This is a genomic window from Acidipila rosea (genome assembly GCF_004339725.1).
GTDB classification, from domain to species: Bacteria; Acidobacteriota; Terriglobia; order Terriglobales; family Acidobacteriaceae; genus Acidipila; species Acidipila rosea.
This window is the reverse complement of sequence record NZ_SMGK01000002.1, coordinates 230,091-460,776: the sequence shown is the minus strand read 5'-3', so window position 1 is coordinate 460,776 and position 230,686 is coordinate 230,091. Positions and strand designations below refer to the sequence as shown.

General features: G+C 59.3%; 195 protein-coding genes and 1 tRNA gene (2 of these 196 only partly in view). 101 read left to right on the top strand and 95 right to left on the bottom strand.

Going from position 1 to position 230,686, the window contains the following annotated elements:
• The 3 genes in view from C7378_RS07025 to C7378_RS07015 are tightly spaced (at most 41 nt apart) and all read left to right on the top strand, a layout consistent with a single transcriptional unit that may run on beyond the window.
• Positions 1-41, top strand: partial view of a lipocalin-like domain-containing protein gene (locus tag C7378_RS07025; protein WP_131993929.1) — the 3' end only. 373 nt of this gene lie to the left of the window's left edge; 41 of the gene's 414 nt are visible here — the last part of the coding sequence; the start codon falls outside the window, past its left edge; the stop codon is at positions 39-41.
• 9 nt (positions 42-50) lie between these two features.
• On the top strand, positions 51-1,697 hold the full coding sequence (locus C7378_RS07020) for an NAD+ synthase (protein WP_131993926.1): 1,647 nt from the start codon (positions 51-53) through the stop codon (positions 1,695-1,697).
• Between the two features lie 41 nt (positions 1,698-1,738).
• A complete protein-coding gene (locus tag C7378_RS07015; RefSeq protein ID WP_131993924.1) occupies positions 1,739-2,725 on the top strand; it encodes a thioredoxin domain-containing protein in 987 nt (328 codons plus the stop codon).
• Between the two features lie 66 nt (positions 2,726-2,791).
• Here C7378_RS07015 and C7378_RS07010 read toward each other — a convergent pair whose 3' ends face one another.
• The 5 genes from C7378_RS07010 to uxaC form a co-directional block, all read right to left on the bottom strand.
• Complete coding sequence (locus tag C7378_RS07010) at positions 2,792-3,565, bottom strand: SDR family NAD(P)-dependent oxidoreductase (RefSeq protein ID WP_131993921.1); 774 nt, start codon at positions 3,563-3,565, stop codon at positions 2,792-2,794.
• Positions 3,566-3,577: 12 nt separating this feature from the next.
• Positions 3,578-4,855 carry a tagaturonate epimerase family protein gene (locus C7378_RS07005; RefSeq protein WP_131993918.1) on the bottom strand — a complete coding sequence of 426 codons (1,278 nt, stop codon included), beginning with the start codon at positions 4,853-4,855 and terminating at the stop codon, positions 3,578-3,580.
• Between the two features lie 24 nt (positions 4,856-4,879).
• Positions 4,880-6,154 carry a nickel-dependent putative hexonate epimerase gene (locus C7378_RS07000; protein WP_131993915.1) on the bottom strand — a complete coding sequence of 425 codons (1,275 nt, stop codon included), beginning with the start codon at positions 6,152-6,154 and terminating at the stop codon, positions 4,880-4,882.
• A gap of 93 nt (positions 6,155-6,247) precedes the next feature.
• The gene (locus tag C7378_RS06995) at positions 6,248-7,549 is read right to left on the bottom strand and encodes an MFS transporter (protein WP_131993912.1); all 1,302 of its coding nucleotides are present in this window, start codon (positions 7,547-7,549) and stop codon (positions 6,248-6,250) included.
• Positions 7,550-7,627: 78 nt separating this feature from the next.
• On the bottom strand, positions 7,628-9,016 hold the full coding sequence (gene uxaC, locus C7378_RS06990; protein ID WP_131995560.1) for a glucuronate isomerase: 1,389 nt from the start codon (positions 9,014-9,016) through the stop codon (positions 7,628-7,630).
• 191 nt (positions 9,017-9,207) lie between these two features.
• Here uxaC and C7378_RS06985 point away from each other — a divergent pair, with 191 nt between their 5' ends.
• Positions 9,208-9,978 carry a FadR/GntR family transcriptional regulator gene (locus tag C7378_RS06985; protein ID WP_131993909.1) on the top strand — a complete coding sequence of 257 codons (771 nt, stop codon included), beginning with the start codon at positions 9,208-9,210 and terminating at the stop codon, positions 9,976-9,978.
• Here the strand turns inward: C7378_RS06985 and C7378_RS17650 are convergent.
• Both C7378_RS17650 and C7378_RS06975 read right to left on the bottom strand, forming a co-directional pair.
• Positions 9,968-12,313 (bottom strand): pectinesterase family protein, encoded by a 2,346-nt coding sequence (locus C7378_RS17650; protein ID WP_165876694.1) that lies wholly within the window; start codon positions 12,311-12,313, stop codon positions 9,968-9,970. The two genes, C7378_RS06985 and C7378_RS17650, sit on opposite strands and share 11 nt — an antisense overlap.
• 133 nt (positions 12,314-12,446) lie before the next feature.
• The gene (locus tag C7378_RS06975; protein WP_131993907.1) at positions 12,447-13,388 is read right to left on the bottom strand and encodes a tetratricopeptide repeat protein; all 942 of its coding nucleotides are present in this window, start codon (positions 13,386-13,388) and stop codon (positions 12,447-12,449) included.
• A 108-nt stretch (positions 13,389-13,496) separates the two neighbouring features.
• Between C7378_RS06975 and C7378_RS06970 the strand changes: the two genes are divergently transcribed.
• From C7378_RS06970 to C7378_RS06915, 12 genes are all read left to right on the top strand, one after another.
• Positions 13,497-14,657, top strand: coding sequence for an MFS transporter (locus tag C7378_RS06970; protein WP_131993904.1), 1,161 nt, complete (start codon positions 13,497-13,499; stop codon positions 14,655-14,657).
• A 10-nt stretch (positions 14,658-14,667) separates the two neighbouring features.
• Positions 14,668-15,747: a M24 family metallopeptidase gene (locus C7378_RS06965; protein WP_341539128.1), complete on the top strand. Its 1,080-nt coding sequence runs from the start codon at positions 14,668-14,670 to the stop codon at positions 15,745-15,747.
• 26 nt (positions 15,748-15,773) lie between these two features.
• Positions 15,774-16,289, top strand: coding sequence for an acetyl-CoA carboxylase biotin carboxyl carrier protein (accB, locus tag C7378_RS06960; RefSeq protein WP_131993901.1), 516 nt, complete (start codon positions 15,774-15,776; stop codon positions 16,287-16,289).
• 2 nt (positions 16,290-16,291) lie between these two features.
• Positions 16,292-17,647, top strand: coding sequence for an acetyl-CoA carboxylase biotin carboxylase subunit (gene accC / locus C7378_RS06955; protein WP_131993898.1), 1,356 nt, complete (start codon positions 16,292-16,294; stop codon positions 17,645-17,647).
• Between the two features lie 379 nt (positions 17,648-18,026).
• Entirely contained in the window at positions 18,027-18,272 is a 246-nt protein-coding gene (locus C7378_RS06950; RefSeq protein ID WP_131993895.1) for a hypothetical protein, read from the top strand.
• Positions 18,273-18,399: 127 nt separating this feature from the next.
• Positions 18,400-19,692 carry an efflux RND transporter periplasmic adaptor subunit gene (locus tag C7378_RS06945; RefSeq protein ID WP_131993892.1) on the top strand — a complete coding sequence of 431 codons (1,293 nt, stop codon included), beginning with the start codon at positions 18,400-18,402 and terminating at the stop codon, positions 19,690-19,692.
• On the top strand, positions 19,693-22,863 hold the full coding sequence (locus tag C7378_RS06940; protein ID WP_131993889.1) for an efflux RND transporter permease subunit: 3,171 nt from the start codon (positions 19,693-19,695) through the stop codon (positions 22,861-22,863).
• 1 nt (position 22,864) lies between these two features.
• Positions 22,865-24,292: a TolC family protein gene (locus C7378_RS06935; protein WP_131993886.1), complete on the top strand. Its 1,428-nt coding sequence runs from the start codon at positions 22,865-22,867 to the stop codon at positions 24,290-24,292.
• A complete protein-coding gene (locus C7378_RS06930; protein WP_131993884.1) occupies positions 24,292-25,257 on the top strand; it encodes a LysR substrate-binding domain-containing protein in 966 nt (321 codons plus the stop codon). Before C7378_RS06935 ends, C7378_RS06930 begins: the two co-directional genes overlap by 1 nt.
• 33 nt (positions 25,258-25,290) lie before the next feature.
• A complete protein-coding gene (locus tag C7378_RS06925; RefSeq protein ID WP_131993881.1) occupies positions 25,291-26,178 on the top strand; it encodes a universal stress protein in 888 nt (295 codons plus the stop codon).
• A 12-nt stretch (positions 26,179-26,190) separates the two neighbouring features.
• On the top strand, positions 26,191-27,072 hold the full coding sequence (locus C7378_RS06920; protein WP_131993878.1) for an ABC transporter ATP-binding protein: 882 nt from the start codon (positions 26,191-26,193) through the stop codon (positions 27,070-27,072).
• Positions 27,069-27,764, top strand: coding sequence for a hypothetical protein (locus C7378_RS06915; protein WP_131993875.1), 696 nt, complete (start codon positions 27,069-27,071; stop codon positions 27,762-27,764). The genes C7378_RS06920 and C7378_RS06915 overlap by 4 nt, the downstream gene beginning before the upstream one ends.
• A gap of 6 nt (positions 27,765-27,770) precedes the next feature.
• On the opposite strand, the gene C7378_RS06910 is transcribed toward C7378_RS06915, so the two are convergent.
• The 17 genes from C7378_RS06910 to C7378_RS06830 all read right to left on the bottom strand — a co-directional run bounded on the left by C7378_RS06910 (position 27,771) and on the right by C7378_RS06830 (position 44,739).
• Entirely contained in the window at positions 27,771-29,261 is a 1,491-nt protein-coding gene (locus C7378_RS06910; RefSeq protein ID WP_131993872.1) for an NADH-quinone oxidoreductase subunit N, read from the bottom strand.
• Positions 29,258-30,757, bottom strand: coding sequence for a complex I subunit 4 family protein (locus tag C7378_RS06905; protein ID WP_131993869.1), 1,500 nt, complete (start codon positions 30,755-30,757; stop codon positions 29,258-29,260). The genes C7378_RS06910 and C7378_RS06905 overlap by 4 nt, the downstream gene beginning before the upstream one ends.
• Positions 30,758-30,769: 12 nt before the next feature.
• Positions 30,770-32,764: an NADH-quinone oxidoreductase subunit L gene (gene nuoL / locus C7378_RS06900; RefSeq protein WP_131993866.1), complete on the bottom strand. Its 1,995-nt coding sequence runs from the start codon at positions 32,762-32,764 to the stop codon at positions 30,770-30,772.
• The gene (gene nuoK, locus C7378_RS06895) at positions 32,761-33,066 is read right to left on the bottom strand and encodes an NADH-quinone oxidoreductase subunit NuoK (RefSeq protein ID WP_131993863.1); all 306 of its coding nucleotides are present in this window, start codon (positions 33,064-33,066) and stop codon (positions 32,761-32,763) included. Before nuoK ends, nuoL begins: the two co-directional genes overlap by 4 nt.
• Before the next feature lie 2 nt (positions 33,067-33,068).
• Positions 33,069-33,563, bottom strand: a complete 495-nt coding sequence (locus C7378_RS06890; protein WP_131993860.1) for an NADH-quinone oxidoreductase subunit J family protein — start codon at positions 33,561-33,563, stop codon at positions 33,069-33,071.
• Between the two features lie 75 nt (positions 33,564-33,638).
• Complete coding sequence (gene nuoH, locus C7378_RS06885) at positions 33,639-34,688, bottom strand: NADH-quinone oxidoreductase subunit NuoH (RefSeq protein ID WP_131993857.1); 1,050 nt, start codon at positions 34,686-34,688, stop codon at positions 33,639-33,641.
• 13 nt (positions 34,689-34,701) lie between these two features.
• Positions 34,702-37,044 carry an NADH-quinone oxidoreductase subunit NuoG gene (gene nuoG / locus C7378_RS06880; RefSeq protein ID WP_131993854.1) on the bottom strand — a complete coding sequence of 781 codons (2,343 nt, stop codon included), beginning with the start codon at positions 37,042-37,044 and terminating at the stop codon, positions 34,702-34,704.
• A gap of 43 nt (positions 37,045-37,087) precedes the next feature.
• A complete protein-coding gene (nuoF, locus tag C7378_RS06875; RefSeq protein WP_131993851.1) occupies positions 37,088-38,395 on the bottom strand; it encodes an NADH-quinone oxidoreductase subunit NuoF in 1,308 nt (435 codons plus the stop codon).
• A 1-nt stretch (position 38,396) separates the two neighbouring features.
• Entirely contained in the window at positions 38,397-38,906 is a 510-nt protein-coding gene (locus tag C7378_RS06870) for an NADH-quinone oxidoreductase subunit NuoE family protein (protein ID WP_131993848.1), read from the bottom strand.
• Entirely contained in the window at positions 38,903-39,256 is a 354-nt protein-coding gene (locus tag C7378_RS06865; RefSeq protein WP_131993845.1) for a hypothetical protein, read from the bottom strand. The genes C7378_RS06870 and C7378_RS06865 overlap by 4 nt, the downstream gene beginning before the upstream one ends.
• Positions 39,253-40,485 carry an NADH dehydrogenase (quinone) subunit D gene (nuoD, locus tag C7378_RS06860; protein ID WP_424221391.1) on the bottom strand — a complete coding sequence of 411 codons (1,233 nt, stop codon included), beginning with the start codon at positions 40,483-40,485 and terminating at the stop codon, positions 39,253-39,255. Before nuoD ends, C7378_RS06865 begins: the two co-directional genes overlap by 4 nt.
• Positions 40,486-40,493: 8 nt before the next feature.
• A complete protein-coding gene (locus C7378_RS06855) occupies positions 40,494-40,991 on the bottom strand; it encodes an NADH-quinone oxidoreductase subunit C (protein WP_131993839.1) in 498 nt (165 codons plus the stop codon).
• Positions 40,988-41,395, bottom strand: a complete 408-nt coding sequence (locus C7378_RS06850; RefSeq protein WP_131993836.1) for an NADH-quinone oxidoreductase subunit A — start codon at positions 41,393-41,395, stop codon at positions 40,988-40,990. The genes C7378_RS06855 and C7378_RS06850 overlap by 4 nt, the downstream gene beginning before the upstream one ends.
• 145 nt (positions 41,396-41,540) lie before the next feature.
• Positions 41,541-42,512: a substrate-binding domain-containing protein gene (locus C7378_RS06845; protein ID WP_243648116.1), complete on the bottom strand. Its 972-nt coding sequence runs from the start codon at positions 42,510-42,512 to the stop codon at positions 41,541-41,543.
• A 149-nt stretch (positions 42,513-42,661) separates the two neighbouring features.
• Positions 42,662-43,072 (bottom strand): large conductance mechanosensitive channel protein MscL, encoded by a 411-nt coding sequence (mscL, locus tag C7378_RS06840; RefSeq protein WP_131993830.1) that lies wholly within the window; start codon positions 43,070-43,072, stop codon positions 42,662-42,664.
• A 157-nt stretch (positions 43,073-43,229) separates the two neighbouring features.
• Complete coding sequence (locus C7378_RS06835) at positions 43,230-43,994, bottom strand: sulfite exporter TauE/SafE family protein (protein ID WP_131993827.1); 765 nt, start codon at positions 43,992-43,994, stop codon at positions 43,230-43,232.
• Between the two features lie 166 nt (positions 43,995-44,160).
• A complete protein-coding gene (locus tag C7378_RS06830) occupies positions 44,161-44,739 on the bottom strand; it encodes a DUF4136 domain-containing protein (protein WP_131993824.1) in 579 nt (192 codons plus the stop codon).
• A 201-nt stretch (positions 44,740-44,940) separates the two neighbouring features.
• Here C7378_RS06830 and C7378_RS06825 point away from each other — a divergent pair, with 201 nt between their 5' ends.
• Positions 44,941-45,636: a CoA transferase subunit A gene (locus C7378_RS06825; RefSeq protein WP_131993821.1), complete on the top strand. Its 696-nt coding sequence runs from the start codon at positions 44,941-44,943 to the stop codon at positions 45,634-45,636.
• Positions 45,637-45,645: 9 nt separating this feature from the next.
• On the opposite strand, the gene C7378_RS06820 is transcribed toward C7378_RS06825, so the two are convergent.
• A complete protein-coding gene (locus tag C7378_RS06820) occupies positions 45,646-47,772 on the bottom strand; it encodes a beta-galactosidase (protein WP_131993818.1) in 2,127 nt (708 codons plus the stop codon).
• 183 nt (positions 47,773-47,955) lie between these two features.
• Between C7378_RS06820 and C7378_RS06815 the strand changes: the two genes are divergently transcribed.
• The 9 genes from C7378_RS06815 to recN all read left to right on the top strand — a co-directional run bounded on the left by C7378_RS06815 (position 47,956) and on the right by recN (position 55,546).
• The gene (locus tag C7378_RS06815) at positions 47,956-48,744 is read left to right on the top strand and encodes a MotA/TolQ/ExbB proton channel family protein (protein WP_131993815.1); all 789 of its coding nucleotides are present in this window, start codon (positions 47,956-47,958) and stop codon (positions 48,742-48,744) included.
• The gene (locus C7378_RS06810; protein ID WP_131993812.1) at positions 48,728-49,168 is read left to right on the top strand and encodes an ExbD/TolR family protein; all 441 of its coding nucleotides are present in this window, start codon (positions 48,728-48,730) and stop codon (positions 49,166-49,168) included. Before C7378_RS06815 ends, C7378_RS06810 begins: the two co-directional genes overlap by 17 nt.
• A 3-nt stretch (positions 49,169-49,171) precedes the next feature.
• A complete protein-coding gene (locus tag C7378_RS06805) occupies positions 49,172-49,993 on the top strand; it encodes an energy transducer TonB (RefSeq protein WP_131993809.1) in 822 nt (273 codons plus the stop codon).
• 38 nt (positions 49,994-50,031) lie between these two features.
• On the top strand, positions 50,032-51,378 hold the full coding sequence (gene tolB, locus C7378_RS06800; RefSeq protein WP_243648115.1) for a Tol-Pal system beta propeller repeat protein TolB: 1,347 nt from the start codon (positions 50,032-50,034) through the stop codon (positions 51,376-51,378).
• Between the two features lie 117 nt (positions 51,379-51,495).
• A complete protein-coding gene (pal, locus tag C7378_RS06795; protein WP_243648114.1) occupies positions 51,496-52,239 on the top strand; it encodes a peptidoglycan-associated lipoprotein Pal in 744 nt (247 codons plus the stop codon).
• A 124-nt stretch (positions 52,240-52,363) separates the two neighbouring features.
• The gene (locus C7378_RS06790; RefSeq protein WP_131993801.1) at positions 52,364-53,287 is read left to right on the top strand and encodes a tetratricopeptide repeat protein; all 924 of its coding nucleotides are present in this window, start codon (positions 52,364-52,366) and stop codon (positions 53,285-53,287) included.
• A 16-nt stretch (positions 53,288-53,303) separates the two neighbouring features.
• On the top strand, positions 53,304-53,507 hold the full coding sequence (locus C7378_RS06785) for a hypothetical protein (protein ID WP_131993798.1): 204 nt from the start codon (positions 53,304-53,306) through the stop codon (positions 53,505-53,507).
• An 8-nt stretch (positions 53,508-53,515) separates the two neighbouring features.
• Positions 53,516-53,800 carry a hypothetical protein gene (locus tag C7378_RS06780; protein ID WP_131993795.1) on the top strand — a complete coding sequence of 95 codons (285 nt, stop codon included), beginning with the start codon at positions 53,516-53,518 and terminating at the stop codon, positions 53,798-53,800.
• Between the two features lie 60 nt (positions 53,801-53,860).
• The gene (gene recN / locus C7378_RS06775) at positions 53,861-55,546 is read left to right on the top strand and encodes a DNA repair protein RecN (RefSeq protein WP_131993792.1); all 1,686 of its coding nucleotides are present in this window, start codon (positions 53,861-53,863) and stop codon (positions 55,544-55,546) included.
• 8 nt (positions 55,547-55,554) lie between these two features.
• Here recN and C7378_RS06770 read toward each other — a convergent pair whose 3' ends face one another.
• Positions 55,555-56,580, bottom strand: coding sequence for a GGDEF domain-containing protein (locus C7378_RS06770; protein WP_131993789.1), 1,026 nt, complete (start codon positions 56,578-56,580; stop codon positions 55,555-55,557).
• A gap of 290 nt (positions 56,581-56,870) precedes the next feature.
• On the opposite strand from C7378_RS06770, the gene C7378_RS06765 reads away from it, so the two are divergent.
• Entirely contained in the window at positions 56,871-57,080 is a 210-nt protein-coding gene (locus C7378_RS06765; protein WP_131993786.1) for a hypothetical protein, read from the top strand.
• A 96-nt stretch (positions 57,081-57,176) separates the two neighbouring features.
• On the opposite strand, the gene C7378_RS06760 is transcribed toward C7378_RS06765, so the two are convergent.
• Positions 57,177-57,554 (bottom strand): hypothetical protein, encoded by a 378-nt coding sequence (locus C7378_RS06760; RefSeq protein ID WP_131993783.1) that lies wholly within the window; start codon positions 57,552-57,554, stop codon positions 57,177-57,179.
• A gap of 106 nt (positions 57,555-57,660) precedes the next feature.
• A complete protein-coding gene (gene uvrC, locus C7378_RS06755) occupies positions 57,661-59,550 on the bottom strand; it encodes an excinuclease ABC subunit UvrC (protein ID WP_131993780.1) in 1,890 nt (629 codons plus the stop codon).
• Positions 59,551-59,860: 310 nt separating this feature from the next.
• Here uvrC and C7378_RS06750 point away from each other — a divergent pair, with 310 nt between their 5' ends.
• A complete protein-coding gene (locus C7378_RS06750) occupies positions 59,861-60,613 on the top strand; it encodes an OmpA family protein (RefSeq protein WP_131993777.1) in 753 nt (250 codons plus the stop codon).
• Between the two features lie 62 nt (positions 60,614-60,675).
• On the opposite strand, the gene pyrE is transcribed toward C7378_RS06750, so the two are convergent.
• The 4 genes from pyrE to C7378_RS06730 all read right to left on the bottom strand — a co-directional run bounded on the left by pyrE (position 60,676) and on the right by C7378_RS06730 (position 66,469).
• Entirely contained in the window at positions 60,676-61,281 is a 606-nt protein-coding gene (gene pyrE / locus C7378_RS06745; protein WP_131993774.1) for an orotate phosphoribosyltransferase, read from the bottom strand.
• 3 nt (positions 61,282-61,284) lie between these two features.
• On the bottom strand, positions 61,285-62,145 hold the full coding sequence (locus C7378_RS06740) for a CPBP family intramembrane glutamic endopeptidase (protein WP_131993771.1): 861 nt from the start codon (positions 62,143-62,145) through the stop codon (positions 61,285-61,287).
• The gene (gene uvrA / locus C7378_RS06735; RefSeq protein ID WP_131993768.1) at positions 62,142-64,982 is read right to left on the bottom strand and encodes an excinuclease ABC subunit UvrA; all 2,841 of its coding nucleotides are present in this window, start codon (positions 64,980-64,982) and stop codon (positions 62,142-62,144) included. The genes C7378_RS06740 and uvrA overlap by 4 nt, the downstream gene beginning before the upstream one ends.
• Before the next feature lie 410 nt (positions 64,983-65,392).
• Entirely contained in the window at positions 65,393-66,469 is a 1,077-nt protein-coding gene (locus C7378_RS06730; protein ID WP_131993765.1) for a glycosyltransferase, read from the bottom strand.
• Positions 66,470-66,684: 215 nt separating this feature from the next.
• Between C7378_RS06730 and C7378_RS06725 the strand changes: the two genes are divergently transcribed.
• Together C7378_RS06725 and lepB are read left to right on the top strand one after the other, a co-directional pair.
• Complete coding sequence (locus C7378_RS06725; RefSeq protein ID WP_131993761.1) at positions 66,685-67,482, top strand: TraB/TrbI/VirB10 family type IV secretion system protein; 798 nt, start codon at positions 66,685-66,687, stop codon at positions 67,480-67,482.
• Positions 67,479-68,042 (top strand): signal peptidase I, encoded by a 564-nt coding sequence (gene lepB, locus C7378_RS06720; RefSeq protein ID WP_131993758.1) that lies wholly within the window; start codon positions 67,479-67,481, stop codon positions 68,040-68,042. The genes C7378_RS06725 and lepB overlap by 4 nt, the downstream gene beginning before the upstream one ends.
• Before the next feature lie 12 nt (positions 68,043-68,054).
• Here lepB and recJ read toward each other — a convergent pair whose 3' ends face one another.
• Positions 68,055-69,818: a single-stranded-DNA-specific exonuclease RecJ gene (recJ, locus tag C7378_RS06715; RefSeq protein WP_131993755.1), complete on the bottom strand. Its 1,764-nt coding sequence runs from the start codon at positions 69,816-69,818 to the stop codon at positions 68,055-68,057.
• Entirely contained in the window at positions 69,815-70,291 is a 477-nt protein-coding gene (locus tag C7378_RS06710) for a hypothetical protein (protein ID WP_131993752.1), read from the bottom strand. Before C7378_RS06710 ends, recJ begins: the two co-directional genes overlap by 4 nt.
• Positions 70,292-70,384: 93 nt before the next feature.
• Between C7378_RS06710 and C7378_RS06705 the strand changes: the two genes are divergently transcribed.
• The 3 genes from C7378_RS06705 to C7378_RS18045 are packed head-to-tail and all read left to right on the top strand — an operon-like array spanning position 70,385 to position 71,350.
• Positions 70,385-70,738: a (2Fe-2S) ferredoxin domain-containing protein gene (locus C7378_RS06705; RefSeq protein WP_131993749.1), complete on the top strand. Its 354-nt coding sequence runs from the start codon at positions 70,385-70,387 to the stop codon at positions 70,736-70,738.
• 58 nt (positions 70,739-70,796) lie between these two features.
• Complete coding sequence (locus C7378_RS18050; RefSeq protein ID WP_131993746.1) at positions 70,797-71,075, top strand: DUF507 family protein; 279 nt, start codon at positions 70,797-70,799, stop codon at positions 71,073-71,075.
• Positions 71,072-71,350, top strand: coding sequence for a DUF507 family protein (locus C7378_RS18045; RefSeq protein ID WP_131993743.1), 279 nt, complete (start codon positions 71,072-71,074; stop codon positions 71,348-71,350). Before C7378_RS18050 ends, C7378_RS18045 begins: the two co-directional genes overlap by 4 nt.
• A gap of 38 nt (positions 71,351-71,388) precedes the next feature.
• Here the strand turns inward: C7378_RS18045 and C7378_RS06690 are convergent, their stop codons facing one another.
• Entirely contained in the window at positions 71,389-71,922 is a 534-nt protein-coding gene (locus tag C7378_RS06690; protein WP_165876692.1) for a hemerythrin domain-containing protein, read from the bottom strand.
• 117 nt (positions 71,923-72,039) lie between these two features.
• Positions 72,040-73,701, bottom strand: coding sequence for a GH35 family beta-galactosidase (locus tag C7378_RS06685; protein ID WP_131993737.1), 1,662 nt, complete (start codon positions 73,699-73,701; stop codon positions 72,040-72,042).
• 164 nt (positions 73,702-73,865) lie between these two features.
• On the opposite strand from C7378_RS06685, the gene C7378_RS06680 reads away from it, so the two are divergent.
• The 3 genes from C7378_RS06680 (at position 73,866) to C7378_RS06670 (ending at position 83,969) form a co-directional block, all read left to right on the top strand.
• Positions 73,866-76,514 carry a glycoside hydrolase family 2 protein gene (locus tag C7378_RS06680; protein ID WP_131993734.1) on the top strand — a complete coding sequence of 883 codons (2,649 nt, stop codon included), beginning with the start codon at positions 73,866-73,868 and terminating at the stop codon, positions 76,512-76,514.
• Positions 76,515-76,863: 349 nt separating this feature from the next.
• On the top strand, positions 76,864-83,415 hold the full coding sequence (locus tag C7378_RS06675) for an Ig-like domain repeat protein (protein WP_165876691.1): 6,552 nt from the start codon (positions 76,864-76,866) through the stop codon (positions 83,413-83,415).
• 11 nt (positions 83,416-83,426) lie between these two features.
• A complete protein-coding gene (locus C7378_RS06670; RefSeq protein WP_131993728.1) occupies positions 83,427-83,969 on the top strand; it encodes a hypothetical protein in 543 nt (180 codons plus the stop codon).
• Between the two features lie 17 nt (positions 83,970-83,986).
• Here the strand turns inward: C7378_RS06670 and C7378_RS06665 are convergent, their stop codons facing one another.
• Positions 83,987-84,799, bottom strand: a complete 813-nt coding sequence (locus C7378_RS06665) for an anti-sigma factor (protein ID WP_131993725.1) — start codon at positions 84,797-84,799, stop codon at positions 83,987-83,989.
• Positions 84,796-85,392 (bottom strand): RNA polymerase sigma factor, encoded by a 597-nt coding sequence (locus C7378_RS06660; RefSeq protein WP_131993722.1) that lies wholly within the window; start codon positions 85,390-85,392, stop codon positions 84,796-84,798. Before C7378_RS06660 ends, C7378_RS06665 begins: the two co-directional genes overlap by 4 nt.
• Positions 85,393-85,499: 107 nt before the next feature.
• Between C7378_RS06660 and C7378_RS06655 the strand changes: the two genes are divergently transcribed.
• Both C7378_RS06655 and C7378_RS06650 read left to right on the top strand, forming a co-directional pair.
• On the top strand, positions 85,500-86,240 hold the full coding sequence (locus C7378_RS06655; RefSeq protein ID WP_131993719.1) for a TlyA family RNA methyltransferase: 741 nt from the start codon (positions 85,500-85,502) through the stop codon (positions 86,238-86,240).
• 41 nt (positions 86,241-86,281) lie between these two features.
• Positions 86,282-87,139, top strand: coding sequence for an NAD(+)/NADH kinase (locus tag C7378_RS06650; RefSeq protein ID WP_131993716.1), 858 nt, complete (start codon positions 86,282-86,284; stop codon positions 87,137-87,139).
• Between the two features lie 58 nt (positions 87,140-87,197).
• Here the strand turns inward: C7378_RS06650 and C7378_RS06645 are convergent, their stop codons facing one another.
• The 3 genes from C7378_RS06645 to C7378_RS06635 are packed head-to-tail and all read right to left on the bottom strand — an operon-like array spanning position 87,198 to position 91,097.
• A complete protein-coding gene (locus C7378_RS06645) occupies positions 87,198-87,773 on the bottom strand; it encodes a hypothetical protein (RefSeq protein ID WP_131993713.1) in 576 nt (191 codons plus the stop codon).
• Positions 87,770-89,668, bottom strand: coding sequence for a two-component system sensor histidine kinase NtrB (locus C7378_RS06640; RefSeq protein ID WP_131993710.1), 1,899 nt, complete (start codon positions 89,666-89,668; stop codon positions 87,770-87,772). The genes C7378_RS06645 and C7378_RS06640 overlap by 4 nt, the downstream gene beginning before the upstream one ends.
• A 31-nt stretch (positions 89,669-89,699) precedes the next feature.
• Complete coding sequence (locus C7378_RS06635) at positions 89,700-91,097, bottom strand: sigma-54-dependent transcriptional regulator (protein WP_131993707.1); 1,398 nt, start codon at positions 91,095-91,097, stop codon at positions 89,700-89,702.
• A gap of 98 nt (positions 91,098-91,195) precedes the next feature.
• Between C7378_RS06635 and C7378_RS06630 the strand changes: the two genes are divergently transcribed.
• Entirely contained in the window at positions 91,196-91,549 is a 354-nt protein-coding gene (locus C7378_RS06630; RefSeq protein ID WP_243648113.1) for a rhodanese-like domain-containing protein, read from the top strand.
• A gap of 32 nt (positions 91,550-91,581) precedes the next feature.
• Here C7378_RS06630 and C7378_RS06625 read toward each other — a convergent pair whose 3' ends face one another.
• The 5 genes from C7378_RS06625 to C7378_RS06605 form a co-directional block, all read right to left on the bottom strand.
• Complete coding sequence (locus C7378_RS06625; protein WP_131993704.1) at positions 91,582-92,496, bottom strand: TerC/Alx family metal homeostasis membrane protein; 915 nt, start codon at positions 92,494-92,496, stop codon at positions 91,582-91,584.
• A complete protein-coding gene (locus C7378_RS06620) occupies positions 92,456-93,340 on the bottom strand; it encodes a M28 family peptidase (protein WP_243648112.1) in 885 nt (294 codons plus the stop codon). The genes C7378_RS06625 and C7378_RS06620 overlap by 41 nt, the downstream gene beginning before the upstream one ends.
• Positions 93,337-94,134: a twin-arginine translocase subunit TatC gene (tatC, locus tag C7378_RS06615; protein ID WP_131993701.1), complete on the bottom strand. Its 798-nt coding sequence runs from the start codon at positions 94,132-94,134 to the stop codon at positions 93,337-93,339. The genes C7378_RS06620 and tatC overlap by 4 nt, the downstream gene beginning before the upstream one ends.
• Positions 94,127-94,555 carry a twin-arginine translocase TatA/TatE family subunit gene (locus tag C7378_RS06610; protein ID WP_131993698.1) on the bottom strand — a complete coding sequence of 143 codons (429 nt, stop codon included), beginning with the start codon at positions 94,553-94,555 and terminating at the stop codon, positions 94,127-94,129. Before C7378_RS06610 ends, tatC begins: the two co-directional genes overlap by 8 nt.
• A gap of 108 nt (positions 94,556-94,663) precedes the next feature.
• Positions 94,664-97,213, bottom strand: coding sequence for a ribonuclease R family protein (locus C7378_RS06605; RefSeq protein ID WP_131993695.1), 2,550 nt, complete (start codon positions 97,211-97,213; stop codon positions 94,664-94,666).
• 199 nt (positions 97,214-97,412) lie between these two features.
• Here C7378_RS06605 and C7378_RS06600 point away from each other — a divergent pair, with 199 nt between their 5' ends.
• Positions 97,413-97,922 (top strand): bactofilin family protein, encoded by a 510-nt coding sequence (locus tag C7378_RS06600; RefSeq protein ID WP_131993692.1) that lies wholly within the window; start codon positions 97,413-97,415, stop codon positions 97,920-97,922.
• Positions 97,923-97,935: 13 nt separating this feature from the next.
• Here C7378_RS06600 and C7378_RS06595 read toward each other — a convergent pair whose 3' ends face one another.
• A complete protein-coding gene (locus C7378_RS06595; protein ID WP_131993690.1) occupies positions 97,936-100,041 on the bottom strand; it encodes a DUF5054 domain-containing protein in 2,106 nt (701 codons plus the stop codon).
• A gap of 194 nt (positions 100,042-100,235) precedes the next feature.
• Here C7378_RS06595 and C7378_RS06590 point away from each other — a divergent pair, with 194 nt between their 5' ends.
• From C7378_RS06590 to C7378_RS06555, 8 genes are all read left to right on the top strand, one after another.
• Positions 100,236-103,832 carry a glycosyl hydrolase 2 galactose-binding domain-containing protein gene (locus tag C7378_RS06590; RefSeq protein ID WP_131993687.1) on the top strand — a complete coding sequence of 1,199 codons (3,597 nt, stop codon included), beginning with the start codon at positions 100,236-100,238 and terminating at the stop codon, positions 103,830-103,832.
• 100 nt (positions 103,833-103,932) lie between these two features.
• Positions 103,933-104,017 (top strand) — tRNA-Leu (locus C7378_RS06585).
• Between the two features lie 34 nt (positions 104,018-104,051).
• Complete coding sequence (locus tag C7378_RS06580; RefSeq protein WP_131993684.1) at positions 104,052-104,372, top strand: DUF3467 domain-containing protein; 321 nt, start codon at positions 104,052-104,054, stop codon at positions 104,370-104,372.
• The gene (locus C7378_RS06575) at positions 104,356-105,957 is read left to right on the top strand and encodes a glycosyltransferase family 39 protein (RefSeq protein ID WP_131993681.1); all 1,602 of its coding nucleotides are present in this window, start codon (positions 104,356-104,358) and stop codon (positions 105,955-105,957) included. The genes C7378_RS06580 and C7378_RS06575 overlap by 17 nt, the downstream gene beginning before the upstream one ends.
• Positions 105,958-105,994: 37 nt before the next feature.
• Complete coding sequence (locus tag C7378_RS06570) at positions 105,995-107,629, top strand: tetratricopeptide repeat protein (protein WP_243648111.1); 1,635 nt, start codon at positions 105,995-105,997, stop codon at positions 107,627-107,629.
• Complete coding sequence (locus tag C7378_RS06565) at positions 107,629-108,930, top strand: NfeD family protein (protein ID WP_131993678.1); 1,302 nt, start codon at positions 107,629-107,631, stop codon at positions 108,928-108,930. Before C7378_RS06570 ends, C7378_RS06565 begins: the two co-directional genes overlap by 1 nt.
• A gap of 74 nt (positions 108,931-109,004) precedes the next feature.
• Entirely contained in the window at positions 109,005-109,802 is a 798-nt protein-coding gene (locus C7378_RS06560; protein WP_131993675.1) for a slipin family protein, read from the top strand.
• Positions 109,799-110,404 carry an SPOR domain-containing protein gene (locus C7378_RS06555; protein WP_131993672.1) on the top strand — a complete coding sequence of 202 codons (606 nt, stop codon included), beginning with the start codon at positions 109,799-109,801 and terminating at the stop codon, positions 110,402-110,404. Before C7378_RS06560 ends, C7378_RS06555 begins: the two co-directional genes overlap by 4 nt.
• Here C7378_RS06555 and mpl read toward each other — a convergent pair.
• The 7 genes from mpl to C7378_RS06520 are packed head-to-tail and all read right to left on the bottom strand — an operon-like array spanning position 110,394 to position 118,567.
• Entirely contained in the window at positions 110,394-111,827 is a 1,434-nt protein-coding gene (gene mpl / locus C7378_RS06550; RefSeq protein WP_131993669.1) for a UDP-N-acetylmuramate:L-alanyl-gamma-D-glutamyl-meso-diaminopimelate ligase, read from the bottom strand. The two genes, C7378_RS06555 and mpl, sit on opposite strands and share 11 nt — an antisense overlap.
• Before the next feature lie 2 nt (positions 111,828-111,829).
• Positions 111,830-112,753 carry a S66 peptidase family protein gene (locus C7378_RS06545; RefSeq protein ID WP_243648110.1) on the bottom strand — a complete coding sequence of 308 codons (924 nt, stop codon included), beginning with the start codon at positions 112,751-112,753 and terminating at the stop codon, positions 111,830-111,832.
• Entirely contained in the window at positions 112,746-113,561 is an 816-nt protein-coding gene (gene dapF / locus C7378_RS06540) for a diaminopimelate epimerase (protein ID WP_131993666.1), read from the bottom strand. Before dapF ends, C7378_RS06545 begins: the two co-directional genes overlap by 8 nt.
• A gap of 2 nt (positions 113,562-113,563) precedes the next feature.
• Positions 113,564-115,243: a hypothetical protein gene (locus tag C7378_RS06535; protein WP_243648109.1), complete on the bottom strand. Its 1,680-nt coding sequence runs from the start codon at positions 115,241-115,243 to the stop codon at positions 113,564-113,566.
• Entirely contained in the window at positions 115,188-116,120 is a 933-nt protein-coding gene (locus C7378_RS06530) for a PfkB family carbohydrate kinase (protein WP_131993663.1), read from the bottom strand. Before C7378_RS06530 ends, C7378_RS06535 begins: the two co-directional genes overlap by 56 nt.
• Before the next feature lie 13 nt (positions 116,121-116,133).
• Entirely contained in the window at positions 116,134-116,997 is an 864-nt protein-coding gene (gene mtnP / locus C7378_RS06525; protein ID WP_131993660.1) for an S-methyl-5'-thioadenosine phosphorylase, read from the bottom strand.
• A gap of 52 nt (positions 116,998-117,049) precedes the next feature.
• Positions 117,050-118,567, bottom strand: a complete 1,518-nt coding sequence (locus C7378_RS06520; protein WP_165876690.1) for a hypothetical protein — start codon at positions 118,565-118,567, stop codon at positions 117,050-117,052.
• A gap of 66 nt (positions 118,568-118,633) precedes the next feature.
• Between C7378_RS06520 and ygfZ the strand changes: the two genes are divergently transcribed.
• Genes ygfZ through ribF form a run of 4 tightly spaced genes read left to right on the top strand, consistent with a single transcriptional unit; the run spans position 118,634 to position 122,130 of the window.
• Positions 118,634-119,698 (top strand): CAF17-like 4Fe-4S cluster assembly/insertion protein YgfZ, encoded by a 1,065-nt coding sequence (gene ygfZ, locus C7378_RS06515; protein WP_165876689.1) that lies wholly within the window; start codon positions 118,634-118,636, stop codon positions 119,696-119,698.
• A gap of 42 nt (positions 119,699-119,740) precedes the next feature.
• Positions 119,741-120,346 carry a DUF1844 domain-containing protein gene (locus C7378_RS17830; protein WP_207901364.1) on the top strand — a complete coding sequence of 202 codons (606 nt, stop codon included), beginning with the start codon at positions 119,741-119,743 and terminating at the stop codon, positions 120,344-120,346.
• Positions 120,347-120,352: 6 nt separating this feature from the next.
• Complete coding sequence (locus C7378_RS06505; protein WP_131993651.1) at positions 120,353-121,129, top strand: MBL fold metallo-hydrolase; 777 nt, start codon at positions 120,353-120,355, stop codon at positions 121,127-121,129.
• 5 nt (positions 121,130-121,134) lie between these two features.
• Positions 121,135-122,130, top strand: coding sequence for a riboflavin biosynthesis protein RibF (gene ribF / locus C7378_RS06500; protein ID WP_131993648.1), 996 nt, complete (start codon positions 121,135-121,137; stop codon positions 122,128-122,130).
• Here ribF and C7378_RS06495 read toward each other — a convergent pair.
• The 5 genes from C7378_RS06495 to C7378_RS06475 all read right to left on the bottom strand — a co-directional run bounded on the left by C7378_RS06495 (position 122,109) and on the right by C7378_RS06475 (position 125,909).
• Positions 122,109-122,573 carry a glucosaminidase domain-containing protein gene (locus C7378_RS06495; RefSeq protein WP_131993645.1) on the bottom strand — a complete coding sequence of 155 codons (465 nt, stop codon included), beginning with the start codon at positions 122,571-122,573 and terminating at the stop codon, positions 122,109-122,111. The two genes, ribF and C7378_RS06495, sit on opposite strands and share 22 nt — an antisense overlap.
• 110 nt (positions 122,574-122,683) lie before the next feature.
• A complete protein-coding gene (locus tag C7378_RS06490; protein WP_131993642.1) occupies positions 122,684-123,145 on the bottom strand; it encodes a hypothetical protein in 462 nt (153 codons plus the stop codon).
• A gap of 127 nt (positions 123,146-123,272) precedes the next feature.
• A complete protein-coding gene (locus tag C7378_RS06485; protein ID WP_131993639.1) occupies positions 123,273-124,208 on the bottom strand; it encodes an MBL fold metallo-hydrolase in 936 nt (311 codons plus the stop codon).
• A gap of 68 nt (positions 124,209-124,276) precedes the next feature.
• Positions 124,277-125,134, bottom strand: a complete 858-nt coding sequence (locus tag C7378_RS06480) for a 3-hydroxybutyryl-CoA dehydrogenase (RefSeq protein WP_131993636.1) — start codon at positions 125,132-125,134, stop codon at positions 124,277-124,279.
• A 37-nt stretch (positions 125,135-125,171) separates the two neighbouring features.
• Positions 125,172-125,909, bottom strand: coding sequence for a Stp1/IreP family PP2C-type Ser/Thr phosphatase (locus tag C7378_RS06475; protein ID WP_131993633.1), 738 nt, complete (start codon positions 125,907-125,909; stop codon positions 125,172-125,174).
• 173 nt (positions 125,910-126,082) lie between these two features.
• On the opposite strand from C7378_RS06475, the gene C7378_RS06470 reads away from it, so the two are divergent.
• The 10 genes from C7378_RS06470 to atpC all read left to right on the top strand — a co-directional run bounded on the left by C7378_RS06470 (position 126,083) and on the right by atpC (position 135,756).
• On the top strand, positions 126,083-127,225 hold the full coding sequence (locus C7378_RS06470; protein WP_131993630.1) for an SH3 domain-containing protein: 1,143 nt from the start codon (positions 126,083-126,085) through the stop codon (positions 127,223-127,225).
• 205 nt (positions 127,226-127,430) lie between these two features.
• The gene (gene hfq / locus C7378_RS06465; RefSeq protein ID WP_131993627.1) at positions 127,431-127,766 is read left to right on the top strand and encodes an RNA chaperone Hfq; all 336 of its coding nucleotides are present in this window, start codon (positions 127,431-127,433) and stop codon (positions 127,764-127,766) included.
• A 17-nt stretch (positions 127,767-127,783) separates the two neighbouring features.
• Complete coding sequence (gene hflX, locus C7378_RS06460) at positions 127,784-129,127, top strand: GTPase HflX (RefSeq protein WP_424221233.1); 1,344 nt, start codon at positions 127,784-127,786, stop codon at positions 129,125-129,127.
• A gap of 278 nt (positions 129,128-129,405) precedes the next feature.
• Positions 129,406-129,873 carry a F0F1 ATP synthase subunit B family protein gene (locus C7378_RS06455; protein WP_131993624.1) on the top strand — a complete coding sequence of 156 codons (468 nt, stop codon included), beginning with the start codon at positions 129,406-129,408 and terminating at the stop codon, positions 129,871-129,873.
• Complete coding sequence (locus tag C7378_RS06450; protein ID WP_131993621.1) at positions 129,870-130,577, top strand: F0F1 ATP synthase subunit B family protein; 708 nt, start codon at positions 129,870-129,872, stop codon at positions 130,575-130,577. Before C7378_RS06455 ends, C7378_RS06450 begins: the two co-directional genes overlap by 4 nt.
• Positions 130,578-131,117, top strand: coding sequence for an ATP synthase F1 subunit delta (gene atpH / locus C7378_RS06445; RefSeq protein ID WP_131993618.1), 540 nt, complete (start codon positions 130,578-130,580; stop codon positions 131,115-131,117). It abuts the gene before it with no gap.
• A gap of 36 nt (positions 131,118-131,153) precedes the next feature.
• Positions 131,154-132,785: a F0F1 ATP synthase subunit alpha gene (atpA, locus tag C7378_RS06440; protein WP_131993615.1), complete on the top strand. Its 1,632-nt coding sequence runs from the start codon at positions 131,154-131,156 to the stop codon at positions 132,783-132,785.
• Positions 132,786-132,797: 12 nt separating this feature from the next.
• Positions 132,798-133,877: a F0F1 ATP synthase subunit gamma gene (locus C7378_RS06435; RefSeq protein WP_131993613.1), complete on the top strand. Its 1,080-nt coding sequence runs from the start codon at positions 132,798-132,800 to the stop codon at positions 133,875-133,877.
• Positions 133,878-133,886: 9 nt separating this feature from the next.
• Entirely contained in the window at positions 133,887-135,329 is a 1,443-nt protein-coding gene (atpD, locus tag C7378_RS06430; protein WP_131993611.1) for a F0F1 ATP synthase subunit beta, read from the top strand.
• Between the two features lie 7 nt (positions 135,330-135,336).
• A complete protein-coding gene (gene atpC / locus C7378_RS06425; RefSeq protein ID WP_131993608.1) occupies positions 135,337-135,756 on the top strand; it encodes an ATP synthase F1 subunit epsilon in 420 nt (139 codons plus the stop codon).
• A gap of 20 nt (positions 135,757-135,776) precedes the next feature.
• On the opposite strand, the gene C7378_RS06420 is transcribed toward atpC, so the two are convergent.
• Positions 135,777-136,142 carry a rhodanese-like domain-containing protein gene (locus C7378_RS06420; protein ID WP_131993605.1) on the bottom strand — a complete coding sequence of 122 codons (366 nt, stop codon included), beginning with the start codon at positions 136,140-136,142 and terminating at the stop codon, positions 135,777-135,779.
• 157 nt (positions 136,143-136,299) lie between these two features.
• On the opposite strand from C7378_RS06420, the gene C7378_RS06415 reads away from it, so the two are divergent.
• Entirely contained in the window at positions 136,300-136,878 is a 579-nt protein-coding gene (locus tag C7378_RS06415; RefSeq protein ID WP_131993602.1) for a hypothetical protein, read from the top strand.
• Between the two features lie 17 nt (positions 136,879-136,895).
• Here C7378_RS06415 and alaC read toward each other — a convergent pair whose 3' ends face one another.
• Genes alaC through C7378_RS06400 form a run of 3 tightly spaced genes read right to left on the bottom strand, consistent with a single transcriptional unit; the run spans position 136,896 to position 140,125 of the window.
• Positions 136,896-138,077 (bottom strand): alanine transaminase, encoded by a 1,182-nt coding sequence (gene alaC, locus C7378_RS06410; RefSeq protein ID WP_131993599.1) that lies wholly within the window; start codon positions 138,075-138,077, stop codon positions 136,896-136,898.
• Between the two features lie 20 nt (positions 138,078-138,097).
• A complete protein-coding gene (locus C7378_RS06405) occupies positions 138,098-139,465 on the bottom strand; it encodes a nucleotide sugar dehydrogenase (protein ID WP_424221228.1) in 1,368 nt (455 codons plus the stop codon).
• Between the two features lie 51 nt (positions 139,466-139,516).
• Positions 139,517-140,125, bottom strand: a complete 609-nt coding sequence (locus tag C7378_RS06400; protein WP_131993596.1) for an HD domain-containing protein — start codon at positions 140,123-140,125, stop codon at positions 139,517-139,519.
• A gap of 621 nt (positions 140,126-140,746) precedes the next feature.
• Between C7378_RS06400 and C7378_RS06395 the strand changes: the two genes are divergently transcribed.
• Together C7378_RS06395 and C7378_RS06390 are read left to right on the top strand one after the other, a co-directional pair.
• On the top strand, positions 140,747-142,258 hold the full coding sequence (locus C7378_RS06395) for a sugar transferase (RefSeq protein WP_131993593.1): 1,512 nt from the start codon (positions 140,747-140,749) through the stop codon (positions 142,256-142,258).
• A gap of 181 nt (positions 142,259-142,439) precedes the next feature.
• Positions 142,440-143,996: a S10 family peptidase gene (locus C7378_RS06390; RefSeq protein WP_131993590.1), complete on the top strand. Its 1,557-nt coding sequence runs from the start codon at positions 142,440-142,442 to the stop codon at positions 143,994-143,996.
• Between the two features lie 100 nt (positions 143,997-144,096).
• On the opposite strand, the gene C7378_RS06385 is transcribed toward C7378_RS06390, so the two are convergent.
• Positions 144,097-144,699, bottom strand: a complete 603-nt coding sequence (locus tag C7378_RS06385; RefSeq protein ID WP_207901363.1) for a hypothetical protein — start codon at positions 144,697-144,699, stop codon at positions 144,097-144,099.
• A 525-nt stretch (positions 144,700-145,224) separates the two neighbouring features.
• On the opposite strand from C7378_RS06385, the gene C7378_RS06380 reads away from it, so the two are divergent.
• The 3 genes from C7378_RS06380 to C7378_RS06370 all read left to right on the top strand — a co-directional run bounded on the left by C7378_RS06380 (position 145,225) and on the right by C7378_RS06370 (position 148,292).
• On the top strand, positions 145,225-145,452 hold the full coding sequence (locus C7378_RS06380) for a hypothetical protein (protein WP_131993584.1): 228 nt from the start codon (positions 145,225-145,227) through the stop codon (positions 145,450-145,452).
• A gap of 134 nt (positions 145,453-145,586) precedes the next feature.
• A complete protein-coding gene (locus C7378_RS06375; protein ID WP_243648108.1) occupies positions 145,587-147,437 on the top strand; it encodes a PAS domain-containing sensor histidine kinase in 1,851 nt (616 codons plus the stop codon).
• A 12-nt stretch (positions 147,438-147,449) separates the two neighbouring features.
• Positions 147,450-148,292, top strand: coding sequence for a class I SAM-dependent methyltransferase (locus C7378_RS06370; protein WP_131993581.1), 843 nt, complete (start codon positions 147,450-147,452; stop codon positions 148,290-148,292).
• A gap of 18 nt (positions 148,293-148,310) precedes the next feature.
• Here the strand turns inward: C7378_RS06370 and C7378_RS06365 are convergent, their stop codons facing one another.
• Entirely contained in the window at positions 148,311-149,111 is an 801-nt protein-coding gene (locus tag C7378_RS06365) for an NIPSNAP family protein (protein ID WP_131993578.1), read from the bottom strand.
• Positions 149,112-149,166: 55 nt separating this feature from the next.
• Here C7378_RS06365 and ribB point away from each other — a divergent pair, with 55 nt between their 5' ends.
• On the top strand, positions 149,167-150,318 hold the full coding sequence (gene ribB, locus C7378_RS06360) for a 3,4-dihydroxy-2-butanone-4-phosphate synthase (protein ID WP_131993575.1): 1,152 nt from the start codon (positions 149,167-149,169) through the stop codon (positions 150,316-150,318).
• A gap of 22 nt (positions 150,319-150,340) precedes the next feature.
• Here ribB and C7378_RS06355 read toward each other — a convergent pair whose 3' ends face one another.
• From C7378_RS06355 to C7378_RS06335, 5 genes are all read right to left on the bottom strand, one after another.
• A complete protein-coding gene (locus tag C7378_RS06355) occupies positions 150,341-151,132 on the bottom strand; it encodes an EAL domain-containing protein (protein ID WP_207901362.1) in 792 nt (263 codons plus the stop codon).
• Positions 151,133-151,393: 261 nt separating this feature from the next.
• Entirely contained in the window at positions 151,394-151,714 is a 321-nt protein-coding gene (locus C7378_RS06350; RefSeq protein WP_131993572.1) for a hypothetical protein, read from the bottom strand.
• Positions 151,715-151,770: 56 nt separating this feature from the next.
• Positions 151,771-152,181, bottom strand: coding sequence for an acyl-CoA thioesterase (locus C7378_RS06345; RefSeq protein WP_131993569.1), 411 nt, complete (start codon positions 152,179-152,181; stop codon positions 151,771-151,773).
• 216 nt (positions 152,182-152,397) lie between these two features.
• Positions 152,398-154,155: a CHASE3 domain-containing protein gene (locus C7378_RS06340; protein ID WP_131993566.1), complete on the bottom strand. Its 1,758-nt coding sequence runs from the start codon at positions 154,153-154,155 to the stop codon at positions 152,398-152,400.
• Between the two features lie 38 nt (positions 154,156-154,193).
• Positions 154,194-154,565: a response regulator gene (locus C7378_RS06335; protein ID WP_131993563.1), complete on the bottom strand. Its 372-nt coding sequence runs from the start codon at positions 154,563-154,565 to the stop codon at positions 154,194-154,196.
• Positions 154,566-154,744: 179 nt separating this feature from the next.
• Here C7378_RS06335 and C7378_RS06330 point away from each other — a divergent pair, with 179 nt between their 5' ends.
• The 6 genes from C7378_RS06330 (at position 154,745) to phoU (ending at position 160,441) form a co-directional block, all read left to right on the top strand.
• Complete coding sequence (locus tag C7378_RS06330) at positions 154,745-155,443, top strand: winged helix-turn-helix domain-containing protein (RefSeq protein ID WP_131993560.1); 699 nt, start codon at positions 154,745-154,747, stop codon at positions 155,441-155,443.
• Positions 155,444-155,505: 62 nt separating this feature from the next.
• Complete coding sequence (locus C7378_RS06325) at positions 155,506-156,960, top strand: sensor histidine kinase (protein WP_131993557.1); 1,455 nt, start codon at positions 155,506-155,508, stop codon at positions 156,958-156,960.
• A gap of 89 nt (positions 156,961-157,049) precedes the next feature.
• Positions 157,050-158,096, top strand: coding sequence for a phosphate ABC transporter permease subunit PstC (gene pstC / locus C7378_RS06320; protein ID WP_243648107.1), 1,047 nt, complete (start codon positions 157,050-157,052; stop codon positions 158,094-158,096).
• A 21-nt stretch (positions 158,097-158,117) separates the two neighbouring features.
• Positions 158,118-158,993 (top strand): phosphate ABC transporter permease PstA, encoded by an 876-nt coding sequence (gene pstA / locus C7378_RS06315; protein WP_131993554.1) that lies wholly within the window; start codon positions 158,118-158,120, stop codon positions 158,991-158,993.
• Entirely contained in the window at positions 158,994-159,752 is a 759-nt protein-coding gene (pstB, locus tag C7378_RS06310; RefSeq protein WP_131993551.1) for a phosphate ABC transporter ATP-binding protein PstB, read from the top strand. It begins immediately after the preceding gene.
• On the top strand, positions 159,749-160,441 hold the full coding sequence (phoU, locus tag C7378_RS06305; RefSeq protein WP_131993548.1) for a phosphate signaling complex protein PhoU: 693 nt from the start codon (positions 159,749-159,751) through the stop codon (positions 160,439-160,441). The genes pstB and phoU overlap by 4 nt, the downstream gene beginning before the upstream one ends.
• On the opposite strand, the gene C7378_RS06300 is transcribed toward phoU, so the two are convergent.
• Both C7378_RS06300 and C7378_RS06295 read right to left on the bottom strand, forming a co-directional pair.
• On the bottom strand, positions 160,426-163,935 hold the full coding sequence (locus C7378_RS06300) for a UvrD-helicase domain-containing protein (protein WP_131993545.1): 3,510 nt from the start codon (positions 163,933-163,935) through the stop codon (positions 160,426-160,428). The genes phoU and C7378_RS06300 overlap by 16 nt on opposite strands.
• Positions 163,925-166,555, bottom strand: coding sequence for a PD-(D/E)XK nuclease family protein (locus C7378_RS06295; RefSeq protein WP_207901361.1), 2,631 nt, complete (start codon positions 166,553-166,555; stop codon positions 163,925-163,927). Before C7378_RS06295 ends, C7378_RS06300 begins: the two co-directional genes overlap by 11 nt.
• 114 nt (positions 166,556-166,669) lie before the next feature.
• Here C7378_RS06295 and C7378_RS06290 point away from each other — a divergent pair, with 114 nt between their 5' ends.
• The 4 genes from C7378_RS06290 to C7378_RS06275 are packed head-to-tail and all read left to right on the top strand — an operon-like array spanning position 166,670 to position 170,374.
• Positions 166,670-167,551, top strand: a complete 882-nt coding sequence (locus C7378_RS06290; protein ID WP_131993539.1) for an SCO family protein — start codon at positions 166,670-166,672, stop codon at positions 167,549-167,551.
• Positions 167,548-168,060 (top strand): gluconokinase, encoded by a 513-nt coding sequence (locus C7378_RS06285; RefSeq protein ID WP_131993536.1) that lies wholly within the window; start codon positions 167,548-167,550, stop codon positions 168,058-168,060. The genes C7378_RS06290 and C7378_RS06285 overlap by 4 nt, the downstream gene beginning before the upstream one ends.
• A 55-nt stretch (positions 168,061-168,115) precedes the next feature.
• Positions 168,116-168,490 carry a hypothetical protein gene (locus tag C7378_RS06280; protein ID WP_131993533.1) on the top strand — a complete coding sequence of 125 codons (375 nt, stop codon included), beginning with the start codon at positions 168,116-168,118 and terminating at the stop codon, positions 168,488-168,490.
• A gap of 18 nt (positions 168,491-168,508) precedes the next feature.
• Positions 168,509-170,374 carry an ABC transporter ATP-binding protein gene (locus tag C7378_RS06275; protein WP_243648106.1) on the top strand — a complete coding sequence of 622 codons (1,866 nt, stop codon included), beginning with the start codon at positions 168,509-168,511 and terminating at the stop codon, positions 170,372-170,374.
• Here the strand turns inward: C7378_RS06275 and C7378_RS06270 are convergent.
• From C7378_RS06270 to murA, 3 genes are read right to left on the bottom strand one after another with little or no spacing between them, the layout of a single operon-like run.
• Positions 170,371-171,222 carry an SCO family protein gene (locus C7378_RS06270; RefSeq protein WP_131993530.1) on the bottom strand — a complete coding sequence of 284 codons (852 nt, stop codon included), beginning with the start codon at positions 171,220-171,222 and terminating at the stop codon, positions 170,371-170,373. The genes C7378_RS06275 and C7378_RS06270 overlap by 4 nt on opposite strands.
• Positions 171,223-171,277: 55 nt before the next feature.
• Complete coding sequence (locus C7378_RS06265; protein WP_131993527.1) at positions 171,278-172,381, bottom strand: Gfo/Idh/MocA family protein; 1,104 nt, start codon at positions 172,379-172,381, stop codon at positions 171,278-171,280.
• 56 nt (positions 172,382-172,437) lie between these two features.
• Complete coding sequence (gene murA / locus C7378_RS06260) at positions 172,438-173,730, bottom strand: UDP-N-acetylglucosamine 1-carboxyvinyltransferase (RefSeq protein WP_131993524.1); 1,293 nt, start codon at positions 173,728-173,730, stop codon at positions 172,438-172,440.
• A 91-nt stretch (positions 173,731-173,821) separates the two neighbouring features.
• On the opposite strand from murA, the gene C7378_RS06255 reads away from it, so the two are divergent.
• On the top strand, positions 173,822-175,840 hold the full coding sequence (locus tag C7378_RS06255; RefSeq protein ID WP_243648105.1) for a S9 family peptidase: 2,019 nt from the start codon (positions 173,822-173,824) through the stop codon (positions 175,838-175,840).
• Here C7378_RS06255 and C7378_RS06250 read toward each other — a convergent pair.
• Both C7378_RS06250 and pnuC read right to left on the bottom strand, forming a co-directional pair.
• Positions 175,803-176,366, bottom strand: coding sequence for an AAA family ATPase (locus C7378_RS06250; protein WP_131993521.1), 564 nt, complete (start codon positions 176,364-176,366; stop codon positions 175,803-175,805). The genes C7378_RS06255 and C7378_RS06250 overlap by 38 nt on opposite strands.
• Entirely contained in the window at positions 176,363-176,998 is a 636-nt protein-coding gene (pnuC, locus tag C7378_RS06245; protein ID WP_207901360.1) for a nicotinamide riboside transporter PnuC, read from the bottom strand. The genes C7378_RS06250 and pnuC overlap by 4 nt, the downstream gene beginning before the upstream one ends.
• An 18-nt stretch (positions 176,999-177,016) precedes the next feature.
• Here pnuC and hemE point away from each other — a divergent pair, with 18 nt between their 5' ends.
• From hemE to C7378_RS06200, 9 genes are all read left to right on the top strand, one after another.
• Positions 177,017-178,141, top strand: coding sequence for a uroporphyrinogen decarboxylase (gene hemE, locus C7378_RS06240; protein ID WP_243648104.1), 1,125 nt, complete (start codon positions 177,017-177,019; stop codon positions 178,139-178,141).
• Positions 178,134-179,057, top strand: coding sequence for a ferrochelatase (gene hemH, locus C7378_RS06235; protein WP_341539127.1), 924 nt, complete (start codon positions 178,134-178,136; stop codon positions 179,055-179,057). Before hemE ends, hemH begins: the two co-directional genes overlap by 8 nt.
• The gene (hemG, locus tag C7378_RS06230; protein WP_131993515.1) at positions 179,054-180,448 is read left to right on the top strand and encodes a protoporphyrinogen oxidase; all 1,395 of its coding nucleotides are present in this window, start codon (positions 179,054-179,056) and stop codon (positions 180,446-180,448) included. Before hemH ends, hemG begins: the two co-directional genes overlap by 4 nt.
• A gap of 150 nt (positions 180,449-180,598) precedes the next feature.
• Positions 180,599-182,149 carry a phytoene desaturase family protein gene (crtI, locus tag C7378_RS06225; protein WP_131993512.1) on the top strand — a complete coding sequence of 517 codons (1,551 nt, stop codon included), beginning with the start codon at positions 180,599-180,601 and terminating at the stop codon, positions 182,147-182,149.
• Entirely contained in the window at positions 182,149-183,603 is a 1,455-nt protein-coding gene (locus C7378_RS06220; protein ID WP_131993509.1) for an aldehyde dehydrogenase family protein, read from the top strand. The genes crtI and C7378_RS06220 overlap by 1 nt, the downstream gene beginning before the upstream one ends.
• 33 nt (positions 183,604-183,636) lie before the next feature.
• Complete coding sequence (locus C7378_RS06215) at positions 183,637-185,187, top strand: phytoene desaturase family protein (RefSeq protein ID WP_131993506.1); 1,551 nt, start codon at positions 183,637-183,639, stop codon at positions 185,185-185,187.
• Between the two features lie 29 nt (positions 185,188-185,216).
• The gene (locus C7378_RS06210) at positions 185,217-185,969 is read left to right on the top strand and encodes a lysophospholipid acyltransferase family protein (protein ID WP_207901359.1); all 753 of its coding nucleotides are present in this window, start codon (positions 185,217-185,219) and stop codon (positions 185,967-185,969) included.
• The gene (locus tag C7378_RS06205; RefSeq protein ID WP_131993500.1) at positions 185,966-187,096 is read left to right on the top strand and encodes a glycosyltransferase family 2 protein; all 1,131 of its coding nucleotides are present in this window, start codon (positions 185,966-185,968) and stop codon (positions 187,094-187,096) included. The genes C7378_RS06210 and C7378_RS06205 overlap by 4 nt, the downstream gene beginning before the upstream one ends.
• 42 nt (positions 187,097-187,138) lie before the next feature.
• The gene (locus C7378_RS06200) at positions 187,139-187,798 is read left to right on the top strand and encodes a hypothetical protein (RefSeq protein ID WP_131993497.1); all 660 of its coding nucleotides are present in this window, start codon (positions 187,139-187,141) and stop codon (positions 187,796-187,798) included.
• Here the strand turns inward: C7378_RS06200 and C7378_RS06195 are convergent, their stop codons facing one another.
• The 3 genes from C7378_RS06195 to C7378_RS06185 form a co-directional block, all read right to left on the bottom strand.
• Positions 187,799-189,991 carry an OPT family oligopeptide transporter gene (locus tag C7378_RS06195; protein WP_131993494.1) on the bottom strand — a complete coding sequence of 731 codons (2,193 nt, stop codon included), beginning with the start codon at positions 189,989-189,991 and terminating at the stop codon, positions 187,799-187,801.
• 46 nt (positions 189,992-190,037) lie between these two features.
• Positions 190,038-193,046, bottom strand: a complete 3,009-nt coding sequence (locus tag C7378_RS06190; RefSeq protein ID WP_131993491.1) for a M14 family zinc carboxypeptidase — start codon at positions 193,044-193,046, stop codon at positions 190,038-190,040.
• A 108-nt stretch (positions 193,047-193,154) separates the two neighbouring features.
• Entirely contained in the window at positions 193,155-195,221 is a 2,067-nt protein-coding gene (locus C7378_RS06185; RefSeq protein ID WP_131993488.1) for an alpha/beta hydrolase family protein, read from the bottom strand.
• A 173-nt stretch (positions 195,222-195,394) separates the two neighbouring features.
• On the opposite strand from C7378_RS06185, the gene C7378_RS06180 reads away from it, so the two are divergent.
• Together C7378_RS06180 and malQ are read left to right on the top strand one after the other, a co-directional pair.
• Positions 195,395-197,365, top strand: coding sequence for a peptidyl-prolyl cis-trans isomerase (locus tag C7378_RS06180; RefSeq protein WP_131993485.1), 1,971 nt, complete (start codon positions 195,395-195,397; stop codon positions 197,363-197,365).
• Positions 197,366-197,464: 99 nt separating this feature from the next.
• Positions 197,465-198,976, top strand: a complete 1,512-nt coding sequence (malQ, locus tag C7378_RS06175) for a 4-alpha-glucanotransferase (RefSeq protein WP_131993482.1) — start codon at positions 197,465-197,467, stop codon at positions 198,974-198,976.
• A gap of 6 nt (positions 198,977-198,982) precedes the next feature.
• On the opposite strand, the gene treY is transcribed toward malQ, so the two are convergent.
• The gene (gene treY / locus C7378_RS06170; RefSeq protein ID WP_165876687.1) at positions 198,983-201,940 is read right to left on the bottom strand and encodes a malto-oligosyltrehalose synthase; all 2,958 of its coding nucleotides are present in this window, start codon (positions 201,938-201,940) and stop codon (positions 198,983-198,985) included.
• Between the two features lie 152 nt (positions 201,941-202,092).
• Between treY and C7378_RS06165 the strand changes: the two genes are divergently transcribed.
• Positions 202,093-202,275: a hypothetical protein gene (locus C7378_RS06165; protein WP_131993476.1), complete on the top strand. Its 183-nt coding sequence runs from the start codon at positions 202,093-202,095 to the stop codon at positions 202,273-202,275.
• 3 nt (positions 202,276-202,278) lie between these two features.
• Positions 202,279-202,827 carry a 3-hydroxyacyl-CoA dehydrogenase NAD-binding domain-containing protein gene (locus C7378_RS06160; RefSeq protein ID WP_131993473.1) on the top strand — a complete coding sequence of 183 codons (549 nt, stop codon included), beginning with the start codon at positions 202,279-202,281 and terminating at the stop codon, positions 202,825-202,827.
• Between the two features lie 3 nt (positions 202,828-202,830).
• Here the strand turns inward: C7378_RS06160 and C7378_RS06155 are convergent, their stop codons facing one another.
• The 3 genes from C7378_RS06155 to C7378_RS06145 are packed head-to-tail and all read right to left on the bottom strand — an operon-like array spanning position 202,831 to position 207,901.
• On the bottom strand, positions 202,831-204,801 hold the full coding sequence (locus C7378_RS06155) for a M1 family aminopeptidase (protein ID WP_131993470.1): 1,971 nt from the start codon (positions 204,799-204,801) through the stop codon (positions 202,831-202,833).
• A complete protein-coding gene (gene lpxB, locus C7378_RS06150; RefSeq protein WP_131993467.1) occupies positions 204,798-205,973 on the bottom strand; it encodes a lipid-A-disaccharide synthase in 1,176 nt (391 codons plus the stop codon). Before lpxB ends, C7378_RS06155 begins: the two co-directional genes overlap by 4 nt.
• 5 nt (positions 205,974-205,978) lie before the next feature.
• The gene (locus C7378_RS06145) at positions 205,979-207,901 is read right to left on the bottom strand and encodes an ABC transporter ATP-binding protein (protein ID WP_131993464.1); all 1,923 of its coding nucleotides are present in this window, start codon (positions 207,899-207,901) and stop codon (positions 205,979-205,981) included.
• Between the two features lie 90 nt (positions 207,902-207,991).
• Between C7378_RS06145 and hemW the strand changes: the two genes are divergently transcribed.
• Together hemW and C7378_RS06135 are read left to right on the top strand one after the other, a co-directional pair.
• Positions 207,992-209,182 carry a radical SAM family heme chaperone HemW gene (gene hemW, locus C7378_RS06140; RefSeq protein ID WP_131993461.1) on the top strand — a complete coding sequence of 397 codons (1,191 nt, stop codon included), beginning with the start codon at positions 207,992-207,994 and terminating at the stop codon, positions 209,180-209,182.
• Between the two features lie 13 nt (positions 209,183-209,195).
• Complete coding sequence (locus C7378_RS06135; RefSeq protein ID WP_131993458.1) at positions 209,196-210,284, top strand: threonine aldolase family protein; 1,089 nt, start codon at positions 209,196-209,198, stop codon at positions 210,282-210,284.
• Positions 210,285-210,374: 90 nt separating this feature from the next.
• Here the strand turns inward: C7378_RS06135 and C7378_RS06130 are convergent, their stop codons facing one another.
• From C7378_RS06130 to C7378_RS06105, 6 genes are all read right to left on the bottom strand, one after another.
• Positions 210,375-211,967 (bottom strand): acido-empty-quinoprotein group A, encoded by a 1,593-nt coding sequence (locus tag C7378_RS06130; RefSeq protein WP_131993455.1) that lies wholly within the window; start codon positions 211,965-211,967, stop codon positions 210,375-210,377.
• A 62-nt stretch (positions 211,968-212,029) separates the two neighbouring features.
• The gene (locus C7378_RS06125; RefSeq protein WP_131993452.1) at positions 212,030-213,118 is read right to left on the bottom strand and encodes a c-type cytochrome; all 1,089 of its coding nucleotides are present in this window, start codon (positions 213,116-213,118) and stop codon (positions 212,030-212,032) included.
• Positions 213,119-213,161: 43 nt separating this feature from the next.
• A complete protein-coding gene (locus tag C7378_RS06120; RefSeq protein WP_131993449.1) occupies positions 213,162-214,550 on the bottom strand; it encodes a multicopper oxidase family protein in 1,389 nt (462 codons plus the stop codon).
• Positions 214,551-214,577: 27 nt separating this feature from the next.
• On the bottom strand, positions 214,578-215,537 hold the full coding sequence (locus tag C7378_RS06115) for a sugar phosphate isomerase/epimerase family protein (protein ID WP_131993446.1): 960 nt from the start codon (positions 215,535-215,537) through the stop codon (positions 214,578-214,580).
• A 34-nt stretch (positions 215,538-215,571) separates the two neighbouring features.
• The gene (locus C7378_RS06110; RefSeq protein ID WP_131993443.1) at positions 215,572-216,741 is read right to left on the bottom strand and encodes a Gfo/Idh/MocA family protein; all 1,170 of its coding nucleotides are present in this window, start codon (positions 216,739-216,741) and stop codon (positions 215,572-215,574) included.
• A gap of 58 nt (positions 216,742-216,799) precedes the next feature.
• The gene (locus C7378_RS06105) at positions 216,800-217,708 is read right to left on the bottom strand and encodes a ThuA domain-containing protein (RefSeq protein WP_131993440.1); all 909 of its coding nucleotides are present in this window, start codon (positions 217,706-217,708) and stop codon (positions 216,800-216,802) included.
• A 267-nt stretch (positions 217,709-217,975) separates the two neighbouring features.
• Between C7378_RS06105 and C7378_RS06100 the strand changes: the two genes are divergently transcribed.
• Entirely contained in the window at positions 217,976-218,779 is an 804-nt protein-coding gene (locus tag C7378_RS06100) for a HugZ family pyridoxamine 5'-phosphate oxidase (protein ID WP_131993437.1), read from the top strand.
• Between the two features lie 19 nt (positions 218,780-218,798).
• On the opposite strand, the gene C7378_RS06095 is transcribed toward C7378_RS06100, so the two are convergent.
• On the bottom strand, positions 218,799-220,277 hold the full coding sequence (locus tag C7378_RS06095) for a hypothetical protein (protein ID WP_131993434.1): 1,479 nt from the start codon (positions 220,275-220,277) through the stop codon (positions 218,799-218,801).
• A 101-nt stretch (positions 220,278-220,378) separates the two neighbouring features.
• Between C7378_RS06095 and C7378_RS06090 the strand changes: the two genes are divergently transcribed.
• The gene (locus C7378_RS06090; RefSeq protein ID WP_131993431.1) at positions 220,379-221,410 is read left to right on the top strand and encodes an LLM class flavin-dependent oxidoreductase; all 1,032 of its coding nucleotides are present in this window, start codon (positions 220,379-220,381) and stop codon (positions 221,408-221,410) included.
• Here the strand turns inward: C7378_RS06090 and C7378_RS06085 are convergent.
• Genes C7378_RS06085 through C7378_RS06070 form a run of 4 tightly spaced genes read right to left on the bottom strand, consistent with a single transcriptional unit; the run spans position 221,381 to position 226,430 of the window.
• Complete coding sequence (locus C7378_RS06085) at positions 221,381-223,516, bottom strand: FUSC family protein (protein WP_131993428.1); 2,136 nt, start codon at positions 223,514-223,516, stop codon at positions 221,381-221,383. The two genes, C7378_RS06090 and C7378_RS06085, sit on opposite strands and share 30 nt — an antisense overlap.
• A gap of 2 nt (positions 223,517-223,518) precedes the next feature.
• Positions 223,519-224,754 (bottom strand): HlyD family efflux transporter periplasmic adaptor subunit, encoded by a 1,236-nt coding sequence (locus C7378_RS06080; protein ID WP_131993425.1) that lies wholly within the window; start codon positions 224,752-224,754, stop codon positions 223,519-223,521.
• A gap of 9 nt (positions 224,755-224,763) precedes the next feature.
• Entirely contained in the window at positions 224,764-225,048 is a 285-nt protein-coding gene (locus C7378_RS06075) for a YtcA family lipoprotein (protein ID WP_131993422.1), read from the bottom strand.
• Positions 225,045-226,430 (bottom strand): TolC family protein, encoded by a 1,386-nt coding sequence (locus C7378_RS06070; protein ID WP_131993419.1) that lies wholly within the window; start codon positions 226,428-226,430, stop codon positions 225,045-225,047. Before C7378_RS06070 ends, C7378_RS06075 begins: the two co-directional genes overlap by 4 nt.
• Before the next feature lie 348 nt (positions 226,431-226,778).
• Here C7378_RS06070 and C7378_RS06065 point away from each other — a divergent pair, with 348 nt between their 5' ends.
• The 4 genes in view from C7378_RS06065 to C7378_RS06050 are tightly spaced (at most 43 nt apart) and all read left to right on the top strand, a layout consistent with a single transcriptional unit that may run on beyond the window.
• Positions 226,779-227,939, top strand: a complete 1,161-nt coding sequence (locus C7378_RS06065) for an alpha/beta hydrolase family protein (RefSeq protein ID WP_243648103.1) — start codon at positions 226,779-226,781, stop codon at positions 227,937-227,939.
• Between the two features lie 19 nt (positions 227,940-227,958).
• Complete coding sequence (locus tag C7378_RS06060; protein WP_131993416.1) at positions 227,959-228,861, top strand: alpha/beta fold hydrolase; 903 nt, start codon at positions 227,959-227,961, stop codon at positions 228,859-228,861.
• A gap of 43 nt (positions 228,862-228,904) precedes the next feature.
• On the top strand, positions 228,905-230,032 hold the full coding sequence (locus C7378_RS06055; protein WP_243648102.1) for an alpha/beta fold hydrolase: 1,128 nt from the start codon (positions 228,905-228,907) through the stop codon (positions 230,030-230,032).
• 31 nt (positions 230,033-230,063) lie between these two features.
• A protein-coding gene (locus C7378_RS06050) for an amidase (RefSeq protein ID WP_243648101.1) crosses the window boundary here: on the top strand, positions 230,064-230,686 show its 5' portion. 943 nt of this gene lie beyond the right edge of the window; 623 of the gene's 1,566 nt are visible here — the first part of the coding sequence; its start codon is at positions 230,064-230,066; its stop codon lies beyond the right edge, outside the window.

The window sequence follows — 230,686 nt, the reverse complement described above, 5'->3', positions numbered from 1 at the left end:
GAATGGTCACGGCGCAGCTGACATGGAAGCGGGTTCGGTAGACTGAAGGAGTGAAGATAGCGCTCGCACAGATCAACCCGACCATCGGCGACTTTGCCGGAAACAAGAAAAAGATCATCGACTATGCGCGGCAGGCCGCTGAGCGTGGAGCGGAGCTGGCGCTGTTCCCGGAACTCGCGGTGTGTGGCTATCCGCCTGCAGACCTGCTGGAGAAGCCCTCCTTTGTGGCTCGTGCTCGTGAGACGGTCGAGGAGATTGCAACGGCTACCGCGTCGCTGGGAATCGCCGTCATCTGCGGCTACGTAACGCCAGCCCACGAGGGAACGGGCAAGCATGTGATGAACTCGGCGGCACTGCTCCGCGACGGCAGGATTGAATTCGTGCAGTCGAAGATGCTGTTGCCTTTCTATGACGTCTTCGACGAGCAGCGTTACTTCGCCGCGGCTGACAGGCAGCAGCTCTTTGACCTGGGTGGCGAGCGGGTCGCTCTGACGATCTGCGAAGATGCATGGAATGACAAGAGCTTCTGGAAGAACCGTCTGTACAGGGTCGACCCTGTTGAGGAACTGATGCACTACGGCGGGACGGTGATCCTGAACATCTCCGCCTCGCCGTATTGGGTGGGCAAGCGCAAGACGCGCCTCAGCATGCTTGCGGCGATTGCGCGGCGGCATCGGCAGCCCGTGCTGATGGTGAACCAGGTAGGAGGCAATGACAGCCTGGTCTTTGACGGATCAAGCCTTGCGGTGGGGCCGAACGGCGAAGTGCTGGCGCAGGCCAGATCGTTTGAAGAAGACCTGGTGATGGTGGACACAAGCGCGCTGACCGGCGACGTGCGCGAGCTGCCCGAAGCGGGCGACGACGCGACCTATCGCGCGCTGGTGCTGGGTACCCGGGATTATGTAAGGAAGTGCGGATTCTCAAAAGCGCTGATCGGGCTGAGTGGCGGGATTGATTCCGCGCTGGTTGCGGCGATTGCTGTGGATGCGCTGGGTGCGGAGAATGTGACCTGCGTGGGGATGCCGAGTCCTTATTCCTCCCAGGGATCGATTGACGACAGCCGGCGCCTGGCGGCTACGCTGGGCGTGCAGTTTGAAGTGCTGCCGATCAGCGAGCTCTTCGAGGATTTCAACCACACGCTTGCGCCGGTGTTTGCGGGGCTCAAGCCGGATATTACGGAAGAGAATATCCAATCGCGCATACGCGGCACACTGCTGATGGCGATGTCCAACAAATTCAACGCACTGGTGCTGACCACGGGCAATAAGAGCGAGATGTCGACGGGCTATTGCACGCTTTACGGCGACATGGTGGGTGCTCTGGCCGTGATCGGGGATGTGGTGAAGACGCGGGTGTACTCAATTTGCCGCTGGCTGAATCGCGACAGGGAACTGATCCCGGTGGCGATCCTCGAGAAGGCTCCCTCGGCCGAGTTGCGGCCGGGACAGAAAGACACCGACTCGCTGCCGCCGTATGAGGTGATGGATCCGATTATCGAGGCTTATGTAGAGCGGTATGAAACTCCTGAGGAGATTGCCGGGAAACAGGGAGTGGACCTGGCGCTGGTGCAGAAGGTCGTCAGGCTGATCGAGCGCAGCGAATATAAGCGGCAACAGGCTGCGCCGGTTTTGAAGGTGACGGCCAAGGCTTTCGGCATGGGCAGGCGTTTTCCCATCGCTGTCAAGGTTGAGGTATAGCATAGAAGGTCAGAAAGACTGCCAAGGCAGGAAGGATATCAATGGATTTTCGCGTAACTCTTCGCAGCACAATTGCGGTGGCGCTCCTCAGCGCTGCTGCTCCCCTCGCATTTGCCCAGGCCACCAGCACCACGGAGAGCGTGCCTGCTGCGCCTGCCCAGGGTACACCCGCACCCGCCGCGCCTGCTGCGCCGAAGTTTCCGACGCCCGACCCCAAGAACTTTACAGCCGCACAGCCAACGAAAGAGGTCGTGGATGCTTTCCTGAAGGCATCCTGGGGATACGATCCTCAGCGGGTATGGCAGGTGGAGGCCATCGAGAAGACGCCGGCTCCGGGAATCAGCAAGGTTGTCGTGTACGTCGCATCGCAGCAGAATGCCCAGCAAGTTGCCACGCTGGTGTTTTTTGTAACGCCGGACGGCCAGCATCTGATCTCAAACGATGTGCTGCCCTTTGGCGCGCATCCCTACCAGGAAGCGCGGCAGATGCTGCAGGCTCAGGCCAATGGCCCATCCAAGGGAGGCGCGAGCAAGGATGTGGAGCTGGTCGAGTTTGCGGATTTCCAGTGCCCGCACTGCAAGGAAGCGCAGCCGACGATTGCTCGGCTGCTGACGGATTTCCCCAACGCTCACTTTGTTTTCCAGAACTATCCCCTGGAAGGCATTCATCCTGAGGCCTTCAAGGCAGCAGCGTTCGGCACTTGCGTAGCGAAGCTGAATGGCAACGACGCATTCTTCAAGTATGCCGATGCTACCTTTGAAAATCAGGCAAACCTGACGCCTACGGGCGCCGAACAGGCGCTCTCAGACGCGGTCACCAAGGCCGGTGCCGATCCCTCGAAGGTGGCGGCCTGTGCGGCGACGCCTGAGACCAAGGCTGCGGTAGAAGGCTCGGTGAAGCTGGCGCAGAGTCTGGATGTGAATCAGACGCCGTGGCTGTTCATCAACGGGCGAGGGTTGCCGGTCAATGCAGTGCCCTACGCTACGCTCAAGCAGATCGTGGCTTACCAGATGCAGCTCGACAAATAACGGAAGGGCAAATAGAAAAAGCGGGATGACGGGGTTTCCCCCTGTCATCCCGCTTTTTCGTTGGGGCTATTGATTCACGCCGCTCGCGAGGAATCCACCGTCAACGGTAAGCACCTGGCCGGTAACAAACGATGCGGCGTCGGAGGCCAGATAGACCGCGGCTCCCACAACTTCTTCGGTCTTGCCAAAGCGTCCCATGGGCGTGCGCATCAGCAGCTCCTTGCCGCGAGGGGTGCTGTCGAGCAGCTCGGCGTTGAGGGCGGTGCGGAAGACACCGGGGGCGATGGCGTTGACGATGACGCCGTGGCGCGACCACTCGACGGCAAGGGAGCGGGTGAGCGCCGCTACACCGGCCTTGCTAGCCGCGTAGGCCGCCACCTCAGACAGCGAGACAAAAGTATTGAGCGAGGCGATGTTGATGATGCGGCCGTAGCCACGGTCAAGCATGTGCTTACCGAAGATCTGGCACGCGCGCAGGGTGCCGGTGAGGTTGGTGTCGAGGATGTCCTGCCAGACATCTTCAGGAAAAGTGAGCGTGGGTGCGCGCTTGATTTTGCCTGCGCAGTTGATGAGGATGTCCACTTTATTAAAGGTTTGCAGCGACTGCGCCAGCAGCGCTTCGAGCGAGGCGCGGTCTGCCACGTCGGAGGTGATGCGTGCGGTGCGACGGCCGATGGATTCAATCGCAGAGGCGGTCTCATCGACCTGCTCTTTGCGACGGGCTGTGGCGATAACGTCAGCGCCTGCCTCGGCGAGGCCTAAGGAGAGTGCGCGGCCGATGCCGGAGGTTCCACCGATGACGACTGCCGTTTTGCCTTCAAGACTCATGAGCGATTGCATGTTTTGCATTCCTTACCTGGTGAAGGCCGGCAGACCGAGAAAGACCGGCGCGATGTGTCGAGTGTAGAGATTGTCGGTTACGTTCTTCGCGATGACCGGCTCATTCTCAGAGAGCAGGTTGAGATAGGCGTTGCCCATTTTCGCTGCGACCTTGAATCCTACATGAAGGAGCTGCCGGAAGCTGCTGTTATAGGCGGCAGAGCGCGGATCGTGACGCAGCGCCGAAGTGTACTGTTCGGAAGACCAGCCGTTGACTTCTTCAGGCGATGGCAGCTGCGCAGGATGAATGTCGATGACAGTGGCGTAAGGTGCGCAGAGCTCTTCACGGTGAGCATAGGCTTCGGCGTAGATCTCTTTAGCCACGACCAGGGCTTCACCCCCTGACTCGGCGAGACCAATCAGCTCTTCCAGCCAGGTAGTGCCTGCGGTCTTCAGGTGAACACCGGCGCCAGTTCTCTTGAGCGTGTCGTGGATCGGCTTGTAGATGGAGAACTTGTCGCTGCCGGAGTGGACGCTCAGCTTGAGATTCTCCGGCAAGCCGTAGTGCTTGACTGCATAGGCAATCACCGCAATGTCGAGGCTGAATTCCCGTTCGAACTGCCCTACATCGCCGACGTAATCGACACCCTTGTTGAAGCGTCCCGTGAACTTCGGTGCAATGGTCTGGATGGGAATCTTTTCGTCGGCGATGGCGGCGAGGATGATGAGCAGCTCCGATGGCGTCTGCGGACTGTCCGTTTCGTCCATGGAGACCTCAGTGATGAAGGCGCCTGCGCCCTTGCTCGCTTCGATCTTGCGGTAAATCTGCCCGGCCTGCTCAACGGCGGCAAGATACTTTGCGGCCGTGCTTCTCAAATAGCCAGCCGAGATGCTGAGCGGCTCGGCAATGCCCTCGACTTTAACCGGCTCGTGCAGTTCGGGATGACCGGCGATGAAGGCATCGATATTCAACGGCTCGGCAGGAGTGCCGATAGCATCCGCTACGTCGATGGTGTAGAAGTCACATGGCGCGAGGAAGCGGTCGACGGTGGTGAGGTTGATATGGTCGGCATCGCAGTGGTAGGGCCTGGTCCAGTGAAGCGCCTTGACGGCGGCATCGGCAGCGGCGCGTGTCGCTGCTGGTTCTGAGCCGATGATATTGTGCTCGCGGTTGGACTTGTTCCAGACGGGAATGACCTCGACGCCGGCCTTGCCCGCCTCGATGCAGGCCTGAAGCTGCGCCTTCGCCTGATGCGCGAATCTGTCGCCAACGCCGATCGAATACTTTGCCAACCGCAGACTGCCGCTCATTGCTTCCTCCGCATTGATTAGTTGTTAAGAATCGAACCTGCCCCGATAGGCCCAGAGGCCAAGGCCGGGATTTGAGATATAGAAGATGTCTTCGCCATCCACCGTGTTGTAGCCGTCGCGCAACTTTGCCGGATCGTAGCGACTGCTCATGGTGCTGAGATCCGCGTAAGCAAAGCCGACGCTCTCGATCTCTTCCCTGGTCAGATGGCCGGGGCAATAGATGATCTTGAAACGACCCTCGGACGAGCCATGGATCAGGTGCGCAGCTGCGCCGAGACCTGCGGCCAGCTCTGGATGCTGCTCAACCGCAGCCAGTGTTGCGGGGGTGCCGTGGTAGCCGTATTGGCGAATGAGACGGTCAATCCCAGGGTCTTCGCCAAACTCCTTGACGCCGGGGGCGAGGATGATGAGCTCGGCGTTGTCGGCCAGTGCCATCCGGGTGCGATAGACGGCCTTGTTGCCCAGCCAGGTGCTCTTGAACTCAAGCGGGTCAAGGTAGACGACTGCCTTGGTGAGCGGCTGGTCGAGCATCTGAAAGTTGACCTTGAGGCTGAGCTCAGAGGCGCGCAGGAAGCACTCTACATCGTCGCCGATGAAGAGACCGCGCACGGCCAGACGGCCATTGGCGGCGCGGCCAACCACAGTGAGTACGTAGACGATCGGCAGATGGTTGAGGAACTTTTCAGCGGCATGGTTGAGCACATGGCGGACAGGATTCTCCGCACGCCCCATGATGCGCTCCATGCCATACACGGCGCCGAGATAATGGCTGCGATCAATGCCATCGCGTCCGCCTGTCCCGATGAGAATGTTCTTGGTGTAATTGGCCATGCCGATGACTTCATGAGGCACGACCTGGCCTATCGAAAGGATCAGATCAAAACCGCCCTCGACGAGGAGCTTGTTGACCTGCGCCGGCCATTCATAATTGAGCTTGCCCTCCGACTGCTGGTGAATGAACTCAGGCGGCAGGGTGCCGAGCGTGGTGATGTCTGTGCGCCAGTTGTGAGCATGAAAGAGCTCGTGCGGTATCGAGCCGTACATGCGGTCAAGCTGCGAAGGCGACATGGCAGTGTGAGTGCCAAGAGCCGGCAGAACAGCTTTGAGCCGATCGCCGAAGTGGTCGTAGGCAATCTGGGTGAGTTCTCCAGCGCGGGAGTGAAGGCGCGTCTGGTCGGGAGGGATGGCGAGCACCCGCTTGCGTTCGCCAATCTTTCCAAAGGCCTCAGTAAGCAAAGCCCTGAGGTCTGCAGAGGAGAGGTCAGTCTCCGGGGTTCCGGTGCTGAGATAGAGGCTCATGAGTTTATCGTACTGCTGTTAGATGCGGCGCAAGTGGTATGACCACCTAAGACCATAGACGCATCCGTGCGAACTCGTCAATGGCCCTGAAAATTAAAGAGGATCTTCGATCTTCCTGAACCCGGGGGCCATGGTGCGCAGCACCAGAAGCGCAACCAGATAGGCGCTGGCAGAAACGGCAAAAAGCGGAGCGTAGGAGTGCATCAGCTGCAGCACCCAACCCGCGCTGAGCGAAAAGAGTACGCCCCCGATAGAGCCGGCCATGCCGCCGATGCCTACAACCGTGCCCACGGCCCGCTGCGGGAACATGTCCGAAGCAGTCGTGAAAAGATTGGCCGACCATCCCTGGTGAGCAGCAGCAGCAAGGCTCAGAAGGCCGATGGCCATCCATTCAGAGTGGGTACGGCTGGCGAAGAAAATAGGCGTGATGATGCAGGCGCAAAAGAGCATCGTCGTGAATCGTGCGCCAGGCATCGTGAGACCGCGGCGGTTGAGCAGCGCCGGAAGCCATCCACCGCCAACGCTGCCTACCGCAGAGATGTTGTAGACGATGATGAGAGGCAGACCCAGATGGCTGAGGCCGAGGTGAAAGCGGCTATCGAAAAATTTGGGCAGCCAGTAGAGATAAAACCACCAGATGGGATCGGTCAGGAACTTGGCAATGGAGAAGGCCCAGGTCTGCCGGTAGGTGATCAGCTTTTTCCAGGGGATTGTAGCTGCGACCGAAATTGGTTCGCTCTGGATGTAATGAAGCTCACTCTGGCTGATCTTGGGGCTGTCCGCAGGCTTGCGATAGTGCGTGACCCACCAGGCTATCCAGGTGAGGCTGAAGATGCCGGTGGTGAGAAAGGCCGCCTGCCAGCCAAACTTGATCGTGATCCACGGGATGATGGCGGGAGCGAGAATAGCTCCGACATTAGCGCCGGAGTTAAAGATGCCCGTGGCCAGAGAGCGCTCACTCTGAGGAAACCACTCGGCGGTTGTTTTGATAGCGGCAGGGAAGTTGCCGGACTCACCGAGCCCGAGAAAGAAGCGTGCGATGCCGAAGCCAAGGGCGGTGCGAGCGAGCGCATGAGCCATGGCCGCGGCGCTCCAGAGGCCCATGATGATGGCGTATCCGATGCGGGAGCCGAGCTTGTCGACCATGCGGCCAGCCAGCACCAGACCGAGCGCATAGGCTACCTGGAAGCCGCTGATGATGTAACCGTACTGGGCCTCTGTCCAGCCGATGCTGTGCTGCAGGGTCGAGGCAAGGATGCCGAGCACCTGGCGATCCATGTAGTTGATGGAGGTCGCGCAGAAGAGCATGGCGCAGACCGTCCAGCGAAGGTGCGTGGTGCGTTCGCTGGTGGCGCCGGAGCCGGTCTGCTGCGAAGAAAGGCCGGTTGGTGTCATTGAGGTTTTCTGCCTTCCTTCGCGCGCGGAAATCGGTGTCGGAATGTTTCTACTTAGGTGGTCAAACCTCTGTCAAGGCTAGAGCCGGTAGGCCCGGCGCACAAGTTCACTGGTGAGTTCGCGTGCCACCTCGAAGGCTTCGTCTTCGTCGAGCCGATGGTCAGCGACCAGTCCCGCGAGATAAGCCGCATCGATGCGGCGTGCGACGTCGTGACGCGCAGGAATCGAGAGGAACGCCCGCGTGTCGTCGTTGAAACCCACCGTGTTGTAGAAGCCGGCGGTCTCAGTGACAAGCTGCCGGAAGCGCATCATGCCCTCCGGACTATCGTGGAACCACCAGGGCGGCCCCAGCTTGAGGCACGGATAGTGGCCCGCCAGCGGGGCGAGTTCTCGGCTGTACGTTGACTCGTCGAGCGTGAAGAGAATGATCGAAAGCCCTGGTTCGTTGCCGAAGCGGTCGAGCATTGGTTTGAGCGCATGGACGTAGTTGGTCGGCGTGGGAATATCTGCGCCCGTGTCGCGACCGAAACGCTCATAAACGAGGCGGTTGTGATTACGCGAGCTGCCCGGGTGAATCTGCATGACCAGACCGTCTTCAACGCTCATGCGCGCCATCTCGGTAAGCATCTGCGCGCGGAAGAGTTCATGCGCGGCATCGTCTGCGTTGCCGGAGAAAACGCGAGCGTACAGAGCGGAGGCTTCAGCAGGAGAGAGGTCGGCCGTTTGTGCTGTGGGGTGGCCGTGATCGGTGGCGGTGCAGCCAAGCTGCTTGAACCGCTGCCGCGACTTGCGAAGGGCGTTGAGATACCCCGTCCAGGAGGAGGTATCTTCGCCAGTTACTTCGCCGAGGGTGACCAGATTCTGATGGAAGTTTGCATACCCGGCGTCCACCACGGAGTCAGGACGGAACGTGGGCAGAATGCGGGCTTTCCAGCCGGAGTCTCGGACGGCTTCGTGCCAGGAGAGCGAGTCCAGCGGGGAATCCGTGGTGGCGAGCACCTCCAGGTTGAAGCGCTCGTAGAGCGCGCGCGGACGGAACTCGGGCGTCGACAGTTTTTCTGAGATGACATCGTAGTAGTGATCCGCGGTCCTGGCGGAGAGCCGGTGGCTTAAACCGAACAGCTCCTGAAAAGCATAGTCGAGCCACATGCGGGTGGGCGTGGCGCGGAAGAGATAGTAGTGCTCGGCAAAGATGCGCCAGACCTTGCGTGAGTCGGGGATCGTCTCCTGACCGACGCCGAGGTCCTCCAGAGAGACACCCTGGCTGTAGAGCATCCGGTAGACGTAATGGTCAGGCTGGATGAAGAGCTTCGCCGGGTCCGGGAAAGGCTCATTCTCAGCGAACCATCGCGCCTGCGTGTGGCCGTGGGGGCTGATGATAGGCAGCCCGGCAATTGAATCGTAAAGACGGCGCGCAATGCTGCGAGTTTCTGCGCTGGCGGGGAAAAGACGGTCTTCATGGAGAATCGTCACGGTTCTAATTTACTCTCCGGAGTGTGTGGCGAACATCGTGAAGTGTGAGGTCAGACCACTGAGCAACAGTCTAGCCTAGAGAAAGGGAGAGGCGTCAAGAGCCTATGCGAATCTTTCGCAGCATACTGCGTCGACGAGTGCTAAGCTCGCAGTGCTGATTCTTTTCCTCTTCCATGAGTAGCGAAATGAGCAAAGATCCTGAGCTTGTAAACGACGAAGTCCACCTGACAACCCAGGTGGTGAACCATATTCGCACCCTGATCGAGAATGGGTCTCTGCGCGCGGGTGACAAGATTCCGCCGGAGAGGGAGTTTGCCAAGGACCTGAAGATCAGTCGGGCCAGCCTGCGGGCGGGAATCGGCTACCTGGCGGCGATGGGAGTGCTGAATGTCCGGCACGGAGTCGGCACCTTTGTCGCCGATGGACCGCCCGTGGTGAGCAAGTCTTCGCTGAGCCTGATGGGTGTCCTTCACGGATTCAAGCCGTGGCAGCTGTTCGAGGCGCGGTTGATTCTCGAAGGGAGCCTAGCAGCGCTGGCTGCAGAGCGCGGCAAGGAAGAACATCACAGCGCGCTGGCCGAGGAGGTCGCGGAGATGTATGCGACGGTCAGCGATCCGCATGAGTACCTGATCCACGATGTTCGTTTCCACCGGACGATCGCAGAGGCGAGCGGCAACCCGATTCTGGCGTCGCTGATGGAGACCATCACCGGGACGCTCTATGACGAACGTCGCAAGACAGTTGAGCGCTCGCGGGATCTGAAGCAGTCGGCGGAGATGCACCGCGAGATTTATCGCGCGATTCGGGCTAAGAAGGCAGTCGAGGCTCGCGACGCGATGGAGCGCCACCTGCGCATGGCGGAGACGGCGCAGGTGAACGAGCGGGCGATGATGAGCAGCAAACGCGCCCAGCAGAAGCCGCGCCGGAGCAAGATGGCGGAGGCGGCTAAGGCTTAGCCGCAGGCTGCCAGCCATCGGCTCCGCGCAGGTAGGTTTGCGGAGAGAACTGCTCCGCCTGCTGGGCCGAGAGCATATGCACGTGGGGGTCTCGCTCGCCTGGATGAGCGCCGGCGCCACTGGAGATGTATTCGGCATAGTAGACAGTCTCAAGCCGATGTGTTTCGCCTGGATGCCACTCGCGCCAGCCTGCGGCGTTGATGTGCACGCCCATCTCCGTATTCAGAAAAATGACAGTCGCATCATCCCGCCAGGGGCGGCCCAGGTAGACGTTTGTTGTGCCCGGATCTGCAGTCAGCGTGCAGTGGTCAAAGACAAAGCCGGAATCTTCGCCGGGGTAATGTTTTGCCTGCGCGGTGATGAAGCCCTCAGAGTGGGGCGTGCTGTGGATTTCACAGTGATCGAAGACGGCCTTGCCGTCCCCAAAGATGAAGTCCACATTTCCTGCGATGTAGCAATGAGAAAAGAACTGTCGCGCCGGAGTGCAGGGGCTGCCGTCGGGCGTGCAGTTGCGGCTGCCTGTGTAGAGGGTGTCCTGATTGCCAAGGAGACGTACGTTCCGAAAGACGGCGCGGTCGCCGCGCACCAGCAGGGCCAGCGCCTGTGAGCCCTGGGGTATCTGTTCATGTGTCTTGTTGAAGTCGTTCTCGAAGGTGATGTTCTCCGCGAGAAAGTTGTCGCCGCTCACATTGACTGTGGCCGAATGCAGCGTGCCGCCTGAAGTCCCGGCGCTGCGATCGTTCACAATGACTGTCCTGCTCGCATCGGGATTGGCGCTCCTGAGGGTGATGTGGGGTTTGTTGACGTTAAGCACCTCCCGATAGGTTCCCGGCGCGACGAGAACTAATGCTCCGCCTGTTTCCGGTGCGGCTTCGATGGCTTTCTCGACGGAGTAGAAGTCGCCCGTACCGTCGGCGGCAACGTAGAGCGTTTTGTCCTCAGGCTGCACGGTTTGCGCCGCCTCTGGTGCCGTGGAGAGATCAGGAAACGGAACAAACTGACAGGCTGGTGCGCTGCCGGGGGAGGCCGTTCCTGTGACCGTTACATTCTTGCCTGCGGGTCTCAGATTTCCGGATCCAGAGATCGTGATGTCGGCATCGGCGGCAGTAAATTTCGATTGATCCTGCGCATCGGCAAATACATCGTGGAGCGTGATGCCGAGTTTGTGGGTAGCATCGAGGCCTAGGAATGTGTAAGCGCCGGGGCTGAGAATGTTGACGTCGTTGAGAGTGATATCCCGGTAGACAGGCAGACGATCACCGGAAAAAGTAGTGTAGAGCGGCGTAAACACCAGCGGATTTTTCGTGTTGCGGATGCAGACATGCTGGTAGGTGACATCGCTGACGAGGCCGCCGCGGCTGCGGTCTGACTTGATGCGGATTCCATTATCCGCACCGTCGATGGTGAGATTGCGCACCAGGATATGGCTGACGCCGCCGTCCGTTCCACTGCCGATGGACATGCCGTGACCGGTGTAGAAGTGGTTGTCGAGGATGGACATGTTCGTTGCCGGGCCTGCTTTGCCTGACTTGATGGCGACGTTGTCGTCACCGGTGTGGATATATGTATGGGTGATGGTCACATTCGTTGATGAGCCCGGATCGATTCCATCCGTATTGCGCGCAGTCTTAGGCGTCATGATCCTGACACCCCAGGCAGTAAAGCCGTTGGTCCGATTGACGGCCACATGGAAGTTGGGGGAATTGCGCAGGGTGATGCGATAGAGCGTGAAGTTGTCGGAGTGTTCTACAACGATAAGCCGCATGCAGCTCTGCTGTTTGTCCGTAATCTTGGCAGTGTGCGCGAGATCCCACCATGTCACACTCTGGCCGAGGAGCGTGGCGCCGCCTCTGCCGTCGATTGAGCCATCGCCCATGATGCCACTGCCCGGGGCATTGTTGACGGTGATGAGCGGCTTACAGCCGTGGCCGCGCTCGTTGACCACGCCGCAGCTGCCGGGCGTGAGATCGTAGTCGCGCGGGTTGCGTGAGGCGAAGATGGCGGCCTTCGCCTCTACGTCGAGGGTGACGCCAGCTTTGAGCGTGAGCGGACCGCTGAGGAAGACGAAACGAGCGCCATCCGCGCGAAGCTTGACGGCCTTGCCGGGGGCGCAATGGTCAATTGCCAGTTGGATTCTGGCAGTATCTTCGCGTTGTTCATCGGCTGGGCTCAACTGGCCGGCTGGAGCGGCGAGCTTCGCTCTTAAGACCGTGCAGGCGGGTGGAATATGCGGTTCAGTGACATGACGGGTGTCTTGCGCGCAGGCGGATAGCGCAAAGGAAAAGGCGAGGGCGAGGAGAGTGGTTTTGAGCATGGTCATGTAGGCGAGTGGCATGACCACTCGGGAGACTACTCTAACTCATTGCATGCGTCGGCGGTCAAGAGTAAAGGGAAATATGGATAAAGTAAGGGAAAAGTCGGGGATATACGATTGGCGGACTCGCCTGCCGTCCCATCGTGGTCTTACCTCATTGCGTCTGCGGGGAGGAGTGGGTGCCATTGAGAGAGGCGGCGGTGGCGAACTCGGCCTTGGCCTTCTCTGTCTCGCCTTCATGCCGGTAAACCTGGCCGAGCTGGAAATGAGTAGCAGCGACCCCGGGTGAAAGCTGGATGGCTGTTTCGAGTTCAGCCTGTGCCTTGCGGTACTGAGCCTGGGCGAGATAGAGGCGGCCCAGTTGCGTATGAATCTGGGGGTCGTGCGGCGAAATGGTGTTGGCCTGCGTAAGTAAGGGGAGCGCTTCGTCATACTTCTCGCGCTCGATGAGAATGATTGAGAGGTTCAGCAAAGGCTGTTCGCTGGGATGGGCGGAGTTCTGCTGCCAGGCAATGGCTGTGCGGTAGGCGGCGACCGCCTTATCCTCTTCGTTGAGTCCCTCGTAGGTCAGGCCGAGGTTATTTTCCGCGCGCACATCGCGGGGAGCAAGCTCCAGCGCCTTTTCAAAACAGCTTTGAGCGTCGTGAAATTTGTTGTCCGTATATTTGATGCGGCCAAGACTGTACCAGGCATTTTCGTCAAGGGGATTGCCTTTGACCGATTGTGTGATCCACTTGTCAGCGTCCGGATAGTCGTTGAGAAGCACATAATCGAGCCCAACGTTGAGGAGGTCAGACGGGCTGGGGGTGCGGAGCTTCGCCGCTTCGGTGTAGGCCGTCAGCGATTCCTTCGGCTTGTCTTCTCTGAAGAGCGTGTCGGCGAGCAGGTATTTGGCTTCGGCTGAAAGCGGGTGGGTCGCCACGTAAGTACGGAGTGCGGGTTCGGCCTGCGCAAACCTGGCCTCGTCGAGTAACTGATGGATGGCCGCGAGGTCGGAGTCCTGGGGAGACGGGGACGAGGGGAGTTGCGCAGAGAGCGTCTGCGCCGCTGCGAAGACTAGAATCGTAGACACCGTGCGATGGAAGCGGGTAAACATCTTCGAGTATTGTAGAGTCCACGGTGCCCGGAAAGCAGCTGGGCGGCAGCTCGCCGATCCTATGGCGCTGCCGGGAAGGCCGCGGAACACCAGATTCAGACCCTGCCGATGCAGATAACCCAGGAACCTATCTCAGAGAGAGTAGAGCGTGGCCGGCAGGCGATTCTGCTGCTGCACTTCGGCTTCTTTCTATCGGGACTGGCGACGGCGCTCCCCGGAGCTCTCATTCCAATTTTCACCCGGCAGTGGCTCCTGTCGGACGCCTATGCTGGCACGCTTGTGGCTATGCAGTTCCTGACTTCGGCGATGGGTGCGGTCCTCGTAGCCCATCGTCGGGTGAAGACGGTCAGACTTGGCTACCTGCTTGCCGGTGCAGGCTTCATGCTGCTGAGCCTGGACAGCAGGGCGATGGCGTCAGCAGCTTTTGCCGCGATCGGCGGCGGCATCGGACTGGCGATGACCTCAACCAGCCTGCTTATTTCCGAGGTCTACCCCACCCGACGCGGCGGCGCGCTTTCACTGCTCAACTTCAGCTGGGGGGTGGGCGCTATGCTTGCGCCGGCTCTGGTGAGGGTGCTGTCAGTGCATGGAGCGATCAGGTCAATGTTTCTCACGTTGGCCGTGCTCTTCGCGCTTTCGCTGGTGTTGTCCATGCGCCTGCTGCACGGAATGCAGGGAAATGCGTCGCGAAGGGTACAGTCCGCGAGCGACACTTCGCTGCGCGCCTATTTCGCGATGATGCTGTTTCTCTATGTTGGAATTGAAAGCAGCATCGGGAACTGGGTTACGGAGTTTGCGGAACGCTCGTCCGTTGGCCATCACGCTTGGATCGCGCCTTATGTTGCCTCTCTGTTCTGGGGAGCGCTGCTGATGGGCCGTGCCCTGGCGCCGGTGGTGCTGCGGGCTACGAGCGAGTTTGTCCTGCATGTCTCGGCCAGCGCAGCAGCGGTCGTCGCGGTCGTGTCGCTGCGGCTGGCGGGAAGTTACAGTGGGATCGCCGCAGCGGCGATCGTTGCCGGCTTTGCGCTTGCGCCCGTTTTCCCATTGGGAGTCTCGGCGGTGGTCAGCCGCAGCAACGGGCGAAGCCGGCTCGGATGGGTATTTGCCTTCGCCGGCTTTGGGGGCGCGGTCTTCACGTGGCTCGAAGGGCAGCTCTCTACCAGCCTTCATTCGCTGCGCTCATCCTTTACGCTTTCGGCGATTGGCGCTATGGCGATGCTGCTCATGACGGCGGTGTATCCGTGGGTGTGGAGAAGGCCGCGAAAATGATACAACTGCAATGATGGATCACGTTGCAAGGCTACGCGCACTGCGCAGAAAAATGAGCGAGCAGAAGGTGGAAGCGATGCTGATTACAGCGCTCCCCGATGTTCGATACCTATGCGGGTTTACCGGCTCGAACGCCGCGCTGGTGGTGACCGGCAGGCGCGCGACCCTTTATACAGACGGCCGCTACACGACGCAGGCGAAGGAAGAGACCAGTGGCGCACGAGTGGTGATCGCCGCTAAATCTGCATTGAAGGAAGCCTGCACGGCGCTGGGAAAGCTCGGCGTGAGCCACGCGTTTTTTGACCCGTCCAGCACGACCGTCGCACAGCTTGCTGTGATGAAGAAGGAGGTGCGAGGAGGCTTTTTCGTCCCTGCGAAGCGCGCCTTGGTCGGGGAGCTGCGGGAGCGGAAGGATACCGCTGAAATCGCACTGATGGAGAGGGCGGCGCAGCTTGGCTGTGATGTTTTCGACAAGCTGCTGCCGAAGATCGAGAGCGGCGTCTCAGAGATGGAGATAGCGGCAGAGTTGGAATACCTGGCACGGAAAATGGGTGCAGAGGCGATGTCCTTTGAGACGATCGTCGCATCGGGCAGCCGCTCGGCACTCCCACATGGACGTGCGACAGAGCAGAAGCTTCCGGCGAACGGCTTCATTACGTTAGACTTCGGTGTTATCCTCAATGGTTACTGCTCGGATATGACGCGCACAGTTCATCTGGGTGAGGTCAGCCGGGCTGAGCGTGAAGCTTACGACGCTGTCCTCGAGGCGCAGCAGGCTGGAGTCAGTGCCGTGAAGCCGGGCGCCACGTGCGACGAGGTGGATGAGGCGGCTCGCAGCGTGCTGAAGGCCGCAGGGCTGGCAAAGTTCTTTACCCACTCCACGGGGCACGGCGTGGGGCTGGAGATACACGAAACACCCCGGCTGGCGCAGGGGCAGCGGCAGGTTCTTGAGCCAGGCATGGTCGTTACCATCGAGCCCGGAATTTATATTGCGGGCAGGTACGGCATCCGCATCGAAGATATGGTGCTGGTTACAGAAGACGGCGGCAGGATTCTGACGCCAGCTTCAAAAGCGCTGATTGAGTTGTAGAGCAGTCGGGCACGAGTGAGAAGAGAATGAATCCGGAAGAGATCAAAGAGTTAAAAGAACTCATCGAGTTCCTCAAAGACAACAACATAGGCGAATTCGACCTGGAGCGGGGCGATTTGAAGGTGCGCCTGAAGTTCGCGCAGCAGCAGGGCGCGGTCGACATGCCCGCGTTGAGTGCCAATCTCAGCCATCTGCTGGCTGCCTCGCAGGCACACCAGATGACTGCTGCTCCTGCGCATTCCCACGTTGCGCCTGCGGCGACCCCTTCACCAGCAGAGACTGCGGCCAGCGAAGACGCCGGACTCCATATCGTCAAGTCGCCCATTGTCGGCACGTTCTACGAGTCGCCTTCTCCCGGCACGGCCGCCTTCGTGAAGGCCGGTGACCAGATTGAAAATGGCCAGGTGCTGTGCATTGTCGAAGCGATGAAGCTCATGAATGAGATAGAGGCCGACGTCGCGGGTGAAGTGGTCAGGCGTCTGGTGCAGAATGGCCAGCCAGTCGAGTACGGTCAGCCTCTCTTCGCGGTGCGGCCAAGGTAATTATGCTTCGTAAAGTCCTCATCGCCAACCGTGGCGAAATCGCCCTGCGCGTCATTTGCGCCTGCAAGGAACTCGGCATCCGCACCGTCGCTGTCTACAGCGAAGCGGATCGCAACTCACTGCATGTTCGCTTCGCCGATGAAGCGATCTGCATTGGACCGCCGCGTTCGGCAGAGAGCTACCTGAACGTTCCGGCCGTCATCAGCGCTGCGGAGATTGCAGACGTGGATGCGATCCATCCCGGCTATGGGCTGCTGAGCGAGAATGCAAATTTCGCAGAAGTGTGCCGCGCGTCGAACATCAAGTTTATTGGACCGCCGCCTGAAGTGACGCGACTGATGGGCGAAAAAGAAAAAGCGCGCATGGCTATGAAGAAGGCCAAGGTGCCGATTCTGCCTGGCTCAGAAGGAGTCATCCAGAGCGAGGGTGAGGCGATCGAGTGGGCTCGCACAGTGGGCTTTCCGGTGATCCTCAAGGCTTCAGCTGGCGGGGGTGGGCGCGGCATGCGCGTTATCCGTTCCGAAGCGGAGCTGCCTGGACTGTTTCAGGCTGCGCACACGGAGGCTGCCAATGCCTTCGGCAACGGCGATCTCTACATGGAGAAATTTATCGAGCGGCCCCGGCACATTGAGTTCCAGGTGCTGGCGGATGAGCACGGCAACGTGCTTTCGCTCGGCGAGCGCGAGTGCTCGATTCAGCGGCGCCACCAGAAGCTGATCGAGGAGTCGCCCTCCTTGCAGGTGACGCCCAAGATGCGCGAGGAGATAGGCAAGACGCTGAAGCGCTCTCTTGAGCATGTGGGTTATCAGAATGCGGGAACCGTCGAGTTCCTGATGGATGAAGATGGCAAGCTCTACTTCATCGAGATGAATACGCGCATCCAGGTGGAGCACCCTGTCACGGAGATGGTGACGGGCATTGACCTGGTAAAGGCGCAGCTTCGAATTGCATCCGGCGAAAAGCTATCCAGCATCCTGACCGAGCCTCTTACTGTGCGTGGCCATGCTATCGAGTGCCGAATCAATGCAGAGCATCCCGAGAAGTTTACCCCCTCTGCCGGTAAGATTACGGCGTTCAATATTCCGGGGGGAAATGGAGTTCGCGTGGATACGGCGCAGTATGCCGAGGGAGTGGTGCCGCCCTACTACGACTCCTTGATTGCGAAGCTTATCGTCCACGGAAAGAACCGGGAAGAGGCGATGAACCGGATGCAGCGGGCGTTGGATATGTTCGTCGTAGAGGGGATTCATACTACGATTCCTTTGCACAGACGCATCTTTGCCGATGCAGAATTTCGTTCCGGGGACTTCGATACGAAATTCATGGAGCGGTTTTTTGAACGCTCGCAACCGGGCTAGAAGACAAACGGGCTTTTCTGATGTAACCTGAAATCACGAAACCTATTCGCGAGATCGCGGCTAACTCACTTGTTTCCAATGGCTTTGTTCGTCTAACGGGGAGATGAACGGCTTGTTATAAAAAAAAATATTTCACTGATAAGATATTTTTTGCTAACCTTTGAGTGCTTTCTGCTATCAATGAACAGAGAACTTTTTCCCGTGGGTTGCTAACCCGCTCTACCGGATAGAAAAATCGTAGATGAATCGCTTCCTTCCAAGTCGACATGGTATACGAATGCTCTCAGCGGCATTCATCCTGTTGGGAGTGACGGTTTTCTTCTGGGGCCTGCGGTATAAGCTTTCCTTGTACGATCCCCCGCAAGCCTCTTCACATCACATGACAGCTGCCAAGCTGTTGACAGATCGTGAACGAGATAAAGCTCCCAGCGTGCAACGCCCGGAGAGTCATCCTCCCGTACCCGAGATTCCGGCACAGTCCTTTGTTGCGCTGTTGAGTCTGATTGCGACGATTGCAATGATGGTGCGGTTCCGGAACTGGCAGGCTTCGGAGTCCCTCGTCCCTCAGAAGTCCTATCTCCGCGTTACGCCCCTGTTTCACCGTCCTCCGCCTACCCGTCTCTAAAAATCTCTTCAGATATCTGGCGCAGGGAGTGGTGTATCCATGCGCCGCCCCATGAATACATGCTTTGGCGGGATCAGTGTATCTGCGCCTTGGCCCCAATAGAAATTTCGAAGAAGGTGTTCTGACTATGCGGAAGCGATCTTCCTTGATCTGGATCGGCATCGTTGTCGTCGTCCTTGCTGTAGTGCTGGTGCTCTATAAAGGCCATCAAAAAGACGAATCGAAGGCCAGTGCGGCTGAAAGGCCATCGAGTACACCTGCAGCCAGGGTGGTAGCGGTTAAGCGCGGCGCCATTGAACATGTGCTGACCCTGGCGGGTCAGTTCCAGCCCTATCAGGTGGTGGATGTCCACGCCAAGGTAGCTGGCTACATCAAAAACATCTATGTCGATATCGGCGATAAGGTCCATGCGGGCGAGACGCTGGCCATCCTAGAGGTGCCGGAACTCAATGCCCAACTGCAGGAGACGGTTGCCGAAGCACAGCGGGCACGCGAAGAGATTACCCGCGAAACTCACGAAGTGCAGCGCACGGAATCAGTCCACGCAGCCCTTCACGCCGATTACACGCGCCTGATCGCGGCATCCAAGGCGCAGCCAGGATTGATCGCGCAACAGGAGCTGGACAATGCCCAGGCGAAGGATCTTTCGTCCGAGGCGCAGATTGACGCTGCGAAGTCGGCCTTGGCTGCCGCGAAGCAGCAGGCTGCAATGGCGAGCGCCAACCGCGAGAGGGTCAACGACCTCAATGACTATACCCATGTTGTCTCTCCGCTGAACGGCGTTGTGATCTGGCGCTATGCCGATACAGGCGCGTTGATCCAGGCCGGGACATCTTCTGAAGTACAGAGCCTGCCGGTGGTCAAGGTTTCTCAGAGCGACCTGCTTCGTCTGCGGGTGCCGGTGCCGGAGAGCGCCGTGGCTTACGTGCATGTCGGGCAGCCGATGCAGGTGAGGGTGGATGCGGTCAACCGCTCCTTTACCGGCATGGTTGTGCGGTTTACCCGCAATGTCAGCCTCGACACGCGCACGATGGAAACGGAAATCGATGTTCCGAATAAAGACCTCTCCCTTACTCCGGGAATGTATGCAAACACCATGCTGGAGCTGGCGCACCATTCCAACATTCTCACGGTGCCTGTTGAGGCCGTGATGAAGGAGGGTGACGATCAGGTAGTGCTGGTGGTCAACCAGCAGAACAAGGTTGAGAAGCGCGTGGTGCAGGTCGGCATCGCAGGCTCTCACCTGGTTGAGATCAAGAGCGGCGTGCAGGAAGGCGATCGCGTGATTGATGGCGGCCAAGGCAAATACGAACACGGCGAGACGGTCGATCCGCAGCTTGCGCCCTCACCGAACAACGACATTATGCACGAAGCCGGCAGCATGATCGACTTGAATACGGAGTCGGGAGGCGCGGAGTAGATGCCTAAGTTTGCCCTTAAATACCCGTACTTCATCATCATGCTCTGCCTGGTTGTTGCCCTCATTGGAGTGGTCAACATCCTGAGCATGCCGGTCGATCTGTTTCCTGAGATCAAGATGCCAGTCGTGGTGGTGGCGACGTTCTATAACGGTATGCCACCAGAACAGATCGAAGCCGATATTACCGACACCTTTGAACGATTCTTTACCCTCGGCGCAAATATCGATCATAGTGAATCCCGTTCTCTGACAGGCGTTAGTCTCATCAAGATTTACTTCAAGCCGGGCACCGATCCGAACTCGGCTCTAAGTAATATCGCAAACCTCGCAATGGCCGATCTTCGGCGATTGCCTCCCGGTACTTTGCCGCCTGTGGTGCTTGGCATGGACGCATCGAGTATGCCGGTGTGCCTGGTGACCCTGAAAGGTAAGGGGCTGAACGAAACGGAACTCAAGGATCTGGCGCAGTTCCAAGTAAGAAACCAGATCTCGAATGTGCAGGGCGCATCGGTGCCGCAGCCGTTTGGCGGTACGTACAGGCAGATTCAGGTTTATGTCGATCCACAGAAGCTGGAAGCTCATAACCTGAGCCTGATGGATGTTGTAAAAGCGGTGAACAGCTCCAACCTGATCTTGCCGGCAGGTGACGTTCGTATCGGGAGCAAAGACTACAACATCTACGCGAACAGTCAATTTGGCAGCGCTAAAGGCATGAACGCTATGCCATTGAAGACGGTCGGCAACTCTTCAGTGCTGGTAGCGGATGTAGGAAAAGCGGAAGACTCCGGCGCGCTGCAGTACAACATTGTGCGCATCGATGGACAGCGCTCGGTCTATGTGCCCGTGCTGAAGCAGGGCGGCAATAGTAATACCATCACCATCGTCAACGGTATGAAGGAAGCGATCAAGAACCTGGTCGACATTCCTACATCGCTCAAGACTGCGGTGGTGTTCGACCAATCCATCTTCGTAAAACTTGCAATCAAGAACCTCATCAAGGAAGCATCAATCGGCCTTGGACTTACCGGTCTGATGATTCTGATTTTCCTGGGGAGCCCGCGCGCAACGTTTGCGGTGCTGCTGTCCATTCCGCTGTCGGCGCTGGTCTGTCTGCTCATCACAAACGCGATGGGCGGCTCGATCAACACGATGTTGCTGGGAGGACTGGCGCTGGCGTTTTCTCGATTGATCGATGACTCGGTCGTGGTGCTTGAAAATATCTTCCGATTTATGGAAATGGGAAAGCCGCCACACGAAGCAGCCGAAGAGGGCGGCATGGAAGTTTCGCTTGCCGTGCTGGCCGCAACTTCCACGACCTCGATCGTATTTTTCCCGGTTACATTTCTGACCGGCGTCAGTAAATACATCTTCACTCCGCTGGCGCTCGGTGTTGTGCTCTCGATCTTTGCCTCCTACATTTTCGCAATGACGGTGGTGCCGCTCTACTGCGCCAACTTCATCAACCTGCACCATGGAGAGGGTGAGGAACACAAGAAGCGCTCGTGGTTCGATCGCTTCGTTGCCAGATTCAATGAATACTTCCAGCACTTTCTGGATAGCTATGAATCGCTGGCGAAGCGGGTGCTGGTGCGGCCGGGCTTCACTGCGGCGGTCATTCTGGGCAGCATCGTTCTGGTTCTGGCTCTGCTCTTCCCGTTTCTCGGAAGAGCTTATTTCCCGCGCACTGATCCAGGGCAGTTTGTGATCAACCTGAGAATGCCAAGCGGCACGCGGCTTGAAGTGAGCAACGACTATGTCGCGAAGGTGGAGAAGATCATTCGCGACACTGTCCGTCCCAAAGACATGGACATGATCGTCTCGAACATCGGCGTCTATCCTGATCTTTCCTCGATCTACACCAGCAATGCTTCGATGGACACGGCATTTGTGCAGACAAGCCTGCAGGAAGATCACTCCATCGGCAGTTACAAATACATGGACATGGTGCGTCGTAAGCTCTCTCAACAGATGCCGGAGCTCACCACGTACTTTCAAGGCGGTGGTCTGGTTGACTCCGTCATCAATCAGGGCTTGCCTGCGCCGATCGATATCCAGATCAGCTCGATGAATATGGACGGAGCATACGCGCTTGCCGAGAAACTCTCCGACAAGATCAAGCGGATGCCAAACGTGAATGACGTTTTCATTCCCCAGGATGTGCACTATCCAGGTCTTGCGCTGAATATCGATCGTGAACGCGCAAGCCAAGTTGGGCTTTCGGCGGAAGATGTGGTCGATAACGTTATTACAGCAATGACTTCCAGCGGCATGATCGCGCCAAGCTACTGGATCGATCCCAAGACCGGCAACAACTACATGGTCACGGTGCAGTACTTCAACCGCAATATTCAACACATGAGCATGGAGGACTTCAAGAATATTCCTCTGCGTGGAGCAAACATCACCGGATATACGCCGCTGCAATCGGTGGCGCAGATCAAGGAGATCAATACTCCAACCGAAGTGGATCACTACCAGATCCGACGAGTGATCGATATCTATGTATCGACCAAATCGGAGGCGCTGCAAGGGATTGACAAGGATATTCAGAAGCTGATCGCGCAGCAGAAACTGGATCGCAACACTCGCATCACGGTGCGCGGCGCGGTCGTCAGCATGAAGGACGCTTTCGAGAAATTCGGCTTGGGACTTGTCGTGTCGGTGCTGCTGGTCTATCTGATCCTGATGGCCCAGTTCACCTCGTTCATCGATCCATTCATTATTCTGATGGCGATTCCTCCGGGGTTGGCTGGGGTGTTGATAACCCTGCTGATTACGGGCAGCACGCTCAACATCATGTCTCTGATGGGCGTGATCATGATGACCGGTATCGTTGTGTCGAACAGCATTCTCATCGTCGAGTTCGCAGGCATTCTGCATGGTCAGGGATTGCCTCTGCTCGAAGCGACCGTGCAGGCGTGTAAGGTGCGTCTGCGACCCATCATGATGACTTCGCTGGCAACCCTGCTGGGCATGATCCCCATGGCGCTCGGTTTTGAAGCAGGCAGCGAGCAGTATGCTCCGCTGGCTCGCGCGATCATCGGCGGTCTTGCTGTTTCAGTGGCTGTGACGGTCTTCCTGGTACCTGCTGTTTACCTGGTCGTACACGGTCGCCGGGAGAAGAATGGCCTCGATGTTCGTCATAACGATCCGCTAGAGGAGGCGCACTGAGATGCGAAGGACCTGCAGTAATCTACTCTCATTCGCCGTGGCGGTTTCGATTGGCGCCACCGCGACCTTAGCTCATGCACAATCCAACCCGGCAGGAAGACTGCCGGATGCACCAGTAGCGGCGTTTCTCCAGACTGGTGGCGCGGCCACGGGGCCTACCGGTATGCAGCAACCGGGCACGGCGCCATCTGCACCCGGAGAGAATGGAAAACTAACCCGCCGCGAGGCCGAGCAGATGGCGCTCGAGCACAACCCGCGTGTTTCAGTGAGCAAGCTCCTTGCCATGGCGCAGCACCAGGTCTATCGCGAAACCAGGTCGGCTGAGTTGCCTCAGCTGAATGGGAGTGCGACTGCTCTGGATGCGCAGGAAGCAAGCCGTATCTCCTCCGGCGCGCTGACGTCATCCCGACTGCTCGTGCATGCGGGCGCAGGCGTGGAGTTCAGCCAGTTGCTCTTCGACTTTGGCCGGACACGCAATCTTGTCGGATCCTCTAAGCTGCAGGAGCGCGCGCAGAATGCGAATGCCCTTGCCACTCAGGAAGACATCGTGCTGGCCGCGGACCAGGCATTCTACAACGCACTGCAGGCGCAGGCCCTGCTGGAAGTAGCGAACCAGACGGTGAACCAGCGAACCGCTACCGACACTCAGGTAGGAGAGATGACGAAGAATAACCTCAAGTCAACTCTCGACCAGAGCTTCGCCGATGTTGACCTATCGCAGGCCAAACTGTTGCAACTCGATGCTCAGAACAATGTAGCGGCCACCATGGCCGCACTGGACGATGTTCTGGGTCTTGACCATGAGGTGCAGTATCAGCTGGTCGACGATGCCGGCGACCTGCCTTCGTTACCCCCCGATCCTAAGGCTCTTGTGCAGTTGGCCATTCAGCAGCGCCCTGACCTGCAATCACTCAACTACAATCAGCAGTCTGCTATGAAGTTCAGCCGCGCGCAGCATGACCAGATGTTGCCGACGATCAGCGCGCTGGGCACGGTAGGCATCACTCCAGTTCGCCCTGACAACTACTACAACGACAACTGGTGGGGTGGTATCGGGGTCAATCTGAACGTGCCGATCTTCGATGGCTTTCTCTATGTTTCGCAGGCGAAGGAAGCTGCGCTTCGCGCGCAGTCTGCGTCGGAACAGACCCGCAATCTGCGTAACATGATTGTGCGCGACGTCAATACTTCCTGGATTGCTGCGAAGAATGCCTACCAGAAAGTATCGGTGACGGCGCAGTTGCTCAAGGAGGCCAATATGGCCTTTGGACTGGCGAAAACTCGGTACCAGTTGGGACTGAGCAACATCGTAGAGCTTACCCAGGCCCAGCTGCAGCAGACCAGCGCACAGATCAGCAACACCAACGCACAGTATCAATACCGCTTATCGCTTGCGACATTGAACTATGAGATCGGAGCGACTCCATAATGGAAAATTTTCGTTTAAGGGTCTTTCGCCTGGTGGCGGAGACCCTCAACTTTCGTCGTGCTGCAGAAGAGCTTCATCTAACGCAGCCAGCCGTTACCGCGCAGATCAAGGCGCTTGAAGACAGTTTGGGGATTGCGCTCTTCGATAGGATCGGGCGCAGCATCAGTCTGACACCGGCAGGCTCAACCCTGCTGCAGTATGTCCGTCGGATTGAGAGCATCACCAATGAAGCGGTTGCAGCGCTGGCACCTTTTGGGGGCCAGGAAGGCGTCGATATCTCCATCGGCGCCTCGCACACGGTCGCGGTCTATCTGCTGCCGCAGATACTGCCGGAACTTCTGCGGGAGTGGCCGACGCTACATGTGCATGTCGTCGGGGGCAGCACGAATGAGGTGCTCGCGGCGCTGACGAATCATCAGGTGAGTATCGGCCTGATCGAGGCGCCAGCGTTTCGTCCCGATCTCAAAATTGAGCCGTTCATGGAAGATGAACTTGCGCTCATCGTAAGACCTGACCATAAGTGGGCTAAGAAGACACTGCTTCGTGCAGCTGAGCTTGTGCAGGAACCGATTCTGCTGCGCGAACCTGGCTCCGGCATGCGTCGATTTGTAGAAGAGTATCTGGAACGAAATGGCGTATTGCGGAAGCAGCTTCGCACGACCGTTGACGTGAACTCGACAGAGGCGATTATTTGCGCTGTGGAGGCGGGACTTGGTGTAGGCTTTGTTCCGTGGCTTGCGCTGGATAAGGCGCTGAAGCTTGGCACGATCAACACGGTTGCGCTTGAAAACGGACCGATCAAGCGCCAGATGAGCACGGCGCTCTTGACGGGTCCTGAGCCGAAGGGGCCAGTTGCACTGCTGATCCAGCAGTTGCGCTCTGCTGCTGCGCAACTGAAGCTGAAGACGCCAAGATTTCCGCGCGAAACTGCTGCGACGGCGCGCGTGGAAGTGGCGGCGAACTAAGACGCAACTAAGAGGAAGAAGGAGATTGCCCGAGTGGAAGTAATTGGAGACCGTCCTGAGATCAGTTTCGACCCGATTTTATTTGCGACTGATCTGCTGCCGGATTCATACAATGCAGGCGAGTATGCATTGCTGCTGGCGAAGCATTTCTCAGCGACAGTCCACATCGTGCACGCCTTCACCATATCCCAGCCTGCGATGGAAGTTGAAGCAGCCCGAAAGGTCTTAAGCAGGCAGCGCGCAGATCTCCAGCATCAACTCGACCATATTGCGAGCAACTTTGCTGCGCAGGGCATCAAGGTTGTGACGGAACTCGTCGATGGTGATCCAGAGACAGTGATTCCCAAGGTAGCTGTGGACATGGATGCATCGTTGATTGTGCTTGGCACGCATGGCGGGAATCGTTTTGATCGCCATACCATCGGATCAGTGTCAGAAGCCGTGCTGCTGCATGCGCGGCTGCCGACGCTTACTGTGGGGCCGCTTGCTGTGCATGGAAGCTCAGTAAAGCTGCCGCTGCGCCGCATCCTCTACGCAACGGATCTTTCTGCTTTCGCCAGTAAAGCTGCACCTTATGCCGTGGCGCTTGCAGAGTACTTCGGGGCAGAGCTGGATGTGTTGAATGTTGTCCCGGAGTCTTCGGTCGAGCATCCGGAGCGCTGGAGCGAGTTGAGCGAAAAGTTCTATCGGAGACTGGAGACAGTGGTTCCGGATCACGCGCGAGAGTTTTGCGATCCTCATACGTTCGTCGAAGTGGGCCGCGCGCGCGAACAGATCGTCAAGCATATCGTCGAGCGTGAGATCAACCTGCTGGTTCTCGGGATTCAGCGGGTTGACGCTAACGCGTTCCAGCTCCGTACATCGAGCGCCTTTCATATGATTCTTGAGGCGAAATGCCCGGTGTTGACCATCGCCGGATGAGACAATGCCGATGTGGCTGCGCGGCTGGAGTTCGACAGGATAAGTAAACGCTTCGGGTCGAAGCTGGCGCTCGACAGCTTATGCCTGCGTGTCGAGCCTGGCGAGATCCTCGGGTTTCTAGGCCCAAATGGAGCGGGCAAGACGACTGCTATCCATCTGGCTCTCGGCTTTCTCAAAGCAAGTGCGGGTTCAGGGACGCTGCTCGGCTCTCCACTCGGCACAGCCTCGGCACGCGCGCGACTGGGCTACCTGCCGGATGCGCCCGCATTCTTCGCCAGCAGTACAGCCTTCCAGGTAGAACTGGCGGCGCGGCTCAATGGTATGCGCAGCAGCGAGATCAAGGGGCGGGTGCGTCAGCTGCTCTCAAGACTCGGTGTCGAGTCAGTGAAGGATGCGCGCAAACTCTCCCGTGGAATGCAGCAACGCCTGGGACTGGCACGCGCGCTGGTGAATGAACCGGAACTGCTCATCCTCGATGAACCAACCTCGGCGCTAGACCCCTCAGCGGTGAGTCAGGTGAGGGAATTGCTGCTTGCCGCACGAAACGCAGGCCACAGCATTTTCTTTAGCTCCCATCAGCTTTCAGAGGTGGAGCAGGTCTGCGACCGTATAGCATTCCTCAACCATGGTCGACTGGTTAAGCTGGGCAGTCTCTCGGAGCTGCTGCACGATCAAGCCCTTGCGGAGGTAGTTGTGCGCGGGGTCACTGCGGGGCAGCTGGATGGACTTTTCGCAGAAGTGCTCCCAGGCGGCCAGCTTCGCATTCTAATACCCCAGGCGCGGCAGCGCGAGGTCATAGAGCGGATCTGGATGGCTGGCGGCGAACTGATTTCCACCGCACCGCGGCGCAGAACGCTGGAGCAGCTCTTTGCCGAGTGGAGCCGCGAACTATGAAGAAGTCAATGCTGATTGCGCGACAACTCTTATGGCAGAATCGCTGGTTGTTTGCGCTTCTGATGTTGTGGCCCTACCTGATGGGAGTTCTCCTGGTGGCGAGCGGCAGCCAGCTCGATCCTGAAGATTTGTTGGCGATCCTCCATCAGGAGTGTATCTATGCTCTGGCGCTGGTAGCCGTTACTGCGAGCACTCAGCTTGGCAACGAGCAGCGTTCACGGCGGATCGCTACAGTGCTGGCTGAGGCGGTCAGCCGAGGAGAGTATCTCGCCGCTCTCTGGTTGACGGCAGTGGTGCCCTTGCTTCTGTTTCTCGCTGGATTTGCGATCACCGGATCTGCGCTGGCCGTCTATGCGGGAAGCTCGGCGGGAGGGGTTCTCTTCATGGCGTTGCTGGTGACCGTAGTCGGCCTGTGGGCTGCTGCAGCGAGTTTGCTGTGGTCGATTTTCCTGCCTGCGGTCTTTGCATCGATCGCAGCGATCACGAGTGTAGGACTGGTGATTCTGGCGGGTGATTACGGAGTGCCGGGGCCGGGAAGACTGATGATGGAAACGCTCAGGACGGGGTTTGTCGTTCCAAGGAGACTGACGGTGGGAGGCGATGTAATTCTCAGCATCGCTTCAGCGGCCGTGATCTTCGCGGCGGCCTGGTGGCTCTTTGACCGCCGCGATCTCAATCTCACTGCTGAGTAGATACTCCTACTGGTGAGTAGCCGATGGGGCCGGGTTGGCGATGCCGCTGGTCAGCGAGACTGCGGCGTTGTGTGACATAGCCAGGATTTGTCCCGGCACGATTCCAAGGATAAGGGTGCCGGAGATGGTGATGACGAGCGCCAGCAGGAGTGCGAAAGAGGCGCGCGGCATCGGATCGAGAAGTGCATTGTTGGTCGGCTTGGAATAAGCAGATGCAAGCAAACGCAGATAGTAGAAGGCTGCGATGCCACTGTTCACCAGGCCGATGATCGTGAGCCATACCATGCCCGAATGAAGCGCAGAGGCAAAGACGTAAAACTTGCCGAAGAAGCCACCGGTGAAGGGGATGCCGATCAGCGAGATAAGGAAGAAGCCGAGCGCTCCGCCCAACAGGGGCGAGCGGTAAGCCAATCCTCGATAGTCGCTGATGAGGCTGAGTCGTTCGTCATAGCCGCTCGCGTGGCTCACTACCGCGAAGATCCCGACATTCATCGCCGCATAGCTCATTGCGTAAAAGCTTGCTGCGGCGATGCCATCCGTCGAAAGCGCGGTGAAGGCGACCAGCAGATAGCCGGCGTGCGCGATGGACGAATAGGCGAGCATGCGCTTGACGTTCTGCTGGCGAAGCGCGCCGAGGTTGCCGATCGTCATTGAGAATGCCGCCATCAGCCAGAGCAAGGGCTGCCAGTGCGCATGGAGGGCAGGGAAGGCAACATAGACGATTCGCAGTAGCACTGCAAAGGCAGCAGCCTTGGGAGCGGTGGACATGAGTCCAACCACGGGCGAAGGTGCCCCTTCGTAGGCATCGGGAGTCCAGACATGGAATGGCGCAGCGGAGACCTTGAAGCCAAGGCCGATAAGGATCATGCCGAGGCCGATGGTAGCGAACATGGGAACCGCGCTCGTGCCCAGTTGGGAAGCAATCGCGTTGATGTCGGTCGTACCGGTCGCCCCAAAGATCAGAGCGATGCCATAAAGGAAGAAGGCCGTGGCAAAGGACCCAAGAAGGAAATACTTGAGGGATGACTCAGTGCTCTTGACGTTCTTCCGGCGGAATCCCGCCATGATGTAGGTGGAGATTGAAGAGATTTCGAGGCCGATGAAGACCAGCAGCAGCTCAGTGGCGCTGGTCATCAGCATCATGCCGACAGCACCGAAGACCATCAGCGCGAACAGCTCGCCCAGGCTCTCTGTGTTGGCGTTTGCAGTGTCGATCGTGACCAGCAGAGAGACGAGCACGATGAGGGCGATCAGGACATGGAAGAAGACGCTGAAGGCGTCCGTCTGGATCACGCCGTAGTATGCCGTGCCTGCCGCCATGCCGAGCTGAGCGAAGCTTGCAGCCAGGGAGGCAAATACGCTGAGGACAGCGAACCATCCGAGCGGTTTGCGGCTGGTGCTGTGGCCGAGCAACGGCTCAATCAGCATGATGAGTACGCCGGCAATGGTCAGGATTACTTCAGGCAGAATGCGAAGCAGTTGGAAGTTGGCTGTCATCGTCTCTCCGCCAGGGACATCGTGTAGTGGACGCCGTTGGCCAGCTCATGGGTGGCGCCGTCGATTGCGCGAATCCAGTAGGGCGAAGCCACGCCCATGATGAGCATCAGCAGGGCCATGGGCCAGAGTGCAAGCTGCTCCCGCGCAACTACATCGTAGGCGGGACGGTTGGCTACAAGCGCGGATTGCGGGCCGTAGAAGATGCGCTGGATCATCGAGAGCATGTAGGCAGCGCTCAGGATGACACCGATCGTTGCAGCTGCTCCCCAGGCCATGTGTGTGCGGAAGCTGGAGCTGAGGATCAGGAATTCACCGACAAATCCGTTGAGGATGGGCAGGCCAATGAGCGAGAGACCGGTAATCACGGTCAGCGTCGCCATGTTAGGCAGTTTCGTCGCAAGCCCCCCGTAGGCGGCCAGTTCGTACGTTCCGTAGCGCTCGTATAGGGCGCCGGCGAGGATGAGCAGGGCGCCGTCCGAGATGCCGATATTCAGTATCTGGTAGACGGAGCCGTCAAGCCCCATGACGGCGAAGCAGAAGATGCCCAGGATGCAGAAGCTGAAATGACCCAGCGTGGAATAGGCAATCAGCCGCTTCATATCGCGCTGTACCAGCGCGAGCAGTGCTCCGTAGAGGATGCCGATGACGCCGATGGCGATCATCCACGGCGCGACTTCGCGAGCCTGTACAGGGAAGAGTCCGAGGTTGAAACGGATGATGGAGTAGAGGCCAAGCTTGCCGGCGACTACCATCGCCATCGCGGTGGGTGCTTCGCTGATGGTATCGCTCAGCCAGCCGTGCAGCGGAAAGACTGGAACCTTGACCGCGAAGGCTACCAGGAATGCGAGGGAGACCCACATCAGCGCCTTGGGGGCGAACAGCATGCTGTCCTGCGCGAGGATGTGCTGCATCTGAACGAAGTCGAAGGTGCCTGTCTTTGCGTAGAGCCAGAGGATCGCTACCAGGAAAAGCGCCGAGGGGAGGAACGTATAGACAAAGAACTTGAGGGCCGTCTGGGGTCCGCGCTCGCGGCCGAACATGGCGATCAGGATGGACATCGGCACCAGAGACAGTTCCCAGAAGCCGTAGTAGAGAAACATGTCGAGCGAAACGAAGACGCCGATCATGGCCGTCTGCTGCAGCAGGAAGAGGAAATAGAACTCCTTGGTGCGTGTTTCAACAGCCTTCCACGAGGCCAGCACTCCGAGAGGTGCAAGAAAAGCAGTAAGTACGATGAGCCACATGGAGATGCCGTCGATGCCCATGTGGTAGCGGATGTTCGGGCTCGTGATCCAGGAGTGGTTCTCTTCAAACTGGAAGCCGCTCTGGCCATAGACGTAATGCCACGGCAGATGCAGCGCAAGCGCGAAAGTGAGCAGCGAAACCAGCAGAGTAAACCACTGGATCACCCTGCCGCGCCGTGGCAGCAGCGCAACGACCAGCGCACCTGCGGCAGGTACGAAGGTCGTCAGCGAAAGAATGTGGTCGTTCAGCACAGATCAGGTCCTTTACCGTAGCGAGAGGTGCGCGCCGAAGCCGAAATAAGTAAGCAGCAGCAGGCCTGCGGCGCCCAGCGCCAGCCAGCCTGCATAGGAACGGATGTTGCCGGACTGCAACCGCTGTACGATTGCGCCCATGCCTTGCGTTGTGTAGGCAGCCGCGTAGCTGCCGCCGTTGATGACGCCTGTATCGATAAGCCCCTTGAGCACAAAGCGGGAGAGGAACAACACAGGTGCAATGACAACTGCTCCGTAGAGTTCATCAATCCAGTATTTGTTGAGCAGAAGGTTGTAGAAAGCCCGCAGACTGACAGAAAGCTTCTCCGGCAGTTCCGGCTTGGCGAAATAGAACAGATGCGCCAGGAACCATCCTGCGAGCGCGACCAGCGTCGAGATAAGGGCAAGCGTCACTTCAAGAGAGTTGCTGCCTGCCTCGGCGACGTGTTGGCTCGCCAGTGCAGGGGCCAGAAAGTGTCCGAACCAGTTGCCACCGCCGAGACCTTCCGGCCATCCCATCCATCCGCCGATGACTGAGAGGACTGCGAGGATAGCAAGCGGTCCAAGCATGATCCAGGGGCTCTCGTGGATGGCGTGATGATGCTCATCAACCTCGGCATGGTGGGAGGACGCGGGTGTGTGAGCGTGTGCTGCGGCCTTCTCTGCGCGGTTCTCACCGAAAAAGGTCAGATACCAGAGGCGGAACATGTAGAACGAAGTCAGGAACGCAGTGAAGAGACCGACGAACCAGAGAAGCTTGCCAGGACCGGGTGCTGTGAAGGCGTGATAGAGAATCTCATCCTTGCTGACGAAGCCCGCAAGCGGGGGCAGGCCGGAGATCGCGAAGACGGCCATGGTCATCGTCCAGAAAGTGACGGGAATCTTCTTGCGCAGACCACCCATGACTCGCATGTCCTGCTCACCGCTGAGGGCGTGAATGACCGAGCCTGCGGCGAGGAAGAGCAATGCCTTGAAGAACGCGTGGGTGACCAGATGGAAGACGCCGGAGGAGTAAGCTGCGACTCCGCAGGCTAGGAACATGTAGCCGAGTTGCGAGATGGTGGAGTAGGCGAGTACGCGTTTGATGTCGGTCTGAACGAGTGCTACCGTTGCGGCGAAGAAAGCCGTCGCTGTTCCGATGATGGCGACAGTGCTGAGCGCCAGCGGGGAACGGTCAAACAACACATGGGTCCGTGCCACCATGTAAACGCCGGCTGTGACCATCGTGGCCGCGTGGATGAGTGCGGAGACTGGTGTGGGGCCTTCCATCGCATCCGGCAACCAGGTGTAGAGCGGAATCTGGGCCGACTTGCCGGTTGCGCCGAGCACGAGGCAAAGGGCGATCGCGGTGAGGAATCCGCCGTGCAGTTCCGGGTGCGCCGTTATCTGCGAAAAGATGCTGCTGAAGCTGAGCGTTCCGAAATGCGCGATGAAGAGGAACATCGCCAGCAGGAAGCCGAAGTCGCCGACCCGGTTGACGACAAATGCCTTTTTCCCGGCATTCGCAGCGGAGTCGCGCGTGTAGTAGAAGCCGATCAGCAGGTAGGAAGCAAGACCCACACCTTCCCAGCCCACGAACATCAGCAGGTAGTTCTCGGCGAGCACCAGCGTGAGCATGAAGAACATGAAGAGATTGAGGTAGGCGAAGAAACGCCAGTAGCCATCTTCATGCGCCATGTAGCCGGCGGAGTAGAGGTGAATCAGGAACCCGACGCCAGTGACTACCAGCAACATGACCAGCGTCAACTGATCGAGCGCGAAGGTAAAGTCGGCATGGAAGCTGCCTGCAGCTATCCAGGTGCCGAACTGCTCGAGGTGAGGCAGCGAGAGCGAGGAAAACTGCGATGCTATGCCAAGCACCTGGAGAAAGGGAATCAGGGTAGCAATGAGCGCAACAGCCGTGACAAGCGCACGGGGAAATCTGCGCCCAAGCAGGGCGTTGACTAGGAAGCCGGCAAAGGGAACCAGCGGAAGCAGCCAGAGATGAAGTGAGTGCGTGCTGGTCATAGTTTCATCAGGTCCACTTGGTCTACGTTCAGGGTGTTGCGGGCGCGGAAGATGGCAATGATGATCGCAAGTCCAACGGCAGCCTCAGCTGCCGCGACCACCATGACGAAGAAGACGAAGATCTGCCCGCTTACGCGGTGCCACTCATGCGCAAAAGCTACAAAGGTCAGGTTGACCGCATTCAACATCAATTCAATCGACATGAAGACGGTGATGATGTTGCGCTTGATCAGAAAAGCTGCGACACCGATGGAGAAGAGAATCGCGCTGAGGACGAGGTAGTACGCAATGGGAACGTCCACGATCAGTGCTCCTTTCGCGCCAGCGCGACTGCGCCGAGGATAGCAATGAGGATGAGCACGGAGGTCACTTCAAAGGGAAGCAGAAGGTCGCGGAAAAGTACGCGGCTGAGATCCCCGGTGGTGACAAGATAGCTCCCCAGCCGCGCATTGCCGAGATGGCCGCGATTCGACAGGAAGATATAGCTTAGGAGTCCTAGCAGTACTGCCGCGCCGGGAAAGCCGGCGATATAGGCCATCCTGCTGCCGTGAGTACGTTCTTCACGACCCGCATTGAGCAGCATGATGACGAAGGTGAACAGCACCATGATCGCGCCTGAGTAGACGATGACCTGTGCCGCAGCCAGAAACTCCGCACCGAGCAGCAGATAAAGCACGGCAAGCGAAGACATGACCACGATAAGCGATAGCGCGCTGTTAATAGGGTGGCTCTGGAGCAGAAGGTTCAATGCTCCCACTACGCAAAGCCCGCCAAAGATGAAGAACAGAACTAGATGCATGCTCTCAAGCCGCTCAATGAACTACAGGGAAGAAGGAAGAAACGGTTACGCGCCGAAAGTAGATTGTAAATCACTTCAGCCCGCGCGGAACGCCAGCCAAAGGCTGGTGAAGATGATATTTGCGATTGCTACTGGGAGCAGAAACTTCCAGCCGAAACCCATGAGCTGGTCATAGCGGAAGCGTGGCAACGTGCCGCGCACCCAGATGTAAAGAAAGAGAAAAAAGAAGACTTTGAGCACAAACCAGAACACCGGCAACAGCGCCTGGACGACCGGACCGCCTACGGCTGGCAACAGGTTGCCGAAGGGGCTTGTCCACCCGCCAAAGAAGAGCAGCGTGGCAACGCAGCTCACGGTAATCATGTTGGCGTACTCGGCCATGAAGAACATGGCGAACTTCATCGAACTGTACTCAGTATGGTAACCGGCGGTAAGCTCGCTTTCAGCCTCCGGCAGGTCGAAGGGGGCGCGATTCGTCTCGGCATAAGCGGCCATCAGGTAGATGAAGAAAGCCACAAATTGCAGTCCGCCGAAGACGTTCCAGGAAAGCATTCCGTGAGGCGCCTGGATGTTGACGATGTCGCGCAGTCGAAGGGAGCCAGCGCGCATTACAACGCCAACAAGGGAGAGCCCAAGCGCCAGTTCATAGCTGATGAGCTGGGCGCTCGCGCGCAGGGAGCCGAGCAGGGAGTACTTGTTGTTCGAGGACCAGCCGGAGAGCGCGATGCCGTAGACGCCGATGGAGGTAACTCCGAGGATCACGAGCAGTCCGATATTCAGGTCCGCAATCTGGAAGAGATCGACACCTTTGTAGCGGATGTCGGCCCCAAAGGGGACGACCGAGATTGACAGCAGGGAGCACGCGAGGGCGATAATCGGCGCCGCGATATAGAGCGGCCGATAGACCGCGGTAGGCAGCAGATCTTCCTTCAGGAAGAGCTTGATGCCGTCGGCCAGAGGCTGCAGCAGCCCGAAGGGGCCTACGCGCGAGGGTCCCCAGCGGTTCTGGATGCGTCCGACAACCTTGCGCTCCAGCAGCACAGTATAAGCAACTGCCGTCAGGAAGATCACCAGCACTACGGCGATCTTGACGATGCTCAGCAGAAAAAATACCAGTAGGCTCACGCTTTATCTTTCCTTAGTCTGCCGCTGTTTCCGCGGGTTTGGTGGTGCGCGACTCCATCACAGAGTGGAGCATCCTGCTGTAGCGTCCGAGTGTGCCGGAGGTAAAGAGCGTGTCGTTGGCGGGAAGCACCAGGTCTCGACGCGCGGGATCGAGTTCGATCTGAACCAGATCGCTCCTCGTCTGCTTGTCCTGCCCGCCGAGCAGCTCGAATCGGGAGACATTGTAAGACGGCACGAGGCGCTGAATTTCGTCGAACACTGCGAAGGGATCGAACGGGCTGAGCTTCGGCTCGAGGTTGTTGGCCGCTAGCCAGACTGCGTGACGATCGGCCTCGCCGGACTGTGCACCGCGCGTCTGGCCCATGTCGGCACGTACACCACGACCGAAGGGGACCAGCTTCTTCGGGTCGGCGCCCATCTTGTCCGCGAGACGAACAATCAACTCAAAGTCAGTGCGAACGCCTGCTTTGTCGGCAGCCTTCTTGGCTAACTGAAGGTCGCCATAGGTGTTGGTGACGGTACCGCTCTTCTCGTAGAGATTGGCGGCGGGAAAGATGACGTCTGCGACTGCGGCCGTCTCCGTCATGAACATGTCCTGCACGATGAGGAAGGTATTCTTCAGCGCCGTAGGATCGATGCCGTAGCGCTCGACTGGATTTGAGCCGACGACATAGAGCGCGCCAAGATTGCCTGCTTCCGCCGCGTCGAACATCTGCAGCATGTCGAGTCCGGGAGCAGACGGAAGCGATGGATACTCCTCACCGAAGTGTTTTGCGGCTGCAAGTGGTACGTAGCCGGGTAGCAGATCCGGCATCAGGCCCATGTCTGCTGCGCCGCGGGAGTTGGCATAATCGCCGAGCGCCGCGAACTTCACATTGGGAAGTCCCAGGCCAAAGTCGACCAGTGATTGGATATCGCGACCGCGGAACTCCGAACCGAAGGCGATGACCAGAGACTCTTCCTTGCGGAGCGCTTCCCGGAAGGCAGCAGAAATCTCGGTACCATCAAACCCTGCTTCGTTTCCTGCCAGGTACTGAACCAGAGCTGCATAGCCATCCTGCGGTATCTGGAGGAAGGATTTCGCCTGGCGGTGCAGCTTGATGTCTGCATGGTTGGCGACATAGAGCCGCGCGCGATTCTGGCGGACATTGCTGCGGATATTCCACGCCAGTGCGGGATGTTGTTCGGTTGCATCGTTGCCGAGCAGCAGGATTGCCGGTGCGGTCAGAAAGTCGCGCAGGGAAGCGGTGCGGCCTGCTTTACCCTGCAGGGCAGCCGCAAAGCTGGCGTAGTCTGCCGTGCGATGGTGGTCGATGTTGTTGGTGTTGAGAACCGTGCGCGCGAATTTCTGCAGCAGGTAAGCTTCTTCATTGGTTGTGCGCGTGGAGCCGATGACGCCGATCGCGCTGCCGCCGCGGGTATCGCGAATCTCACGCAGCTTCATTCCCGCGTGCTCGAGCGCCTGCTCCCAGCTGACCTCGGCCAGCTGGCCGTTGGGTTGCCGCACGAGGGGCTTGGTGATGCGGTCCTCGCGGGTGGTGAAGTCGAAGGCGTAGCGGCCCTTGATGCAGAGGAAGTCGCCGTTCATGCCGCTCTTGTCACGGTTGTCGCCGCGAATGATCTCAGAGCCGTCATCCACACTGCGAACGCCAAGGGTGGTCTTGCAGCCATCGCCGCAGTGGGTGCAGACGGTGGCGACGTGGTTCATCTCCCATGGCCGCGTCTTGTAGCGGTAGGTGCCGGAGGTGAGCGCGCCAACCGGGCAGATGTCGATGCACATGCCGCATTCTTCGCAGTCGAGATGGTCTTCGCCGTTGGGCGAGATCACGCTCGAAACGCCGCGATTCTGTACGCCAAGCGCCCAGACATCCATGCCTTCGCCGCAGACACGAACGCAGCGGTAGCAGAGGATGCAGCGAGGACGATCAAAGAAAACGACCGGCGACCACTGCTGCTCCTCACGGTGCTGCTTGATCTCGACGTACTTCGACTCCGCTGCTCCGTACTTGAACGTCATGTCCTGCAGTTCGCACTCGCCGCCCGCATCGCAGACCGGGCAGTCGAGAGGATGATTGCCGAGCAGCAGTTCGAGGATCGCCTTCCGCGACTGCTTGATCTCGTCGCTCTCAGTGGTCACAACCATGCCTTCAGCGACAGGCGTGGTGCAGGCGGTTTGCAGCTTGGGAACCTTCTCGAGGCGCACGACGCACATGCGGCAGGCGGCCTGGAGCGAGAGTCCGGGATAGTAGCAGAAGGCAGGAATCTCAATGCCCGCCTTGCGGCAGGCGTCAATGAGCAGCGTGCCTGCAGGTGCAGTGAGCTTCTTGCCGTCGACGGTAAATGTTACGTCAGCCATATTTTCCTTGCGCTCTCAGCCGGAGAGACTCGGTTGATTCCGCTTAAACCAGCACAGCCTCGCGCTGATGCTCGTAGGGGCAGCCTTTGCCGTTCAAATGCTCTTCAAACTCGTGGCGGAACTTCTTGACGAAACCAATCGTCGGCATCGCCGCTGCGTCTCCGAGCGGACAGAAGGTTCTGCCCATCATGTTCTCGGCCAGGTAGCGGATGTTGTCGATGTCCTTATCGACCGCGCCGCCTGCGTGGAGCCGGGTGATGGACTTCTTCAGCCAGTCTGTACCCTCACGGCACGGGATGCACCAGCCGCAGCTCTCGTGCTGGTAGAACTTGATCGTTCTCAGCGCGAACTCGACCATGCAGACACTCTCGTCGATGACGACTACGCCGCCTGATCCGAGCATGGTGCCGGCCTTTGCCATCTGGTCGAAGTCCAGGCCTACGTCAATTTCTTCTGGGAGCAGCACCGGTGTAGACGAGCCTCCGGGAACGACAGCCTTCAGCTTCTTGCCGCCGGGAATGCCACCTGCAACCTCGTAGATGGCACGCTTGAGGTTGAAGCCCATCGGCAGCTCGTAGACGCCGGGACGCTCAACGTGTCCGCTGATACCGAAGAGTCGCGTTCCACCATTGCGCTCGGTGCCGACCTTTGCGTAGGCCTCGCCGCCCATCAGGAGAATGTGGGGTGCGGTGGCGATGGTCTCAGCGTTGTTGATGACCGTGGGGCCGCCGTAGAGTCCGACCACGGCAGGGAAGGGCGGCTTGATGCGCGGCACTCCGCGCTTGCCTTCGAGCGATTCCATGAGAGCGGACTCTTCGCCCACTTCATAGGCCCCTGCACCGGTTTGCGTGACGACTTCGAAGTCAATGCCGCTGCCGAATATGTTCTTGCCGAGAAAGCCCTTGGCGTAAGCATCGGCGACTGCCTTCTCCATGATCTTGAGCAGGTAGCGATACTCGCCGCGGAGATAGATGAAGCCCATCTTCGCCCCGATGGCGAGACCGGCGATCAGCGTGCCCTCGATAACGGCATGCGGATCGTGGAGGAAGATCAGGTGATCCTTGCAGGTGCCCGGCTCGCTTTCGTCGCCGTTGACCAGGACGTACTTCGGCTTCTCGGACTGCTTGGGCACAAAGGACCACTTCATGCCGGTGGGGAAGCCTGCGCCGCCGCGCCCGCGAAGGCCGGAGGCCTTCATCTCGGCGATGATCCATTCAGGACCCTTCTCGATGGCAGCCTGAGCAGCCTTGTAGCCGTCCAGCTCAATGTATCTGTCAATCTCTGCTGCGCCTTGTCCGAAGCGGCGGGAGATGATCTTCACTTCATCCGGGTGAGAAACAAGCCTTGGCATACTAAAGGGTTTCCTTCCCGCGCCCAGCGCGATAGTCTTCGAGAACTTTATCCATCTTTTCCGGTGTCAGGTCGTCGTAGAAGTCGTAGTTGATCTGTACGGCCGGTGCCCAGCAGCAGGCCCCGATGCACTCCACCTCTTCGAGAGAAAAGAGTCCATCCGGGGTGACCTCTTTGTGTCCGATGCCCAGCCGCTGCTTGCAGTGATCGAGGATGCCGTAGCCATCCTTCAACATGCAGGAGATATTCGTGCAGACCTGCACGTTGTACTTGCCGACTGGCTTGGTCCGCAGCATGGAGTAGTAGCTGAGGACGTTCCGCACATCCAGCGGGGTGATGCCGATCCTTACTGCAATCTCTTCGACGACTGCATCCGAGATGTAGCCCACTTCATCCTGCGAATAGAGCAGCATGGGGACGAGCGCTGACCGGCGTACAGGGTAGAGGGTCACCAGCTTGTCGAATCGCGCCGCCAGGGCAGGCGAGAAAATTGTGGTTGCGGGTGTACTCATGCTGCGCGATCCTCGTCCAGAATTTTGGCTGTGAATGCTTCTGCTGCTATTTCGAGATCAATTCGACCCATGCGATCGCTGAATTCGACCGTACTGTCTTCATGAATGCGGAAAGTACCGCTCTGCTGGCCTGTCGCAAGCGTCCAACGCCCGTGCCCGGTCTTTTCATCGAAGACGATCGTCAGCAGGGAGTCCGGCGTTGTCACCGTTAACTGGCTGCTGCTGGCCTCGATGACGGCATGGCCGCTCTTGCGGCCCAGTTCATGAGCCGCCGCATACGAGCGTATCAGGGATACGAAGGACGTCCACAACTCGGAGTAGACCCGTGTGCCATCGACAAGGGAGCTCACCGGTCGATCTCCCCTAGGACGATGTCGATCGAGCCGATTACGGCGACAACGTCGGCAATCAGGCGGCCTGCGCACATTGTCTGCAGCGCCTGCAGGGTTGCAAACGAAGGATTACGCATGTGCACCCGGTAGGGCTTGGCCGTACCGTCGCTGACAACGTAATAACCCATCTCCCCGCGCGGCGATTCGACGGCCTGATAGACCTCGCCTGCTGGAACCTGGAAGCCTTCTGTCACAATCTTGAAGTGATAGATGAGGGATTCCATCTGGGTCTTCATCTTTTCGCGGTCAGGCAGGACGATCTTAGGAGCGTCAGCCTTGATGGGGCCGCCTGGCATACCATCGAGTGCCTGCTGGGCGATCTTGACCGATTCGCGCATCTCCTCCAGGCGCACCACGTAGCGCGCCCAGACGTCGCCATCGTTGGAGATCGGCACGCGGAACTGGAACTTTTCGTAGCCGGAGTAGGGCATATCGCGGCGCAGATCCCAGTCAACACCGGAGGCGCGTAGCGGCGGACCTGTGACACCAAGCGCGATAGCATCCGCTGCGCTCAGGTGGCCGACACCCTTCAGACGTCCGACCCAGATGGGATTGCCGGTCAGCAGATTCTGGTATTCATCGATCTTCTCGGGAAGAATCTTCAGAAGATTGCGAACCCGATCAAAGAAGTCCAGCGGCGGCTCGAGCGCAATGCCTCCAACGCGGAAGTAGGAGGTCATCATGCGCTGCCCTGAAACCATCTCAAAGATGCGCAGAATCTCTTCGCGCTCGCGGAAGGTGTAGAGGAAGACAGTGAGCGCGCCAATGTCCATGGCATGCGTGCCCAGCCAGACCAGATGCGAGTTCAGCCGCGTCAACTCATTGAGCAGCACGCGAAGATAGATCGCACGCTCCGGAATCTCTATCCCGATCAATTTCTCCACCGCGAGGCAATAGCAGAGATTATTCGTCATCGGTGAGAGGTAATCGATGCGGTCAGTCATCGGCACAACCTGCTGATAGAACTTAGCCTCGCAGGTCTTCTCAATGCCCGTGTGCAAATAGCCGATGTCTGGCACCACCCGGGTGACCGTTTCACCGTCGATTTCAATCACCAGACGCAGTACGCCGTGGGTAGATGGGTGTTGCGGGCCCATGTTCAGGACCATTGTGCGGTCGCCTGAACCCTCTTCCGGACGGGCCTGGAGCAGGGTGGAGGTCGCTACAAAATCAGAGATCTCTGGCATGTCTGGCATTAGCGGTAGCCCTCCACGGGGTAGTCCTTGCGTAACGGGTGACCTTCCCACTCCTCCGGCATCATGATGCGCCGAAGATCAGGGTGGCCATGGAAGCGGACTCCGAAGAGATCCCAGACCTCGCGTTCGTAGAAATTCGCCGAAGGCCAGACGGAGGTGATGCTCTCGATGCTGAGGTCAAGGCTCTCAACCATCGCCACCAGCCTCACGCGCTGTTTCTGCTGCATGGAGAGGATGTGATAGGTAACCTGGAAGCGCGGCTCCGCCGGATACCAGTCGACACATGTCACATCTTCAAGAAACTCGTAGCCCCCGGCCTTCACTGCGCGGGCTGCTGCACGGATGTCGTCTTTCGCAATGGTGAGGGTCAACTCGCCACGGTCGTACTTGGCGTCAACCAGCGCATCCTCTTTCCAGCCAAGCACTGCGGCCAGAGCGCGGTTGTCAGGCAGTGCTTCACGCACTGCATCCTTGCCGAAAACAGACGCCTCACTCATAGGTCGCCCTTGTCCTGAGCCCAATCGAGAATGCCCTTCTTCCAGATGTAAAAGAATCCAACCAGAACAAATCCGAGATAAACCAGCATCTCCCAGAAACCGAACATGCGGGAACCGGTGATGGCAGGCAGCCTGCGGTAGATGACGGCCCAGGGAAGCATGAAGACAGCTTCCACATCAAAAAGGATAAACAACATGGCGACCATATAGAAGCGGACGGAGAAACGTCCGCGCGCGTCGCCTTCGGCGGGAACGCCGCACTCATAAGCGGCCAGCTTTACACTGCTCTTGCGGTGCCGACCAATGAGCCAGGACATGGTAACCATGGAACATCCAAGCCCAACAGCCACAATTATTTGCATCATCAGCGGCAGATAGTTCCAGAAATAATTCTGCGAATGCATTCACTTAGCCTTAGAGGATAGAGAGCTTGCACGCCCCTGCTCTGACGATAGATTTTCAGCGGTGCAGAGTCAAGAGAAGCACACGACGAGGCGCACGCTTTGGGCATGTATTTTTCGATAGAACATCATTAAAACGCGCTTAAACTCATCGTCTGGCCTGATTGCTGCCCGATTGGAGAAACTGGTCTACGTTGCTCTTGTCCACCAGGGAGACTCCGGTATCCACGAAAGCGGGGATCGGAGATTGGGCATCGAGTTCATAGTCGCGGTTGAGTGTTTTTAGCGGATAGTGATGAAGATCGTCAAGACCCTTTAGCCCTAGCAGCGCCATTGTGTAGGGTTTTTGTGAGATGGTTGCATCGATCGTCCCATCCTTGACCAGTTGCAGCGTGGCTCTATCGACATCCATCGCGATCAGCACTCGGCCGGTAGCATGCTGCCGCTTGAAGGCCTCTGCGACGTCCTTGCCTGCGGATGCCTCAAGGCAAACGTAGCCGTTGACCTGATCGGCACCCTTGCGGGCAAGGTATTCTTCAGTCTTGTCCATGGCCGTACCGGAATCGCCCTTCATGTCAAAGACCTCGGTTATCTTGATGCCGGGGTAGGTCGAGAGAACATCCTTGTAGCCTTTGAGCCGCTCTACGAGGTTCGGCTGGGACGGCATGGTGAAGAAGACGACATTGCCTTTGCCGTTCAGCTGTGCGGCCAGGCGCTGGCCTCCAAGCCGTCCGGCTTCGAGGTTATTGGTCCCGATGAAGTAGAGACGATTGCTGTCTGGCGCATCCGAGTCGATGGTGATGACGGGAATGCCTGCAGAGATGGCCTTGTTGATCTCCGGCCCCAGGGTGGTGGGGTCTGCCACCGACACGAGAATGCCCATGGGCTTTTTCGCGATGATGGCGCGCATTTCATCGACCTCTCCTGCTGGATCAAAAACAGAAGGGCCGCTCATTTCCGCGGTCACGCCATATTGCGCCGCCGCCTGCTGCAGGCCGGCTTTGGCAGTCTGCCAGTAGGGCAGATCGATGTTGGTGGCTACGAGATAGTAGCGTTCAGACTTGCTGTGACGTTCGCAGCCGGCCAGGAGAGCGAAGGCTACGGCCAGTGGTGCGAACAACAACTGCTTCGAACGAGAAACGCCCATATTTCACCCCCAGAGTTGCCTTCCGCCGGAGATACAGAGCGCAACAGAGGATGTATCCCCTTGCGGCGCAGAATACTACTCTCACGGCGGATGCTCTGGGAAGGGGGTCTCGCAAGTTCCCCTCAGGCAACGGCAGGTACGGGCTGCCCACAGTGCGAGCAACGCTTGGCAGCGAGGGGAATATCGCTGAGGCACTCCGGGCAGGGACGATTGGCCGGCGGCGCCGCTTTGACGGGACGAAATTTCTTCAACAGGGAATTAATGGGCAGGACGACGAAGAAGTAGACCGAGGATGCAATCAGCAGAAACGCAATCACGGCGTTGAGGAAGTCGCCGTATTTGATGACACCGCCGTGCAGGTGAAACACAAGGTAGGAGAAGTCCGGCTTGTGGACGATAGCTGCGATCAACGGGTTAATCAGGTCGGCGACCAGCGCATTGACGATGCCAGTGAATGCAGTGCCGATAACGACCGCGACTGCCAGGTCAACAACGTTGCCGCGCAGAATGAAATCGCGAAATCCTTTCAACATGCAGATGCTCCTTCAGGGGCGAATTATGGTTCAAGCAGCTATACAAGCTGCCATCCTACTGCAACCGGGGGCTTGGATATATAAAAAGTTCCGAGCCGCATGACGGGATCAAGACGAACCAGAGGCAGAGTCTTTCAGGGCTTGGATGCAGCAGACCTCATCCTCGGAGTGTCTGGATAAATAAGCTTACGGCGATCCCCGCCAGCCCGAGATAGACGTACTTCATGAAAGCGTCCCCATGCAGACGGTGATTGATGGCTCTTCCGGCGAAGATCGCCGGCAATGCCACGGGGATCGAAAGCAGATAATAGTGGGTAACAGCCGGTACCCAGAGCCCTGAAACCCAGAAGCCGCATAAGCCCAGGATGCTTGCAGGCAGGAAGTAACCCTGCAATGTGGCGCGAAACTGTTGAGCAGACCAGCGGCGCATGGTGCCATAGATGACCAGCGGCGGTCCGTTCATGCCATAGGCTCCTCCCAGGACGCCGGCGAGGAATCCGCAGCCGAAGAGCCATCCTCGGCTGTCGTGGGTGAGGGTGAAGGGCGCGCGTCCGATGAGAGAGTAAGCCGCGAAGGAAAAGAGCAGCACTGCCAGGCAGATCTTGACCGCTTTCTGGTGGCCGCCCGTGAGCAGCAGCAGGCCAAGCGGGAGCCCAAGCAGGGTGGAAGAGACCAGCCATCCTGCACTCCGCAGGTGAATCTTGCGCCAGTCCTGAGCGACGACTACGCCCGCAACCGTGATCGAGAGCAGCACGGCCAGAGGCGCCGCTACCCTTAGCGGAATAAAAAAAGCCAGCAGCGGCACGGCGATGAGTGCCTCTCCAAACCCAAAAGCCGAACGGATCATCGTAGCCAGAAACACAACCAGCAGCACGTGCAGGGTGGTTGAATCGAGCAGGTTTAGGAGGGGCGTGACTGACATGAATGAATGCTGGGTTTCCTAGGTTATCCTTTCATTCTAAGTCACAATGGTTTGCCCGAGGGACTGTCCCTTCGATATATGGCAAACGGCACTCTCAAGAAAAATCCCTCTTTAACTCGACCATGGGATCAAGTTAAAGAGGGATTTTCGAACCACTATCTCGAGCCTATGACTTCTGGGGTTTTACGGGGAATTTATCAAACATCTTGTGAATGTCTCCGTAAAGGCTCTTTTTATTCTTCTTGGAGTTATTGGAGATGTCACCAGTAGCTACACCGCGCCAGAGCAGCTTCTTTGAACTGCTGTCAAACATATCAACCATCAGGTGATCGACTCTCTGATTGACGGTTGAGGTCGTCGCCTCACCCATGCCGCCGCCCGGTCCCATGCCCCAGCCGCCCCAGCCCCAGCCCATGCCCCAGCCGCCGCCCATGCCGTCATACATGGTCTCGGCTTCTTTTTCGTTGTGGACATTTTGCGTCGCGAAGACCGTTGCCTGTCCACCCGTTGGCACTTCGCGCCAGCCGCGCTGCTGGAGCAGAGTGGTCACGGCGCGCTTAATGCGACCCGCATCGAAGGGGCTTTTGGCGTCGATCTTGCCGAAGGAGAATGTGTTGTAACTCTGAAAGTTGGCGTGGTGGTCGTAGTCGGTTTTGATGTCATCGGCATGGGCCTTAGCAAGAGGAAGAACCATGAGAAGAAACGCCGCTACTGTTACAGCGGCCACTTTGAAGGATCGTTTCATTTGAGCAGTGCTCCTTATTTTTCCTACCAATAATGAGACGTATTTCCATCTGCTAGGTTGTTCTCTGGCGCAGGAGATTTACGGCCGCCGTATTTCTCATAGCCTTGGGCGCGAAGGCATGCATATCGTCGAAGTGGACTGGCGCATGAACAGACGGGCGGGTAAAGTGAGTAGCGACATTTATGCAAGACGAGGGACAGCTTGAACAAAGTAGTGAAAAACGCCGATGACGCGGTCGCTGATATACAAGACGGCGCTACGATCATGCTCGGAGGCTTTGGCCTCTGCGGGATTCCTGAAAATCTGATTCACGCACTTGTGCGTCGCCGCGTGACTGGCCTGCATACCATCAGCAACAACATGGGCATCGATGGCGCAGGGATGGGACTGATGCTGGAGGCGGGAATGATCGCGTCGCACATCGGCAGCTATGTGGGCGAAAATAAGCTGCTCGAAGAAAAGGTCATCCGCGGAGAACTGAATCTGACGCTTGTGCCGCAAGGCACGCTTGCGGAAAGGATCCGCGCCGGGGGAGCGGGCATACCCGCGTTTTATACGCCGGCCGGCGTCGGCACGCTCGTCGCAGAGGGCAAAGAAACGCGCGAATTTGACGGCAAGCCTTACCTAATGGAGCGCTGGCTCCGGGCGGATTTCGCTTTGATCAAGGCGTGGAAGGGTGATACTGCCGGCAACCTTGTCTACCGCAAGACTGCGCGCAACTTCAATCCAATGATGGCAACCGCAGCGCGCATCACCATTGCGGAGGTTGAAGAACTGGTCGATCCGGGCCAGCTTGACCCGGATCAGATTGTTACGCCGGGGATCTACGTCAAGCGCATCTTTCAGGGCGCAAGCTATGAGAAGCGCATCGAGCGGCGAACGGTACGCAAGAGCTGAGGCGCCTGGCTACTCCTCCTCCACGATAGCGAGTCCCCACGGCTCCAGCTTCAATGTGGCAGCAGAGGAAACCTGCTGCGAAGTCAGCAGGTCATGTCCGGCTGCGAAATGATAGACAACCTGCTGCGGTGCGCTTGAGTAGTTCAGGTAGTAGTGGAGAAGCTTGCCGGAGCGGTTCGTGCCGCTCTTGATCCTCACGGGAGAAGTCGCCGCGTCCTGATCGACAGCGATGCCTGCGTCGTGGAGCGAATCCGTGACTACCTGCTGCTGGAGCTCATCTGAGAGCATCGTGCCCTCATAAGTCAGGCTGCCGCCTCCAAACTGGTTGCGAGTGATGGCAGGCCATTGTCCGAAGAAGGGATGGTCATAGTAGGCGAGCGCCTTCGCGTGTTCGAGCTGCAGAAACTCTGCCCATACCTTTACTTGGTTTTCACTGCCTGCATGGAAGGGATCACCCTTCAACGCCAGTGGCTTTTCGAGGTTCGAGAACTCCTGATAGTTGAACCCTGCAGCCTCGCGCAAGGGGCCGGGCGCACGCTCCCAGCGTACGGCTGAATTCATGTTTGCGAATCCGCTCTTGAAGGTCATCAGCACATGGCCGCCATTTTTTACATAATCTGAAATGCGCTGCAGCAGCGCATCGTCCGAGATGTAAAGTGCCGGCACGATCAACAGCTTGTACTGAGAGAAGTCTTTTGTGTCAGGAAAGACAAAGTCTGACCCGATGTTGTCCATGTAGAGTGCGCGGTGCAGTTGCGTGACGAGCGTGTTATAGGTGCCTGCCGCCTTCCCTGGTGTCCAACCATTGGAGGGCGTGCGAACGATGGGCATGAAGTTGAGCGCGTTCGACGAGTCCACACTATAGAGGATGGCCACCTGGTTTTTGATCTTAAGGTCAACCAGTTGAGGCCCTATCTTCTGCAGTTCGTGCGCGGTCTTCGATACTTCGGCATAGGCGCGATTCGGTTCGAGGTCGTGGCTGAGAACCCCTTTCCAATATGTCTCCTGACCGGCGTGGATTGAATGCCAGTGCCAATACTCAACCATGTTCGCGCCGCTCGACAGTTCGGTATAAACATCCAGGCGCATCTGTCCGTCATAGGGCGGGAATTGACCTGCCGAGTCCCAGCCGAGAGTCTGCGCGTTCGTCTCCGTGATGAGGAAGTTTGCGTGCTTCAGTGATCGAGAGAAGTCGCCCTCCACGGCCTGCCACGCGCCATCCATGTGGTCCTGCGTGCCGTGATAGACATTGTTCGCCACGATGTCGAGAGACTTGGCTACCTCTTCCTCATTCACGCTTGTCTTCATGACACTGCCGAAGTCCTGAGTGACGAATTGGTTGGGACCGCGATTCTTTCTTACCAGGGCAGCCTGCCAGGCGAGGTAGTCGGTCGTCTCCATCTGCTGCCAACGTGACCATTCCAACTTGTAGCTGGTGCTGGTGGCGCTGTCAGGCGACGGCATATTCTGCCAGCCATTCACGTCCTCGCCCCAGTAGTTGAGAAACCAGGCCTTGTTCAGCGCATCGGTCGTGCCGAATTTCTGCTTGAGATGATTGACGAAGCCCGCAAAAACATCGGGATTAGAAGCGCCGTTGGCGGTTGTCTCGTTATCGATCTGCCAGCCAATCACCGTTGGATTATTGCGGTAATGCGAGACCATGTTTGTGATGACCCGCTGCGCATAAAAGCGGAAGGTGGGACTCGAGGTGTCCATGTTCTGCCGCATGCCGTAGAAGACCGGCGCACCGCCCAGAGGACGGGCCAGCACCTCAGGATGCTCCCGGTAGAGCCATGTAGGAATGGAGTACGTGGGCGTTCCCATAATGACTTTGATACCGGCCTTACCCATGGCGTCGACCACTCGATCCATCCAGGCGTATTCGAAGTGGCCGTCCTCCGGCTCCCAGAGACTCCACGTCGATTCGCCCATGCGCACAACGGTGATGCCCGCCGCCTTCATCAGCGCGACATCCTTATCGAGTCGTTCATAGGGCATGTATTCGTTGTAATAAGCCGTGCCGTAGAGGACGGTCGGCATATTCGGCGCTTGCGTTGCCTGTCCATTGGCTGACGAACCAAGGAGCGTAAGAATGATTGCAGAAAAGGTTATCCCGAACTTTTGCGTACGATTCATGCCCACGACCTTTTTTGAGACATACGAATAGTACACGCGTTGTTCCTTCCATGGAACCAGCCGAAACCGGCCCGATACGAAGCCCGCTCGCGGCGATTCTTGCAGACGTAAGATTTGTGGTTCTGACCTCCTCAAGCAACCTCGCGGCAGGGCCCGACGTCTGGTAACGTTGATACTGACGCGATGACACACATTTTTTGCGCACTCTCATTCCTTCTGCTCCAGGCCGATGTTGACCCCGGTGCAGCAGCCGCTTCCGGCCCCACAGGGGGAAGCGCCATAGTGGAAATGCTGCACAACAGCGGCCCCGTGGCGATGGCTGTGCTCGGGCTGTTGCTGATTGCCAGCCTTTACTCCTGGTCGATCATTCTCGGCAAGTGGTCCAGCTTCCGCAGGGCTGCGGCGCAGAGCAAGCGGTTCCTGCGTGCCTTCCGCAAGGCAGGCCGCCTGCAGGAGATTGCTGCAGTCAGCGAACAGTTCAAGCCAAGCCCCCTGGTTAACGTCTTCGATGAAGTCTATGAGACGTATCGGCGACAGACCGGAGGCTATGGTCCACCGAAGAACGTGATCGCCATTGAGCGCGCCGCGCAGACCGCGTCGAGCGAGTCGCTGACGGTGATGGAAGAGAAGCTGACCTGGCTGGCAACCATCGGCGCTATCTCGCCCTTCATCGGTCTTTTTGGCACGATCATGGGCATCGTCGATGCCTTCCATGGGCTCGGTACGGCTGGCGCGGCTACGCTCCGCGCAGTGGCTCCGGGCGTCTCTGAGGCGCTCATCACTACAGCTGCCGGCCTGATCGTGGCAGTGCCCGCGGTCGTCGCCTATAACCAGTTCACGGCGCGTTGCCGGGAGTTTGGATCGCGCATGGACGATTTTTCACGCGAGCTGCTGAACAGCATGGAAGAGTTGTCGCTCAAGCCTAACCAGGACCCGATGGAGCGGGAGGCAGCGCGTGGCCTTCACCAGTAGGGCAGGGCACACGCAGACATCGCTGGCGGAGATCAATATCACCCCGCTGGTTGACGTCGTGCTGGTGCTGCTGGTCATCTTCATGCTCACCGCCCCGGTGCTGCAGTCCGGTATAGATGTGGCTGTGCCCAAGACGCGGACGGTAAAGGAGATCACGGAGCAGAGGCTGGTGGTCACCATAGCGCGTGACCAGACGGTCTACCTCGGCGATAAACCTATCAACCTCGCCGACCTGCCCGCCAGCCTGCATCAGCAGCAGGGCCCGGATGCGAAAGACCCCGCGCATCAGGTCATCTATCTGCGGGCGGATGAGCGCGTTCCTTTTGGCGCTTTCGCCTCGGTCATGGATGCGGTCAAGCAGGCAGGCATCACCAATATCAGCATCGTGACCCAGCCGATTCAGAACGGCCCGGCGGCAAAGTAGAGCATGGCAGGCAGGGAAGCAGCAGCACTGGAACTCGAACGGCGCTCCTTCGGGGCATCGCCTGTGGGCTCATTCCTGCTGCACGCAGGGCTGATAGGGTCACTCGTGTTTTATACGTGGTGGATGCAACGTATGCATGGCACGGAGTGGGGCAATAATCAGACTATCCCGGGCGCCATCTCCGCAACACTGGTAAGCTCGGCGCCGACTCTGCCTCTTCCGCAGGAGCAGACTCCGACGCAGAACGTGCTGGCGACCGAGACGCCAAGCCCGGCTCCGGCTGATACCGAGCCGAAGGTGCCGCCGTTGCCGGAACCGAAGGCGATTCCTATTCCGGTCAAGCAGCCGCCCAAGCCAAAGCAGAAAGAGCAGAAGAAGGTCGCACAGACCCCGCCCAAGCATCCGCAGGTGCAGCCTCAGCAGCACCATGCCAACTATGGCGAGGCTCCTGCGACGCAGATTCCACATTCGATGTCCGGCAATCCCAGCCCAAGCAATCCCGTCAACGTGACGGGAGGCGATTTCGGGTCGAGGTTTCCCTGGTATGTCTCCCAGATCACGCGTACTGTCAACGACCGCTGGTACCGTTACGAGATCAGCCCGAGCACTCCTTTCGGGCGCATTGCGAAGGTGATCTTCACCATCGGGCGGGATGGCAGGCCAACCAATGTTCGTATCTCTCAGTCAAGCGGTTCGCCTACGCTTGACACCTCCGCCGTACGCGCGGTGCAGCGCGTTGACACCTTTGGTCCCCTGCCGCCGCAGTATAACGGCAGTAACCTGAGTGTGGAGTACACTTTTAGCTACGATCAGCCGAATCGATAACAGGGCCCATGAGCAAAGTATTGAGGACCTCCAGGCAAGTGAAATCCAAGCTATTTTCAATCAGATTCTTCATCGCGCTTCTGCTCTTCAGTCTCGCCGGATCGGGCATCTCCCATGCCCAGGACTGGGTGAAAACGGGCACCAATCTAGGGGTTCAACGCATCCGATTGGCGGCGGCAAGTTTTAAACCGACGACAACTGATCCGCAGACCGATCCCCTTAAGACCGTTTTCGACAATACCTTTTACAACGACCTGTCGAATGCCGGTATCTTCGACATGGTTTCCAAGAGCATGGCACCTCCGCTGATGCCCGGCTCTCCGCAGGAGATCAATCTCTCTCAGTGGTCGGCTGCGCCCTCCAATGCCGAGATGGTCGCCTTCGGCGCTCTCGGCGTGAGTAGCGGACGGATCACCGTTTTCGGCTGGCTGTTCGACGCGAAGAATGCTCAGTCCCCGCAGATCCTCGGCAAGCAATACACGGATAATGCGACGGCTGACAGTGCCCGGATGATTGCCCATCGTTTTGCAGATGAGATTATCTCGCGCCTTGGCGGCGGGATAAACGGCATCGCAGAGACGAAGATCTACTACGTTTCCGGCCGTGTCGGGAACAAGGAAATCTCCGTCATGGACTATGACGGGCAGGGCGCGCGCGAGATCACTCATCTCGGAACCATCTCTCTCTCCCCACGTATTTCACCGGACAATTCGCGACTTGCCTTCGCTTCACTCGGCAGGCGCGGATGGTCGATCCGCATGTATTCGATGGATCTCGGCCGCATGGTGGCCTTTAATTCTCCTGGCGGAACGACGCTTTCCCCCGCGTGGTCGAGCGACGGTGCAAAGCTAGCCTTCTCCTCGGACAAGAGCGGCGATCCTGAGATCTACACCAGCGATGCAAGCGGCGGGAACATGCGTCGCATTACTGCCTTCCGCGGTCCCGACGTGTCCCCGGTATGGAATCCGAAGACGAATTCCCAGATTGCATGGGTAAGCGGGCGTACGGGTCTGCCGCAGATTTACATAATGGACTCCGACGGCGCCAATGTGCAGCGTCTGACGGATGGCGGCTATGCCACATCGCCTTCGTGGTCGCCGAACGGCCAGTTCCTCGCCTTTGCCTGGGATCGCAAATATGGCCCCGGCGCCCCCGGCGGGCAAGATATTTATGTGATGGACATCGCCAGCCACCGCTGGGTTCAATTGACGCATGATGCGGGACGCAACGACTTCCCATCGTGGTCGCCGGATGGCCGTCACATTGTCTTCCAGCGCGAGAGCAACGGACATTCAGATCTATGGACGATGCTTGCCGATGGGACGCAGCAGCAGGCTCTGACTCACAACGGCTCCAGTTCGATGCCGAACTGGAGTTGGAAGTGACAAAGGGAAGTAGGTAACTGTTCGTTTTTCTGCCTTAGAATGGATGCGCAGTCAGCCCCTCGCTGCCCACGCATTCTTGACATCGATTTTTTCAACATTCTCCCTAGGAGGAGACCTGTGCAACGCCTTAACCGCAAGATATTTGTTTCCACCCTTAGCGTCGTCGCACTATTAACTGTCGCCGGCTGCCACAAGAAGCAAGCCGCGCCACCGCCGCCACCGCCACCCACTGTCACCGCTCCCACCCCGACTGCTGAGATTACCGTTACGCCGAACACAATCAACGCTGGCGACAGCGCTGTGCTGACATGGAAGACCACCGGCGCCAACGACGTTTCGATTGAAGGCATGGGACAGGTTGCTACCTCTGGGACGCAGAATGTGAAGCCGACGGAGTCGACCAGCTATCACCTGGTTGCGCGGGGCGATGGCGGTTCGACGGATGCGACGGCGCGGATTACGGTTAATGCCGCTCCTCCAGCCACCAACAATCTCAACGAGAACAATGTTGATGATGCAACCTTCCATCAGAACGTCAAGGATGTTTTCTACGACTACGACAGCTATGACATCACCGGCGACGGTCAGTCGACCATTCAGCAGGACGCAGCCTTCCTGAAGGCCCATCCGCAGCTGAAGGTTGTTATTGGCGGCTACTGCGATGAGCGCGGCTCAACGGAGTACAACCTGGCACTGGGTGAGAACCGCGCCAACGCCGCCAAGCAGGCGCTGGTCAATGCCGGAGTCGATGCGAGCCAGCTTCGCACGGTCAGCTACGGCAAGGAAAAGCAGTTCTGCACGGAGCATAACGAGAGCTGCTGGCAGCAGAATCGCCGGGCTCAGTTCTCGGTCGATCGCTAAGAAGTCCTCGATTGCCCACGCTTCCGAGGGGGGCGTGGGCATCGGACGATATTCTTTCTTCTTCTCTTCGGACTAAACTCGAAGATACATCCCGGGCGCAAGCGCCTGACATATGAGAGTTCCTATGCGAAAGTCTCTGCTTCCCTTATCAGCTGTAGTCGCATTCGCGTTGCTGGCGCCTTCGCCGCGAGCCCACGCCGTTTCAAAGGAAATCATCCAGCTGCAGACGCAGGTTCAGCAGTTGCAGGACATGCTGCAGAATATGCAGACCTCCAACGATTCTCGCCTGGGCGTACTGCAGCATCTGGTCGAGCAGACTGCGGACAGTGTCAATCGCATGTCTCAGACGGTGACCGCGCTGCAGCAGTCGGTGCAGACGCAGAACGAATCGGGGGGCACCAAGATCGACCAGCTCTCGGGCCAGATGCAGGGCATCAACGACTCCATCGACGAGCTGAAGACGCGCATCGCGAAAGTCGACAAGGAAATCGGCGACATGCAGTCGCAGATGCAGAACGTAGGCAGCCAGGTTCCGGGTGGGGCAACAGGCCAGCCGCCGGCGTCAGGTGCTGCTGGAGCAGCGCCAGGCGGTATGCCGATGCAGGGAGCGCAGCAGATGCCTGCGCAGCCCCAGGCTCCCCCTATCAATGACCTCTACCAGGGTGCGCTCCGGGACTACAACAGTGCCCGCTATGACGTCGCCACATCCGAGTTTGAGGATGTCGTCAAGAATTATCCGGACCAGCCGCTGGCGGGGAATGCGACGTTTTACATAGGCGAGATCGCATACCGTCAGGGTAAATATCCTGATGCAATCAAGAGCTACGATGCAGTGCTGGAGCAGTACGCCGGTAACCCCAAGGCGCCTGCAGCGCAGCTGCGAAAGGCTGAGGCGGAGCTTGCCAGCGGCCAGCATGACGCCGGAATTCGCGATATGCGGAGCCTGATCCAGCGCTACCCTCAAACACCGGAAGCATCCCAGGCGCGCAGCCGTCTGAATGGCATGGGTGTCCGGATCACCGCGCCGAAGCCATCGGCCTATCACTGAGTTTCAGAGGAGCTTCATGACATCTATTCATCACGACAGCGATGAGCATAAAGGTGCGGTTGAAAGCGAGTCGCCGAATGACACGCCCAAACGCACCGACCTGCACAGCAATCTTGCGGATCAACTCGGACATCGCAATTCCGATCCGATGATCAAGGATAACGACTCGGACTTCCCGGAGCCCGGATCGAATGCAGAGCACAGCGGCCAGCACGAATAATGGGCGGTGTGGCAGCACTGGTCCTCTCGCTTCTGGTCGCGGTGGCGTCGGCTGCGCTTACCATGCGCAGTGACGGCCTCTACTGCGACCGGCTGGCGTCGGTGACGGTGTTGGCCATGCTTGCCGCGTTTCTTATGGCGCTGTCTTTTCGCCTGCTGGCGAAGCAGCGCCATTTCACTATCCTCGTGGCGCTCGCCATAGCCGCGCTCTGCCTCTTTGCGGATGCGCGATTTGTCATCCACTACCGCGGCATCTGCCATGATCTGCAGCGTCAGTTTGGACATCCTGGCTAGATTTCACGATCGGGGCATCCATTCCAGCTCTTAGGCTGATATGCTGCGCACAGGACACCCATGCTGCTCGAACTGCGCGCTGAAAACTATGCGGTCATCGACCATGCAATCGCTGTGTTTGGCCCGGGGCTGAATCTGCTTACGGGTGAGACAGGCGCAGGGAAGTCGATCCTGGTCGACGCGCTTGCCCTGCTGATGGGAGGCAAGTCATCCTCCAACATGGTTCGCCACGGGGCAGATCGCGCCGTGGTTGCGTGCGTTTTTGAGAGCACGCCTGGAGCTGAGGCCACGCTTGAAGCCAACGGCATAGACCCGGAAGGCGGCGAGATTATCCTCCGTCGCGAGATTCTGCAGAACGGCAAGGGGCGCGTCTACGTCAACAACCAGCCCGCTACGGTCGGAGTCCTGCGCCAGCTGGCGCCGGAGTTGGCCCTCGTGCACGCCCAGAGCGAAACCCTGGGAGCCTTTGACGCGGCGCAGCAGCGCGGGCTGCTTGATCGCTACGCGGACATTTCGACCGATAGCGTCAGCGAGGCCTTTCATCGGTGGAGCGCCATCCAGCGAAAGATCGACGAGCTGGAGCAGGACGAACAGGATCGTCTGCGCATGGTCGACCTGTGGAGCTTTCAGCAGCGCGAAATCAGCGGAGTCAATCCTGCAGAAGGCGAAGATGCGGCGCTGGAGGTCGAACGCCGGGTTCTTTCCAATGCCGAGAAGCTTTACGCGGCTGCAATGAGCGCACATGAGCTGCTCTACGAGAGCGGCACCTCTGCCGAAACCACCCTCCGCGCGGCCCTCAAGCAGCTGGAAGAGCTGGCTCGCTTTGACCCACAGTTCACAGAACAGGCACAGCAGCTGACCTCCGCACGCGCGGCCGTGCAGGACGTGAGCGCGACCGTGCGCGACTATGCCGAGGGCATACAGGCTTCGCCGGAGAGACTCGCTGAGATTGAAGACAGGCTGGCCGCGCTTGACCGGCTCAAGCGAAAATACGGGCCGCAGCTGGCAGATGTCATTGCCTACGAAGCAGACGTTGCGCTGAAGCTATCCGAACTGGAAAATCGCGACGAGACGTTGAAGACATTGAAGGGCGATCTTGCAGCAGCCGCAAGCGCTTATGAGTCGGCGGCAGGGGGCCTCTCCGCGCTGCGCACTGCTGCGGCCAAAGAGCTTGAGAAGCAGGCCGAAGCGCAGATCAACGATCTGGCGATGAAGGTGAGATTTGCCGTCAGGATTACTCCGCGGCAGCAGACTCAGGCGTGGACGGACCAGGGCTGGGATACGGTGGAATGCCTGATCGCGACCAATTCTGGAGAACCGCTCAAGCCGCTCGACGAGATTGCCTCGGGTGGTGAAATGTCGCGGGTCCTGCTGGCGCTCAAGGTCAGCGTCGAGGATGGCGCAAGCCATTCCAAGAGCCGCAAGACGCAGATGCCCAGAACCCTGGTCTTCGATGAAATTGATATCGGAATAGGGGGGCGCGCAGCCGAGGCAGTGGGCCGGAAGCTGAAGGCGCTTTCTGAAAGCCAGCAGGTGCTCTGTGTCACTCATCTGCCACAGATCGCAGCCTTTGCGGACCAGCACTTTCTCATCGAGAAGCGGGAGTCGCAAGGGCGCACGAAAACTGGCGTCCGGCTGCTCGAGTTACCGCAGCGCACGGAGGAGCTTGCCCGGATGCTGAGCGGAGCGAAGCTCACCGAGGGCTCACTCAAGAATGCAGAACAGATGCTGCAGTCCAGTCGCTGAACGGAATTCTAATCTCCTGAGATTGATCGGAGCGCCTGCGCCGGGTCTGCCGCCACCTGGCTGGAACCGACGAGTAGCGGCGTTCGGAGAGCGGATACCGGGTTGACCGGCATACCGAAGGCCCGTATGCAGTTTCTCCCGCTGAGTTTGGCCTCTGCCAGCGCCCGCTCCGCCTCACGAAGCACCACCAGGGGCGAACGCCCTTTGCTCTGAGCCAGGCCGATGCTGGCAGAGATGGTGACTGCGTCGTGCTCCAGCCCAAAGGGGCGGTGCAGAACTGTCTCCTGCAGGCGCTCCGCCATGCTGACAGCGTCTTCCATGGAGCATCCCGGCAGCCCCATCAGGAACTCATCCTCGCCGCATCGTCCTACCATGTCGTAGCTGCGCAGATAGCGCCGAAAGCGCTGCGCCAGATCCTGCAGAATGCGGTCACCGGCGGCATACCCGTATTCGAGATTTACCTGCGAGAAGCCGTCAAGATCCAGCAGGAGGAGGGTTAGAGGCGTCCGCATCCGCTGCACTCTGTCTGTCTCCTGAAACAGCGCACTCAGCAGCGCCTCCCGGTTCAGCAGTCCCGTCAACCGGTCATGCGAGGAATGGAAACGGACTGCTTCCATCTGCAGGTGCAGTTCGGAATAGATCGACTGCACCCGTTCTGCTGTCCGCAGTCGCACCCGCAGGTCAAGTTCGTCCACGGGCTTCAGCAGGAAATCATCCACGCCCGCGTCGCTGGCAGAGCTGATCTCGTCCGGGCCCGCATTCTTGCCCGTCAACATGATCCAGACAGCATTCTTGTGATTGCGCCGGCGAAACTCCGCCACAATATCGGTCGCCGACAGCGACGGAAGGTTCATATCGAGGATCGCGACAGCCGGTGGCCGGGGATCGAGCAGGCGGTGAAGCACGGCGTGACCGTCGTCCAGCGTCTCTACGGGATAGTGCCAGCTTTCGAGGAGATCTCGAAGATGCTCTGTGGCCTCGGGGTCATCGTCTCCGAGGAGGATGACCGGGATGGTGGGTGCAGGGTGGTTCATAATGATTCTCCCACCCTGCTTATCGGCCAAATTGAGTAAAATTTGAACGCTAGCCTCGAAGAATTAGCGAAGATTCCGTCCGGCGCTATGCCGTGCGAGTCCGCTTTCAGGGAAAAAGTTGCTCCCGAGGCAAACTTTTTCTTCCAGCCTGCCATCTAGGTTATTAACGCGACGTAATCTGGCGTGTCGTCCCCTTGGGCCCAAAAGGGCGTGACCATTACGGTCTAGCCTGAGTTCCTTCCGGGATGGTGCTCCGGTGTCTCGATCCTTCTACTACCCAGGAGTGAGCGATGATCCCGACCATTACCACCACACATGCAATCCCGCAAAGTCTGCCGCCGGCTGGCCTTAAAGCCAAGCCCATCAAGAGCTGCAGCTATTGCTTCGAACCACTGGGACTGGCCAGCAGCCTCAGGGAACGGGCGAGCCTTGAACTTAAGCATATTTGCAAGGAGAAGCTGCAGGCGCATCAACCTGCAGTAGGCGTGCCGTTTAATTAGTCCGCCGGCTCCTTTGTTTACGTAGGGGGCGCTTAGCAACATGGGATGAGGCTCAACAGCCTCGTCCCATTTATTTTTGCGCGTCTGGATTCGCTTCTAACTGAAAATCGCCGTCCGGAGACAGTCCGGGACTGCTGTTTCTGATTCCGCTTCACAGTCAAAAAGACCCGGCTCCGGCGTAAAGCTGTCTTGCGAGGTACACCGCACCAGCTTCATCCACGGCCAGCGCACCCGCATGATTCGTGCGAGCGAGATCTGCTCTTCCGCGCTGAGGGAGTCCGAATAAACGGCGGCGTCGAAATATTGCTGCTCGGAAAAAAGCTCGGCGTAGCAGATATTGTCGGCGCGGGTTATGGCAGCTCCTGTTCCCGCCAGTAGCGCCTCCATCCGGTCGAGTGCCGCGGAGGGTTCACCGACGAGGAGCACAGGAGGGTGGAAGGTATCCTTCTGTCCTGAACTTTTCTTCCATTTCATTGGCGGCTCTCAGTTGCTATCGTCCCAATTTACAGGCCGGGTTACAACAGCAGCCGCCACGTGCTTTGGGCCGGGTGAAAGTTAGAGGCCGCATCTCGCGATGTCACTACACCGGATTGTTGATAATGGGAAACACCTCCGGCGGAGTGGCCTCCGAAGGGTGAAAGTGCGCGTAGATTTGTTCTGCAGTCTTACGTGGAACTACCGCCGTTAAAGCTTCCAGCCCTGCGTTCTGCACACTGCGCAGACTGCCGAAGTGCTCCATCAACCGGGTGCGGGTTCGCGCCCCCACACCGGGCACAGCCAGCAGCTCCGAGTCGCGGTCCCGCATCTCCCGCCGCTTGCGGTGATAGGTAATGGCGAAGCGGTGCGACTCATCGCGGATGCGCTGGACGAGGTGCAGGACAGGCGAGCGGCGTTCGAGCACGACCGGCTCGTCCTCCTGCCCGTAGAGGTAGATGAGCTCTTCGCGCTTGGCGATCGACGCAATGGGCTGGGTAGTGATGCCTATCTCTTCAAGCGCCTGGGCCGCGGCATGCAGCTGGCCGAGACCGCCATCGATCAGAATGAGGCTCGGCATCGGCTGCTGCTCTTCGACGATCCGCCTGTAGCGCCGCGTGACAACCTCCCGCATGGAAGCGAAATCGTCTACGCCAGCCACCGTCTTAATCTGAAACTTCCGATAGTCGGACTTCTTCATGGCGCCGTCTTCCCACACGACCATCGACGCGACTGTCTCTGCACCCTGGATGTGGGAGATGTCAAAGCACTCAATCCTGCGCGGCAGCTCCGGCAAGGTGAGCGCCTCCTGCAGGGCGCTTTGAATGGCCCGCTCGCTGGGCTGGAGGACACGGAAGCGCTGATCGTAACTCTGCTTCGCATTCGTTCCAGCCAGGTCGACAAGAGAGCGTTTCTCCCCCCGCTGCGGTACGGCCAGCTCGACGCGTCTCCCGCTGCGCTCTGTCAGCAGGGCAGCGAGCGCTTCCCGGTCGTCAAAGTCGACGGGCACATAGATGCAGCGCGGGACGTATTGCTGGTCAATGTAGAGCTGCTTGAGCAAGGCGGAAAAGAAAGCGCCCGCGTGAAAAGGCTGTGGGCCGGCGGGCGTAGCCTCCGGGTCTGTGGAGAGAATCTCAGGCAGCTCCTCCCAGAAGAATTCGCGCCGGTCCACGATCTTACCGCCTCGCATATGAAAGAGGTTGATGGCCAGCATGCCATTCTCAAAGTGGTAGCCGAAGACATCCGCATCGTCATCGTCGGCGGAGGCGATACGCTGCTTCTCCTGCAGCTGCGCGACGGTATGCAACAGGTCGCGGTACTTGGCGGCCAGTTCATACTGCTCGCTCAGGGCTGCTTCCTGCATCCGGGTTTCAATCGATCTGGCCAGATCGAGCCCGCGTCCTTCGAGGAACATTTGTGCATCGCGAACCGCCTCCCGATAGGCTTCCGGAGTGGTCAGCCCTTCGACGCACGGTCCCTGGCATCGCTTGATGTAGTACTGCAGGCAGGCTCGCGAGTGATAGCGAGAGAGGTCAACCTTGCAGCTCGGAATCAGAAAGCTGCGATGGATCAGCTCGACGATGCGGTGAGCCAGATTGCCGGGAAAGTAGGGGCCGTAGTAGGCGCCGCCGTCTTTGCGAAGTCGCCGCGTCACGAAGACCTTGGGATAGCGGTCGCCCAGGGTCAGTTTGACGTAGGGGTAGGTCTTGTCATCGCGCAGCAGAATGTTGAAGCGAGGCTTGCGCTGCTTGATCAGGTTGTTTTCGAGCGCCAGAGCCTCTTGCTCGTTGTCGACGAGGATGTAATCCACATCGACCGCCTCCCGCATCAGCGATCCCGTCTTGGCATTGGCCTGGGAGGCTTCCAGCAGGTACGAGCGCACCCGGGAGCGCAGGTTCTTCGCCTTACCGACGTAGATGATCTCCTCGTCGGCATTCTTGTAAAGATAGACGCCAGGCCCAGTGGGAAGCGTACGGATTTTTTCCTGAAGATCCATGCGGAGGTGCTACCTGATTAGATTACGGTGTCGCCGAAAGGAATGAAAATCGCCTCGTTTCATGAAAGGGAAACCCGGCCCGAATTGCATGAAACAGGTAAAAGATACTCTGTCGGCCACCTCGCAGCCAGGATTCTGCCTGTGGTTTATGATGCAAGTCTCACATATGATTACGCTTAATTCCTGGTAACCCTTTGGCAGTGGTGTTGCATCCATACCAGTGGGCTAGCGTGTCTGCAGCTTAGGCGGCTGACCAAATTATCCCGCACGGCAATTGACCGTCGGGAACTGAACGGAGTTCTTTAGGACAATGACGAATCGACTTCAAATGGTTTCAGCATTTGGTGCGCTCTCCCTGCTTCTCGCAAGTGGTTGCTCAACGAAAAACTACGTCCGCAGCCAGACAGCTCCGGTGGTCGAGAAGACAAATGAACTCGACGACGCAACGGCGAAAAATACTCGTGATTTGCAGAATGTTGACCAGCGCGCGCAGCAGGGAATCGGCAAGGCACAAAACAGCGCGAATCAGGCGCAGCAGTCCGCCCAGTCTGCCAGCCAATCCGCTTCGCAGGCGCAGCAGTCAGCACAGGAGGCGGTCAATCGCGCGGATGCGCTTTCCAGCCTGGTCGCCAATCTCGACAACTATAAGCAGGTCGCCGATGCTTCTGTGAACTTCGGCTTCGACAAGGCCAACCTGACCAAGGCAGATAAGGCTCAACTGGATCAGTTTGCCAGCCAGTTGAATGGGCAGAAGGGCTACATCCTTGAGGTAACCGGCGGAACAGACTCCACCGGCTCGGCCAGCTACAACTATGACCTCAGCCAGCGCCGCGCTCAATCGGTCGTTCAGTATCTGGCGTCGAAGTACAACGTCCCGGCACACAGGTTCTATCTGATCGGAATTGGAAAAGATCAGGAAGTGGCTTCAAACAAGACTGCTGCCGGCCGCGCAAAGAACCGTCGCGTTGAGATCCAGCTGCTCTCCAACAGCACAGGAGCCGAGCCCACTGCGCCGCAATCGGGTAACGCAACGATGCCGAAGGATGGGCAGGTCACGCAGTAGCCTCCGGGTAGCTTCCAGAGGAGACGAAGCCGGGCTCTTGAGCTCGGCTTCGTCGCGTTGGTTTACATTGCGAGATGCTTCACATGCTCTTCGCGAACATCTTCCGCCGTAAAGAGTGCGAGGAATGGCGCTCCTTCGAGTGCTGCTTCGACCGCCGGACGGCCTCCAGCCTCTTTGCGCTCGACCAGACAAACAGCGCCGATCACCTTCATGCCTGACTGTTTCGCGGCCTCAATGGCGTTGATGGTAGAAGCGCCCGTGGTGCATACGTCATCGACGATGACTACTTCTGCTCCTTCTTCGAAGAAACCCTCGATGCGGCGTCCTGTCCCATGCGCCTTCTCGGCTTTGCGCACGAGGAAGCCGTGAATCAGCGGAGATCCGTGATGCTCCTGCGCATACCAGGCGCTGGCGGTAGCAACGTTGGAGACAACCGGGTCGGCGCCCATGGTCAACCCGCCTACCGCTGCCGGTTTGAGCTTGTGCTGGTGCAGCAGGTCAAGAACCGCCATACCCGTCAACCGGCCGCCTTCTGCATGCAGCGTGGTGGTGCGGCAGTCGATGTAGTAGTCGCTGGTCCCGCCGGAAGAAAGCTTGAAGCTTCCCAGCTTGAAGGAAATTCGAGAAAGCAACTGCAGCAGAGAAGTGCGATAGTCGGCTTTTGTCATAAATTAGCCTTTCAGTTTTCCAAGGTGTCTGAATCCGTCCGTCTGGATGAGAATGCCGGCGAACAAAGTGAAGTTATAGGCGGCGTGAACGACCGCGCTGGCAGCCAGAGAGTCCGTCAGCAGCCGCACCACGCAGAGAACTACGCTGACCCCGCCTATCAGCAGCAGCGGGCCCCATGCGCCTGAAACCTGGCCCGCATGGAGCATCGCGAAGGGGAGACTGGTAAGCAGGATCGACACCGGAATTCCCACCCAGTTGAGGGTGGAGCGAGAGATGTCGTCTTTATGCATCAGCCAGCGGAAGGTATTCACAAAGCCCGGCAGCAGGAAGCCACGGAAGGCCAGCTCCTCAAGCAGCGGCGCGGCTGTGATACCGAAGACGAGCATGAGCCACGCGCCTCCGGGCGACTTCATCATGTCCATCAGGATAGGAGGATCTTTCGGCATTGGCAGGTAATTGCCGATAATCGTGTTGCCGAATCCCACGAGCAGGCCAATCACAACAAGGCTTAGAAATCTTCGCTGCGCCTGCTGGCCATTCCAGTGGATGCCGATGGAGAACGGCTCGCGCCACAGAAGGCGAAAGAGCAGGACCGTCACCAGGCCCACCAGCAGGTAGGCGAGGGCCTGCGCCGGAATGCCGAGGCGCGCATCGCTCGCCATGACGTGCACAAGATGGCTGTAGCTCTTGTGTCTGTAGACAGGAAGCGCATGCGCTATGACAAGGCTGAGATATTGTCCTGCGGCGAGCAGCGGCAGGGCTACCAGAAAAAAGAGAGCTGCATGCCCGAAGTGAGGCTTCTCCTGCAGCGCAGGGGCAGGTGGTCCTGGTTCTGCCCAGTCGTACATGGGACCGTCGCTCATTGCACCGTTACTTTCTTTGACGTTCTTCTCGCCCGGGGAGCAGCGCTCTCTGCGGTCACCGTTGCAGCGGCATAATAGCGGCGCAGAAACTCGCCCGTATAAGAGCCAGCCACGCCTGCTACCTGCTCCGGCGTGCCCTCGGCGATGATGCGGCCGCCATCTTCTCCGCCTTCCGGACCAAGGTCGATAACCCAGTCGGCGTTGCGGATCACGTCCAGGTTGTGCTCGATGATAAGCACGGTGTTGCCAAGATCAGTCAGCCGGTGCAGTACCTCAAGCAGCTTCCGCACGTCGTCGAAATGCAGGCCGGTGGTCGGCTCGTCCAGCAGATAGAGCGTGCGTCCCGTCTGCCGCTTGGACAACTCGCGAGCAAGCTTCATACGCTGGGCCTCACCGCCTGAAAGAGTGGTGGCGGCCTGCCCCAGGTGAATGTATCCCAGACCTACATCGACAAGGGTCTGCAGCTTCTGCCGAACCGAAGGAATATCGGCGAGCACCGGCAGGGCATCTTCGATTGACAGTTCGAGCACATCGGAGATGGAGTAGCCGTTGAACTTGACCGACAGCGTTTCCTGGTTGTAGCGGCGTCCGTTGCAAATCTCGCAGAGCACATAGACGTCAGGCAGGAAGTTCATCTCAATGCGTCGCTGACCTTCGCCCTGGCAGGCTTCGCATCGCCCACCGGAAACATTGAAGGAGAAGCGGCCGGGCTTGTAGCCGCGTTCACGCGCCTCCGGCAGCATCGCGAAGAGGTCGCGGATAGCAGTGAAAACGCCGGTATAGGTCGCCGGATTCGAGCGCGGCGTACGGCCGATGGGCGACTGGTCTATGCGGATCGCTTTATCGATCTGGTCGAAGCCCGTGATGCGGGTATGTTCGCCAGGCTCTTCGCGCGAGCCATAGAGCTCCTTTGCCAGCGCCCGGTAAAGGATGTCGTTGACCAGCGTGCTCTTGCCGGAGCCAGAGACACCGGTCACTACCGTCATCACGCCGATTGGAAACTGGGCGCTGACATTCTGCAGGTTGTGGCTGCGCGCGCTTTCCACTGTGATCCACTTGCCGGTGAGCGTGCGCGGGGCGATCCTGTGCAGAATGGTCGCTTCGCCGGAGAGATAGCGGCCGGTCAGCGATCCACTAACGCGCATGATCTCTTCGGGTGTACCCTCAGCGACGACATGGCCGCCCAGCTTGCCTGCGCCCGGGCCCAGATCAAGGACATAGTCGGCGCGGCGAATCGTATCTTCGTCGTGTTCGACTACCAGGACCGTGTTGCCAAGGTCGCGCAGCGCTTCCAATGCTTCGATCAGGCGAAGATTGTCGCGCTGGTGCAGACCGATCGAGGGCTCATCGAGCACATAGAGGACGCCGCGCAGCCGCGAGCCGATCTGCGTCGCGAGACGGATGCGCTGGCCCTCGCCGCCCGAGAGCGTCGCTGCATTGCGTTCGAGGGCAAGATAGCCGAGGCCGACAGCGACCAGAAATTCGAGTCGCTCGGCAATCTCCTTCCGCAGCCGCTCCGCGATACGCGACTCGCGCTCGGTGAAGTGCAAATCCCGGGCAGCGGTCAGTGCGCGCCGCAAGGGCAGAGCCGTAAAATCCGCAATCGACAGGCCATTGATCTTGACGGCGAGCGACTCCGGCCTTAGTCGTCTGCCCTTGCACGCCGTGCAGGTCGAGGCCGACATGTAGTTCATCATCCACTCGCGATAGGCATCGGAGCTGGATTCCTCAAGAGCATCGCGCAGATAGGCGAGGATACCGTGAAAGCCTGTGCGCGGAGCCTCGCCCTTGGGAGGGCCCTGCAGCAGGAGATCCTGGTGCTTTTGCGGCAGCTGTTCGAAGGGCTTCTTGAGGTCAATCTTGTATTTCTGCGCCGCCAGATGGATGAGCTTGAGCAGATATTGCGACGCTGATCCGGGTCCGAGCGCGCCGTCGAGCAGCGGCTTGGACCAGTCGGTGATCACTTTGGCAGGGTCAAAGTCATAGATGCTTCCCAGGCCGTGGCACTCCGGGCAGGCGCCGTAGTTTGAATTGAAGGAGAAGCTGCGCGGCTCCAGCTTGGGAATGTCCAGCCCGCAGTCCGGGCATGCCATTGAGGAGGAGTAAAGCTGATCGTCCTTGCCCGCGACGCCAATCACCACCAGGCCATTCGCCATCTGGAGCGAGCGTGTGACGGCCTCCTGCAGACGCTTTTCCACGCCCGGCTTCAATACGACGCGGTCGACCACTGCTTCAATGGTGTGATTCTTACGCTTTTCGAGCACCGGAGGATCAGCCAGGTCGCGCAGTTCGCCATCGACCCGGGCGCGGAAGCCCTGCTGGTCGAGCTCGTCGAGCAGATCCTTGAATTCGCCTTTGCGGCCTCGAACAACCGGCGCAAAGATGGTCACGCGTTCCCCTGGCGCCAGCATGAGGATGCGCTCGACAATCTGCTCCGCCGACTGGCGGGAGATCGGCAATCCGCATTTAGGGCAGTGCGGTACGCCAACGGAGGCATAGAGAAGACGCAGGTAATCGTAGATTTCGGTAATGGTGCCAACCGTGGAACGCGGGCTGCGGCTGGTGGTCTTCTGTTCGATGGAGATGGCCGGGCTGAGGCCTTCGATCGAATCTACGTCCGGACGTTCGATTTGATCTAAGAATTGGCGTGCATATGCCGATAAGGTCTCCACGTAGCGGCGCTGGCCCTCGGCGTAGATGGTGTCGAAGGCGAGCGAAGACTTGCCCGAGCCGGAGAGTCCGGTGACAACGGTGAGGGTGTTGCGCGGAATCTGCACGTTGATGTCGCGCAGATTATGCTGACGGGCGCCGCGGACGGTGATGTGAGTGATCGGCATTTAGGGCGTGACAGTCTGCGGGCGCGCTCGGCGCGAACAAAAGTGGTCTTGGTATCGCAAATTCGGGAAACTAGCTTATAGGTATCTTATTTGGCAATAGAAACAAGGGTCAATGGACGACATAGTCTGCGAGAATTACATCGTATTGACAAGTGCAACAAAGCGCTTGCAGTGACGGCAGATAAAAGAAGGGTTCATGCAGGATTTCATTAGTTTGTTGATGTTGATATGCGCGTCGCTGGCAGCGCTTGCCTTCGGAGTGCTATCTGCCTACGCTGTCTGTCGCGCCGCCTTTGCCGGACTGCGAGTGCATGCACGGTCAGTTGCGCAACCGGCGCCGAAACCTCAGGCTGCAGGTCTTTCCTAGCAGGCGACTCATGCCTGGCAGGCTGCATCCACTTCATTTGATGTCACGCCTCGCGCAACGTTAGTTCCAGCGCCTGGCGTGCGCGCAGCGCTACAGCTTCCGGTGAGAACCGTGCGACGCTGGCTTGCACCTCATCCGCGGGCGGCAGGCAGGATGGTTCATCGATCGTCCGCTGCATAAGCGCTGTCAACGTCTCAATATCCCCAACTGGATAAAGCCAGCCATTCCTCCCGGGTTGGATGATCTCCGCCGGTCCCGATTCGCAGTCGCTGCTGATGCACGGCAGTCCTCGCGCCATGGCCTCGACCAGCACCATGCCGAAGCCCTCATAGGAGGACGTCATCACCAGCACTGTGCCCGCGCCGGCAGCCTTCCAGGGCTCGGCCTGCCATCCAAGCCACTCAACCCGGCTGTCGAGATTCAGTTCCCGGGCCAGTTTGCGCAGACGCAGTCCATCCTCGCGATGCGAATCCGGCGCACTCCCGATAATTTTTGCCGTGAACGCTCCTCGCAGACCTGCCAGCGCATGCAGCAGATCGTTGACCCGCTTCTGATCATCCCAGGTGAGCCGCCCAACGTAGAGAAATTGCGGAACCAGCGGCCGCGGTATCGCCGCGCGGCTTTCCATATGGATTGCGTTGTAGATGGTAAAGACCCTGGCGCTGCTTGCCGGCAGCATCGCTTTGATGTCAGTAGCGATGCCATTGCTGATGGCTAGGTGGCAGTCCGCCAGCCCGAGCCGTTCTTTCATGCGGAGTTTCGCTACAGGAAAGTGAATCCACGAAGCAATTACCATCTTTCGATTGCCCGTCAGCCGGCGTGCCAGCCGCGCCATCTGCAGGGTCGTCACATCTGCGGCAATCACCGCATCCGGCCGCCATCTGCTGAGCTCCATCGCCGGACGCAGGGCGTATTTAGCCAGGCGCAGCACCTTCGGATCTTTGGGGCTACCGATGGCGGTGTGCGGAAGCTGGCGCAGCCACTCCTCATTTACGGATCCCCCCAGCAGGAAGAGGCGGCACTCATCACCGGTGGCATCGAAACCGTGGATCAGATTCGTGATGGCAGCTTCCATGCCGCCAAAACCCGAAACCGTCGGACAAAATACGGCAATTCTCATCCTTTTCCTGTCTTTCAATTCTGTGCTCGCCGGAGCTGTCTTCCGCTACGAGATGCTGAGAAGGTTTCCAGCAGAGCCCGCCGCAGCTTCTACTCTTTCATAACTTGAGCCTTGCAGCCGCCTTCGCGCGGGCTGGCCATGCTCAAGTAGATATCTTTTTGATCTACCCATCGCTGGCCGTAAACGTCTATCCTGATAGCGGACAAAGCGCTCTTATGGCAAGAAAAGCAACGCTAGCCGCGATTCTCTGTCTTGCGGCCTCTACCCAGCTGCTGCAATCTCAGTCGGCAGCGGTGCAGGCGACGCCTACAACGCCAGGGCATACGGATGTTGTTGTCCCGGCGGGAACTAAAGTACTGCTTGCGCTCAAGAGCGGCGTAAACACAAAGACGGCGCAGGCCGGAGACGGTGTCTATCTGGCTTCCACTTTCCCGGTTGTGGTGAACGGCAGGGTGGCGATTCCGGCTGGAATCTATGTGCAGGGCGTTATCGACAGGGTGGTGCGCCCCGGGCACATCAAGGGACGCGCCCAGGTGGGAATGCACTTCACGACAATGATTTTTCCCAATGGCTCAGTTGTAACGATTCCGGCGATCGTCAACACACTGCCGGGATCGGATGGACCGAAGGTCAAGGACGGAGAGGGCACGATCGAGCAGGCTGGCAATAAAGGACGTGACGCTGCGGCGATTGCCCAAAGCGCGGAAACGGGCGCCGGGGTAGGCGCCATCGGCGGAGCTGTCGCAGGCCGTCCGCTTCAGGGACTGGCCTATGGCGCGCTTGCAGGCGGAGCCGCAGGCTTGATCTATACACTCTTTACCCGGGGCAACGATCTGAATCTAGAGGCCGGGCAGACGATCGAGATGGTGCTGCAGAGGCCGCTGACGCTGGAGGAGTCCAACCTTACCGGTCCTGACCGGGCCGGCGCCAATGTGATCCCTACTGCGCAGCAGCCGATGCCCAAGCCAAAGCAGCATATTTTGTGTCCGATGGGAGGACTTGGCTGCTCATGATCAGCAGTGAAGACGAAATTCAACCGGCGACAGAACCAGCTCCGCAGCAGGACGGAGCCACTCGCTTATGGGTTCGCGACCTCCTGCTTTCTATCATTGCTTCCTTCTTTATCATCACCTTTCTCTACCAGCCGGTGAAGGTGGAAGGCACCAGCATGCAGCCTGAACTTCGCGATCAGGACCGGCTGTTTATCAACAAATTCGCCTATCACTTTGAAAAAATCTCGCGAGGCGACGTGGTGGTGTTCTTTTATCCGCGCGATCCGCGCAAGAGCTATATCAAGCGCGTGGTCGGCCTGCCGGGAGACGATCTGCGGATCGACAACGGGCATGTCTACGTGAATGGAGCGCGCATCCCGGAGCCGTATGTTCCGGAGCGCTATCAGGACACGCGTTCGATGGCGGAGACCGTGATCCCGCCTCATGAGTATTTCGTCATGGGCGATCACCGCTCCATATCGAGCGACAGCCGCGACTTTGGCCCGGTCGAGCGATCCCTGATCTATGGCCGCGCAGCGCTTGTCTACTGGCCGGAGAACAGCATCGAAGTCGTCCGCTGAGGCTGACGGTTGCTAGGCGGCGGGATCGATATCGGCAATTTCCAGCTCGAGACCGCCAAACTCTGGATGCTCATTTTCGCGCAGCCGGTAAGCGACATGGATGATCTGGCCCTCTGCCAGACCCATCTTTTGCGCTCGTTCCGCCCATCTCCAGCCTAGCGCGGGAAAAGAAGCCCCGCGCGTCCCCTGGGCCAGCCGCAGGCGCAGATGCTGCTCCTTCATGTAGCGAGGGGCTGATGCGATGCGCACATTCCGGGCGACAAAGACTGGATCTTCGTTGCCCATGCCGAGTGGTTCAAGGCGGCGGATCCAGGAAAAGAGCGCCGGGGTGATGCGTTCAAGCTCGAGCATGGCATGACAAAGCAGCGGCGCGCCGAGCATATTCTCTGAGATGTGCTCGGCCGCATAGGCTGTCAGCCTCTCCCGCAGCTCGGGCACGCGCTCACTGGGCAGTGAAAAGCCCACCGCGTGGGCGTGGCCGCCGAAGCGGGTAAAGAGTGTGCGGCAGCTCTCAATCGCCTCCAGCAGATGAAACCCGGCAATCGAGCGCCCCGAGCCATAGGCTTCGCCATCTTCGTTGGTGAGCACCAGCGCGGGCTTGCCAACTCGATCGACAATGCGTGAGGCCAGAATGCCGATAACACCCCGATGCCATCCATCGCCATCGATCACGATGCAGCGCGCATCGCGGAAGCCATCCTCTTCGATGCGTTGCAGTATCTCGTCCAGCGCCTGCGCCTCGGTCTGGCGGCGGTCGATGTTCAGCTGCTCCAACTTGGCAGCGAGCTCCTGCGCCCGCTGTGGATTGCGGGTGGTGAAGAGTTCAACCACATCGCTTGCTATGTCCATCCTGCCGGCGGCATTGATGCGCGGTCCCAGGCGGAAACCGATGTCCATCGCAGTGAGCTTGCGCGCGGGGTCGATCTGCGCAACCTGCATCAGGGCGCGCAGGCCGGGATTGACGGGGCGCCGCAGCTCTTCAAGCCCGAGAGCTGCGATGACACGGTTCTCGCCCACCAGCGGCACGGCATCCGCTACCGTGGCGATGGCCAGCATCTTGAGGAAGGAGGGCAGCAGCTTGCTGCGCACCCGCTGCTTGTCCAGCCCGGATTGCGGGCTTTCAAGCAGAGCCTGGGCCAGTTTGAAGGCGACTCCAGCGCCGCAAAGATGCTTACACTCGTAGCCGCAGCTGGGCTGGTTGGGATTGAGTACTGCGAGCGCCGGAGGCAGACCCAGCGCAGGATCGGGCAGGTGGTGGTCCGTAACGATGAGGTCGATGCCAAGAGTGGCTGCCGCCTCGGCAGCAGCAAAGGCGCGGATGCCGGTGTCGACGCTGATGACCAGCTGTACGCCCTCGCTGGCAGCCAGTTCCAGCACCTCGCGCTGCATGCCGTAGCCTTCGCGCAGCCGGTGGGGTACATGGAACCGCACCACGCCGCCGAGCATCTCGATCGCGGTCTTCAACAATACGACAGCGGTGGTGCCATCCACATCGTAATCGCCATAGATCAGGACAGTTTCACGCCTGAGGATGGCCTGCTCGACACGCTTGACCGCTGCTGTCATGCCCAGCATGGAGCCAGGGTCCAGCAGGTGGTCGATCGAAGGAGCAAGGAAGCGCTCGACCTCAACGAGGGTACGAACGCCACGCGCCGTCAGCAGTTCAGCGACGACCAGCGGAAGCTCCGCTGATCGGGACAGCTCGGCGGCTTCGCCCGGCAGATTATCGGAGAAGATCCATCGCTGGGACAGGGCAGAGGTCGAGGCGGTGCTCACTGCTCTTCGTCGTCGCCGTCCTGTTGCTCGAGTACGATGTCACTGAAGTCTTCGATCGATTCGAGCATCTGCTGGTAGTGCTCATACCATTCGGTCGAAGTCTCATGCAGGTACATGACACCCTGATGGGCAAAGCCAAGCTGCAGGAAGCCTACCTTGCCTACATGCTGCACGAGTGATTGAGCCTGTTCGATCTCATCAGGATCGTCTTCGCCAAAACTCATGTCGGAGAGTTCTTCGATCAGCAGTTCAAGATCTTCCTTTTCAAGAACGATCTCGCTCATGGTTACAAACGGAGCACCGGCAGCTTTTGCCATTTCGACAAAGTCTTTCCAACTGTCCGGGTTGTTGTCGTCATCCCACAGTACGCTTGGCACTTCTTCGCCGACGAAGCCGGGCAGACGCTTGAGTCCGTGGCCTTCTGTAAAGGCCACCATGTCATCTTTGATTGAATGGAGATTGTCTTGGCGCATGATTGTCTCGACCATTGTCGCAGAAAGAGACAACGTCCGCTGCCGGCCGGAGTGGAAAAGTCTTCCCGGCTAGAATGGAGAAGAGGTTAGATTTTGGCTAAGTTTGAACACCACGTTTTCGTCTGCACGAACGTTCGAGAACCCGGCAGCGCGCGGCCTTCCTGCACCAGCGACGGCAAGGGCCCGCTGCATACACTCTTCAAAGATGAAATCAGGGATGCAGGAATCAAGGCTACCGTCCGCGCCAACAAGGCCGGCTGTCTCGATCAGTGTGAGCACGGCCCGACCGTTGTCGTTTATCCCGAGGCTGTCTGGTATGGTTTTGTGCAGCCGGGAGATGTAGTGGAGATTGTCAGGGAACATCTGGTCAATGGCCGTCCGGTGGAACGGCTGATGCTGCCTGACGGATGCATCAATACCGCCAGGTGCATGCACCGACAGGTTTAACAGCGACGTTGTGCGGGTTTTCCGCACCTTAAATTGTGCTATATTCCGAGCGAGACCAATGATTTTATCCCGAGAGTATGTTGGCTACCTGGCACGCCAGACAGTGAAGCACCTGATCGACGCCAAGATGATCGAAACCAGCAAGCCGCAGGTGCTCAATGAGCGCGTGGGGGCCGCGATGGTCGAGGAAATGGCGCTCGAAGACCGCATCAACGAAGAGGTACGCGTCATCCTTGAGGCCTATCAGGACGAGATGCATCGCACCGGCGCTGCCTATGCGGAGATGTTCAAAAAGGTGAAGACCGAGCTGGCGCGCAAATACAAGGCGGTACTATGAGAATTTCCCGCGACAAGCTGAACAAGCTGGCGCATGTGGTCGCTGATACTCTCGCTGAAATTCCGGAGTGCGACTTCCTGGAAGACCGCAATACGATCCGCCAGGAGGCACGGAAGTGCCTGGAAAAGCTCCTGACCGATGAAATGCGTATCGACGCCGCGGCTCGCGCCAAGATCGCGTCCCAGCGCAAGATTATCGTCGAGGGAAGCCAGGAGTGGGCGATTCTTTACCGCAAATATTACGAAGACGAAGTGAAAAAGCTCGGCATCAGCTAAGCGGCTGGCGTCCGAGTCTTCCTCTCCTTAGTCCGTAACTATTTCCTTCTCGCGCTGAACTCAGCGCCGATCGCCGCCAGTGTATGGCTGTTCAGCACCTGCGCGGCATGCGGGAACACAATCCTCTCTTCCACCTGGATGTGTTCTGCATAGAGCCTTTCCATCTCCCGGGTTGCAGCCAGGAGCCGCGCTTGATCCTCTGAGCTCAATCTGTCTGCCGTGATCCACGCTGAGTAGAGACGATCCACAGTCTCATGCAGCTCTGAGGCGCGGTGATGGTCGCTCTCAAGCCTGTCCAGTTCGTCCATCTGTCCTGCTGTATTTTCGGCGCGTAGTCGCGGGAAGAGAGACTCTTCCTCGTCCTGGTTGTGGCGTTGGCCGCCTGTGCGGAAGTAGCGCAGCGAAGCCTCGACAGCGTTCTTCTCCTCGCCGGACAATTCCCCCTCGCCTGCCCGCGCAGCCACGGTCGCAAGAATATGAAGAAATTGTTCGATCCTGCGATGGCAGTCCTTCAACATGCCGAGCGGGTCATCAAATCCGCTATCGGGCTTCGCGCCAATCTGTATCGCCATCCCCCGCCTCCTCTGCTTCATTCAGTATCGGCCACTCTGTGGCGTGAGTCACTGATTCTCAGCGCGCTTTCCCCGATCTCTGAGGGCGATACTGAAATGAAGCGTCCGGGCGTGGGTTCAGTGGTAGCGATAGATGGTTGCCCGCTCGATTTTGGCCTGCAGGGGATCGAATCGCCAGTTGTTGCCCTGGTCATTCTCATCGCCATTGAGGCGGCGCCCCGGAATCCATTGTCCGTTCCGGTAGTGCCCCTCTTCGATCGACGCCAGCCCAACCCATGCCGCTGAGGGATCGCGAGGGGTAAAGGAGACTCTGAAGCCCTTACCCGCGCCGATGAAGGTATCCGCGCCCTCTTGAAGGATCAGCCCATAGCCGCTCTCCGCGTGATAGCCGAAGACCTGGTCCAGGCTGACGTGGACCGTTATGCCATGCATGACGAAGTCAACCTCAGGATGGCTCTTGTCCAGCAGGAAGCCGTGAACGTCTCCTGAGCTTTGCGCCGCCAGCAGCTGCGGCGCCAGCTCCGCCAACACCTGATAGCTGTTCGTCAGCGCAGCCACACCCTTTGTCACGCTTTCCATATCCGGCCATGCATCCGAGTGCAGGCCAGCATCGATGCCGAAGGGAGAAAAGCCCATGGCAGCATGCTCTCCGACTGCATAGAAGACATTCGCCGCGCCAGCGACGCCTCCGACTGTTTCCGGGATGAAGAGCGGATTGTCAGGGCGGTGATAGCGGCTGCACCAATCGGCAAAGTCCGACGCATAGAGGTCAGGAGAGTAGATGTCGATGGCGCTGCCTGCGGCCTTCCACACGTCGATGACCCGGGGCTGCGGCCCGCCACTTGGATAATTGCCCGGCGGCGTGTCTCTGCCGCCCAGCCAGGCATTGACATACATAGGCAGCGAATACGCGGCCTTTCCCCTTGCTGCCACGGATTGCACATAGCGCGCATAATTCCATGCCATGAAGATTTCGTCGGTGCGGGCGCTGTCGCCGAAGATCTCAGTCCAGGTGCCGCTGGTCTTCGCCCCGTGCTGTTCCCATAGCGTGCGCAGCTCCGGGTTGAGCATTTCATGATGCGCGGCCAGGTATCGTGTCAGCTCAGCAGGCACAGGCCCGGCGAAGGCACGCTCCGCTGCTGCGGAGTGATCGCGCGAAGCTCCGAGGATGCCGACTTCGTTCTCGACCTGCACCATGAGGACGGTATGGTCTTGCGCATCGACCTCGCGGAGATGCGCCATCAGCGCTGCGAAGGCATGGCCATCGGCTTCTGCTGTGGCGGGTGCGAGTGTGCTCAAAATCGTGACCGGGTTGCCGTTTTCAAAGACGCGTGGAAAGCGCTGCGTATCCTGCTTGACCCACACAGGAGGATAGCTGGACATGCCGTTCTTCCAGGCTGCCAGCCACAGAAAGACGATGTGGAGATGCTGTTCACGGGCCTGCGCCAGCAGTCCATCAACAAGCGTGAAGTCGTAGTGGCCCTCCGTCGGCTCTACCAGTTCCCAGGAGACGGGGGTAAGAACAGTATTGAGCCCCATCGCTGCAAGCTTCTGCCACTCCGGCTTCATGTAGTCGAGACTGGAGGAGCTGGAGTTATGCAGTTCGCCCGCCAGCATGAGATAGGGCTTGCCATCCACCATGAGCTGGGTCGTCTGGCCTCGTTGCTCAAGTCGCGGCGTGCCAGCGGCAGACGGCGCAGGAGACTGAGCGTAAGCAATACCAGTTGCGGAGCAGGACAGCAGCAATGCGACAGAGAGAGAGAAGCGCTGGTAGTTCATATCGCCAGAAACTCTACCACCTCCGTTGCAGGTTGGGATAGCGTGAGATATCCCGCGCAATGTTCGGTTAGCATTGAGCTTCAAACTTTCAGGCGAAGGTGTCCAACGTTACCGCAAGCCCGTTCAACGCTTGCGGGGCATTGGCTCCAAAGGAAATCTTCAGCATGCTGAACAGAGCCCTCCAATTTGTTGCCTGCTGTATAGTGTCTGCAGTTTCCTTCACCGCCTTCGCATCGTCCACGCCGCTCAAGGAGGGCTGGCGTTTGCAGTCGGCCTGCAAGCTGCAGGCGGATGGTGTTGCTATCTCCAGCGCTGCTTTTCGCCCCGAGGGGTGGTACTCCGCCTCGGTTCCCGGGACAGTTCTGGCAACGCAGACCGCTGACGCAGCTGTTCCTCCGCCCTACTTCGGAACAAATCTTCGCACGCTCCCCGGCACAAGCTATCCGGTCGGAGTGAACTTCTCGAATCTACCTATGCCGCAGGACAGCCCCTATAAATGCGGCTGGTGGTATCGCAGGGAAGTCACCATCCCTGCGCAAACACGTGGACAGTCGCTCTGGCTGCACTTCGGGGGCATCAACTATCGCGCAGATATCTGGCTGAACGGGAAAAGGATCGCCAACCGTTCTCAGGTAGCGGGAGCCTATCGCACGTACGACTTCGACATTACCGCGGATGTCGTTCCCGGCCGGCCGAATGTGCTCGCAGTGGAGACCTTTGCTCCCGAGGAGACCGACCTCGGCATCAACTGGGTTGATTGGAATCCGTGCCCGCCCGACAAGGATATGGGCCTGTGGGGAGCGGTCAACCTGGTCACCAGCGGCGAAGTCACGCTCCGCTCTCCGTTGGCCGTGACGCATTTCTCTGACGCGTCACTGCAGCGGGCGGATTTGACAGTCTACGGCGAGCTGCACAACGCCACCTCGCACCCGGTGCATGGCACTGTGGCTGGCACGGTCGCAGGGGTACGTGTCGAGCAGGCGGTCGACCTCGCGCCCGGTGAAGACAAGACAGTCGTCTTCACTCCGGAGCAGTATAAGCAGCTGCAAATCCATCATCCGCAGGTATGGTGGCCTTATCAGATGGGAAGTCCCCATCTGGAGACGCTGGCATTGCGGTTTGTCGAGAGCGGCCACGTGTCAGATGAAAAGACGGTGCAGTTTGGGATTCGCGAAATTACCTCCGAGCTTACGGCGCAGGGTTATCGCCTCTTCCGCGTCAATGGCAAGCCGCTGCTGATCCGCGGCGCAGGATGGTCGCAGGATATGCTCCTTCGCGAAGATCAGGTGAAGCTTCAGGATCAGCTGGCGCTGGTGCGCGATATGCATCTGAACACCATTCGGCTGGAAGGGAAGATGGAGACCGATGACTTCTTCCACCTTGCGGACCAGCAGGGCATTCTCGTCATGCTTGGCTGGTGCTGCTGTGACCAATGGGAGCACTGGAACAAGTGGACGCCTGAGAACTACAAAGTTGCCGCCGAGTCTCTTCGCTCGCAGATGCTCCGCATCAGAAGCCACGCCAGCCTGCTCGTCTGGTTGAACGGCAGTGATAACCCGCCGCCGGCCTTCGTCGAGCAGGCTTATCTAAAGATTGAGCAGGAGACCCATTGGCCAAATCCCATTCTCTCCTCCGCCTCCGGGAGGCCAACCTCGGTCAGTGGCAAGAGTGGCGTCAAGATGAGCGGACCCTACGACTATGTGGCGCCATCCTACTGGCTCGTGGATAAGAGCAAATACGGCGGAGCGTTTGGGTTCAATACAGAGACGAGCCCAGGCCCGGCAATTCCCAATGAGAGCAGCCTCAGGAAGTTTCTTCCTGCCAATCAGCTGTGGCCTCCTGATGCCGCCTGGAGCTTCCATAGCGGTGGTGGCAAATTCAAAGACCTCAATGTTTTCAATGACGCGATGACAGCAACCTATGGCCCATCGAGCAGCCTCGATGAATACGAACGTCTGGCCCAGGCCATGGCCTACGACGGTGAGCGTGCCATGTTCGAGGCTTACAGCCGCAATAAATATACGTCCACGGGCGTCATTCAGTGGATGCTCAACAACGCATGGCCATCGATGATCTGGCATCTGTACGACTACTATCTCAATGCCGGTGGCGGCTACTTTGGCACGAAGAAGGCATGTGAGCCTCTGCACGTGCAGTACTCCTACGATGACCACAGCATCTATGTCGTGAACAGCACCTATCATTCGGCCTCGCCCCTCAGCGTGTCCGCGGCGGTCTACGATATCCGTCTCAAGAAGCTCTTTTCCAAACAGGCAGAGATGAACGCCTCTGCGGATAGTTCAACTCGTGTCCTGAACATCCCTGCGGAGATTTTCAGCGACGCGTCGCAGATATACTTTGTCGAATTGACGCTGAAGGCGAGCAACGGGGATCTTGTCAGCAGGAACTTCTACTGGGTTCCGGCCAGGCTTACAACTTTTAACTGGGCTAAGACCGACTACACTCATACTCCCGCACTTGTGCCCGAGAACATGACGGCGCTCCGCAGCCTGCCGCAGGCAAGCATCGAGGCCAGGTCGATGCTGCAGCGCAGTGGTCCAGGGCAGCAGCTCAGAGTTGAGCTGCACAACCCATCCCAGGCGCTGGCTTTTCAGGTGGTTGTTGCACTCAAGCAGCGCGACGGCAGTGCTGTGCTGCCTGTGCTGTGGTCTGACAATTACATCGAACTCCTGCCGGGAGAATCGCGTGTGCTCTCTGCCGTTCTGCCGCACGCAGCCGCATCAACCGGTGATTCACTCACCATCTCCGGCTGGAACGTGCCTGTGCAGCAGGTGGGCGTGCATGCGCGCTGATAAATCTCGCAGAGGCTCGACGCCTGTCGTTTCCCAGACATGACTTCTTCTGCCATCCCACAAAAGATGCAGAGGAAGAGCGCTTATTGGTAACTGTCTATTCAAAAGTAATGTGTTACTTTTGCGCAAGTACCTCATTATTTAAAACTAACTAGCTGGGGATCGCTGCCGCAGCGGCCACCAGTATGCCTGTTTCGCCTTTTACTTTGCCTTGGTTCTCCCCGAACTCTGCGTCGATGCGACTCTGAGCGCACGCTTATGAATCGTGCTCACTAAATCGATCGAGATGATGAAAAGAGACTCTGTTTCTGCTCCTGCTTCCTGGCTGCTGCGCCAAAAAATAGTTTCCTTGCTCGCGCTGGGTCTCTGGCTTGTGATTGGATTAGGTGGCAGCGCGCGCCTCAATGCGCAGGGTGTTACAAGCTTCAGTGGAATGACGCCGGTGGGGACATCTGCCGCCGCCCAGATGGTGCCGGTCACCATCGCCACTGCTGGATCGGTGGCCTCTGTTGAGGTGCTGACTCTCGGCGCCCCTGGTCTTGATTATTCCGATGCAGGCGGTGGCACTTGTTCGATCGGCAACTCGTACACAGTGGGGCAGAGTTGCACCGTTGTAGTCGGCTTTACGCCAAGGTATCCCGGCCAGCGCGCCGGTGCAGTGGTCTTGCTCGATGCCAGCAACCAGGTGTTAGGCACGCAGTTTCTCAATGGAATCGGGCAGGGTGCAGTCGCGGTCATGGTTCCGGGCACGATCAGCACCATTGCCGGAGACGGCCAGTTTGTCTCAGTCTATGACGGCAAGGTGGCCACCCAGGCCGATCTTGAACTCCCCTCCAGCGTAGCCGCCGATGGTCTCGGCAACCTCTACATCGCGGACTCCAAGCATAATCGGATCCGCAAAGTGGATGCGAAAACACAGATCATCAGCACATTCGCCGGAGACGGTTCGGCCGGATACAGCGGAGACGGGGGCAGCGCGGCCAGTGCGGCGCTGAATCTGCCGAGCAGTATCTTTATCGATGGAGCAGGCAATCTCTACATCGCTGACTCGGGCAACAACGTCATCAGGAAGGTGACACCATCCACCGGCATCATCACTACCATTGCCGGAAACAATACCCCGGGCTTCACCGGAGATGCAGGTCTTGCAACCGCTGCTGAGCTGAATACGCCGATGGGTATCACGGCAGACAGCGCCGGCAATCTGTATATTGCCGATACCCTCAATCAGCGCATCCGCAAGGTCGATGCCATGACCGGCATCATCAAGACGATTGCGGGCAATGGCTACAACGATGGCAATGGGCACGGCGGATATTCCGGCGATGGAGGCGCGGCTACTTCCGCGAAACTGAATCTGCCCTATGCCGTCACCTTTGACCTCATCGGGAACCTGTATATTCCTGACTCGGGCAACAACCGCATCCGCAAGGTAAATTCATCAGGCATCATCACCACCGTTGCCGGGAATGGAACGCAGGGCTACTCCGGTGATGGCGGTACCGCAGTCGCCGCCGAGTTGTATTCACCTTCGAGCGTGGCTTTCGACGTCGCGGGCGATATGTACATCGCGGATACGCAGAACTATCGCGTCCGCAAGGTCAGTGCAGCAACCGGCAGCATAGAGACCATCGCAGGCAATGGAAGTGGAGGCGGTGGCAATGGATATGTCGGCGATGGCGCGAGCGCCACGGCTGCCGTCGTCTACGGCCCCTACGGCGTCTTTCTGGATCAGGCCGGCAATCTGGATATCGCGGACTATTTCAATCAGCGAATCCGCCAGGTCAGCAGTAGCATAGCAGTGCTCAAGTTCACGCCTGCGCTCCGCCAGGGGCAGACCTCCTCGACTATTTCGCAGGCCATTGAAAACGATGGAAACGCGCCTCTGACCTTTTCCTCCATCGTGCCCGATTCGAATGCGGCCGTCGATGGAACCACCACCACCTGCTCACTCTCGACCACTCTTTCCATCGATGGGGGCTGCCAGATCGGAGCCAGGTTTGCACCGTCGCAGGCCGGCAATCCCGTCATTGGCAACATCAACATAGCCGGCGACCCGGCGAATGCTCCCCTTGACATCATGGTTGAGGGGCAGGCGCTGACCCTTAACACTGCGACCGTCTCGCTAGTCTCGACGCCGAACCCATCCACCTTCGGCCAGGCGGTCAGCTTCAGCGTCAGCGTAACCAGCGGCGCAGGAATTCCAACCGGTACTGTGACCTTCAAAGAAGGCACGACAACGCTTGCGACGCAGACCCTTAACTCCGGCTCGGCCAGCTTTACTACGTCCACTCTTTCCGTTGGCGTTCACTCCATCATCGCCAACTACGGCGGCGACACTGACCACGGCCCGAGCCAATCCGTCGCGGTTAACCAGACCGTCCAGGGATCGACGACCGTGAAGCTGGCCTCCAGCGGCAATCCCTCTACAGTGAATACCGCCGTTACCTTTACGGCGACGGTGCTCTCAAGCAATGGAGGAACGACTCCTACCGGCACCGTTATCTTCTATGACGGCGGCGCGGTGATCGGCAACGGCACGCTGAGTCCTGGTGGAATAGCAACCTACACCACCACCAGTCTCGTGCCGGGTCCGCATGCCATCACGGCCAGCTATGGTGGAGACGCCACCGACTTGTCGGCAACATCTCCCGTATTAAGTGAAACCGTGCAGCAGCAGACCACAAGCACTGTGGTGACCTCAAGCCTTCATCCTTCTTCCTTCGACTCTGCAGTGACCTTCACTGCGACCGTTACCGTCACCGGCACAGGGCCAGCCACCGGCACTGTCACCTTCAAAGACGGCAGCACGGTTCTGGGAACTGGAGCGTTGAACGGCAGCGGCCAGGCTACCTTCACCTCATCGGCGCTGGGTGTAGGCGTGCACTCCGTCATCGCTGTATACGGCGGCGATAAGAACGACTCCACAAGCACCTCGGCGGCGCTTACCCAAACGGTGCAGCAGGTAACAACCTCCACTACACTGTCGTCGAGCGCGAATCCGGGCAATGCCGGCGCAGCCATCACTTTCGCCGCGCATGTCACCGGGGTTGTCGGCGTACCTCTCACCGGAACTGTGACCTTCAAGGATGGCGCAACCACGCTCGGGGTGCAGCCGCTCAGCAATACAGGTGCGGCCAGCTTCTCAACCTCCGCCCTGAGCGTCAGCACGCATAATGTGACGGCTGTTTACAGCGGCGATGCTGATAACAGCGGCAGCACATCGACTGCAGTGCCTGAGAAGATCCAACAGGCCACCACGAACACCGTCGTCGCTTCGAACGCCAATCCGGGCATCTTCGGCACGACCGTCGCTTTCACTGCGACTGTGACCGGCAACGGCGGCACACCTACCGGTTCAGTCACCTTCAAAGATGGTGCAGCAACGCTGGGCACTGCGCAGTTGACGAATGGCAGCACCAGCTTATCCGCGAAGACCCTTGCCGTTGGTCCGCACTCCATCACTGCCGTCTATTCCGGTGATACGAATGATGTCGCCAGCACATCGCCTGTGGTTAGCGAAGTTATCAAGCAGGCCACGACAACAGTCGCACTGAACGTATCTCCGAATCCCTCGACCGCCGGCAATGCCGTGGTTCTCAGCGCGAGCGTCAGCGGCAACGGCGGCGTTCCCACCGGCACCGTTACGTTCAAAGACGGCTCAACGATTCTCGGCACCCAGACGTTGAATGGAAGCGGCAGCGCCGCCTTGACTGCCTCCGGCCTTGGTGTTGGTCCACACGTGCTGATCGCTGTCTACAGTGGTGATACGGGCGACCTTGGCAGTACCTCGACCACAGTCTCTGACTCGGTACAGCAGGTTACGAGCAAGACGGTGCTCTCTGCTTCTCCCAAGCCTTCTCCAGCGGGCGGCACGGTTTATCTCACAGCGGTCGTCACCGGAGATGCGCCAACCGGCACCGTCACCTTCAAAGACGGCGCCAACGCCATCGGTACGGGGGCAGTCGGCACGGGCGGGATCGCAAGCTTGTCTCTCTCAACTCTATCGGTCGGGCAGCATACACTCACCGCGACCTACGCTGGCGACGGTAATAACAGCGCCAGCACGTCGGCCTCGATTGGTGAAGACGTACAGCAGAATACGCAGGTTGCTGTTGTACCGAGTGCGAATCCTGCCTACGCAGGCGCGAGCGTGACCTTCACCACCTCGCTCACCGGCACCACGCCGAACCCCACCGGCAACATGACGCTCAAGGATGGAGCGAGTGTGCTTGCGACGGCGGCGCTCAATGGCTCCAGGACGGTCAACTTCCTGGTTAGGACGCTCTCTCCTGCGACCCACTCCATCACTGCAACCTACTCCGGCGACAGCAATAATGCAGGTGGCACGTCACCCATCCTCACCGAAAATGTGCTGCAGGCCATTACTACGACGGGACTCGCCGTCAGCTCCAACTCGCCGATCGCAGGAACCCAGCTCACACTTACGGCGACGGTGAGTGGCAACGGCGGCTCAGCCGGAGGAACTGTGACGTTCAAGGATGGCAGTGTCATCCTGGGAACGCGCTCCCTCGTCAACGGTTCGGCAAGTCTTCCCGTGTCCGCTATCGCGGCCGGTCAACACAACTTCATCGCTACCTACAGCGGCGATACAAATGATCAGGGCAGCACGTCGCCCGCGATGTCGATCAGCGCCCTGAAGGCGAGCACTACAACAGTGGTGACCTCGAGCGCTTCCACCAGCAATGCCGGCGCGCAGGTCATCTTCACCGCAACCGTGACAGGAAGTGGTGGAGCGCCAGGCGGGACCGTCAGCTTTAAGGATGGCTCGGCGGTGCTCGGCAGCAGCACGCTTCGCAATGGGTCTGCACAGATCGCCATCTCAAGTCTGGCCATCGGCTCGCATGCGATTACCGCTATCTATGCCGGTGATGCCAATGACGGTGGCAGCTCATCCTCGCCTATCACCCAGATGGTGCAGCAGGCCGCCAGCAAGCTCACGCTTCAGTCCAGTCTTAATCCCAGCGGAGTTGGCGCGCGGGTGACGTTTACTGCAACCCTTGCCAGCAATGGATCGATCCCCACCGGCACGGTTGTCTTTGAAGACGGAGCAACGGTTCTCGGTGCAGGTTCCGTCAATGGCAGCGGCCTGGCCTCCTACTCGACCACGGCACTGGCTACGGGTCAGCACTCCGTCACGGCTAACTATTCTGGCGATGCGAACAATGGCGCCAGCGTGTCGGCGCCGATCAACCAGATTGTGCAGCAGAACACCACGACCTCGCTGACGGCTAACAAAACTGTGACCCTTGGAGGCACGCCGCTTTCTCTCACCGCAAGCGTGGTTGGAGCGAACGGCTCTCATCAGCTCTCAGGCTCGGTGACCTTCAAGAACGGCGCCGCTACCTTGGGCTCCCCTACTCTCAACGCAAGCGGGGTCGCCGTGCTCAATACGAGCACACTCCCCGTTGGTCAGGAGAGCATCACCGCAACCTACAGCGGCGATACGACAGACCTCGGTAGTCTCTCCGCACCCCTCATTGAGACAGTGCAGCAGGCAGCTACCAAAGCTGTCGTCTCCTCAAGTGGCAATCCCTCTCTGCTCGGCTCCAGCGTCACCTTCACCGTCAGTGTCGCCGGCTCAGGAGTGACGCCTACTGGCACAGTTACATTGAGGGACGGCGCGGCGGCGCTTGGCACGGCTTCGCTCAACGGCAACGGCTTGGCGCTCTTCTCAACCTCGTCATTGACGGTCGGCTCGCACGATATTACGGCAATCTACAGCGGCGATACGGATAACACCGCCGCCACTTCGGCTGTCTTCACGCAGACCATTCAGCAGCAGACAGCGATCACTGTCACTGCCAGCGCCAATCCCGCGCTTGCAACATCCGGCATCACCTTCACAGCTAATGTCAGGAATACTGCAGGCACGCCGCTGACCGGAACAGTGATCTTTAGAGATGGCGCGACCGTACTGAGCACCCAGAATCTCAGCAACGGAGCCGCGACTTACGCTACTACCGCGCTCACCGTCGGTTCGCACGACATCACCGCGGTCTACAGTGGAGATACGTTTGATGCTGGCAGCACCTCCAGCGCCCTGAGCGAAGCCGTGCAGTCCATCCCGACGACCATCAGTCTGGGCGCTTCGTCGAGTACGATTACAACTGACCAGCAGTTGACTCTTATTGCCAAGGTCGCCTCAAGCCTGGGCAACGTGCCGAGCGGTATCGTCACTTACAGATCAGGAACGTCAGTCATCGGTACGGCAGCGATCAATAATGCCGGCGTAGCTACGCTCTCTCCATCGCTTAGCCCCGGCACCTACACTATAACCGCGAGTTACAGCGGCGACTCAATCGATGCCGTTTCAGTTTCAGGCACTGTCACAGTGACGGTGACAGAGGCGACCGATTTCAGCGTGGTTATCAATCCCACGGCGATCTCCGTCCAGGCAAACCAGAACGCAACGGTAGCAATCAATCTGCAGTCGACGGCCGGCTTTGCAGGCCAGATCGGTCTGGGCTGCGCATCGCTGCCGCAGGCAGCCACCTGCACCTTTTCCAAAGACACCGTAAAGCTCGCTGCGAATGGCACACAAACTGTCCAGCTCACCGTTGATACCGGATCCCCTCTCACCAGCGGTGGAGTGGCCAGGAACAGTATGCCTGGCAGCACGGCACCTCTTTCGCTGGCATGGATCTTCCCCGGAGGAGTTCTGCTCGGCTGGATTACGCTGCGCGCCCGTAAGAAGGGAAGCAACCTGCAGTCCTGGCTCCTGATGCTGGTCATCGCCGCCGCTGCATCCGCTCTTCCTGGATGCGCCAGCCTTCACATGACCGGTACTCCCCCTGGCTCTTATACCTTCCAGGTAATTACGACAGCGGTGAATACTGGCATCAACCACACGACTAACGTGACGCTGACGGTGAAGTGATGAGAAAAGCAATGCGTGTATTTCGAGCGGCATTATGCGTGGCGGCTGTGGTTGCGGGAACCTGCGGCTCTGTCTATGGCCAGGTCAAGCCAGCAGGTGTAGGCGGCGATGAATCCATTGCTGTGGGTGGAACGACCACCGTCGCGCATCTCGACTACGGAAAGCGCTGGCTGGGAGGAGCCAGCGTCTTTGCCGACATCAACTGGAACCCGCGCTATGGGGTGGAAGGCGAGGCGAGCTGGCTATGGATTCACCAGCAGGCACAGACGCACTATTCCACCTATCTCGTGGGTCCGCGCATTTCGTTGGGAGCCTTCGGAAGGTTTCGCCCCTATGTCAAAGGCCTCGCCGGCGATGGACACTTCAACTTCCCATACAACTACGGAGTAGGGAATTACCTGGTGATTGCCGGAGGGGGAGGCACCGACTACCGGCTGAACAGCAAGTTTCGCATCAGGGTGGCTGATTTCGAATACCAGTACTGGCCCAGATTTACCTTCGGCGCCATCACTCCATACAGCTTCAGCACGGGCCTGCGCTACACCATTTATTGATCTTGTTGATCGCTGCTTTAGCTTCCGGAGAGGATGATGGGAAGGGTTGGGGTAGTCGAGCCCACTGCATTCTCAATCGTGATGCCAAAGGCCTTCGCTGGAACACCCTGGGGCAGAGCGGGAAGAACCACGCTCGCTGATCCCGTCGCATCCGGGCGAAACAGCCCCGCAGGCACAGGGCCCGTGCCGTTAGCCGGGATCAGCCACAGCTCATATGTCTTGTTGCTGGGCAACGGACGCATGTTGGTGGCCGTAAAAATCAGCGCGCCGCGGCTCGGGAGGTAAGTAGCATGGCCAGCCGGTTTCGCCGTCTGCTTGCCTTCCGTGAGCGTCACTCTTTGTGCGCTGCGAGAGGTCAGAGCATCCATCAGGTCCTGCGCGCGATCTGCCTTGGCTGCCAGTTGGGTCACCTGCCAGCGTTGCGCATTGAGCTGCTGCCGTAGGTTGTGGTCTTGATTTGCGAGCCATGCTGCAAAGAAGAGTGCTGCAGCCGCAGCAAGCCATCCTATGGTTCCAAAGAGGCTGCGCCTGGGCATCGCAGTAACGGTTGCTTCGCTGTGAGCTGGTCGAGTCGAGCGATCGGAAGAGGTGGCGAGGTTAGAATCGGCGCCAATCCGCTGCATGAAGCGTTCGCGTGCACCCTGTGGCAACGGCTGCAGCTCAACGCTTGCTCCCACCAGCGCCAGATCGCCCAGCGCTTCAGAGACTGCCTGCCTGCATGCGGGGCACACGTCCAGATGCGCCTGCACCGCGCGAGTCTCCTCTGGGCTGAGCGCCTGCATCGCATAGAGCGCCAGGTCTTCTTCCGGAATGTGCTGCGCGCCGTTCAAGACTGCATTGCCTTTCTTAGGGAAGTCAGGGCCATTCTGATCCGTGTCTTCACCGTGCCGAGTGGATCGCCGGTTTTTGCCGCGATCTCTGTATGAGTCAGTCCTTCAAAAAATGCTAATTCTAATGACTTCTGCTGCTCTGTTGGCAATCCAACCAGCACTTGTCGTACCTTTTCCAGCATAATCGACCGCTCGGCTTCATTCGCCAGATTTGTCGTTGCTGGTAGTACGACTTCGTCTACTGATTCAGATGGCTTTCTGCGGCGTAGCCTGTCGATTGACCTGTTTCGAGCCACCACCACCAGCCATGCGCCGAAAGAACCCCGCTCCGATACGAACGAAGCTGGATTTTGCCAAACCTGGACCAGAATCTCCTGAACGATGTCCTCAGCCTCACCCGGGTCCTTAAGCACCCGAAGCGCCACTGAGTAGATCATGGGAGCATAGCGGTCGTAAATCGCGACCATTGCATCCTGATCGCCCTTGATCACACGGGCCAGCAGCGCCGCCTCTTCAGGCTTTCCTGTTGCTGATCGACCGGCGTCTCTCGCGCGATCGTAGGGGTTTATCGGATTGACTTGATTCTCAGGCATTATTCAGAAACGCTAACGATCCTCTTGTAGTGCTCGGTTGGACTACAGGCGTTTGGATGCGAATAATCGATCCTGGGCAACAGTAACATTCGGGGAGAGTTCTTGTCATGAAAGAGAGGCTGGATAAATTGATGGTATCGAGAGGGTACGCTCCGAGCCGCGAACGTGCCCAGGCCTTGATTCTGGCGGGGCGAGTACTGGTCAACGAACAGAAAATCGAGAAGCCCGGCTCTCCGGTTGCAGCCGATGCAGTCTTCCGCCTGCTGGGGGACGATCTTCGCTATGTCGGGAGAGGCGGCCTCAAGCTTGAAGCGGCACTGGCGGAGTGGAAGATCGACCTGAGCGGCCTGTTTTGTGCCGATATCGGCGCCTCCACGGGCGGTTTTACCGACTGCATGCTGCAGCATGGCGCTGCCCGCGTCCTGGCCATCGACACCGGCTATGGGCAGATAGCTCAGAAGCTGCGCGATGATCCGCGCGTCCAGCTGATGGAGCGCACGAACGCGCGCCATCTGGCGCCGGACAGCCTGCCCCCGGGGATCACCTTTGCCGCCATGGATGTGTCCTTCATCTCCGCTACCCTCGTTCTGCCTGCGGTAGTAGCAGCGGCACGCCCGGAGCGGATGGTGGTGCTCGCCAAGCCTCAGTTCGAAGCCGGTCGCCAACACATCGGCAAAGGCGGCATCGTGCGCAGTCCTGAAGCTCAGCGAGCCGCCGTCGAACGAGTTCGAAGCTGCCTGATGGAGCTTGGCGCTGGTAGCATTCAGGAGAGAGAATCACCTATTCTCGGGGCAGAAGGAAACCGGGAATTCCTGCTTTACGCCATCTGGAAAGCGACTGGAGCATGAGGTTTTTTTGATGCGCTCATAGTCCGATAGACTGGAAACGCATGCCCACGATTGGAATCATTTCGAAGCCTCAGAAGGATGAGTTGGCCACATTGGTGCCCGAGCTTGTGCTATGGCTGAAAGCGCATGGTTTCGAGCCCTTGCTGGATCCCGTCAGCGGCGGTTACGCCGGCGTAGTCCGGGTGGTGCCCCGTCAGGAGATGCCGCTTGCCCGGCCTGACCTTGTCATCGTCCTCGGGGGCGATGGCACGCTTCTGGCCGCCGCGCGCGCCTTTGCCAAAACCGGTATCCCTCTGCTCAGCGTCAACCTCGGTTCGCTGGGGTTTCTCACCGAGGTTCGGCTGAGCGAACTCTACTCAACCCTTGAGGGATGGTGCGACAACTGCTGCACCATTGACTCCCGGGCCATGCTCCACAGCGAGCTGTGGCGCGAGGGTAAAGTGTTTTGCGAGCATGAGGCGCTGAATGATGTGGTCGTGGCCAAGGGCGCCATTGCCCGCATGGGCGGTTTCACGGTCCGGCTCGACGGCCAGATTGCAGCCTCTTTCCGGGCAGATGGCGTGATCGTTTCCACGCCCACCGGTTCCACTGCCTACTCCCTCGCCGCCAATGGGCCAATCCTGATGCCGACGGTCGATGCCATGATCGTGACCCCGGTATGTCCGCATCTGCTTACCATTCGCCCGATGGTGGTTCGCGGCGACGCGAATATTGTCCTCAGCGTGGAGGGCATTCCGGACCAGACCTTCCTGACCGTCGATGGCCAGGAGGCCGTTGCGCTCAAGGTAGGCGATGAGCTGCACTGTCGCCGCTCGCAGTACAGCGTTCCCTTGCTGCGATTGGGCAACACCGGCTTTTTTGAGGTGCTTCGCTCCAAGCTGAAGTGGGGCGAACGATAGAGTCTGCGCGCTCCGGCGCCTCTGGGCCGGAAGAGATCTAGACAGGGAACTCCGCCCGCTACTCTTTAGTTAGCTCATCGAGCAGCACTCTGGCCTTTGTGGCCAGGGTATGCGCTCCGTCGAGATCGTTGGCTGTGAGCGCTCCGCGCGCCTTCACCAGAAAAGCCCTGATCTGTGTCACCGTTTCCTGCTCCTCCGTGCTCAGCGGACGCGTAAGACCGTCGAGACCCTTCTCCGTTGAATTGATCAGTTCGACGGTTTCCGCGCGGCTTTCGGCTCCCGCCTGGTCGCTCCCGGTTGAGAGCTGGCCAATCGGCGAGTTCGACGGTGGAACCGCGGGCGCCTGCGCTGGAATAGTCTCTGTATGCGTCTCCGCGGGGCTTTCGGTTTTAGTCGGCGTCGTCTTGCGACGCTTGTGTTTTGGCTTCGGATGGGGCGCTTCCGGCTTTGCTTCTGACACGTTGGGCGCTTCCGGCGCGGGAACCGTGGGAAGCTCCGGACTGCTCGACGGGGGCGCGGCAGTGACTACGGGAGCTTGCGTCTGCCGGGGCAGGATAGGTTGTTTCTTGTGTCGGCATCCTGCTACGAAAGCCAGCAGCACACCTAGGGCCGCAACCTTGATGGCGGAACTCATCCCTGCTGCTCCTCTAAGAGCGTGGTTGCTGTCTCCAGTTGGCCGCGCTGTCGTGTATCAGAATTTATAGGAATCCGAAGGGTGAACTTCGTACCTCTACCCACGTGAGATTCTACGTCAATTTTTCCGTTATGCAGTTGTACAATCCGGTACGTCATTGCCAGCCCAATGCCGCTCCCGGTTTTCTTGGTCGTGAAGTAGAGGTCGAAAATCTTTGGCAGCACATCCGTAGCGATTCCTTCACCCTGGTCGCTGATGCTGAGCACGGCCCACCGCGCGTCCTCGGCCAGCAGCACTTCCAGCCTGCCGCCGTTCTGCATTGCCTGCGCACCGTTCAGCACTATATTGAGCAGCGCCTGCCTGAGCAGGTCTCCATCCACCTTGACCAGCACCATCCGTTCCGGCAGCGTGCTCGCGACTTCTATCCCCATGGTCTCGAGTTCAGCTGATGCCAGCGTCAGAACGCTGGACAGCACCGCGCGCAGATCGTGATCCTGCAGGCGCAGCTCCACCGGGCGGGAAAAGTCCACCAGCGTCTGAACGACGCGGTCAAGTCTTTCGATTTCGCTCTGGATAATCTCAAGGTGCCGCAGGGAAGCACTGTCTTCGGCGCTCATCTTGTTTCGCAGCAACTCAAGGTGCACCACAATGGCGTTAATCGGGTTTTTTACTTCGTGTCCCACACCTGACGTCAACCTCCCAATGGCCGCCATGCGCCGCGAGAGTTCCAGTTCGTTTTCAATCTCTCTCAGGGACTCCAGATCGTGCAGCGTTAGCAGCGCGCCCAGGCCGCCCGCTGAATTCTCGTCATAGATAAAATCGAGAGATACCTCAACCCGACGTCCGGTTTCGGTTGTCACCTCTTCCTGCACAAGCGAAATGCCGGCGTCGAAAGCCTGCCGGATGGTGCGTCCCAGGATCGTGCCACGATTGAAGATTTCGTGGATGGTTGCGCCGAACATCTGGTCGCGATCTCTTCCCAGAAAGCGCTCCACCGAACTTGAAATCAGCACAGCCCGCGCATCGCGCGTGAACAGCATCATGCCGTCCTGCAGGTTGGACAGGATCTGATCGAGGTTTTCCTTGAGCGCGGAAAATACCTCTTCGACATTCCGCATCCGCCGACCGATCCGCTCGATCTTGTGCGAAACCTGGGCGACCGTATCGACAGATTCGTCGGGTTCGGCCTCGCTCTGCATCTTGCCTTCGGACTGCAGCAGATCGAGTCTTCGACTGATGTCTTCCAGCGGTTTCAGCGCCAGGTTTGCGAGAAAGGCTGACACCGCGAGCGAGCTAAGGATCACCAGACTCGTCACCCACATCGCTTCCACCAGCCATGGCTCGAATGCATTCCTCAGCAACGTGGTGCGGATGCCGATATGCACCGTCAGGAAGCGCTGCCGGTTGAGGTCGAGGCCGAGAGAGAGATCGTAGACACGCGGGGGACCGAGAAGTACTTCAAGCGTGGAGATGGGCGACACATTCAGGAGCGCCCCATATTCGGGCCGGGTAGGGAGCAGCTGGTCCTGCTGCGTCGGATCGGTGCTCAGCAGCGCTCGCCCGCTTTTGTCTGCGATCGACACGTCAAAGACTGTCGGCGAGTAGCTGATGATGGAGTTCATCAGCGCATTCAACCCTGGATCCTTCCGCAACGCATCCGCGACGGCAATACGAAAAGCTGCCGGATCGTTCGTATCCACCTTGCGGTTGTTCAATCCGTTGGCGATCGACTCCCGCAAAGCGAAGAGCATCTGGTGAGCGATCACGTCGGTTGCTGAATAGGATTGCTCAATGTGCTGCTTCAGCAGCGCACTGAGGTAGAGCCAGGAGAGAAAGCTGGAGACAACAAACACCAGCCCCGTGATGGCTGCGACGATTTTTGACTTCAATCGCATGGGTGGTTGTCCTTGGCCCTAGGCGAGAGGTTCACTGCTCAAGCGCATCCATTCCGGAAGTCGCCGTGCCATACTCCTTCAATTTGTTGTGGAGCGTCTTCAGGCTGATCCCGAGGATCTCTGCTGCTCGGGTCTTATTGTTGCCCGTCGACTCCAGGGTCTTGAGAATCAGGCGCCGCTCCGCTTCATCGACGGTCGTGCCGACCTCCACCTGCACCATGGAGCTGTTGTCATGGCTGAGACGCAACTGCTTCGAGCCGAAATTTGGAGGCAGGTGCCGCGGCTCAAGCTCACCCTCGCCACAGAGGATCACTGCCCGTTCGAGTGTATTGCGAAGCTCGCGCACATTTCCCGGCCAGTCATAGGCCATCAGCCGGGCGAGCATCTCGCTGTCGAAGCCGCTCACATGGCGGTCGTGCTTGCGATTCATGTCCTGGAGCAGGGACTCCGCAATGGCCGGGATATCGTCCTTATGCTCCCGCAGCGGCGGCATGTGGATGTTGAACACGTTCAGCCGGTAATACAGGTCGCCGCGCAGCTCTCCATTGGCGACCGCCAACTCAGGCTCTTTATTCGTTGCCGCCAGCACCCGCACGTCCACGGGCGATTCCACCTTGCTGCCTAGCCGCCGCAGTTTGTGGTCCTCGAGCACGCGGAGCAGCTTGGCCTGCGTACCGATCGGCATTTCGCCAATTTCGTCCAGCAGCAGCGTGCCTTCTTCTGCCAGTTCAAAACACCCTGATCGACGCTCCACCGCTCCGGTGAACGCGCCCTTCTCATGCCCGAAAATCTCGCTTTCAATCAGCGTCTCAGGGATGGCCGCGCAGTTGACCGCAACGAAGGGCTTTATCTTTCTCGGGCTTAGCTCATGGAGCGTCCGCGCAACCAGCTCCTTGCCGGTGCCGCTCTCTCCGGTAATGAGGACGGAAACGTTACTGGTAGCCACCCGTTCAATCAGCCCGAAGAGTTCCTGCATCTTTTTGGAGGAGCCGACGAGAGAGCCTAAAGCCCCTTTATCCCGCAGCTTACGGCGAGTAACCTCAAGTTCCCGTTGAGTATCCCGCTGCCTGTTTGCATTTGCCAGAATTGTACGCAGCCGGGTTGGGTCGATCGGCTTCTGGATGAAGTCGTATGCGCCCATCTTCATTGCTTCGACTGCCAGTTGAATGCTGCCTTGCGCCGTCAGCAGAATAACTGCCTGATCCTGCTTGAGTTCGCCGAGGCGCTCCAGCAGTTCCAGCCCATCCATGCGGGGCATCTTCAGGTCAGTCACGATGATGCCTGGCTGCCATGTCTGCACGCGATCCAGGGCTTCAACACCATCTCGTGCTGTTTCGGTTCTGTATCCCCATCCGGAGACCAGTTCCGCAAGTCCTATCAAGGCATTAGGTTCATCTTCTACTATCAGTACTTTTTCTTGATTTGCCATCTAACGCTTTTTCGGGGTATCCCTAGATTCTTCAGCTATGCTGCTTTCTCTTGTACCACGCCGGTGAGATCTTCCGTTGCGATTTGTCCAGGATGCGAATGAATCGTGTATCTTCAAAAGTTATGCTTGGTTACGAGATCAACTGCAAAGAAGTGGAAACATTAAAGAAGATCGGTGCAGCAGGCTTTGTGCTGCTCGATGTGCGTGAACCATGGGAAGTAGAGACGGCAAAAATAGAGGGTAGTCTCCATATCCCGATGGGCGATATTCCGTCTCGCGCCCACCAGGAACTCGACCCGGACTCTCATATTGTAACTGTTTGCCATCATGGTGTCCGCTCCATGAGCGTGGCCATGTGGCTGCGGGAGCAGGGCTTTGAAAACGTGCAATCCATGCGCGGGGGAATCGACGCCTGGTCGGAGGCAGTTGATCCTGAAGTTCCGCAGTACTGAAGCAGCAGGTACACCCCGGATAGCTGACCGGCCTATCGTGCGGTGAGCCGGTCAGCCACGATGGTGATGGCCAGCGTGCCCAGAATAAAGCCCAGCGATATGCTCACCGGAATCGTGATCCAGTGCGCCAGCAGCATCTTCAAAGCCACAAAGCTGAGGATGATTGCCAGCGCATAATGCAGCAGTTTGAAGCGTTCCAGCAGTCCGCCCAGTGCGAAGTAGAGAGATCGCAGACCCAGGATCGCAAAGATGTTTGACGTATAAACCACAAACGGATTCCGGGAGACAGCCAGCACCGCTGGGACCGAGTCCAGGGCGAAGATCAGGTCGGTTGCCTCTACTGCCGCGATCACAAGCAGGATCCCGGCGGTCGTCATCTTTCCCTTCGCTTCAAACCTGTGCTTCAGCCAACGCGCCGGGCCGGGAATGCTCGACGCTCCGGGATCGTGCCGAAACAGGCGAATACCGGCGATCAGGAGAAATGCGCCGAAGGCGTATTCCAGCCAGGCGAAGCGGGTAAGCAGGGAGACGCCGGCGGCGATGAACATGCCCCGCATCACAATCGCCCCGAGCACCCCCCACAGCAGCACGCGTCGCTGTTCTTCTTCCGTGAGCCTGACGGAGCGAAAGAGCAAAAGGAAAACAAACAGGTTGTCGACGCTGAGAGAGCCTTCAATCAAGTAGCCGGAGAAGAACTCAAGCCCAGGCCGGTGCCCCTGTGTCCTTGAGAGGAAAATCGCAAAACCGCTGGCCACGGTCACGAGGAAGATGGTCCAGCTCCACGCCACTCGCAGGCGCGCCGCCTGTTTGAAGCGGGCAAGCACCACCAGATCGACCAGCAGCAGACCGATCACCAGTGCGTGAAAGCCAATCCACCAGGAGAGAGGCGCGCCCGCGATCATCGGCTCATCGCTGATCGAGCATCTGGATGGTTTCCAGAAAAACATCGCCCACGATCGTCAGGCTCCGGGCGCTGAGCTTGTCCATCGTGTCCTGCGCGGTGTGGTGGTAGGAGTCTTCATACCCATAGTTGATATCGATGATGTCGGCACACGGTACCCCTCGCTGCATGAAGGGCAGGTGATCGTCCTCAATCTGATTATTGCGCTGGAAGAAATAGGACTGATACCCGAACTTGGCAGCTGCCTTGTCCACCGTATCGAGCAACCATGGCGTAGAGTTCAGGTCGCGGTCGATGTCGAGGTCCTTGTCCCCGATCATGTCCGCCAGCAGGAATGCCTTGATGGTCTTCAGTGTTCCGTCGTTCTGCCACTTCGCTGCCAGGTGCTTGCTGCCGTAGAGGGAGTCGGAGTGCGACCAGCTCTGAAACGCTTCCTCTCCATCGAAGAAGACCAGCCAGACGCTTGGCCCGTCCAGCACATGTCCGCGAAGATGGTTCGCGGCTTCGATCAGCAGCCCCGTGCTGGAGCCGCCGTCGTTGGCTCCGACGAAGTTGATATTTCTCAGCGGATAGTTGGTTTCATAGTGAGAGGCCAGCACAATCTCGCCCGGCTTGCTGCCCGGGAACTTCACGATGAAGTTGTGCATGGTCATCAGACCCGCCGGTGTCTGCGCGGTAAAGGTATCTTCTTCGAGATGATCCCGGGCAAAGGTCTTCTTCAGAAATGCCTCAGCCTTCGCGTGTCCCGGACTTCCAACCCAGCGTGGTCCGATGGCGACAAACTGGCGGGTGTACTCGAGCGCCTTTGCGCCATTGAAGTTGATCTGCGGTGGTGCAGCCATTGCCGAACCTGTCAGCAAAAGCAGGGAAGCAATGACACGACGCATCATGCTGCTTCCGCCTTCGCCTTCCGCCGAGACGGGTGGACCATGAATGAGACTCCAATGCTGATCAGATAAAGGCAGAGCATAGGGGTGGCGAAAACGCACATCGTCAGCACGTCGGGCGTCGGCGTAATGATCGCTGCGATGACGAAGATGATGAGGATCGCGTAACGCAGGTTCTTCCACAGAAACTTCGGGCTGACAATGCCGAAGAGCGAGAGGAACATCACCAGGATGGGCAGCTCAAACGTAATGCCAAGGCCCAGAATGACGGTGAGAAACAGGTCTGTATATTCGTTGATCTCGATGAGAGGGCGAAACTCCTTGCTGTACCCGAGCAGGAAGTCCAGCGACCCCGGAAAGACCCAGCGGAAGCCGAAGTAGGCGCCGGCAAGAAACAGCCCGACCGTCGCGATCATGAAGGGCGTCACATAGCGCTTTTCGTGCTGATAGAGGCCCGGCGAAATGAAAAGCCAGACCTGGTAGAGCACAAAAGGGGAAGCAAGGATGCAGCCGCCCATGAAGCTGATCTTGAGGTAGAGGTTAAAGGCATCGATGGGGTTGTGATAGACCAGCTGCGTCGGCATATGGTGCGCTGCCAGCGCCAGCGTGATGGGCCGCTGCATGTAGCCGTAGATCTTCTCATGGAAGGCGTAGGCGACGAAAAACCCGACGACGATATAGATGACCGAATGAACGATGCGGCGGCGCAGCTCGTTCAGGTGTTCCATCAGGCTCATGCCCGGCAGTTCGGCGCGTTCTGATACGGCCGCGCGCGCGCGGTCGACGATGTCAGCCATGGGAGGTGGTTGCCTGCTCCGTTTCTTGCGTTGAGTGCTCACTGGGGCTGCTGGGCTCAGGCGCCGGTGCGGGCCGGTTGACCGGCTCTTCCAGCGGAGTTGCCGCGGCAATGGCAGCCGCCTCTTCCGGCGGGGGAATTCGGCTTACCTGCTCACCCGTCGAAGGTGGCATGATGGTCAGTTGCGGCGTCTCTGCAGTGGCTGTGGCGGTCGATTGCGCCGCAGCTTCAGACATCTGTTTCTGCCGCTCCTGCTGCTCCATCGCGCGCAACTCTTCATCCATCTGCATTTTGAATTCGTTGCTGGCGCGGCGAAACTCGGCCATCAGCTTGCCGATCTGGCGGGCTATTTCCGGCAGACGTTTCGGTCCGAAGAGAACCAGAGCCAGCACGAAGATGAAAATGGAATCGCCCAGATGCATTGTTCCTCATATTACCCGCCGCAAGCCACCAGCCACAAATAGGGAACGGCCTTGCCGCGAAAACGGATGCTGTCACGTCTCTTTTGAGATACCCCGCCCCGGAAGTAGCTACTTCCGCCGCTTGGAGCGGTTCTTCTTGAAAGGGCGCTTCGGAGCGGGTTTTGTACTTTGCTGCATGCTCTTGGCCAGCTTTTTCTGCTTCTTTAGAAAGGTCTTGCCCTTGGCTGGCCGCGCCTGCACCGTGGTGCCGTCTTCCGCTTCGAGAATGGAAAACTGGAGCCGTCGCTGCTGGGCGTCTACCCGGTCAAGAAGGACGCGAACCTGCTGCCCGGCGGAGAAGCGCCGCTTATTTCGCTCTCCCATGATGACCCGCGTATTTTCGCGGTAACTATAGAAGTCGCCATCCATGCGCCCCAGCGATTCGATAGGAACCAGCCCTTCGATGAAGAGATTATGCAGCTCTACAAACAGGCCATACTTCGTCGCATTCAGCACCAGTGCGTCGAAATCTTCCCCGACGCGGTCGCGCATGAACTTGACCTTCTTCCACTCCACCAGTTCACGCTCGGCATCGGCTGCGCGGCGCTCTGTCTCGCTCGTTTCCAGGGCAATCGCTGCCAGCTCCGCTTCAGGAATAGGAGCCTCAATCTCCGAAGCAGCTCGATGCGTGGGATGCCCTGCAGTCCAGGGGCGTGATCGGGCATGCGGCTCACCTTTCACCAGTTCACCATGGCCATCGACGCCGGCGGCCAGCAGTGCTTTCGTGATGCGGTGCACAATTAGATCCGGATAACGGCGGATCGGCGAGGTGAAGTGCGTATAGCAGGGTGCCGCCAGGGCAAAATGGCCTTCATTCTTCTCGCTATACCGGGCCTGCTTGAGCGAGCGCAGCATCAGGTAGGCCAGGATGCGTTCTTCCGGCTTTCCGGCGATCTTTGCCGTCAACCGCTGGTACATCTGCGGAGTCACCGCTATATCTTCGGGAATCTCGTGCTGCCTTGCGCTGCTGCCGCGATGGCCGTGACTGTGCTTTTCGCGACGGTCGGCCTTCATCGTCACCCGGCGCACGGGCAGCGCGCCGATCCCGAGGGAGTAGCCGAAGCTCGCGGCGGTATCCTCAAACTCGACCACCCGGCGCGGCTCCGGTTTCTCATGAATACGATAGATCGACGGCACACCAAGGTTTTCAAGCCATGAAGCGACGCACTCATTGGCCGATAGCATGAACTCCTCAATCAGCCGGTGCGCCCAGTTGCGTTCTGAGCGGGTGACGTTCTTCATCGCGCCGAACTCGTCAAACTCGATGATCGGTTCTGGCAGGTCAAAGTCGATGGAGCCACGTCGCTCCCGCTTAGCATTCAGAATGAGGGCCAGCTCCTTCATCCGGTCAAACTCGGGCGCCAGCGGGGCAAACTCCTCACGTGCGGCTTCATCTCCATCGAGAATGCGGTAGACCTGCGTGTAGGTCATCCGGCGCGCGGAGCGGATGATGCCCTCGCAGATCTCAAAGCCAAGCACCGCTCCCTCCGCATCGATCTGCATCAGGCACGACAGTACAAGGCGGTCTTCGCCGGGCCGCAGGCTGCAGATGCCGGTCGAGAGCTCCTGCGGCAGCATGGGGATGGCGCGATCCGGAAAGTAGACCGAGGTGCCGCGCAGCCGCGCTTCGAGGTCAAGGTCTGAGGCCGTAGGAACGTAATGCGCCACATCCGCAATATGTACCTGCAGCTCCCAGCTGCCGTCATCGTGTTGTTGCACCAGCACGGCGTCGTCGAAGTCGCGGGCCGTTTCGCCATCGATCGTCACGATCGGCAGATGCCGGAAATCGCGCCGGTGTGCTGCTTCTTCCGGGTCGAGAACGGCTACCCGTCGAGCCTCTTCCAGCACGTTGTCCGGAAAGATGCGTGGAAGCTGGTGCTTGCGGATAACGATCTCGACATCGACGCCAAAGGCATCTTCCTGGCCCAGCACTTCGACCACCCGGCCCCGCGCGATCCGCGTCTCGGTGGGCCAGTCGGTGATCTCCACATCCACCACCAGTCCTTCCAGATCTTCAAAAGCGCCGCGCAAGGCCTCTTCACCCAACACGCGATGTGGTCCTGCCATCTCCCGGACCGAGGGCAGCTCCGCGTCAAAAGGGATGAGGATCGGGCGGGTCATTCGCTCATCCACCGGAGTCACGAGGTGTCCCTGCGCACCTGCGTGGCGGCCATAGTGGAAAATGCCCACGATGGTTGGGTTCTTGCGGGTGAGTACGCGCGCAATGCGTCCCAGACGGCGTCCGTCCCCGCGGGGTGGCGCAAGCTCCACCAGCACCTGGTCGCCCTGCATGGCCCCCTGGAGTGAATCGGGAGGGATAAAGATGTCATCCTCCCCGCTCTTTTGCCGGTCGGCAGGGCGCACAAAGCCGAAGCCATCGCGGTGCAGATCAAGCCGTCCCGCCACCAGATTGTCCCGGGTGGCGGCTGCCCGGGCGATGCCCCATTGCTCTCGATCCAGTTTGACCAGCGCCCCTTTGGCCGTAAGCCGTGCAAGATGTTCCAGCAGCAGGCGGCGCTCTCGTCCACCTCCGAGCCCAAATTCCCGGACAAGCTGCTTGTAACCGGCGCGCTGCCCGGCAGATCGCTCAATGTGGCGCAGGAGTTCCCGGTCGGTCATAGTCCTTCTTTCCCTCCGATGGTAAGCGGTATGGGGCGGGGAATTGAAGTTTCCTTGCGAAACATGTGCATTTTTTACGCAGAGATGTTTAAGATGCAGACAGAAGATTCCTGAGCAAGACCCTTCACTGTACTCAGTAGAACGCGCACCTTCGCGTGAAGATAGAGTTTTGTTTTAACAAGAAAGGAAACATCAGCAGATGTGGAAGCCTAATCAGTCCAGCAGCTCGACGCCGACCCCCACTCCCGAGCCAGCGCGTCCGGCTACCCCCTCCACCCCGAGTTTCGAATCGAACACACTCCGCACCTCACAGGCCGCGCCGGCTGCTGGCGATCAGGCCACCATCGGCAAGAGCCTGGTGATCAAGGGCGAAGTGACGGGCTCCGAATCGCTTTTCATTGACGGCAAGATTGAAGGCTCGGTCACTCTTCCGGGCAACCGCGTCACCGTTGGCCGCAATGGCCAGGTCTCGGCCAACATTACGGCCCGCGAGATCGTCGTCCTCGGCAAGGTTCGCGGCAATGTAAACGCCAGCGACCGCGTTGATATCCGCAGCGAAGGATCGCTCACTGGCGATGTTGCCGCACAGCGCATCTCGATTGAGGATGGCGCCTTCTTCAAGGGCGGCATCGATATCCGCAAGCCGGGCGATGCGAAGCCTGCGGCGGCCGCTGCTGTCGAGCCTGCCAAGACCCCGGTTCAGGTCTAGCTCTGCGCCAGGCTCAGACTCCGGCCTTTGCAGCGGAGTCTGAGCCTTCCGTCCTCAGTTTGAATCGGAACCGCATATCTTCGCCGAACCACTGAATGTAGTTCGTACCCCATCCGTTGTTATAGAGGCTGAAGTGCAGCCCCTTCGCCAGATCCGGTTGCTCGTTTGAGAAGTACACCGGGTGACGCTCGCCCAGCGCTACCACCGGCGCATCGACGCTTTCGATTGTGAATCGGCCCTGGCCATCCTGGTAGCTCACCTCATTCAGGATCGCGTGCATGTGCCTGTTTCCGCCCGCAACCACGTCGAGCGGCGAGACGGGCTGGCCGGCTTTCTCCATCATCCATCCACGGCTCTCCTTCACTGGCGGATGGAACGTCAGCCAAAGCGCCTCGGGCAGTCTGTTCGGCGCCTTGTCAAACCAGGAGAAATTGCACTCCACCTCTGCGCTATCGTTCGGCAGCAGCACTTCCAGGTACATCTTCTGCGGCCACGCCACCAGTCCTGAGCGCATCGCTGATTCATCCCGAATTCCCAGTTCAGCCACAATCCGCTCTCCCCGCGCATCGTGACCCTGCCACAGATGCAGCAGCGAGGGAAACCAGTTCCTGCTCTCCGCGCCGAAGTGTGCAATGTTCGGTTTGCCGAAATCCTTTGGCGCCCAGTCCGCCTTTGACTTCAAGTAGCTGTTGAAGAAGATATCGTAATCGTGTTGAGAAAGAGTCTGATAGCAAAAAAGCGCCAGCGGATTTTCAGCAGAGGCCCACGCCCGTTGAGTCCGCTTTTCATACAAATGCCGTATCGCCCCCGTACCGGGATCAAAGGCAAGTTCGAACCGGTCCGTGGAGATTGTCTGATGCGGATCGAGGTGCTCCAGTCCATCCGTTGAGGGCGGCAACGGCTTCAAGGCTGCCACTCTTGTCGTAGCCTCTGCGCGCAGCTCCTCCGGCAGCGTCGCAATCCCTGCAAAGAGATCGTCCCGCTTCTCCTTCCAGGAGAACTCAACCGTCTGGTAATGAGGTGTTTTGATAACCGAACTGAGATCATGCGGGGTGTAATGGTCAAAGTCCAGCCACGTCTTTGTGTCCGTTCCCCAGGTGTGTTCCGCTTCGAGCAGCAGATGCCGCAGCAGTTGGAGATCGGTCACGTCACCTACCGCGAATTTCCCTCCGCCGATCCATTCGCGCCGCAGCCGAGCCACCTCGCGATAACGCGCCACCTTGACCGGGTCACTGGACACGCCATAGATCCACGTATCGCCGATCTCCTGCTGAACTACCGGAAGCCCGCTGCGGTAGGGCGCGATAGCGTTGGCTATCTCGGTGAGGCTGGCGGCTCTCACCTCCGCACCGGGGAACTGTTGGCGCAGCCGCGCATAAATCTTCGCGATCTCTTCCGGAGTGTGCGGGCCACTGTTATCGTTGCGCACCTCGATGTCCACTGCCAGGTCAGAGCCGGGCACCAGGACCAGGCTGCCGTAGTCATGATGGTGATACATGACGGTGATCGCCCTGCTGCCGTCATGCCATTCGAAGAGAGAAGGAACATCGGGAGGGGTACTTGCCGCATTGACTCCGATGTCGAGGAACTCGATCCCGCTCGCCCCAAGCGGAGCCACCAGTCCGCGCGTGTGTCCGGGAACGTCGGTCATCTTGGCGCCGGTCGTTGTTTTTCCAAAGCGCTGATCGAGCGATTTCGAAAGGCCGACTGCGCCGCGGATCAGCGATGGGTCCAGCAGTTCGGACTGCCACGAAAAGGGAAGTCCATGCCATGCCAGATCGCCTTGGACGAGCGCTGTCTCCATGCGCTTGCGATCTGCAGGTGAGGCCTGCTCCAGATATTCGTAGACGAGCCATGAGCCAGTGGTCCAGACGTAGGGATCGCGGCCAGACTCGCGCGAAGCGGCAGCAATCGACATCGCCTGCGGAAAATATTTGTTGAAGTACATGCCGACCACGGCGGCCTGAGTATTGATGAACCCTGCATCGAAGTGGCATTTGAACATGATCAGCACGCGCTTGACCGACTCCGGCTTCGTGGTCTGGCCGCGCAATAGCTCCGGCATAGACAGTGCGGCTCCAGCCGCGGCAGATGTGCGCAAAAACTCCCGGCGATTCATTGGCAGGTTTATCTCTCCGATCCAGTCGTTTCTGGATTTCAGTGGCAACTATATACTGCCCGGGCGCGGCAGGCAGTCCTCAAGAGCCACTGCGGCGTGCAGAGGCCTCGCTGCTTTATAGTGATAGGCCAAGGTCAATAAGCGGTAGGGAAGAATGTTGCGCCCATATCGCACCATCCGTTTTTAGGAGACTCATGCAAGGATTTCGTCGCGTCGCCCCACCCTCTGTCAGCAGGCTTTTTCTGGCGACAGCGCTCTTCTCGGCCTCTGCCTTTGGCTGTCTGCCATCTGCTCTCGCGCAGCAGGCAGCAGCACCGCAGCAGTTGCCGTTCCCTGAGAGCTACGGCCCCTACGATGCCGTCTCTCTTGCCGGCGGCGCCGGGTTGGTCAAGCCCATTCCTGCACAGGACCCCATCCTTCGCAACAGCGCGGCCTGGACTATCTCCGCCTGGGTTCGAGTCTCCGCAGACGCGCTGACCTCAAACGAGCCTACATTGATCGGAGGTGTTGGAGACCCTGCAGAGGAGTACGCGCGCATGCTTGGCTTTGAGGCAGGCAAGCCGCTCGTCTGGATGGGCGAAGGCGCAACGCTGGTTGGCAGCGGGGAGCTGACGCCCGGCACATGGCACCTGCTCACTGCCACCTTCGACGGCACAATGACCCGGCTTTACAGCGATGGCGCCCTCGCCGGGAGCTCTTTTCTTGCGTTCGGAGATGTTAACGCTACCATGGAAATCGCTCCCGCTCGTCATCTGCCGGGGGATCTCAACACTCCGCGGCCTGCAAAGACCTGGAAGCACTTCGGAGGAGCCGTCGCTGCTCTCACACTCGACCGCCAGGCGATGAGCGCCGCGGATGTCCAGAGGCTCTATGAAAATCGCCCCGACTTTACTCTGCTGCGTTTTGAGGACGCATCCAAGCCGTGGCCTGTGCAGACCCGCGAGCAGGCAGGCTACCGCGCGCCCCAGGACGGCAATCAGCTGCCGCACTCCAATGCGCCTTATGCAAAGCCCATTGCCGCGCCCCTGCCGCCGGCGCACGCTACGCTGACCCGCCTTGGCGAAGCGGACACGTGGAAGGTAGACAGCCGATGGATGCTCGAAGCGGCGCCCAAAGTACAGGTGAGCGGCGCGGAGGCCGGCGAAAAGATCGCCCAGCCCGGCTTTAACGATCGCGGCTGGATGGTCGCAACGGTACCCGGCACTGTGCTTACCACGATGATTGACCGCGGTGTCTATCCCGACCCTGATTACGGCCTCAACAACATGGCGATTCCCGAATCGCTCAACCGCCAGCAGTACTGGTACAGGACCGAGTTCACTGCGCCCACTGCGGCCGAACACGGGGCTGACCGCAATTGGACGCTGACCTTCAACGGCATCAATTATGCAGCCGAGGTCTGGCTCAATGGGCACAAGCTCGGCACGATCAAGGGTGCGTTCATCCGCGGAGCCTTCGATGTCACTGGCATCCTGAAGCCAGGCGCAAAAAATGCGCTCTCTGTGCGCATCTCGCCGCCGCCACATCCGGGTATTCCGCAGGAGCAGTCCATCAAGGATGGCCCAGGCGAGAATGGCGGCATGATGTGCCTCGACGGACCGACCTTCGTCGCCACCGAGGGATGGGACTGGATTCCCGCCATTCGAGATCGCGACTCCGGCATCTGGCAGGATGTGGAGCTGTCGGCGACGGGCCGCGTGTCTATTGGCGACGCGGAAGTAGTGACGACCCTTCCCAATCTGCCCGATACCAGCCGCGCAGACGTCGAGATTGATGTGCCGCTGACGAACTCGACACAGGCGACGCTCAAGGGCATGCTCACTGCCAGTTTCGACGATGTGGTTGTCCACGAAGACGTGAGCGTACCGCCGGGTGGCGCAACGGAAAAGCTGACACCGGCAAGGTTTCCTCAGTTGACGGTGGAGCATCCGCGCCTCTGGTGGCCCAACGGCTACGGCAAGCCGGAGCTGCATACCCTCAGCCTCAGCTTCGTGGCTGCTGGCGCAAAGGGCGGTCATCTCTCTGACAGCAAGCAGCTGCGCTTCGGCATTCGCGAGGTTAGCTATGAGCTCAGCCTGCTCGACAATACAGGACATCTGCGCCGTGTGCTTTATTCGCCCTCTCGCGACCGCAGCGGCCCCGTGTCACCCGTCGATGTCACCCACGACGGCATGCGTCAGATCGCCGACGGCTGGGTCTCTTCCATCAGCAAAGGCGAAGACAGCTCGCCTGCTTACCGCCCCTCGACAGATCAGGGAGCTGCACCCTATCTGACCATCGTGGTCAACGGTGTCCGCATCGCCGCGCGTGGCGGCAACTGGGGCATGGACGATTCGCGCAAGCGTGTCTCACGTGAACATCTCGAACCCTACTTCCGCCTTCATCGCGACGCCCATCTCAACATCATCCGCAACTGGGTCGGGCAGAATACGGAGAAGACGTTCTACGATCTTGCTGACGAATATGGACTCATGGTTTGGAATGATTTCTGGGATTCGACCCAGAACTACAACGCCGAGCCGGAGGATCCGCAGCTCTTTCTCCGGAACGCACGCGATACCATCCTTCGCTTCCGTAACCATCCCTCCATCGTGATGTGGTGTGGCCGCAATGAAGGCGTACCCCAGCCCATTCTCAACCAGGGGCTTGATGAGCTCACCCACACGCTCGACGGCACCCGCTACTACTCGCCCTCGTCCAACCAGGTGAACCTGCAGAACAGCGGGCCCTACAAGTTCCGTGACCCGGAGGACTATTTCAATAAAACGAATGCAGGCTTCTCCGTCGAGGTGGGAACTCCGTCCATGCCCACGCTGCAGTCTTTCGAGAGCTTCATCCCGAAAGCGGATCAGTGGCCGGTGAGCGACGATTGGGCTTACCACGACTGGCACCAGAAGGGGAACGGCGATGTTGCTCCCTTCATGACGGAGATTGCGAAAGAGTTCGGCGCACCTACCAGCCTCGCTGATTTCGAACGCAAGGCGCAGATGCTCAACTATGTCGATCACCGCGCCATCTTTGAAGGCATGAACGCTCACCTCTGGGCGCCCAACAGCGGCCGCATGCTTTGGATGACGCAGCCTGCCTGGCCGTCCACGATGTGGCAGATTCTCAGCTCTGACTACGACACGCAAGCGTCCTTCTACGGCGTTGAGGAGGCGTGCGAGCCGATTCACATCCAGTTCGACCCGACCACCGACACAGTACAGGTGGTGGACACAACCGGCAGCGCGCCAACGGGTCCCATAGCCATCAGCGCTCGCGTAGTCTCCGCAACGAATCAGGAGCTGCTGGCTAAGACCGGCACGCTGACTCTCGCTGCCGACCGTGAGCAGGATGCCTTCACTCTGCCGATCGAGGCGCTCCATAAGAAGCAGCTCATTTTCCTCAAGCTGGAAGCGCATGACAGCGCAGGCAGGCTGCTCTCGCAGAATCTCTACTGGATGGGACCGGAAGCCGCGCCCTATCGCACGCTCAGCGCACTTCCTCAGGCGACGGTGACCGCAAGCGCCCAGGCAAAACCCGCAGACCACGGCGAGCGTGTCCTGAGCGTAGAGCTGCGTAACACCGGAAGCGTGGCCGCACTGCAGGCGAAGCTCACGCTTGAGTCCAGCCAGAGTGGCTTGCGCATCCTTCCGGCCTACTACAGCGACAACTACGTTTCGCTGCTTCCGGGAGAGAGTCGCACCATCGAGATCCGCTTTCCCGTAGGCGCATCTGGCGCGGCTTCGCCCCGTCTTTCGCTTGCCGGGTTCAACCTTTCCCCGGCGACTGTTTCAATCGCTCATTGAAAGGAAGCGCCTGCCTCAATGGAGTGACGGCAGGCGCTTCGCTCCCAGAACTATTGCGGAGTTGACCGGCCATCGTACAATATTCATGGCGTCAAGGAATGCGAAAGTGGCGGAATTGGCAGACGCACCAGACTTAGGATCTGGCGGGTAACACCGTGGGGGTTCAAGTCCCCCCTTTCGCACCAACCTCCTGTCGAGTCGCGATAGACTGGAGTGGCTATGAGCGCCAGTTCACAAAATCCGCTGCAGCCGAAGATCAATCTCACCCAATCGCCCGACTACCGCGAGACCTACGCCAACAGCGTGCAGGTCAGAGTCAGTGTCTGGGACTTTTTCCTCATGTTCGGCGTGGCCCATCAGGATGCCCCCGACCAGCTCAATATCCGCAACATGCAGGGCGTCTATCTCAGCCCGCAGCAGGCCAAGGCTCTGTTAAACATTCTCGGGCAGAACATCGCGCAGTATGAGCAGGCCTTCGGGCCCATTGCACTTGAGCCGCACCACACTCCTGTTCCGATTCCGAATGGCCCGGTCCACTGAGCCCGTGGCCCACGGTCATTCCCGGCAAGGTGTAACCCTCAGGCAGGGGGCGGTTGTGCTTGCCGGCATCTTTGCCGCGCTGGTGCTCACGCATCTGCCTCTCCTTCGCCTTCCTTACTACTGGGACGAGGCTGGCTACTACATTCCCGCGGCGTACGACTTTCTGCGAAGCGGCTCGCTCATTCCATACTCGACGCTGTCGAACGCGCATCCGCCGCTGCCGTCGCTTTATCTGGCCGCCTTGTGGAAGCTCTTTGGCTTCACTCCGCTCGTCACCCGGATCGCCATGTGCTTCGTCTCAGCGGTGGCGCTCGCAGCCGTCTACGCGCTTTCTGTGGAAACCACGGGCAAGCCGCAGGTGGGGGCTGCCACCGTGCTGGTGACGGCGCTTTATCCCATCTGGTTTGCGCAGAGCACGCTCGCGCATGCGGATATGTTTGCCGCTGCCGCAGTTCTGTGGGGCATCTACTTCTACCTTCGCGATCGTGCTGGTTGGGGGGCAGCGGTGTGCTTCTCCCTGGCCGTCCTCGCGAAGGAGACGGCCCTGGTCACGCCTCTTGCTCTCGCTATCTGGGAGGTACGGTTGGCGGCTGGAGAGCCCAACCCGCGACGCCGACTCAGCACCATCGCCCGGCTGGCGCTGCCTATCCTCCCGCTGGCGCTCTGGTATCTCTACCACTGGCGGCGCACCGGGTTTGTCTTTGGCAATCCGGAGTACCTGCGCTACAACGCTACGCAGACGCTCACGCCCCTGCGTATTCTGCTCGCCTTCCTTCACCGCCTCATGCACATCACCCTGCACATGAATCTCTTTGTGCCGGTACTGGCCATGTTTGCATGCATGCTGCTGCCGCCGGTCGCTGAAGACCGGAATGCACCGAGGGAACGCATCAGCTTTGCCGATCAGAAGGTCTTCTACGTCGTCATCGCGGCGAGCGTACTCTGTTTTTCCGTTCTGGGTGGAGCGCTGCTCACGCGCTACCTGCTGCCGTGCTATCCGCTCGTCCTGCTCATGTGTGTCAACACCTTTCGCCGCCGTCTGCGAGGCTGGCTCGGCCTTGTGGCATTGACTCTGGCGGCTTTCGTGGCGGGTCTCTTCGTCAATCCTCCCTATCGCTTCGCCCCCGAAGATAACCTCGCCTACAGTGACATGATCCGGCTGCAACAGGCAGCCATCCAGCAGATTGAAACCCGCTACCCGGGAGCAACCGTGCTCACCGCGTGGCCGGCGAGCGATGAGCTCACCAAGCCGGAGCTGGGTTACGTCAGCCAGCCGCTGCCCGTCGTTCCTATTGATAATTTTTCCTTTGCACAGGTTGAGCGGGCAGCCCAGTCGCCCACCTCGTATACGGTTGCCCTCATCTTTTCGACCAAGTATGATCCGCCACATTTACTGCTGAGCCTCGGCCATTGGAATCAGCTTTACGATCAGCGCTTCTTCAGCTTTCACCGCGACCTCTCAGCCGCAGCGGCGGCGCGGCTGCTGGGCGGTTCTGTCGTGTGGCGGCAGCAGCGCAAAGGCCAGTGGGCAGCCCTGATCCATTTTGATCGTCCGGTGGAAGCGCGGCTTTCTTTCCTGCCCTGACGGCCTTCCCAATCCCCGAACTATAATCACGGTTGACGTGCGCTTTCCTGCTTTCACCCTCGCCTTGCTGCTCCTGATCGCCGCTGCGCCTCTACGTGCGCAGCAGAGCCCCGCTGCCTCCTCGCGTCCGCAGCCGCAAACCCCGGCTGCTGCCTCGGTTCAGGCGCAGGCCCATGGGCGGCTCCTGCTTGTGCTGCCGTTTGAGAATCACAGCGGCCAGCCCAGCCTTGACTGGATTGGCGAAGGAGTGCCGGAAATCTTCAACGAGCGGCTTGGCTCGGCGGGTTTTCTGCCCATCAGCCGCGGAGATCGCCTCTATGCCCTCGATCATCTGGGGCTTCCGCTGAACTTCCAGCCATCCCGCGCCAGCACCATCCGTCTCGCGCAGACTCTCGATGCCGATTACGTGATTTCCGGCTTCTTCACCATCACCGGCAAGGAGATCACGCTCACAGCCCGGGTGCTGGATGTCACCGGTCTCAAGCTGGGTAAACCGATTGTCGAAAATGCTCCCCTCGAACAACTGCTTAACACCCTCAATACACTGGCCTGGGATGCTGTCAAGCAGATCGACCCCGCTTACCCGGTAGCGGAGTCCACCTTTGTTGCGGCGGATGCAAACCTTCACGTCGAGGTTTTTGAGAACTACGTGCGCGGCCTGGTGGAGGATTCGCCCACTGAGCGCATCCGTCACCTCCATGAGGCACTGCAGCTTAGCCCGGGTTTTTATCCCGCGTGGCTGGCGCTTGGCCGGGCTTATTTTTCCAATCAGGATTACGACCAGGCCGCAGTTGCCTTCGGTCATCTTCGGCAGACGGATCCGCATGCGCTTGAGGCCGATTTCTATCGCGGACTCTCCTACTTCTATACCGGCAACTACCTCAAGGCCGAGGATGCCTTCGCCTTTGATACGACCAGGCTTCCCCTTCCGGAGGTCGTCAACAACGAAGCCGTAGCAGCAAGCCGGCGGGGAAAAGACGCGGTTCCGCTTTTCCAGCAGGCGGTTGCGGCAGACCCCAAGGACGCAGACTACCGCTTCAACCTCGCCGTTGCCCTTGCCCATCGCGGCGATACCGCGGGTGCACTTCGCGAGATTACGCAGGCGCTCAAGCTGCGCCCCAATGACACCGAGGCGCAGGGAATTCAGACACAGCTCAAGTCAGGCGCTGTGATCCCCGCATCTGCGTCAAACAACAGCGGTCCGCTCGAACGCATTAAGCGCAGCTACAATGAAGCCGGTTTCCGGCAGGCAGCCTTCGAGCTTGAACAGATGCAGATGATGAAACTCGCCATGATGCCGCCTGCGGCCCGGGCAGCGGAACTGGTGAAGGATGGCGCCGTATTCCTCAATCGCGGTCTGCTCCTTCAGGCGGAGCGGGAGTTTCAATCGGCGTTAGCGGCAGACAGCTCCAATGCCGCTGCCCACGCAGGCCTTGCGCAGGTTCGCGAGCGGACGGGCAACTCCACCGCCGCCCGCGATGAGGCTCAGAAGTCTCTCTCTCTGCAGCCAAACGTACCGGCCCATCTGGTCCTCGCGAGGCTCGATCTGGCTTCCAATCAGCCGGCGGCCGCGGCTGATGAGGTGAGTCAGGCGCTTCACCTCGACCCCAATAACGCAAACGCACGCGGCATGCGCCAGGCGCTCGAGTCGCGCGGGCAGCAGGTGCCGTGATGCTGCCCCGGCGTCGCCAGTTGACGCTCCTGGGGCTATTCGCATGCCTTCTGTTTGCCATTGCTTCCGCCCGCGCGGCTTCGTCGGCTCCGGTCGTTGTTGTCCTCCATCTCAGAGATACGATTCAGCCCGTCAGTGAAGGCTACCTCCAACGCGGCATCAAGCGCGCCGCGTCGCTGCATGCGCAGGCGCTCCTGGTGGAGCTCGATACGCCCGGCGGCCTGCTCGACACCACCCGCAGCATGGTCAGCGCGATTCTTGCCTCTCCTGAGCCGGTCATCATCTATGTAGCTCCCACAGGCAGCCGCGCCGGTTCGGCAGGATTTTTCCTGCTCGAGGCGGCGGACGTGGCGGCTATGGCGCCGGGCACGAATGCCGGCGCAGCGCATCCGGTTATCGAGGGTGGCAGGCTTGATCCCGTCATGAAGCAGAAGCTCGAAAATGACGCGACCGCATTTCTTCGCTCCTATACTGCCCCGCGCGATCGAAACGTGCAGGCCGCTCAGGACGCGGTCCTGAACTCGAAGTCTTACAGTGCGCGCGAGGCGCTCGATCTTCATCTGATCGATCTGATCGCGCCGGATGAAAGCGCCTTGCTTCGGCAGATCGACGGCAGGCAAGTGAAACGCTTCAATGGCGGCAAGGTCACGCTGCACACGGCAGGCGCGGAGCTGGTGGCTCTCAAACCCACTCTCCGCGAATCGATTCTCGACCGGCTCGTCGATCCGAACTTCGCCCTGCTTGCGCTGGTCACCGGTGCGCTGCTCATCTATCTGGAATTCAATGCGCCCGGTACGATCGTGCCCGGCGCGCTCGGCACGCTGCTGGTGGTGCTCGCCCTCTTCGCGCTCAATCTGCTGCCGATACGCTATACGGCGATCATGCTGCTCATCGGCGCTTTCGTTCTGTTGCTGCTTGAGGCGAAATTCTTCAGCCATGGAGTGCTTGCCGCCGCCGGCATCGTCTGCCTGATCGTCGGAGCCTTGACGCTGGTCGATGCGCCTGTTCCCGAGCTTCGCATTCATCTCGCAACAGCCGTCAGCGCCGGGCTGTCTTTCGGCCTGATCACCGCTTTTCTCGCCCGTATCGCCTGGCGCGCGCGTCGCAATAAGATCATGACTGGTCCCGCGGCAATGGTCGGCATGATCGGAATCGCCCAGCAGCCGCTTACGCCCACCGGTCAGATCCTGGTCCACGGGGAACTGTGGCAGGCGCTGGCTACCAGCGCCGTTGCGGAGGGCGAACAGGTTCGCGTCAATGCTGTAAGTGGTTTGACGCTATTAGTCGAGAGGGTTCCTTGAGCTTCTTGGCATTGCCTTTTTCACCTCCTGCAGCTACCGGCTGCAGTACAATCGCACCTCAGTGAGGCCCTATTATGGGAATACCCGGCCTGATCGTTATTGCCGTCATCGTTATCTATCTGTTGAACTCGATCAAGATCCTGCGCGAGTATGAGCGCGGCGTTGTCTTCCGCCTTGGTCGAGCCATCACGCCCCCCAAGGGTCCAGGCCTCGTCTTTATCTTCCGGCCGTTTGACCAGATGGTCCGCGTCACCCTGCGCCAGGAGGTGCTCGAAGTTCCTCCGCAGGACGTGATCACCCGCGATAATGTCACCATCAAGGTGAATGCCGTCATCACCCTCCGCGTGCTTGACCCCTCGCGCGCCGTCATCGAAGTCTCCAACTATGTCTACCAGACCTCGCAGTTTGCCCAGACCACGCTGCGCTCCGTGCTCGGCGAAGTCGAACTGGATGGTTTGCTCTCTCATCGCGACCAGCTCAACCAGCGCATCCAGAGCATCATCGATCAGCGTACAGAGCCTTGGGGCGTCAAGGTGGTCAGCGTTGAAGTGAAGCAGGTGGATCTGCCCGAGCAAATGCTGCGCGCGATGGCGAAACAGGCCGAGGCCGAACGCGAAAAGCGCTCAAAAATCATCAATGCTGAGGGTGAGTTCAGCGCAGCGCAAAAGCTTGTGGATGCGGCCAACCTGTTGGCGACGCAGCCCCTGACCCTGCAGCTGCGCTATCTGCAGACGCTCACGGATATCGGCGTCGAAAAGAACACCACTGTGGTCTTCCCGTTGCCGATGGAGTTCATGTCGCTGATTAACAAATTTGCGGGGCTCACCCCCGCACCGGCAGCTCCGGTTGAAAGAAAAGAGAGCCAGGAATGAGAACGATGTACGACCGGGAAGAAGAGACAACGGATACAGAACTGACCCTTGGGATGACCTCGCTGCTGGGCATCTTTTTTGGCCTGGTGCTTGTGTGCGGGGTTTTCTTCGGCTTCGGCTATTCTCTGGGGCGTCACAAGCCGGTACCCACGGTGGTGCCTGCAAATGCCGATGCGGTCCCCGCGCCTGTGCAAGTGCATAAACCATCGGCCACGGCAGATTTGCAGCCGGATGCCTCACCCGAAGAAGCATCCGCTGCGCCGGAGATCAAGCCTTCGCTGCAGCCTGCGGTGGTCACCGAATCCCGGCCTGCCAGGCCGATGGCCCAGCAGGCGGCAAATGTAACTCCTCCGGTTACAAAAAAGGTGGCGACGACGTCAGGACCGGCGATGATGGTGCAGATCGCAGCTGTTTCTCGCCGCGAAGATGCCGAGGCGCTCGTGACTGCACTTCGTAAGCGTGGCTACAGCGTCAGCATCTACAGTGCGCCGCACGACAGCCTACTCCATGTCCAGGTCGGCCCCCTGGCCACGCGTGACGAGGCAAAGGCAATGCGCGCCCGGCTCCAGGGGGACGGCTACAACGCGATCATCAAGCCGTAGCGCTACGCTGCTGCAGGCTGCGTGGAAGCTTGTCGTAGATGCTGTCGAAGCCGCCGTTGGAGAGTATCGCGACCACATCCCCCGCCTGAAGCTCAGGCGTAATCTGTGCCACGATCGCGTCCGCATCTTTGAGCATTGCCGCCTGCACGCCCCGCGCATTCAGAGCGCTCACGACCGCCGCCGGATCAAGCCTCTCGGCTTCGGGAATGCTCTCCTGCCTGAACACGCTGGCCAGCACCACGCGATCAGCCAGCGCAAGGCTGTCCGTCAACTCTTCCTCGAACACATTTCTGCGCAGCGTATTGGAGCGTGGTTCGAGCACCGCCCATAACCGGGATTCCGGATGGGCCGAACGCAACGCCTTCAATGTCTCCCGAATGGCTGTCGGATGATGAGCGAAGTCGTCGATGATGGTGACACCATCAACCACCGCACGCACCTCCAGTCGCCGCTTGACGCTGCGAAAGCTCGCCAGCGCCTCAACGATGGATTCCCGGTCCACACCCTGACCGGCGGCGAGCGCTGCCGCTGCCGTGGCATTCAGCGCGTTATGCTCGCCTGCCATATTCAGCTTTATCTCAGCCCACGGTGCGCCGTCCCGCAGCAGCGTCCAGTGCGTACGACCATCATTGTGGCGAAAATCGCGGATGCACCATCGTGATTTTTCGCTGAAGCCATAGCGTTCGACCGCGCAGAAAGCATTTGCAACACATTCGGTTACATTTTCTGCGCCATCGAAAGCCACAATCCGTCCACGCCGCGGTACAAGGTTCACCAGCCGTTTGAATGCAGTCTTCACCGCGTCCAGATCGCGATAGATGTCGGCATGGTCATATTCCACATGCGTCAGAATGAGGGCATCAGGGAAGTAGTGCATGAACTTCGGCCCCTTATCGAAAAAAGCCGTGTCATACTCATCGCCCTCGATGATGAAAGGGCGCCCCTCACGCAGGTGAAAGCTGGTCCCAAAGTTTTCTGCGACTCCACCGATGAGGAAGGATGGCGCAAGCTCCGGACTGCGCCGAGAGGCCACTTCATAGATCCACGCAAGCATGCTGGTCGTGGTGGTCTTCCCGTGGGTACCTGCAACGACGAGCGACTCGTGCCCGGCAAGTAGCTCCTCGTGGATCAACTGTGCGAGCGACTGGAACGGTATGCGCTGGTCCAGCACGTATTCAAGCTCGATATTGCCGCGTGAGATAGCGTTGCCCACAATCACGAGGTCAGGGGCGGGCTGCAGGTTCGCTTCTGCAAAGGGTTCTGAGATGGGAATATGGAGAGATTGCAGCAGGTCGGACATCGGCGGATAAGCAGCCTGGTCGGACCCTGTTACGCGATGACCCTTCAGTTGTAAGAGGCCCGCGAGAGAAGCCATCGCTGTGCCGCAGATTCCGATCAGGTGGATATGCTTTTTCGCTTGCATCTTTAGGCCTTCACCGCCGGTTCGAGATAACGCAAAACTGGCTCATCTCCAGCTATCAGTTCCGCTTCTATGCCCATGGGCAGCGTCACATTTCCACGGGAAACATGCCCCGAGCGCAGGCCGGTAACGATCGGTCCATCGAACCCATCCAGCACGCGCAGAATCACCTGGTCGAGCAGATCGGGAGAAGCGCCGGGTGATACACAGTCCACCATCTCCCCGAAGATGAAGCCGGTGACGCCGTCGAGTTTTCCCCCCAGCACAAGCTGCCGCAGCATGCGGTCGATCTGGTAAGGCTTCGCCGCGAGATCTTCCAGGAACAGCAGCTTACCTTCGGTTTGCGGCTCGAAACGTGTACCGGCCGATGCAGTCAGCAGGCTCAGGCAGCCACCGTAGATAACCCCACGTGCCTTGCCGGGGCGCAGAATCCGCAACCCCTCTGAGCTGCCTGCTTCCACAGTGCCGCCGCTCAGCGCAGCGCGCAGGCTTGCCATGTGGACGCCTTCCGTCAGGGCAAAGTCTGCCGCGACCATCGGACCATGAAAAGTGGGAATTTCAGCCTGATCCATCATCCACGTTTGCAACGCCGTAAGGTCGCTGTAGCCGAAGAAGGGTTTCGGATTGGCGCGAATCAGATTTAGGTCGAGCCCCTCAAGCAGGTAGTTGCATCCGTAACCGCCGCGGATACAAAAGACGGCCTTCACGTCAGGATCAAGAAATGCGTCGTGAAGATCGTTGAGCCGCTCCTCTACCGTTCCGGAAAAGTAGGGTGCGCACTTGCCCAGAGTATGCGCTCCGGGCACAGCGTCAAACCCAAGCGCGCGCAGGGCCTCAAGGCCAGCCTGGACGCGCTCCGGCCGGGCGCTGCTTGCAGGCGCAATAACGGCGATGCGCGCGTTGAGCGCAACAGCAGCGGACTTAATCAACGAATGCCTCTCCGTAGGCGATCAGCTCCGCAGGCCCGGTCAGCAGCAGTTGCGTTCCGTCGCCCTGCCAGTCAACCGTCTGTGCGCCGCCCGGAGCGTGTACAAGCAGGTGCGCGGCCGCCGCGCGCTTCACCATCGTCGCGGTGGCTGTCGCACATGTGCCGGTTCCGGAGGAGCTGGTTGGCCCCACCCCGCGCTCGAAAATCCTTATCGCAATCTCACGGTCGCTGCGCTGGTGCACAAACTCGACATTGGTCTGCTCCGGAAAGTCGCGATGAAAACATATCTCACGGCCCAGCTCCTGCCAGCTTTTTCCCTGCAGGGTGAAGCTCTCATCGTTAACGAAGAGGACAAAATGCGGATTGCCGGTCGAGACGTTCACCCCGTGAACGATACTGCCATCCTCCAGCTTCACCGTCTGATCCTGGACCGTGGGAACGCCCATCTCCGCCTTCATCTGAAAGTGGTGACCCTCTGCGTTCACAATGTGCGAGGTGCGCTCGCCGGCATCGGTCTGGAGCATCACCGTGTCGGCGGCTGCAAGATGCTTTTTGTGGGCGACATAGGCGGCAACGCAGCGGGTGCCATTTCCGCTGATCTCGGCGATCGAACCATCGGCGTTGAAGAGACGGATGCGCCCTGAGCGTTCGCCCGTCATCTCCAGATACTCGACGCCGTCTGCGCCAACGCTGGTGTTGCGCGAACAGAGCTGAATGGCCTGCGCACGCAGCTTCTCGGTGTCGTGCAACGGGCTCTCGACGATCAGGAAATCGTTGCCGCAGGCATGGGCTTTAGCAAAGTGAATCATGGTCATTTTGTGCTGATGCTACCACCGGCGCCGTAGATCTCTGAGCGGTAAATGCGCGCACAGGGTTGACCAGTCGAGCACACTACGTCGATCAGCGTCAGCCCGGCTGGATGCGCGGCAATGGCCTTCGCCAGAGGATCACCATCCATTGCTACTGCAAAAGGTGCGGCTGCCGCTGGATTTTTCAGCGCCGGCCCCCATTCGTAGTAGTCCGTGTCGTTGATCGTGCGTCGCAGTGGCAGCCCCGCCCGCTGCAGTGCTCCGACATGGTCTGAGGTAAACATCAGAATCCTGCCTTCGACAGGCAGGGAGATCAGTGCATTCGCCAGCGCTTCTTCAAAAGGTATGCGCGTGCGCGAGTTGGCCACAGCCTCTGCCAGCACCAGCGGACGCGCCCGCATCAGCGCGTAGCTGTTCGCTGCCAGCAGCAGCATCAGCGTGGCTGCTGACCACTGGGCCAGTTCCGGCTTGCGTTGCCGAATAAAGTCGATTGCCGCCGTCGCCGCAAATCCGGTGAAGAGTGCGAAAGCCGGAAGCATCTCCATCCCATAACGTGTGTTGTACCAGGAGTGCGGCCACCAGAGAGGAATGAAAATCGGCACCGCTCCGTAAGCCACCGAATACGCGTAGAAGGGAAGCGGCATCCACAGAAGCAGCAGCACCCCAAGTCCTCTGCCTCGCGCTTGTTTCACTGCAACGGCTGTGCCTGCAATCGCCACCAGAAAGAGCAGGTTAGCAAGGCGGCCGATGACTGCGCCCAACTCCGCCGCTTTCAGGAAGTAGAGTCCAGCCACGCCCATGCTGTGCCAGCCCGGGTAGTGGGGGGCTCCGGGCGTCGCGGTCCGCGCTTCAATCGCCTTGGCAGAGTAAGGCCCGCGCATGAAGTCCAGCGGATCGCCAAACTGCTTCGCGTTATAAGCGAGCCAGCAGAGCGGCGCTGTGAGCAGCAGCGCCGTCAAGAGGACAAATGCACCTCCCGGACGCTGCCTGAGATGACCGCCGCGGATCATTGCAATCGCGATCACCAGCCATGCGCAGGCCGCAAAGATCCAGCCGTCGTACCTCGTGAAGACGGCCGCGACAAGCACCAGCGCTGCGGCCACCATCAGGCGGGAGCTCTTGCGCTCCTCGCCGCGCTTCAGCGCCTGCACGCACTCTGCTGTGAGCAGCGCGCTCACCAGCATCTCTGCAAGGAAGAGCGGCTCCGTCATGGCCGTCGTCTGCATGTAGAGCAGGCCGGGATTCAACGCAAGAAATGTTGCGGCGATGGACGCTCCCAGTGGCTTGAGCCAGAGCCGTGCCAGCCGATAGAGGGCAGCCACTGCGATGATGTAGGAGATCATCGACGGCCATGTTCCTGCGAGGCCAGTCTGCCACCAGGCCATATTCCGCACAAACGGCGCCAGCAGCAGATGCGGCAGTGGCAGCCACACGGAGCCAAGCTGGCGAAAGCCGGGGTTGATCGAGTCAGTCAGCCGGCGCGCTATATGCAGATGCGCAACCGCGTCGCCGTAGAGCAGCAGCATCCCGCGCGGAAAGCAATAGGCAAGCGAGAGCAGGGAGAGCAGCATCGCCGCCATCGCGGCGAGCAGCGTCTCCTGGCGCAGCGCGAACTGCGGAGCGGGTTTAGTCGAGGTGTGAGAGTTCGCGGAAGAGCGCGAACCTCTGGTCGATTTCTTCACGAGTCAACTGTTGGGTGCGTTCTGTGCCGAAGCGTTCAACCGCGAAGGAGCCCATCACGCCGCCATAAAACATCGCAGTCTTGAAAGCCGCAGGAGTCAACTCCCCCGCCGCAGCGAGCGAGCCAAAAAATCCGCCCGCGAAGGAGTCACCGGCGCCCGTCGGGTCAAAGACCTCGGAGAGCGGCAGCGCGGGTGCACGGAAGGGAAGCGTAATGTGGGGCTTGCCGGTAAAGGATTCTTCGCTGAAGAATGCCGTTGCGCCGTACTCACCGTGTTTGACCACTAGGCTCTTGGGCCCCATCGAGAGCACGCGATCCGCGGCCCGGACAAGGTTGGCGTCATCTGCCAGGAGCTTCGCCTCGGTGTCATTGATCAGGAGCACATCCAGCCCCTTCAGCACTTTTTCAAGATTTGCCCGGTGCCCGGTGATCCAGTAATTCATCGTGTCGCCGCAGACGATCCGCACATTCGGCATCTGGCTGCGCACCCGCTCCTGCAGCACCGGATCGATGTTCGCCAGGAAAAGATGCTCGCTATTCGCGTATTCGGCGGGGATCTTCGGCGAGAAGCTCTCGAAGACGTTCAGTTCAGTCGAGAGCGTTTTAGCTTCATTCAGATTGTCGTGGTAGGACCCGCTCCAGAAAAAGCTTTTGCCGTCGACATGTTCAATGCCGCGTGTATCAATGTCGCGAGCCTTCAGGATGCTTTCATGTTCCTCGGTAAAATCTTCGCCTACGACGCCGATCACCCGCACATGGGTGAAATAACTCGCCGCCAGCGCAAAATATGTCGCTGCGCCTCCAAGACAGCGCTCTGCGCGGCCCGATGGCGTCTCGATCGTGTCGAACGCGACACTTCCTACTACCAGAATTGACATGGCTCTCCAGGGATTACTTGAGGTATTTGCCGATCAGCAGTTCAAGCCGTTGGCGTGTCTCAGCGGGAACCGCATTCGGAGCCGTGAGGATTGCAAACTTCAGCGCCGAGGCGCAAGGGCATGTACGTTCGCGCGGCATCGCCGCAACTGCCGCAGCCACTACTTTGCATGCGTTCGCCGCATTCTGGTTCAGCACCGCCACAATCTGGTCTACGGTCACGTCGTCGTGGCCTTCGCGCCAGCAGTCGTAGTCAGTCACCATGGCCATCGTCGCATAGCAGATCTCCGCCTCGCGGGCGAGCTTGGCCTCCTGCAGATTCGTCATTCCAATTACGTCCGCGCCCCAGCTGCGATACAGGTTTGACTCAGCCCGCGTGGAGAACTGCGGTCCCTCCATGCAGACATAAGTGCCGCCTGCCTTGCCTGCCACGTCCGATGCTGCGCAGCCATGCACAATGGCGTTGCTGACGGTCGCGCATACAGGATCGCCAAACCCAACATGGGCAACGATGCCGTCGCCGAAAAAGGTCGATTGCCGTGCAAAGGTGCGATCGATGAACTGATCGGGAATAACGAAGTCCGTCGGCTGATGCTCTTCCTTGAGCGAGCCCACTGCGGAGACAGAGAGAATGCGCTCCACTCCGAGCTGCTTCATCGCGTGGATGTTCGCGCGGAAGTTCAACTCCGAGGGCAGCAGCCTGTGCCCGCGTCCATGCCGTGCAAGAAAGGCTACTTTGCGGCCTTCAAGCATGCCCAGCACAAAGCTGTCGCTCGGCTCTCCAAAGGGGGTGCTGATGCGTTCCTCGCGTGTATCTGTAAGGCCGGGCATCGCATAAAGCCCGCTTCCGCCGATAATTCCGATTTCTGCCTGCTGCAATCTGTCACTCCGATTTGGGTTCGTCAAAAGCTGAGTATAAATGCAGCCGCCTTCAGTGCCGCAGAGCAGCCTTCACCACACCGCAACCTGCCATGAAATGGGCGAGCCTTTCGCTGGGTCCCGACGGCAGAGTCGGTGTTTTCATCCGTGCCACAGCGTCTTCGCCGCTTCGCTGCGCGCCCATCATCACGAGCTCCAGTTTGCGAGCCGTCGCCAGGTCAAAGCTCTCGCTGGTAAACACCAGGCGGCCATGAACGGCGATAAGCGCCGGACCTTCGCTCGTCTGGTAGACCTCTTCCTCCGGAGAGGAGTCGGTGTCCGTCTCAAGTCTCACTCTTGAATATTTCTTTGAGAGCTCGTCCGCATACATCTTGGCGAATGCCGTAGCTGCCTCTTCTGACTTCCATTGCGAGAGATAGAGAAGGGAAACCGATGCCGTAGAGTCGCGCTCCGCTTGCGTCTTTGCGCTCTTGCGCTGGGCTGCATAGTAGATGCCGCCGTCCCAGGCGGGCGTCAGCAGGGCAGCGGCGCCGTCTCCCCCGAAGAGCTGCGAAAGAATCCGCACATCGAGCTCGCCCATTACGCCGATGTCATAAGGGTTATATTCACCATCGAGAATGGGATGGATATCGGGCATCTGCAGCATCGGTACCTTGGCCTGGCTCTCGTACACCCCGGGATTCATGATTTCGTAGGTAGAGTCCGGCGGACGGTCGAGTGCTCCCGCGAACGCTCCCGTCGGCCCTTGCGAGCGCAGCAGGGCTGCTTCAAATCTCAAGCCGTCGCGATAGGGAAACAGCAGCGACTCCTGCAGCAGCAGCGGAGCCCGCGACATGATGGGCGAATCGGGGTCATTGCTCATCTTGTCAGTCAGACCGCTGACGATTCCCGGCGTGGTCAGCAGGCTGCGTCCTGATGGTTTGAGGTCATAGTCGAGAAAGACGGCCATCGCCTGACCTTCCAGCACCGCTTCGCGCGCCGTATCGTCCTCGTCCGTACGAATATGCGCCGTATCCTCAGCGGCGTTGTGCGCAATGTCTTCCTCGCTCTTGCTCTCCCATTTTTCGAGATTGGTATGCTGGTCCTGCAGCGCGTGGGTCAGTTCGTGGGCGAGCACCGGCTTTTGCTGCTCCGGGTCGATCCAGTCCAGCAGATACACCGTCTTCGTCTTGCTGTCGTAGTATCCGGCGATCTGCTCCTTCAGCAGACTCACCAGGAACGGCTCAAGCTGGAAATCGCGATCGATCAGCCCAAACTTCTTCAGCACGATCTCGGAGCGCTCCATCCGGCGCGTATCCTTGTCGTCCTTCATCTTGCTGTCCAGGTACTTCTCCACCGCGCTGCGAGTCGTCAGCTTGCGCTTCACGGTATGCCTGATCGGCAGCTTCGTGTCCTCGGAGTCAAAGGCAAGGATCGAATCCACGGAACGGAAGAGTTCCTTCGCCTGCGCCGGCGTGATATGCGTCTCCGGCTTTGCGGGTTGGTCCTTAGGCTGATCTTGCGCTATCGCCGGAGCCAGCAGGGCCGCCGAAAGGAGCGCCCCCAGGGCAGCCGTTCTAATCTGTTTCATCGCGACTCCACGCGGTTCGCGCCTGCGTGCGCCGCATCTATAATTAGGGGTTGGATCATTATCATTATGAGTGACGTTCTTCAGGCTGCTGCGGTTTCTCCGGAAACACCCTTTGCTGCGTATCTTATCGTGCGGCAGCGTGGTGCGTCGCTGACAGCGCATCAGGGCAGCTCCACCGTGCGCAGTATCGTTGGCCAGGAGCATGAGTTCAATGCGCTCCTGCAACTGGTTGGAATCCACGACCTTGGCCACCGTCGCCGCATCCGTGTCACCGGCGAAGATCGCCTCCGCTGGCTCAACGGAATGCTTACGAATGCGGTGCAGACTCTGCCCCAGGGCCACTGGAACTATAGCCTGCTGCTCAATGCCCAGGGTCGCATTCAGGGCGACTGCAATGTATTCCAGTCGCCGAATGAGGTGTTTCTGGAGACGGACGCATCACAGGTCAGGCACATCTTTGAGCATCTTGACCGGTTCATCATCATGGACGATGTCACGCTCGAGGAGCCGGACTCGACGATGACAGCTCTTGGTTTTGTTGGGCCGCGCGCGGCTCAGACGTTGGAACGTCTTGGCCTGCCCGTGCCTGGCGAGCAGCAGTTCACCGCAAGCGGTGTTTTTACGGTAGTCCGGGCCTATGGGGTGGTTGTTCCGCACTACACCGTCTGGCTGCCGATCGAGGAACTGGATGCGCTGCTCGACAAGGCGGCGCTTCTTGGAGCAGATCTCTGCGGGCTGGATGCAACCGAGGCCCTGCGCGTACTCGAGGCGGTGCCTCTCTATGGCGTTGATATTCTGGAGCGCCATCTTCCCCAGGAGACAAATCAGAAGCGCGCCCTCAACTTCAGCAAGGGCTGCTACCTTGGCCAGGAGATTGTCGAGCGCATTCGATCGCGGGCCACAGTTCATCGCAGTCTCCGTCAATTTGAGCTGACAGGTTCACTGCCTGCGCCGGGCGCGGTCCTCAAGGTTGGGGAGACAGCCGTGGGCGGGCTTTCGAGCGTTGCCGCCTGCCGGTCGAGAATCTTTGCCCTCGGTTTCATCCGCAATGAGCCGGTGGACCGCGGCGACCGCATCGAGTACGAAGGCGGCACGGCCATGCCTCTCAACGCGCCGCCCTCCATGGACTGACACCGTTTCTGCATTAGACTTAGATGTTCCGGGAAACCCACTATGAGCGAAAAGCCGTCATCCTTCACCGTTACTGATCGCCGCAAGTTCACCCTTGAAGGGGAACTTCGCGATGAGTCTGCTTCCGAACCCGTTGAACAGCAGGTTATTGCTGCTCCCGAGGAGAAAAAGCCCTCCAATGTCGTCTCGATGCCTGCTCCGCCTGCAGTTGCCGAGCCTGAGTCAGAATCAGAATCCGAGTTCGACCTCGAAGAGCATCAGGGCCCCAGCGAAGAGCAGTCCGCCGAACAGCACGCCGCCTATCAGCAATCGTCGCGCGATCTCGATACGATGCTTCGCGCTGCGAATCCCGGCATGGCTGCGCCGGGCGTAGTCAGCTTCGATCACGTCATCCAGTCCATCTATCTCTCTGCTGTCATGGCGCTTGGTGCCGGCGCAGAACCGGGCCAGAAGCCTCGCATCGACATCATGGGCGCGCGCCAGAGCATTGACATGCTTGCCGTACTGCAGGAAAAGACAAAAGGGAACCTCACCAGCAAGGAGCAGACACTCCTGCAGGGAGCGCTCTTCGAGCTGCGGATGATGTTCCTGGAGATTACCAACGCGATCGCGCAATCCGCCCAGCGTCAGCCTCCTCCGGTGAAGTAGCAGCGGATGCAGGCAGAGATTGTCATCCTCGGCAGCGGCACCTCGATGGGGGTGCCCACGCTCGGCTGTGATTGCCGCGTCTGCACCTCGCCGGACCCGCGCGATGCACGGCTGCGCCCCTCGATTGCCATCCAGTGGCCCGATCACTGCGTGCTCATCGATACCGGCCCCGATTTCCGCGTACAGGTGTTGCGCGAGCGAATCCGCCACATCGACGCAGTGTTCTACACGCACGCCCACGCCGACCACATTCTCGGCCTTGACGATCTGCGTCCGTTGAGCTTCGGCCGCCCTGACAAGATTCCGCTGTATGCGGATAACAAGACGGGAGAGGTTCTCGAGCGCGTCTTTGACTACACCTTCTCGCCTGACTCGCCTTATCCCAACAAGGCTCGCGTGGAGCTTCACAGGATAGAAGGCACAGAAGAGGCGATCATCGCAGGAGCCAGCTTCCAGCGCATCCCGGTGCAGCATGGCAGGATCGAAATTGCTGGCTTCCGCTTCGGCTCGGCAGCCTACCTGACTGACATGAGCAGCATCTCCGATGAGAGCATCGCCCTGCTCTCCGGCGTTGAAATTGTCATTCTCGACGCTCTGCGCAAGGAGCCGCACCCCAGCCACGCAAATCTTCCGGAGGCTCTGGCCTGGGCTGAAAAGATCGGCGCCAGGCAGGCCTGGTTCACGCACATGTCCCACGACCTTCCTCACGAGGAGACCAACAGGGAACTGCCTCCTAACATGCGCCTGGCCTATGACGGCCTCCGTATCCCGTTCGAGCTCTGAGGTCTATGCGCGTCTATCGCTCTCTTGAAGAAGTACCGCAGGGATTCGGTCCCAGCATCGCCGCCATCGGCAACTTTGATGGGGTTCATCGCGGACATCAGGCGATCATTGGCCGGGTCATTGCCCGCGCCCGCGAGCAGCACGCGCAGTCCATCGCCGTTATCTTCGATCCTCATCCCGTGCGTGTCCTGCGCCCGGAGCACGCGCCGCGTCTCATCACGCCACTCCCCGTTCGCCTCCAGCTTCTTGCTGCGACCGGCCTCGATGCCACCCTCGTGCTGCCCTTCACGAGCGACTTTGCACGCCTCTCCGCGCAGGACTTCGCGGAGAAGATTCTGGCGCAGGGCATCGGCGCGACCGAAGTTCACGAGGGCGATAACTTCCGTTTCGGCTTCCAGGCAAAGGCCGGAGTGCCCGAGCTCACCGTGCTCGGCGATCAACTCGGCTTCAAGGTCCTCGCCCATCCTGTTCTGTCCGTCCGCGGCCTCGCTGCTTCCAGCAGTCAGGTGCGCGAGCGCATCGCCGCTGGCGATATGACGGCGGCTCGCGCGCTCCTTGGGAGGCCGTTCTTCATCCGCTCGACGCCCGCTTCCGGGCGTGGCATTGGCTCGCAGCTCACCGTTCCGACCATCAATCTGGCTCCTTACAGCGAGCTGCTGCCGGGCCACGGTGTCTACATCACGCGCATTCTTGTGGGCGGGGAGTGCTTCGACGCTGTTACGAACTCAGGCAACCGGCCCACCTTCGGCGAAGATTCCTTTGCGGTCGAATCGCACCTGCTGGACTTCCACCCCATCGAGCTCACCTCTGAGACGCCGATTGAGCTGACTTTTCTGCGCCGCATTCGCGCAGAGCGCCGCTTCGATTCACCCGCCGCGCTCCGTGAACAGATCATGCGCGACGTACAGTTTGCTCGCAAATACTTCGCTCGCCTGCGAGCCATTGAAAACCGGGCAGGCAGCACTGCCGCCGCCGCTCTTCACACAAGTACTTCCTTGTGAGCATCGAAAACCTCCAGTACCTTTCCGGCGCGATCCGGATCGGTCGACCACGTCTCTGATACTTCCGTCACAAACTGCTCCCCACTCTGCGCCTTCAGAGCTGCCGCATAGTGCGGATAGCTCCGGCTGAGGGCCCGCAGCAGCGTCATCCGCGCAGAGAAGCACGCACTCCAGTCCTCGAATTTCGCCCAGTTTGCCTCCACAGTCACCCACGCGCCACGCAGGAATTCCCGCGTGGGCAGGCTCAGCGTCGCGGTCCCGGCCAGCGGCGGGTGAGATTGCTTCTGCCCGAAGAGATTGTTGGCCTCAACCGCCAGCCGGGAGACACCCCACGCGGACTCGAGTGCCGCTTCACATGCGGCGTACTGGGGAAAGAGATGGCCTGCCTGCGCAGCCGCAGCCGCAGCCTTCATCAGAAATTGTTCGCGAAATGAATCCGTCATCCATGCTTCTCCGTGAGAAATCAGCGCAAAAAGAAAAACGGCAGAAGCCCGTAGGCCCTGCCGCTTTCCTTGCTACTTCAATTATCGGAAAAGCACCTATTTGCAGTGCATCAAGCCGCATTGCGCGGGAAGCGATCCCGCAGCTCCTCAGGGAGCCGGCCCTGCAATACGCGTGCCTGCGCCATCGCCACACCAGTCAGATAAACCGGCGCCGGAGTCATGATCGCCACCAACACCCACGCAACCAGGGAAACCATCAGCCCCACCACGGCAGCCGCCTGGATCGTCAGAATTACCGAAACCTGATGGAGATGGAAATCGATGAGCGCCCAGTTCCTGACCGGCTCGCGATGCAGCACCGCCAGCGCCAGCAGAAAGACAAGGGTTGAAAGTGTCGTCAGCCCGATCAGCGTCACGTCCACCATGCGGTGAATGCGCTGCCAGCCGCGGCAATGCGCACACGAGGAGAGATGCTCCTCATAGTCCGTCCTCATCTCGGGCGAAATGCTCGAGATGTCATATCGCCAACTCGAAAGTATGTCCCCTATAACCTGGTCTGTGCACATATTCATTTGATTTGACCGCTCCCCGGGTGCGCTGGATTCAAAATTGTCGTAACCCGTATGAACTCGCTTCAGCCTTACGCCCTCAGCTACTCTTCAATGATCGGAACGTGTTACATAAGTATAACTTATCTGACTACAGCGAGATAGATTCAAGAGGTTCATGCTGAACCGCCAGCAGCAACTTGTTCGCCAGCAGGCTCATCCGCTCCCGTAGTGCTCTCTCCGCTGCCACCCGTGCCAGCTCCGGCATATTGTTGCTTTCTGAAATGTGTGCCAGCACTACGTATGCTGCGCCGCCATCATAGTTCTTTTCCAGAAACTCCGCTGCAGCATCGTTCGAGAGGTGCCCCACTCGCGACAGAACCCGCTGCTTCACCGACCATGGATACGGCCCATCCCGCAACATCTCGAGGTCGTGGTTCGATTCGAGCATCAGCACATCGCACCCACGCAGCTGCATACTTACATTAGACGGCATATAGCCCAGATCGGTGGCCACGCCGATGCGAACTCCCTCAGTTTCGAACACAAAACCTACCGGATCGGCGGCATCATGCGGAATCGTGAAGGGCTTGACCGCGATATCGCCAATCACAAAATCGCTGCCCGAACGGAAGTACTCCACCCCAGGCAGCGCGCACGGGTCGCTCTCCTTGCTGCTGGGGGAGACAGCCTTCAGCTCCTCTTCTTCGCGGGCGCACTCCGCCAGTTCTTCCTCGCGATAGCCCTCCGCCTCTGCCTGCGCAGCTTTTCTCTGCTCCAGCCAGTCGGCGTAGGTCATCCGCTTGCGCGGGGTCATCCAGCGCATCCACGCGCGATGGGTTGCGTCTGTGAAGTAGACGGGGATACCCAGCTTGCGGGCCGTTACAGAAAGCCCCTGCACGTGATCCTGATGCTCGTGCGTGATAAGGATGGCGTCCAGCGTCCGCGGGTCCTCGCCGGCTGCGGCCATGCGCTTGAAGAGTTCACGGCACGAAAGCCCGGCATCTACAAGGATGCGCGTGCGGCTCGAAGAGACAACTGTGCTGTTTCCCTTGGATCCACTGGCGAGCACTGTCATCCGAACCATATCTTTCAGAATACGCCCGCTTGCAGCGTTCTTGAACGCGAATTATCGCGAACGCTGAACCATCGCCGTCAACTGCCGTACTGGTAGAATCCGCGGCCGCTCTTGCGCCCCAGCCATCCCGCGTCGACCATGCGAATCAGCAGCGGACACGGCCGGTACTTCGGATCGCCGATGCCTTCCTCCAGCACCCGCATGATGTCCAGGCACACATCCAGTCCGATAAAGTCGGCCAGCGTCAGCGGCCCCATCGGGTGCGCCATTCCCAGTTTGAAAACTTCATCCACCGCTTCAGCAGTAGCCACGCCTTCCATCACCGCAAACATCGCCTCGTTGAGCAGGGGCATCAACACCCGGTTCGAGACAAATCCCGCTGCATCGTTTACCTCAACCGGCGTTTTACCCAGTTTTTCCGCGAGCCCTTTAACAGTGTCAAAGCTTGCCTGCGTCGTCGCCAGCCCGCGAATCACCTCCACCAGCTTCATCACCGGCACTGGATTGAAGAAGTGCATGCCAACCACCTGCCCCGGCCGCTGCGTCTGCGCTGCAAGCCTGGTGATCGAGATGGAAGAAGTGTTCGAAGCCAGGACGGCTTCTGCGGGCAAAGTGCGATCCAGTTCCTTGAAAAGCTCACGCTTTACTTCAAACTTTTCCGTGGCGGCCTCGATAGCGAACTGGCAATCGCCAAGCGCCGTCCGGTCGAGAGTTCCTTCAATGCGCTTGAGCGCAGCGGCTGCCTCGCTTCCCGCCAGTTTTCCCTTTGCGACTTCTCGGTCGAGATTCTTGCGAATAGTCTCCAGCCCGCGATCGAGAGAGCGCTGCTCAACCTCACAAAGAACCACCTCGAAGCCATTCCGCGCGAAGACGTGTGCGATGCCATTGCCCATCGTTCCAGCGCCGAGGACGCCAACCCTGCGTATCTCTTCCATGCCTGCCTATCCCTTCCTGAACAAACAGGTGAGTCTATCAGTCTTGGGCCGGGTAGCGCACCAGCAGGCAGGTAATGTTGTCATGTCCGCCTGCCGCCTTCGCCGCCATGATCAGTGTCTCGCAGGTATGTTCGAGGTCGTCGCCGTTCCTCAACAGTTGCGCGAGGGTGTCGTCGGGCACTTCCCGTGTAAGCCCGTCGGTGCAGAGCATCAGCAGGTCGCCCGGCTCGGCTTCAAAGGGCGAGATCTCGGAGGCGACCGTGCGATCGATCCCCACGGCGCGCGTGATAACGTTGCGCAGCGGCGAGCCATTCGCTTCCTGTGCGGTCAACTGTCCCAGGCGTACCTGCTCGGCCACGAGCGAGTGGTCCTTGGTCAGCAGCGTGAGGCATCCACCGCGCAGCAGGTAGCAGCGGCTGTCTCCCACGTTTGCGATCCATGCCTTGCGCCCCGTGGTCAGCAGGGCCACCAGCGTTGTTCCCATCCCGTGCAGCGCCGGTTCGCGCTCCGCCATCTCGTAGAGGGCGCGGTTTGCGGCGCAGATCGCCGCTTCGAGCCTTCGAGCTGAGGGAGCGGCATCGCCATTGCAGAGTCGTTCGCGCACTGCCTCCGCAGCTCTGCGGCTTGCAATCTCTCCGCCTGCGGCGCCTCCCATGCCATCGCACACGACAAAGAGGCCCCTCTCGCAACAGCACTCGTAGAAGTCTTCATTGATGCTGCGAACGCAACCGCGATCCGACAGAGCCGCGGCCTCAATCATCTGTTCGCTTTGCATCGACAACTGCCTGCCCATCACGCAGACCAAGATACACGCATACCGCCAGAACCCGCGGAAAATATTCCGCCTCTTACCGTCTCGGTACCAATGAAAGGAAAAATCGGAGTCTGCGGAATCTTCCTCATGCGATTCATTGTCTAATGGCACTAGAACACACTGTTGCACCGTCTATGACAGCAAATCGATCGTTTCGTTTTCTCTGCGCCACTGTAGCGCTTACTTCTTTTGTCTGGTTAGCAGGATGCAACCGCCTCCGCCCTCATCCGGCGGTGCAGTATGTCTATGTTGTTTCTAAAGACACCTTCCTTCGCGACCGCGTAGCCGCCGTCTCAAACAAGGTGGCTGAAGTCACGAATGGCGAGCGTCTCGAGGTTGTCGAGCACGGACGCCGTTTTCTCAAGGTCAAGACCGCAAAGGGCGCCGTAGGCTGGCTTGAGCAGCACGCCATCATCGAGCAGCCTGTCTACGAACAGTTTGTCCAGCTCCAGCAGCAGCATGCGCACGATCCTGTCGTTGCCACAGCGGTTCTGCGCGACGATCTCTACTTGCACGACAAGCCGGGCCGTCACACCGAGCGGTTCTATCTGCTGCCGGAGGCAGATAAGCTTCAGCTGCTCGTCCGTGCATCGGTCCCGAAGGAAATCCCGCCTCAGGCTCTGCCATTATCGAGAACCAGAAAACTTCCGTCAGACCACAACGTCCCCGCGGCTCCACCTCCGCCTGTTCTTGAAGACTGGTGGCTCGTGCGGGACAGCCAGGGCCGCGTGGGCTGGATGCTTTCCCGCCGCATGGATGTAGATGTGCCTGATGAAATTGCCGGTTACGCGGAAGGGCAGAGAATCGTCGGCGCCTACGTTCTGGCCAGGGTCTATGATCCGGAATCCAGCTTTCCTGATAAGCAGGCTCCGGAGTATGTAGCCGTCATCAGTCCCTACAAGGACGGCCTGCCTTACGACTTCGATCAGGTCCGCGTCTTCACCTGGAACACCAAAAAGCATCGTTATGAGACCGCTTATCGCCAGCGCAATCTTGAGGGCTACCTGCCCGTTACGGTCGGAACGCAGACGTTTGACAAACTCGGCTCCGAGCCTGTCTTTTCCTTTAAGGTGGCTGACGGAGACTCCGTCGCACTCTCCCCTGACGGGGAAGAGCACCCTGCCCGTACCGTAACCCTGACCTATCGCATGGAAGGCGGTCTGATTAGGAAGGTATTACCCCCGGGCACGAACGCACCCGCTGCCGTTAAGTCTCCCGCGCCCTCTCGAGTTGTTCATTCGCGACATCACAATCGCAGACACCGCTCAAAAAAATAGAGCAGCACTCACCGTAAAGTTTGCATCTAAGATCGCTGGAACACGAAGAGATCAAAACTGAAGGATGTGTTGATCGTTGATAAATTAACTTCAACCTCGTATTGTGATAGAAACTTTCAGTGCGGCGTTCGCACTAGATATTTTTAAACGAAAAAATTCAACCTATCGCTCCCCCAATGGGAACGCGACGCAGGAGATCGGCACTATGGACAGCAAGCCGGCACAGAATATCCAGGACACGTATCTCAACACCGTCCGGAAGGATAAAACCCCAATCACGATCTACCTGGTAAGCGGCGTCAAGCTGACAGGGAAGATTCGTTCCTTCGATAAGTACTCCGTATTGCTTGAGAACAACAGCCAGGAGCAGTTGATCTTCAAGCATGCAATCTCCACGGTCGTCAGCAATCGCTCCGTCGTTTTGCACAATGAACATCGCCCCGCATCAGGCCACGCCTCGTCAGGAGCTGCGCCGACACCGGCCGCCAGCGGTTCTGCCGCGCCGTCGACTCCGGCTCCCGCTGAAAACGTGCGCTCTTAGCTCCTGCCAGATGCCACGTGACTGAAATACGCAGTCCAGAGCGTGTTCTGCTGGTTGCCGTTGAGATGCATACCGGCAAGCGCCATCTCTCCACGTCCGCCGCGGCAGCTCGCGATACAGCGCTGGCGGCGCGCGGGGAGGGAGCGTCGGCTGCGCCGGCTCTCTCTTCTTCCGCCCTCGATGTGGAGCTGGCAGAGTTCCGCGAGCTTGTGCTGAGCGCCGGCGGCGAGATTGTCGGCGAAATCATTCAGCGGCGCCTCCAGCCCGATCCCGCGACCCTGATAGGACGCGGCAAAGTAGAGGAGCTGACCGGTGCAGCCGCAGCGACCAACGCCTCCGTCGTTCTCTTCAGTCATGACCTCAGCCCTACGCAACTCCGCAATCTAGAAGAAGCCGTGCCTTGCCGGGTCATCGATCGCACCCAGCTCATCCTCGACATTTTTGCCCGTCACGCTCGCACTCGAGAAGGCCAGCTGCAGGTAGAGCTGGCCCAGCTTGAATACATGCTGCCCCGGCTCACTGGCAGAGGTTCGTCCATGTCGCAGCTGGGCGGCGGCATCGGCACCCGCGGTCCCGGCGAAACCCAGCTTGAGACCGACCGGCGCCGCATCCAGCGGCGGCTGGTTCATCTCAAAGAGGAGCTGGAGGGAGTCCGCCGGGTTCGCTCGCAGCAGCGCCAACGCAGGGAATCAGTGCCCGTGCCTGCGGTCGCTCTCGTCGGCTATACCAATGCGGGCAAGAGCACGCTCTTTAACCTGCTGACGCGCGCCGGGGTCCTTGAATCCTCGCGCATGTTCGCCACCCTCGATCCCAAGCTCAAAGCGATCCAGCTGCCCTCGCGGCGCAAGATTCTGCTTTCTGACACGGTGGGTTTCATCCGCAACCTGCCGCACACCCTGGTCACCTCCTTCCGCGCGACCCTCGAAGAGGTCCAGCGCGCCGAGGTGCTCGTCCACGTGCGCGATGCCTCCGACCCCGTCGGTGAAGATCACAAGGCTGAGGTGGAAAAGGTTCTCGGTGAACTCGGCGTGCTCTCCAAACCTCGTATTGAGGTCATGAATAAATCGGACCTCCTCGACGACGAGGAATTGGTCGCTCTGGCTAACTCCGGGGCACTCGCCGTATCGGCGCGCACCGGCGCCGGAGTCACACTCCTGCTGGACCGCATCGACCAGGCGCTCGTTGCGGATCCTATCTCCAGTCAGGATTTTCTGGTTCCGCAGGCTGAGGGTGCGGTGCTGGCCGCCCTTGGCGCAGGCGCAGTGCTTCGCGAGCGCAATTTTGAAGGAAACATGGTCAGGATGAGTGTGAGCGGACCGGACTCGTTATTGAAGCGTTACCGGCGATTCTGGGTGAAGTAGGAGATCAAACGCAAAAACAGGCCAGAGGTCTGGGAGCGGTGGTGATTCCCAAACACCTGGCCTGCCGGACCCTGAACCGGGTCATAGGTAGTAAGCAAAAGGTTACGCTCATTCCAGCGCAAGTCAAGCCTCGAATTTGAGACATTTTTCCTTATTCGTGATAAACATAAGGAGGCGAGCGTCTACTCCCGTTGACACTCGAAAATCCACTCTGTTACAACCTGTATTCCGATACACACTCCAGAATTTAGGTAGCGCACGCAGCATACGGCGAAGACATGGATGAGATTTTGCGCCAACTCGGTCAACTTGTGCTCGGCTCTGTGCCGACCATGGTTATTTTTCTCGTTCTGGTCTTGGCCTACCGCTCGCTGGTTGCAGGCCCCCTGGCCCGCACCCTTGCAGAGCGTCGTGAGCACACCCAGGGTGCAGTAGAAAAAGCCCACGCCGCCATCGCTGCCGCAGACGCGAAGTCGCAGGAGTATGAGGCTAAGCTCCGTGCCGCTCGCACTGCCATCTTCAAGCAGCGGGAGCATAGGCTGCAGCAATGGAGTGCTGACCGCGACAGCGCGGTAGCCAGCGCCCGGCTCGCTTCGCAGGAGCGCGTCAAGCAGGCGCAGGCGGAGATTGCCGCGCAGGCAGTCGATGCACGCAAACAGATTGAAGGCTCGACCGGTGAGCTCGCTGGACAAATTCTCAAAGCTATCCTGCCCTCCGGCATGGCGCCCGCGGAGAGTACCCGTTGAAGTCAAGGTTTTCCATTCGCATCGTTTTTTCATTTCTTGCTCTGTTTCTGTTGGTTATTCCGGCAGTACGCTTCCACGGGCAGGCTCCACCCGCTCGCGCCAACGGCGTGAGCGGGCCCGACAAGATGGACGCGCCGGAGACGAATAAGGCGGAGGAGCAGTTCCGCAAGTCTGCAGCGGTTCAGGCCATTGCCCGAACCTTTCATCTGCAGGAGGAGACTGCGGCTGAGATTTTTGAGGACTTCAACTCTGCGGTTCTGATCCTCGCGATTCTCGGCTTCCTGGCCAAGGCGCTTCCTAAGGCATTTCGCAAGCGTACCGAGACTCTCCAGAAGGATCTGGCCGAGGCGCGTAAGGCATCGGAAGAGGCCAACAGTCGCCTGCGCAGTGTTGAAGATCGGCTGAGCCGTCTCGACTCGGAGATTGAAGCGTTCCGCATCCAGATGGAGCAGGAGAGCGCAGGTGACGAGCAGCGCATGAAGGAAACGATCGAGACCGAGCGCCAGCGCATTGTCGCTTCCGCCGAGCAGGACATCGCGGCTGCGCAGGCTGCTGCCCAGCGTGAGTTGAAGCAGTTCGCTGCCAATCTCGCCATCGAGCGCGCGCAGAGTGAGCTTCGTCTCACTCCCGAGGCTGACCGTGAACTGGTCAGCGGTTTTGCCGGTGAGATTGCCGGACGCTTTGGCAAAGGAGCGCGTAATTAGATGTCAGCCTTTGCCAGCCGTTACGCCTCCGCGTTCACCGATGTTGTCCTCGAGCAGAAGCTCGATCCTGCCCAGGTTGCAAGCGATCTTGGAGATTTTGCAGCCGCGTGGCATGAGAGCCGCGATCTGCGAGAGATTTTTCTCGATCCCTCGTTCCCCTCGGCGCAGAAGGTTGCCGTACTCGACAAGCTGAATACACGCCTTGCAATGTCCGGCACGGTTCGCAACTTCCTCGCTGTGCTCATCAGTCACGACCGCATGGATGGATTCGATGAAGTGCTGACGGACTATCGCCGGGAAATCGACCGTCGCCTGGGTATTTCAGAGGTGACCGTGACAACTGCGCGTCCGCTGGGGCAAGATGAGCGCAAGGCCCTTGAGGCGCAGATTGCGCAGCTCGCGGACTCGGGCATCAACGCAAAGTTTCTGGAAGATCCTTCGCTGCTGGGGGGTGTCGTCCTCCGCATCGGCAGCACGGTCTATGACGGCTCCGTTCGTGGGCGGCTTGACCAGCTTAAACGGCAGCTTACCGGCGAGTAGGCTGCGACACACAAGATTCCGCAGGGAAAGAGAAGCATGGCTCAGATCAAGGCAGATGAAATTACACAGCTCCTAAGGGAGCAGATCAAGAACTACGATGCCAAGGTCCAGGTGGATCAGGTTGGCACCGTGATCTCCGTTGGTGACGGCATCGCGCGCATCCACGGTCTCGACAAGGTCATGGCCGGAGAACTCATCGAGTTCCCCCATGGCATTGCAGGACTCGCGATGAGCCTCGAAGAGGATCAGGTCGGCTCCGTCCTGCTCGGTGACTACACGGAGATCCGCGAGGGCGACGAGGTCAAGCGCACCGGGAAGATTCTCAGCGTTCCTGTCGGCGAGGCTCTTATTGGCCGCGTCGTCAACGCACTCGGCCAGCCCATCGATGACAAGGGCCCAATCAACACCACCGAGACGCTTCCTGTCGAGCGGCTCGCTCCCGGCGTCATTGATCGCCAGTCTGTACGCGAGCCCATGGCGACCGGCCTTAAGGCTATCGACAGCATGATTCCGATCGGCCGCGGTCAGCGCGAGCTGATCATCGGCGATCGCCAGACCGGCAAAACTTCCGTTGCGCTCGACACCATCATCAACAGCAAGGGCAAAGATCTTATCTGTATCTATTGCGCCGTCGGGCAGAAGCGCTCTTCAATCGCGCAGGTTGTCAAGACACTCACCGAATACGGCGCAATGGAGTACACCATTGTTGTCGCCGCATCGGCCTCTGAGCCGGCGCCGATGCTGTACCTCGCGCCCTATGCAGCTACCTCCATGGGTGAGTTCTTCCGTGACAGCGGCCGCCATGCCCTGATCATCTACGACGATCTTTCAAAGCACGCCGTCGCTTACCGCGAGCTCTCCCTGCTGCTGCGCCGTCCTCCTGGTCGTGAAGCTTACCCGGGCGATGTCTTTTATCTCCACTCGCGCCTGCTGGAGCGTTCGGCCAAGGTGTCCAAGGAAAAGGGCGGCGGTTCGCTTACCGCGCTGCCGATCATCGAAACCCAGGCGGGTGACGTCTCGGCGTACATTCCGACAAACGTGATTTCGATCACGGACGGACAGATCTTCCTTGAGACGGATCTCTTCAACTCGGGCATCCGTCCTGCCGTCAACGTTGGCCTCTCTGTCTCGCGCGTGGGCTTCTCCGCTGCGATCAAGGCGATCAAGCAGGTTGGCTCGACGCTCAAGCTTGATCTTGCCCAGTACCGCGATCTGGCCGCTTTCGCCCAGTTCGGCTCCGATCTCGACAAGGCGACCCTCAATCAGCTCAACCGCGGCAAGCGCCTCACTGAACTGCTGAAGCAGCCGCAGTTCCAGCCGCTCACTGCTGCGCAGCAGGTCGTCATCCTTTATGCCGGCACGCAGGGTCTCCTGGATGATGTTCAGGTCGAAGATATCCGTGCCTTCGAAGACGGCCTCTACAAGTACATGGACTCGGCGCAGGCCTCGATCCTCAATGACATCTCGACCAAGAAGGCCCTTGACGACGACATTCGCAAGCGGCTGACCGGCGCGATCAATGAATACAAGAAGAACTTTCTCGCCGATCACGCACATGCCGCCGGCAAGGACACTGTCCAGCCGATGAGCAGCGAGGAAAAGAAGAAGGCCCAGGAAAAAACTCCGGCTGCCTCACCGCAGCCTGCAGGAGCAGCCGCGGCGAAGTAAGCCTGACGACCCATGGCAAACGTACTCGATCTACGACGGCGCATCCGCAGCGTGCGCAACACGCGCCAGATCACCAAGGCCATGAAGATGGTCTCGGCGGCCAAGCTGCGCCGCGCCCAGGAGCGCGCTCTCACGGCACGTCCTTACGCGGCCATGCTTACCAGCGTCCTCCAGTCGCTCAAGCGTCGCGCCGATGTCTATGACCCCACAACCGGAGATCTTCGCCACCCGTTGCTGATGACCCGAGAGGAAAAGAACATCCTCCTGGTCGTCGTCTCCGGTGATAAGGGCTTTGCCGGCGCCTTCAACGCCAACATTATCAAGGCGGCAACGAAGTTCCTGAACGAGAACGGCGATAAACAGATTGATGTTGAGGCGCTTGGCCGCAAGGGACGCGACCTCTTTCGCCGTCGTTTTCCCGCGGCCCGTTACTCTGACGCGCAGCCGCAGGAAGATGGGCAGCAGGAGGCGGTCCGTCGCGAGCGCCACCGCTCCAACCCCATCGAGTTTGTTGGCGAAAGCACCGTCGTCCTCGATAAGGTTCGCTTCGACGATGTGCGCGCGCTCGGCGAGGAGATCGTCGCCCGCTACACTCACGAGGAGATTGACGCGGCCTACATCGTCTACAACGAATTCAAGTCGGTGATCCAGCAGCGCATTGTTGTCGAGCGAGTGCTGCCTATCATCGAGCCAGGCCGGCAGGAGGTCACTGCGGCCGAGGAGATGACCCAGGAAGAGCGTCGCCGCACAGCTGAGGCGGCCGCCTCGGCCGGAGTCAGTCTCGAAGCGCAGCAGGAAGCTGACGAAGAGGAGAAGCGCTTCGGCACTGCCGATGTCGACTACATCTACGAGCAGTCTCCTCGGGAAATTTTCAACGCCATCCTGCCGCGCTACATCACCGCACAGCTTTACCATGCAGTGATTGAATCAGTGGCTGCAGAGAATGCGGCCCGCATGACGGCAATGGATTCGGCAACCAACAACGCATCGGAAATGATCGACTCGCTCACCCTCACCATGAACCGTGTGCGTCAGGCAGCGATCACCAAGGAAATCATCGAGATTGTCAGCGGGGCGTCAGCGCTCAGCTAGAGAGAACTTATGGCAGAAAATATCGGCAGAGTAATTCAGATTTCCGGCCCGGCGGTCGACGTTCAGTTTGAAGAAGCAACCATGCCGCCGATCTACCAGGCCCTGCGCGTCACCAGCGACGGTTTCGACGTGCCCACGCCTATTAATGTAATCCTTGAAGTTGAGCAGCATATTGGCGAAGGCCGCGTACGCTGCGTCGCCATGGAAGCCACTGAAGGCATGGTGCGCGGCATGAAGGCCATCGATCAGGGCGGCCCCATCTCCGTTCCTGTCGGCCGTGAGACCCTCGGCCGCGTCATGAACGTTATTGGCCAGCCCGTCGACGAACTCGGCCCGATCGAAGCGAAGCAGCACATGCCGATCCATCGTCTTGCTCCGGCCTTCGATGAGCAATCCACCTCGGAAGAGATGTTCGAGACCGGCGTAAAGGTCATCGACCTCATCCAGCCATTCCTCAAGGGCGGCAAGATCGGTCTGATGGGTGGCGCGGGTGTCGGCAAGACGGTTGTCATTCAGGAGCTCATCAACAACGTCGCTTCGAAGCACGGCGGTTTCTCCGTCTTCGCAGGCGTAGGCGAGCGCACCCGTGAGGGCAACGACCTCTGGATCGAGTTTCAGGAGTCCGGCGTTATCGATCTTAAGGATCTGCCAAAGTCCAAGGCGACGCTTATCTACGGCCAGATGACCGAGCCGCCCGGCGCCCGTCTTCGCGTCGCGCTCTCGGCCCTCACCGTTGCCGAGCACTTCCGTGACGAAGAGGGTGCGGACACCCTGCTCTTCATCGACAACATCTTCCGCTTCACCCAGGCGGGTTCCGAGGTTTCCACCCTGCTGGGCCGCATGCCTTCGGCCGTCGGCTACCAGCCGAACCTGGCAACGGAAATGGGCGAGTTGCAGGAGCGCATCACCTCGACCAAGAAGGGCTCTATCACTTCCGTCCAGGCCGTTTATGTTCCTGCCGATGACTTCACTGATCCGGCCCCGGCCACGACCTTTGCTCACCTTGACGCAACCACCGTGCTTTCGCGTCCGCTCTCGGAGCTCGGCATCTATCCTGCAGTCGATCCGCTAGCCTCCAGCTCGCGTATTCTCTCGCCTCGTGTTGTGGGCCAGGAGCATTACGACGTAGCCCAGGGCGTCAAGCGTATCCTCCAGCGGTATAAGGATCTGCAGGACATCATCGCGATTCTTGGTATCGACGAACTTTCTGAAGAGGACAAGCTGACCGTCAGCCGAGCTCGCAAGGTGCAGAAGTTTCTCTCGCAGCCTTTCCACGTGGCCGAGCAGTTCACCGGCATCCCCGGCGCCTACGTCAAGATCGCTGACACGGTTCGCAGCTTCAAGGAGATCATCGAGGGCAAGCACGACGATGTTCCCGAGCAGGCTTTCTACATGAAGGGCACCATCGAGGAAGTTCTCGAAAGTGCCGAGAAGCTGAAGACAACGGCGTAATCACTCTATGGCTGACACCAACAAACTCAGAGTCCGGCTTGTCACTCCCGATCGCATCCTCGTCGACACAGACGCGGATGCGGTCGAGGTGCCGTCGAAGTCCGGCTATCTTGAAGCCCTCTTCGGCGCAGCGCCGCTGCTCGCCGAACTGGGCACAGGCGAAGTTCGCCTCCACGGAGCACAGGAGGGTGATCAGCGTTTCAACGTCGCCCGGGGCTTTGTGGAAGTGCTGCCCGACCGTGTCACAATCCTTGCTGAAAGCGCGTTGAAGCCCGAGGAAATCGATACTGCCCGTGCTCAGAGCGAACTGCAGGAAGGGCAGAAGGTCTGGAACGAGGCCGGCGAAGACGCAGAGCAATACGTACGCGCCAACGAGATCATTGCCGAGGCGGAGTCAAAGCTCGCCAGCGCAGCTCATAAAAGCTGACGGCGGTTTTCTTGCGCCGTCTATCTGCTCTTTACAATCCGTGCAGCTCGCCCATAGGAGCCAAGATTGAAGGTCCTGGTATACCCCAGGGCCTTTAGTTTTTTCTCCGCCACGCCACTGCGCATCCCGCTCTGGCAGTGCAGCAGCAACACCTGGTTCTTATCCTTTACGCGACGAGGCAGCGATGCTTCGATCTCATTCAGTGGCAGATTGATAGCGGCAGGCAGGTGGCCCGAGCTGAACTCGCCTGGGCTTCGGACATCGATCACCAGCGCCCCATTGTTTAGGTGAGCCAGCGCCTCTTTGTCTGAGATTTGGCCAGCGCGCTTCAGGAAATAAATCGCCACAACAACCGCAAGAAGAATAAAAGCTATTGTCCAGTTCATCGTTTCCAATTCTCTTTCAATTTGTACTCCACCCCGAATACCTCTTCAGGGACCGCCCCTGCATCCTATGATCTTCCATAAGGCAAATTGCCTTGCATTACGCTTAGCCCCTCGGTCATCATCACCCTTTGTAGAATTTGCTTGATTTGCGCAGGTAATGATCACAATTCTCGAATTCTACCGACAGCCTCTCCCCAATGGCGCCACACGGAGCATCTGTCTTCGTTGCTTTGAGGACATTGGTGTCAGCGATCAGATCTCCATGGTGGCCGAGCTGGAAGCGTCCCACGTCTGCCATGGAAAAGTCCCTCAGCCTGAGGCAGGGAACTCAGCCACCGGCGTGGGGCAACTCAATCGCTGGGGAGAGTTTTTTTCGTGCGCTTCTCGATCGTGCCTGATGAACCGCCTCCTGGCCATCATGGGCTGTCTGCTTTTCTTCTACATGTTGCCGACGATCTGTGAGTTTCTGCTGATGCGGCTCTCCGGCTCCTGGCTCACCAGTCTCTTCTTCGGCAATCTATGCGGCTGCATGGCTATTGGCATCCTCCAGAAAAAGCGGGCGTGGGCTGTCTCTCTCTACCTGGCGCTCATCGCGGTAGACGGAGTGCTCTACTATCGCAGCGGCCTGTCGTCGGCGCAGTTTCCCTGGGTGCTCGACATTGTGCCTACCCTGCTGCTCGTGGTCCACGTAATCCGTGTCAGCAGAACCAGGAGATCGCAGACCCTCTCCGCATAGCGGGGAGGGTGTTAGTTTTAGCCGCCGTTCTGGTGCAGCATCTGCCGCAAGCCGCGGAGTGCCTGGCGGGTGCGCTCCTCATTCTCGATCAGCGAAAAGCGCACATGCCCGTCGCCGTATTCGCCAAAGCCGATTCCCGGGCTGACCGCAACCTTGGCCTCTTTGAGCACTTTCGTCGCAAACTCGAGCGAGCCCATATGTTTCCACTGTTCAGGAATGGGCGCCCACACAAACATCGTGGCCTTCGGGCTCTCGACCTTCCAGCCGATTTTGTTCAGTCCGCTCACGAGCACATCGCGCCGTTTGCGATAGGTCTCGCAGATTTCGGTTACGCACTCCTGCGGCCCTTCCAGCGCCACGATGGACGCAACCTGGATCGGCGTGAACGTACCGTAATCGAAGTAGCTCTTCAGTCGGCCCAGCGCCGCTACCAGCTTCCGGTTACCCACCATGAAGCCTACTCGCCATCCCGGCATGTTGTAGCTCTTTGACAGGGTGAAGAACTCGACTGCAATCTCCTTCGCGCCCGGCACCTCAAGGATCGACGGGGCCTTGTATCCGTCGAAGACGATATCCGCATAGGCCAGGTCGTGCACGAGATAGATGTTATGCTCGCGGCACAGCTCCACCACCCTCGTCAAAAACGCCAAATCGACGCACTGCGTCGTGGGGTTGGCCGGGAAGTTCAGGATCAGCATCTTCGGACGCGGGTACATCAGCGGAATCGACTGCTCCAGTTCCGCCAGGAAGGCATCCGTATTGTGCACGGCAACTGAGCGCAACGTAGCGCCCGCAATAACCGGCCCATAGATGTGGATGGGGTAGCTCGGGTTCGGCACCAGCACCGTGTCGCCCTGGTCCAGAGTTGCAAGGCACAGATGGGCAATGCCTTCCTTGGAGCCAATCGTCACGATGGCTTCCGTATCCGGGTCGAGCTCGACGTTATAGCGCGTCTGGTACCAGCGCGTAATCGCGCGCCGGAGCCGCGGAATGCCTTTCGACAGCGAATAGCGGTGCGTCTCCGGCTTCCGCGCTGCCTCGATCATCTTTTCGACGATGTGCTGCGGCGTGGCCCCGTCGGGATTGCCCATGCCGAAATCGATAATGTCTTCGCCGCGCCGTCGGGCAGCGGCCTTCAGCTCGCCGGTAATGTTGAAGACATACGGCGGCAGCCGCTTGAGCCTTGAGAATTCTTCCACCTGAAAAGCCCCGTCCGCGCTCAGCAGCGCGTAATCTTGTCTGACTCGATGCCCTTGGTTGCGTTGCGCGTATCCACCACCAGCCGCGACTCAGCGACTATCCGTGGATAGTCGTAGCTGGTGTGGTCGGTGACGATCATGACGCAGTCGTATTGGTCCAGATCTTCAAGCGGCGCGCAGCTCATGTTCAGATCGTAATGCCGCCCGTGACCCACAGTGGGGAAGTATGGATCGTTATAGGAGACTTCAGCGCCACGCTGGCGCAGCAGTTCGATGATCGTCAGCGAAGGCGACTCCCGGAGATCGTCGATGTCGCGCTTGTAGGCGAGCCCCAGCACCAGCACCTTGGCTCCATTCAGCGCCTTGCGCTGCCGGTTCAGAGCCTCGATCGTCTGCTCGATCACATAGTAGGGCATGGCGACATTTACCTCGCCCGCCAGTTCGATGAATTTGGTCCGGAAGTCGAACTGTTTCGCCTTCCACGAAAGATAAAACGGATCGATCGGGATGCAGTGGCCGCCCAGCCCCGGCCCGGGGTAGAACGCCTGGAAGCCGAACGGCTTTGTCTTCGCCGCATCGATCACCTCGAAGAGGTCGATATCCATCCGTTGGCAAAGCTGCTTCAGCTCATTCACCAGCGCGATGTTCACGCAGCGGTAGATGTTTTCAAGCAGCTTCGTCATCTCCGCCGCCGCCGGAGTCGAAACAGCCACCGTGCGCCGGAAAATACTTCCATAGAGAGCCGCTGCAATCTGCTGGGCTTCCTCACCCGCGCCGCCGATCACCTTGGGAATATCGTGCCGTGCCACCGTATCGTTGCCCGGGTCCTCGCGCTCGGGCGAAAAGGCCACATGCAGCCCTTCGGTCTCGCCTTTCCGCGCCACTTTGAGCCCGCTCCCTGCTTCGAGCAGTGGAATCAGTACCTCTTCCGTTGTGCCCGGATACGTCGTGCTTTCGAGAACCACTAGCTGCCCTGTCCTCAGATGGGGCGCTATCGCCTTCGCTGTTCCCGTGATGTAGCTAAGGTCGGGCTCATGGTATTCGTTCAGCGGCGTGGGAACGCAGATGATCACTGCATCCATCTTCGCAATCTCCGCAAAGTCCGCCGTAGCCTTGAAGCCGGTCTGCCGCGCCGCCGCTATCTCGTCCCGCTCGATGCGGACAATGTACGATCCGCCCTCGTTGAGCGTGGCGACCTTTTTCGCGTCGATATCGAAGCCTGTAACAGGGAAGCGCTCGCCGTTAAAGAGCAAGGCAAGGGGAAGCCCCACATATCCCAACCCGATGATGCCGATCTGGGCAGTCCGTGCTTCAATTTTTGCCACCAGGCTCGATTGCTCGCCTTTCGAGCGCAGACCAACTCCGGCAGACATCGCTGTTTCGTTCATTCCAGGGGATCCTCGATAACTATGAATTTCACTATAGAGTGGTTCTGCGCTTCAGTGAAGTTCGTTCATTGATTCCGTCTCGGCGCCAGTCAGAAAGCTGCTGAGCAGCTCGATCCGAGGTGCAGCCAGCTTTCGCGTGGAGTCAAGGCGGATTTGCGCAGGCAGCCGCTCCAGGTTCGAGCGCAGGAAGTCGATCGCCTGGGAAAAGGTGTGGTAGCGAGTGTCGCGGCCAATCTTGGCCACCGCTCGCAGGATGCCGATCGCGCCCAGCTGCTCCAGAATATCCGCGTCCCGCAGAATGACCGCTTCCATCGTTTTGGGATCGTCCTGCGGCTGGTGATGGCGGATTGCCTCAAGCACGCCGGCGATCTTCTCCTCCGGAAATCCAAAGCTTTTGAGCAGCTCCGGCGCACGCTCGCAGGTGTAGTTCACATGGTTCCAGCTCTTCAGCTCAACCGGGTCTTCCGGCCGATGTCCGATGAAGACGCCAAGATCGTGCAGCCATGCGGCCGCAAACACCACGTCGTCGTCATAGCTCAAGCCCGCCCCGATCTGCTGGGTGAGGGCGTATAAACGCGGCTGGTGCCCATACTTGTCGACGGGTTTCGCCTGCGCGCGGAGGTATTCAGGTAATTGTTGGCGAAAGGTAGCGGATGACATAAACTTCAATCATACGAGCCGTTGCGGTCCGCATTCTTGAGAAGAGCAAAGTTCAATTACAAAAGTAACTTAGCCCTCGAATGTGACCGAAATTTAACCTGCTTAAGTAACTTTTTTCAGTTACTATCAGAGCAAAGAAAAACAGATAAAGCTGAACACACTTTTTGCCTGATTTTTTCTACATCTGTAATACCGAAAATATCATCGCAATTTGTGTGTTACCTGAATAGCTGGAATTGGTTTTCCAGGGGTAAGGATTTTTACCTCAGAGGATCTGAAAAATCTCCTTTGAACCATCCGATGAGCGTGTATTTTTTTCCTGCATTTGGGCCGCGTTTCACTCAAAACCGTAATTTGGATTAAGGCTGATTTAAGATAAATAAAACTCCATCAACTCTTTGCAAGCCTGCAATTGGGGTGGAGTGTCGACAGAGGAACTGGTCTTCTTCATGGCTTTCCATATTTGGCATTCGGACTGCAGCAATTGGGGGGTTCAGGCATGTTGAATGTATAACCTTCTGGCCTCAGGCCGGCTGGTGCAGATAGACACTGTGGGCTCGAATCTCTGGATGCCCGCACAAACCTCTATTAGGAAAATCTGGTCGACGCTTCAAGGAAAATATGGCTACGTCTGAATACATCAGGAAAGGCTCTTCTCCCGGTACGGCCAAGGGTAGTCCGGTTAATGTGAAGACGCACCGCCGGATTACAAGTCCTGCGCTTCTGACATCAGCATTGATGATGGCCACAGATGTACTCGTCGTACTGGTAGCGTTTGCGGCAGCGCTCCTTATTCATGCCATGCTCATCAGCCGTGTTGCGCTTTTCCGCGAAGTGCCTCTTGAAATGTCCTCGGGCCCGCTGGATGTCATTTACCTGGTGTGGTTTCTCCTCGCCCTTGTTGTTGTATCGCGCCGCTACGGCCTTTATAACGCCATCCCCTCGGGCGGGGGCGCTCACGAACTGCGCCTGACGGCCCAGGCAGGCCTCACCGCCGGGCTTCTCCTGTGCGGTGGCCTTTATCTGACCCATCATGATCACGTCTCACGCGCCATGGTGATCCTGCTCACCAGCGTGGCTACCGTTTCACTCTGCATCCGCCGGGCGACCGGGCGCCTCTCTCGTTACCGGCAGTATGAGCAAGGCATTGAAACCCGTAACATCGTCATTCTGGGAACCAATTATCTAAGTAATGCGCTAGGCAACCACATCGCGGGTGACTACCGGCTCGGCTACCAGTTCAGGGGCTTTATCACAGCTCCCGGCTGCCAGGATCACCACGATGTCCTGCCGGAGCAGATTCTGGGTGGCCCTGAAATCCTGCGTCAGCTCACACGGCAGCACTTTATCGATGAGCTGGTGATCGCTCAGCCGTGCTCCACCGAGGAAGTCATCCGGCTGGTAGAAGAGGCGCGGGATCTGGGGATCGATATCCGAGCTATCTCAGGCTTTTTCAGCGAGTTATCCCAGAACGCCTCCATTGAGTACCTGGGCGTCTACCCGGTAGTTTCACTGCACCGCAGTGACTCGAGGACGATCGCCCTCTTTGTGAAGCGGCTGGTGGACATCTCCCTTTCGCTTGCGGCGCTCATCGCGGTTTTCCCGCTGATGGTCATCATTGCGGCTATGGTGCGCCTCGACAGCGACGGCCCGATCTTCTACGTTTCGGAGCGGATCGGCAAGCGCGGCCGCGTCTTTCCCTGCATGAAATTCCGCACCATGGTGCGCGACGCTGAAGTCAAGAAGAAGGATCTTGCCGCGCTGAACGAGCGCGATGGCATTCTCTTCAAGCTCTCGAATGACCCTCGGGTTACCAGAGTGGGCAAATTTCTGCGCAAATACAGCCTGGATGAGCTTCCGCAGTTCTTTAATGTCCTGCGCGGTGAGATGAGCATCGTCGGCCCACGTCCTCCTATTGCCAGCGAAGTGGCCAAGTATGACCTCGAGCATTTTCGTCGCCTCGAAGTCCTCCCCGGCTTGACCGGGCTCTGGCAGGTGCAGTCGCGGCAGGATTCTTCCTTCGCAAAATATATCGCGCTCGATACGGCCTACGTTGAAAACTGGAGCTTCTGGCTGGATCTGAAGATTCTCCTGCGCACCGCCGAAGTCGTTATCCGCGGTACCGGTACCTAGACCTTAAAGCCAGCCACACCCACTGCAGGCACAGCGCATAGGCTGTGCTTTTTCTTTAGCGCGCCCTGATCCGGGGCTGATTTTGTTTGTCTCGGTTCCATCCTCCAGTTACAGTGTGAAACTAAGCTGCTATTTCTTACGTCGTTAATCTCACAATCAGAACAGTTCCCGGAGGGATTCTTTGAAGAGTTTCCATCGCCGCCTTGTGACTTTCACTCTTTGCGCCGGTATCCTCGCCACCTTGCCAGCCGCTTACGCTCAGGATCAGAAGAAGACCGACGATGCCCAGAAGCAGCCTGCTGAAAAACCCATCCCCCCTGAAAAGACTTCTGTAACGCATCACGAGTTGACGCTTAACGGCAAGACGCTGCACTACACGGCAACCGCCGGAACCCTGCTCATCCGCGACGATAAGGAGGAGAAGCCCTATGGCAGCATCTTCTATGTGGCTTACACCCTGGACGGCGCGGAGGCAAAGAGCCGCCCGGTCACTTTTCTCTACAACGGCGGTCCTGGATCGGCGACGCTTTGGCTTCACATGGGTTCGGTTGGACCCATGCGGGTGGTCACGGACAGCCCCAAGGCTACCGGCCCCGCGCCTTATCAGATTGTCCCCAACCAATACAGCCTGCTCGATAAGACCGACCTGGTCTTCATCGACGCACCTCTCACCGGCTACTCCCGTGCTGTAGGCAAGGGAACTGTCAAGGATTTCGCTGGCGTAGACCAGGATCTCAAAGCCTTCCATAAATTCATCGCCCGCTATATCACCGTGAACCAGCGGTGGAACTCGCCCAAGGTTCTCTTCGGCGAATCCTACGGCACCACCCGCTCGGCCGGACTTTCCGACGTTCTTGAAGACAACGGAATCTCGCTCAACGGCGTCATCCTGCTCTCCTCCATCCTCAACTACAATTCGCTTTCGCCGGGTCTCGATCTGCAGTACATCAACAATCTGCCTTCTTATGCCGCGATCGCCTGGTATCACAACAAGTTGCAGAACAAGCCTGCGCAACTGGCGCCTTTTCTAGAGGAGGTCCGTACCTTCGCGCGCGGAGAATACTCTGAAGCCCTGGCCGAGGGAGACCAGCTGCCGCAGGCCAAGCTCGATGCGATTGCCACCAAGGTCAGCCAATACACAGGTCTGAGCGTGGAGTATGTCAAGAATGCCAAGCTGCGCATCTCGCCTTTCAGGTATCGCAAGGAGCTGCTGCGCAGCGAGGGAGACATCATGGGCCGCTATGACGCGCGTTTTGAGGGCACCGACGTCGATAACGCCGGCGAATATCCCGGCTATGATCCCTCGGACACGGGCATCAGTGGCGCTTTCATTGCTGCCGAGCACGAGTACCTGGAGAACGATCTGAAGTACGAGACCGACGACGAGTACAAGCCCAGCGCCGAAACCATCGGTGAGTGGGACTGGAAGCATCGTGGTGCGGGCAGCTACCGCGGCTATGGACGCGAGCAGCAGATGCCTTACGTTGCCGGAGATCTGGCCGATGCCATGCGAAAGGACCCGAAGCTGAAAGTCTTCTCAGCGAACGGCTATTTCGATCTGGCCACTCCCTTTTTCGCGACGGAGTACGACCTCGACCACATGATGCTCACCCCTGAACTCGCCAAAAATGTTAAGTTCGGCTACTACCCGTCAGGTCACATGGTTTACCTCAACGTAGACGCGCTCAAGCAGCTGGTTCACGATCTGGATCAGTTCTACTCCAGCCTCGCTATGTAATCGCGGGACTACTCGACTGCAGCAAAAAACGCGCTCCCGTCACCAGACGGGAGCGCATTTTTGCTTCTTCGGGCTTCAAGGCTGTTAGACGTGGACGAGATCAACCCTTGCCGTGAAATACGTGTGCATTGATGTCCGGCCAGAACTCGCGGAAGATATTGGTCGCCCCATCCCGGTAGATCTGCCACTCCCACCGCTGGCCCGTCTTGGTCCATGTCCTGTACTCATCGGGGTAGTAGAAGTTGGCGATTCCGGAGGCGGCGCCCTTACCCACGATCTCCGACAGATTGAGCGTATTCGATCCGGAATCGGTCGGAGTAATCAGCACCCGGGTAAAGGCATAAGCCGTCCGCTTTAGAAAACCGCCATGCCCCATCGTGTAGTAGCGGGGATCTTCGCGCGTCAGAGTCGGAATCACAAAGATCGTCAGATAATTGCCGTCCGCCTTGTCCACAAACATGTGCCAGTAGTAGCGCCCATAACCGACTGCGCCCTGGCGGAACTCCGGGTAAGAGTCCTCCGCCATCGATATTCCGGCGAGCGCCCCCGTAAAGACAAAGGATGAGTAATCCAGGCTCTCTGCCGTGGCCACCTTCAGCTTCTCCGTCGCCGTGCTTTTTGGATGGATCGCATCCACACTCACCGCGCGGTAGTTCGGCATGACCCCGAGGATACGCTTGGTCTGCCGCTTGTCTGTCGGCAATTCCGAGACAGGTACGGTCCCGAGTGCAGGATTGTTGTTTTTGGCAGGACTGGCTTGCGTTGCCGGTGCATCCGGCAGGTTCGAGGAGCTTTGGGCTAAGCCCAGCGACGGGGCTAAGCCCAACAAAGTAAGAGAGAAAAAGGTTCGAAAGGCCCGCGAAGGGCGACGGGAGCTGAAACTTTCCAAACTGAACAAACTGCTTCCTCGAAGGGTATGAGATATCAACTTTGCAAACAAAAAACGTTATATAGATGAAAACCTTGTCATCTCAGATACATTTCTTCGTTCCGAGAAACCGCAGACGGAAGGGGTGACGTTCCTTATTCTGTTCCGTCTAATGACCAATAGAAATCGAAAGCAGCCGCTAGCGGAAATTACCCATAAGGGCGCACATTTCTATTGATTTTGGAATGAAAAATACTTAAAATTAAAGAGTTTGTGACAGCCCGGCAGCTTTCCACTCTAGCTCGCAGCCAGCCGGCCTTTTTGCACGTCACTTCTCAACTCTCAGAGGGTAAAGAAATAATGGCTAAGCGTCGTGGCAATCCTAACTGGGGCAAGCCTGAGCCGATCGGCCCGGTTGTTCCCACTGTTACTTCGTTCGAACAGATCGTGAAGGAGTATAAGCTTACTCCGGATCAGTATGTGCGTTCCACCCGCCTGCGTGAGTGGGCCCGCCGCAACCGGAACTCCAAGTATATTCCGGAAGCGCTGCTCGAGGCCTGGGGCTTCGAAATTGAGTCTACGCTCTAAGCGGTTCGTCCGTACTGCTAGCTTGAGAAACGCCGCCTTGCAAGGCGGCGTTTCTCGTTTTGCAGGGATTGTTGTTTATCTTCGATAACAATGGGAAACTGGTACTCAACTCCGGAATGCCGACTGCATCACGAATGAATACCCCACCAGGAAAAATGGGAAGCGAGATTCGCCCGCTGCCTGCCAGCGTTGTAGCTAACCTTATCCAGGTAGCGGACACCCTCTCCGACGCTATCGTTTTTCTGGATCGGGAGTGGCGCATCACCTACGCAAATGCGCGCGCTCATACCGTCAGTCGCCTGAGCGCCTTTGACCTGAATAGCAAGACGCACTGGGAACTTTTTCCTTCCACGGTGGGCACAGCGGTTGAGCAGACCTACCGCTTTGTGATGGAAGAGCGCCAGGAGCGCGAAATCGTCTTTTTCTACGAGCCCTTTCAGGTCTGGATCGACATGCGGGCCATTCCGATTGACGACGGCATAGCGCTGCACTACCGCGATATCACCGCACTCAAGGTTGCTGAGGCCAATCGCGATCTGGCGGCCCAGCGGCTGCAGCAGGTCCTCGCCGCGACTACGGACGCGATCGCCTCCCTGGATCGCAACTGGAACTTCACCTACGTCAACCGCCGTGCTGCAGAACTCCTTGCGCCCAGCGGCAACGTCGTCGGACAAAATATATGGGAGATCTATCCCGACGCGCTGTATGAGGGCTCGCCCTTTGTTCAGAACTATCACGAGGCAATGGAGCTGCGGGAGCCCCGCCGGTTCGAGGCTTACTATCCTGAGCCCTTAAACCTTTGGTTTAAGGTTGAGGCGCACCCCTCGGAAGAGGGACTCATCCTCTTCTTCCGGGACATTACTGAACACCGGCTCTTCGAGGAGCAGCTGCGCCAGCAGCAGACCGAGACCGAGCGGCAGCGTATGGAGCTGGAGGCCGTCTATCGCACCGCTCCCATTGGCCTGGCTCTTTTTGACCCGGTGACCCTCAGAATCACTCGCGCCAACGATGCCCAGGCTGAATTCATTGGTCTGCCCCGGGAGCAGATTCTCGGCAAGGCAATCGCAGAGATTGCTCCCGCCATTCCCCGCGTGCTCGAGCTGCTCACCCTGGCCGCATCCGGGCACCCGGTTCGCAATCAACTGGTTGGGGGAGAGTTGCCGGGTGCCCCCGGGCACGAGCGTTATTGGACGGTCAATTATCTGCCCGTCTACGCGCTCGACGGCTCGGTCGAGGCGATCAGCTCCGCTGCGATCGAGGTTACCCAACAGATCAAGTCCGAGGCCGCGCTGCGGCAGAGCGAAAAGCTGGCTGCTGTCGGGCGCCTTGCCTCGTCCATCTCTCACGAGATCAACAATCCGCTCGAGGCGGTCACCAACCTCGTCTATCTTGCCCGCATGCATGAGGGGCTTCCCGCGGAGCTGGCTTCCTATCTTGCGAGTGCGCAGTCCGAGCTGTCGCGGGTCTCCCAGATCGTCACGCAGACGTTGCGCTTTCACCGTCAGTCGGTCGGCTCCAGCTGGGTTTCTGCCGGTCCGCTGATCGATTCCGTGCTTGATCTCTACCACGGACGCTTCGCCAACTCTGGCATCAAGGTCGAGACCTTCTATGAGGCTGCCGCACCCTTCCGCTGCTTTGAGAACGACATCCGCCAGGTGCTCAATAATCTGGTCGCAAATGCCGTAGACGCCATGCGCGGTGGGGGACGGCTGACCATTCGCGCCCGCAACGCCTTCGATTCCGCAACGGGCGCGTCCGGCATCCGCATCAGCATCGGCGACAACGGTCACGGCATGTCCCGGGAGACGCAGAGGCGCATGTATGAGCCCTTCTTTACCACCCGTGATCTCAACGGAACCGGCCTTGGTCTCTGGATCTCCTCGGAGATCGTGCAGCGCCACCAGGGTCGCCTCGCGGCCCGCAGCACGCAGGATCCGATCCGCCACGGCACGGTCTTTACGCTCTTCCTGCCGCGGGAGCCTTGATAGATTGGCAATATGAATCAGGCTGTTCCGTCACGAACCGCGCTGCGCGTAGCCCTGCGCCGGGCCGCGCATCAGATCTTCGACTCGCCGGTCGTCTTCAGTGATCCCGTCGCGGTTCCCATCCTGGGCGAGACGTATCGTGAGGAGCTTCGCCGTACTCCCGTTCGCCCCGACCGTCCTTTTTCCGTGGCGCTTCGTGCTTTTCTGGTTGCGCGCAGCCGTTATGCGGAGGATGCTCTAAGCCGTGCCGTGGCCGCGGGCGTGGAGCAGTATGTGCTGCTGGGCGCAGGCCTCGATACCTTCGCCTACCGCAATCCTTGGCCGCATCTTCGTGTCTTTGAGGTTGACCACCCGGCAACCCAGCAATGGAAATGCGAACTGCTGCAGCGCAGCGGCCTCGCCATTCCTGCCAGCCTCTCGTATGTGCCGGTGGACTTCGAGCATGATTCGCTGCCGGAGCGGCTGGCGGCTGCGGGCTTTGACCGCCGCAAGCCTTCCTTCTTCGCGTGGCTGGGCGTAGTTCCATACCTCACGCTGGACGCCTTTCGTTCGACTCTGGGCTTCATTGCAGCGCAGCCTGCCGGCAGTGGCGTTGTCTTTGACTATGGACAGCCGCGCGCTGTGCTGCCCCACCTTGAACAGCTGGGCCATGACTCGCTGGCCGCCAGGGTTGCTCTCGCAGGCGAACCCTTTCAGCTCTTCTTCACCCCGGAGGAGGTCGCTGCCGAACTGGCCGACTTTCGATCGATCGAGGATATTGGGCGCGAAACGATCAACGCCCGCTATTTCAGCGGGCGTTCCGATCAACTGATGGTCAGGGGAGAAGCGGGAAGGCTGCTCTGCGCGTGGCGATAGCCTCCCCGCCGAATCCGCTTAAATCTGCGAACAGGAAAGGGGCTTCAGCACCAGGTTGGAGATGTTGCTGACGATGGCCTCAAAGGAATAGCGAGGCGACGAGGAGAGCTTCTTCCATTCCGGATCGTTTCCAAACACCTTCCACTTCGCATCCATGTCTGCGAGATCGGAGAAGCTGAGCATGTAGGTGAGGTTGGGCATGCGCGGCCCCACCAGCGTGTCGCCATAGAAGACCTGGCTGAAGCCGGACTTGCGGAAGATCTCAAACTCGCCGTGGTGAAACATCTCCACCTTGCGCACGTGATCCTGGTCGCTGGCGCTCTCATAGGTACGCAGCTGAAAGATGCGGTCGGCATGCTGTGCCGTTGAGGGCGGCACTACGAGCTTCGGCCAGCCTTCGAACGCGATCAGCAGGGAACTCTCGTCCCGAACAAAAGCAGGCGCAGTTGCGGGCGCATTCCAGAAGGGCGCCGCAGCGCTCATGAACTGCTCGTCGTGCACCAGCTGCGACTGCACGGTAACGAGCGCTTCCAGCCGCGACGAAGGCAGCAGGACGTAGATCACCGGCGTCTCCGGACCGATCGTCAGGCTGAAGACTCCTATCGGCGAAATCCCCATCCGGTTCAGCGCCGGGATCAGTGCGTCGGCAAAATAATTCTCCGCCAGCTTCGATTGTGGGCCCGACTGCAGGTGATACCTGCGCAACTCGTAGAACTCGCGCGCCGGGGCTGCGGCGGGCGTCATCTGGGCTTCTGCTCCTCTGGCCAGCGCGAGACCGGCCGTTGCAATGGAAGTAGTAATGAACTCGCGTCTTTTCAATGTGCCTCCTGACAGCAACTGCACTCCAGCAGGATAATAGCGGACAATAGACATTATGGCGAACGAAGCACCATTTACTGACGTCCCAGGCGCGCTTGAAGAGTTCAAAGCCGGTCGCATGATCGTTGTCGTGGATGACGAGGACCGTGAAAATGAAGGCGATCTCACGCTCGCCGCAGAGTTTGTAACTCCTGAGGCGATCAACTTCATGGCGAGGCATGGCCGCGGACTTATCTGTCTCACGCTTACAGAAGAGCGCGCGGATTATCTGCGCCTTGGTCCGATGACCCAGCAGAACTCATCGCGGTTCGGCACAGCCTTTACTGAGACCATCGAGGCGCGTGAGGGTGTCACTACCGGCATCTCCGCCTACGACCGCGCGCACACCATCAAGGTTGCGATTGATCCGCAGTCGACGGCCGGTGACCTCGCCCGTCCGGGCCACGTCTTTCCACTCCGCGCCCGCAAGGGCGGCGTGCTCGTCCGCGCCGGGCAGACCGAGGCCTCGGTCGATCTGGCCCGCATGGCCGGCTTGATCTCCGCCGGCGTCATCTGCGAAATCATGAACGATGACGGCACCATGGCGCGCGTCCCTGATCTCATCGAATTCTGCCGCGAACACAACATGAAGATGCTGACGGTAGCCGAGTTGATCCGCTATCGGCTGCAACACGAGCGCTACATCCATCGCGTCGCCGAGAGTCTGCTGCCCACGCGCTATGGCGACTTCCGCATGATTGCCTACGAGAGTGAGGTGGACGGCGGTGAGAGCCACGTGGCGCTGGTCAAGGGCGACGTCGGCACGACCGATACGCCGGTGCTCGTGCGGGTTCATTCGCACTGCCTCGCAGGTGACGTCTTCGGTGCCACGCTGTGCGACTGCCAGAGAGTGATGCAGCGGTCGCTGGAGGCCATTGCCACCGCCGGTCGCGGCGCGCTGATCTATCTGCATAACACCGCCCGCGGCTTCGAGATTGACCGCTCCACCCTGCCGCCAGGACTCATCTTTCACCGCGAGCACAGTGAGGAAGGGCATCAGCGCATTCTGCGGCAGGTCGGCATCGGCGGCCAGATTCTTTCCGATCTCAATATCCGAAAGATCCGGCTGCTGTCGAATACCCCGACTCATGTGCCAGCGCTGCACGGCTTCGACGTGGAGATCGTCGAGCGCGTCGCGATTCCGGAGACCGTGGGCCTGCTGGACTGACAAGTGCTTGCCGGACGAAGCCTCAGGCTATTCCGGAATCGCTGCAGGATGGCAGCGATTCAAACCCGGGCCGCGCAAAGTGATAGCCCTGGAAATAACGCAGCCCCAGATCGCGCAGGGCGGAGAGCTCGGCCGGCGTCTCGATGCCTTCGGCGATGGTTTGGATATTCAGGGCTTCGCTGACCTGCTGAATCGCTCGGACAATCGTCTGGCTCACCGGGCGCTTATCGATTTCCCGAGTGAGCTCGGCATCTATTTTGAGAATATCCGGCTGAAATTTCGCGAGCAGATTGAGGCCTGCGTATCCCGCGCCAAAATCATCGATAGCCGTTTTGAAGCCCTGCGCTCGATACTCGCGAAGAATGTGGTTCAGGTGCTCATGATCGCGCACCTTTTCCCCTTCAGTGACTTCAAAGATCAGCCGGTCAAGAGGAAAGCCGACCCGGCTGGCGGTTTCAAGTGTCTTGCGCAGGCAGGCTGCCGGTTCATACACCGCATTGGGGTAGAAATTGATCGACAGGTAAGCGCCTGTATCCGGCAGGCTGAGACTGGCTCCCAGCTCAATGGCCTTGACGCGGCACTGCTGATCGAGAGCGTAGCGATTCTCGTCGTTCGCCTGGGAGAGAACCGAAAAAGCCGATTCACCGTTGACGCCGCGCACCAGTGCTTCGTAGGCAAATAGCTTACCCGCTTCGAAGTCGACAATTGGCTGGAAAGCCATGGAAAAGGGAACAAGGAAGGCGCTCTCGCGGCATGCAGAACAGCCTGTTTTCTGGAATTGCTCACCCTGCTTCACCCGCTGAATCGTATTCATAAGATTTAGAAAACTTCTGGCCCCTGAGCGGATTTGAAACAAAGCGCTTATCGGCAGAAAAACAACAATAGATGAATTGGATTCCGGAACGACTGACTTTTCTGCCTGGAGGCAAGGTGGGGGTACTCTTTAGTAACTTCACTACATCAACAAACAATCAATCATGAGAGGAGAATCATTATCGTTGGAGAATGATTCTCCAATGATTCGAAGCCGAGGGATAACTATTATCATGTAATAATTGTTATCCCTCCAGCCTGATTATTGCCTCTGAAAGGGGTCTTTTGGCTGGCGCGTGACTGCCATGGGCGCGCCTTCTTCAGCGCCTGGACTGACGCGCGCCTGGGAGTCGTTGGCGGGCTGTCTGCCATCTTTGCCTGCGGCGGTGGGTGAGCCGGGAACGGGAGGAATTCCCGCAGCGTCAGCCTGGTATTGAATTTCGGGTTTGCCGGTGGTGGTCAGATCCGAAACTGCTTCAACTCGAGTGTGAACCTTATTGACGCGGCCCGTGTCACAGCCGACTAAAACCAACGTGCCAAGGGTGAGAGCTAACGTGGCTGGAATCCTCAAGGGGCGCTTCATTCACATTTCCTCCGTGACCTGCAAGTTGGGATGCGACGGCCACGGACTGAGTTTTCCTATGGATTCATTGTTGCCTGCAGGGCCGCGAAATACCTCTCAGGCAGAGAGCGCTTCTTCATGGTGCGATCGACCACAACGTGGGTGGTAGCGGCCTCGGCCAGCAGAGTATCTGCTGTGCGAATGCGGTAGGCAAAGCGGATGATATGCCCGCGGAGCGCCGTTACAGTGGTCTCGATGAGGAGTTCATCGTCATACCGCGCGGGAGCCTTGTAGCGGCAGGTCGCTTCGACAACCGGCAGGTGGCAGTCGTCCTCCTGCTCGAACTGCTTGTAGCTGAAGCCGAGCGCGCGCAGAAACTCGACCCGTCCTACCTCGCACCAGATGAGGTAATTCGAGTGATAGGCCACTCCCATCTGGTCTGTCTCCGCATAACGCACCCGAAAGGTCGTGGTGAAAGGTAAGGTCATTCACTCAAAGGTACATCAGCGATTGGTGGCGACTCCAGCGGAGGGATGAGGCCTCTCCGCCGGAGCAAAGCCGATCTCCTCAGCGGTTGAGGGCAGCCATCATGGCCGCAGCATAGCGTGTGCCCTGTGCTGCATTGCCATCTCCTTTTCTTCTGTTGTGATGATGCAGGAGCGAGCGGGGAAACCCCAAAGGCAGCGGTCAGATAGTTGCAGCTATTATTCCGGTCCTGCCTTCAGAGCCTTGTTGCGACGCATAGAGGTGGCCATGGTTCGCGTGGGGAGGAAGATGCGCACCAGCGCGCCCGGATAGTCGGGGGCAGTGCTGTTCATGATCCTCATGGTGCCGCCGTGTTTCTGCACGATGCCGAGGCTGACCCAGAGTCCGAGGCCGGTGCCGCGCTCTCCCTTGGTGGTGAAGAAAGGCTGAAAGAGACTGGCTGCGGCGCCTTCCTCGATACCGGCGCCACTGTCACGAACCTCAATGACGGCGCCTGCGCCGCGAAACTCTTCGGGAGGAACGGATTCAAGACGGATGGCGATCCTGCCATGGGCGCCGGAGGCTTCGGCGGCGTTGACGATGACATTGGTGAGGACCTGACGCAGCTCACCGGGGAAGCCCTGGATGATGACCCTCTCAGGAAAATCGCGAACAAGGACGATGTGCTGCTCGGCCAGGCGGCGGTCAAGCAACAGCAGAACGCTCTCCAGCAGTTCGCGCAAATCCAGCTCAGCAGGAGACGATGGCTCGCGATAGAGGCTGAGCATGGTGCGGCTGATCTGCATCACGCGGTCGAGCTCCTGCTGTGCAAAGCCGAGGTATTCGGCCGACTTCGCGCTGTTCTTCTCGTCTTTGATCAGATAGAGCAGGTTGGCAATGGAGTCGAGAGGGTTGTGAATTTCATGAGCGATGCTGGCAGCCAGGCGACCGGCTATCGCCAGTTTTTCGTTCGCGAGCAGCGCAGCCTCGGTCCGGCGCAGTTCAGTTACATCGCGGAAGACGAGCACGACGCCGAGCATCCGATCGTCGTCGCCGCGGATGGGCGACGCGCTGTCATCGATGACGTACTCTCTGCCGTCCTTGGAAATAAGGACGGTGTGATTGGCCAGACCTACGACGGTATTCAGGCGGCGCACCTTGTCGACAGGGTTTTCGCAGACGGCTCGCGTCTCCTCGTTCACGATGTGGAAGACGGTGGTGAGCGGCTTGCCCTTCGCCTCAGTCGCGGTCCAGCCGGTCAGCTTCTGGGCGACCGCATTCAGAAAGTCGACATTGCCTTCGCTATCGCAGGCAATGACGGCATCTCCGATAGATTCCAGGGTGGTCTGTAGCCATTCGCGGCCGGTGTGCAGCTCCTGGGCGCGGTGCTCCAGCTCGGCTGCGGAGCGGCTGTAGGCGCGTGAGACAGCCCGAAGGCGCATGACCATGAAGAGGCCGAGGAGCAGACCTGCGAGCGGACCTCCCAGGCTGATGAAACGAAGCGTGCGGCGTTCCTCGCGTTGCGCATCGTCATAGCGCTGCCTGCGCAGGGCAGCTTCCCGGGACTGGAGTTCGAAGGCTGCCGCGCGCACCTGGTCCATTAGGATCTTGCCCTGCTCGTTCAGCTGCGGATCGCGGAGGCCTGCCGGATTCTCGGTCAGCATCTTTTGCGCGAAGGCCAGCCACCGCTCATATCGCTCCTGCATGAGAGTTAAGCCAGCAGACTGCTTGGGATTGTCGGCGATGGCCTGGTGTAGCGAGCCAAAAAGAGGCTCAATCCTGTTGTTGGCCGCCTTGAACGGGTCGAGCATCTGCGGGTCGCCGGTGAGTTGATAACCGCGCAGACTGGTTTCCTGGTCGTCGATCAGCTTCTGTAACAAATCGAGGCTGGTAGTGACGCGGTCGCTGTGGCTGAGCCAGCGGCGCGCCGTCTGCGCCACGGTGACCTGCCAGACAAGGCATGCCGCGAGCACGGTCATGGTAAGTACGGAGCCCAACAGGATTTGCCTGAGGTAGCGAGACAGCTGTTTGGGGTTCAATGCTTGCCGCCGTGACCCACAAGTTGTTCAACGGAGCGAAGCAGGTCGGCGGGACCACTGCCCTTAGTCAATGTGTGGCTTGCTAGCGCGATTGCCTCAGGAGGAAGACCCACATACGCGGAATGAAGCAGAATCGGCACGTGCGGTTTGCGGTTGCGCATGATGCGAGCGATCTCCATGCCATTCATGCCGGGCATCGAATAGTCGAGGACAACGCCGTCAATGGAGTTATTGTCGAACAGTTCCAGACCCTGCTTGCCCTCAGCGGCAGTCAAAACATGGTAGCCTGCGCGCTCCAGCACAGCTTTGCGGACGAGAAGACCAAGTTCCTCGTCGTCGATACACAGGATGGTGGGCGGCCGGTTCACGCTAGTAATTGACAGACCATTTCCTCGATATTCGAATGAAGTGGGATGTGCAAAAGTATAGCATTCGGCCGTCAGGGGGATTACTAAAAGAGCTACTGGTTCATGGACTAAAATTCACAGAACTTTTGCATTCCTTTTGCCAAAATCAGATAGGTTAGAGCGTAGTTCTGGAGATTCGATTGAATCAGACAGTGTTCGTGCTTGAAGATGAGACAGATATTCTCCGTCTCGTACAGCATCACCTTGAGGCCGCTGGATTTGCTGTCAAGGCTTACGCTTCACCGGTCAACATCCTGGCGGATGCCGAGCGCCAGCCGCCGGCGCTTTTCCTGCTCGACATCATGGTGCCCGGGGGCGATGGGCTCGATCTCTGCCGCCGGCTGCGCAACCACTCGGGGCTGAGCACGGTGCCGATTATCTTTCTCACGGCGCGGGCCGCGGAGAATGACCGCGTGCTGGGGCTCGAACTGGGCGCGGACGACTACATCACCAAGCCGTTTGCGACGCGGGAGCTGGTGGCCCGCGTGAAGGCCGTCCTGCGCCGCTTTGAGCGGCCATCCTCGCCTACGCTGCTGAGCTTCGACGATATCGAGATCGATACGGGGGCCATGCAGCTGCGGGTTCGGGGTGAGCTGACGACGGCTACGGCGACGGAGTTCCGCCTGCTGGATTACCTGGCGCGGCACCCGGGCAGGGTCTTCAGCCGCGACCATCTGCTGGATGCAGTGTGGGGCGACGCCCGCTTCGTCACGCCGCGATCGGTGGACGTCTATGTGCGGCGCATCCGCGAGAAGATTGAGACGGACCCGGAAAATCCGCGCTACCTCAAGACAGTGCGCGGAGCAGGCTACAGGTTTGAGCTGCCACGCGGAGCCTGAGGGATGGCAGAGATGCGAGGGCCGATTGCGCGCTATCCTCAAGGGATAACGGTTAGGCACTTATGACAGGCAGGATATTCACCAAACTGTGGCTCTCCTTTCTGCTGGTGCTGTTTATCGGCACGGCGACGCTTGACCTCACGCTGCGGCACATTATTTCGCACTCCCTGAAAGTGAAGCTCGGCCCGGCGCTGGCCGAGCAGGCGATGCACATGCTGCGGCGCGATCTGCTGCTGGCTTCGCTGATTGCGGTGGTGGTGGCCGCGCTGCTGGCGTCGATGCTGGCGCGGAGCACGGCACAGCGGATGGAGCGGATTGTCGCGTTCGCCAACCGCATCGCAGCCGGCGATCTCTCCGCCCGCATGCAGGATGGCCAGCAGCAGGATGAGATCTCCGATGTGGCCCGGGCGCTGGATGCAACAGCCAGCCGGCTGGAGCGAAGCTTCCATGAGCTGGAAAGCAGCAGAAGGGAACTGGCTACGCTGCTGGACAGCATGCAGGAAGGCGTCGTTGCGGTAAACAGCCACGGGCAGGTGATCTGGTCGAATGCGGTAATGCAGCGGATGCTCCCGGTGGGTGTGCGGGAACGGCGACCGCTGGTGGAGACGGTTCGCGATCCGGAGGTGCTGGCGTGCGTGGAAGGCGCGCTGCGCGACCACCAGTTGAGGAGCGGCAAGGCGACCTCGCTGGCCCAGGGGCGAGTCTACGAGATCAATGCTGCGCCGACGCCGGGCGGTGGCGCGGTCGTCGTGCTGCACGACCTGACGGGCGTGGAGCGGGCGGAGAAGATGCGCCGCGACTTCATCGCCAACGTTTCGCACGAGCTGCGCACGCCGCTGACGTCGATCTCCGGCTACGTCGAGACGCTGCTCGACAGCGAAAATGATGTGTCAGACCAGGCGAGGGAGTTTCTTTCCATTATTCTGCGCAATGCAGCCCGGATGAACCGGCTGACGGAAGACCTGCTGGCGCTGGCGAGTGTCGAGTCCGGCGACTATAAGGTCAAGCTGCAGGTGGTGCCGGCTTCGGCGCTGATCGAGGATGCGCTGGATTCGTTTGCGGGCATGGCTGCCGATAACGGGATCGAATTGCGTAAAGAAGAGACCACCGATACGTCTGTGATGGCCGATCCAGACGCGACACACCAGGTATTCGGTAATCTGATTGAGAATGCCATGAAATATGGCAAGGCGGGGCGGCGGGTCAGCATCGGAGCACGAGACCTGGAGGGAGAGGTTGAGTTCTACGTGCGGGATTACGGCGCCGGGATACCGTCGGAGCATCTGGATCGGATATTTGAACGGTTTTACCGGGTGGACAAGGCGCGGTCGCGGGAGTCGGGCGGCACCGGATTGGGACTCGCGATTGCAAAGCATATTGTGCTTGCGCATCATGGAGAGATCAGGGTGGAGAGCGAACTGGGAGCAGGCGCTGTGTTCTTCTTTACCCTGCGACGGGCCTCGCTGGAAGATGCTGATGCAAACAGAGATAAGGTGCGCACCGCGGTTCATACCTGAGCGGATGTGCAATTGCGCTGGATTTTAATCCTTCCTTATCAGCGGTTTTAACCTTCTGTTAACAATTGCCGGTTAGCGTTACTAAAGACGTGGAAAAGCTAAAGGACACCAGTGTGGCCAGCCCCCAGGAGACAGCAGCGACACATAGCGGCGCCTCGACTCCACAGGGAGTTGTCGATGTCTCGTCTGTCCGTAAATTTCTGATGGCGCGAGGTAACTCGGCGGTCGCGGATCGGGGCTTCCGCTGGCTGATGATAGCGTGCGCGATGAGCATCTTCGCCATTGTGGCGCTGATCGCCAGCGAGCTGATTGCGCGTTCGCAGTTGTCGATTGCGAAGTTCGGCATCGGATTCTTCTTCAAGCAGGCGTGGAACCCGGTGACCGGGGATTACGGCGCGCTGACTTTTATTTATGGAACGCTTGCGTCTTCAATTGTCGCGCTGATCATCGCGGTGCCGCTGTCGATTGGGGTGTCGGTCTTCATCACGGAGATGAGCCCGAAGTTTTTGCGGGGACCGCTGTCCTTTCTTACTGAATTGCTGGCGGCAATCCCGAGCGTGGTCTATGGCCTGTGGGCCGTCTTCGTGCTGGTGCCGATTCTGCGGGACGATGTGAATCCTGTGCTGATGAAGACGCTGGGATGGACAGGATTCTTTGCGCCGCCGAACTTCGGCCAGGGTGTGATGACCGCAGGGGTGATCCTCGCGATCATGATCCTGCCGATCATCTCCTCGCTGACCCGAGAGGTAATGACCGCGGTTCCCGGGTCGCAGCGTGAAGCGGTGCTGGCGCTGGGCGCGACGCGGTGGGAGATGATCCGCATGGGCGTGCTGCGAAATGCGCGGATTGGGATCGTCGGGTCGATCATTCTCGGACTGGGTCGAGCCCTTGGCGAGACGATGGCGGTTACGATGGTTATCGGCAACCGTCCTGAGATTGTGAAGTCACTGCTGGCGCCCGGCTACAGCATGGCCAGCGTGATTGCGAATGAGTTTACAGAAGCATCGGACAGTCTTTACCTGAGTGCGCTGGTGGAGATCGGGCTGGCGCTTTTTCTGGTCACCATCATTGTGAATGGGCTGGCGCGACTGCTGGTGTGGGCTGTGACCCGCGGCGCGTCGGCACGGGTTGCATAAGAGCGTGAGAGCAGCAACGGCATGAGCAGCAGATACAAGACGGGCAAGGCCACGCAGATCTGGCGGAGCGCGACGAACCATATGGCTACGGGGCTGGCGGTGCTCAGCACGGTGCTGGTGGTTGCGCCGCTGATCGCAATCTTTGTCTACCTTATTTACAAGGGAGCCAGTTCGCTGAACCTGGCATTCTTTATCAAGACTCCGCGGGCCGTCGGTGAGCCGGGCGGGGGAATGGCCAATGCCATCGTCGGGTCGGCGCTGCTGCTCGGGATCGGCAGCCTGATCGGCGTTCCGATTGGAATCGCCAGCGGGGTATTTCTGGCAGAGTTTGGACGCGGCGGCAAGCTGGCCAATGCAGTGCGCTTCACGGCGGATGTATTGAACGGCGTCCCATCGATCGTGATGGGAATTGCAATCTATTCGTTGATCGTGCTGCCGCAGAAACATTTTTCCGCATTGGCAGGCGGCGTGGCCCTGGGGATCATGATGATCCCGACGATCACGCGCACGACGGAGGAGATGCTGCTGATGGTGCCGCACTCGATCCGCGAGGCAGCGCTGGGGCTGGGCGTGCCCAACTGGCGATCGGTGCTTTCGATCACGCTGAAGACGGCTTCACCGGGCATCATCACGGGCTGCATGCTGGCCTTTGCGCGCGTAGCGGGTGAGACGGCGCCGCTGCTCTTTACGGCCTTTGGCAACCAGTTCTGGAGTGCGAACCTGAATGAGCCGATCGCCGCGTTGCCACTGCAGATTTATGTTTACGCCATCTCTCCCTATGATGAATGGCACAGGCTGGCGTGGGCAGGCTCGCTGGTCCTGATTGTGCTGATCGTGCTGTCTGTCTCGCTGGTGCGCTTCGTGACGACGCGCGGAGTTCTGAAAGGGGCGAACTAGGTGGGTGTCGGAATTGAAGTCAAGGACCTGAACGCGTGGTATGGCTCGAACCATACGCTGCAGGACATCAACCTGAATATTCAGCCTAACGAGGCGACTGCGCTGATCGGCCCGTCAGGCTGCGGCAAATCAACGTTTGTCCGCTGCCTGAACCGGATGCACGAGACCAACCCCATAGCAAAGGTCACGGGATCGGTGCGGATCGGCGATCTGGATATCTATAACGATGCCTCGCCGGTAGAAGTGCGCAGACGCATTGGGATGGTGTTTCAACGGCCCAACCCTTTCCCGACGATGTCGATCTATGACAATGTTGCCTCGGGACTGCGGCTGAACGGCTTTCGCAATCGCCGTGTGCTCGATGAGGTGGTCGAGCGCTCACTGAAACATGCGGCGCTGTGGGACGAGGTGAAAGACGAACTGAAGAAGAAGTCCGGCGCAAGCCTCTCGGGAGGCCAGCAGCAGCGGCTTTGCATTGCGCGGGCGCTGGCAGTGGACCCGGAAGTGCTGCTGATGGATGAGCCCGCTTCGGCGCTGGATCCGGTGTCGACGGCGAAGATTGAAGACCTGATCTTTCAGCTGAAGTCGCAGTACACGATCATTATCGTCACGCACAACATGCAGCAGGCCGCCCGCGTGGCGGAGAGAACGGGATTCTTTTTGAACGGGAAGCTTGTCGAGTTTGATTCCACTCACAAGATATTCACAAACCCCCGCGACAAGAGAACCGAAGATTACATCACGGGCAGGTTCGGATGACGCGGGTACGGTTCCATCAAAGTCTGGAAGACCTGAAAGAGAAGCTGCTGGTCATGGCGGGCATGGCGGAGCAGGCGATCCAGCGGGCGATCGAGGCGTATCGTGTGCGCGATCTGTCGATCTGCGACCTCGTGGATCGCGGCGAAATGGCTATCAATCGCTTCGAGCGGGAGATCGATCAGACGGCTCTCGACCTGCTCGCGATGGAGCAGCCGATGGCGATCGATCTGCGCTTCATCCTGGCGGTGATCAAAATCAATGCCGATGTGGAGCGAGTGGGCGACTCTGCTGTGACTATCAGCGATCGCGTGCGTGACCTGCAGGCGTTTCCGGTGGCGGATCTGCCAGTCGATATTCCGCGGATGGCGACGCTGGCCGCGGCCATGGTGCGGAAGGCACTGCAGTCGTTTATCGAGGCCGATGCGGAGATGGCGCAGTCGGTACTGTCAATGGACGACAGCGTCGATAAGCTCAATGGGAATGCCTATTTTTCGTTGCTGAACCTGATGAAGCAGGAGCCGCAGATGACTCCGCAGGCGCTGCATGCACTGATGATTGCTCGCAGCCTGGAGCGTGTTGCCGATCATGCCACGAACATCGCTGAGGACGTCATCTTCTGGGTGAGCGGAGCAGATGTGCGGCATCACATGAGCGTTCGCAACCACAACGAATCTCAAGACTCCCAATAGTCCAGCCTGGAGAGACGTGGATAGTAGAGCGCCAGGCGGAGGGGAATGTCCTCTCCCTGCGCAGCCCTGAGCACTTGGCCGTAGAGCGCGAGTTGCGGCTCATAGATCTTGCGCTGCAGGGCCAGAAATGTTTCCACGTCACCATGGGTTGTGCTCGTCTTGTAGTCGACGATCCATAGACAATCCTGCCCTTCGGCGAGAGGCTCGCTGCCGGCGCGGAAGATGCGGTCTGCCCGCACGGTGCGCAACTGCTGGTCGATATAGCCGGTCCAGGAACTCTCGGAGCGGGCGTCCCTGCGCTGACCGAGCAGCCACATTCCGGTTGCATCGCTGCGGACGGACCGGAGTGCCGCCTGAATCTCCTGCATGGCCTTACGGTGATCATCGCCGGTGATGGAGGCCGCGCGCAGCATCCGCTCGGCCTGTTGCTCAAGCAATGCTGGACTCGAATCTCCATAGTCCGCGATTGCCTGCAGCAGCGCGTGGACGATCGAGCCGGTGATGCGTGAAGATCGGGAGCCCTCGGGGCGCTTGAACTCCCTGGACTTCTCCGCCGCGAGAGGATTTGTAGCTGACAAGGTTACATTCTCGGCTGTATGCAGTGGTAAAGCCGCAAATTCGGCGGGCACCCGGCGAAGCGTGAGAGGGGGAACATCCGCAGCAGCGGCGAGAGCGGCCAGCGGCTGCTGCGGGAAGGCGATGAGATTGTTCTGGGTGCGGTGCTCGTATTGGCGGGTGAATTCCTCTTTGAGGGCCGGCCACGCACTGGCAAGCAGGCTGGTGTTGTAGCTGGGCACGACGCCGGTCTCTTTGCCGTCCTTTTTGGTGATGACGGCGTTGCCGAGGAGGTGCAGCTCCGTGCGGGCGCGTGTGCAGGCCACATAGAAGAGCCGCTTCCGTTCTTCCTCTTCGCGCCTGTTGATTAATCCGCGAATCCACTCGTAGAGCGGCTCGGTTTCGCTGCCTTTGCTGCCGATGGGGGCGAGCAGGAGTTCACGCTCAAGATGGTCAGCCGGTGCGGGCCGCTCGAGAGCGTTTACGAGACCACCCTTGGGGGGCGGCGGCCTGCGGTCGAGGCCGGGGACGATAACGACGTCAAAGCCCAGTCCTTTGGATTTATGGATGGTCATCAGCTGCACGCCGCATCGCTCGCTGGCTGCGGGGTCCGGTTGGGCAAAGAGACGCGTGAGTTCGTGGTCGAGCTGATCGGTGAAGCAGGCGATGCCGTCGAGGGAAACTCCATCCAGCATCTGGAAGAACACGCTCGCATTTTCGCGAGCTGCATTATCGAGAAGGAGATGGCCGCCGAGTGCGTGCCAGGTGCGCTCGATCCACGTGGAGAAGGATGGCGCTTCAGCCTGTGCGTAGCGAACGGCAAGGGCACGTTCGAGCACGGTGCGTGCTCTTTGCAGGCGAAGCTGACCGTCGGCGGTGAGCAGGTGTGCATGCGCGGCGATGAGCTCGATGACGGACTTGTGCTTGTGCAGCGGGTCATCGTTGCCACAGAGCGCATGCAGATCGCGCAGGGTGAGACCGCACCACGGGGCGCGCAGAGTGGCGAGCCATGCGATACGGTCCATGGGATGAAGCAGTGCGCGGGTGAGCGAGAGAAGATCGCGAATTTCCTGACGTTCGCCAAGCTTTTCAAGTTCGATGCTGCGGAAGGGGATGGCCTCGGCACGCAGCTTTGCAGCGATGGCGGCGAGGTGATTTTTTGCGCGGCCAAGCACGGCGATGCGGAACTCGGCACCGGTGGCCTGCGCGTGTTCGATGGAGGGCAGGTGCGTGCGGATGATTGCAAGTACCGTCTCAGCCTCCTGCCGACGCGCAGCTGCGATGTCTTCGCGATCGGGATGAGCGCCTTTGCCACGACGGGCGAAGGTTGCGTGGATATTGATCGCCTGCCCGGTATGGAGAGCTTCCTCCGCGAAGGAGGGTGAGAAGGGAACGGACGTTACAGGGTCAGCGGCGCTGGCGAAGATTCTTTCAAAATGACCATTGAGAGGCTCGACGAGCGCGTGATGGGAACGGAAGTTGCGCGAGAGGGTGAGCGAAGAGCAGCTCCACTGATGGGCGACAGTGATGCGTCCCTGACGCTGCACGCGGGTGAAGAGTTCGACCTCGGCCTGACGGAAAAGATAGATGGACTGCATCGGGTCGCCGACCAGGAAGCAGGTGTGGCCATCGTGATCGGCCCAGTCAGCGGTGATAGCGGCGATGAGCTGATGCTGGCGAAGCGAGGTGTCCTGAAATTCGTCGACGAGCAGGTGATGGATGCGCGCGGTGGCAGCGAGGGTAGCCTCGCCGGGCTCGCGGAGGACCGTCTCGGCGGCGAGACTGGCTTCGACGAAGTCGATGACGTTGCGTTCGGCGAAGAGGACGCGCAGCTCTGCAACCGCGATGCGCAGGATGACGAAGATGGCGCGCAGGGTCTGCCACTGCTCTTCACTGTAGCTAGCGGGTGGCAGAGTGCGGACGCGGCAAAGGAGCGGCAGGAGTTCCGGATTGCGGGCGAAACGTACAAGCAGCGCCTCCATGCGCTCCTTCTGCCGTTTGTTCTCCTTGGGGAAACCGTGGTTCTTGTTGAGCTGCTTACGCCATTCGTTTTGATCGGTGAGGAGTAGATTGCAGAGACACCCCCAGTGTTGCGTCAGATGTTCGGATGACTCGGGTAGCGAGCGGAGCTCGGAGAGCAGCGCGATGTCGATCTTGTTTTCATTGGAGCAGGCGTAGCGGGCGAGCTCCATGAGTTCATCGACGTGGGCCGGCTCGGAGCTGAAGGCGCGGTGCGCCTGCTGGAGCACGTCGCGAATGGCGCGGCGGATGTTGGTCTCGAGCGAAAGGCGAATGTCTTCCCAGTCCACTTCACTGGAGAGGGGAAATGCGTGCAACCACTGGTCGCGGGTGGCGAGCATCCGGGTGAGCAGGTGCTCTGTCCCGCCGAGCGAGTTATCGCGAAGCGTGAGCAGCCAGTGCAGCGCAGCGTTGAGCTCCTCGCTGGATGAGCCGAGGTGTCCGAGGGTTCTGCGCGCGGCTTCTTCGTAAAGCGCTGAGGTGTCCTCTGACGGCTGGAGATGTCCCCCGAGCCGCGCGAGCAGCGGTTGCTCGTGCGCGAGGCGCAGGCAGAGGGAGTCGATGGTCTGGATATCGAGGCGCTCGGGCTGCTCAAGCAGACGCCAACCGCGCTGCTCAGAGTGCTGGAGGGCTGCGTGCGCAATGATGGCGCGGCCCGGATCGGGAAAGTCGCGGCCGTCTCTGGCGCGCTGCAGATCGTCGAGAATACGCGAGCGCATCTCGGCTGTTGCGGCGCGTGTGAAGGTGATGGCTAGAATCTCCTCAGGCTCGTTTACGGCAGCAAGCAGCTTGAGGAAGCGGCGGGTGAGGAGATCCGTCTTGCCTGAGCCAGCCGGGGCCTGAACGAGGAACGAGCCCGAGGTGTCGAGCGCAGCCTGGCGGGCGGATGCGTCCTGATGTTTTAGCAATTCATCCTTCATCGTCGTCGTTGTCTTCTTCGGTGAGGGCCTGGAGTTCGGCGACACGGCATAGTCCGGGCAGCGCGCAGTAGCGGCATGTTTTTGCGCCGTGCAGGGGGTTCACAGCCGCCTCGCCGTGGAGAAAGTCGGCTGCGAGGTTGAGCAGTGCACTCTCCCACGCTTCAGGCCCGGTGTCGCCGTAGATGTCTCCGATCTTTGCGATATCTTTCGGCAACGCGGCGAAGTGTGCATTGGTTTCGGCAGCGATGAGCCCCTCAAACTTGCAGGCGTTGGCGCGAAGCTGAGCGAAGAGCACGCCCTGCAGATCGTCAATGCCTCCGAAGAGGGCATAGACGGGAAGCTGCGGCTCGTCGGGGCGTTCGCCCTGCCATGCGTTTGATGTGACCAGGCTGGTTTTGTAATCGATGAGGAAGTGGCCGCCCTCGGGGAGACGATCCACACGGTCGGCGCGGAGGTTAAGCCGGAGGCCGCTGATGTCGATATTATCCAGACGCTTCTCTACATGTTCGACGGTAAAGGGCCCGCGCTGCGCCTCGATGGCCAGCCAGTGGCCGAGCAGCGTGATCAGGCGCTGCTGCTCGCCCTCAAGATAGGTGAGCATCCAGTTGTCCCCAGCGGCTTCGCGAGAGTATGGCGCAAAAATGGCTGCTACAGCGGACTGGAGAAGCGAAGCGAGGGAGCCGGTTGCAGTGGCGTTGATGAGCTGATCGCGGGTGGTGAAACCTGCGCTCCAGAGCTGTTCCAGAGCCTGGTGGAGCAGCTTGCCGCGTTCGGCGGCGGTGAGGCCGCGCTCGGTGCGGTTGAGCACGGCAGTGTGCAGGCGGCCCATCGCGAAGGCTTGAAAGGGACAGGCCGCCTGCCGCTTGAGCACTTCGCTGCCACCTGCCGTCCGCTGCTGCGGCCAGGTGAGAACGCCGGAGTCGTCAGGGATGGTTTCGAGGGAAACAGCAGACGCACTCCTGGGCTGCTGGAGAAAGGCGGTGGCTGGTTTCGGCTCTGTAGCGACGAGCGAGGACAGGAGCGGCGAGCAGCGCGACTCGCCGCTCGCTGCCTGGCGCGAGTAGCTGAAGACGCAGACGGGTGCGCTGGCCGCGATGCGCAAGGTGACTGCGTGGGCGAGCTCCCAGTCCTGCTGCGGGCTGGCGTGGGGCATGTTGTGCTTGCGCTGCAGGGCGGCTGGCAGCAGCGGATGGGCGCGGCCTCTGAGCGGCCAGGCCTGATCGTCTATGCCAAGGAACCAGAGGATGTCGAAACGCTGGCCGGACGCCTCCATGGCTCCCATGACCTGGATGGGGGCATCGTAGGACTCAAGCGAAAAGATCGTTTCGGAGGCCTGCGCGGTGAGGGTGCGTACAAAGTCCCTGAAGGTAGTTTGACTGGCATCGAAGTCGAGCGCGGCGAGCTGATCGAAGAGGTGGTCGAGCCGCTGCTGCGCCTGGTACTGGGCGGAGTCAGGGGTGCGATGGCCCGGCCAGCCGGCAGCCTCAAGCAACTGAGGAGCAAGCTCGGTCCACTCCGACCAGCGGCGGGGCCGCTCCTGCACGAGCCGTAAGGTCTGAAGGAGCCGCTGCGCGACTGCCGGCGCTGCGCTCGAGAGCTTGCGCCGAGCTGTCTCAAGAGGTAGCTCAGGGGAAAGTGCTCCCGTGTCGCGCCACCTGGCATCGAGCGCGGCGAGAGTCAGGGCTTCTCCTTCACTGGTGGCGAGAAAGCCGGAGAGCAGCAGCCAGGTGGCCTCTTCTTCCGGCAGCGGCGTTGTGAGCCACTTGAGCAGCAGCAGGGCGGCTCGGACGACAGGCACGGAGGCGAGGGGAGAGCCGAGCGAAAACTCATAAGGAGGCCGACTGGCTGCCGCGAGAATGCTGGTGTCCCGGGGGGTGAGGATGCTGCGGAAGATGCGGTCGATCGCAGGCTGTACGCTCTTCAGGTCAGGGACGAGAATGCCGATGCGGAGCGATGGGTCAGACGCGAGCTGTTCCCGGCACCACGTAGCGCAGGCGGTGATCTCTTCGCGCAGTTCATTGGCGCAGATGAGCGTGCGGCTGCCGGGTGGGGTTTCCGAGTCGAGATCGCCAAGGAGTGTGCCGCGGGCATGAAGAGCGTCAAGCAGTCGCTGCTGCGAGGGCAGGAGGCGGTCGAAGCCGGTGCATAGCAGTTCCGCGGGAGCTGGGATGCGGCCCTCCTCGACAAGCGATGCCAGCAGTTCATCGCAGCGGCTGCTGCTTGCCCATCCCCGGCGGGAACATTCGGCATCGAAGGCCGCGGCCCAGCTACGGAAGTGTTCGCTGTCGAGCGTTGTCCAGGGCTGCCGGCGCTGGTCGTGAGCGCAGTAGCGGGAGAGCAACGCATAGGCCTGTTGCGAGAGATGGGCCAGGCTGTCCGGCGAGACTACGGCTACGGCTTCACGCTGCTGAATGCGCTTCCAGAGGACGCGCTCCTGCTGCGTGTCGAGGAGCAGAGGCAGATCCGGATAGGTATAGAAGGCCTGACGCCAGAGATCGGCGGTCCAGCTCTGCCAGTCTTGAACAGAGGGTGTGGTCCAGGCCTGATAGCCCTGCGACTGCTGGGTGGCCGCATAAGCCTGATGCAGAACCCGTGCGGCACGCGCGTTTGCGGTGATCACAAGAGCCCCGCGTTCCATCGCATCAAAAAGGACGGAAGGGATACGGTTGCTGCGAATCAAAAGCGAGGACACCTAGCGAGTGTAAACTGTCCTGTGAAGCGAAACATTCTTAGCATGACGTTGCTGGCGTTGGTGCTTGCGGGCTGCCGCAGTCATCCCAATGCAGCTGGGATTGCCGCGGCGAACGATACCTCGGCAAAACACTATCCGGTTCGTGGCAAGGTTGTCTCGACCGATGCAGCCCGAGGCGAGGTGACGCTCGATTCGGCGGCTATCCCCGGATTTATGGAAGCGATGACGATGCCGTATCGCCTTGCCGATCGAAGCATCCTCAGCGAATTGCATCCGGGCGACAGCATTACGGCGACCCTGCTGGTCTCCGACAAGGGCGACTTCCTTGACCAGATCGTCATCACCGCGCAGGCAAAGCCCGATTACAAGCCGAGCTTCTTTTACCATCCGCTGAAGCCGGGCGACGATGTTCCCGACTTCAAACTGCTGAACCAGAGCGCAAAGACGATCCATCTTGGTGAGTTCAAGGGCAAGGTGCTGCTGATGACTTTCATCTACACGCGCTGCCCGCTGGCGGATTTCTGCCCGAGGATGAGCCGGAACTTTGCACAGCTGGACAAGATGCTGGCGGCGGACCCGGCACTCTACAAGAAGACGCACCTGCTGAGCGTGAGCTTCGACCCGGACTATGACACTCCCAAGGTGCTGCGCAGCTACGGCGAGGCTTATACCGGGAAGTATACGAAGGAGAACTTTGCGCACTGGGACTTTGCGGCGCCGAACAAAAAAGATCTCGCTCCGCTGCTCAGATTCTTCGATGTGGGAGCGACGCCGGAGAAGGACCGTACGATCACGCATTCTCTCTCCACGATCGTGATAGGGCCGGATGGCAAGGTCTACAAGTGGTATCCGACGAACGACTGGACGCCGGACCAGATCTTCAACGATGTGAAGCAGCTACTCGGAGGCAACAAGAAAGCATGATCGTGATCCTGATGGGAGTTACGGGGACGGGAAAGACGACCATCGCAAACGAGCTTATCGCGGCAACCGGCTGGAAGTTTGCAGAAGGCGACGACTACCACAGTGAGGCAAACCGGGCGAAGATGAAGGCGGCAATTCCGCTGAATGACGCTGATCGCGCGCCGTGGCTGGAGACGCTGCACCAGGTGTTGCTGGGCTGGCAGCAGCAGGGGGAAAGCGGCGTGCTGACCTGCTCGGCTCTCAAGCAGACTTATCGCGATACGCTATCCTCGGGATTAGCACCCGGGAGCTATCAGTTCGTGGTGCTGGAAGCTCCGAAGGCGCTCATCGCCGAGCGGCTGGCGAAGCGGCACCATGAATATATGAACCCGGCGCTGCTGGACAGCCAGCTGGCTACGCTTGAAAACCCGAAGGATGCCTTGCATGTTTCCGTGGAAGGGACACCGGTAGAGATTGCACAGAAGATCCTCGACGAGCTGAAGGTGACGGCTATTCATCCTCTGCAGTAAAGCCGCAGGGAAGTAAGAACCATACGATTTTTGTGCTCTGGAGGCACACGCAACAATGGCAAGACTCACGATTTCATTCGGTATTGTTCTCATTCTGCTTGGGCTGTTTTCATTTATGGCGACGGGCGCCCATGCGCCTACTTCGCTGATTCCGGCGTTCGCAGGGCTACTGCTGGTCATCTTCGGCTTTCTTGCGCGTACGGATGATGTGAAGAAGCGGATGCTCCACATGCATATCGCCGTCACGATCGGCCTGCTCGGCTTTCTCGGCACGGCGAAGGCGCTGGTGGACTTTGTGCGCATGAAGCAGGGTGTGCAGTTTGCGCGTCCGGTGGCCGTCGAGGAGAAGGCTGCGATGGCGGCGCTGCTGCTGGTTTACGTGGTGCTGTGCGTGCGGTCGTTCATCGCGGCGCGCAGAGCGCGGGCCTAGATGATGCGTCCCGGTTCCATGTCGGCAAGAGCTGAGCGCAGCACCTCGTCGCGTGGGGCGGCGAAGGGCGCGGCGGCGGAGATGCCGAAGCGCAAGCCGCAGCTCAAGAAGGTGCTGCCGGAGGTGTGGCGGCTGATTCGCCCACGCCGCGCGCTGCTCTTTCTGGGGCTGTTGCTGATGGCGGTGAACCGGGTCTCAGGGCTGGTGCTGCCCTGGTCTTCAAAATATCTGATCGACACGGTGCTGAACCACCACCATGCGGAGAAGCTGCTGCAACTGGTTGGTCTGGTTTTTGCAGCGACAGCTGTGCAGGCAGCTACTTCCTTTGCATTGACCCAGCTGCTTTCAAAAGAGGCGCAACGGCTGATTGCGGATCTGCGCAAAGAGGTGCAGCAGCACATTGGCAGGCTCTCCGTCAGCTTCTATGACAGCAACCGCACGGGGGTGCTGGTCTCGCGCATCATGACCGATGTTGAGGGCGTCCGGAACCTGATCGGAACGGGGCTGGTCGAGTTCGTGGGCGGCATCATGACCGCCGCGATTGTGTTTGGCTATCTGCTTTACAGCAATCGCAATATGACGCTGGCCGTCTTCGGCGTGGTGGCCTTGTTTGTCGTTGTGCTGCAGAAGGCATTCAAAACGATACGGCCCATCTTCCGCGAGCGTGGCCGGATCAATGCCGAGGTGACGGGCAGGCTCACCGAGTCACTGGGCGGCGTGCGCGTGGTCAAGGGTTATTTCGCAGAGAAGCGTGAGGCGGGCGTCTTTGCCGGCGGTGTGCAGCGGCTGCTTGAAAACGTGATGCGGTCGTTGACGGCGACGAGCACGCTGTCGTTCGCAGCGACGACGGTCATGGGTGTTGTGGGCGGGATGGTGATGCTGCTTGGTGGCCGCGCTGTGCTGCACGGCCAGATGACGACCGGCGGCTACTTCCAGTACACCTTTTTCCTGGCGATTATGGTTGCGCCGGTCTTCCAGGTGGTGAACGTCGGTACACAGTTGACCGAAGCGGTCGCCGGGCTGGATCGCACGATTGAAATCCTGGAAGAGAAGGACGAGTTCAGCGACCCGAAGCGAGTGACGACATTGGGTGAGCTGCGCGGCGAGGTGAGGTTCGAAGATGTCCGCTTTGCCTATGAGGCTGACAAGCCTGTGCTGCATGGGATCACCTTCGATTCACAGCCTGGGACAGTAACGGCGCTGGTGGGTTCGTCGGGTTCAGGCAAATCGACGATCATCAGCCTGGTTTGCGCCTTCCACACACCCGATACAGGCCAAGTGCTGGTGGACGGGATCGACCTGGCGACCGTGAAGCTCGACAGCTATCGGAGCCAGCTGGGCGTGGTCCTGCAGGAGTCATTTCTCTTCGACGGGACGATCCGCGAGAATGTCGTGTTCTCTTATCCGGAGGCGACGGACGAGGAGTTTCTGGAGGCTTGCCGCATTGCGCGAGTGGATGAGTTTGCGGAGCGCTTTGCCGATGGCTATGAGACGATCGTCGGCGAGCGAGGCGTGAAGCTGTCTGGCGGCCAGCGGCAGCGGCTCTCGATTGCGCGGGCGATCCTGGCCGATCCTCGGATACTGATCCTGGATGAGGCGACCTCATCGCTCGATTCAGAGTCGGAGGCGATGATCCAGCAGGGGCTCAGCTACCTGATGCAGGGGCGGACAACGTTTGTGATCGCGCACAGACTGTCGACGATCCGGCGGGCAGACCAGATCCTTGTTGTGGAAGGCGGACAGATCGTGGAGCGGGGAACGCACGAGATGCTCTATGCGCTGGAAGGTCGCTACTATGACCTCTACACGCGGCAGCACGGCCTGGAGCAGAATCTTTTTCTGGCGCCGGGTGAAGGTGGCGCGGTGCTCGAAACGGAAAGCTAACTGGCGCGCGTCTTCGGCTTGCGGCTGAGCAGATAGAAGATGCCGCCTAGTGCGAGCAGCGAGGCCATCGCTGCAATCGAAAGAATGCGCAGCACGGCAACTGTATAGCGGCCCTGACTTGGGGTGTAGTTGCAGCAGTAGAGCAGCACCATATCGCTGAAGCTGCCGATCTTGTGGTTGCTGGCCTGGATGAGGGCGAGGCGAACATCGCGGGACTGATAGTCGATGCCGGAGAGGTATTTCGACATTCTGCCATCGGGAGTGGCGATCATGATGACACTGGAGTGGGCAAACTGGTCCATTTTGCCATCAGGGCCGGGAACACGAACATAGTGGAAGCCGGTCGCAGCGGAGAGGTCGTTGATCGACTTCTGAGGGCCGATGAGAAAGTGGACATATTTCCCGGCATCCGGCTGGCCGAGCGTCTTGAGGAACTGCTGCTTTGCCTCCGCGGCATCCGATGTCTTGTCGTCAGGATTGATACTGGCGACGACCACATCGTATTCCTTGCCTGCGTGAAAGCCTGTCTGCGACAGCGCGGATGCCATGCCATGCAACACCTGCGGGCAGAGCATGCCGCAGTTGTAATAGACCAGAGCCAGCATGACTGGACGACGTCCGAAGTAGGTGCCGAGGGGAGTCTTCTGACCGGTGGCGTCGGTGAATTCGTCGGCGAGGGGCAGAGGATGGTTCAGTTCCTGACTGATGCCGGCGTTCTTCAGATAAGCGGGCGCGTTCTGCGCGGATGCGCCAAGAGGTTTGTCGGCAGAATACTGTGCGCTGGCGCAAGGAACTGCCAACGCTATGGCAAGCGCGGCGAGTACGAAAAGAAAGCCTGTCTTTTTCACCCTTTAGAATACGCCCGTCCCCGCGCCTCAGGAAGAGGCGCGGGTTATCTGATTTTTATTGAGGAAGCGGCTTGAGCTTGATGGTGCGGCCTGTCCGGGCAGATTCCCGTGCGGCATCGAGAATCTGCATGACGACCATGTTTGTATCGAGCGAGGTGAGATCTCCCTTGGGAACCAGCGAACCATTCATCACGGCGCTCAGATAATGCAGCGAGCCATCATTGGGTGGGGTGAGCGGAGGAGCGGTGATCTCATGCTCCGCATCCTCATTTTTATAGCGAAGGCGCAACTGATCCGGGCCCACGGTGATGGCGTAGCCGGTCGCGCCGTAGACTTCCATATCCTTGCGGGCGAAGGGCCAGTTCCATGAGGGCATCAGCACAGCCTGCGCGTGAGGATACTGCAGGATGATGGTGGCATCGTCGTCCACCCGAGAATAAGTCTCCGGCTTATCGCTCTGGGCGACGGCCGTGACGCTGATGGGAGCCTGGCCGTGCATGAGCCACGTCATCAGGTCGGCGCCATAGCAGCCAAAGTCATAGAGAGCGCCTGCGCCGTTCAGCGCCGGATCAGTGAGCCACTTGAGAAACTCCGGTTGGACGCCGATTTCCTTAGGGCCCTGGTGGCCATCGTGAACGACGACCTTGCGGGCGTCTCCAATTTTGCCGCTTTCCAGCTGGTCGTAGGCTGCGCGATTGCTGGCATACCAGGTGGTTTCATAGTTGACGAGCACCTGAATGTGGTGAGCGCGGGCGGCCTGACGGATGGCCAGAGCATCGGGAAGCGAGAGGGTCAGCGGCTTTTCAACCATGACGCTAAGGCCGTGCTGCGCGGCTGCTTCGATGACCCGGCGATGTTCGCCGATGGAGGTATAGACGAGAAGCGCCTGCGGGTGACGCGCGGCGACCATTGCGTCGAGGCTGCTGTAGAAGAGGCTGTGATCGAGGTGGTACTGCTTCTCGTACCGCGCAGAGAGCGCAGCATCAGCATCGACAATGCCGACGAGCTGCACTTCATGCTGCCTGGGAAATTGATTGAGGAAGCCGCCGACATGGCCGTGTTCGAGTCCGACAATGGCGACTCGAAGCGGCTGTTGTGCATGAGAGAGTGCGGGTAGGAAAACAGCCAGAGCAGCAACGGCCAGCTTGCGAAGAATCATCTTGCCTCCGATAAAGCTTCAGGCCTCAAACATGTGAGGCCTGTGACACACGAATTTTACTCTTCACCCTTGTCGCCGAAGATGTTGCCCATGCGGCGTATCTGCGCGCCGACGCCACGGAGCTTCTCCTCAATGTGTTCATAGCCGCGATCCATGTGGTAGACGCGGTCGAGGATGGATTCACCGTCGGCCACCAGCGCCGCCAGGACCAGTGAAGCAGAGGCGCGGAGGTCAGAGCACATGACGGCAGCGGCAGAGAGCGGCGCTTTGCCGCGCACGGTCGCGGTGCGGCCATCGACCTTGATGTTTGCGCCCATGCGCGCGAGTTCCTGCACGTGCATGAAGCGGTTCTCGAAGATGTTTTCGGCAACCACTGAGGTTCCCTCGGCCTGGGTAGCAAGCGCCATGTATTGCGCCTGCATGTCCGTGGGGAAACCGGGATACTCTTCTGTGGAGATATCGGTGGCCTTCAACGCGCCTTCGCTGCGGACGCGAATCTGGTCCTTGGCAATAATGTCCACGCGGACGCCGCTCTCTTCGAGCTTTTTGAGGACGGCGCCGAGGTGCGCCGGGTTGCAGTTGGCGACGCAAAGGTCGCCGCCGGTGATCGCCCCTGCCACGAGAAACGTGCCTGCCTCGATGCGGTCGGGATTGATGCGGTGGCGGGCGCCGTGAAGCTTTTCCACCCCCTGGACGCGGATGGTGGAGGAGCCCGCACCTTCAATATTGGCCCCCATGGCGGTCAGCAGGGCAGCAAGGTCGGTGACCTCGGGCTCCCGGGCGCAGTTTTCCATCACGGTTTCGCCCTCGGCGAGGACCGCGGCCATGAGCAGGTCTTCTGTGCCGGTGACTGTGATCTTGTCGAAGACGATCTTGGCGCCCTTGAGCCGCTCAGCGCGTGCCTCGATGTAGCCGTGCTCGTAGCTGATCTTGGCGCCCATGGTTTCAAGACCTTTGATGTGGAGGTCGATGGGCCGGCCGCCGATGGCGCAACCGCCGGGCATGGCTACGCGGGCGAGGCCGGTGCGGGCGACGAGCGGCCCGAGCACGAGCGACGAAGCGCGCATCGTCTTGACGATTTCGTACTTGGCAACAGGGTCTGAGAGCACACGGCAGCTGATGGAGGTGCGATGCTGGGCGCGGCCGTAGCCTAGCTCGACCTCGGCGCCCATGGAGACGAGCAGCTTGCGCTCGGTTTCAATGTCGCGTACCTGGGGGATGTTTTCAAGGATGACTTCATCTTCGGTGAGAATGGCTGCCGCCATGCAGGGAAGGGCCGAGTTCTTAGCGCCGCTGACGCGGATGGTGCCCAGCAGCGGATTACCGCCGCGGATAACAAATTTGTCCATGACTTAGTTAGTGTAAATGGCTCGGCTGGTGAGCTCCGGGCTGAGAAAAAGTCTAGCGGTGGCGGGGGTATCTGGCTATATACTTCGCTCCATGATCCGGAAAGTTTCCCTCGCTCTTGCGGCCATTGCCGCCATCACTCCCGTGTTGTCTGCCCAAACCCCAGCAGCCTCGCCGCACTCGATGATGCTTGACGATCTCTTCAAGCTACAGGATGTAGGAGCACCGGTGGTCTCGCCTCATGGCAACTGGGTCGCCTACACGGTGAACACCACCGACGTGGCGGCGGATAAGCGGGTGACCCACCTGTGGATGACGAACTGGCAGGGCACGGAGGACATCGAGCTGACCTATGGCGATGAGTCGGCCAGCGCGCCGCGATGGTCGCCGGATGGGAAATATATATCCTTCCTCTCCGGGCGCAAGGGGGCGGCGAAGGGCACGCAGGTGTGGGTGCTTGACAGGCGGGGCGGTGAGGCGAGGCAGTTGACGGATGTAAAGGGAGAGCTCTCAGCCTATGAATGGTCGCCGGATAGCAAGCAGCTGCTGCTGGCGATCAAGCCCAGCGACGAACCGGAGAAGCCGGAAAAGAAGGAAGGCGAGGAAAAGCCGAAGCCGATCGTGCTGGACCGCTACCACTTCAAGCAGGATGTGGTGGGCTACCTGCGGGATAACGAACACACGCAGCTCTATCTCTACGACCTGGCCACGCACAAGCTGGAGAAGCTGACTACGGATCCGGCGTTCGATGAAGGCCGGGCTGTCTGGTCGCCGGACGGCAGACGCATCGCGTATGTGAGCAACCATGATGCAGACCCGGATCGCACGACAAATACGGATGTTTTTGTTGTGGATGCAAAGGCTGGATCGACAGCACGGAAGCTGACAACCTTTGACGGGCCCGATGCCGGAAAGCTGGCCTGGAGCCCGGACAGCACGCAGGTAGCGTACCTGCAGGGCAGCGAGCCGAAGTATGAGGAGTACAACCAGTTCAAACTGGCGGTGGTAGGTGCGGATGGGGGCGAGCCGCGCGTGCTGACAACCAAGCTGGATCGCGCGGTGTCGCAGCCGGAGTGGTCGGCGGATGGTAAGTCGATTGTGGTGTTGGTCGAGGATGACCGCTCGCAATATCCGGCTTCAGTAAACGTGGCAGACGGGACGGTTCGCAGACTGGTGAAGACGCCGGGGGTGGTGCTGACCCATGATGCGGCGGCCGGTCACGCGGCGGCACTCTGGTCAACGGATGAGACGGCGCCGGAGATCTTCGCGCTGGAAGATGGCAAGCTGCGCAAGCTGACCTCCCACAACGATGCGCTGCTGGCCCAGTTGAAGCTGGGCAAAACGCAGGACCTTTCTGCAAAGACGAAGGACGGCAATGAGGTTCACGCCGTGCTGACGTTGCCTCCAACCTATGCAGCGGGGAGCAAGGTTCCGATGCTGCTGCGGATTCACGGCGGCCCGGATGCGCAGGATGCGCACATGTTCAACCCGGAGCGGCAGCTCTTTGCAGCGCGCGGCTATGCGGTACTCAATGTGAACTATCGCGGCAGCGCGGGGCGCTCGGCGAGTTACCAGCAGGCCATCTTTGCTGATTGGGGCGACAAGGAAGTGATCGATTTGCTGGCTGCGGTCGATGAGGCGGTGAAGGAGGGAATCGCCGATCCTGATCGGCTGGGCGTGGGCGGATGGAGTTACGGCGGCATCCTGACGGATTACACAATTGCCAGCACGACACGCTTCAAGGCGGCGATCAGCGGAGCGGGTACGGGCAATCCACTGTCGCTTTACGGCGTGGACCAGTATGTCTTTCAGTACGACAACGAGGTGGGCTCGCCGTGGAAGAACCCACAGGCTTATCTAAAGCTGGGCTACCCGCTCTTCCATGCAGATCGGATCAAGACGCCGACGCTGTTCATGGGAGGCGACCGCGACTTCAACGTGCCGGTCGTGGCGGGCGAGCAGATGTATGAGGCGCTGCGAAGCCTGAATGTTCCGACGGAGCTGATTGTTTATCCGGGGCAGTTTCACGGCTTTACCCGGCCAAGCTTCATCCGCGACCGCTACCAGCGCTACTTCAACTGGTACGACAAGTACCTGATGCCGAAGCCGTAAGGCGGTCGATGGCAGCCGCGGCCTGGTCAAAGCGCTGCTGCCAGTCGCCGTGCAGCTCGACGAAGGGCAGTTGCTTGTGATCGAGAACCTCGCGGAAGCGGGCGGTCATCCACTCGCGGAAGTGTTCGCCATCGCGGATTTCGTCGGCGACGAAGGGCACATCGCACGCGGTGAGCAGGTAGAGGTCGATGGGATGGGCGGAGGCCAGCGCCTCGATGGCGCGATTGCGTGTCCCGAGATAACGCTCCTGCCAGATGGAAACGGCGAGGATATCCGTATCGCAGATAAGGAGGCCGGCAGCGTGCTGTTGGGCCTCCTTTTCAGCAGCCAGCTGGCCTTTGGCTATCTGGAGGAAGTCGGCTTCCGTCCAGTGAATGGCATCCATTGCGCCGAGGCGGGCGGCGAGCTCCAGGGTGTATTCGCGGCCGTATTCAGGCACCCATGCCGTCTGGTAGTGTTGCGCGAGCCGGGCGCAGAGGGTGCTCTTGCCTGTGGATTCGGCGCCGACGACGGCTACACGCTTCATACAGGGAGGACCTCGGCGCGCAGGGTCGCTCGCCAGCGCGTATATCCGGAGACGCAGAGGGCAAAAAAGATGGCGTAGAGCACCGCGGTGAGGTAAAGGTGCTTATAGCAATAGAGCGCGATGTAAATGACATCGGCGACCATCCAGACGACCCAGTTCTCAAGGAGCTTGCGGCCCAGCATGAACTGAGCGGTGAGGCTGAGAGCGGTGGTGATGCCGTCTCCCCACGGGACGGTCGAATCGGTATAGCGACTGAGAATGAGGTGGAGCAGGACGGCCGAAACGATGGTCACGAGCGAGAGCGCCCAGGCCATCCGCGGGGAAATAGTGCGGATTTCGCTCGTACCGCTGCGGCGCTCCCCTCGCCGCAGCCAGAACCACCAGCCGTAGATGGCTATCGACATATAGAAGAGCTGCAGGCCGGAGTCGGCATAGAGCTTTGCCTGCCAGAAAACGATGAGATAGAAGATGTTATTGGCGATGCCGATGGGCCAGTTCCAGATATTTTCCCGGATGGCCAGAAAGACGCACAGCACACCGGTGATAAAGCCGAGAATCTCAACCGTACCCATAGTGCCGATGGTATCGCAGTGTACGTTTTTATCAGGGGAAAGCTGTGTGATTAAGGTCACGCAGGAGATGCCCCCCGGATGCTACTCTCAGACTCGATGGAGATATCAAACAAGCTGGAAATTGGGGACGATCTTGCAGCACGTTCCGGGCTGCTTCCGGGCGTAGGCGGTACGCGATTTGTCAGGGCATGTCTGCGGCGGCCGGTAGACCGCACGCCGGTATGGTTTCTGCGGCAGGCGGGGCGTTATATGCCGGAGTACCAGGCGGTGCGGCGCCACCATACGCTGCTGGAGATATGCAGGGATCCTAAACTCGCCGCCGAGGTAACGATTACGGCCGCTGAGAAGCTGGATGTGGATGCGGCGATCATTTTTGCCGATCTGCTGCTGCCATTTGACTGCATGGGGCTGGATTTTGAATTTCTGGCCGGTGAGGGCCCGGTGATTCACAAGCCGGTGCGGACCGCGGAAGACGTGATGCGATTGCGCACGGACAGGGCTTCAGAGCTTGGCTATGTCGCCGAGGCGATCGCCAAGGTTGTCGCCCACTTCAAAGACCGGCTGGGCATTATCGGCTTCTGCGGTGCGCCCTTCACGCTGGCCAGCTACATGATCGAAGGCGGCGGATCGCGCAACTATATCGAAACCAAGAAGCTGATGTATCGCCAGCCGGATGTATGGCGCAGGCTGCTCGACAAGCTGGCAACGGTGCTGCGCGAGTATGCGGCGCAGCAGGTCGAGGCCGGGGCGGACGTGATCCAGATCTTCGACAGCTGGGCGGGTGCATTGAGCGTCGAGGACTATCGCGATTTTGTGCTGCCGGTGACGAAGACCCTCGTGCGCGAGGTGCAGGCGATGGGTGTGCCGGTGATCTACTTCGGCGTGGATACGGCGAGCCTGCTGCCGGCGATGCGTGAGACGGGCGCCGATGTGCTCGGGCTGGACTGGCGTACGCCGCTCGATGTTGCATGGCGCACACTGGACTACAGCTGCGCGGTGCAGGGGAACCTCGATCCGATCACACTGTTTGCCGAGCCGGAACTGATCCGCACGCGCGTGCGGCAGATCCTGACGCAGGCGGAGGGACGAGCAGGACACATCTTTAACCTGGGACATGGGATTGTGCCGGGCACGCCGGTTGAGAACGTACAGCATGTGGTTCGCTTCGTGCGCGAGTTTGCAGCGGAGGCGAAACGTGGCTAAATCCGGGGTGATTCTGCTGGCCCACGGAACCCCCGATGCGCTCGATGAGATACCCGAATACCTGCGCAACGTGACCAGCGGGCGACCCATGCCCGAGTCCGTGATTGAAGAGATTCGCCACCGCTACTCGCTGATCGGGCAAAGTCCGCTGACCGGTCTGACGATGGAGCAGGGCCGGCTGCTGGCAGAGAAGCTCGATCTGCCGGTGTATGTCGGGATGCGCAACTGGAAGCCTTACATCGTCGACACGGTGCGGCAGATGCGTGCCGACGGCGTGACAGATGCAGTTGCTGTCTGCCTGGCGCCGCAGAACTCGCGTACCAGCGTGGGACTCTATCGCCGCGCCGTCTTTGCCGAGGCGGGCGATGCGATCAAGATCGACTTTGTCGAGGGATGGGCCGATCACCCGTTGCTGGCGGATGCCTTTGCGGATCGACTGAAGGCTGCTTTTACGCGGGAGCAGGCACAGATGCCTGTCCTCTTTACGGCGCACAGCGTGCCTTGCAGGACGATCCAGACGCAGCCAGCGGTTGAGGGCAAAGCCGCTCCGGCTCCTGATCCTTATCCCCTCGATGCGAAGCAGACCGCAGCCCTGGTGGCTGAGCGCTTTCCGGGGCTGAGATGGTTTTTCGCCTTCCAGAGTCAGGGCATGTCAGGTGGACCGTGGATCGGACCGAGCGTTGAAGACACATTGAAGGCGCTGCGCGAGGAAGGCCACGAGGCGGTGATGATTCAGCCGATTGGCTTTCTCTGCGATCACGTAGAGATCCTTTATGACATCGATATTGGCTTCAGAGAATTTGGCGAGAAGATCGGCCTCCGGGTTACCCGTCCCGAATCGCTGAATTCGTCGCCGCTGCTGACCGAGGCGCTCGCTGAGCTGGCTCGCGGTGGTCTGGCGCGGCTGCAGGCATGAGTGGACGCATAGCGGTAATTGGCGGAGGCATCAGCGGTGTAGCTGCGGCCTATGAACTGGCTCTGCAGGGCAGGGAATTCGTGCTCTACGAAGCGTCGGCACGGCTTGGCGGCATTGTCGAGACGGTGCACCATGAAGGTTTCGTGGTCGAGTGCGGGCCGGACTCTTGGGTGAAGGAAAAACCCTGGGCACGAGAGCTGGCAATCGAGCTGGGGCTCGAAGACGACATTATCGCGTCGAATGACACGGCGCGGCTCACCTACCTGGTGCGCGGCAATACGCTCGCCGCGATGCCTGAGGGGATGCGCATGATGGTTCCCGCGAAGTGGGAGCCGCTGCTGAGTTCGCCGCTCTTTTCATGGCAGGCGAAGCTCGCCTACCTGCGAGAGCCCAAACGAGCCGAGGAGTTGAAGGCTGCGGCGCTTGCCGATGGCGCTGACGAATCCATTGCTGATTTTGTGCGCAGGCACTTTGGCGATGAGGTGACGGACACGCTGGCCGCGCCATTGCTTGCGGGCATTTTTGGCGGCGATATCGCGAAGCTGAGCGCTCGTGCCGTGATGGCCGGATTTGTAAAGATGGAGCGTGAGCAGGGAAGCCTGATCAGCGCAGTGCAGTCGCGCGCGAGCGCTCCGCAGGCTTCTGTTTTCACCACGCTGAAAGGCGGCCTGCAGAGGCTGATCGATGGCATGGCAGCTAAGCTGCCAGCGATGTCAGTACGCCTGGGCGAGGCGGTGAGCGGGATCGAGCGGCGGGGGGCCGGCTGGCAGGTTACAGGGCTGTCCGGTGAAGAAAGCTTTGACGCGATCATCATCGCTACACCTCCTCACATCACGAAAAAGCTGCTCAAACCGGTGGACGCGAGGATGGCTTCGCTGGTGGAGATGGATGCCACGTCCGCGGTGGTTGTTGCGCTTGCTTTTACGCCGGAGAACGCGCAAAAGCTGCGAATCCCCCGGGGGTTCGGATTCCTGGAGCCGGTCAGCGGCAAGCCAAATGGGGATGGCGAGCCGGCGCTGCTCGCCTGCACTTTTGTTCACCAGAAGTTTTCGCATCGTGCACCGGCAGGAGGAGTATTGCTGCGGGGATTCTATGGCGGCGAAGCAGCAGGAGCGATGGCCGGTCTCTCCGACGACCAGATCGCTGCGACCGCGCATCGCAGACTTTCGCGGCTGCTGGGCCCGCTGCCCACCCCCGATTTCAGCCTGGTGCGGCACTGGCCGCTTTCGCTGCCACAGTACGGAGTCGGGCACCTGGAGCGGATGGCGGAGCTGGCAAGCCTGGAGCGTGCGCAGCAGGGACTGCGACTGGTGGGCAACGCCTACCACGGTGTGGGACTGCCTGAACTGGTTCGCCAGGGACGGGACTCCGCTCGCTCCCTGACGCGATAAAGCACTCTTTCGTGTGAGCAAAATCCGTATTACAAAGTAGACACCTGACCGCCACGCAGGCGAGTTCATTCTGGCAAGATGTAGTTAAGTTGCAGACGTGAACGGGTTATTAGTCCTACAATCTCGGGCAGGCAAGCGGGAAGCACACAAATGAGTAATCGAGGGCGGAAGGTAGTTATCGCGGGCGCGGGGCCCGGAGGACTCGCAGCAGCTATCCTGCTGGCAAAGTCAGGGGTAGATGTGACGGTGGTTGAGAAGCGAGCCGTCGTGGGCGGACGCACCTCTACGATTGAGCAGCAAGGCTACAAGTTCGATACAGGCCCGACCTTCTTCCTCTATCCTCGCGTGCTGCGGGAGATTTTTGCAGCGGCGGGCCGCGATCTCGACACAGAGGTGCCGATGACGCGGCTGGATCCGCAATACAAGCTGGTCTTCGGCGCAGGCGGCGAGTTGGAAGCGACTCCCAATGTGGAGAAGATGGAGCAGGCTGTGGCTGCTATTTCTCCCGCGGACGCGATGCGACTGCATGCCTTCTTCTCAGACAACAGGCGGAAGCTGGAGCGGTTTATTCCGTTCCTGGAATCACCGTTTGAGAGCTGGCGTGACCTGGCAAAGGTGCGGATGCTCAAGATGCTTCCCCTGCTTCGACCCTGGCGCTGTCTCGACTCCGATCTGCGAAGCTACTTTCAGGATGAGCGCATCCGGCTGGGCTTCAGCTTTCAATCGAAGTATTTGGGTATGTCGCCTTTCACCTGCCCGAGCCTGTTCAGTATTCTTTCGTTCCTGGAGTATGAACATGGCGTCTTTCATCCCACAGGTGGCTGTGGCGCGGTGTCGAAGGCAATGGCACGAGTCGCCGAAGACCTGGGCGTGAAGTTTCTGATGGAAGAGGCAGTCGAGCAGCTTATCTTCGAAGGGCGTAGAGCGGTGGGGCTGCGCACCGCGAAAGGCTCGCTTGCGGCTGACGCAATCGTCGTCAATGCCGACTTTGCAGAAGCGATGAAGAGGATGGTGCCGAATCATCTGCGCCGTCGCTGGACCGATGAACGTATCGCGCGCAAGCGCTTCTCCTGCTCAACGTTCATGCTGTATCTCGGGCTGGAAGGGCGCTACGACAACATTGCTCATCACACGATTTATCTTGCACGCGACTATCAGCAGAACCTTCGTGATATTGAACGCGATCACCGGCTATCGGAGGATCCTTCGTTCTACGTGCAGAACGCAAGCGTGACAGACGAAACGCTGGCCCCTAAGGGACACAGCACACTCTACATGCTGCTCCCGGTGACGCACGAGCATAAGAACGTCAACTGGGCGAAAGAAGAAGAGCGCTTTCGCGCGCTGGCGCTCAGGCAGCTGGAAAAGATTGGCATCACCGACGTGGAGCAGCGCATACGCTTCGAAAAGCGGTTAACTCCTGTTTCCTGGGGCAACGACTTCGGGCTCTACAAGGGCGCCACGTTCAGCATGGCGCATAACCTGAAACAGATGCTGCACCTGCGCCCACATAACAGGTTTGAAGACGTTGACGGCGTCTACCTGGTTGGTGGCGGAACACACCCGGGCAGCGGTCTGCCGGTTATCTTCGAGTCGGCACGCATTACCTCACGGCTGCTGCTGGAAGATATGCGCGTTGAGCCGCAGTGGGAGCCAGCTGGTTCGCTGACCGGCGCTCCAGCGTATGAGGCGGTGTCCTGATGACGCACGCTGCGGAGGATGTCGAGATGCGGCTCGACGCAGTCCGCGCAGCGCAGCAGGTGTGGTTGCAGACTTCTTTGCGCGAACGGCTGCGGCTGGTTCGGAGACTTCGCGCGCGTCTCGCGCAAGCAGCGGTTGAGCTGGCAGAGACGGTTCCGTTGGAGCTGCCGGGCAGTCTGCATCGCACGCTCGCCGATACGCTGGTTGCAGAAGTGCTGCCACTGGCAGAGGCGTGCCGCTTTCTGGAGCGCGAGGCGGCATATATTCTGGCGTCGCGGCGAGAGAGTACGAGTGCCCGGCCACTGTGGCTGAGCGGCGTGGAAGTGGAAGTGACACGGCAACCTCTGGGCGTGGTGTTGATTCTCGCGGCTGCGAACTATCCGTTGCTGCTGCCTGGGGTACAGGCTCTGCAGGCCCTGACTGCCGGCAATGCCGTGCAGTGGAAGCCTGCCCCTGGCTGCTCGGCGCCGGCGCGGGCGCTGCGAAGGATGCTGTTGGAGTGCGGACTTGATCCGCTGCTTCTTGAGGTGGTCGACGAAGATGTGGAAGCGGCATCGGCTCTCATTCAAGCAGGTGTCGACAAGGTCATCCTCACTGGTGGAGAGAACACCGGGCACGCCGTGATGCGCGAGTGCGCTGAGAAACTGACTCCGTCAGTGATGGAGCTTTCGGGTTGCGATGCGGTGTTTGTGACGGAGGGAGCCGACCTTTCCCGCGTGGTGGAGGCGATTGCATTCGGTCTGCGACTGAATGGCTCCGCTACCTGCATGGCTCCGCGCCGGATATTTGTAACTACTTCAGTTGCGGATGCGCTGCTTGCGAAACTGAAGAGCGCTCTCGCTCAGTTGCCGCCAGTGCCTGTCCCGTTGCGGACGCTGGATCTCGTCTCGGAGCTTCTTGACGATGCGCGGCAGCTTGGGGCTGCGATTGTCTGCGGCGGAATAGAGGGAGATACCGTGCGCCCGCTGTTGCTTGCGCGAGCGACTCCCGATATGAAGGCGGTGCAGACGGATGTGTTTGCGCCAATGATCTCGATGATGCAGACATCAGACGAAGGCGAAGCGCTGGGCCTCTACGCGCGGTGCCCCTATGCGCTCACCGCGGCTGTCTTTGGTTCGGCACGAGCGGCAGAGCGGCTGGCGCTGCGGATTCGCGCAGGTGTGGTGATTATCAATGACCTGATCGTGCCTACGGCCGATCCGCGTGTTTCTTTCGGCGGCATTGGCAGGAGCGGCTTTGGCCGCACGCGAGGGCGTGAGGGGCTGCTGGAGATGACTTCAGCCAGAGCTGTGGTCAGGCAGCGCTCGAAGAGTCTGCTCGCGTATCGCCCAACGACGGATGCCCACATCGCTTTTTTTGAGGCAATTGCAAGGACGCTGCACGGCAGGGGCCTGCGCACACGGCTGGAAGGCCTGCGCGAAACAATCAAGGCGGCGCAGAAGCTTGGCCGCTGACACGGATGATTCTGCAAAGGGGAGCAGGAAAAGATGAGAATTGCGGTAATAGGATCGGGACTCGGGGGCTTATCAGCCGCGGCAACCATGGCGGCACGAGGCTACGAGGTGGAGGTCTTCGAGAAGAATCCGTGGCTGGGAGGAAAGGCCGCGGTACTGCAGGAGCAGGGATTCCGCTTCGACATGGGCCCGACGATTCTGATTCAGCCATCGGTGCTGCGGCGTATCTTCTGCGAAGCGGGCCGATCGCTCGATGACTATCTCAAGATGGTGCGCCTGGACCCGCAGTGGCGCTGCTTCTTTGAAGATGGGTCGGTGCTTGATCTGAAGCATGAACAATCCGCGATGGCTGCCGAACTGAACCAGCGCCGCGCAGGAATGGGCGACAAATATGTCGAGTTTATGCAGCTCTCAGAGCAACTGCATGGAATCTCCGATCGCTTCTTTTTCTGGAAGTCAGTCGGCACGATGATGGATACGTTCGACATCCATGGCGCGTTCAATATCAAGGTGCTCAAGGATGTTGCGCGGATGAGGCTGGGCCAGACCGTTGCCGGAACGATCCGCGAATTCATCGATGATCCCTATGTTGCGCAGATGCTGGACCACTATGTGCAGTATGTTGGATCCTCCCCGGACGCCTCGCCTGCGATCCTTTGTGCGATTGGGCACATGCAGTCGGAAGAAGGCATCTGGTACCCCATGGGAGGTACGCGCGCGGTGCCTGAGGCACTGGTGAAGTTGGGACGTGAGCTGGGAGTGAAGTATCACGCCTCTACTGAAGTTGAGCGCCTTCTGATCGAAGAGGGAAAAGTGGTCGGGCTGCAGACCACGCAGGGCGAGCGGTACGAATTCGATGGAGTCGTGTCGAACGAAGATGCGGTGAGAACCTATCGTGAACTCATTGGCGGTGAGGTTGCAGCGAAGTTCGAAACACGCCGCGACTATGAACCCGCGTGTTCAGGCGTCGTGCTCTATCTCGGACTCAATCGGCGCTATGAGCATCTTGCGCATCATGACTTTGTATTCTCGCGCGATCCGCATGAAGAGTTCCACCACATCTATGATCTCGGAGAGCCTGCTCCGGATCCGACATGCTATCTGGCATCGACAACCGGGACCGAGCCGGGGACGGCTCCTGCGGGCGGAGATGCGCTCTACGTGCTGGTGCACACCCCGTATCTTCGGCCACATCACGACTGGTCCAAGATGCTGCCGGAGTATCGGCAGGTAATTCTAAACAAGCTGAAGCGGACGGCTGGACTCACGGATATTGAAGACCGGATCCTCTTTGAGAGCGCGCTCACGCCGCTTGATATTCACAATCGCTACAAGGTGCTGAACGGCGCGATCTATGGGCTCTCCAGCCATGGCCGTTGGAATGGCGCGTTCAAGCCCTCCAATACTTCGCGCGATGTAGATGGGTTATTCCTGGCCGGTGGTGCGGCGCACCCCGGGCCCGGCATGCCGATGGTGATGATGTCAGGATGGATCGCGGCGGATGCCGTGGATCGACGGTTTCGCGGCGAAGATGCGGCGGACCGTGCGCGACACAGCGCCGAGGAACTGCTGGCGACCGCATGAGTGCAAGAAGGGGACGGAGCGATGGATTGGTGAGGTCATCACCCGTGCTGCTGTCTCTCTTTCTGCTCTATCTGAGGTGGTACGTTTCGCGTCATTTTCACGGCTTGCGGTTAGCGCATGGGGAGCGGTTTCGACAGTCTGGCTCCGGCCCTCTTATCGTCTGCGTCAATCATCCTTCATGGTGGGACCCGCTCACCTGCCTGCTGCTTTCGCGAGCGCTGCTGCCGGATGCGGAGCACTATGCTCCGATGGACGCAGGCATGCTCGCGCAGTATTCCTTTTTTTCCAAGCTGGGACTCTTCCCCGTAGAGCAGGGAACGGCACGCGGCGCAGCGCAATTTCTTCGCAGCGCGCAGCAGGTGCTGGCTCTGCCAAAGGCTGCGCTATGGATTACACCGCAAGGCGCGTTCACGGATGTGCGGGTGCGTCCTGTGGCATTGAAAGGCGGCGTCGGCTCGCTGGTGGAAAGGTTGGGCGCGTGTACGGTCGTTCCGCTATCGATCGAGTACACATTCTGGAACGAACGCCTGCCGGAGATATTGGCAAGTTGCGGTGAGCCTCTTCGTCTGGAAAACGTAACAGCTCCAGTAGCAAATGCGAAGGTTGCAGCGGCAATGGAAGCAGCGCAGGAAGAGCTGGCTCAATTGGCGATCACGCGCAGCTCAGCCTGTTTTCAGACGATCCTTGCCGGAGGCGCGGGCCTGGACAGTGTCTACGGCCTATGGCAACGCATGCGGGGTAAGTATCGCGCGGGGCACGGCAGCATAGGAGGACGGCTATGATGCTGTCGCTGATTGTGTTCTGCTGCGCGGTGCTGCCGGCGGCTCTCTTCCTGTGGAATCTTGCGATCTATCGGCCGCCAGCGGCGTTGAAGCGCGCTTCCCGGCCCGGGATCTCCCTTCTGATTCCCGCGCGGAATGAGGAGCAGTCCATTGCCGCGGCGGTGGAACATGCACTTGCCTCGCAGGATGTGGAGCTTGAGCTGATTGTTCTGGATGATGCGTCGACGGATCGGACGGCCGAGATCGTTCGTGAGTTCTCGACGCGCGACGGGCGGGTTCGGTTCGCTTCTGCTCCACGGTTGCCGGCCGGGTGGAACGGCAAACAGCATGCCTGCCATGTGCTGGCGTCGCTCGCGAGTCATGACCTGCTGTGTTTTCTGGATGCGGATGTGCGGCTGGCTCCGCAGGCGCTGACGCGGATGGCCGGCTTTCTGCATGCGTCAGGTTCCGACCTGGTGAGTGGGTTTCCTCGCGAGGAGACAGGCACATTTCTCGAGCGGCTGCTGCTTCCGCTGATCCATTTCGTACTGCTGGGCTATCTGCCGCTGGCGGCGATGCGCCGCTCTAAGTCACGAGGTTTTGCTGCCGGGTGTGGCCAGTTCATGATGGCGAAGCGAGAGGCCTATTTCGCCACGGGAGGGCACGCCTCCATCCGCAGCACGATGCACGACGGGCTGCTGCTGCCGCGCCTGTTCCGCGAGCATGGCTTTCGCACGGATCTCGCAGACCTGACTGACCTGGCGGCGTGCCGTATGTACAGGGATGCCCGGCAGGTATGGCAGGGGCTGGCCAAGAATGCTACGGAGGGAATGGCGGCGCCCGCGCGCATTCTGCCCTTTTCGCTGCTGCTGTTTTTCGGGCAGGTGCTGCCTTTGGCCCTTGCGCTTGCCCTGCTTCTCTGGTCCCGGCCGACGCTGCCGGGAGTGCGTGCGCTGGTCTACGGCGCGCTCGTTGCCAGCTACATGCCTCGGCTGATCGCAGTGGTGCGATATCGACAATCCTTTGCGGGGGCGATTCTGCATCCTGTTGGCGTTAGCGTGCTTCTTATCCTGCAGTGGTATGCGCTGGTGCGCAAGCTATCCGGGCACACATTTACCTGGAAGCAGCGCGCCTACGATGCGGGTTGATCTGCCGTACAAAAGCGTAATGAATTGGATAAGATTAACCAGATGGTACTGAGGCGTCCAATTGGGCTCACGCTGGTCCTCGCGGTTTGCGCTGCGAGCAGCCCCTCGCTGCGGGCGATGGCCGATGCCTCAGGGGATACGCCGTACACCTTAAGCTACGAACAAAAGCTGTCTGCCGCGCGTGCGGAGTTCTTCGCCGATCTCAATGGCGATCACGGCGCGGATGAGGCGGCGCACCGAGACTTCTCCGCATTGAGCGCAGAGCGTCCCGGCGATCCCGTGATCCTGGCCTACCTGGGAAGCCTGGACCTGCTGGAAGCGGGGCGAACCTGGGCGATATGGAACAAGCGTGCGCTCTCGCAGAGGGGCCTCACCAAGCTGGATACTGCCGTGAAGACCGCGCCCGGCAATCTGGAGGCGAGATTTATCCGCGGTGCGAGTACGTGGCATCTGCCTTCTCTGTTTCACCGTCGGGAGCAGGCGGAGAGCGACTTTGCCTACATCGCTCCCCAGGCGGAAGAGGCAGCCCGGAACGGAACGCTGCCGCCGCAACTGGCTGCGGCGGCACTCGACTATTACGGCCAGGTGCTGGAAGACCACAGTGACAGTGAAGGCGCAAAGCACTGGTTTGCTGCTGCCGTGCGCGTGGACAAGCTAAGCCCCGGCGGCAAGGATGCGCTCAAGCACCTCCAGAGCGAATAGCTATTTCGACTTGAGGGGCTTTCTCGCGAAGTAGTAAAGCGAGAAGGCGAGCAGCGCGAACATCAGCATCGAAACTCCATCGTGGTAAAGGAAGGTGCGCGGCCAGCGGAGCAGATCTTCCTTGCCGGTGGTAGCTTCGTAAAGCTTGAGCACGACGCCCAGCAGGCCGACGAGACCTCCGGCGGCAATGAGGCCGCTGGCATAGAGGGAGCCCGGGCTGATCTCCGTTTCCGCTTCATCCACGTTGAGACCCTGCTTTTCTCTGGCACGGTCGACCATCCAGCGCATAACGCCGCCGACAAAGATGGCGAGCGTGGTGGCGATGGAGAGGTAAGCGCCGACGGCGAAGGAAAGCGAGCGGATGCCCAGCAGCTCAACCGCAATGACAAGGAAGACGCCGAGCAGAACCAAGCCCCAGGGGAGCTGGCGCCGCAGGATGCCATTGATCACTGTCGCCATGAGGCGCGCCTGCGGAGCGGCTGCCTTTTCGCTGCCGATGCCCTGAATCCATTGCACTTCAATACGTCCGGACTGCGGATTGTAGAGGTATTTGCCATCCGGAAGCTCGTGGGAGCCGAGCGCATTGAGGACGATGTATTGACTGCCGGGCAACGTCACTTCTGTCTTGTCGCTGCGTTGCATGCGGAACTGGGTGCGATGGAAGACGCCCTTATTCTCGACTCCTTCATGCGGCAGGCTCAGGTTCCAGGGCTGAGAAGTTTGATGGAATTCTTCAAGGCCCTTGTTCATGGCGCTGAGCGTGGCGCCGATGACCACCGTTGAAACGCAAACGCCGATCATCAGCGCGAGCTGCTGTTTCCATGGTGTTGAGCCGACGAGGAAACCCGTTTTCAGGTCCTGGGACGTATCGCCTGCGTTGGCGGCAGCGATGCAGACAACGCCGCCGATGGTGATTGCGAGCGCACCGAAGGCAGGCGCTGTCCAGCCCTTGACGAGGAAGATTGCCGCGGTCGCCATGAGGGTGGCGATGGTCATGCCTGAAATTGGGTTGGCAGAGCTGCCGATCAAGCCCACGATGCGCGAAGAGACGGTAACGAAGAGAAAGCCGAAGACGACGATCAGCAGCGATGCGGCGAAGTTGGCGAGAACGCTGGTCTGTGCGCCGGGCACAGGCCTAAAGGTGAGGAAGGCCCACATGAGAACCACGAGCAGGACGCTGCCGCCGAGGACGACGCTCATGGGGAGATCGCGGTCGGTTCGCTCCCGGCCTGCCTCGCTGCCGCCAGATCGGCGCAGATTGCTTGCGCCGGAGCGCAACGCGCCCACAATGGTGGGAATGGTCTTGAACAAGGTGATGAGGCCCGCTGCTGCCACGGCTCCCGCTCCCATGGGCCGCACGTAGGCAGCCCAGAGATCGCTGGGCGACATCTGCGCGATGGGTTTCGTCGATGGATAAAGCGCGGCTGGAAAATGAGAACCGAAGAAGTAGATGGCAGGCATGAGCACGAGCCAGGAAAAGACCCCTCCGGCGAAGATGGTTCCCGCTACACGGGGACCGATGATGTAGCCCACGCCGAGGTATTCCGGGGTGGCGTCGGCGCGGATGGCCGACCCTTTCATCACGTGCTGCGGCCCCCAGTCGGGTTCGTAGTTGGGAGTGCCGGGCCATGCGGCGAAGAGGTTGTCGTTTTGGAAGAGGGTGTAGAGGCCGCCCAGTCCAAGGCCGAGAAAGACGCGGCTGGCGAACGATCCGCCGCGTTCCCCGGCGAGCAGCACGTCAGCGCAGGCGGTGCCCTCGGGGTAGGTGAGGTTGCCGTGCTCCTCGACAATGAGCTGACGGCGCAGGGGAATCATGAAGAAGACCCCTAGCCAGCCGCCGAGCAGGGCGAGGATGAAGATGCGCGAGTACTCCAGATCGAAGCCAAGAAAGATGAGCGCTGGGAGGGTGAAGATGACGCCTGCGGCGATCGACTGGCCCGCGTTGCCAGTGGTCTGGACAATGTTGTTCTCAAGGATCGAGGCCCGGCCCAGCGCGCGCAGCACACTGATCGAGAGCACAGAGATCGGAATCGAGGCGGCCACGGTGAGCCCGGCGCGGAGGCCGACGTAGACCGTGACGGCGCCGAAGAGAATGCCAAAGATGCAGCCGAGCAGAATCGCCCGGAAGGTGAACTCCGGACGACTCTCGCTCGCAGGGACATAGGGTTTAAACCGCTGGGGTGATTCCGCCAATTCATTGTCTCCAGTCAAACCGAAAAGTCTATCAGCCCGGGAAGACTTATGGCTTGCCGCTCTTCGCAAGTTGATCGTGATTGAGGACGGCGTTCAGCAGGAGTGAGTAGCTGCCGATGGTTTCACCGCGGTAGATCGGGTTGTTGGCAAAGAGCAGGACGGAACCTTTGCCGAGATGCGCCGTAACGACGGTCGCATGCTGGGCGAGCGACTGGCCATTGTCGAGCAGGCCTGAGATCAGCAGGTGATCCGCATCCGCATAGCGCAGGACCACATCCGGGCGGAGAGCCGCTGGAATAACGTAGGGATTATTGCGGGTCTGCTCTACATTAAGCGGCGCCGGCTGCCAGGGCTTGGGCTTGGGTTGAGTATCAGCCTGCACAGGGGGACGGCCCTGCGGAGCGTCAGGATCGTCGGCACTGCCGCGACCGGTAGTGCGATGGTCGCTCGGTGCGAAGCGGCGGTAAGCGCCGGGGCCTGCGAGGTTGCTGACGTTGAAGGAAAGCCCGCGTTCGCTGTAGACTTCAGGCGCGGTGGTGTAACCATAGGCGACCGGACTGGCGGTGTCGTTCACCACGGTTGCAAGGACGGAGCCGACGACCTTTACCCCGCCGAGCGGATTGACGCTGACACCCGGCGCGAGGCCGAGATCGATGGCCATCCGGGCGGTGTCTTCAGCAGTAATAAGCAGGCCGCCGTCTTCGACGAATTTGCCGAGGTTTGCGACGCCGCTGTAGCCGAGACCGGGGCGCATGTCGTCTGTCGAGTCGATGCGGCCGAGGTTTGGCGTGAGGTCAGTTTTCTTCCACGGCAGGGGATTGCCCCACATCGGAAGACCATCCACGATCTGCTGCGTGTTTGCCTGCCCTACGGGCGCCATGAGCAGCACATCATACTTTGCATGCAGATCCGGACTGGCTGCGACGGTCTGCGTGCTGATGTAGTCATACGGTACGCCCAGCTTGTCGAGAGCCTGTCGCCACCAGCCCTCAGTCTGCGTGTAGAGCCAGGTGTGAACCATGGCGATGCGGGGCGCAGTGACGGGATGCGATGGCACCGATGGGGTGGAGGCAGTGGCATACGCGGTGAGGTGCAGAGCGGTCAGCGTGGCATCCAGTTCGGATGCTGTGGCCTGGGTGATGATGAAGCTGCCTGCGTGGAAGCTGTGATCTGCTGCGGTGAAGGGAGCCTCGGAAGCGGCGATGCCGAGCTGCCTGAGCCGATAGCGGAGGGTGACGAGTGAGGGATCCGCATTGTTGTCGATCAGGTAGACCGATCCGCTGCCCACAATGCTGCTCTTGGCCGCTGCTGCCGCCGGCGTAACCGGAGTCATGGACGCCTTCAGAATGCTTGTGTCAGTGATGCGGGTTGTATCGACGCCGAAGAGGCTGCCCATGGTCCAGCCGGTGTCGTCGTATGGCGTCTTCTGCGGATCGTCGGGAGCCCAGTACTGCTTGTCAAGCAGAGCGTCGGCGATGCGCGAATAGGGCTGATCCATGCGGACGACGTAGCTGCCGGTGGGGAAGGTTTTCTGCTGCGCTGCTTCCTGCTTGCCGTCAGCAGATTTCCTGACGGGCAGCGTTACAGTGACAGGCGCGGTGAGCTGGTTGACCTCAACATGCTGCAGTGCGAGCACATCAAGCAGCTGCGCCTGGCGGTCTCTGGAGGGAGTGTCGGCACTGAGCACATAGGCTGCGGGACCTGCGTTCAAGGGCTTTTCAATGGAGCGCTTGCTCTTGAGGTAATAGTTGCGCAGGAAGGTCTTATTGTTCTGTGCGAAGTAGTAGAGCGTGGTCAGCACGCCTGTCTGCTCGTAGTTATTGTTGTCCCGCTGCGACCAGAGGACTTTTGGCAAAGGGGGATTCTGGCGATACCAGGTCCGCGAATATTCGTCCGGGGTCAGGATGCGCTCGACGGTATCTGCGCCGCCGTTGCCGAAGGTTTCATAGAGGCGGCTGATGCCGTTGTGCATGGCGGCGAGGAACATGAGATAGCCGGGGCTCCATGTATCGAAATCGCCGTGGGTGAAGACGCCGGGCATGCCTAACTTGGCCATCTCGCCAACGTTGGACCAGCCGAGCATCTGCCACTCGTTTGTCAGGATCGGATCGACCCAGGCGTTGTATGGTTCATCGCCTACCGTGTTGTCGTAAAGGAACGGGACCGACTCATGGAGATCGTGCAGCACCTGCGCGTGATAGCCAAGATAGGTATTGAGCACATTGCGCGTAAGGTTGAGGGTCATGCCCATGGCGTCGCGGTTGTTGTCATGCGCAACGTAATGTCCCCAGTAAATCAGGCGAGGGTAATTCTGATCCAGGTGAGCGCGATGCCACTTGTAAATATCAACCATGCGGTCGCGACCATCTACCTCAACGACCGGAGTGATGAGCGTAATGACGTGGGAGCGGATGTACTTGATATAAGGCGAATCGTCGACGGCGAGCCGGTAGGCGAGTTCCATGAGCGCGGTTGGCGCGCCGGTCTCAGGTGAATGAATGGTGCCGGTGATGTAGTAGACGGGGGTCGATGCATCGATGAGCTGCGAGGCTGCAGCGTCATCCATCTTGATGGTGCGCGGGTCGGCGAGTTTCGCGAGACGAGCGTCGTTGTCCTGCATACCTTTGATCAGGGACTCATCGGCAACGGCGACAGCGATCATCTCGCGACCTTCTTCGGTGTGCCCGATGGTCATTACGCGCACCCGCGGGCTCGCCGCGGCGAGCATCCGCATGTAGCGATAGACGTCCTCAGCATAGGGCAGCATGTTGGGTGCGCCGGAGACATCGCCAAGGACCTTAGCGGGTGTAGGTACGGTCTTCGAGGCGGGAAGATAGTCGGTCAGCGGCGAGTTCAGCGTCGGCAGCGTGGTGTATTCGCGGATGTGCGCCGTGTATTGCTCGTCAATCGGTTGCCTGGGATCGCGGGCGTACTGATCGTCGACCAGCGGCGAGGGTGGCTTCGTATCGGCCGCATGCGCGCGCGACAGAGGAAAGATCGCCAGAGCGGCGAGGAAGGACAGAGGCAACAGACGGCGCAGAGCGACTGGCGGCATGAATTCTCCCAAGGTTGAATGCAGAGGTGAAACCCAAGTGTAAGAAGAATCGCGTGCCGTGGGAAGAGAGAAACGCAAGGGGCCGGTAGCGGACCCTTGCGCCTCGTATTATTGCCCGGCGTATTTATCGAGCCACTTCAGTTCCTCGCGGACCTTGATGTAGCCATGCCACGGATTCTTGTCGAGTGGATGATTTTCTCCGGGGAAGAGAAGGAGCTCATGGGGCACATTGAGCTTCTGCAAGGCGCGTTCCAGCAGGATCTGCTCAAAGAAGCTGACACGATTATCTCCATTGCCGCCGACGATGTAGGTTGGCGTCGTCACTTTGTTGATCTGGAAGATGGCCGCTTCACTTTGATACATGGCGGGATTCTCCCAGGGAGTGCCGCCGAGATACCAGGCATCATCGAAGGTTTCGTCGTCGTAGCCCCAGTTGGCAGTGTTCTCAACTGCTCCGGCGCCAGTGACGGCAGCTTTGAAGCGGGTGGTCTGGGTGATGAGCCAGTCCGTCATGTAGCCGCCGTAGCTGTAGCCGCCGATGGCGAGATGGTTCGGGTCGGCGTAGCCCTCCTTCACCAGTGCATCGACACCCTCCAGAATGTCTTTGCCGGGGCGGGAGACGATGTGCGGGGAAATCTGCAGCTCGAAATCATCGCCGTAGCCGCTCGAACCGCGGTAGTTGGGGCGGAAGACGAGCCAACCCTTGGCCGCGGCGAGGGTTGCCCAGTCATACCAGTCGGCGCCGAAGCGGTCGCCATCGGCATCGGCGGGGCCGCCGTGGATGAGGGTGAACATGCGAAGATTCTTCTTGCCCAGGGCTCCCGGGGGATAAATCAGCATGCCCTCAACGGTTGAGCCGTCATCCGCTTTCCAGCGAAACTTCTGCCACTGGGGCTGCGCGCGCTGGCTAAAGATGGGGTTGAAGCTGGTGAGGACGCGGGCGTGGTCTGGCCGGAGCGGGTCGGCGGCGAGGAAGACCTGAGTCGGCTGCGTGACGGTCGAGTATAGAAAAAGCAGATGCTGATTGCGGCCGGCCGCATCGGGCAGAGCATAGGAGCCCGTGGCTCCCGCCAGCTCTTCAAAGTCACGCTCTCTTACGCGGTAAAGCTGCTGCTGGGTGCCCAGCAGCCCGGCGGCGATGACTGTGCCATCGGGGCTGACGGAAAAGTCTTCCCACGAGCCGGAAAAGTCTGCTCCCAGCCGGGTGATCTGTTTGCTGGTGAGGTTGATGGCGTAAATGCGACCTTGCACATCCTTATACTTGCCTTCGAGCGAACCTGCCGCAGCTCGCACATTGAAGTAAAGACGGTCGCCCTCGGGAGCCCACTTGAGGCCGCTTTCAACTGCCTGATTGTCGGTCAATCGCTTCGGGCCGGCGCCCTCCGAGGTGGTCAGGTAGATCTCATAGTCGGCGGGATTCTCCATGCGACGCGACGGCGGGCCGCTCTCATACGCAATCTGATGGTCGCGCGGCGAAGGGGCAATCTGAGTGATGGCAAGGCTGCTACGCAGAAGCACCCGGGCGTTTGACGGCAGATTGTTCTCGGGCTCATCCACATTGACGGCAGCAGGAGGCTGTTCAGCAGGCAGGGGCAGCGCCATCAACAGGTCGCCGCGGTCCTGTTCGCGCCAGCGTATGACATCTTTCCATTGCTGTTTCTGGGCAGATTCCTCTGCCTTGGTCAGCGGAATCTGTACGGAAAGATAGATCCCGGAGCTGTCCGGCTTCCACTGAAAGGTATGAACGGCAAGCTTTTCCGTATAGAAGGGAGCTGCTTCGCCACCGTCGGTCCGCAGAACCCATACCCGCTCCGTGCTGTCATCGTCGGTGTCGCCGGGGAGGTGGCGGTCTGAGGTGAAAGCGATGTATTTGCCATCGGGAGACCAGCGCGGCATGGTGGAGCTGCCTGTATGGGTCAGACGGACGGTCTCGTTGCTTTTTGCGGTCCAGAGCCAGAGTTCGTCGTTGAAGCGGTTGTTCTTCCAGTCCGCAGTGGAGGTGGAAATGACCGCAGCCTCCCCGGACGGGGACAGGCGGGCACCGGTCACCTCGGTTGCGCTCATGAACTCGTCAAGCGAGATGGGCGGGCGCTGCTGTGCATGCAGTGAGGCCCCTGCGGCCAGCATGGACAGCAGGGAAGCGGCTAAGAATCGGCTAAGTCTTTCAGTCGGCATTCTTTCTCCTGTGGAAGCGTAGAGATACTCTATCGCGTCCGGCGAATCGCGCTCTTGGCGTGGCTGATTTATACTTTTATAGTTCCCCTGAAAAGAGCAGGAGAAACATGCTCCGCGGCAGGAGTTGGCATGCCGCAGGGTTTTCGATCGCCTGAGAGGTTTTTCGTCCTTCCATGATTCGCTTTTTGCAAAAAGACAGCCGCGCTATCAAGATCGTCTTCATCGTTATCATCGCCGTTGCCTGCATCACGATGGTGATTACGCTGGTCCCCGGAATTTTCAGCAACGAACTCTCGACGAGCGATACCTACGCAACGATTCGCGGTGGGGGCTTCTTTGGCCGGTTTCTCAGCTCCAGCGACCAGATTTCGAACCAGGACGTGCAACAGCTGGCCACGCGCATGATGCAGCGGCAGCAGCTCCCTGAGTTTGTCCTTCCATTCATGATGCAGCGGGTGGGCCAGGGCCTGATTCAGCAGCACATCGAGTTGGAGGAGGCGAACCGCCTCGGACTTTCTGTCACGGATGAAGATCTGCGGCAGTTCCTGCACACCGGCATGTGGGGCCAGGTGCTGTTCCCCAAGGGGCAGTACATTGGCGACCAGCGCTATGCAGAGCTGATCCAGGACAACTTCAATGTCTCGCGCGACAAGTTTGAGAGCGAGGTCAAGAAGGAAATTGAAGAGGAACGGCTTAAGTCACTGATCACGGGCGGCGTGAGCGTCTCGGATAATGATGTGAAGCAGGCGTATCTGCAGCAGGCGACGAAGATCAAGTTCAACTATGCCGTGCTCTCAGCAGACGACCTGCGCAAGCAGATCAACCCCACCGATGCCGAGCTGCAGACTTATTTCAAGCAGAATGCGACCCGCTATGCCAAGGCGATTCCCGAGCAGCGCAAGGTGGAGTACATCGCGTTCAATGAAAATGCGCTTCCCGGCGGCGTTCCGCATGTTACCGATGCTGAGATGCAGCAGTATTATCAGGCCCATCAGCAGCAGTTCAAAGTAGACGACCAGGTTCAGGTGCGTCACATCCTCATCAAGGTTGACCCCAACGCTACGCCACAGCAGGACGCGGCGGCGAAGGCGAAGGCGCAGAGCATTCTGGATCAGCTCAAGAAGGGTGGCAACTTCGCGGAGCTGGCGAAGAAGAACTCCGATGATCCGGGCAGCAAGGATCAGGGCGGGGAACTCGGCTTCATCAAGCATGGCGTGACGGTGCCCGAGTTCGACAAGGTTGCCTTCATGCTGCAGCCCGGGCAGACCTCAGGCCTGGTGCGCACCAAGTACGGTTATCACATCATCCAGGTGGAGTCGAAGCAGGTGGCGCACACCAAGCCATTTGATGAGGTCAAGACCACCATTGAGGCGCAGCTGACCCACGACATGGAAGCCAAGGCGGAGCAGGCACTCGCACAGCAGATCCAGACCGAGGCGCAGAAGAGCGGCATGGCGGCCGCTGCAGCTGCTCATCATCTGCAGCTCGTTACGACCGACTATCTCGCGCAGCAGGCGGTCGTGCCCGGACTTGCCGATGGCTCCAAGCTGCTGGCTGAGGCCTTCTCGGCCAAGCAGGGAGCGGCTCCGGAGGTCACGACGACGGGCGAAGGATATGCCGTATTCCAGGTGGCTGGAGTACAGGCGGCGCATGCGCCGACGTTTGATCAGTGGAAGGATCATGTGCTCGACGATTTCCGCGAAGAGCAGCTCCCCTCTCTGCTGGCTCGCAAGACCAACGAGATGGCCGATCGCGCCCATGCGGAGAATGACCTGGCCAAGGCAGCAAAGGAAGCAGGCGCGACCATCAAGACCAGCGACCTGGTTACCCGCGATTCGCAGGTTCCCGATCTCGGCCAGATTTCAAGCGTTGCTCCCGATCTGATCTCTCTGAACGTTGGACAGATGAGTAAGGCGATCAACACCGGCCGCACCGGCGTTGTTGCCCAGATCACGGATAAGCAGGCTCCCAGCGCGGACGACATCAAAAAGAATTTTGAGCAGACGCGCGAAGCAATTCTGAACCAGCGCCGCGAAGAGATGTTCCAGGTCTTCGTTACGGATCTTACGCAGCGCTATGAAAAAGAAGGTCGCATCCGGATCAACCGGCAGCAGCCACAGCAGGCATCACAAACCGGCTTGTAAGCCGTCTTATATACATGAGCAATAAGGCCCGCGATTTAAGAGTCTCTTGAGTCGCGGGCTTTTTTTGCATCTTCCAACGTCTGGCTGGGATGAAAATTCATGTCATTTGATCGCTCTTCTGGAATCCTGCTGCATATCAGTTCGTTGCCATCGCGCGGCGGCATCGGCGATCTTGGGCCGGCGGCCTACGCATTCGCTGATTTCCTCGCTGCGGCGAAGCAGCGGCTGTGGCAGGTGTTGCCGCTAAGCCCGACGGGCTACGGCAACTCGCCCTATGCGGCGCTATCGGCCTTTGCAGGCAATCCACTGCTGGTAAGCCTTGAGGTGCTTGTTGAGTGGGGCTGGATTGAAGACGAGCGGCTTGCCACGCTTGATGACCGGATCGGCTATGTGCAATTCGACCAGGTCGTCGAGCAGAAGAGGCCACTGCTGCTCGAGGCAGCGCGAAATTTTCTGGATCAGCGGCCGCCGGAGCAGTGGGAGCGCTTTGAGCAGTTCTGCAGCGTCAACGCTGACTGGCTGAATGATTATGCCCGGTATGCTGTGCTGCGCAACAATTCTCACTCAGCTGCGTGGAGCCAGTGGCCGCTGGAGCTGGCGCATCGTGATGCAGCGGCGCTTGCCCGCTTTGATCAAGAGCAAGGTGAGCAGCTGGCAATCGAGCAGGCTATCCAGTTTGCCTTCGACGAGCAATGGAGCAACCTGCGACGCTACTGCGCAGAGCGGGGTATCAAGTTCATCGGCGATATAGCGATTTTTGTCAGCTATGACAGCGCCGATGTCTGGACGCATCCGGATATTTTTGACCTGCGGGAAGATCTCTCCCCGGTGCGGGTTGCAGGCGTGCCGCCGGACTATTTCAGCGTGACAGGCCAGCGATGGGGCAATCCCCTGTATCGCTGGGATAAGCTGGAGGCGCAGGGATTCGATTGGTGGGTCGCGCGTATCCGTCGCGCACAGGCTCTTTATGACATCATCCGTCTCGACCACTTCCGCGGTTTCGAGGCCTACTGGAGCATTCCCGCAGAGGACGATACGGCCGTGAACGGTGAGTGGGTCAAGGCGCCGGGTGCAGAGCTGTTCGACCGGCTGGGGCAGGTGTTGGGTAGACTGCCATTCATCGCTGAAGATCTCGGTCTGATCACGAAGGAAGTGGATGCGTTGCGCGAGCAGTTCGACCTGCCCGGTATGCGGATTCTGCAGTTCGGCTTTTCAAGCCGGGGCGCGCATAACTATCTGCCGCATCGTTATGTACCGAACACCGTTGTCTACACCGGGACGCACGATAATGACACTACCCGCGGATGGTGGGAGCACGGCGCAACGGAAGTAGAGAAGGCTGCAGTCAGAACCTACCTGAATCCACCGGATGATGAAGTTGTATGGCCGCTGATGCGCGCAGCCGCATCCTCAGTGGCGGATATCTGCCTCTTTCCCCTGCAGGATGTGCTGGAGCTGGGGTCCGAAGCTCGCATGAATATTCCTTCGCGGGCAGCCGATAACTGGAGCTGGCGTTGCCATCAGGGAGCACTTACGCCCCAACTGGCCGAGCGGCTGGCGGCGCTCACCACGGTTACCGACCGGGATGTTGCGCCGCCTGAAGAGTTGTAGGCGTCCTCAGTCCCGTGTGCTGAGGCAGAGCGCTACGGGATATGTGCCAAAGAGGTCGCTCAAACGGAGGCGGCCTCGCTCGTCTGCGGTGATAATCTCATCGGTCATGCCATTTCGATAAGAACGGGGCGCATTTTCGGGAAGTGTTATTACTGCCGATCCCCAGACTTCACCGATCGGGAGATGGGGCTGCTTCCGCATCAGCGTACAGGCAAAGCGCGGGACTGCCGCCAGGCATGCCTGGGTTGCGTCGTTGTTGATGCGCAGAAACGCAATCAGGTGCTCGCCCAATTCGCCTTCGGCAGTTATGGGCACATAGTTGCCTCTGCGAAAGAGTTCGTCTGCTGTGTTGCGCAGGTGCAGGGCGCGGTGAGTTGTCCATAGCTTGACGCGCCCGCCAGTCAGGTCCGAGAGGACACCGCTGGCGGCCTCTGCCACGGATTGCTGCTGAAGTTCGCCGAGCAATCGTGTGCGCAGCTGATAATCGACCGGCCGGCGGTTATCCGGGTCAACCAGGCTGAGGTCCCACAGGTCCGAGCCCTGATAGAAGTCAGGCACTCCCGGGGAGGCCACTTTGAGCACCACCTGGGCAAGGGAATTGATAGCTCCAAAGGTTTTGAGGCAAGGCATAAGCCGCTCAAGAATGCTCACGAACGGAGTTTCGACTCCTCGCCGTCCGAACTGGAGGATGCTGTCGACAAAGCCGTGGACGGCGTCCAGGTATTCGGGGTTGGGGTTGACCCAGCTCACATTGATCTTTGCTTCGCTCAATGCTTTGGAAACGTACTGCTTGATGCGCTCGGTAAAGCTGTTGCGGTCCTCGGCGGTGTGCGACTGCCAGGGCCATGCGCCCGCGATGGTCTGGTAGATCAAATATTCTTCATTGGGGTCGGGGGCGGTGCGCCCATCTTCGAGTTTGCGCTTGAACTTCGCATTCATGCGCTGCCAGCGACGGACGACCTGTGCCCATTCCGCAGGCATTTCTGAGAGCACATTCAGCCGGTTTCTTACGTCTTCGCTGCGCTTGGTATCGTGCGTTGAAGTGCCGAGCAACGCGTCCGGCGAGTTAGCGAGACGGTCCTGGTTGCTTGTGTGAAAGGTCTCCAGGCTGATGCCGAAGGACTTCATGGAACTGCCGACTTCGTTGGACGAGATAAAGCGGTTGTACACGTAGAACGATGTGTCTTCCACGCCCTTCGCCATCACTGGTCCAGTGAGCTGCTGGAATTTGAGCGCGAAGTAGAGCTGGCGCTGATAGACATCTTCTTCACCGTGCTGCAGGAGCAGCAGCGTGTTCATGAGGAAGTCAAAGGCCGAGGCATCCGCATCTGCATTGCGGTGCTTGGCGCGCTGGATTGCCTGCCTGATGAAGCTGGTATCGCGCTCAGTGTATTGTCCGCGCTCATCGATGTAAGTGCGATAGACAGGAAAGCATGCGATGGTCTCCCTGATGACGGTTTCAAGGAGACTGTCGGTAAAGTCGCGAGCACGCCGGTCCGCGGTAGCAAGGTGGCTCAGCAGGTTGGTGAGCACATAGGTTTCGCTCGCAAGCGCATTATTCAGCACCTGCAGCTTTGAGCGATAAATAATCTCGTCGGGATCAGTGTTGCGCGGCGAAATAGTTCCATAGAGGCTGGTGAATTTACGCTCATTCGCCGGCTGGATAAATATCTGGTTGGCGAAGTGAACAAAGTCGTAGCCTGACGTGCCTCGTACCGGCCACTCCCGGGGTAGCGACTCCCGTGGCTCAAGTATCTTCTCCACGACGCAGTAGAGCGGGCCCTGACTCTTTGCCCAGTCATAACCGCGGAGTGCTTCCCTTATCGGCTGCTCAATGCCGCTGGGAGAGGCCGGCCCGGAGAGGGATTCGCCTGCACACTGGCTTGCGATGTAAAGCAGCTGCAGGCGGATGAGGTACTGGCGCGGATCGAACATGCCGTCGCAATGATCGATGCGAACGCCCGTGATTTCATTGCGCGCGAGCATGCGCCGGACCAGGCAGTGAGTCTCGCGGAAGACTTCAGGATTTTCCATGCGCAGCCCGACCAGATCGTTGACGTCAAAGAAGCGACGGTAGTTAATCTGCTCGGACGAGGTGCGCCAGAAGGCGAGCCGGTAGGGCTGCGATTCCAACAGCGCGTGCAACTGGTCAAAGCTGCCCGGATCGCCCTCAACCCCGTTGATCTTCTCTATTGCGCTTTCAATCTTATCCTTGAGCGCTGGATCCTTAAGGGCCGTATGCAGACGTGGCTTAAGCTCGGCGAGCTGTTCACGGCGTTGGGCCACCAGCTTAGGATCGATGCTTTCATGAGGCGGAATGTGGACGAGTTCCCGGAGCAGATCGCGGAAGGATTGCGGAAGCTCGTCAGCCTCTGGACTCTCGGTGGGAAAAATGATCGGGAGGGTGCGCGGTGCGACGGGCATGAGGTGATCGAAGTATTGAATGCGCATCGTTCCGTCCTCGATCACGAGCCGGATATGCTTTGCCTCCAGCTCCTCTCCATACTGCTTGCCTAGGATGGGCAGTAGCAGCTTGTCTTTGAGGGCAGGCTTCAGGGGCGTCCAGTCGATGTCAAAATAAGCAGCATATTCCGAGGCGCGCCCGTTTTCGAGCACATCCTGCCACCAATGGGAGTCGTTGCCCACGCCCATATGGTTGGGAACAATGTCGAGCAGCAGGCCGAGGCCGAGCTGACGCCGGGCCGAGGTGAAACGCTGAAAACCCTCTTCCCCGCCCAATTCGGGATTTAAGCGGTCATGGCGCGCGACGTCGTAGCCATGCTGGCTGCCGGGGCGCGCTTCAAAGATCGGGGAAGAGTACAGATCGCCGATGCCAAGACTTTTCAGATAGGGAAGGGTCGCTTCTGCATCGGCAAAACTGAAATCCTTGTGGAGCTGCATGCGGTAAGTCGAAATGGGCGCGCGGGCCTCGGTAAACAGCTGTTCCTGTATGCAGTCGTTCATGTGCATAGAATGCGCCTCTGGGAAAAATGATATGCGGTGAACCTCTTGTTGGATGCCTGGAACACCACTTGAGTCTGCCTGAGCCATCCGCTTTACGGAGAGCCCCTTGAGCGACGACAATAGGATTGTTATTACTTTACAAGTGAGGATCCATGCCACTGTCCGGTGAAGCCATTCGAATGATGAACTACGTTGATGATGTGTCGGTGACCCTGCGCCGCGTGATGGCATTATCGTCAAGCCTGACACCAGAGGAGCGCAAGCGTGTCAGCGACTATCTGCGCCAGGCAGAGCCGAGCGTCGATAAGGTGCTTGCTGTGCTGGAACAGAAGTAAAGAGTGATTGACTCGAAGGTGATCTCCTCTAAGGTCGTTGCAATAATCGGCGCCGGGCCGCTCGGCCGCGAACTCGCGCTGCTGTGCGCGCGCGCCGGTTACGCGACTGTGCTGGAAGACCTGATGCCGTCGAACCTGCGGCGTGCTGTCGAATACGTTGCCAGTACAGACGCAGCCTCCGCGTCTCTGACTTATGCGTCCACCATCGAGGGCGCGGTACGCGATGCGGATATCATTCTGGATACGGTGCCGGATGAGCTGGAGTCCAAGCTGGAAATTTTCAGCCTGCTCGATCGCATGGCGCCTCCAAAGGCAATCTTTTGCACTCCCACGCGCGCGCTCAGCATCGCCGATCTTGCCTCATGCACGTATCGGCCAGAACGTTGTGTGGGGTTGAAGCTACCGGTCTCGCTTGAGAATGGGCAGCAGATTGAGATCACGACAACCCCGCGTACTGCGCCGGATGTGGTGACTGCAGTGAAGGAACTGTGTCAGGCGGTCGGGCTTGTCCCGATGACGGCGGTTGATCCGCTGGAACTGAGCAAAATCTAAGGACTATTCGCTGTCAGGTCGCTGGTAAGGCTTCTGCAGGTAAAGCCGCGCTTCATTGAGCGCACCGGCTGTGTTGTCGTTGGTCTGGATCGCCTGTCGGTATTCGTTGACGGCGCGGCTGCGCTGGCCCGTGACATCGAAGATTTTTCCGATCTGTATATGGCTCCAGACCTCGGTCCATCTGGGCTGATTATCTCCGTTGATCGCATCGCGATAGGCGTTGGCGGCAGCCTGGTAGTTGCGCTGCATAAAGAGCACCTCACCGATGCGATAGTTTGCCAGTGAGCTCGCGGGGTTTGCGGCAAGTGCTTTCTGATACTGCGCGAGAGCTCCCGGATTATCACCCTGGGCGACAAGCTGCTGCCCTTTCAGGATGGCCACGCGGACCTGCATGTCGGGCGAGTTCTGCAGAATCCAGTGATCCGGATCAATCGTGATGTGGCGAGGCCTGCCAAAAGTATCGACAACGTATTGCGAGTCTGTGCCGACGACATCGATGCGCTTGCTTTCAGTCTTTCCTTCGGTCTCAAACTGCAGTTCGACCGGCATATTGAAGAGATCCAGGTCCTGCTGAATTTCGCCGATGGTGCGGAAGCCTTTGTTATTGCCCAGCCGGAAGACGGTGTACTTATTGTGAAACTCGGGCGCTCCGGTGCCGTCGAGCCACTGCGCGAAGAATGGTGTGAGCTGCTGCTGGGATTGCGCTTCGGCTATCTTTTCAAAATCTGAGGTCTTGATGGGCTTATCGGTGTATTGCGAAAGGGCAGCGCGCAGTATTTTGAGGAAGCTGTCATCGCCGACTTCCCAGCGGAGCATATGGAAGACCATCGCTCCCTTTTCGAGCGTCATGGACTGGAAGTCCGGAGAGAAGGGGCTGAGCGTGCCGGCGCTGGTCAGGGGGATTGTGTCGTAGGCGAGGGCGCCGGCGGAGATGTCCTGCACGGCGTTGGCGAGCGCTCCCTTGCCCTGCTGATCCTCAAGGTACATGAGCTCGCCGTAGCGCGACATACCGTTTGTGATCCAGGTATCGTTCAGGGTTGCCGGGCTGATCTCACTCCCCCACCATTGATGCGCAACGGTGTTGGATAGCAGGCGAAAGTCGGTCTTGTTGCCGATGCGGGAGCCGGCGACAGCTGCTATCTCAGGGGCCCAGTAAGCCGGCACTGTCCCTTCAGGCAGTTCCACGACGTTGAGACGCGTCGACTCAGGAATACCGAAGGTGCTGGTGAAGTAGGCGAAGACGCGATTTGCGGTCTGGACATAGTCCGGGGCAGCCGTTTTGTGAGCGTCGGTAATATAGACGCGGATATTCGTCGAGCCTGCGACGGCAACGGGATCGTTGAACTTGCCGGCAATGATGGTGCCGGGAAAACCCGGTTTGTTCCACTTGAAGTCGTACTCCTGCTCACTGCCTGTCTGCAGGGCGGGGCCGGTGCTTCCGCTGCCGATGACTCGATAGCCTGTTGGCACCTTGACATCAATCTCCGCGGTGAAGCGGTCCGTCATGTAGCCGGTCATGGGAAACCAGGCTCCGGCATAGAGCAGATAGGAGATGGGGTCGCCGATGGACGCAAGCTTGAGCCCTTCCACCGGGCCGCCTTCACCGGTAAGGGTGCCGTCATAGGTGAAGTTCCACGTGTAAGACTGACCCTTTGCGAGTGTGCTGGCTGGAGTGATGCGCACAGTGGAAGAAGCACCGCGCTCGCCGGTGAGCACCGCTCCCGACTGGTCTGTGACCTTCTCTACTTTGAGCGCACCGTGGAGCTGAAAGATGACGGCATCAAGATTGTCGAGCGCCGTAAAGGTAACCTTGGCCGTTGCGCTGAGCTTGTGATCGGCAGGGGAGAGTTCGGCTTGGATCGAGTAGCCCGTTACGTCGATGACCGGCTTCGTCGCTGCGAGGCTGCGCGAGGGGAAGCCGAGAAGCAGCAGCGCAATCGTGAAGAGCGGAGCTAAGGCAGCAGGTCTCATCATGAAACAGGGCTCAATCTGGAATCGTAAATCAATTGGCTGGTGATGCTGGCCACCTTTTCGATTGCATCACTCTTGCCATGCAGCTTAGTGGCCACTGCGTTCAGATCCGCCTGCATCCTGCTTCTCGCAGCCTCATCGTGGAGCAGCGGCCGTAAAGTTGAGATGATCTTCGCCGCAGAAAAGTCAGCCTGGATCAGCTCTGGGACAATCTCGCGGCCTGCAACCAGGTTGACCATGGCCACGTGGGGTACATCGACCACTCTCTTTGCCACGGCATAGGTCACGGCAGAAACCCGGTAGACCACGAGGAAGGGGTTGCCGATGAGGGCTGCCTCCACGGTAGCGGTGCCGCTGGCAACGATGCTGGCACGCGCGTGATGGAGAGCCGCCCGTGCATCATGGACCAGGGTGATGCGCGGTTGGCCGGAGGCCGGAAGCATTGCCCGCACCTGCTCAATCTGCTCCGGCGTAAGGGTGGGCGCGAGCGGCAGCAGCCATTCGCAATCCTCCTGGAGCAGGCGCGCCGCCTCGATCATCTCCGGTAGGTTGAGCCGAATCTCCTTTGGGCGGCTGCCTGGCAGGAGCGCAATCCACTGCTTCGAGGCATCGAGCCCATATTGCCCGGCAAACTCTGCGCGCTGTTGGCCCGGTGTGGGAAGCTCAGCCAGGGGATGCCCCACGAAGGTTGCTGCAACTCCGTGCGCAAGGTAGAAATCCTCTTCGAAGGGAAAGATGACCAGCATCCGGTCGACATAGCGCTGGACATGACGGATGCGGTACTTCTTCCACGCCCACAGCTGAGGGCTGACGAAGTAGACGACCGGGATGCCATGGCGGTGCAGTTCGCGGGCGAGGCTGAGGTTTACATCAGGGAAGTCGATAAGGATTGCGGCATCCGGCTGCTCCTCGGCGATGCTCTTTTTCAGGCGCTTGTATTCGCCATAGATGCTGGGCATGTGGCGGATGACTTCGGTGATGCCCATGACTGCGACATCCTCAGCCCGGACGATCCGGCGGAAGCCAAGCCGCTCCATGCGCTCGCCACCGAGACCGAAAAACACGGCGTCCGGGAGGATGCGGCGCAGGGCAGGAATCAGCAATGCTCCGTAGTGTTCCCCGCTTGCTTCACCAGCGGAGAGGAAGATTTTGGTCCGCGTCCCGGCTTTCGTCATGGAGTTCAGTCCGTCCCGAATGCGACTGCCTCGGGAAGCTCCTGGTCCTTGTACTGGAGCTGATAAAGCTTCCAATAGATGCCGTGCTGGGCGAGCAGTTGCTGGTGCGTCCCGAACTCGCGCAGCTGGCCTTTGTGCATCACGAGGATGACATCCGCACGCTGTACGGTGGATAGCCGGTGGGCGATGACGACCGAGGTGCGCCCCGCGACCATGCGTTCCAGCGCAAGCCTCACTCTCATTTCGGTGTCGGTATCCACGCTCGAGGTCGCTTCATCAAGGATGAGAATGCGCGGGTTGTGCGCCAGGGCCCGGGCAAAGTTGATGAGCTGCTTCTGGCCTGTGGAGAGGCTGTTGCCGCGCTCTCGGAGCGGCTCAGAGAAGCCCTGCGGCAGACTCTGGATGAAGTCGTGCACGTTAACCTGCTCGGCAGCTCGCTCCATGTCGGCCTCCTCGATCCAGGCAGTGCCGAGGCGGATGTTCTCACCGATGGTTCCGCTGAAGAGGAAGGGATCCTGCAAGACGACCCCGAAATGCTGGCGCAGCTTTTTCAGGTCCTGCTCGCGGACATCGACGTCATCAATCAACACACTCCCGTGCTGGACGTCATAGAAGCGCATCATCAGGCTGATGATGGTGGTTTTGCCGGCGCCAGTGTGACCCACGATGGCCGCCGTCTGGTCGGGTTCGACGACGAAGGAGACTCCGCGCAGAATCCACTCGATATCCGTCATGGCTGCAAGCTCTTCGGCGGAGGCGCGGCTGATCTGCTCCGCGCGTTCTTTGCTCAGCCGCTCATAGGTGAACCACACATCGCGGAACTCGATCCGTCCTACGCCGTCGCCCTGGCGGGTGATGGCGGGAGAGACGATCTCGGGTTCGGAGTCGAGAAGCTTGAAGACGCGTTCGCTGGCGGCCATGGCTGCCTGCAGAATGTTGTACTTGTCGCTGAGGTCCTGAATCGGGCGGAAGAAGCGCTGCGAGTATTGGATGAAGGCAACCAGCACGCCAAGGGAGACGGCGTTGCGCATTGCGCCTTCACCGCCGCGCCAGATGACCAGCGCGATGGCAATCGAACTGAGCAGTTCAACAGCCGGATAATAGAGTGCGTAGGCGAGAATCGCGTCCTTGAACGCATCCATGTGCTGCTGGTTGACGGCCTTGAACTGACTATAGGAGCGGGCTTCGCGGTTGAAGAGCTGCACGACACTCATGCCGCTGACGTGTTCCTGGGTATAGGCGTTGATTCGTGCAATCGCCGTGCGGATGCGGCGGTAGGAGTCGCGCACATGCTTGCGGAAGATTCGCGTCACGAGCAGGATAAGGGGCAGCACAGCGAAGGAAAGCAACGCGAGCCACCAGTTCATCCGCAGCATGACGAGGACGATGCCGGCGAGCACGAAGACGTCTTCAAAGATGGCGAAGACGCCGGAGGTGAACATCTCGTTCAGCGCATCGACGTCGCTGGTCAGGCGTGTGACCAGGCGTCCGACAGGGTTACGGTCAAAAAAGCCGACGTGCATGCGCTGCAGATGACGAAAGATCTGGCTGCGCAGGTCGAACATGACCTTCTGGCCGGTCCACTGCATCAGGTAAGTCTGGACAAACTCAAGACCATAGCTGAGAACCAGGGTGCCGAGGTAGAGGGTAGCCAACTGGGTGATGCCGTGCACCGGGTCAGGACTGAGATGACGGGAGAGCCAGGATTGCTTCACCGGCGGCCGCGCCGTCATGTAGCGGTCAACGGCGACCTTGGTGAGGTAGGGCCCAAGCACGTCGGACGCGGCCTTGATCAGGATCGCAACCAGCGAGGTGAAGGACGCCAGTTTATAGGGGTAAAGGTAGCGGATCAGACGGCGCATCAGTCGTCCGTCGTATGCTTTGCCGACGACTTCCTCTTCGTGTTGTTGGGTTTTGTCGTCTGCCATGCCTAGTCCATTGTACGAGGTCGCGAGCCGGGAGACGACTCCCGCCCTCAGGCCGTGGAACAATAGAGTTTCAAGGGAATTGATGTGGCGATGAACAGCCTGGGTCTTTATTTTTCGGTGCCATTCTGCCGGTCGAAGTGCACCTATTGCAACTTTGCCTCGGGGGTCTTTCCCTTGAGCCTGATGGGTGGCTATGTCGAGCATCTGCGGCAGGATCTTGCCGAGGCACGCGGGCGGGCGGAGCAGCAGGGCCTGGTTCTGCCCGAGGCGGTGGACTCCATCTACTTTGGCGGAGGAACGCCAAGCCTGCTGGAGCCCGCAATGATTCGGGCGCTCTTCACCTCGATTCAGGAGGATTTCCGGGTAGTGGCAGGGGCGGAGATCACGCTTGAGTGCGCTCCCGGACAGGTGGAACCCGTAACGCAGGATGCGATGCTTGCCTGCGGTGTGAACCGGATCAGTTTTGGAGTGCAGTCCTTCATTGATCTTGAAGCAAAGGCCAGCGGGAGGCTCCATACTCGCGCACTCGCGCTTGAGGATATCGACCGGATGCAACGCGCCGGGCTGCGGGTGAATGTTGACCTGATCGCAGGGCTCCCGCACCAGACGGCTGCTTCGTGGACAGAGTCGCTGAGGGTGCTCAGTGAGTGCGGAGTCGATCACGCCAGTGTTTACATGCTGGAGATCGATGACGAGTCGCGGCTTGGACGGGAAGTGCTTTCGCTGGGGCAGCGCTACTCCGCCGGCAAGTTGCCGTCTGAGGATGAGGCTGCGGATTTCTATATCGAGGCAGTGGAGACGCTGGCTTCGCTCGGGCTGGCGCAGTATGAGATTTCCAACTTCGCGCGAGCGGGGAACGAGTCTGTCCACAACCTCAAATATTGGCAGCGCAAGCCCTACCTGGGGCTTGGCGTCGATGCTCACTCGATGCTGCGAACTACGACTGGAGCTGCTGCCCGCTTCAGCTTCGATGACGACCTGCAGCAGTATCTCGCCGGGCGACGCTGGCCCGAAGCCGATCTTCTCCCCCCCGATGCGGAGCTGGAAGAAGCATTGTTTCTGGGTTTGAGGATGAATGCCGGCGTGGACCTCGCGGAACTCGCGAGGGAGTTTGGCGAATGTGCCCTTGCGCGCTATGCGCTACCCTTTCGCGAGTTGGAAGAGGAAGGCCTGCTGGCGCGCACAGGCCAGCGGATATGCCTCACCGCGCGCGGGCGGCTGCTGTCCAACGATGTTTTTGCCCGATTTCTGCTGGAAGAGCAGGAGTCCGTGGCTGGTTGATAATAGTTACAGGATGACAACCGATACCGCGCCCCTCAGCGAAGTAAAAGCTCCCACTCAGGCTGCAACAGGAATCATCGATCTACGCAGCGACACGGTCACGAAGCCGACTGCAGCGATGCGTGCGGCCATGGCGTCAGCCGAGGTGGGCGACGATGTCTATGGAGAAGACCCCACCATCAACCGGCTGGAAGCGCGTGCCGCGGAGATCTTCGGGCGCGAGGCCGCGATCTTTGTCCCGACCGGCAGCATGGGCAATCAGATTGCGATTCGTCTGCATACGCAGCATGGGCAGGAGGTAGTCGCGGAGAGCCGCAGCCATATTCTCGACTGGGAGATGGCGATGGTTGCTGCATTCTCAGGCTGCCAGATCAGGCCTGTTCCGGCTGAGCGCGGCATCCTGACCTGGGCGCACATTGAGCCTGCGATTGCGGGCAAGATCTATTACCGCGCGCAGACTGGGCTGATTTCGCTGGAAAACACACACAACATGGCCGGGGGTACGGTTACGCCGCTTGCGGTGATGCAGGAGATCTGGGCTGGAGCGAAGGCAGCGGGGCTGCCGGTACACCTGGATGGGGCACGAGTCTTCAACGCCGCCACTGCGCTTGGCGTGGATGTTGCCGAACTGACGCGCGGTTTTGATACGGTAAATTTTTGTCTCTCAAAGGGTCTTTGCGCACCAGTAGGCTCGATGCTGGTCGGAAGCAGGGAACTGATCGCCCGCGCGCGGTCTGTGCGGAAGGCTCTGGGCGGCGGAATGCGGCAGGCAGGAATCCTGGCGGCGGCGGGTCTCATTGCCCTTGAAGAGATGCCCGCAAGGCTGGGCGAAGATCATGCCAATGCGCGCCTGCTGGCGGAAGCTATCGCTTTCGCTCCCGGCGTGGAGATCGATCTCGAAGCTGTGCAGACGAACATCGTGATCTTCAAACTGGCCAAGGGTGGCGATGCTGCGGCGCTGGTGACAAGGCTGAAGCATCGTGGCATCCTGGCCGGAAGCGTGGGACCACATGCCGTCCGCTTTGTGACGCATCGCGACGTGGACCGCGCCGCCTGCGAAGTGGCTGCCCGGATTGCGGTCGAAGAAATCTCCCAGAAGTAAATGCGCCGGAAACGGAAAAAGCCCGCATGCTGGCGGCAGCATGCGGGCTTTTCCTGTGGATTGTGATTGAGGGTCGAGTGTGGCGACCGGCTAAGGGGTTCTGGCAACTTTCTGCGGGCTATGTGTGCTCGCTGGAGGAAGCGCCCAGGCGAACAGGACTCCACCGCTTCCGGTGAGGACGTATTGCCGTCCGTCGAGTTCATAGCTGATGGGCGAGCTCTGGATGGATGCGCCTGTGCCTGCATGCCACAGGGTTTTGCCATCGCTGGTATCCAGCGCGAGGAAGTTGCCGTAAGCGTCGCCGGTGAAGGTGACCCCAGACTCTGTGGTGAGGACGCCTGCGCCTGAGCCTCCGCGTCCTACCTCGTGGCTCCAGCGGATTTTGCCGGTCTGGTAGTCGATCGCTTCAATGACTCCTTTGCCCCACAGGCCATAGTCCGCACCGGCCCAGCCGTAGTTTCCGTCGGCAGGCTTGGCGAAGTAGATGCTGTAGCTGGGGTGGGCATCGACGATAAAAAGGCCGTTCTTTGGATCGAAGCTGGGTGCGCGATAGTTCGTGAGACCGCCTTCATCGGGCGCGATCAGGCGGCCATCGGGCGCGGGCTCCTTGTCCGGATTGGGGATAGGGTGGCCGTCTTTATCGATGCCTTTGGTCCAGTTTGTAGGCCCATAGGGAACCGTCAGCAGGCTCTTGCCATTCGTGCGATCAAGAACGAAGAAGTAGCCGTTCCGGGAGGCCTGCATCAGCATCTTCCGGGGTTGGCCGTGGAAGGTGCCGTCCACCAGCATGGGCGTCTCCACCGCGTCCCAGTCGTGGGTATCGTGCGGGGAAACAGAGAAGCCCCAGGCGAGCTTGCCGTTGTCCGGGTTGATGGCAACAATGCTGCAGGTGTAAAGGTTGTCGCCGGGCCGCGTAGAGCCATTCAGAACTGGCGTCGGATTTCCGGTACCCCAGTAGACAAGGTTGAGCTTGGGGTCATAGGTTCCGGTCATCCATGTCATGCCGCCGGTGGTCGTGTTGGGTGTGCCTGCAGGCGGGGTGCTGTTCCACTGCCATTGCGTTTCCCCTGTGTCGGGATCGAGCGCCCGCAGATAGCCAGTCAGGTTATCAAAGTCGCCGGATACTCCGATGATGACATGGTTGGCGACCACGAGCGGCGCCATTGTCGTCCAGTAGCCCTTGTTCACATCCGCAATGATCTTGTTCCACCGCACCGAGCCGTCCTTGGCATTCAGCGAGATCAGATGCCCATCCGGCGAGGTGAAGTAGAGCCAGCCCTTATACATTGCAACGCCGCGCTGACCGATATGGTCGCCCTGCGTCGTTGGGTGATGGAAGTGCCAGAGCATGTGTCCGGAACGTGCATCGACAGCCCAGATATTGTCGGGCACGGTGAAGTAAAGGACGCCATCCACCAGCAGCGGTGAGGCCTTGATGGACGCTGTCTGATCGGTCTGGAACGCCCACGCCAGGGACAGGTTGCTCACGTTCCGTGGGGTGATCTGCGTGAGGGGACTGTGGCGCTTGCCCGAGTAGTCGCCGTGATAAAGCGGCCAGCTGTCGGCGGGCGGCTTTATCAGATCCGCGGAATCGAGATTTTGCGCTCTCAGCGAGTGGGGCGACGCACCCAATGTCAGGAGTGCGCCTGCGGCAAGAACCAGTGCTTCTTTCAAAAGCTTCATATCTGCAAAAACCTCTATTTACCTGACTTCTCAGTACGCTGGCTGCACAACAAAACGGCGCCTCAGCGCAATGTCTGCAGATAGGCCATTAGATTGTGAATGTCTGCGTCGGTGTATTGACTGAACTGTTTGACGTGCGCATCCACAGGCGAATCGATCGTGTACTTTATCCTGTTAACCGGCCATGAGTGATAGACGCCGTCTCCGTCGCGCATGCCCAGCGTGAACTCATCGTGGTACGCCACTATTCCCTTGAGCTGCTTTCCAGAGGGCAGTGTGACGATGACTCCGCTTTTCACATCCCGGGGATCGAGCATCCGTTCTTCCAACTGCAGCCCCTGATAGCGGCTGGCGATGCCGGCGAGATCGCCGGTGGCTGAGTGGCATTTGGCGCATCCACCGGGCCCATTGAAATATGCCTTGCCGGCTTCTACGTTCCCGGTCTGCAGGTCGGCAACATCGACGCCGCGACGCTTCCCCTGCATGCTATTGGCGCTTGCCACCTGCCCGTGAATGAAGGCTACGATGCTCTGCAGCTCGGAGCTTGATAAGTTGAAGGCTGGCATGCCTTTCTGCGGCCTTCCCTCACGTACTACTTCAGAGATTTTGTCACCATTGACGTCGGCGTGGACCAGTTTGGAGCGGGTCAAGTCGGGCCCCGTCTCGCCGCCCATCGCGTCGCGACCGTGGCAGAAGGCGCAGTTCTGCCGGAAGAGAGCGCCGCCGGCCTGAGCCAGGCCTGACGTCTGCGATTTTGCGGCGCTGCCGCCGGCCGCCTGCGCGGCAGATGCAACTCCGGGGGTAGTGCCCAGGAAGTGCAGGATTGCCGTCAGCTCCGGATCAGGCAGAGTGGGGAAGCCAGGCATGCGACCCCGTCCGGTGTGGACCAGGGTGGTGATCTGCTCGTCGGTCATCTGCCGCTTGATGCCGATCAGCGGAGGAAATGCAGGCAGATTTCCCTGGCGCTGATCTCCATGGCAGATAGCGCAATGGTTTGCGTAAGCCTCGGCGCCGAGCTTATCGGTCGGCTGGCTGCCAGGTGCATGTTCAGTCTGCAGGGCGGAAGCTGCGTAAACAGGTTTCTCCTGGAGCTGAAGCGAGAACACTCCGAACGCTGCTGTGAGGAGCGCCACATATTGAAATCTCTTCATCGTTGATATAACCGCTTTCAAGTGATAGGCAGTAGCAACCCAGTCATTCCGAATACTTGATCAATTGCATGAAGCCGTAATCCATGTGAAGTTGCTGGTGACAGTGCATCAGCGTATCGCCTGGATTGTCGGCGATAAAGTCCACTGACACCGTATCCAGCGGCATGACATTGATTACATCTTTTTTCAGTCCGCTCATCTGCTTGTTACCGATAGCGGCAACCTCAAATGTGTGCCGGTGCAGGTGCATGGGATGCTGATCTCCGCTGCCGTTTCTAAAGATCAGCCGATAACGCTTGCCCTGCTCGACCATAAGCGGCTCGATCTCAGGCCAGGATTGATTGTTGATCGTCCAGGTATCGAACTTCGATCCCTGCTTCGGCCCAAAGTCACGAAAGGTCAGGACAAAGCTCTTATCCGGTTGTGGCGATGCGGCTGCGTTGGCAAACTGGCTATAGTCCCACGCGACGGGCTGAGGATCTTTCCACACGGGCGCGCCTGTACTTCCCGCATACTCGATGACAATGCCCAGACCCATCTGACGCGCTTTTTCCAGCGTGGAGCCGAGCACCCAGACGCCGGGCGAGTTCATTTCTACAATCGCATCGACGCGTTCGGCGACGGCAAGGGAAAGAACCTCCACCGATTTCGGATTGGGAACCGGGTTGCCGTCCATGGCGATGATCTTAAAGCTGTGGCCCGGCAGCGCGAGCACCACATTCTCAGTGGCGCTGGCATTGAGCAGCCGCATCAGGACGCGTTGTCCCTTCTTGACGCGGATGGGCTCGCCTGAGCCCAGCATGTGAGCATTGATCGTGGCGTACTTGTAACCCACGTCGGAGCCGGTTGTCAGGGGCTTGTTCGATGACTCCGCCCGCATCGTTTCGACCATGGGAACAAACGAGGGCTCCCAGTGATGGACTGCCAGATTGACTTCCTGATCGTAAGGCGCCGGCTGGTCCTTCCCTTCGATCAGCAGAAATCCGAACTGGCCGGTGTAGGTGCCTATCGCAAGGTTGTCATAGGCGGTCGTGTGGGTGTGGTACCAGCGCGTTCCTGAGGGTTTCGGCGTGAAGCTGTAACGCTGGGTCTTTCCAACAGGAATCATTGGAGAGCCCTCCTCCATCGCGCCATCGTTGAGGGAGTCAATGGCAAGGCCATGCCAGTGCACGATATCCGGGTGAGAACTCGCATTCGTGACGTCAATGGTCACGGGAACGCCCTCGCGCAAACGAAGCAGGGGACCTGGCACCTGACCGTTGTAAGCAAGAGTTTCAATCTTTACCCCGGAGCCGATGTCGATCGTGCAGGGCTCGATGCGGATACTGTGATTAGCCTTGCCAGACGCCTGCGGAGCCCGGGGAAGTGCAGCATGGAGCGATCTCTCTGCCAGCACGAGGCCAGCGGCGGAAAGAAAATTTCTACGGTTCATTGTCCCTCTCTCCTGGAAGCGGCCAACTTATACCCACCATGCCGCCGCAGGAGTTTCGCGAATCACTACTTCGTGCAGAAACTGCGCAGCCTTCCTCAAACCCTCCTCGGGTGAGAGCAGGCTGTCCTCATGTTCGATGGAAAGCACGCTGTCATAGCCGTACATTCTCAGCGTGGAAACAAACTCCTTCCACCACTCTGCGCCGTGGCCATAGCCGCAGGTGCGGAAGATCCAGCCGCGGTTTGGTTCGTCAGTATATGGCTTGGTATCGAGCACGCCAGTGCGGGAAAGGTTTGCCGGATACATCTGCGTGTCCTTGGCGTGGACGTGGAAGATCGCATCCCCAAGAATCCGGATAGCCGCAATCGGATCGATGCCCTGCCAGAACATATGGCTGGGGTCGTAGTTGCAACCAACCGACGGTCCCGCAATGGATCGCAGTCGCAGCATCGTCTCCGGGCTGTAGGCGACGAATCCCGGGTGCATTTCGATTGCGATTTTGACGCCATGATCGGCGGCGAACTGTGCATGCCTGACCCAGTAGGGCGTAACGACTTCGTTCCACTGCCAGTCGAGCACGCTGAGATACTCCGGTGGCCACGGGCAGGTGACCCAGTTGGGAGCCTTTGCCTGTGGGGAATCTCCTGGACAGCCTGAAAAATCAACCACCACCGGAATTCCTAACTTCTCCGCGAGCAGGATGGTCTTGCGGCTTACTTCCTGCGCTCGCTTGGCCTGTTCGGGGTCCGGATGCAGGGCATTTCCATGACAGCTCAGCGCACTGATCGTCGTCCCCTGGTCCGCCAGCTTCTGCTGAAACGCTTTGAGAGCGTCAGAATCCTCGAGCATCGAAAGCTTGCAGTGGGCGTCGCCGGGGTAGTTTCCTGTTCCTAACTCTACGGTTTCGATCTGAAGTGTCTTTAGTTTCGCAAGCACCTCTTCCAGTGGCATCTGCGAGAGCAGCGGTGTGAATACTCCAAGCTTCATCTGTAGTTTCCTGTTCCCCTTGTACCGAATGAATCTATGCTGACAGACCGCCGCTGACCTTTTGCCAGACGCCGCCGGCTGCGTGACTCTTGAGCATTGCCTCAACCAGGCAGGCAGAGCGATAGCCATCTGCGAAGGTTGGCAGAAGCGCAGGCTTTGTTTCGGGGGATGCTCCGTTGCGGATCCACCCGTAGGCATCGCGGATGAGGTTGAAAAATGCGTCCGCCCAGCCCTCCTGATGGCCGCCCGGCAGGTGAACATAACCGGCGGCGCCACTGGTGACGAGTGAGGGATCTTTCGCCATGACGCAGTTCGGCTTGTCCTGATGCCCGATCCATAACTCGTTTTGCTCTTCCTGTCGCCACTTGAGGGATGAGCTTCTGCCGTTCAGTTCCAACACCAGATCATTCTTGTGACCGGGCAGCACCTGGCCGACAGAGAAGCTCCCCTTGGCTCCGCCCTGAAAGCGAAGAAGTACACTGCCCAGATCTTCTGCTGTTACGTTGACGGCGATGCGTTCAGCCGAGTTGCCCCGTGAGAAAGCTTCGGCTGAAGCGCCGGAAGAGTAGCGCACAGGAATGACCGTTGTCAGGTCGGCCAGGACAGAATCGATCTTCAGCCCGGAGACATGTTCGGCGAGGTCGCACCAGTGGGAACCAATGTCCCCTAGCGCGGAACTGACGCCGCCCTTTGAAGGGTCAGACCTCCACGAATAGACATTCGGATCGGTCATCCAGTCCTGCAGATAGTGTCCGTGAACAAAGGTGAGATCGCCGGTGTCTCCCCCTGCAATCATCAGCCGTGCCTGCTGGACGAGAGGATTGCCGCGATAGTTGAAGGTCACAACATTCGCGACCTTTGCAGCCTTCGCAGCTTCCACCATCCGGCGCCCATCCTCGGCATTGATCGCCAACGGTTTATCTGAGATGACATGCTTGCCGGCGGCGAGTGCCGCCATGACAACCGGAAAGTGGAGATGATTCGGAGTGGTGTTATGGATGACATGCACATCCGGGTCGTCAATCAACGCCTGATAGCTGCCATAAGCACGATCAACCTTATATTCGTGCGCTTTTTGGTCTGCCGATTTCTGCGATGAACCGGCAATCGCAACCACTTCGACGTCACCCAGTCGCCGCACCGCATCAATGTGGTGCGCGCCTACAAATCCCGGGCCTATAAGCCCCATTCCCAGTGTTCTCATCGATAGCTGGCCCGCAACATTATTCCCTTCGTTTTCAAGCTCCAGTTTTGCATTCGGCTTAGTGAGCCGCGTCCGCTACGCCCGGCCGCGGATGAGAAGCTGTGCTGCCCTCCGTCATGCCCAGAGCCCACTTGATCGCCTCAAAGTACATCTTGCGAATGTCCGGGTCTTCCCAGGATTCCTCGGTATGACCGAGGGTCGAATAAAAGACGCGGCCCTTGCCGTACATCTTGGACCAGGCAACCGGGAAATCATGATCGGTCCTGTGGATGCGCGGATTATTTTCATAGTTGAGCTTTGACGCATCGAGGCTCAGCAGGACATTCACCTTCGAGCGGGACCAGTCTTTCGGCTGGTAGATTTCATCATATTTCACAAATTCCTTGGGAAAGTGACGAACGGCGGGAAAGTTTGGATCCTCGTTGATGATCGGGGCGTTAAACGTCATCCACGGGTGCTGGTCGAACCACCCGCCGATCATTTCGCCATACTCGGGCCACGTGTAATTCGTATCGAGCGCTGCGTGGATGCCGACAAAGCCCTTGCCATCTTCTTTGATAAAGGACATCATGTCCTGTTTCTGGCTTGCATCCATGTCCAGTTCGCCGGTGGTGCTGGCGAAGACCAGGACGTCGAAATAGTTTAGATTCTTTGCATTTCTCCCCAGGTCTTTCTTGGTGAGCAACTCTGTGTCCGTGCGCATCTCCGTATCCCAGAGGCCCGTGTCGTGACCCATCTGATAGATCGCGGCCATGGCAGCCGAGACGGAGTCGTGCTCGAAACCCTTGGTCTGACCGATCACCAGCACATGCTTCACGTGAATCTGCTTGGCATGGGGCGGCGGCGGAGGCATGGTCGCGTCCTGCGCGTGACTTAAGGAGGTGAAGGGAGCGGCGACGAGCAGCAACAGAGAGAGAGAGAGGAAGCTACGACGATGGCGCAAGGGATCTCCTTGATAGCGTGTCATGCACAAAGTGTGCTGCTGTTGAGCGCAGGGCCAGAAGCCGAGCCGGTACGCGGCGCGTGGTTCTCCTGTAGCTTCCTGTGCTCGATTTATGAAACCGAAATTTCACCTGCAGAGCAATCCTGATCCGAAAAATTGTACGCATAGCAGTGTATGGGCGCGAGCCACGAGAAGCAACTCGGCTTCAGATTCCTAAACATCAGGGGTGATTGACCGGCTCTGGCCGGCAGCGAAGCGCTTCTGTTGATAGTCTGGGGTCTGAGAGGGCCTATGCCATCGAAGATTGAATCTGCCGCACCCCGCCAGCATGCCTATACGGGGCCGGCGACGCCTCAACTGCCAGAACCGAGCCACGCCGAGCGTGCGCGAACCCTCCTCTCGCTCGCCACGCAAGGGACACTGTCGACAGTGTCGCGCAGGCATGAAGGCTTTCCCTTCGGATCGCTTATGCCCTATGCGCTGGATGCGGAGGGTCGTCCTGTCTTCCTCATCAGCAACATGGCGATGCATACGCAGAATCTGAAGGCCAACCCGCGCGCCAGCCTCTTTGTCGGCCAGTCTGCCACGGATGGCGATCCCCTGGGTGTTGCCCGGGCGACGCTGGTCGGGGCTGTCGAACCGGTTCCTGAAGGCGAACTCGCTTCTGCACGGGAGATCTACCTGGCGCGGCATCCGAACAGTCAGTCATGGGTGGACTTTGGCGACTTTGGGTTCTTTCGGCTGCAGCCCGTGGACCTCTACTACGTGGGCGGATTTGGGGTGATGGGATGGGTCGCAGCGGAAGACTACAAGCAGGCCTCGCCGGACCCACTAGCGGAGGCTGCGCCCGGCATTCTCACCCATATGAATGCCGATCATGTCGATGCCATGATTCAGCTGGCGCATACCCACGGCAAGCTGGAAGCGACTGAAGCGACGATGACTTCTGTCGACCGGCTGGGATTTTTTCTGCGGCTGAAGACGGCCGACGGCATGAAGGGTATCCGTATCAACTTTCCCGGCGAAGTGACTACGGCGCAGGAAACGCGTAAAGCTCTGGTAGAGATGGTGCGCGCGGGCAAAGGCGAGCATTAGCCACTAGCGGTCTGCCGGCCTATCTTCCACAGGTCTTCACGTGAGACCCGACGGTTATCGTTGCTGCAGAATAGTCGCCGCACTTGATACTGCTGGCGGGGAGCGTGTCCATGATGGTCAGGCGTTCCGGCGGAGTATTCTTTCCGCGGCTCAGTTCGCCATCGAAGACGGTGACAGGTGCGGGAGTCCACGTCTGGCCGGCCTGGATGACACCATCAATGGAGGGCCACATATCCCCGTCATCCCGTATCTCCACCAGCACATTGGTGGAGGCGAAGTTGTTTTTGGTGAAGACGATGTGTGGATTCTGGTATCCGCCAAACGCCAGAGCTGCGTTGTAGTTGGAGCCTGCTGCAACTTGTACAGCAGGGCCTGTCGCGGTGAAGGTGTTGCCGGTGATGGCGCCGGTTACGCCTCGGGTCATGTTAGTGAAGCTCAGGGCGCGCGCCTGGCAGTGGGTCGAGTCAACCGTGATGATATTGCCGGAGATAATAAGTCCCGTGATGGGCTTGCCGCTGCTGGGCTGAGGATTATCCGCATTCGTGACGTACTGCTTTACGCGTATGCCGTCTGCGCCGTCCAGTTCACAGCCGCGATATTCCGAGTTGTTCGCTTCCTCATGGACGGTGACGGTGTTGTTCTGCAACGTGTCATTTGAGTTCTCGATGTCGAATCCGCGGCCCCGGCCATCTACGTGGTTGTTGTAGACATTCTGCCCGGCAGCCATGATGATGACGCCGTAGTCATTGGAGTAGCTGCTGGTGAGATGAATGACGTTGTCGTGAATGACGGAGTTGGGATTGGAGTCAACGATGCCGCCTTGCGGGGAGCCATTGATCTTGTTGTTGTAGATCTGATTGGGAACAGCCTTACCGGTCAGAGGGTTGTCAGCGAGCCGAATAGCATAGCCCTGCAGTTGGGAACGCGCCGAGAGGGCCTTCTGGTCTGCATGCTGGATATTCGTTACGCGATCATTGATCGTATTCCCGTAAATCGACCACCCGCCGCCTGCATAAGTGCCCTGGATAGCCGTGGAGCCGGCAGAGGCGATGGTGATCTCCAGATCGTGAATGGCTCCCCCGCGTATACCGCTGGCCTGGCCAATCCAGATCGCCGATGAAAAGGGCGCGGCGTTGGCCGCCTGAATGATCTTTCCGCCATAGATGACGGCGGCGGCGTGTCGTCCGCCTCCTGTGCAGCCCGGACCGCCACGAAACCACTGATCGCAGAGGGTGATGGCCCCGCTTGACTTTGCCGATCCATAGCGGATGGTGTGCCCGTTCAGATTCAGCGTGATCTTATCTGCGTTCAGCGCAAAGCCTTCCGGAGTAGTGCAGGTCACGTCCTTCGTCAGATAGTAGGTTCCGCTTCGGGAGATGTCACGGCATGTTGCGAGCGCGATGCCAGCTGGGGGAGCAGTGGCAGAGGCGCGCACTGCGGTTGCATGAAGAAAGGGAAGGCAAAGCGCTGCGAACAGGATTGGCAATCTCTTGGGCATCCATGCCACCTCGGGCATAACCATTATCACAGGCTGCGCCAGATCGCTTCCGTGAGAAGCGGGTTTCGCACCTCTTTGCGGAATGGTTCATCTAATTCTGTATGGATAAGGAATTAGCCCTTTCGGTGCTCGACCTGGTGGGGATGCGGACGGGCGAAACGGCCGGCAGCGCGATCGCCCGCTCTGTCGATCTGGCTCAGCATGTGGAGCAGTGGGGATACCGCCGCTTCTGGCTCGCGGAACACCATTCAATTGCAGGTCTGGCGTGCTCGGCCACCTCGGTGTTGATAGGGCACGTTGCCGCGGCCACTCGGACGATTCGTGTAGGCAGCGGTGGCGTCATGCTGCCGAACCACGCCCCGCTGGTGGTGGCCGAACAGTTTGGCACGCTGGAGGCACTGTATCCAGGTCGCATCGATCTGGGACTGGGACGTGCGCCTGGTGGCGACTTCCAAACCATGCGCGCCCTGCGAAGAGACTCGCGGCAGAGTGGCGATGACTTTCCCGCGCTGCTCGCGGAGTTGCAGAGTTATCTGGGGCCGGAAAAGCCGGGACAGGTGGTGAAAGCAATCCCCGGGCAGGGGAGCCATGTGCCGATTACCCTGCTCGGCTCCAGCGGATTCAGCGCTCACCTTGCAGGCAAACTGGGGCTGCCGTTTGCCTTCGCCGCGCATTTCGCGCCGGAGTATCTGTATGCAGCGGCGCAGATCTATAGGGAGCAGTTCCGGCCTGGGGCGGTGCTTCAGAAACCGTATCTGATGATAGCCGTGCAGGTCATCGCCGCAGAGACGGATGCCGCGGCGCGGAGGCTGTTTACCACGCCGCAGCAGCGATTTCTCCAACTCATCCGTAATCAGCCTGTTGAGTTGCTGCCCCCCGTCGATTCCATGGATTCGCTCTGGCAGGACTGGGAGCGCGATGCGGTTCAGAACAAGCTGGGAGCGGCGATTATCGGCTCGGATGCGACGGTCAGGCAAAGGCTGGAACGGCTGGTGGAGGATACCGGCGCCAACGAGATTATCGCGGTTACGGACACCTATGAGCATGCAGACAGGCTTGCATCGTATCAGCGGCTGGCAGGTATTGCTGCGGCTGCACCAGCGTTAGCCGGCAGTAGCGTTGTCAGCCCTTAGTGCCGGGCCGGGAGGGGCAATCTCGGCTCGCACATCTTCGTAAAAGAACTGGGTGACAACCATCAGGGAATGGGAGATGGAAGCCACGCTCGGTGCATGCGGCGCGGCCTGGGTGACTGCTTCCTCTGCGAGCAGGACTGGCGACACTTCTTCAAGGACCGGCAGAGCCGCTTGCGGGGGCGTTTCAAGATAGCTGGCCAGATGTTCCAGGATGATTCCTGCCTCCTGCTCGACATGCTCGAGCTGCGGCGGCAGGGCGAGGTTGGGGGTGCGCATTCGCTGCTGATTGAGCGCGACCTTAAGAATAAACAGGCTCCGCAGCTCTGGCTGCCAGGTGCGTACCCGGCGCCTGTTGACGAGATCTCTTGTACGGCTCTCTCCAAACTCAAAGAGAACGGCGTCGGAGAGGGAGCGCACTGCATTGAAATTGCTGCTGATCTCATCGCGCAGCGCGTGGCTTGCTTCCGGATCGTAACCGGCGGCACGTCTGGGGAAGTGAGCGATCAGGCGCATGTTCTTTATGAACAGCTTCATCATTTCTTCCCCGGCGGGGGTGGACCAGAGCTGGTCAAAAATAAGCCACATGGCAATCAGGCCGAGCAGGTTTCCGATGACGCGATCGCGAGCCACTACGAGAGATGTGTTGACGGTGAAGCTGCCCAGGTTGACGAGATCGTAGGCGAGGGCAATCTGAAAGCCTGCGTAAGAGAGGCGCGGGCTCGAGGTCGCAACCCATGCGGCAGCCCACGTGACCACGGCAAAGAGCACGGCGAACTGGACCACGGAGTCCATGTGGGGCAGCAGGAATATCTGCGAACCGAAGCCGAAGATGCAGCCACCGATCAGTGCTCCGGAGATACGCAGTACCTGCCGCTGACGTGAGGTGCCTACGTTAGAAAAAGCAGTGAGCACACAAGTGGGCAGGGCGACGCTGAGCCCGGGCCAGCCAACACCTGTGTAAGCGATGTAGCAGAAGGCCGCAGCCAGAACACCGCGCAAAGCGAACTTCATGTGTTCAGGGTTAGAGAAGGCGTCCGCTTCAAAGATGCGGTTCCTGCCTGCTCCGGGTGCGGGGAGCGGCGTCGACGGGTTTTGTATGCCGGCGAAGGCCTGGGAGATGAGCGAAATGACGCGCTCCAGCTCTGGAAGCAGTGGGAGGGTGGGTGAAGGCGCTCCGTGCTCCGTGAGTTCCAGCAGTTCGGGTGTCTCCTGTCGCGCAAACCTGGCCCGCATGGCATCGATCTGCGCGATGAGGCGACGGACGCGCTCGAGGTCCTCTCCGCCGGGACGGAAGCGCGACTCCTTAACTGCGACAGTGAGGTCAATCAGGCGTCCGGAGAGAGAGATGACTGCGCCCAGCTGTGTGCTGAAGATTCGGGGGTAATTGCCGCTCGCCAGCATCTGCCGGAGCTGGCCGGTTCCGATCATCGCGTACTGAGCTAGTTTTCGCTCAGTCCTTCGGTCGGCCTGCTGCTCCTCAACCAGGCACTGCAGCGTCGTGGCGACAACGCGCAATCGCTCGGTGATGCCCTGGAATACGTAGTCTCCCCCGCGCATGCTGTGAAAGAGATATTCGATGGCAACCGTCACAGCGCAGCCGATCGCGATTGCCCAGAAGGTGAAGAGCGTAGCTTCGACATTTCTGTTTGGAGTCAGCAGGCGGTCCCAGGTGGCGATGCCGATGGTGACCACAAAGCCGAAGGCATTGGCGCCGCTGTAGATCCTGACGACGTGAATGACAAAGAAGGCGATGAAGAGACTGCCTATCACGAAGAGGAAGTGAGTAAAGGGCGAGTCGAGAAAGAGCATCGCGCCCATGAGCACTTCCGCAGTTCCAAGGGCGCATGCGACTATCGTGATGATCGAAGCGCGCAGAGCCGCCTGCGGGTTATCCCTGGGAATGAGCAGCGTGTAATAGGCGCTTAGGGCTGCTGCCGGAATGCGAAAGGTCATGATGAGCACGGCCACAATGACCGCCGAGAGGACCATGCGCGTCACCACTCCCGCCCGGCCGGGATAAGGAGCGAGCTCGCTCTCGAGCAGCTTCCAGAACCATCCGGGCTGCTCAGAACGCATTGCGGGCGCGCTCTGCGAGAGCGTCGCCATCCCTATTTGCCGTCCTGTGTATGAGGGCCGTTCATCACTACGATCGCGGTCTCGCCGATCCGAAGCAGCTCTGTAGAAGGATGCAGGATGCGAACGCGCACCGGATATCGTGATGCAAGATGAACCCAGTTGAGCGTGCGCTGGGCGGTGGGCAGTCCCGGCGTGAGCGAGCCGACCACTTCAGGATCGGGCGAGACGCCGTATCCTACGCTGTCGACGATGCCGTCGAACGGGACATCAGGCTTCTGCATGAGATAAACAGTTGCGTGCATGCCGGGGCGAACGTGCTGCAGTTGCGTCTCACGGAAGTTTGCGATGGCCCACCAGACGCGGGTGTCGATGAGCGTGAAGAGCTGCTGGCCTACATGAGCATAAGCGCCTTCTGAGATGGTCAGATTCGTCACCCGGGCATCGAAGGGCGCATAGACACGGCAGTTATCCAGGTCATACTGCGCTTTTTTCACGGCTGCCTCACGTGCGCCGCGCTGCGCGACCAGGGGATCGAGAATGCTGATGTTGTTCGTCGACTGCTGCACCTGCGCGGTGCTTTGCGAAATATTCGCATTCGCCTGCTGCTGCGCAGCGATGGCTGATTCAAGATGCGCCTGGGCCAGAGTCAGCCGGGCCTGAGCCTGACGAACTGCTTCCGCCTTGGCTGCAACGCCGGACTCAGCTTCATCCACCTGATCTACCGTGACGAACTGCTTGGCCAGCAGTGGCTTGATGCGTTGCAGGTTGTTGTTCGCATAGTCGTACTCGGCCTGCGATTGCTTGATGACGGCTTCGGCATGGCTCACGTCCGCCTTAGCCTCATTGATGGCCGCAGCGGCTCGCCGTGCGTTTGCCTCGGCGCTGACGGCGCCCGCCTGCGCGGCCAGGACGCCGCTTCGCTGGCCGGCAATCTTCAGAGCCTCATCTCGAATGGCTCCTTCCAACTGCGCCTGTTCTGCCTGGGCATGCTCCAGTGCGTATTGATAAGGCCTGTCGTCGATCTCATAGAGAAGTTCACCCTGCTTCACAAACTCGTTGTCGTGGACGTTGACCTTGACAACCGGCCCCTCCACCAGCGGTGCAATGCCAATGAAGTTTGCGAACACCTCAGCATCGTCAGTGCGGGGGAAGCTCGTAGTGCGGATGACGACAGCCAGCGCGGAAAGACTGGCAGCGAGCACAATGGCTGCGCTGATGATCCAGCCTCGGCGGGAGAGATGACGTTCTCGACGATCCTCGTCAACCATGATGATTCCTCAGTAGAAAAAAAGCAGCCAGATCGTACATGCAAAAAAGCATGCGAGGCAGGAGTAAATGAGCGGGAGCGGCCCGAGCTCGCGTTCCAGGTTGTAGCGGCGCAGGAGCAGTCGGCTAACCACTGTCAGCAGGATGGCCGCCACAATACAGATGATCCAGGATGGAAAGTAAGACCCGAGAATGCTGAAAGTCGGGGAGTGGGCACATCCGGTCAGCGCCGCTAAAGGCATGACCAGCAGTGAGAGCGCATAAGGGTTGCTAGTTCTTGCTCGTACTTGTTTCATGGTCCAGGCTTTCGTCCACTCTGTCGCAACAGGTCTCCTGTTCTGAAGGCAAGCTCGGCTACGCGGGTGAGTACCTGCGCACGCGCGGTCACATCTGCGGAGCGCGCCTGCGCCAGAGTCTTCTGCGCGGAAAGGACGTCCAGCAAATTACGTACGCCGTATTTGTACGATTCAATGGCCGCGTTGAACGATTCGTTCGAGGCCTGCAGCAGGGAAGTAGCGGCGGCGCGCTGGCGGAACGCAGTCTCCGCATCGGAGTAAGCTGTCCAGACCTGGTCGGCAATCTGATCGCGAGTCTCGTTCAGCTCCGCCTGTGCGCTTTTTTGTTCAGCCTTGGCGCGCGCCAGTTCCTTTACTCGCTTTCCCCCGTCAAAGATTGTCCAATTCAGGTTGAGTCGTGCATCGTACACCTGCGCGCCGGCATAGGACGAAGGAAACGGCGGCTGCTGTCCCCAGGCGCGAAGGAAGCTGTCTGACCCGTCGAAGCTGAGTGATGGATAGAACGCCGAACGCGCGTGACGTACCGCAGCATTGGCAGAGCGCACCTGCGCGACGCGCTGCAGCAGGTCGGGCCGGCCTGCCAACGCGCGCTCGATGGCTTCTTCAGCGGTGTCGTCCACCTTTTCCGGCACGGCGATATCATCGAGGCTCTGCACTTTGAAGGGCGCGACCGGGCTGGCCGTGAGAGCGGTCGCGAGGTCGCCAAACGCCACGTCCTGCGCGCCGATGGCCGTCTGCAGATCGTACTCTGCCTGTGCGCTGCCGCTGCGGGCTTCCAACACGTCGGGCAAAGTAGCAAGCCCGAGCTTCAATCTAGCCTCCGCAGCCTGTTGCACTCCCTGGGCATTCTGCAGGTTGGCTTCCGCCGCAGCACGCTGGCCCTGAGCCTTTTCCAGACGATAGTAGGCCTGAGTAATTCGATAGATGATGGCCAGATGGGTGTCGTTGAAGGCGTAATCGGCCGCGAGCAGATTGGCTTTCGCGGTATCGATCGAGCTTTGGCGTGCTCCAAAGTCGAGCAGCGTATAGGTGAGCTTGAGCGTCGCCTGATAGAGCCCGAGATCCTGAAGAACGAAGCCCTGGTTGATCAAGACCCCGTTTCGTGACCTTTCCGCGACGACCAGCCCCTCAAGGGTGGGATACATGTCACTGCGGGCTATTCCTACTTCCGCGGCGCGTCGCTTGGCAGCAGCCCAGGCGAAGCGGGTTTGCGGGTTATGCTCCTCCGCCAGGTCGATCAACTCGCCCAGCGAATATGTTTTGCTGGGATCGGTAACGATCTCTGAGGAGGGATTGCGAGCGATATCCTTTGCAAGGTGCTGCCCGGAGCTATCCCAGGGACGATCCGGGGTGGCTGGAGCCTTCTGCGCAGAGCACGTCACGGCAACTGTACAGAGGAGTCCAAGGATACCTTTTAACCATATTCCTCCCCTTACTCTTTGCGGAATCACTGACACAAGCGGTCGACCTCTGCTCCTTGCTAATTCCTGATGGTATGCCCTGACGCCGTCGCGGGTTGCGACAAAGACGCTTGAGGCTATGCTTATTTTTTCACACTCTGGTTACAGCATCGAAAGGAAGCATTCTCCAGCGTGCTCTGTCCGGACGGCCAAACGAGCAAATCGTCGCGATAGCCGCTGGGAACAGGTTGGTGGCGTGGGCTGCGCTGCTTCTTCTACGCCTGTAAAGATTTTCTTTACGGAAGAGACAGGCTGGGTTAGGGTTTGGGGATGATAGCTCAAAGCGCAGGCCCCAGGCTGGTCCGGCGAACGACCTTCGGGACGATTCTCTCGCGTATTGCACGAAGTATCCGCATCATGGGCGCGCTGGCAGTGGCCCTGGGGGGATGCTGTCTGAGTCTGGCGCAGTCACCCACCATCCCCAACTGGCCTGCGCCCCGAGAGGGTGATTACATCGCGAAGGACTTCCACTTCGAAGATGGTTCGGTCATGCCGGAGCTTCGCCTCCACTACTACGTGCTGGGAAAGCCGCATAGGGACAGCAGCGGCAAGGTAGATAACGCCGTGCTGATCATGCACGGGACGGGTGGCGCCGGAACCCAGTTCCTAGTGCCGAAATTTGCTGGAGTCTTATTCAAGCCGGGTGGACTGCTGGACGCCGCGAAGTATTACATCATCCTGCCGGATGACATTGGGCATGGCAAGTCCTCGAAGCCGAGCGACGGGATGCATGCACGCTTTCCCAAGTACACCTATGACGATATGGTTCTGGGCGAGTATCTCCTCGTAACCAAGGGGCTCGACGTCAACCATCTGCGGCTGGTGACTGGGACTTCGATGGGCTGCATGCATACGTGGATGTGGGGCGAGGATTATCCTGGTTTTTCCGATGCGCTTATGCCTCTTGCGTGTCTGCCGATACAGATCGCCGGACGAAATCGCATGACTCGCAAGATGGCCATGGATGCGATCACCGACGATCCCGGATACATGCATGGTGAATACAAGACCCAGCCCCTGGGCCTGAAGACCTCCATCGACATGCTGCTCATCATGGGGTCAGCGCCCGTCTATCTGCAGAAGACCTATCCAACCCGGGAAGCGGCGGATGCTTACCTTGAATCGACAGTGGCAGCGTACTTTCCACGACTCGACGCCAATGATTTTCTGTATCAATTCAACTCGTCGCGCAATTATGATCCGTCAGCCAATCTTGAAAAGATTACCGTTCCAGTTATGGCGATCAACTCCGCGGATGATTTCATCAATCCGCCCGAGCTGGACATTATGCCGAAGATGATCAAGCGGGTGCCCAAGGGCAGGTATGTACTGCTGCCAATTACGGATCAGACGCGGGGTCACGGGACGCATACACTGCCTGCGATCTGGTCCGCTTATCTGGCTGAGCTTCTTCAAGAATCGCAGCATTAACCCGATCGAGGCACTCTCCATGATCCGATTTGCCTTCCTGCTGTTGTTCTCCTGGGCAGCTATCGCGCAGCCGACCGCTCCCGTAACGGGCACCGTGCACACTCCCGACGTAGATCTTGCCTATGAGGTGTATGGTGCTGCCGGTTCGGCAACTCCGGTGATAGCTGTCAATGGCGGTCCTGGCCTGTCGCACAAATACATGCTGCAGAACGATGTCTGGACGAGGCTCTCTCGGACTCGACAGATTGTTTTCTACGATCAGCGGGGAACAGGGAAGTCGCAGCACATGAAGTCCGACGCATCGCAGGGAATGGACGCGCAGGTAGCGGACCTTGATGCGGTGAGATCGCACCTCGGATTCGATAAGGTCGACCTGGTCGGCGACTCATACGGAGGACTGCTCTCCATGGCCTACGTAGTCGCTCACCCTGAACATGTTCGCAGGCTGGTGCTGAGCGACTCCGCGCCTCCGGCATGGAAGGAGATCGTGCACCTGTTGCCCGATGTGTTTCCAGATATCGAAGAGCAGGACGCAGCGATTCAGAAGAAGCTCGGGGATACTGACGCGGCAGCCCAGGCGCAATTGCTCAACCACTTCCGTATGATCTTTTACAGCGAAGATCGTCTGCACGCCTATCTGGCGGGCATAGGCGATCTGGGATACACGCCAAAAATCGGTGCAGCTGTCTCGAAGGCCACAGCCGACATAGACCTCACATCTGACCTTCCAAAATTCAATCTCCCAACGCTTGTGATCACAGGACGCTATGACATGAATGTCGCGCCGTTGACTGCGTGGAGGATGTACAAGGCAATTCCAGGAGCGCAGCTGGTCATCTTCTCAATGAGCGGCCATCTGCCTTCTTACGAAGAGCCGGACAAGTACGTAAAGGTTGTGAACAGCTTCCTTGCCGCTCCTTAAAAATTCCAAAGCGCAGATTGAAAGCAGGGAGGAACCTTCAAGCATGGCCGCCAGATACAAGAAGTGGATGTCTTCAATTCTTTTGGTTAGTTTTGCCTTTTGGGGTTTGGGGCTGCGCGCGCAGCAGGCCACAAAGCCTGATGCTATGAAACCTGAACGGCACTTGTTTGTGATTAAAGACTTCCATACGGAACACGGAGCCGTGCTTCCGGAGGCGCGTATTGTGTTTGGCACGTACGGCCATCTGAACGCGGCGCGCGATAATGCAATTCTCCTTCCCTCGCACTACATGGCCAACCTGCACGGCTATGAGTGGCTGATAGGACCCGGTCATGCCCTTGATCCATCCCGGTATTTTCTGATTACAACTGAACTGTTCGGCAATGGAAGGTCATCTTCGCCGAGCAATACGCCAGAACCATTCCACGGGCCGCGGTTTCCGATCATGACGATTCGGGATAATGTGCAGGCTGTCCATCAGCTTCTTGTCGACGACTTGAAGATTACCCATCTGAGAGCAGTGATTGGCTTTTCGATGGGATCGCAACAGGCATTCCAGTGGGCTGTGAGCTACCCGGATTTTGCCGATCGCATCGTGGCCACATCGGGCACGGCCAAAACCTATCCGCACGGCGTCGTTAGGCTGGAGGGACAAATCGCGGCACTGACAGCGGATGCTGCTTTCAAAGACGGGGACTACACTCAGGAGCCGAAGAGAGGAATCGAGGCTTTTTCTGTCGTGTGGACAGGATGGCTCTTCTCGCAGGAGTGGTGGCGGCGCGAGCTATGGAAGACCTATGAACCGCCGGGCACCACTTTTGAGCAGGTACTGACACACTTCCGCACAGACTTTATTCCCGGCGCCGATGCGAATGATCTGATTTTGCAGATGCGTACATGGGAACAGAACGACGTAGGTGCAACACCTGGTTTTGGCGGTAACGTGGAGCGCGCACTGCGGTCGATCAAAGTACCTGTGCTCTATATGCCATCGGCAACGGACTTGTACTTCCCCCTTGAGGATGCAAAATATGAGGCTCAATTTATTCCGCAGGTATCATTGGTGCCCATCCCTTCGCTGTGGGGGCATACGGCAGGCGCGGGGAGCAACCCGGCGGATGAAAAGTTTCTGAACGAGAAGATCGGGCAATTTATCAACGGCGGCCAGTGATTTGAAGCGCATTGCGATGGAAAGAAGATTGATGAAGAAGCGTTCTGCTATTGGTATTTCTGGGTTTTTCCTTTTAGCCCTTTCCGGGATTGGGCTGCTGTCATGCGGAAAGCAGCGCGCCACCTTCGATGTGCGAGAGGCGACCATCGCTTCGACGCAGGCAGCGATTCGCGCGCGCCAGGTCACCTGCCATGAGCTTGTCGAGGCCTATCTCGCACGTATCAAGGCCTATGATCAGTCAACGAAGTTGAACTCAATCGTGACATTGAACCCTGAAGCTTTGGCCGACGCGGACAAGCTTGACTCTGAGTACCGACATACGCACACACTGCGTCCACTGCAGGGCATCGTCGTGATTGTGAAGGATAACTACGATACAAAAGGGCTGCAGACTACCGGAGGATCCCTGGCGATGAAGGGCTTCCTCCCTGACGATGACGCCTTCATGGTCAAACGGCTACGCGATGCAGGCGCGATTATCCTAGCCAAGTCCAACATGGCCGAGTGGGCCTTCAGCCCTTATGTCACAGAGAGTTCCATTGCCGGGATCACTCGCAATGCGTATGCGCTCGATCGTGTACCTGCAGGTTCCAGCGGAGGTACCGCAGCTGCAGTTGCCGCCAGCCTGGGTGAAGTGGGCTTGGGAACCGACAC

Coding starts and splice junctions, on each gene's coding strand:
- C7378_RS07015 (WP_131993924.1), top strand. CDS start 1,739: ATGGATTTTCGCGTAACTCTTCGCAGCACAATTGCGGTGGCGCTCCTC.
- C7378_RS07010 (WP_131993921.1), bottom strand. CDS start 3,565: ATGCAATCGCTCATGAGTCTTGAAGGCAAAACGGCAGTCGTCATCGGT.
- C7378_RS07005 (WP_131993918.1), bottom strand. CDS start 4,855: ATGAGCGGCAGTCTGCGGTTGGCAAAGTATTCGATCGGCGTTGGCGAC.
- C7378_RS07000 (WP_131993915.1), bottom strand. CDS start 6,154: ATGAGCCTCTATCTCAGCACCGGAACCCCGGAGACTGACCTCTCCTCT.
- C7378_RS06995 (WP_131993912.1), bottom strand. CDS start 7,549: ATGACACCAACCGGCCTTTCTTCGCAGCAGACCGGCTCCGGCGCCACC.
- C7378_RS06985 (WP_131993909.1), top strand. CDS start 9,208: ATGAGCAAAGATCCTGAGCTTGTAAACGACGAAGTCCACCTGACAACC.
- C7378_RS17650 (WP_165876694.1), bottom strand. CDS start 12,313: ATGCCACTCGCCTACATGACCATGCTCAAAACCACTCTCCTCGCCCTC.
- C7378_RS06975 (WP_131993907.1), bottom strand. CDS start 13,388: ATGTTTACCCGCTTCCATCGCACGGTGTCTACGATTCTAGTCTTCGCA.
- C7378_RS06970 (WP_131993904.1), top strand. CDS start 13,497: ATGCAGATAACCCAGGAACCTATCTCAGAGAGAGTAGAGCGTGGCCGG.
- C7378_RS06965 (WP_341539128.1), top strand. CDS start 14,668: ATGATGGATCACGTTGCAAGGCTACGCGCACTGCGCAGAAAAATGAGC.
- accB (WP_131993901.1), top strand. CDS start 15,774: ATGAATCCGGAAGAGATCAAAGAGTTAAAAGAACTCATCGAGTTCCTC.
- accC (WP_131993898.1), top strand. CDS start 16,292: ATGCTTCGTAAAGTCCTCATCGCCAACCGTGGCGAAATCGCCCTGCGC.
- C7378_RS06950 (WP_131993895.1), top strand. CDS start 18,027: ATGACAGCTGCCAAGCTGTTGACAGATCGTGAACGAGATAAAGCTCCC.
- C7378_RS06945 (WP_131993892.1), top strand. CDS start 18,400: ATGCGGAAGCGATCTTCCTTGATCTGGATCGGCATCGTTGTCGTCGTC.
- C7378_RS06940 (WP_131993889.1), top strand. CDS start 19,693: ATGCCTAAGTTTGCCCTTAAATACCCGTACTTCATCATCATGCTCTGC.
- C7378_RS06935 (WP_131993886.1), top strand. CDS start 22,865: ATGCGAAGGACCTGCAGTAATCTACTCTCATTCGCCGTGGCGGTTTCG.
- C7378_RS06930 (WP_131993884.1), top strand. CDS start 24,292: ATGGAAAATTTTCGTTTAAGGGTCTTTCGCCTGGTGGCGGAGACCCTC.
- C7378_RS06915 (WP_131993875.1), top strand. CDS start 27,069: ATGAAGAAGTCAATGCTGATTGCGCGACAACTCTTATGGCAGAATCGC.
- C7378_RS06910 (WP_131993872.1), bottom strand. CDS start 29,261: ATGACAGCCAACTTCCAACTGCTTCGCATTCTGCCTGAAGTAATCCTG.
- nuoL (WP_131993866.1), bottom strand. CDS start 32,764: ATGACCAGCACGCACTCACTTCATCTCTGGCTGCTTCCGCTGGTTCCC.
- C7378_RS06890 (WP_131993860.1), bottom strand. CDS start 33,563: ATGCATCTAGTTCTGTTCTTCATCTTTGGCGGGCTTTGCGTAGTGGGA.
- nuoG (WP_131993854.1), bottom strand. CDS start 37,044: ATGGCTGACGTAACATTTACCGTCGACGGCAAGAAGCTCACTGCACCT.
- nuoF (WP_131993851.1), bottom strand. CDS start 38,395: ATGCCAAGGCTTGTTTCTCACCCGGATGAAGTGAAGATCATCTCCCGC.
- C7378_RS06870 (WP_131993848.1), bottom strand. CDS start 38,906: ATGAGTACACCCGCAACCACAATTTTCTCGCCTGCCCTGGCGGCGCGA.
- nuoD (WP_424221391.1), bottom strand. CDS start 40,485: ATGCCAGAGATCTCTGATTTTGTAGCGACCTCCACCCTGCTCCAGGCC.
- C7378_RS06855 (WP_131993839.1), bottom strand. CDS start 40,991: ATGAGTGAGGCGTCTGTTTTCGGCAAGGATGCAGTGCGTGAAGCACTG.
- C7378_RS06850 (WP_131993836.1), bottom strand. CDS start 41,395: ATGCATTCGCAGAATTATTTCTGGAACTATCTGCCGCTGATGATGCAA.
- mscL (WP_131993830.1), bottom strand. CDS start 43,072: ATGTTGAAAGGATTTCGCGATTTCATTCTGCGCGGCAACGTTGTTGAC.
- C7378_RS06835 (WP_131993827.1), bottom strand. CDS start 43,994: ATGTCAGTCACGCCCCTCCTAAACCTGCTCGATTCAACCACCCTGCAC.
- C7378_RS06830 (WP_131993824.1), bottom strand. CDS start 44,739: ATGAAACGATCCTTCAAAGTGGCCGCTGTAACAGTAGCGGCGTTTCTT.
- C7378_RS06820 (WP_131993818.1), bottom strand. CDS start 47,772: ATGAATCGTACGCAAAAGTTCGGGATAACCTTTTCTGCAATCATTCTT.
- C7378_RS06815 (WP_131993815.1), top strand. CDS start 47,956: ATGACACACATTTTTTGCGCACTCTCATTCCTTCTGCTCCAGGCCGAT.
- C7378_RS06805 (WP_131993809.1), top strand. CDS start 49,172: ATGGCAGGCAGGGAAGCAGCAGCACTGGAACTCGAACGGCGCTCCTTC.
- C7378_RS06790 (WP_131993801.1), top strand. CDS start 52,364: ATGCGAAAGTCTCTGCTTCCCTTATCAGCTGTAGTCGCATTCGCGTTG.
- C7378_RS06785 (WP_131993798.1), top strand. CDS start 53,304: ATGACATCTATTCATCACGACAGCGATGAGCATAAAGGTGCGGTTGAA.
- recN (WP_131993792.1), top strand. CDS start 53,861: ATGCTGCTCGAACTGCGCGCTGAAAACTATGCGGTCATCGACCATGCA.
- C7378_RS06770 (WP_131993789.1), bottom strand. CDS start 56,580: ATGAACCACCCTGCACCCACCATCCCGGTCATCCTCCTCGGAGACGAT.
- C7378_RS06765 (WP_131993786.1), top strand. CDS start 56,871: ATGATCCCGACCATTACCACCACACATGCAATCCCGCAAAGTCTGCCG.
- C7378_RS06760 (WP_131993783.1), bottom strand. CDS start 57,554: ATGAAATGGAAGAAAAGTTCAGGACAGAAGGATACCTTCCACCCTCCT.
- uvrC (WP_131993780.1), bottom strand. CDS start 59,550: ATGGATCTTCAGGAAAAAATCCGTACGCTTCCCACTGGGCCTGGCGTC.
- C7378_RS06750 (WP_131993777.1), top strand. CDS start 59,861: ATGACGAATCGACTTCAAATGGTTTCAGCATTTGGTGCGCTCTCCCTG.
- pyrE (WP_131993774.1), bottom strand. CDS start 61,281: ATGACAAAAGCCGACTATCGCACTTCTCTGCTGCAGTTGCTTTCTCGA.
- C7378_RS06740 (WP_131993771.1), bottom strand. CDS start 62,145: ATGAGCGACGGTCCCATGTACGACTGGGCAGAACCAGGACCACCTGCC.
- uvrA (WP_131993768.1), bottom strand. CDS start 64,982: ATGCCGATCACTCACATCACCGTCCGCGGCGCCCGTCAGCATAATCTG.
- C7378_RS06730 (WP_131993765.1), bottom strand. CDS start 66,469: ATGAGAATTGCCGTATTTTGTCCGACGGTTTCGGGTTTTGGCGGCATG.
- C7378_RS06725 (WP_131993761.1), top strand. CDS start 66,685: ATGGCAAGAAAAGCAACGCTAGCCGCGATTCTCTGTCTTGCGGCCTCT.
- lepB (WP_131993758.1), top strand. CDS start 67,479: ATGATCAGCAGTGAAGACGAAATTCAACCGGCGACAGAACCAGCTCCG.
- C7378_RS06710 (WP_131993752.1), bottom strand. CDS start 70,291: ATGCGCCAAGACAATCTCCATTCAATCAAAGATGACATGGTGGCCTTT.
- C7378_RS18050 (WP_131993746.1), top strand. CDS start 70,797: ATGATTTTATCCCGAGAGTATGTTGGCTACCTGGCACGCCAGACAGTG.
- C7378_RS18045 (WP_131993743.1), top strand. CDS start 71,072: ATGAGAATTTCCCGCGACAAGCTGAACAAGCTGGCGCATGTGGTCGCT.
- C7378_RS06690 (WP_165876692.1), bottom strand. CDS start 71,922: ATGGCGATACAGATTGGCGCGAAGCCCGATAGCGGATTTGATGACCCG.
- C7378_RS06685 (WP_131993737.1), bottom strand. CDS start 73,701: ATGAACTACCAGCGCTTCTCTCTCTCTGTCGCATTGCTGCTGTCCTGC.
- C7378_RS06680 (WP_131993734.1), top strand. CDS start 73,866: ATGCTGAACAGAGCCCTCCAATTTGTTGCCTGCTGTATAGTGTCTGCA.
- C7378_RS06670 (WP_131993728.1), top strand. CDS start 83,427: ATGCGTGTATTTCGAGCGGCATTATGCGTGGCGGCTGTGGTTGCGGGA.
- C7378_RS06660 (WP_131993722.1), bottom strand. CDS start 85,392: ATGCCTGAGAATCAAGTCAATCCGATAAACCCCTACGATCGCGCGAGA.
- C7378_RS06655 (WP_131993719.1), top strand. CDS start 85,500: ATGAAAGAGAGGCTGGATAAATTGATGGTATCGAGAGGGTACGCTCCG.
- C7378_RS06650 (WP_131993716.1), top strand. CDS start 86,282: ATGCCCACGATTGGAATCATTTCGAAGCCTCAGAAGGATGAGTTGGCC.
- C7378_RS06645 (WP_131993713.1), bottom strand. CDS start 87,773: ATGAGTTCCGCCATCAAGGTTGCGGCCCTAGGTGTGCTGCTGGCTTTC.
- C7378_RS06640 (WP_131993710.1), bottom strand. CDS start 89,668: ATGCGATTGAAGTCAAAAATCGTCGCAGCCATCACGGGGCTGGTGTTT.
- C7378_RS06635 (WP_131993707.1), bottom strand. CDS start 91,097: ATGGCAAATCAAGAAAAAGTACTGATAGTAGAAGATGAACCTAATGCC.
- C7378_RS06630 (WP_243648113.1), top strand. CDS start 91,196: ATGAATCGTGTATCTTCAAAAGTTATGCTTGGTTACGAGATCAACTGC.
- C7378_RS06625 (WP_131993704.1), bottom strand. CDS start 92,496: ATGTTTTTCTGGAAACCATCCAGATGCTCGATCAGCGATGAGCCGATG.
- C7378_RS06620 (WP_243648112.1), bottom strand. CDS start 93,340: ATGATGCGTCGTGTCATTGCTTCCCTGCTTTTGCTGACAGGTTCGGCA.
- tatC (WP_131993701.1), bottom strand. CDS start 94,134: ATGGCTGACATCGTCGACCGCGCGCGCGCGGCCGTATCAGAACGCGCC.
- C7378_RS06610 (WP_131993698.1), bottom strand. CDS start 94,555: ATGCATCTGGGCGATTCCATTTTCATCTTCGTGCTGGCTCTGGTTCTC.
- C7378_RS06605 (WP_131993695.1), bottom strand. CDS start 97,213: ATGACCGACCGGGAACTCCTGCGCCACATTGAGCGATCTGCCGGGCAG.
- C7378_RS06600 (WP_131993692.1), top strand. CDS start 97,413: ATGTGGAAGCCTAATCAGTCCAGCAGCTCGACGCCGACCCCCACTCCC.
- C7378_RS06595 (WP_131993690.1), bottom strand. CDS start 100,041: ATGAATCGCCGGGAGTTTTTGCGCACATCTGCCGCGGCTGGAGCCGCA.
- C7378_RS06590 (WP_131993687.1), top strand. CDS start 100,236: ATGCAAGGATTTCGTCGCGTCGCCCCACCCTCTGTCAGCAGGCTTTTT.
- C7378_RS06580 (WP_131993684.1), top strand. CDS start 104,052: ATGAGCGCCAGTTCACAAAATCCGCTGCAGCCGAAGATCAATCTCACC.
- C7378_RS06575 (WP_131993681.1), top strand. CDS start 104,356: ATGGCCCGGTCCACTGAGCCCGTGGCCCACGGTCATTCCCGGCAAGGT.
- C7378_RS06565 (WP_131993678.1), top strand. CDS start 107,629: ATGCTGCCCCGGCGTCGCCAGTTGACGCTCCTGGGGCTATTCGCATGC.
- C7378_RS06560 (WP_131993675.1), top strand. CDS start 109,005: ATGGGAATACCCGGCCTGATCGTTATTGCCGTCATCGTTATCTATCTG.
- C7378_RS06555 (WP_131993672.1), top strand. CDS start 109,799: ATGAGAACGATGTACGACCGGGAAGAAGAGACAACGGATACAGAACTG.
- mpl (WP_131993669.1), bottom strand. CDS start 111,827: ATGCAAGCGAAAAAGCATATCCACCTGATCGGAATCTGCGGCACAGCG.
- dapF (WP_131993666.1), bottom strand. CDS start 113,561: ATGATTCACTTTGCTAAAGCCCATGCCTGCGGCAACGATTTCCTGATC.
- C7378_RS06530 (WP_131993663.1), bottom strand. CDS start 116,120: ATGTCAATTCTGGTAGTAGGAAGTGTCGCGTTCGACACGATCGAGACG.
- C7378_RS06520 (WP_165876690.1), bottom strand. CDS start 118,567: ATGAAACAGATTAGAACGGCTGCCCTGGGGGCGCTCCTTTCGGCGGCC.
- ygfZ (WP_165876689.1), top strand. CDS start 118,634: ATGAGTGACGTTCTTCAGGCTGCTGCGGTTTCTCCGGAAACACCCTTT.
- C7378_RS17830 (WP_207901364.1), top strand. CDS start 119,741: ATGAGCGAAAAGCCGTCATCCTTCACCGTTACTGATCGCCGCAAGTTC.
- C7378_RS06505 (WP_131993651.1), top strand. CDS start 120,353: ATGCAGGCAGAGATTGTCATCCTCGGCAGCGGCACCTCGATGGGGGTG.
- ribF (WP_131993648.1), top strand. CDS start 121,135: ATGCGCGTCTATCGCTCTCTTGAAGAAGTACCGCAGGGATTCGGTCCC.
- C7378_RS06495 (WP_131993645.1), bottom strand. CDS start 122,573: ATGACGGATTCATTTCGCGAACAATTTCTGATGAAGGCTGCGGCTGCG.
- C7378_RS06490 (WP_131993642.1), bottom strand. CDS start 123,145: ATGAATATGTGCACAGACCAGGTTATAGGGGACATACTTTCGAGTTGG.
- C7378_RS06485 (WP_131993639.1), bottom strand. CDS start 124,208: ATGGTTCGGATGACAGTGCTCGCCAGTGGATCCAAGGGAAACAGCACA.
- C7378_RS06480 (WP_131993636.1), bottom strand. CDS start 125,134: ATGGAAGAGATACGCAGGGTTGGCGTCCTCGGCGCTGGAACGATGGGC.
- C7378_RS06475 (WP_131993633.1), bottom strand. CDS start 125,909: ATGCAAAGCGAACAGATGATTGAGGCCGCGGCTCTGTCGGATCGCGGT.
- C7378_RS06470 (WP_131993630.1), top strand. CDS start 126,083: ATGACAGCAAATCGATCGTTTCGTTTTCTCTGCGCCACTGTAGCGCTT.
- hfq (WP_131993627.1), top strand. CDS start 127,431: ATGGACAGCAAGCCGGCACAGAATATCCAGGACACGTATCTCAACACC.
- C7378_RS06455 (WP_131993624.1), top strand. CDS start 129,406: ATGGATGAGATTTTGCGCCAACTCGGTCAACTTGTGCTCGGCTCTGTG.
- atpH (WP_131993618.1), top strand. CDS start 130,578: ATGTCAGCCTTTGCCAGCCGTTACGCCTCCGCGTTCACCGATGTTGTC.
- atpA (WP_131993615.1), top strand. CDS start 131,154: ATGGCTCAGATCAAGGCAGATGAAATTACACAGCTCCTAAGGGAGCAG.
- C7378_RS06435 (WP_131993613.1), top strand. CDS start 132,798: ATGGCAAACGTACTCGATCTACGACGGCGCATCCGCAGCGTGCGCAAC.
- atpD (WP_131993611.1), top strand. CDS start 133,887: ATGGCAGAAAATATCGGCAGAGTAATTCAGATTTCCGGCCCGGCGGTC.
- atpC (WP_131993608.1), top strand. CDS start 135,337: ATGGCTGACACCAACAAACTCAGAGTCCGGCTTGTCACTCCCGATCGC.
- C7378_RS06420 (WP_131993605.1), bottom strand. CDS start 136,142: ATGAACTGGACAATAGCTTTTATTCTTCTTGCGGTTGTTGTGGCGATT.
- C7378_RS06415 (WP_131993602.1), top strand. CDS start 136,300: ATGATCACAATTCTCGAATTCTACCGACAGCCTCTCCCCAATGGCGCC.
- C7378_RS06405 (WP_424221228.1), bottom strand. CDS start 139,465: ATGAACGAAACAGCGATGTCTGCCGGAGTTGGTCTGCGCTCGAAAGGC.
- C7378_RS06400 (WP_131993596.1), bottom strand. CDS start 140,125: ATGTCATCCGCTACCTTTCGCCAACAATTACCTGAATACCTCCGCGCG.
- C7378_RS06395 (WP_131993593.1), top strand. CDS start 140,747: ATGGCTACGTCTGAATACATCAGGAAAGGCTCTTCTCCCGGTACGGCC.
- C7378_RS06380 (WP_131993584.1), top strand. CDS start 145,225: ATGGCTAAGCGTCGTGGCAATCCTAACTGGGGCAAGCCTGAGCCGATC.
- C7378_RS06375 (WP_243648108.1), top strand. CDS start 145,587: ATGAATACCCCACCAGGAAAAATGGGAAGCGAGATTCGCCCGCTGCCT.
- C7378_RS06370 (WP_131993581.1), top strand. CDS start 147,450: ATGAATCAGGCTGTTCCGTCACGAACCGCGCTGCGCGTAGCCCTGCGC.
- ribB (WP_131993575.1), top strand. CDS start 149,167: ATGGCGAACGAAGCACCATTTACTGACGTCCCAGGCGCGCTTGAAGAG.
- C7378_RS06355 (WP_207901362.1), bottom strand. CDS start 151,132: ATGAATACGATTCAGCGGGTGAAGCAGGGTGAGCAATTCCAGAAAACA.
- C7378_RS06350 (WP_131993572.1), bottom strand. CDS start 151,714: ATGAAGCGCCCCTTGAGGATTCCAGCCACGTTAGCTCTCACCCTTGGC.
- C7378_RS06345 (WP_131993569.1), bottom strand. CDS start 152,181: ATGACCTTACCTTTCACCACGACCTTTCGGGTGCGTTATGCGGAGACA.
- C7378_RS06325 (WP_131993557.1), top strand. CDS start 155,506: ATGACAGGCAGGATATTCACCAAACTGTGGCTCTCCTTTCTGCTGGTG.
- pstA (WP_131993554.1), top strand. CDS start 158,118: ATGAGCAGCAGATACAAGACGGGCAAGGCCACGCAGATCTGGCGGAGC.
- phoU (WP_131993548.1), top strand. CDS start 159,749: ATGACGCGGGTACGGTTCCATCAAAGTCTGGAAGACCTGAAAGAGAAG.
- C7378_RS06300 (WP_131993545.1), bottom strand. CDS start 163,935: ATGAAGGATGAATTGCTAAAACATCAGGACGCATCCGCCCGCCAGGCT.
- C7378_RS06290 (WP_131993539.1), top strand. CDS start 166,670: ATGACGTTGCTGGCGTTGGTGCTTGCGGGCTGCCGCAGTCATCCCAAT.
- C7378_RS06285 (WP_131993536.1), top strand. CDS start 167,548: ATGATCGTGATCCTGATGGGAGTTACGGGGACGGGAAAGACGACCATC.
- C7378_RS06280 (WP_131993533.1), top strand. CDS start 168,116: ATGGCAAGACTCACGATTTCATTCGGTATTGTTCTCATTCTGCTTGGG.
- C7378_RS06275 (WP_243648106.1), top strand. CDS start 168,509: ATGTCGGCAAGAGCTGAGCGCAGCACCTCGTCGCGTGGGGCGGCGAAG.
- C7378_RS06265 (WP_131993527.1), bottom strand. CDS start 172,381: ATGATTCTTCGCAAGCTGGCCGTTGCTGCTCTGGCTGTTTTCCTACCC.
- murA (WP_131993524.1), bottom strand. CDS start 173,730: ATGGACAAATTTGTTATCCGCGGCGGTAATCCGCTGCTGGGCACCATC.
- C7378_RS06255 (WP_243648105.1), top strand. CDS start 173,822: ATGATCCGGAAAGTTTCCCTCGCTCTTGCGGCCATTGCCGCCATCACT.
- C7378_RS06250 (WP_131993521.1), bottom strand. CDS start 176,366: ATGAAGCGTGTAGCCGTCGTCGGCGCCGAATCCACAGGCAAGAGCACC.
- hemE (WP_243648104.1), top strand. CDS start 177,017: ATGCTACTCTCAGACTCGATGGAGATATCAAACAAGCTGGAAATTGGG.
- hemG (WP_131993515.1), top strand. CDS start 179,054: ATGAGTGGACGCATAGCGGTAATTGGCGGAGGCATCAGCGGTGTAGCT.
- crtI (WP_131993512.1), top strand. CDS start 180,599: ATGAGTAATCGAGGGCGGAAGGTAGTTATCGCGGGCGCGGGGCCCGGA.
- C7378_RS06220 (WP_131993509.1), top strand. CDS start 182,149: ATGACGCACGCTGCGGAGGATGTCGAGATGCGGCTCGACGCAGTCCGC.
- C7378_RS06215 (WP_131993506.1), top strand. CDS start 183,637: ATGAGAATTGCGGTAATAGGATCGGGACTCGGGGGCTTATCAGCCGCG.
- C7378_RS06205 (WP_131993500.1), top strand. CDS start 185,966: ATGATGCTGTCGCTGATTGTGTTCTGCTGCGCGGTGCTGCCGGCGGCT.
- C7378_RS06200 (WP_131993497.1), top strand. CDS start 187,139: ATGGTACTGAGGCGTCCAATTGGGCTCACGCTGGTCCTCGCGGTTTGC.
- C7378_RS06190 (WP_131993491.1), bottom strand. CDS start 193,046: ATGCCGCCAGTCGCTCTGCGCCGTCTGTTGCCTCTGTCCTTCCTCGCC.
- C7378_RS06185 (WP_131993488.1), bottom strand. CDS start 195,221: ATGCCGACTGAAAGACTTAGCCGATTCTTAGCCGCTTCCCTGCTGTCC.
- C7378_RS06180 (WP_131993485.1), top strand. CDS start 195,395: ATGATTCGCTTTTTGCAAAAAGACAGCCGCGCTATCAAGATCGTCTTC.
- malQ (WP_131993482.1), top strand. CDS start 197,465: ATGTCATTTGATCGCTCTTCTGGAATCCTGCTGCATATCAGTTCGTTG.
- treY (WP_165876687.1), bottom strand. CDS start 201,940: ATGAACGACTGCATACAGGAACAGCTGTTTACCGAGGCCCGCGCGCCC.
- C7378_RS06165 (WP_131993476.1), top strand. CDS start 202,093: ATGCCACTGTCCGGTGAAGCCATTCGAATGATGAACTACGTTGATGAT.
- C7378_RS06155 (WP_131993470.1), bottom strand. CDS start 204,801: ATGATGAGACCTGCTGCCTTAGCTCCGCTCTTCACGATTGCGCTGCTG.
- lpxB (WP_131993467.1), bottom strand. CDS start 205,973: ATGACGAAAGCCGGGACGCGGACCAAAATCTTCCTCTCCGCTGGTGAA.
- C7378_RS06145 (WP_131993464.1), bottom strand. CDS start 207,901: ATGGCAGACGACAAAACCCAACAACACGAAGAGGAAGTCGTCGGCAAA.
- hemW (WP_131993461.1), top strand. CDS start 207,992: ATGAACAGCCTGGGTCTTTATTTTTCGGTGCCATTCTGCCGGTCGAAG.
- C7378_RS06135 (WP_131993458.1), top strand. CDS start 209,196: ATGACAACCGATACCGCGCCCCTCAGCGAAGTAAAAGCTCCCACTCAG.
- C7378_RS06130 (WP_131993455.1), bottom strand. CDS start 211,967: ATGAAGCTTTTGAAAGAAGCACTGGTTCTTGCCGCAGGCGCACTCCTG.
- C7378_RS06125 (WP_131993452.1), bottom strand. CDS start 213,118: ATGAAGAGATTTCAATATGTGGCGCTCCTCACAGCAGCGTTCGGAGTG.
- C7378_RS06120 (WP_131993449.1), bottom strand. CDS start 214,550: ATGAACCGTAGAAATTTTCTTTCCGCCGCTGGCCTCGTGCTGGCAGAG.
- C7378_RS06115 (WP_131993446.1), bottom strand. CDS start 215,537: ATGAAGCTTGGAGTATTCACACCGCTGCTCTCGCAGATGCCACTGGAA.
- C7378_RS06110 (WP_131993443.1), bottom strand. CDS start 216,741: ATGAGAACACTGGGAATGGGGCTTATAGGCCCGGGATTTGTAGGCGCG.
- C7378_RS06105 (WP_131993440.1), bottom strand. CDS start 217,708: ATGACACGCTATCAAGGAGATCCCTTGCGCCATCGTCGTAGCTTCCTC.
- C7378_RS06100 (WP_131993437.1), top strand. CDS start 217,976: ATGCCATCGAAGATTGAATCTGCCGCACCCCGCCAGCATGCCTATACG.
- C7378_RS06095 (WP_131993434.1), bottom strand. CDS start 220,277: ATGCCCAAGAGATTGCCAATCCTGTTCGCAGCGCTTTGCCTTCCCTTT.
- C7378_RS06090 (WP_131993431.1), top strand. CDS start 220,379: ATGGATAAGGAATTAGCCCTTTCGGTGCTCGACCTGGTGGGGATGCGG.
- C7378_RS06085 (WP_131993428.1), bottom strand. CDS start 223,516: ATGGCGACGCTCTCGCAGAGCGCGCCCGCAATGCGTTCTGAGCAGCCC.
- C7378_RS06080 (WP_131993425.1), bottom strand. CDS start 224,754: ATGGTTGACGAGGATCGTCGAGAACGTCATCTCTCCCGCCGAGGCTGG.
- C7378_RS06075 (WP_131993422.1), bottom strand. CDS start 225,048: ATGAAACAAGTACGAGCAAGAACTAGCAACCCTTATGCGCTCTCACTG.
- C7378_RS06065 (WP_243648103.1), top strand. CDS start 226,779: ATGATAGCTCAAAGCGCAGGCCCCAGGCTGGTCCGGCGAACGACCTTC.
- C7378_RS06060 (WP_131993416.1), top strand. CDS start 227,959: ATGATCCGATTTGCCTTCCTGCTGTTGTTCTCCTGGGCAGCTATCGCG.
- C7378_RS06055 (WP_243648102.1), top strand. CDS start 228,905: ATGGCCGCCAGATACAAGAAGTGGATGTCTTCAATTCTTTTGGTTAGT.